This is a genomic window from Citrobacter sp. CK199 (assembly GCF_030333285.1).
GTDB lineage: Bacteria > Pseudomonadota > Gammaproteobacteria > Enterobacterales > Enterobacteriaceae > Citrobacter_B > Citrobacter_B koseri.
In genome coordinates this window covers 227,723-442,771 of sequence record NZ_JAOWGF010000025.1, presented here as the reverse complement: position 1 = coordinate 442,771, position 215,049 = coordinate 227,723, and the positions used below count along the sequence as shown (strand labels likewise).

The following is a 215,049-nucleotide window of genomic DNA, read 5'->3' as shown; positions in this document are numbered from 1 at the left end:
CTCGTTCAGGTTGAGAAGGTATAAGGAGTAACCGATGACAACCCAATATGGATTTTTTATTGACTCCAGTCGTTGCACCGGTTGCAAAACCTGCGAACTGGCCTGCAAAGACTACAAAGATTTAACCCCGGACGTCAGCTTCCGCCGCATCTATGAATATGCGGGCGGCGACTGGCAGGAGGATAACGGCGTCTGGCACCAGAATGTCTTTGCCTACTATCTTTCCATCTCCTGCAACCACTGCGAAGACCCGGCCTGCACGAAAGTGTGTCCGAGCGGCGCGATGCACAAACGCGAGGACGGTTTTGTGGTGGTGGATGAGGATGTCTGCATCGGCTGTCGCTACTGCCATATGGCCTGCCCGTACGGTGCGCCGCAGTACAACGCCGCCAAAGGCCACATGACCAAATGCGACGGCTGTCATGACCGCGTTGCCGACGGCAAAAAGCCGATCTGCGTCGAGTCCTGCCCGCTGCGCGCGCTGGACTTTGGCCCGATAGAAGAGCTGCGGAAGAAACATGGCACGCTGGCGGCCGTTGCGCCGCTGCCGGGCGCGCACTTCACCAGACCGAACATTGTGATTAAACCCAACGCCAACAGCCGCCCGACCGGGGATACCACGGGTTATCTGGCAAATCCGAAGGAGGTATAAAATGGGAAATGGATGGCATGAATGGCCGCTGGTGCTGTTTACGGTGTTCGGTCAATGCGTTGTCGGCGCATTGATTGTCAGCGGTCTGGGCTGGTTTGCGGCGAAAGACGATGCGGCCAGCAGACAGCGTATTGTGCGCGGTATGTTCTTTTTATGGGTCGTCATGGGGCTGGGTTTTCTGGCGTCGATCATGCACCTCGGCTCGCCGTTCCGCGCGTTTAACTCGCTTAACCGGGTGGGCGCTTCCGCGCTGAGTAATGAAATTGCCGCTGGCTCTGTCTTTTTTGCCGTAGGCGGTTTCTGGTGGCTGGTGGCTGTGCTCGGCAAGATGCCGGAAGCACTGGGCAAAATCTGGCTGCTGGTCAGCATGGTACTCGGGGTGGTATTTGTCTGGGCAATGACGCGGGTCTATCAGATCGATACCGTTCCGACCTGGTATAATGGCTACACGACGCTGGCATTCTTCCTGACGGTGTTCCTGAGCGGGCCGCTATTTGCGGCGCTGATATTGCGCGCCGCGCGCGCCAGATTCAACGGCACGACGTTCGCAAGCATCAGCGTGCTGGCGCTGTTAGTCTGCGCGGCCGTAATCATCATGCAAGGCATGTCGCTTGGGGCGATCCACAGCTCCGTGCAACAGGCGAGCGCGCTGGTTCCAGACTATGGCCGCTTACAGGTCTGGCGCGTAGTGCTACTTGCTGCCGGGCTGGGTTGCTGGATATGCCCGTTAGTGCGCCGCAAAGAACCGCACGTCGCCGGATTGTTGCTGGGGTTAATCCTGGTGCTTGGCGGCGAAATCATAGGTCGCGGATTGTTTTACGGCCTGCATATGACCGTTGGAATGGCCGTTGCAGGTTAACTTACGCGTGCGGGGAAACCCGCACCTTTCAGGATGGTTTCATGACTTCTTTTTCACAACGTGACGATTTTTCTATGGCTGCACGCGTGCTGGGCGCGTTGTTTTATTATGCGCCAGACAGTACCGAAGCCGCCCCGTTGGTTTCAGCGTTAAAAACCGACGGCTGGCAGGCGCAGTGGCCTCTTTCACCGGAGGTTCTGGCGCCGATTGCGGCGGTTTTTCAGGCCGACATCGAGGAGCCGCTCCCGCAAGCCTGGCAACGTCTGTTTGTCGGTCCCTGGGCGCTTCCGTCGCCTCCCTGGGGATCGGTCTGGCTGGACCGTGAAAGCGTGTTGTTTGGCGAGTCTACGCTGGCATTACGCCAGTGGATGCGGGACAACGGCATCCAGTTTGAGATCCAGCAAAATGAACCGGAAGATCATTTTGGTTCCCTGTTGCTGTTGGCTGCCTGGCTTGCGGAAAATGGCCGTCATAGCGAATGCGAACAACTGCTGGCCTGGCATCTGTTGCCGTGGTCTGCGCGCTTCCTGGCGGTTTTCATCGAAGGCGCAAACCATCCATTTTACCAGGCGGCAGGTGAGCTGGCACAGCAAACGCTGGCGCAGTGGCAGTCTCAGTTGCTGATCCCCGTCGCCGTAAAACCGCTGTTTCGCTAACGCTTTTTCAGGCAGGGTACGCCCTGCCTTTATCGTCAAAAACCGGTTGTTTCCCCTTCTCGATAAGTGACAACGTCACTTTACCTTTCCATTTTTAAGACAATTCTTCACATTCGCGCACATCCTTCGCCCTGTAAGGGCAAATGAGCAACGGGCATGCATAGCCTGCTAATTTAAATACCTGTCTCGCTGGAATCCTTCCCGACGTGTTGCTATAGCTCAAAACACCCTGCCGCTACATGGCATAACAACACGCAACGTCTCTTTCGTTGCCATAACGCATGCAAACAGGGAGACACACCGCAATGCACACTTTTACGTTAAAACGCGTGCTCGGGTTTACTGGCGCGATCGCTCTTGTGCTGGCGCTGCTGGTTTGGGGAGTGGGTCTGGAAACCATTAAAGCGCGTCAGGTTGATCTGCTTTATTTGGGCAAACAGCATTTACTCCTCGTCTTTACCTCCATGTTCTTCGCCTTAGTTATCGGTATTCCCAGCGGCATTTTACTGAGCCGTACAGCAGCCAAAGGATTCGCCGAATACGTAATGCAGCTCTTTAATGTAGGCAATACTCTGCCGCCTCTGGCCGTACTGGCACTGGCGATGGTGATTATCGGCATTGGCGACGTTCCGGCGATTTTCGCGCTGTTCCTCGCCTCGCTTCTTCCTGTCGTGCGCAATACCTACGCCGGGCTTTGTTCTGTTCCCGCCTCCCTGATTGAAGCCGCAAACGGCATCGGTATGACGAAATGGCAGCGTCTGCGTCAGGTTGAGCTGCCCAATGCCTGGCCGGTGATGCTTGCAGGGATTCGGATCGCGACGGCGATTAATGTGGGTACGGCCCCGCTGGCGTTCCTGATTGGGGCCAGCAGCTACGGCGAGCTGATTTTCCCCGGCATTTACCTCAATGACTTCCCGACGCTGATTCTGGGCGCAACGGCAACCGCTCTGGTGGCGCTGATTCTCGACAGCCTGCTTGCCCTGCTTGGCCGCATCCTCAGTCCGCATACGGCCTGATACAACGATAAGAATAAGGAGCGCTGAATGACATTAAAAAAACATCTGCTGGGATGGCTTGCCGCCGCGTTGCTCGTTACCGGACAGGCTCAGGCGGCCCCGTTGATCCTTGCAACCAAAGGTTTTACCGAACAACACATCCTTTCCGCCATGACCGTGCAGTACCTGCAAAAAAAGGGTTTTCAGGTTCAGCCGCGCACCAACATTGCGGCGGTGATTTCACGTAATGCCATGGTGAATAAGCAGATTGATATCACCTGGGAATACACCGGCACGTCCCTGATCATTTTTAACCACATTGATAAACGGATGAGCCCGCAGGAATCCTACGATACCGTCAAACGCCTGGATGCGAAGCTCGGACTGGTATGGCTAAACCCGGCGAATATGAATAACACCTACGCGTTCGCCATGCAGCGCAAACGCGCCGAAGCAGAGAACATCAACACCCTGTCGGAAATGGTGGCGAAAATCGAACACATCCGCCAGACCGACCCTGACAATAACTGGATGTTAGGTCTCGACCTTGAGTTTTCCGGGCGCAGCGACGGGATGAAGCCGTTGCAGGATGCCTACCAGATGCAGCTTGACCGTCCGCAGATTCGGCAAATGGACCCGGGTCTGGTCTATAACGCCGTGCGCGACGGCTTTGTGGACGCCGGTCTGGTGTACACCACGGATGGCCGGGTGAAGGGTTTTGACCTCAAGGTGCTGGAAGATGATAAAGGCTTCTTCCCAGGTTACGCTGTCACGCCTGTCGTCCGTAAAGAGATACTGGATGCCCATCCGGGGCTGGATGATGCGCTGAATACCCTTTCCGGGCTGCTCAATAACGACGTCATCTCGACGCTTAATGCGCAGGTCGACATCGATCACCAGTCACCCCAGCAGGTTGCGCGCACATTCCTGCAACAAAAAGGTCTGCTGTAAGGAGCGCTTATGGATACGATTCATTACATGATGGATAACGCGGGTTATCTGACGAGCCTCACTCTTCAGCATTTGTGGCTGGTTGCGCTGGCCGTCGGTCTGGCGATTATCATTGGCGTGCCGCTGGGCATTCTGATTGTTCGTCATAAATGGCTGGCTACGCCGGTGTTAGGGGCGGCGACGCTGCTGCTCACTATCCCGTCCATCGCATTATTTGGTTTGATGATCCCGCTGTTTTCGCTGATCGGTCAGGGGATTGGCGCCCTTCCCGCAATTACCGCCGTTTTTCTTTACTCGTTGCTGCCGATTGTGCGCAACACGCACACCGCGCTCGACAGTTTACCGCCGGGCTTGCGCGAAGCGGGACGCGGAATTGGCATGACGTTCTGGCAGCGTTTGCGCTGGGTAGAAATTCCGATGGCCCTGCCGGTGATTTTTGGCGGGATTCGCACTGCCGTCGTCATGAATATCGGCGTGATGGCCATCGCCGCCGTTATTGGCGCTGGCGGCCTGGGGTTACTGTTACTGAACGGCATCGGCGGGAGTGACATCCGCATGTTAATCGCCGGTGCGCTGATGATTTGTCTGTTGGCCATTGTGCTCGACTGGTTGCTGCATCGCCTGCAAGTCGTACTGACACCTAAGGGGATACGATAATGATAAAACTGGAAAACCTCACCAAACGCTTTTCACAGAAGAATGGCCAACCGCTTAACGCCGTTGATAACATCAATCTGAACGTGCCGGAAGGTGAAATGTGCGTGCTGCTTGGGCCGTCAGGCTGCGGCAAGACCACCACCCTGAAGATGATCAACCGGCTGATCGCGCCCAGCAGCGGCAATATTTTCATTAACGGACAAAACACCAGTGCGATGGATACCGTCACGCTACGGCGCAATATTGGCTACGTGATCCAGCAAATTGGCCTGTTTCCCAACATGACCATCGAAGAGAACATCACGGTTGTCCCGCGTATGCTGGGCTGGGATAAAACCCGCTGCAAACGTCGCGCGGAAGAGTTAATGGACATGGTGGCAATGGATGCGAAAAAGTTTCTGCATCGCTACCCGAAAGAGATGTCTGGCGGTCAACAACAGCGCATCGGCGTGATCCGTGCGCTGGCGGCCGATCCCCCGGTGCTGTTGATGGATGAACCTTTCGGTGCGGTAGACCCGATTAACCGCGAGGTGATTCAGAATCAGTTTCTTGATATGCAGCGGGCGCTGAAAAAGACGGTGATGCTGGTCAGCCATGATATCGATGAAGCGCTGAAACTGGGCGACAGGATTGCCGTATTCCGCCAGGGCCGCATTATACAGTGCGCCAGCCCGGATGAATTGCTGGCAAAACCGGCGAATGAATTCGTCGGCTCATTTGTCGGTCAGGATCGTACGCTAAAACGTCTTCTGCTGGTTTCGGCGGGCGACGTAACCGACCAACAACCCACCCTGACCGCCCGCACCGCCACCTCGCTGGCAGAGGCGTTTGGCATCATGGACGATAATGATATTCGCGCGATCACCGTTGTCGACAGCGACGGCAAGCCGCTTGGCTTTGTGAAGCGTCGTGAAGCCAGGAACGCCAACGGCACCTGCGCGGATATAATCCACCCGTTTCGCGTCACCGGAAAAGCGGAAGACAACCTGCGTATTGTGCTGTCGAAACTGTACGAGAGTAACACCAGCTGGATGCCCATTGTCGATGAGGAAGGACGCTATAACGGCGAAATCTCGCAGGATTACATTGCCGATTATCTCAGTTCAGGCCGCACCCGTCGGGCGCTGAATATTCACGAAAGTAGCTAAACGCCGGATGGCAGCTACGCTTTACCTGGCCTACGGAGCACATTCTTGTCGGGCCGGTAAGCGAAGCGCCATCGGGCAGTTCCCCCTGCGCACGCAGTGCTTTTGCGTCTCGCGCTGTTTACCCGCAAAATAGACACTCCTGAAAATGCCTGTGTGGTCTGCCCATGCATCGCCTACATACATACCCTGATCTGCGAGCGATGTTTCGCCGCCTGTTAATCGCGACAATAATTGGCATCCTTGCCGCACTGGCGGTAGCTGGGTTTCGTCACGCCATGCTGGTGCTGGAATGGCTTTTTTTACGTAACGATACGGGAAGCCTGGTGAATGCCGCGACAAACCTTTCTCCCTGGCGACGGCTGATCACCCCCGCCGTGGGCGGTCTCGCGGCAGGTGCGCTGCTCTGGGGCTGGCAGAAAATGAATCAACAACGCCCCCATGCCCCCACCGACTACATGGAAGCCCTGCAAACAGATGGGCAATTCGATTACGGGGCAAGTCTGGTGAAGTCCCTTGCTTCGCTACTTGTCGTCGCCAGCGGTAGCGCCATCGGGCGCGAAGGGGCCATGATCTTACTGGCAGCGCTGGCGGCGTCCTGTTTTGCTCAGCGTTGCACCCCGCGTGAAGAGTGGAAATTGTGGATCGCCTGCGGCGCTGCGGCAGGGATGGCCAGCGCGTATCACGCCCCGCTGGCGGGCAGCCTCTTTATCGCGGAAATCCTGTTTGGCACGCTGATGCTGGCGTCGCTGGGCCCCGTTGTGATTTCCGCCGTCGTGGCATTACTGACCACCCATTTGCTCAGCGGCGGTAATGCCCTGCTCTATACGGTTCACCTGTCGCTGGATTTACATGTGCGGGAATATGCGATGATTATCAGCACCGGGCTGGTGGCTGGCGTCTGCGGGCCGCTGTTTATGTGGTTAATGACCACCACTCATAACGGTTTTATTCGGCTGAAATTATCGCCTCCGTGGCAACTGGCGCTGGGCGGATTCATCGTTGGCTTGCTATCCCTGCTGACGCCGGCCGTCTGGGGAAATGGCTACAGCGTCGTGCAGTCATTTTTGCTCTCCCCGCCGCTGCTCTCCGTGATCGCCGGGATCTTCATCTGCAAATTACTCGCCGTACTCGCCAGCAGCGGTTCCGGTGCGCCCGGCGGCGTCTTTACCCCCACGCTGTTCATCGGCTTGTCGATTGGTATGTTATACGGTCGGATGTGGGGATTCTGGCTTCCGGGAGCGGATGAGATGGCAATATTGCTGGGATTAACAGGAATGGCGACGCTGCTGGCGGCAACAACACACGCGCCGATGATGTCGACGCTGATGATCTGTGAAATGACCGGGGAGTATCGGCTACTCCCCGGATTACTGATTGCCTGCGTGGTGGCGTCGGTCTTATCGCGAACGTTACGCGAGGACTCGGTCTACCGACAGCACACTGCCGAGCATTGACAGACGGATATATTGCCCCAGTTCGCGTTGTTCGGCACGCGGCAAATAAGGCAGTTCGCCAATCAGCGGCGCAGGCAGTTTTTTGCTTAACACATCAATGATTTCGGCATAATGCGCCAGTCCGGGATTGATGCGGTTCGCCACCCAGCCGATCAGCGGTAATCCGTCATTGGCGATAGCCTGTGCGGTCAGCAGCGCATGGTTAATGCAGCCTTCCTGAATCCCCACCACCATCAGCACCGGTAACTGCTCCTGCACGACCCATTCAGATAACGGACGCAGGTCGTTCATCAGGCTGCGCCAGCCGCCGGTGCCTTCCACCACGACGTGGTCAACCTTTTCGCTCAGGCTGGCAAGCCCGTTGGATAACAGGGTGTAATTGATCGGGCAGCTATGCGCCACGCTGCTTTCGTCTTCGCTCAGCGCAATCGGATTGATCGCCTCATAAGGCAGCTCAATAGAAGAGACGCTCTGCAACACCAACGCATCTTTATTGCGCATGCCTTCCGGCGTCTCTTTGCTGCCTTTCGCAACGGGTTTATAACCTGCGACGCTTTTGTTCCCTGACGCTAACGCTTGTAGTAATGCGCGGGAAACCACTGTCTTCCCAACAGAAGTGTCTGTACCTGTAATAAAGAAACGCTTCAGCATCACTAACTCCACCGTTATGCTTCGAAAATATAAGCCAGGAAAATAATACAGTGGAGAAAGTCTAAGGTATGACAATCGCGATCAGCTTGCGTTAGCGCAAATTTTCGTACGACAGTTAAAAAATGTTAACCCTGTAATAGACGAATCAACAAAGAACCGTTATACATCGCGTCTTTTACCAGTGCGGCGCCCGCCATTGTCCCTTGATTGGAAAACTGCGTGCTTTCGACGGCGATATGTTTGCTATACGCCGGCAGCGCCTGTTGACGGATGCTGTCCGCAATCGCCGGAAAAAGGATTTCCGCCGCTTTGCTCAGCGGCGAACCGATCAGAATTTTTTGCGGATTAAATAAATTCACCATGATCGCCAGAATGCGGCCAACATGCATCCCGACGCCGCTAATGATATCTTTCGCCAGCAAATCCCCCTGCACCGCCGCCTGGCACAGCGAATCCACCGTCAGCGGCTGCCCGTGCAGCGAAGAACTCATTGACTGATTGAGTCGCAGCTGCGCCAGTTCAAGCACGCTGTCCACGCTGGCGATCGTTTCCAGACAGCCGTGGTTCCCGCAGTAACAACGTTTACCGTAGGGGTCGACCTGCGTATGGCCGATCTCCACCAGACTGCTGCTGCCCGCATGCAGTAAGTGGCCGTCGGTAATCACGCCAGCCCCAACGTTGTGATCAATCACCACCTGAATAACATCACGCGCGCCGCGCGATGCGCCAAAAAGCGCCTCGGCCATCGTCCAGGCGCTGATATCATGCTGAATATAGACCGGTACACCGGTGTGGTGTTCGAGGGTTTCCCCCAGCGGCATCTCTTTGACATCGTCGTAAAACGGCATGCGGTGCACAATGCCATTCTCAGTATCAATAATACCGGGTAAGGTGATGGCGATAGAGGTCAGGCGTTCGAGTTTTTGCTGGTGACGGATAAAGAACTGATCGACCATAAAAATGATGCGTTCAAGCAGCGGAGTCTCAGAAACCAGCGGTAGCTCAAGGCACTCCTCCACCACCAGCTTGCTGCTCAGGTCACGCAGGGCGAGAAAAATCTCGCCACGGCTGATACGAATAGACAAATAGTGCCAGGCCTCGGTTTCCACCACCAGCCCGACCGCCGGGCGACCTCGGCTTCCCGCCTCTTTGATCTCCAGCTCCTGAACTAAATGCGCTTCTAGCATTTCGCGAACAATTTTAGTGATACTGGCAGGCGCCAGTTGCGCCAGACGAGAAAGATCAATTCGCGACACGGGGCCCAGCTGATCAATCAGGCGATATACCGCGCCAGCATTGGTCTGCTTGATTTGATCGATATGCCCTGGCTGACTATCAGCAACCACCTCTGACTCCCTTTATTTTCGCGCTCCGAAATAATCTGTGGGCTATGGTGAATGACTTCAATAGTTGTCGTCAACTTTTTACTTAGCCGTGTGATTTACTGCACATTTTCATCCCTTTTTAAACTAAATTAAGCGCGCTTTGCGGCCGTTAAAAGTTGATGACGAAATCGTTGCGCAGCGTGACTTTGTTCATGATGTTTCGGCCATACCAGCCACATTTCCGACACGGCGTCCGCTTCGGCAATGGGCACCCAACGCATTTCATCAAGCTGTACCCGCTTAAACGAGGCGGGCAGGATCGACACCCCCAGTCCTGCGGCTACCAGCCCGATAATCGTCATCGCCTCTCCAACCTCCTGAGTGATCGCCGGAGTGAGATGGTAACGGCGCATCAGGCCGAGAATATCGTCATACAACCCCGTTCCGACATGCGGATCAAAAAAGACAAACGGTTCTTTCGCCAGCTCCGCCAGCGTCACGACCGGCTTTTGCGCCAGCGGATGTTCACGGGGGATCATCGCCAGCAATGGTTCATGCAGAATCACTTCCCAGTCCAGCGTATCCGGCAATGAGGTATTGCGCAGTAACCCCATATCCAGCGCGCCTTCATTAAGCGGCGCAATCTGCTCGCGGGTGTTCATTTCGCGGGTCTGCATATGCACATCCGGGTAGTCCTGGCGAAACAGAGACAGCGTATCCGAGACGGCTTTAATAAACGGCGCGGATGAGGTGAAGCCAATGCGCAGCTCGCCGGTCTCCCCCTGATGCAAGCGTTCCGCGCGGGCGGCGGCCTCATTCACCAGCCCAAGGATCTGCCGACTGTCTGCCAGAAACTGCTTACCCGCCGCCGTCAGCGCAACGCTCCGGTTGGTTCGCGCCAGCAGCCGTGCGCCAATCTGCTGCTCAAGGGTCTGGATCTGCTGGCTTAGCGGGGGTTGAGAGATATTCAGCCGCGCAGCCGCCCGGCCAAAATGCAACTCTTCCGCAACCGCCACAAAGTAGCGTAGATGACGAAGTTCAATATTCATATTTTATAAATATTATTTGAGATTATTAATATATTAGACAGAATATTTTGATTTTCCTACTCTTAGCACTGAGGTCATACCCGTCACCATAATCACGGGGATGTTGAGCAAGGATTTCAAGTGAGTCGTATTACTGCTGTCGACACCGCAACGGCGAGCGATGTTGATGAACACATTATTTCCCAGCCGGTTCAATATATAAAACGTGGTACATCCCAGTTTATGCGCGTTACGCTGGCGCTATTCTCCGCCGGGCTGGCGACGTTCGCCCTTCTCTATTGCGTACAACCGATACTGCCTGTGCTGTCCCATGAATTTGGCGTCTCTCCCGCCAGCAGCAGTATCTCGCTTTCCATCTCCACCGGCATGTTAGCCATCGGGCTGCTGTTTACCGGCCCGTTGTCCGACGCGATCGGCCGCAAACCTGTAATGGTGACGGCGCTGCTGCTGGCCTCCTGCTGTACGCTGCTTTCCACCATGATGACCAGCTGGCATGGCATTTTAATCATGCGCGCGCTGATAGGCCTGTCGTTGAGCGGCGTCGCTGCGGTAGGCATGACCTATTTAAGTGAAGAGATCCATCCTAGTTTCGTCGCCTTCTCAATGGGGTTGTACATTAGCGGCAACTCGATTGGCGGCATGAGCGGGCGTCTGATCAGCGGCGTATTTACCGACTTTTTTAACTGGCGCATCGCACTGGCGGCGATCGGCTGTTTCGCGCTGGCGTCCGCATTGATGTTCTGGAAAATCTTGCCGGAATCCCGCCATTTCCGACCGACCTCATTACGCCCCAAAACGCTGTTCATCAACTTCCGCCTTCACTGGCGCGACAGGGGCCTGCCGCTGTTATTCGCAGAAGGCTTTTTGTTAATGGGGTCATTTGTCACGCTATTTAACTATATCGGCTATCGGTTGATGCTTTCGCCCTGGGAACTCAGCCAGGCCATCGTGGGGCTTTTATCGGTGGCTTACCTGACGGGCACCTGGAGCTCACCTAAAGCAGGCGCCATGACGACGCGTTATGGGCGCGGGCCGGTGATGTTGTTCTCAACCGGCGTGATGTTGTTCGGGCTGTTAATGACGCTGTTCACGTCGCTATGGCTGATTTTCGCCGGAATGCTGCTCTTCTCCGCCGGATTCTTTGCCGCGCATTCGGTGGCAAGCAGCTGGATTGGCCCACGCGCGAAACGCGCCAAAGGCCAGGCATCTTCCCTGTATCTCTTCAGCTATTACCTGGGTTCCAGCATTGCCGGGACGTTAGGCGGGGTATTCTGGCACAGCTATGGCTGGAACGGTGTGGGCGGTTTTATCGCGCTGATGCTGCTTCTGGCACTGCTGGTTGGCTCCCGCCTGCATCATCGTCTGCACGTTTGATAAAGAGAAGGCCCGGGTCGAGCCCGGGCATTCTTTACAGCTCAACCAGCGCTTTGGATTACCACAATCCCAGGATGGAAGAAGCCCCCATCAATTCCCTGACGGCATCCAGTGCCAGAAGAGCAAAGATAACCCAGATAATTGGATTCATCATGCTGTGTGTATTTATTTTTATTGTTGAGGTTTGACTTTACCCCGCGCGATAGCCAAAAGCGAGACCGGAAGATAAAACTACCTGTAATGGTGGGCAACACTGACGATATCGCTTCCGAATGCCGTAAATATCACCCGGAGGATAATAAGACCTGAACGCCATATTGTATCCCGATCACCGTCGCATTCATTAATATATGCAGGGTAACAGGCATTAATAACCCTTTAGATTTGACTCTGGCGACAATAAGCACCTGCGATATTAAAAATAACATCAATAATGTTCTGATATCGGCGTACTGCGTATGCATCAGCGCAAACAGCGTTGAAACGACAAGCGACGTCGCCCACACCTTATCATTGAACCAGTACTGAAAGGCGTTGAACAGACACCCTCTGAAGACGATTTCCTCGTAGACCGGGACGAGGAAAATCAGTGACAGGTTGGTCAGCCAGAAAGCGTAGTTATGCAATGAAACCTGCGTCATGACCCACGCTTCTGTTTTTCTCATCCCCAACATAGCAGGTAAAAGAAACTGGATGATCAGAATGGCGCCAAACAAAATAACAAACCACTTTGCGCTCAATGTGCCTTTTCCCAGACCGTCTCTTTTTCTAAAAAAGAGATAATACAGCGGGACCAGAATAAGAAATTCCAGCACAAACATCAGCGGTAAAAGTAACCCACTTTCCATTAATTGCGCACTGCGGGTAAAAAACAGTGGCGTAAATGTAATACCAAACATCAGCATAAACATAGAAAAGCAGCCTGACACTGCTTTTGTCCTGACAATATAGGCGTTATCGATTTCCTGTTGCATCCCTGTTCCCTGTTAATATTTCACCAGTGTGCTTCACGACACCGCCATTTATGATAAGAAGTATCATTATCACTTACAACCTACCAACATTTCTGCCATCGTTGCCATCAGCGCATAAACATGTATGAATCAGGGTAAACTCCTCACATTCGCAGAACACGACGGGAACACAACAATGTCCAACAAGAGCCACTACCAACAACTCACCCGCACTTTCCAGCGCCTCTCCCGCTTTTCGCATCTCTCCGCTATCGCCAGTTGGGATATGTTCACCATGATGCCTCCCGGTGGAAGCACCGCGCGAGGCGAAGCGCTGGCCGAGCTGAACGTGCTGGAACATCAGTTACTGACTGACCCGAAGGTTGCGCAGTGGATAGCCGCCGCCGGGCAGGAAGATTTGAACGATGTTGAGCAGGCGAACCTGCGTGAAATGGCGAGGCGGCACCATCAGGCGGCCCTGCTGCCTGAGTCACTGGTGGAGGCGAAATCGCTGGCGGGGAGCCGGTGTGAACACGCATGGCGGAGTCAGCGTCCGGCGAATGACTGGCAAGGATTTGCGCAGAATCTGAAAGAGGTTGTGAAATACAGCCGTGAAGAGGCAAAACTTCGCGCCGAAGCTAAAGGATGTTCGCCCTACGATGCCCTGCTGGATATTTTTGAGCCCGATATGACCAGCACCCAACTGGATGTTCTGTTTGCGGATGTCAAAACCTGGCTTCCCGATCTGTTAAACCGCGCGGTGTCAAAACAGTCGCATCAGCCACTGATTGCGCCGGTCAGCCCGTTCCCGACGGCGCTACAGCGTGAACTGGGACTGGAAACCATGTCGCAGTTAGGGTTTGATTTTAACGCCGGTCGGCTGGACATCAGCGCCCACCCGTTCTGCGGCGGCGTGCCGGAAGATGTGCGCATCACCACGCGCTATGATGAAAATGAATTACTCAGCGCGCTCTTTGGCGTGATCCACGAAACGGGGCACGCCCGCTATGAACAGAATCTGCCCCACGCCTGGCAGGGTCAGCCGATCGCGTTTGCCCGCTCCACGGCCATCCATGAATCCCAGAGTCTGTTTTTCGAGATGCAACTGGGTCGCAGCACGGCGTTCCTCAAACGGCTCATTCCCGCCGTTAAACGTCATTTTGGCGATCAGCCCGCTTTTGAAGAAGCGAATTTCATTGCCTGGAATCAGCGGGTGAAACCGGGCTTTATCCGCGTGGATGCCGACGAAGTGAGTTATCCTGCCCATATTATCTTGCGCTATGACATTGAACAGGCACTGATTAACGGCGACATCGAAGTGGATGATATTCCCGCGCTGTGGGATGAAAAAATGCAGGCCTGGCTGGGGCTGTCAACCGCGGGAGATTACCGTAACGGCTGTATGCAGGACATCCACTGGACCGACGGCGGCTTTGGCTACTTCCCGTCTTATACGCTGGGCGCCATATATGCCGCACAGCTGTTTAGCGCTGCCCGTCGCGCATTGCCGGATCTGCATAATCAGATTGCGCAAGGCGATCTCAGCGCCTTGTTTGACTGGCTGCGACAAAATATCTGGCAGCACGGCAGTCGCTTTACTACCGCGCAGCTGATCGCTCAGGCCACCGGAGAACCGTTGAGCAGCCGTTACTTCCGGGCGCATCTGGAATCACGCTATTTGTCATGATGTCTCTTGTTTGCCCGATAGCGTCAATCTGTCGGGCCGGTTGTACATACCGTTACACACCGATACCAATGACTCACGGAAGCCCTCGATTTACAGCGATATAGTGATTTCACCGGCCCCGCAGTGGGGTTGAATAAAAAACCAAATCGAGGGTATCAGAATGAAAAAAGTATTAGCTCTGGTTGTTGCCGCTGCTATGGGTCTGTCTTCTGCTGCATTTGCTGCTGAAACGGCAACGTCCACGACGGCTCCGGCTGCGGCACCCGCTAAAACCGCACCGGCAAAAACCACGCATCACAAAAAACACCACAAAGCAGCAGCGACTCAGAAAGCGCCTGAACAAAAAGCGCAGGCAGCGAAAAAACACACCAAAAAAGCGGTAAAACATACTGCGGCTAAACCGGCAGCTAAACCGGCGGCATAAGGCACTGGCGAGTTCTATGGCGCTCCCCCGCGCCATAACACACGGCGCTAAATCATCGGGTTTAGCGCCGTTTCTTCGGAGGGTTAACGTGTTTCGTTACCGCTTTGAGTTGATTCTCACCATGCTTATATTATGCGCCCTTATTGCCACGCATTTTTATATTTCCTGAATGTAGTTATCTGATTTTACTCCCACTTTCCTGCCGTCACGTCTATAGTATTCACTGAGGGTTTGCTTTTAATAATCATAATTACCCACACAGAGTGTGATATGCATAAAACCATTGCGGTATTACTGGGCGTAATTTGTCTTTCCCCTGTTGTTGCTCATGCGGATGAGGCAGATACCACCACGGATACCCGTGAAACCAAAACGTTATTTTTTGACCATGACGATCGGGTCAAGGTTGAAGATCCGACGCAGTCGCCGTGGGACGCTATTGGTCAACTGGAAACCGCCAGCGGCAACCTGTGTACCGCCACGCTCATTTCATCTCATCTGGCGCTCACCGCCGGACACTGCTTGTTAACGCCGCCGAAAGGGAAGCCAGATAAAGCCGTGGCTTTGCGTTTCGTATCGCAAAAAGGTCTCTGGCGTTATGAAATCCACGGTATTGAAGGTCGGGTCGATCCATCTCTGGGAAAGCGCTTAAAGCCTGATGGCGATGGCTGGATTGTCCCTCCGGCCGCCGCGCCGTGGGATTTTGGTTTGATTGTGCTGCGTTATCCGCCGTCCGGCATTACCCCACTGCCCTTATTTGAAGGCGATAAGGCCGCGCTAACCGCTGCCCTGAAAACCGCCGACCGCAAAGTGACGCAGTCCGGTTACCCGGAAGATCATCTTGATACGCTTTACTCGCATCAGGATTGCCTGATTACCGGCTGGGCGCAAAACGCGGTGCTCTCTCACCAGTGCGACACGCTGCCCGGCGACAGCGGTTCTCCGTTAATGCTGCATACCGACGCTGGCTGGCAGTTGATTGGCGTACAAAGTTCCGCTCCGGCGGCAAAAGATCGCTGGCGGGCTGACAACCGCGCGATTTCCGTCACCGGCTTTCACGACAAGCTGGAAGCGCTGGCTCAGGAATAGATGATGGTTCCCGTGCGCTGCCCGCCGTAACGGGCAGCATAGCTGTCAGGCCAGTTTTATCATGATCATGCCGATAAGCAGCAATACCACGCCTACCCAGCCTTTGTTGTTCAGACGCTGTCCAAAAAGCACCCACCCGGCTGCCAGCGTGGCGGCGATACCAAATCCGCCCCACAACGCATATGCCACCGAAAGATCAATGCCTTTTACCGCCTGAGAGAGCGCGCTGAAGGCCGCCAGCACCGCGGCCAGCGACAGAATGCCATAGAACTTGCGACGAAAGCCGTCAGAAAACTTCAGGAACACGTTAGCGACGATTTCCAGAACGATCGCCATCGCCAGCCACGCGGCATGAACCCACTCAAACTGCGGCATGCGTCGCCTCCTTCGCGGCGTTTACTGGTTTGCGCGTACCCGATTTGATCAGCGCGATCCCGAATACCAGCGTAACCAGACCCGCAATTTTCATGGTCGATAAGGCTTCGTCAAATAACAGCACGCTAAACAGCGTAATAAATAAAATACCGATGCCTTCCCACAAGGCATACGCTACGCCAAGCGCAATTTTTTTTACGGCAAAAGAGAGAAAAATATACGACAGCGTAATCATGACCAGCATTAAAATAAAACCCGTGTTGCCATTGCTTACGCTTGCCCATTTCATCGACAGCGTTCCGGTAATTTCAGCCGCAATGGCAAGGGCTAATAAAATCCAGTAAAACATGGTGCTTCTCCTGCTTGAGAATATAGTCCTTCGGGCCTGCTACATGCAGCAAACCAAAAAATAAAATGAATTAGCCAAGCGCGTAACGCCAGCTCAGGCAGAAGTAAGGGACTAAAGCGCGTTGCGCCAGTGCTGCTCACCAGCAAGCAGGAAAGAGGAAGAAGTGCGAAGAAGTACGGTCTGTGTAGAAAAAAACGTCCTGAACATATTGTCCATAATATTACAATTATCCGCAGTGTTGCTTCTCGTCATCGCGGATGAAAATTGTCCTCGGTAGTTAAACACGTCTGATTTGTACCACAGCCTTAGAATTAACTCAAAACCTTTTCACTTCTTTACCCGCGCTGTTTGATTTTTGTTAGCACAGCCCGACAAAAATCACATTATTATAAAGAGTAAGAACAAAAATTCAGGAATTATCATGGCAAAACCGATCATCACGCTTAACGGCCTGAAACTCGTAATCATGCTGGGAATGCTGGTCATCATTCTCACCGGTATTCGCTTCGCTGCCGATATTATTGTGCCGTTTATTCTGGCGTTATTTATTGCGGTGGTACTGAGCCCGCTGGTGCAGCGCATGGTCAGGCTTCGCATCCCGCGCGTTTTGGCCGTATCGATACTGATCGGGATTATCGTGATGGGCATGGTGTTGCTGCTGGCCTATCTCGGCACATCGCTAAATGAGTTAGCCCGCACGCTGCCGCAATACCGCTCATCATTGGTTGTGCCGCTGAAAAACATTGAACCGTGGCTACAGCGCCTGGGCATCGGCGTCTCGGTGGATGAACTGGTGAAATATATCGACCCTAACGCCGCCATGACGCTGGTGACGAATTTGCTGGCGCAGCTGTCTAACGCCATGTCATCCATTTTCCTGCTCTTGTTAACCGTGGTCTTTATGCTACTGGAAGTTCCGCAGTTGCCCGGTAAACTCCAGCAGATGATGGCCAGGCCGGTTGAAGGTATGGCCGCGATTCAGCGCGCAATCGACAGCGTGTCGCATTATCTGGTGCTGAAAACGGCGATCAGCATTATCACGGGCGTTGTGGTCTGGGGAATGCTGGCGCTGCTGGAAGTTCGTTTCGCATTCGTCTGGGGACTGTTGGCTTTCGCGCTTAACTACATCCCCAATATTGGCTCGGTTCTGGCCGCGATCCCGCCTATTGCGCAGGTTCTGGTGTTCAGCGGCCTTTATGACGCGCTGGTGGTGCTGACGGGGTATCTGATTATCAATCTGGTGTTCGGGAATATCCTTGAGCCCCGCATCATGGGGCGTGGATTAGGCCTTTCCACGCTGGTGGTTTTTCTCTCCCTGATCTTCTGGGGGTGGTTATTAGGCCCTGTCGGCATGCTGCTTTCCGTGCCGTTGACGATCATCGTTAAAATCGCGCTGGAGCAAACCTCCGGCGGGCAAAGCATTGCCGTCCTGCTCAGTGACTTGAATAAAACCTGATCTCTTCAGATGCAAAAACGGCCTCCTGAGAGGCCGTTTTATGACTTGCGCCGGTAAAGATTAAAGCGCTTTCAGAATCGCATCCACGCTGGCTTTCGCATCGCCAAACAGCATATGCGTGTTGTCTTTAAAGAACAGCGGGTTCTGCACCCCGGCATAGCCGGTATTCATCGAGCGTTTAAACACGATAACGTTTTGCGCTTTCCAGACTTCCAGAACCGGCATACCGGCAATCGGGCTACGCGGATCGTCCTGCGCCGCCGGGTTCACCGTGTCGTTCGCGCCGATAACCAGCACCGTATCGGTGTCAGCGAAGTCGTCGTTGATTTCGTCCATTTCCAGCACGATGTCATACGGCACTTTCGCTTCCGCCAGCAGTACGTTCATGTGACCAGGCAGGCGCCCTGCAACCGGGTGGATGCCAAAACGCACCTTGATACCGCGCGCGCGCAGTTTCTCGGTGATTTCCGCCACCGGGTACTGCGCCTGCGCAACCGCCATGCCATAGCCAGGGGTAATGATGACCGAGTGCGAATTTTTCAGCATGTCAGCCGTGTCTTCCGCCGTGATCTCACGGTGTTCGCCCGCGACCTGATCGTCGCCAGTAGAAGATCCATCGCTGCCGAAACCACCCGCGATAACGCTGATGAAAGAGCGGTTCATCGCCTTACACATGATGTAAGACAGAATCGCACCCGAAGAACCGACCAGCGCGCCGGTGACGATCAGCAGGTCGTTGCCCAGCATAAAGCCTGCCGCCGCCGCTGCCCAACCGGAATAGGAGTTCAGCATGGATACCACAACCGGCATATCCGCCCCGCCAATGGACGCCACCAGGTGCCAGCCGAAAGCCAGCGCAATAATGGTCATCACCAGCAGCGCCAGAACCTGCAAGCCAACGCTTTCGGTACGTACAAACACCACCAGCAGCAGGAAAGAAACCACCAGCGCCGCCAGGTTCATTTTGTGACGATTCGGCAGCATCAGCGGTTTGGACGAAATCTTACCGCACAGCTTGCCAAACGCCACCACGGAACCGGTGAAGGTAACCGCGCCAATGAAGATGCCGAGGAACACTTCCGTCAGGTGAATATTCACCAGAATCGGTTCCAGACCCGCCTCGTGGTACAGGTAGCTGTTAAAGCCCACCAGCACCGCCGCCAGGCCGACAAAGCTGTGCAGAATCGCTACCAGCTCCGGCATTTCGGTCATTTCAACGCGTTTCGCCAGACGGATACCGATCGCCCCACCGATAATCATCGCCACCAGAATCCAGGCAACGTTGCCGGTATCCGGGCCGAAGATCGTCGCCACCAGCGCAATCGCCATCCCGGCGATACCAAAGTTGTTACCCTGTCGGGACGTCTCATGCTTAGAGAGCCCGGCCAGACTGAAGATAAACAGGATCGCGGCAACAATGTATGCAGCTGTAACTACTCCTCCAGACATGTGTTACCCCTTAGTTTTTCCTGAACATTTTCAGCATACGCTGAGTCACGGTGAAGCCACCGAAAATATTAATGCTGGCGATAAGCACCGCGATAAAGCTCAGGAAACTCACCCAGCCTCCCTGGCCAATCTGTAACAATGCCCCGACAACGATAATCCCTGAGATGGCGTTAGTCACAGACATCAACGGCGTATGCAGCGCGTGCGAAACGTTCCACACCACGTAGTAACCCACCACGCAAGCAAGTGCGAAAACGGTGAAGTGGCCGAGGAACTCTTTCGGCGCCACGTCAGCCAGCCAGCCAAACAGAATGATCGCCAGCGCCATCAGCGCATATTTACGCCACGGTGAAGCCGGTTTTTCCGCTTCTTTCGGCGCAGGAGCCGCTTGCGGCGCAGCCTGCGGCTGAGCAGATACCTGAATCGGCGGCGCGGGCCAGGTAATTTCACCGTCACGCACGACCGTTACGCCGCGCACAACCACGTCGTCAAAGTCGACGTCGATATTGCCGTCTTTCTCTTTGCACAGCAGCTTAAGCAAGTTGACCAGGTTGGTGCCGTAAAGCTGGGAGGATTGCGTTGGCAGACGGCCCGGCAGATCGGTGTAACCGATAACCTTCACGCCATTGTCGGTCGTGGTCACCTGACCGGCGACGGTGTATTCACAGTTACCGCCGTTTTGCGCGGCCAGATCGACAATCACGCTGCCGGACTTCATGGAATCAACCATCTCGCGCGTGATCAGCGTCGGCGCAGGTTTACCCGGGATTAGCGCGGTCGTGACGATAATATCGACCTCTTTCGCCTGCGCGGCAAAGAGTTCCATTTCCGCTTTTATAAACGCTTCGGACATCACTTTGGCATAGCCATCGCCGCTGCCCGCTTCCTCTTTAAAATCCAGTTCGAGGAATTCAGCACCCATACTCTGAACCTGCTCTTTTACCTCTGGACGGGTATCAAACGCACGTACAATGGCGCCGAGGCTGTTTGCCGCGCCAATGGCCGCCAGACCTGCGACGCCCGCGCCAATCACCATCACTTTCGCTGGCGGCACTTTGCCCGCAGCGGTAATTTGCCCGGTAAAGAAACGACCAAATTCATGTGCGGCTTCCACAATCGCGCGATAACCGGCGATGTTGGCCATTGAACTCAGGGCATCCAGCGACTGCGCGCGCGAAATACGCGGCACGGAGTCCATCGCCATCACGGTTACATTGCGTTCCGCGAGTTTTTGCAATAGCTCAGGATTCTGCGCCGGCCAGAGGAAACTCACCAGCGTCGTGCCCGCATTCAGTAAAGGAATTTCATCGTCTTCCGGCGCATTGACCTTCAGGATGATCTCTGACTGCCAGACCGCATTTCCCTCTACAATTTCTGCGCCCGCTTCTGTAAATGCCTTATCGTCAAAACTTGCCAGTTGACCCGCGCCGCTTTCAACCGCGACGGTAAAACCCAGTTTCAGCAGTTGCTCAACCGTTTTTGGCGTTGCTGCGACTCGGGTTTCATTGGTTAACCGCTCTTTTGGTATGCCAATTCGCATAATGTTCCCTTCCATCGGTTTTTTTGATGATGGTTTGTCAGTGATCGCAGGATGCATACGCACGCCTGCGTAAGAGGTAAGTGCTACCCCGGAAAAATAAAACAGTAACAAACTCTCTATAACCTACTGAAAATAGCGCCTGTGATCTAGCGCCAAAAAACAGTATTTATTATGAAATTTGCAAAATATGAACGATTCAGCCCACAAACAGGAATAATGACCTTGAAATCACCTTCAGTGACCGATAATTCGCTCAAGCGAAGCGGCAAAACATGATTTAGCGCCATCGACATTCAATCGTTTAACATTAAATTAACTTATAAAATGCGTATGCTTTATCAGTTTTGCCGGTCAAGCGCCTGTTTTTTAGACATATCACCAAATGTTATCATTCTTGTCACTTCAGGCGGTACGATGAGTGAAAAATGACGCAGACATTTGCAGGGTTTAAATGCAATAATCAGCCACGTTTCTAGTCAATAACAATACCAGTACCTGGTTTGCGCAAGGCGAAGGATTATTTTTATGAAGCTTAAGAACACTCTCCTGGCGTCCGCACTGCTTTCTGCGACTGCTTTTTCCGTAAATGCAGCGACAGAACTGACGCCGGAGCAAGCGGCAGCACTAAAACCTTATGACCGCATTGTGGTCACCGGGCGTTTTAATGCCATTGGCGATGCGGTAAATGCCGTATCCCGCCGCGCAGATAAAGAAGGTGCAGCCTCTTTTTATGTTGTTGATACGTCCGATTTTGGCAACAGCGGTAACTGGCGTGTCGTGGCTGACGTTTATAAATCAGACGCGCCAAAATCCGACGCGCCTCAAAACCGTGTAATTAACGGTATCGTCGAATTACCGAAAGATCAGGCCGTGCTGCTGGAACCTTACGACACCGTAACGGTGCAGGGTTTCTACCGTAGCCAGCCGGAAGTGAATGACGCCATCACCAAAGCAGCAAAAGCGAAAGGCGCCTACTCGTTCTACATTGTGCGTCAGGTCGATGCCAACCAGGGCGGCAACCAGCGTATTACCGCGTTTATCTATAAAGAAGATGCGAAGAAACGCGTTGTCCAGAGCCCGGACGTTATTCCTGCTGATTCCGATGCGGGTCGTGCAGCGCTGGCCACCGGCGGTGAAGCAGCGAAGAAAGTGGAGATTCCGGGCGTCGCGACGACCGCTTCTCCAAGCGCTGAAGTCGGACGCTTCTTCGAAACGCAATCCTCAAAAGGTGGACGTTACACTGTCACTCTGCCTGATGGAACGAAAATCGAAGAGCTGAACAAAGCGACCGCGGCGATGATGGTGCCGTTTGACAGCATCAAATTCACCGGCAACTACGGCAACATGACGGAAGTCTCCTACCAGGTTGCCAAGCGTGCGGCGAAGAAAGGCGCGAAATATTATCACATTACCCGCCAGTGGCAGGAACGTGGTAACAACATGACGATCAGCGCCGACCTGTATAAGTAAAGTACGCTTCCGCCATCCGGTGTTGTCATAACGCCAGATGGCGAGACCAGGCATCTTATCCGGCCTACGTGTTAGTAGGCCTGATGAGCGTAGCGCCATCAGGCGCCAATACGATGCTGCCCTATGTGAAATCTACCCACCTTTAGCATTTTTAGTCACAAATGTTTCAGAGATCATTGCATGCGGTCTCTTCTCTCCGTAAAATCCCGCGCCTTAGTGGCTTTCACCATTTTTATGCGTTTTGCCAAAATAATTATTCTCCCACTCTCGTTTTTATAACTGGATACCGATGGAAAAGAAACTGGGACTGAGCGCGCTGACCGCGCTGGTTTTAAGCTCAATGCTTGGCGCAGGTGTGTTTAGTCTGCCACAGAACATGGCAGCGGTGGCCAGCCCGGCAGCGCTGCTGATTGGCTGGGCGATTACGGGCGTCGGGATACTGCTACTGGCTTTCGCTATGCTGATCCTGACGCGCGTTCGCCCGGAACTGGATGGCGGGATTTTCACCTACGCGCGCGAAGGTTTCGGCGAACTGATCGGTTTCTGCTCCGCCTGGGGATACTGGCTCTGTGCCGTTATCGCCAACGTCTCTTATCTGGTTATCGTTTTTTCTGCCCTGAGCTTCTTTACCGATACGCCGGAACTCCGCCTGTTTGGCGACGGCAACACCTGGCAGTCCATCATCGGCGCGTCGGTGCTGCTTTGGGTGGTGCACTTCCTGGTGCTGCGCGGTGTGCAAACCGCCGCCAGCATCAACCTGGTCGCGACGCTGGCGAAGCTGTTGCCGCTGGGGTTGTTCATCGTCCTGGCTATCATCATGTTTAAGCTCGATACGTTCAGCCTGGATTTCACCGGTCTGGCGCTGGGCGTTCCCGTCTGGGAGCAGGTTAAAAACACGATGCTCATCACGCTGTGGGTGTTTATCGGCGTGGAAGGCGCGGTTGTCGTCTCCGCCCGGGCGAGAAATAAGCGTGATGTCGGACGTGCGACGCTGCTGGCGGTTCTCGCCGCATTGGGCGTCTACCTGCTGGTGACGCTGCTCTCTTTAGGCGTCGTCGCCCGCCCGGAACTGGCGGAGATTCGCAATCCGTCAATGGCGGGTTTGATGGTGAAAATGATGGGGCCGTGGGGCGAAATCATTATCGCGGCGGGTCTTATCGTTTCAGTCTGCGGCGCTTATCTGAGCTGGACCATTATGGCGGCGGAAGTGCCGTTTCTGGCCTCAACGCATAAAGCCTTCCCGCGCATTTTCGCCCGCCAAAATGCGCAAGGCGCGCCATCGGCTTCGCTGTGGCTCACCAACGCGTGCGTTCAGATCTGCCTGGTGCTGATCTGGCTCACAGGTTCGGATTACAACACACTGTTGACGATTGCTTCAGAGATGATTCTGGTACCCTATTTCCTGGTCGGCGCGTTCCTGCTGAAAATCGCCGCGCGCCCTCTTCATCAGGCGGTAGGTGTCGGGGCCTGCATTTATGGCTTATGGTTATTGTATGCGTCCGGCCCGATGCACCTGTTGCTGTCGGTGGTGCTGTATGCGCCGGGATTGTTAGTTTTCCTCTACGCACGCAAGACGCATACGCACGATAATGTCCTGAATCGTCAGGAAGTGATGTTGATCGGTCTGCTACTCATCGCCGCTGTTCCGGCTACGTGGATGTTGGTGGGGTAATCGTCGCCCCATTGTTTGATGCCAAAGGAGACTACAATGGGTAAAAACCAGCCCTTGCCCATCCTTATCACGGGAGGAGGCCGCCGCATCGGCCTCGCGATCGCGTGGCACTTTCTCAATCAAAAACAGCCGGTGATTGTCAGCTACCGGACGCACTATCCGGCCATCGACGGCCTGACGCAAGCGGGCGCGCTGTGCATTCAGGCCGATTTTTCCACCGATGACGGCGTCCTGGCATTTGCTGAGAAGATAAAAACCCATACGCCAGGCCTGCGGGCTATTTTGCATAACGCCAGTGCCTGGATGGCCGAGGCGCCTGGCACCCCGCTCTCTGACGTGCTGGCATGCATGATGCAGATTCACGTCAATACGCCCTATCTGTTAAACCATGCGCTGGAAAGACTGTTGCGCGGCCACGGACATGCGGCCACCGATATCATCCATTTTACGGACTATGTTGTGGAACGCGGCAGCGACAAACACATCGCCTATGCCGCCAGTAAAGCAGCGCTGGATAATATGACCCGCTCCTTTGCCCGCAAACTGGCCCCGGAAGTGAAAGTCAACGCCATCGCCCCGTCGCTGATCCTGTTTAACGAAAACGACGACGCCGAGTACCGTCAGCAGGCGCTCAATAAATCCCTGATGAAGACAGCGCCCGGCGAGAAAGAGGTAATCGACCTGGTGGATTACCTTCTCACCAGCTGCTTCGTTACCGGCCGCAGTTTCGCCGTGGATGGCGGCCGGCACCTGCGTTAATGCAATTTGATCCAGCAAAATATCAGCAGCCATGCGCTCAGGCCCCAGCACACCACCGCCCCGCCGAGCGCAACGGGCAAACGCAGAAAACCGGTGAAATACCAAAGCGTGGCGAGGTAGACAAAATAAGGGATGATCGACCACATACTGAATACAATGGTCGTGCGTAACGCGTCAATTCCGCGCTCGCTGGCGACAATATAGTGGGCAATCAGTGCAAATGTCGGAAAAAGCGGAATTAATCCGGCGATATAGTAATTTTTTGTTTTTGCCAGCAAACCAATCAATACCACCACCAGCGCACCCAGCGCGGCTTTTATCACGAGTCCCATTTCGATGCCTTAACACATCAATAACATTGAGGCTGTAGCATAACGGAAGCGCTCTCGTTTAGAAAAGATTAATGGAAGGGAAAACGGAGGCGGTGTATGTTGGCGTTTTCTCCGCGTAATGAACGTTATGAACACCATCGTATTTGTTGAGGATGACCCTGAAGTTGGCTCGCTGATTGCCGCTTATCTGGCGAAACACGATATTGAGGTGCTGATTGAACCTCGCGGCGATCTGGCTGAAGAGACGATCCTTCGCACACAACCCGAGTTGGTGTTACTGGATATCATGCTGCCGGGCAAAGACGGTATGACCATTTGCCGCGATTTGCGAGGCCGCTGGCAAGGGCCGATTGTCCTGTTGACCTCGCTGGACAGCGACATGAACCACATCCTGGCGCTGGAAATGGGCGCCTGTGACTACATCCTGAAAACCACGCCCCCTGCCGTGCTCCTCGCCCGTCTGCGCCTGCATTTACGGCAGAATGAACTCACCGCGCAGGCAAAAGGCATTCAGGATACGGCAATGACCCCGCATAAAACGCTGCGTTTTGGCGCGTTGATTATTGACCCGGTCAATCGTTCAGTCGCCCTCTCCGGCGAACCGGTTTCGCTTTCCACCGCCGATTTCGAATTACTCTGGGAACTGGCAACCCATGCCGGGCAGATTATGGATCGCGACGCGCTGCTGAAAAACTTGCGCGGCGTCAGCTACGACGGCATGGACCGCAGCGTGGATGTCGCTATCTCAAGGCTGCGTAAGAAATTGCAGGATAACGCCACCGAGCCCTATCGAATCAAAACGGTTCGCAACAAAGGGTATCTGTTTGCCCCCCATGCGTGGGAAGAGAGTCAACGTGATTAACCGGGTGCATCAATGAAAAAACTGTTCGTTCAGTTTTATCTGCTGCTGTTTGTCTGCTTTCTGGTCATGACCCTGTTGGTCGGGCTGGTGTATAAGTTCACCGCAGAACGCGCAGGCAGACAGTCGCTGGATGATTTGATGAAAAGCTCGCTGTATTTAATGCGCAGCGAATTGCGGGAGATCCCTCCGCGCGACTGGGGGAAAACCCTCAAAGAGATGGATCTTAATCTCTCTTTCGATTTGCGCGTAGAGCCACTCAATAAATACAAACTCGACGCGCTTACCACACAGCGGCTGCGCGAAGGCGACATCGTCGCGCTGGACGATCAGTATACGTTTATCCAGCGCATCCCTCGCAGCCATTACGTGCTGGCCGTCGGGCCGGTTCCTTATCTCTATTTTCTTCACCAGATGCGGCTACTGGATATCGCGCTGATGGCCTTTATCGCCATCTCCCTCGCCTTTCCGGTGTTTATCTGGATGCGCCCGCACTGGCAGGAGATGCTGCGCCTGGAGGCCGCCGCTCAGCGTTTTGGCGAAGGGCACCTCGCAGAGCGCCTTCACTTCGACAACGGTTCCAGTTTTGAACGTCTCGGCATCGCCTTTAACCAGATGGCGGATAACATCAACGCGCTGATCGCCAGTAAAAAACAGCTTATTGACGGCATTGCCCACGAACTGCGTACACCGCTGGTGCGTCTGCGTTACCGGCTGGAGATGAGTGAAAATCTCAGCGCACAGGAGTCGCAGGCGCTGAATCGCGATATCGGCCAACTGGAAGCGTTAATCGAAGAGTTACTGACCTATGCGCGGCTGGACAGGCCGCAGACTGCGTTAACGCTCACCGTTCCCGACCTCCCCGTGTGGCTGGCGAGCCACCTGGAAGACGTACAGAGCGTCAACCCCGGGTGCACGGTGCGGCTCAGCCAGCTTACGCCTGGCGATTACGGCGCGCTGGATATGCGGCTAATGGAGCGTGTGCTGGATAATCTGCTCAATAACGCGCTGCGTTATTCCCATTCCACCGTTCAGGCCAGCCTGTTGTTAAGCGGCAATCAGGCGACCCTGATTGTTGAAGACGACGGCCCCGGCATCGCGCCAGACGCGCGCGAACATGTGTTCGAACCCTTTGTGCGCCTCGATCCCAGCCGCGACCGCGCTACCGGAGGCTGCGGGCTGGGGTTAGCCATCGTGCGCTCCATCGCCCTGGCGATGGGCGGAACGGTAAACTGTCGCGAAAGTGAACTGGGCGGCGCCAGATTCACCTTCAACTGGCCCGTCTGGCAAAACATCCCCGAATTTCCCCCTGCCTGACGCATAGCGCACGATGGTCAGGCCGGGTATGATGTGATATACAGTAAGTATGTTGTAACTAATATCCTTCTTTCTGCGACACTGAAATGGTGGTGATATGGCCCGTTACGATCTTGTCGAACGCCTGAATGGTACTTTTCGCCAGACAGAACACGCCCTGGCAACCCTGACAGAAAATCTCGAACAGCAACCGCTGCTGATTGCCCGCGTCTTCTCCCTCCCCGAAGTGACCAAAGAGGCGGAGCACAACCCTCTGGCGACCATTGCGGTGGAGCAGCATCTGGGAAAAGAGGCCGAATCGCTGGCGCTGCGCCACTATCGCCACCTGTTTATTCAGCAACAGTCTGAAAATCGCAGCAGCAAAGCGGCGGTTCGCCTGCCCGGCGTATTGTGCTATCAGGTTGATGATGCCACGCAGGCCGCGCTGGAAAACCAGATCCAGCACATCAATCAGTTAAAAACGACATTTGAGCGTATTGTGACGGTGGAATCAGGATTGCCGTCAGCGGCGCGTTTTGAGTGGGTGCATCGCCATCTGCCCGGTCTTATCACGTTGAATGCCTACCGCGCGTTAACGGTGATCAAGAATCCCGCCACCCTCCGTTTTGGCTGGGCCAACAAGCACATTATTAAGAATCTGCGCCGGGATGAGGTGCTGGCGCAACTGGAGAAAAGCCTGAACACGCCGCGCAGCGTGCATCCCTGGACGCGCGAAGAGTGGCAGGCCAGGCTGGAGCGCGAATATCAGGATATCGCCGCCCTGCCGCAACAGGCGCGGCTGAAGATTAAAAGACCGGTGAAGGTACAGCCGATTGCCCGCGTCTGGTACAAAGGGCAGCAGAAACAGGTTCAACACGCCTGCCCGACGCCGCTTATCGCGCTGATCAATACCGATAAAGGCATGACCGTGCCGGATATCGGCGAACTACTGAATTACGATGCGGACAATGTTCAGCACCGCTTTAAGCCTCAGGCGCAACCGTTGCGACTTATCATCCCCCGGTTGCACCTGTATGTGGCGGATTAACGGCCGGGCTTCATGCTGCCCACCATCAGTTCCGGGCGCACCCAGCTATCAAACTCGGCTTCAGTGAGATACCCCAGCGCCAGGGCGGAGGCTTTTAAGGTCAGCCCTTCCTTGTGCGCTTTTTTGGCGATCTCCGCCGCTTTGTCATAGCCGATGTGCGTGTTGAGCGCGGTGACCAGCATCAGCGATTCATTGAGCAGTTGATTAATACGCTCACGGTTTGGCTCAATACCGACCGCACAGTGCGCATTAAAGCTTTCCATCCCATCCGCCAACAGGCGTACCGATTGCAGGAAATTATGGATAACCATCGGGCGATAGACGTTAAGCTCAAAGTTTCCCGACGCCCCGCCCATATTGATAGCCACATCGTTGCCCATCACCTGACAGCAGAGCATGGTCAGCGCCTCGCACTGGGTCGGGTTCACTTTGCCTGGCATAATCGAACTGCCCGGCTCGTTCTCAGGAATGGCAATTTCACCAATGCCGCATCGAGGGCCAGAGGCCAGCCAACGAACGTCATTAGCGATTTTCATCAGCGACGCCGCCAGCCCTTTTAGCGTGCCGTGCGCATGAACCAGCGCATCACAGGTCGCCAGTGCTTCAAACTTGTTCGGCGCCGTCACAAATGGCGCGCAGGTGATCACCGCCAGCTCATCCGCCACGCGGCGGGCATATTCAGGATGAGTGTTCAACCCTGTGCCCACCGCCGTACCGCCCAGCGCCAGCTCCGCCACATGCGGCAGGCTATTTTCAATATGTTTGAGATTGTGCTCCAGCATCGCCACCCAGCCGGAAATTTCCTGACCGAGCGTCAGCGGCGTCGCATCCTGCAAGTGCGTGCGGCCAATTTTCACAATGTCGGCAAACGCATGGGACTTTTTGCGCAGCGTATCGGTCAGGACATTAAGCTGCGGGATGAGATGCTTGCGTAGCGCCAGCAGCGCCGCAACGTGCATCGCGGTCGGGAAGACGTCGTTCGAACTTTGGCTTTTATTGACGTCATCGTTCGGGTGAACTTTGCGCTCCATGCCGCGAACGCCGCCCAGCAGTTCGCTCGCGCGGTTCGCCAGCACTTCGTTCATGTTCATGTTGCTTTGCGTGCCCGACCCGGTTTGCCAGATCGCCAGCGGAAATTCGTCGGGATGTTTATCGGCCAGCACTTCATCAGCCGCCTGCATAATGGCGGAGGCTTTTTCCGCCGACAGCAGCCCTAAGTCCTCGTTAACTTTGGCTGCCGCACGCTTGGTCAGCGCCAGCGCATGGATCAGCGAGACGGGCATTTTCTCCGTGGAGATACGAAAATGCTCCAGCGATCGTTGGGTTTGCGCTCCCCAAAGTTTATCTGCCGGAACATCAATCCCGCCCATCGAATCTTTCTCGCAGCGTACCGTCGTCATTACTTTCTCCTTGTTAACAATGAAGTTGAGGACATGCTCACACACCTGTCAGGATTAAGTATTGATTGCTTCATAAATACTGCATGGCGCTTTGTGCGCTTCTGAAATGCCGGGCGGCACAGCGCCTTACCCGGCCTGCAAATGTACCTTCTTATTGTCTTACTTCACGCAGCGCGTGCACTGCGAAGTTTGAATTTGCTGGAAGAAATCATTGCCTTTGTCATCCACCAGGATAAAGGCCGGAAAATCTTCCACTTCAATTTTCCAGATCGCTTCCATCCCCAGTTCAGGGTATTCCACGCATTCCAGACTCCTGATGCTGCCCTGCGCCAGCACGGCGGCAGGCCCGCCAATGCTGCCCAGATAGAAGCCGCCGTGTTTATGGCAGGCATCGGTCACCTGTTGGCTACGGTTGCCTTTGGCCAGCATAATCATACTGCCGCCCTGCGACTGAAGCTGATCGACGTAAGAGTCCATACGTCCTGCGGTCGTTGGCCCCAGCGAACCGGACGCGTATCCTTCAGGCGTTTTTGCCGGCCCCGCGTAGTAGATCGGATGATCTTTAACATACTGCGGCAACCCTTCGCCACGGTCCATCCGTTCTTTCAGTTTGGCGTGCGCGATATCACGCCCCACAATAATCGTCCCGTTCAGCGACAGACGAGTCGAAACCGGATACTGCGACAACTGTTGCAGGATCGCTTTCATTGGCTGATTGAGGTCAACGCGAACCGCCTCGCCTTCGCCTGCCTGGCGCAATTCTTCAGGAATATATTTACCCGGATTATGTTCCAGTTTCTCGATCCAGATACCTTTGCGGTTGATTTTCGCTTTAATGTTGCGATCCGCAGAGCAGGAGACGCCCATCCCGACCGGACAGGACGCGCCGTGACGCGGTAAACGAATGACGCGGATATCATGGGCAAAATATTTACCGCCGAACTGGGCGCCTAACCCGAGATTCTGCGCTTCCGTCAGCAACTCTTTTTCCAGCTCCACGTCGCGGAATGCCTGACCGTGTTCGTTCCCTTCCGTCGGCAGTTCGTCATAGTATTTTGCGGAGGCCAGCTTAACCGTTTTCAGCGTTGCTTCCGCCGACGTCCCGCCGATCACGAAGGCGATGTGATACGGAGGACAGGCCGCCGTCCCCAGAGTGCGCATTTTATCGACCAGGTAATTTTTCAGTTTGCCCGGCGTCAGCAGCGCTTTGGTTTCCTGATACAGATAGGTTTTGTTGGCGGAACCGCCGCCTTTGGCGATACACAGGAATTTGTATTCATCGCCATCAACGCTGTAGAGATCAATCTGCGCGGGCAGGTTGGTGCCGGTATTGACCTCTTTATACATATCCAGCGGGGCATTTTGCGAATAGCGCAGGTTATCTTCGATGTAAGTGTTATAAACGCCGCGCGCCAGCGCAGCCTCATCACCGCCGCCAGTCCAGACGCGCTGGCCTTTTTTACCAACGATAATGGCCGTACCGGTGTCCTGGCAGGTTGGTAAAATCCCTTTTGCGGCAATGTCCGAGTTGCGCAGGAATTGCAGCGCGACATATTTATCGTTTTCGCTGGCGTCCGGGTCGCGCAGGATATCAGCGACCTGCTGTTGATGCGCAGGGCGCAGCATAAACGAAGCATCGTGGAATGCCTGACGCGCCATCAGCGTTAGCGCTTCAGGAGCGACCTTAAGCACTTCCTGCCCTTCAAATTCGGCAACGGAAACGTGCTCACTGGTCAACAGGTAATATTCGGTATCGTCCTTTTTGAGGGGAAAAGGAGCCTGATAATGGAAGGGTTTGTTCGACATTGTTCTCTCACTTACTGCTCGGTCTGGTTATTCTCTGGGCAGATGTTCCATTGCCCTGCTTACCCGTCACGCCTCCAGCGGCAGACATGTTATTGTCCTGCAACCCGAATGCGTCAGGGTGTAAAAAGCGAGTTACACTATCCTACACAATTTTTTAACAAAAACTGAGACAAGTACGACTTTTTGCGCGCAGAGGTTACTTCCCGCGGGTTTCTTGGTTTAATACGCGAATTAATTTCCATATTGAAACAGGGCTTGATAATGCAAAAACTCATCAACTCAGTGCAAAACTATGCATGGGGTAGTAAAACTGCGTTAACGGAACTCTACGGCATTGCGAATCCGTCTCAGCAGCCAATGGCAGAGCTCTGGATGGGCGCCCATCCCAAGAGCAGCTCCCGAATTGAAGGCGCTGACGGGAAAGCCGTCTCGTTACGCGACGTGATTGAGCACGATAAAGCCACACTGCTGGGTGAGTCTGTCGCAAAACGTTTTGGCGAGCTGCCCTTCCTGTTTAAAGTGCTGTGTGCCGCGCAGCCGCTTTCCATCCAGGTTCATCCGAATAAACACAACTCAGAAATGGGTTTCGCGAAAGAGAATGCGGCCGGTATTCCGATGGATGCCGCCGAGCGTAACTATAAAGATCCGAACCACAAGCCTGAACTGGTCTTTGCCCTGACGCCGTTCCTGGCGATGAACGCATTCCGCGAGTTCTCTGAGATTGTTTCCCTGCTGCAACCTGTTTCCGGCGCGCATACCGCCATTGCCCACTTCCTGCAAGAACCGAATGCCGAACGCCTGAGCCAGCTGTTCGCCAGCCTGCTCAATATGCAGGGCGATGAAAAATCCCGCGCGCTGGCGGTACTGAAAGCGGCGCTGAACAGCCAACAGGGTGAACCGTGGCAGACGATCCGCGTCATATCCGAATTTTACCCGGATGACAGCGGCCTCTTCTCTCCACTGCTGCTGAACGTGGTCAAGCTGAACCCTGGCGAAGCCATGTTCCTGTTTGCCGAAACGCCTCATGCCTATTTGCAGGGTGTGGCGCTGGAAGTGATGGCGAACTCCGATAACGTCCTGCGCGCCGGGCTGACGCCGAAATATATCGACATTCCTGAACTGGTCGCAAACGTCAAATTCGTTGCCAAACCAGCGGATCAGCTGCTGACAACGCCGGTAAAACACGGTGCGGAACTGGACTTCCCGATTCCGGTGGAAGATTTCGCGTTTTCGCTGCATGACCTCTCCGCTCAGGAAACGGCTATCAGCCAGCAGAGCGCCGCCATTCTGTTCTGCGTGGAAGGAGAAGCGGTGCTGAGCAAGGGCGAGCAGCGTCTGGTGTTGAAACCCGGCGAATCCGCGTTTATCGGCGCTGATGAGTCTCCGGTCAACGCCAGCGGCGTGGGCCGTTTGGCCAGGGTTTACAACAAGCTGTAGCAACATACTGAATTTTTTAATAACTCTTGCTAAGCTAGTTAAAGGCTCACAACTTCTCCAGGCGGTTTAATCCGCCTGGTTTCATTTTTATGGATAATCGATATGAAAAAATCGCTGGTAGCTACAGGTGTGATCGTCGCCCTGGGCGTAGTCTGGACAGGCGGGGCCTGGTACACCGGGAAAAAACTGGAAACGCATCTCGCACAGATGGTGAATCAGGCAAATGAGCAGCTTAAACGCACGGCGCCTGAAGCCGCCATTGAGCTGAGCTATCAAAACTACCAGCGCGGCATTTTCAGCAGCCAGTTACAGCTGGTGGCGAAGCCTGTCGAAGGCAAGGAAAACCCCTGGCTGAAACCAGGACAAAGCGTCGTACTGAACGAAGCGGTGGATCATGGCCCTTTCCCGTTCACACAGTTGAAATCGTTTAACCTTATCCCTGCGATGGCCTCGGTGAAGACGACCCTGGTCAACAACGACGTCACCAGACCGTTGTTTGATATCGCAAAGGGCGAGACGCCGGTCGAGATTAATTCCCGGATTGGTTATGGCGGCGATACCCGCTCAGATATCTCGCTCAAGCCGTTGAATTATGAAAATAACGGTGAAAAAGTCGCCTTTAGCGGCGGGGAATTTCAGCTGAATGCCGATAAAGACGGCAATGTTGTTTCACTGTCAGGCGAAGCGCAAAGCGGCCTGGTGGATGCCGTCAACGAATATAACCAGAAAGTCCAGATTACTTTTAATAATCTGAAAACCGACGGTTCCAGCACCCTGGCCAGCTTCGGCGAGCGTATTGGCAACCAGACGCTGTCGCTGGAAAAAATGACGGTATCGGTAGAAGGTAAAGAGATGGCCGTGCTGGAAGGCATGGTGATCGACGGTAAGTCCGATCTCGTCAACGACGGCAAAACCATCAATAGCCAGCTGGATTACTCGCTGAACAGCCTTAAAGTGCAGAATCAGGATCTGGGTAGCGGCAAGCTGACGCTGAAAGTGGGACAGATCGATGGTGAAGCCTGGCACCAGTTTAGCCGCCAGTATAACGCTCAGACTCAGGCGCTGATGACGCAACCCGAGGTGGTGCAAAATCCTGAACTTTATCAGGAGAAAGTGACCGAAGCGTTCTTTGGCGCCCTGCCGCTGCTGATGAAAGGCGAACCGGTGATTACCGTCGCGCCGTTAAGCTGGAAAAACGCTAAAGGCGAGACCGCGCTGAACCTCTCCTTGTTCCTGAAAGATCCGGCCGCGACCACTGAAGAACCGCAAACGCTGACTCAGGAAGTGGATCGTTCCGTTAAATCTCTTGACGCGAAGCTGACGATCCCGATGGATATGGCCGTTGAGTTTATGACTCAGGTCGCCAGACTGGAAGGTTATCAGCAGGAAGATGCCGATAAGCTGGCGAATCAACAAGTCAAAGGGTTAGCCGCGATGGGGCAAATGTTCCGCATCACCACGTTGCAGGATAATACCATCGCCACCAACCTACAGTATGCCAATGGTCAGGTAACGCTCAACGGGCAAAAAATGACGCTGGAAGAGTTTGTCGGCATGTTTGGTATGCCTGCGCTCTCCGTGCCGGACGCTCCGGCGATTCCTCAGCAGTAAGTTTTCTGTACGTCCCGCGCCCGGCGGGATTTTCCCGTCGGGCCGCCATTCAAACACCTGTCCCGCCACGCTATTTTTGCGTCACCAGACGAGCGGAAATGGTCTGGCTGCGCGAATGGCTCTCTTCATGACCAATCCGTTGCAGGATGCGCTCCGCAAGGGTATAGCCAATTTCGCGAGCTGGCGTACTGGCCCAGATAATCGGCAGATCGTCCAGCGCGTTTTCCGCCACATCAGCAAACGCCGCCAGCGAGATCTGTTGTTCAAAATAGCGATCAACGCCAATTTCACCACTCTGCCGCCCCGCTTTCATCAGGCCAAACCATGCCCCCATTGCAATGGTTTCGTTGTAGCACACCACTGCGCTGATGGTCGGGTTATGCCGCAGTAATGCGGTAATGGCTTCGGCGGCCTGCTTCTGGCTGGATGCGCACTCCAGCACCCAGTCGCTGTGAAAAGGCAACCCAAACTTCAGCAGCGTCGCGCAATAGCCGCCGACGCGCTCCGCGCGCGTTAATGAGGAGCTTTGCCCTCCCAGCCACGCGATCCGCTGATGCCCAAGGCGAATCAGATGTTCCGTCAGTAGCTGCGCCGCCTGCATGTTATCCGGCCGGACAGTATCCACCTCTTCCAGATAACTGGCGCGCGAGGCAAACACCACCGGAATCCCTTTTTCTTCTGCCCGTTCCCGGAGCGCATCGCTGCTACCCGCCGCTCCGGCGATCACCACGCCATCCACACCCTGATTAAGGAGCATAGCGAAGCGCTGACTCAGCTGTTCGCCATCCTGACCGCCGTGCAACAAAAAGACCATGCGCCCCTGCGCTTCCAGCGCCTCTGTCAACCCGGCCGTGAGTTCCGCATAAAAAGGCGCAGACAGATCGCGCACAATCAGCCCAATGACGCCGCTTTGCCCACCGCGAAGCGCCGATGCCTGGCGGTTACGCACAAAGCCCAGCTGTTCAATCGCCGCGTTAACCCGCTCGCCGGTGGCTGACGAAATCCGCCCTTTGCCACTGAGCACTAATGAGACGGTACTGACGGAAACGCCAGCCGCCAACGCGACATCATGAATGGTGGTTTTTTTGGCTATAGCCATGAAAAAAGAAAGCTCCCTGATAACGTGACAGATAAAACGTTTTATCAATCACTTATATTTATACGCTTTATTATCGTTCGATAATGTGATTTGCGCCGCACTAAAATTAGGTAAAACGTTTTATCTTCTCGCTCAAATAATTGACCACAGCCTTCTTTTTCACGAGGAGTCGTTAGATGACGACGAAGACAACACCAAAAATAACATTATGGGAATTTTTCCAGCAGTTGGGTAAAACGTTTATGCTGCCCGTGGCGCTGCTCTCTTTCTGCGGGATCATGCTGGGGATCGGCAGCTCGTTAAGCAGCCACGATGTCGTCACCCTGCTCCCGGCGCTGGGCAACCCGGTGCTACAGGCCATCTTTACCTGGATGAGTAAAGTCGGCTCGTTCGCTTTTAGCTTCCTCCCGGTGATGTTTTGTATCGCGATTCCGCTCGGTCTGGCGCGTGAAAACAAAGGTGTCGCCGCGTTTGCCGGTTTCGTCGGTTACGCCGTAATGAACCTTGCCGTGAACTTCTGGTTAACGGCGAAAGGCATTCTGCCGACGACTGACGCCGCCATTCTGAAAGCCAATAACGTACAGAATATCCTCGGGATTCAGTCTATCGACACGGGGATTCTGGGGGCGGTGATCGCCGGTATCGTTGTCTGGATGCTGCATGAGCGTTTCCACAATATTCGTCTGCCCGATGCGCTGGCTTTCTTTGGCGGTACGCGTTTCGTGCCGATCGTCTCTTCCGTGGTGATGGGACTGGTCGGGCTGGTCATTCCGCTGGTATGGCCTGTTTTTGCAATGGGCATCAGCGGTCTGGGCCACATTATCAATAGCGCGGGTGATTTCGGTCCGATGATCTTTGGTACGGGTGAGCGCCTGCTGCTGCCGTTCGGCCTGCACCACATTCTGGTCGCGTTGATTCGCTTTACCGAAGCGGGCGGTACGCAGGAAGTCTGCGGCCATAGCGTGAGCGGCGCGTTGACCATTTTCCAGGCGCAGCTGAGCTGCCCGACAACGCACGGCTTCTCTGAAAGTGCGACCCGCTTCCTGTCTCAGGGGAAAATGCCTGCCTTCCTCGGCGGCTTGCCGGGCGCTGCGTTGGCGATGTACCACTGTGCGCGTCCTGAAAACCGTCACAAAATTAAGGGCCTGCTGATTTCTGGTCTTATCGCCTGTGTCGTTGGCGGTACCACAGAGCCGCTGGAATTCCTGTTCCTGTTCGTCGCGCCTGTGCTGTATGTGATTCACGCCCTGCTGACAGGTCTGGGATTCACCATCATGGCGATCCTCGGCGTCACCATCGGCAACACCGACGGCAACATCATCGACTTTGTGGTATTCGGGGTCCTGCACGGTCTGTCGACCAAGTGGTATCTGGTTCCGGTGGTCGCCGCCGTCTGGTTCGCGGTGTACTACGTCATCTTCCGTTTCGCTATTACGCGCTTTAATCTGAAAACGCCGGGCCGCGATACCGAAATCGCCAGCAATATTGAAAAAGTCATGGCGGGCACGCCAGGGAAATCAGGCTATAACGTCCCGGCGATTCTGGCCGCGCTTGGCGGCAGTGAAAATATCGTCAGCCTGGATAACTGCATTACCCGTCTGCGCCTGTCAGTGAAGGATATGTCGCTTGTGAATGTACAGGCGCTGAAGGACAATCGCGCTATCGGCGTAGTACAGCTGAATCAACATAACTTACAGGTGGTTATTGGCCCTCAGGTACAGTCCGTTAAGGATGAAATGGCAGGTCTGATGAACACGGTTGAGGCATAAGGACAACGATATGTTCGATTTTTCAAAGGTGGTGGATCGTCACGGTACGTGGTGCACGCAGTGGGATTATGTCGCCGATCGCTTTGGCGCCCCTGACCTGCTTCCGTTTACGATCTCGGATATGGATTTCGCTACCGCGCCGTGCATCCTGGAGGCCATCAACCAACGTCTGGCGCACGGCGTGCTGGGTTACAGCCGCTGGAAAAACGATGAGTTTTTAGGGGCGATCGCCCACTGGTTCGCAACCCGTCACCACACCACGGTCGACCCGCAGTCGATCGTGTACGGCCCCTCCGTGATCTACATGGTGTCGGAGCTGATCCGCCAGTGGTCATCCGTCGGTGAAGGGGTGGTGATTCACACCCCCGCTTACGATGCGTTCTATAACGCCATCGAAGGCAACCAGCGTACCGTTATGGCGGTTACGCTACAGAAAAACGCGGACGGCTGGCACTGCGATATGGCCGCGCTGGAAGCGGTGCTCGCCCGGCCAGAGAGTAAAATTCTCCTGCTGTGCAGCCCGCAGAACCCTACCGGAAAGGTATGGACGCGCGATGAACTGGAAACGATGGCTGAGCTATGCCATCGTCACGGCGTGCGGGTCATTTCCGATGAAATCCACATGGATATGGTATGGGGCGCGCAGCCGCATATCCCCTGGAGCAATGTGGCGCGTGGTCGTTGGGCGCTGCTGACCTCCGGGTCAAAAAGCTTCAACATTCCGGCGCTGACCGGCGCCTACGGGCTCATCGGCGATGAGGAAAGCCGCAATCGTTACCTCAGCGTATTGAAGGGGCGTGACGGGCTGTCGTCGCCCGCCGTTCTGGCGCTTAGCGCGCACATTGCCGCTTATCAACAGGGCGCGCCGTGGCTGGATGCCCTGCGCGAGTATCTTGCTGATAACCTGAATTATATCGCGCATGCGTTAAACACCGCGTTCCCGACGCTAAACTGGCAGGTTCCGCAATCGACCTATCTGGCCTGGATTGATCTGCGAGCGCTAAATATTGACGACCACGCCTTACAGGATGCGCTGATTCATCAGCAGAAAGTGGCCATCATGCCTGGGTATACTTATGGCGAAGAAGGTCGCGGGTTTCTTCGTCTAAATGCCGGTTGTCCACGTTCGAAACTCGAAAAAGGCGTTAACGGGCTGATCAACGCGATCCACGCTATACGCTGACAATGATTGCGCAATAAAATTATTTATTGCGCAACATAGATTTTACGCCCGTTTTATTTTTATAATGGCGAGCACTTTTATATTAAAAAAGAGTGCGACCATGATTGATACTTCCCTTCCGTTAACTGACGTTCATCGCCACCTTGATGGCAACATTCGAGCCCAAACTATTCTTGATCTTGGCCGCCAGTTCAATTTAGCCCTTCCGGCACAAACGCTTGACGCGCTCATTCCGCATGTGCAGATCACCTTAACGGAGCCTGACCTGGTCAGTTTTCTGGCAAAGCTCGACTGGGGCGTTAAAGTTCTGGCGTCGCTGGATGCCTGTCGTCGCGTGGCCTTTGAAAATATTGAAGATGCCGCCCGCAACGGCCTGCATTATGTCGAACTGCGTTTTTCTCCGGGTTATATGGCGATGACGCACCAGTTGCCTGTGGCAGGTGTGGTCGAAGCGGTCATCGCTGGCGTACGTGAAGGGTGCCAGACTTTTGGCGTTGAAGCTCGTCTGATCGGCATCATGAGCCGTACTTTCGGCGAGGCTGCCTGTCAGCAGGAACTGGAAGCGCTGCTGGCGCACCGCGATCACATTACTGCGCTTGACTTAGCGGGCGATGAACTTGGCTTCCCGGGCAGTCTGTTTCTCTCTCACTTTAACCGCGCGCGTGATGCGGGCTGGCATATTACCGTACATGCTGGCGAGGCGGCGGGACCGGAGAGCATCTGGCAGGCCATTCGCGAACTGGGCGCCGAGCGTATCGGTCATGGCGTGAAGGCCGTGGAAGATCGCGCGCTGATGGATTTTCTGGTCGAACAGCGAATCGGTATCGAATCCTGTCTGACGTCTAATATCCAGACCAGCACCGTTGCCTCGCTGGCTGCACATCCGCTGAAAACGTTCCTTGAGCATGGCGTGCAGGCAAGTTTGAATACGGATGATCCCGCGGTACAGGGTGTGGATATTATTCACGAATACACGGTAGCGGCGCCGGCGGCAGGATTAACCCGCGAGCAGATTCGTCAGGCGCAGATCAATGGTCTGGAAATGGCGTTTTTAAGCGAAGCGGAAAAACGCACATTGCGTGAGAAAGTCGCTGCGGTTTAAGCACGCAACGCCTGATGGCGCTGCGCTTATCAGTCCTGTAACGACACAACCGTAGGCCGGATAAGGCGTTTACGCCGTCATCCGGCAGCACCTACGCCTGATGGCGCTGCGCTTATCAGGCCTACAACTGCACAACCGTAGGCCGGATAAGACGTTTACGCCGTCATCCGGCAGCACCTACGCCTGATGGCGCTGCGCTTATCAGGCCTACAACTGCACAACCGTAGGCCGGATAAGACGTTTACGCCGTCATCCGGCAGCACCTACGCCTGATGGCGCTGCGCTTATCAGTCCTGTAACGACACAACCGTAGGCCGGATAAGGCGTTTACGCCGCCATCCGGCAACACCCGGCGCCAGAAGAGTACACCGTCATCACGCGAGGCACAGCGTAGAGCGATGCTTCGCTGATTCAATCCCCAGCTCAATCAACTCCATAATCTGGATCGCCTGGCTCGCCGGAACCGGGTTTTCACCATTGCCATTCAACGCGTCACGGATGCCCGCATAATAAGCCGGATAATTACCCGGCACCGTCAGCCAGGTCTCTTCCACACGGTCTTCGCCTTCCACGCGCGTCAACACGCCGTCACGCATGTCGTAACCCCAGTCTTCCTGCGGCAGTCGCTCACCGTTTTTCAGCCGCTCCTCTTGTGGATCGAGGCCATATTTCACGTAACTACCGCGTGAGCCATGCACGATATAACGTGCTGATTCTGCCGCCGCCAGCATCGTACCGTGCAGAATCACCCGACGCTGCGGGTAGGATAATATCGCGTGGAAATAATCCGTCGACTGCGCGCCAGGACGAAGCTGCGCCAGATCCACCGTCATGCTGACCGGCAAACCGAACAGATTGATCGCCTGATCCAGCAGATGCGGCGCCAGATCGTACCAGATACCGCTGCCAGGGCCGCCCTGTTCGCGCCAGCGATCGCGTACCTGCGGGCGGAAACGGTCGAAATGGGATTCAAAGTAAGCCACTTCCCCCAGAACGCCATCGGCCAGCAATCCTTTCAGCGTCAGGAAATCACTGTCCCAACGGCGGTTATGGAACACAGAAAGCACGCGCCCCAGGCTGCGCGCCAGGGCGTCGAGTTCACGGGCTTGTGACAGTGTCACGGTAAAGGGTTTATCCACAACCACATGTTTTCCCGCTTCAAGCGCGGCTTTCGCCAGCGGAAAATGGGTGTCGTTGGGCGTAGGAATGACGATAAGGTCGATATTCGGATCGTTAAAAAGATGCTTAGGCTCTGAGACAACCGCCACAGAAGGCCAGTCCGCCTTCACTTTTGTTTCATCACTACTGGAAACCGCCGCCAGTTCCAGACCCGGCGTCCCCACGATTAAGGGCGCATGGAAAGTCTTGCTGGCATAACCATAACCAATTAGCCCTACCCGGATGTTGTCACTCATGTCTTTGCCTCTCATGTCAGAACGGGGTCATTTCACACTATCCCTTAACCACTCACAATAGTTTAATAACCGCCAGGTTATAAAGGTTGTTGCTTAACTTAAGTCAAACATCAGTGACTTCGGGCTCTCCTGCGGCGAAAAAGTCGCTGAAATCGTTCCCGACACCCTTGCCGTCTTATTTATTGATGAGTAACATTTGCATCCTGTGTTTATGGATAAATCAAAGCAAAAAAATGTCGTCAGTAATGAATCGCCTTATTGAATTAACCGGTTGGATTGTTCTCGTTGTCTCAGTGATCCTCTTAGGCGTCGCCAGCCATATCGATAATTACCAGCCCCCTGAACCGACGGCCTCCGTTCAGAAAAAATAAGCGTGTTCTGGCCAGTTGCGGCATAGCCGCATATCGTCAGAAATGGTTTCGGTTTACAGCCAGAAAAATCAGGAAAAGATGAAAAGCGGCAAAAAAAGCGAAATATGCCGTCTGCTGGCCGCACGCTTATTGCCAGTTGTCATGAAGCGCGTTACCCTTCCGGCAGGTGCTCTGCTCACCTGATTCATGACACGTAAGAATACGCTTATTTACCCTTGCGCGCCGATTATTCTTTTCGGTGTCGTTTTGTTTATTTTTATATTCACTACTCCGTTGGTGTTATTTGTTTAATATGGATCGCTATTTATGACAGTTCAGGATTATTTATTAAAATTCCGCAAAATCAGTTCGCTTGAGAGCCTGGAAAAACTGTTTGATCACCTTAACTACACCCTCTCTGACGATCGGGAGATCATCAATATGTATCGCGCCGCAGATCATCGTCGCGCGGAACTGGTCTCGGGCGGTCGTCTGTATGATGTCGGTCAGGTGCCAAAATCAGTCTGGCATTACGTACAATAAAGAAAGTAGCGATCGGCGTTAAAAGCTTTATAATACTGGCCCCAAAATGAAATAGTCTGCCTGTTCGCGCTGGCAAATCTGGAGAAGATATGACCACAACACCGGCACAACGCATCGGGGGCTGGTTGCTTGGCCCACTGGCCTGGCTGTTAGTCGCGTTGCTGAGCGCCTCGCTCGCGTTATTGCTCTATGCTACTGCGCTGGCTACGCCGCAGACATTCCATATGCTCAGTGAGCAAAGTACCGGCAACCTGTTGTTATGGGGCGTTTCGTTTATTACCGCCATCGCAATGTGGTATTACACCTTATGGTTGACCATCGCCTTCTTCAAGCGCCGCCACTGCGTGCCTAAACATTATATTATCTGGCTGCTGGTGTCGGTCTTGCTGGCAATTAAAGCCTTTGCCTTTTCGCCAGTCTCAGACGCGTTTGCGGTTCGCCAGCTGTTGTTCCCGTTACTGGCGGCCGCGCTGATCGTACCCTATTTCAAACGCTCGGCGCGCGTTAAAGCAACGTTTGTGAACCCGTAATACCCTTACAGTTAACCTGTTGTCGCCTGCTGTAGATTGACAGATAATAGGCGGCTTTTTTATTTCAGGCCGAAAAATGACTGATTACCTGCTGCTCTTTGTCGGAACTGTACTGGTCAATAACTTTGTACTGGTCAAGTTTCTGGGTCTCTGCCCGTTTATGGGGGTTTCCAAAAAGCTGGAAACCGCAATGGGTATGGGGCTCGCCACCACGTTTGTGATGACGCTGGCGTCTATCTGCGCCTGGCTGATTGACACCTGGATTTTGATTCCGCTCGATCTCATCTACCTGCGGACGCTGGCGTTTATTCTGGTCATCGCGGTGGTAGTGCAATTTACTGAGATGGTGGTGCGTAAAACCAGTCCGGCATTGTACCGCCTGCTGGGGATCTTCCTGCCGCTCATCACCACCAACTGCGCGGTGCTCGGCGTGGCGCTGTTGAACATTAACCTCGGTCATAATTTTTTGCAGTCGGCGTTGTACGGTTTTTCCGCCGCCGTCGGCTTCTCTCTGGTGATGGTGCTGTTCGCGGCGATTCGCGAGCGCCTCGCCGTGGCAGACGTTCCTGCCCCTTTTCGCGGTAACGCGATTGCGCTGATTACCGCAGGTTTAATGTCCCTGGCCTTTATGGGCTTTAGTGGTTTGGTGAAGTTGTAATGAATGCTATCTGGATTGCCGTAGTCGCTGTGAGCCTGCTGGGCCTGGCATTCGGCGCCATCCTGGGGTACGCCTCCCGCCGGTTTGCCGTGGAAGACGATCCCGTTGTCGAAAAAATCGACGAAATTTTACCGCAGAGCCAGTGTGGGCAGTGCGGCTATCCTGGCTGCCGCCCTTATGCTGAAGCCATCGGTAGTCAGGGTGAAAAAATTAACCGCTGTGCGCCGGGCGGCGAAGCGGTAATGTTGAAAATCGCAACGTTACTGAACGTCGATCCGCAACCTATCGATGGTGATGAACAAGAAGTTGCGCCAGTGCGTATGCTGGCGGTCATCGATGAAAACAATTGCATCGGCTGCACTAAATGTATTCAGGCATGCCCGGTGGATGCCATTGTGGGCGCCACGCGCGCGATGCATACGGTCATGAGCGATCTCTGCACCGGCTGTAACCTGTGCGTTGACCCGTGCCCGACGCAATGCATTGAATTACGCCCGGTAGCGGAAACACCTGACAGTTGGAAGTGGGATTTGAACACCATCCCCGTTCGTATCATTCCCGTGGAACAACATGCTTAAGTTATTCTCTGCATTCAGAAAAGATAAAATCTGGGATTTCGATGGCGGCATTCATCCGCCGGAAATGAAAACCCAGTCAAACGGTACGCCTCTGCGACAGGTTCCACTGGCGCCGCGCTTTATCATTCCTCTTAAGCAGCATATTGGCGCTGAGGGCGAGCTGTGCGTTAACGTGGGCGATCGCGTCCTGCGAGGCCAGCCGCTGACCCGAGGTCGCGGCCGCATGCTGCCCGTCCATGCGCCGACGTCCGGGAAAGTTATCGCGATTGCGCCCCACTCTACCGCGCACCCGTCAGCCCTGGCTGAGCTTAGCGTGATGATTGATGCCGATGGCGAAGATCGCTGGATCGAACGCGACGGCTGGGCGGATTATCAGCGCCGCAGCCGCGAAGAGCTAATTACCCGGATTCACCAGTTCGGCGTTGCCGGGCTCGGCGGCGCGGGGTTCCCGACCGGCGTCAAATTACAGGGCGGCGGCGATAAGATTGAAACGCTGATCATCAACGCGGCGGAGTGTGAACCCTATATCACCGCTGATGACCGCTTAATGCAGGATTGCGCCGCGCAGGTGGTGGAAGGCATCCGTATCCTTGCCCATATTCTGCAACCACGTGAGGTCCTGATAGGTATCGAAGATAACAAGCCGCAGGCCATTTCAATGCTGCGTGCCGTTCTGGCCGATGCGCATGATATCGCGTTACGCGTTATCCCAACGAAATACCCTTCCGGCGGCGCAAAACAACTTACCCAGATCCTGACCGGGAAACAGGTTCCGCACGGCGGCCGCTCTTCTGATATCGGCGTGCTGATGCAAAACGTTGGTACGGCTTATGCCGTCAAACGCGCAGTGATTGACGGGGAACCGATCACCGAGCGCGTTGTGACCTTGACCGGAGAGTCCGTCAGCCGTCCCGGTAACGTCTGGGCCAGGCTGGGGACGCCTGTCAGCCACCTGCTTAATGATGCAGGCTTCTGTTCTTCAGCCGATCAAATGGTGATTATGGGAGGCCCGCTGATGGGCTTTACCCTGCCCTGGCTTGATGTTCCCGTAGTGAAGATCACTAACTGCCTTCTCGCGCCTTCCGCCACGGAAATGGGCGAAACGCCGGAAGAGCAAGGTTGTATCCGCTGTAGCGCCTGTGCTGATGCCTGTCCCGCCGATTTGTTGCCCCAGCAGTTGTACTGGTTCAGCAAAGGCCAACAGCACGATAAAGCCACCGCGCATAACATTGCCGACTGCATTGAGTGCGGTGCTTGCGCCTGGGTATGCCCCAGCAGTATTCCGCTTGTGCAGTATTTCCGTCAGGAAAAAGCGGAGATTTACGCGATCGCGCAAGAAGAAAAACGCGCGGCTGAAGCGAAAGCGCGTTTTGAGGCCAGACAGGCGCGACTGGAGCGTGAGAAAGCCGCACGCCTTGAGCGCCATAAAAATGCGGCCGCACAACCTGCGGCAAAAGATCAGGATGCCATCGCCGCCGCGCTGGCGCGCGTAAAAGAGAAACAGGCACAGGCGACTCAGCCTGTTGTCATCAACGCGGGAGAGAAGCCGGATAACAGCGCGGTTATTGCTGCCCGTGAAGCGCGTAAAGCGCAGGCGCGCGCCAGACAGGCGGAGAACATACCGGCCGCTGCGGAACCCGCCGAGCCGGTCGACCCGCGCAAAGCCGCTGTCGAAGCAGCAATCGCCCGCGCCAAAGCGCGCAAGCAGGAACAGCAGGCCGCTGCGGAACCTACCGAACCGGTCGACCCGCGTAAAGCCGCCGTCGAAGCGGCAATCGCCCGCGCCAAAGCGCGTAAGCAGGAACAGCAGACCGCAGCGGAACCCACCGAACCGGTCGATCCGCGCAAAGCTGCCGTCGAAACGGCAATTGCCCGCGCCAAAGCGCGCAAGCAGGAACAGCAGGCCGCTGCGGAACCTGCTGAACCGGTAGACCCGCGCAAAGCCGCCGTCGCAGCGGCGATCGCCCGCGTTCAGGCAAAAAAAGCAGCACAGCAGCAGGTTGTTAACGAGGAATAAATGGTATTCAGAATCGCAAGCTCGCCTTATACCCATAACCAGCGCCAGACATCGCGTATCATGATGCTGGTGTTAATCGCCGCGCTGCCGGGGATTGCCACTCAGCTATGGTTTTTCGGTTGGGGCACATTGTTCCAGATTATACTGGCCGCAGTCAGCGCGCTGGCCGCAGAAGCCGCCGTGCTTCAACTGCGTAAACAGCCAATCGCCGCTATCTTAAAAGACAATTCAGCATTGCTGACCGGTTTGCTGCTCGCTGTGAGCATACCGCCTCTCGCTCCGTGGTGGATGGTGGTATTGGGCACCGTATTTGCCGTCATTATCGCCAAGCAGCTTTACGGCGGTCTGGGGCAAAACCCATTCAACCCAGCGATGATTGGTTATGTCGTTCTGTTGATTTCATTCCCGGTACAGATGACAAGCTGGCTCCCGCCGCATGACATCGCCGCAACGGCGCCAGGCCTTCTGGATGCGTTGCAGGTCATCTTCACCGGACACACCGCCAGCGGCGGCGACATGAATACGTTACGCATGGGCATTGACGGCATCAGCCAGGCTACGCCGCTCGATACGTTCAAAACTTCGTTACATGCCGGGCACGCTGTTGAACAGATTATGCAGTACCCCATCTACAGCGGCATGCTGGCCGGTGCGGGCTGGCAGTGGGTAAACATCGCCTGGCTCATTGGCGGCGTGTGGCTGCTCTGGCAAAAAGCGATCCGCTGGCACATTCCGGTCAGCTTTTTAGTGACGCTGGCTGTCTGCTCCACTCTGGGATGGGCATTCGCCGGGGATTCACTGGCGTCTCCGCAGTTGCATCTGCTCTCTGGCGCGACAATGCTGGGCGCGTTCTTTATTCTGACCGATCCCGTCACCGCCTCGACAACCAATCGTGGTCGTCTGATTTTTGGCGCGCTGGCGGGTTTGTTAGTGTGGTTGATTCGCAGTTTCGGGGGATACCCGGACGGTGTGGCGTTCGCTGTACTGTTGGCGAATATCACGGTGCCTTTGATTGATTACTACACCCGACCTCGCGTCTACGGGCATCGCTAAGGACACCCCATGCTGAAAACGATTCGTAAACACGGTATCACGCTGGCGCTGTTTGCCGCAGGCTCGACGGGACTGACGGCGGCCATTAACCTGGTCACTAAATCGACGATTGCCGAGCAGGCAGTTCTCCAGCAAAAAGCGTTATTTGATCAGGTTCTGCCTGCCGATCGCTACAATAATACCTTGCAGGACAGCTGCTTTCTGGTGAATGCTCCGGCGCTGGGCAAAGGTGCGCACCGCATCTATATCGCCCGTCAGGACGATAAGCCCGTCGCCGCCATTCTTGAAGCCACGGCGCCGGACGGCTATTCTGGCGCCATACAGCTTCTGGTTGGCGCTGATTTCAGCGGCACAGTGCTGGGTACACGCGTGACAGAACATCATGAAACGCCTGGCCTGGGCGATAAAATTGAGCTGCGCTTATCCGACTGGATCACCCACTTCAGCGGGAAGACGATCGGCGCTGAGAACGATGCTCACTGGGCCGTGAAAAAAGACGGCGGTGATTTTGACCAGTTTACCGGCGCAACCATTACCCCTCGGGCAGTGGTCAACGCGGTGAAACGTGCGGGCCTGTACGCGCAGACCTTACCGGCGCAACTTCCTCAACTTACCGCCTGTGGAGAATAAACCATGAGCGAAATTAAAGACGTTATCGTTCAGGGCTTGTGGAAAAACAACTCAGCGCTTGTACAGCTGCTTGGTATGTGCCCGCTACTGGCAGTGACCTCCACCGCCACGAACGCATTAGGCCTCGGCCTCGCCACCACGCTGGTGTTGACGCTGACCAACCTGACAATTTCCGCCCTGCGCCGCTGGACGCCAGCGGAAATCCGCATCCCAATCTACGTAATGATCATCGCGTCCGTGGTCAGTGCAGTACAGATGCTGATCAACGCTTATGCCTTCGGTTTGTATCAGTCGCTGGGGATCTTCATTCCGCTGATTGTGACCAACTGCATCGTTGTGGGGCGCGCAGAGGCTTTTGCCGCGAAAAAAGGCCCGGCGCTGTCCGCGCTGGACGGTTTTTCCATTGGCATGGGGGCGACCGGCGCCATGTTTGTCCTCGGCTCCATGCGTGAAATCATCGGCAATGGCACGTTGTTTGATGGCGCTGACGGTCTGCTGGGCGACTGGGCGAAAGTGCTGCGCGTGGAGATTTTTCATACCGACTCGCCTTTCCTGCTGGCGATGCTGCCGCCCGGCGCTTTTATTGGCCTGGGGCTGATGCTGGCCGTGAAGTACCTTATTGACGAGAAAATGAAAAAACGCCGCGCCGAAGCCGTTGCCGCTGAGCTTCCGTCAGGTGAAACAGGGAATGTGTAATGAACAAAACAAAACGACTGGAAATATTAACGCGCCTGCGTGACAACAATCCGCACCCCACAACGGAGTTAAATTTCACCTCGCCGTTTGAGTTACTCATCGCCGTATTGCTGTCAGCACAGGCCACGGACGTCAGCGTGAATAAAGCGACCGCAAAACTTTATCCCGTCGCCAATACCCCGGCGGCTATGCTGGAGCTTGGCGTCGAGGGCGTAAAGTCGTATATCAAGACTATCGGTCTGTTCAACAGCAAAGCGGAGAATGTGATTAAGACCTGCCGGATGTTGCTTGAACTGCACAATGGCGAGGTTCCAGAGGATCGGGCGGCTCTGGAAGCGCTGCCCGGCGTCGGGCGTAAAACAGCCAACGTGGTGCTCAATACCGCATTTGGCTGGCCAACTATCGCCGTCGATACGCATATTTTCCGCGTCTGTAACCGGACACAGTTCGCCCCCGGTAAAAACGTCGAGCAGGTGGAAGAAAAACTGCTCAAGGTCGTTCCAGCGGAATTTAAAGTCGATTGCCACCACTGGTTAATTCTGCATGGCCGCTACACCTGCATTGCCCGTAAACCACGCTGCGGCTCCTGCATTATTGAAGATCTTTGCGAATACAAAGAGAAAGTCGATATCTGATGCGCCAGGGGCGACGCCGTACGCCCCGACGCATAACAATTTGTTATCCACTTCGGCTCACCTGTTTACCCGACTATGATACCGTCCCGCTTCACTTTCTTAATGCAATGTTCTTTTGATTTAACACTTCACCAGGTTAATCGTTTTTTTAGAAACTGAAATTTCTATCTATACGTGATCCAGATCACGTTGATAACTTCGTGTAAAATTTTTTATCAAATACGGTTAAAATTACAACCAGATGACCTGATGATGCCTTTTCAATACAAAACATTACACTGGCTATTTTTCAGATAATGGCCTATATCACTACTTTAAACCTCAAATAGCAGAACATATCGCCACCATCCGCTTTTTCGCCCCTCCCTGTAGTGTAAAAAACTGCCATTTTACAAATGAAGAAATTTAACGCTACATAACATTTCTCAGTCCCGATGATTCCACCATGCAAGATATATGTAACAGAGTATTACAAACCCCTTGTATGGAAGGGAAAGATAGTGAACATTACTTGCCGTTTCCCCTCCCACTATAACAATCGGACGGATGAACTTGACTCATCACGCGCCAGAACACCCCCGTTAATATGGGATGTAAAAAAAGAGGTAAAAGTGTCTACTGCAAACAATAAACCAACTGAAAGCGTCAGTTTGAACGCTTTCAAACAACCGAAATCGTTCTATCTCATTTTCTCTATTGAGTTATGGGAGCGTTTTGGTTATTACGGCCTGCAAGGAATTATGGCCGTCTACCTGGTTAAACAACTGGGTATGTCAGAAGCGGATTCCATCACCCTTTTCTCTTCCTTTAGCGCCCTGGTGTATGGTCTGGTCGCCATTGGCGGCTGGTTAGGGGATAAAGTTCTGGGCACCAAACGCGTCATTCTGCTGGGTGCTATCGTACTGGCGATTGGTTATGGCCTGGTCGCCTGGTCCGGTCATGATGTTGCAATCGTCTATATGGGGATGGCGACCATCGCCGTAGGTAACGGTCTGTTCAAAGCGAACCCGTCTTCTCTGCTGTCGACCTGCTATGCCAAAGATGACCCGCGTCTGGACGGTGCATTCACCATGTACTACATGTCCATCAACATCGGTTCCTTCTTCTCTATGCTGGCGACGCCGTGGCTTGCCGCAAAATTCGGCTGGAGCGTGGCGTTTGCCCTGAGCTTCGTCGGTATGCTCATCACGGTGGTTAACTTCCTGTTCTGCCGCAGTTGGGTTAAAGATTACGGCTCAAAACCAGACTTCGAAGCGGTACATTTCGGTAAATTGCTGGCGACTATCGCAGGCGTTATCGTGCTGATCGCTATCGCGACCTGGCTGCTGCACAACCAGGGCATTGCACGTATGGTTCTGGGCGTGATCGCTCTGGGTATCGTGATTATCTTTGGTAAAGAAGCGTTCGCGATGCAGGGCGCGGCACGTCGTAAAATGATCGTCGCATTCATCCTGATGCTGGAAGCGATTATCTTCTTTGTGCTGTACAGCCAGATGCCGACGTCACTGAACTTCTTCGCAATCCGTAACGTTGAACACACAATTCTCGGTATCGCGGTTGAACCGGAGCAGTATCAGGCGCTGAACCCGTTCTGGATCATCATTGGTAGCCCGATTCTGGCGGCCATCTATAACAAGATGGGTGATACGCTGCCGATGCCGACTAAATTCGCTATCGGTATGGTTCTGTGCTCTGGCGCGTTCCTCGTTCTGCCGCTGGGCGCGAAATTCGCTACAGATGCAGGTATTGTGTCTGTTAACTGGCTCATCCTCAGCTACGGTCTGCAAAGTATCGGTGAACTGATGATCTCCGGTCTGGGTCTGGCAATGGTTGCCCAGCTGGTTCCGCAGCGTCTGATGGGCTTCATCATGGGTAGCTGGTTCCTGACTACGGCGGGCGCCAACCTGATTGGTGGCTACGTGGCTGGCATGATGGCGGTGCCGGAAAACGTTACTGACCCGCTGATGTCTCTGGAAGTTTACGGTCGCGTATTCCTGCAAATCGGTGTCGCCACTGCGGTTATCGCCGCGCTGATGCTTATCACCGCGCCGAAACTGAATCGTATGACTCAGGATGATGAAGAAAACGCGAAGGCCGCCAAAACCGCTACCGCGTAATTTTCAGGGAAACTGATATTCAGGCCGCTAACGTGCGTTAGCGGCTTTTTTTTTGCCTGATGCCGCACTACCATACGTTAAACCTCAGCAAAAAGGAGTTACCGATGAAACTGTTCTACAAACCGGGCGCCTGTTCTCTTGCTTCTCACATCACCCTGCGGGAAAGCGGTATTGATTTCACGCTGGATGGCGTTGATCTGGCGAAAAAGCGTCTGGAAAACGGCGATGATTATTTCGCGGTAAACCCAAAAGGACAGGTTCCGGCTCTGCTGCTGGACGATGGCACCTTACTGACCGAAGGCGTTGCGATTATGCAATATCTGGCAGATAGCGTGCCCGATCGTCAGCTGTTGGCACCGACAGGCACCATCTCCCGCTACAAAACGCTGGAATGGCTCAACTATATTGCCACGGAGTTGCACAAAGGTTTTACGCCACTCTTCCGCCCGGATACGCCAGAGGAATATAAACCGATTGTCCGTGCACAGCTGGAGAAAAAATTGCGCTACGTGAATGACGCGCTCCTGGAAGGCCAGTGTCTTTGCGGCCAGCGTTTCACGATCGCAGATGCCTACCTTTTTACCGTGTTGCGCTGGGCGAAAGCGGTGAAGCTGAATATGGAAGGATTAAGCCATATCGACGTTTATATGGCGCGGGTCGCTGAACGCCCCTGCGTGGCGGCAGCGCTGAAGGCGGAAGGTTTGAACTAATGGTTGTTGCGCCGGATGGCAGCTACGCCTTATCCGGCCTACAGAACACCCCGTAGGCCCGGTTAGCGTTAGCGCCACCTGGCACTTTGCCGGATGACGGCTGCGCCTTATCCGGCCTGTAAAACAGCCCGTAGACCCGGTAAGCGTTAGCGCCTCCGGGCGCTTTGCCGGATGACGGCTACGCCTTATCCGGCCTACAGAACAACCCGTAGGCCCGGTAAGCGTTAGCGCCACCGGGCGCTTCGGTAAAACTCACAGCTGCGTCGCGCTGAAATAGTGTTCAGGTTTAGCAATGCGATCCTGCGCGGCCACCACCTGCAACTCGTATTCCTGCATATTTTTCGTGGCGATCATAATTTCATATACCGCCGCAGTAACGTGTTCAAGCGCTTGCTGCAACGTTGCGCCTTGCAACAGTTTTACCAGCAACAAACCGCTGGTCACATCCCCGACACCCACCGGCTGACGCATCCCGAAATCAACAAGCGGACGGCTAATATGCCAGGCTTCATCCGCCGTCACCAGCAACATCTCAAAGCGGTCGGGGCTGTATCCTGCCCGGGCGAGATGTTTAACCAGCACGACTTGCGGCCCTTCAGCGATCAGTTTCCTGGCAGCCAGTACAGCTTCATTAACATTATTGACCGCATGTTCACAGAGAATTTCCAGCTCCACCAGATTGGGCGCGATAATGTCGCTGGCCGGGAGCGCATGGCGAACGTGGAACTCAGCGACGCCAGGCGCCACGATGCACCCTTTTTCAGGATGCCCCATGACCGGATCGCAGAAATATTTCGCCTGTGGATTCGCCGCTTTTACTTTACGGACAATCCCCAGAATATGCTCACCCTGCTCTGCGGAACCCAGATAGCCGCTAAGAACCGCATCGCACGTCTGAAGTTTATCGATATCCGCAATACCCTGAACAATTTCAGTCAAATGTTCGGGCGGCATAACACACCCTGCCCACTTGCCATACTGCGTGTGGTTAGAAAACTGAACGGTATTCAGCGGCCAGACATTTGCGCCAAGACGGCGCATCGGAAATTCAGCAGCACTGTTGCCCGCATGGCCGAACACAACATGCGACTGGATGGCGAGGATATTCTTCATGTTTACCATAACCCTAAAATAATAAAGGGGCGTGGTTTCCCACGCCCCTGCTGACTTTTTTATTATTTCCAGCAAATCAGACAGTAATTCTTTTTACCGCGGCGCAACAGCGTGTAGCGCCCGAATAAAATGTCGCTGTCCTGGAAGAAATATTCCGGGTCTGACTGTTTTTCACCGTTGATGGTCACCGCATTAGAGGCGATGGTTTTACGCGCCTGACCACGAGACGGTTGCAGTTCGGAATCCACCAGCGCCTGCATCAGATCGGCGCCTTTTTCCATCTCGATCATCGGCACGCCATCCTGAGCCAGTTGTTCGAAATCGGCTTCGCTGAGATCGCTCAGATTACCGTTGAACAGGCTTTCAGTGATACGTTTCGCCGCAACCAGACCTTCTTCGCCATGCACCAGGCGCGTGACCTGCTCTGCCAGCACATACTGGGCACGCGGCGCTTTACCGCTGTTCTTATCTTCTTCTTCCAGCGCATTGATCTCGGCAATGTCCATGAAGGTGAAGAATTTCAGGAAACGGTACACGTCAGCATCTGCGGTGTTGATCCAGAACTGGTAGAACTTGTACGGACTGGTCTTTTTCGGATCCAGCCATACCGCGCCGCCTTCGGTTTTACCGAACTTGGTGCCATCCGCTTTGGTGATCAGCGGTACGGTCAGGCCGAACACCTGGTTCTGATGCAGACGACGGGTCAGATCGATACCGGAGGTGATGTTGCCCCACTGGTCAGAGCCGCCGATTTGCAGCGTAACGCCGTGCAGTTTATTCAGGCAGGCAAAGTCATAACCCTGCAACAGGTTATAGGAGAACTCGGTAAAGGAGATGCCCTGATCGTCACGGTTCAGACGTTGCTTCACCGCTTCTTTGTTGATCATCTGATTGACGGAGAAGTGTTTGCCGATGTCGCGCAGGAAGGTCAGCACATTCATGCCGCCAAACCAGTCGTAGTTATTCGCGGCAATGGCGGAATTGTCACCACAGTCAAAATCGAGGAACGGTGCAACCTGCTTGCGGATTTTATCCACCCACTCCTGCACAGTATCTTCGGTGTTCAGTTTACGCTCAGCGGCTTTAAAGCTCGGGTCGCCAATCAGACCGGTCGCGCCGCCTACCAGTGCAACAGGCTTGTGACCCGCCTGCTGGAAGCGTTTCAGGCATAACAATGGAACAAGATGCCCCAAATGCAAGCTGTCAGCGGTAGGGTCGAAGCCGCAATAGAGCGCGATCGGGCCTTGCGCCAGTCGCTCTGCTAACGCTTCCTCGTCCGTTACCTGGGCCACCAGCCCCCGCTCTTGCAATTGTTTAATCAAGTTACTGCTTGCCATCAAAATCTCCATGTATAAAACGACTGCACCTTTGCCGGTACACGACTTTTCGCCAGACGCGAAAGGTATATAGAATAAAGCGCTGACGCACGCAGCGCTAGCGCTTAACACAACAAATTTCGGGGTTTAAGGAGCAAGCCGGTCAATTTTCCACGCGTTGTTTTCGCGCTGGTATAAAAAGCGGTCGTGTAAACGGTGTTCGCCGCCCTGCCAGAACTCCATCTGTTCAATATTGACGCGGAATCCGCCCCAGAAGCTGGGCAACGGGACTTCCCCTTGCTGGAACTTCTGCTTCAGCTCAAGGAACTTGCTTTCCAGAATGCCGCGCGCAGAGATTCGGCTGGATTGTTTAGACACCCAGGCGCCAATCTGGCTGTCGCGCGGGCGGCTGTGGAAGTATTTCACCACTTCAAGCGTGGAAAGGCGTTCCGCTTTGCCAGTCACCATCACCTGCCGTTCCAGCATATGCCACGGGAACAACAAACTGATGCGCGGATTATTTTCGAGGTGATGCGCCTTACGGCTGCCCAGGTTGGTGTAAAACACCATCCCTTTTTCATCGTAATGTTTAAGCAGCACAATGCGTTGATAAGGCTGGCCGTTTTCATCGACGGTGGCGACCACCATCGCGGTCGGGTCCGCCAGTCTGGCATCACATGCCTGACCCAGCCAGCGTTCGAAAAGGGTTAACGGTTCAGCGGGAAGATCGTTGCGACGCAGGCCGCCCCTGGTGTATTCACGGCGCAGATGCGCGATTTGCTGCAATTCGTCGTTATCAGACATGGTGTTCGCTACGGATTGTCAGTGGGTGGCGCTATTGTGCGCCGCCCAGGTGAAAATCTCAACGCTTCGGGTTTTGTAACTGGCAGTTATTCAGCACAATTCTGTCGCGTTTATAGACCGTTGCGCCATCGCCTTTTGACCAAAAGACGTAGATGCCGTCCGTGTAACGTGCTCCCGACGCAGACATGCCCTGTTTGAGGTTCAGCAGTTTATTGTCGTAAACAAAATTCACCTCTTGCCGGGTATTGTTCATTTTTACGGTAAGCGGTTTTTCATCACACTGATATTCCAGCGTGTCCGTTTGCATACGCTCAAGCAATTGGTTGTAGACGCTACAACCGCTCAGGAGCACAGGCAGACATACAATGAGCAGTTTTTTCATAGACATATCCCGAAGACTTTCCTGGTCCGAAGGGCAAATACGCCCTTCCTAACCCTTTCAGTTTAACGGCAGACAGGCCCGGAAAAATTCAGTTAACTCTGAGTTCGTGGGTTCGCCGGGAAAATGGCCCCCAGAATGCTGGATTCTGTGGCCCCCGTCACCGAAGGGAGGTTCCCCGGCAACCCGGCGAGCGTGCGCCACGCCAGCCAGGCAAACGCCAGCGCTTCCATATCATCGCCACTGATCCCGGCTTCATCCGTGCTGGTAACTTCCGTGCCCGGCAGCAACCCGGCCAGACGCGCCATCAGCAAAGGGTTACGACTCCCGCCGCCGCACACCATCAGCCGCTCGCAGCCGCCGCTTAACAGAACCTGTTCAGAAATTGTCACTGCGGTCAGCTCAGCCAGCGTTGCCTGAATATCGCGGGGAGCGAGGCCAGGAAAGGCCGAAAGGTGGCGTTCTATCCAGCCATAGTTGAAATACTCACGCCCGGTGCTTTTCGGCGCGGGCGCTGAAAAATAGGGATCGCTCAACATATTTTGCAGCAGCGGAATTATCACTTTCCCTTCACTGGCCCATTGCGCGTCTTTATCATAAGGCTTAGCGCACTGCCGCCAGATCCAGGCATCCATGAGCATATTGCCTGGCCCGGTATCGTACCCTCTTACCGGTTGACCCGGTATGAGCAAAGACAGGTTGGCGATACCGCCAATGTTCAGCACCATCCGACGCTCTGTCGGGTGCGCCAGCAACGCCTGGTGGAACGCGGGAACCAGCGGCGCGCCTTGCCCGCCCAGCGCAATATCGCGACGACGAAAATCACCGACAACCGTTATCCCGGTTCGCGCGACAATTTGGTTGTTATCACCGATTTGTAAGGTATGCGGCGCAGCGCCGGTAGGTTCATGCCAGACCGTCTGACCATGACAGCCGATGGCGACAATATCCCGCGGCCGCAGTTTTTCCTGCGCCAGTAGCGCGTTCACCGCGTCGGCAAAAAGCTGCCCGAGCTGCGTATCCAACTGGCCAAACTGGGAAAGCGTGAGTTGTTGCCCCTGGCAAATATCCAGAATGGCTTGTTTAAGATGAACGGGGATGGGCCAGGTCAGGCTCGCCTGCTGTGCGACCATCGTTTCATCAATTGCCGCCAGCACAACATCGACGCCATCAAGGCTGGTTCCAGACATAACGCCGATAAAACGGCCCGATTTCATACATCTTCCTTTTAGCGTGTTAAGCATGATTTTAGCGTTACCACTCAACCACAAAGTTTCTGCTAATACCATGCTTCATTAAGCATTTTTACCCTTCGATGCAGACGCTGACACTCTGTTCTGATAAATCTCATGGATGATTCGTTTATACTTGGTTAACCCAAATCTGATTATGATTTTCACATTGTTCCAGCAGAACATGTGCCTTTACGGTCGTATATGCCATATAATTTAACCATGAGGGATGCTTTGTGGCGTTTCATGGTGAACAGGAGATTTATAGATGATTAAACGTGTGCTGATCGTTTCACTGATGGGCTTATCTTTAGCGGGTTGTGTGAATAACGATAGCCTGTCCGGTGATGTCTATACCGCGTCCGAGGCGAAACAAGTGCAGAATGTCACATACGGCACTGTCGTTAACGTTCGTCCGGTGCAAATCCAGGGCGGTGATGACTCCAACGTGATCGGCGCTATCGGTGGTGCAGTGCTCGGTGGTTTCCTCGGTAATACCATCGGTGGCGGGACGGGTCGTTCACTGGCGACGGCCGCTGGCGCAGTCGCAGGTGGCGTAGCGGGACAAGGCGTCCAGGGCGCGATGAACAAAACTCAGGGTGTGGAGCTGGAAATCCGTAAGGATGACGGCAACACCATCATGGTGGTACAGAAACAGGGCGATACCCGTTTCTCCGCAGGTCAGCGTGTTGTTCTGGCCAGCAACGGCAGCCAGGTTACTGTTTCTCCGCGCTAATCCAACAGACGTGTGGTCAGCCTCTGGCCACACGCCTTTCTTCTGCTCTTAGTTCTGAGACTGCAACTCAATAATATTGTGCTCAAGTTTCGCAATCAGCTTAATTAACAGCTCAAGTTCCTGCGGCGAAATCCCTTCCAGAATCTCTCCACGCGTTTTATTGATCACGGCTTCCATCTCTGTGATGAGCGGTTCCGCCTTCTCCGTCAGCTTAATTCGCTTGGCGCGACGATCGCTGGCGCAGGTTTGTCGTGAGATAAGCCCTTTGTCTTCAAGCTGATCCAGCGTACGCACCAGAGACGGTTGTTCAATGCCAATCGCTTTGGCTAACTGTATTTGCGACTGATCCGGCGGAAGTTGGTGAATATTATGCAGCGTTACCCAGTGTGTCTGCGTCAACTCCAGAGGTTTCAGGCGATGGTCAATCAGAGCACGCCAAATGCGCACCAACCGTGCCAGATCAGAACCTAGTGGCGATTCCAATTTCATCTCCTTATAATTAGCTTGCTAAGATATTATACTGATTTTAGAATAGTGTGCAGCATTTATATGCTCAAAACAAATGTATTGCTAAATTTGCTTACAGGTAGACATTTTTTCAGACATTATGCGGAAAAGACGTGCTGTACCTCGGTTTTTACTAAACCTATAGCAACGCTGTTTAACGCAAAGGATTCTTGCTTGTGACGTTTATACCCACTGCAACAGGATTGCCCCTACAAGATCTGGTGATCGGCGCATCTGTCTATTTCCCTCCGCTTTTCAAAGCATTCGCGCTTGGATTTGTTATCTGGCTGCTGGCGCATCGCCTGCTACGCGACTGGATTTACTCGGGTGAAATCTGGCATCCCCTGCTGATGGATCTGTCGATATTTGCACTTTGCGTGTGCCTGAGCCTTATTTTGCTGATTGCGTGGTGATTATGTCGCTTAAAACAATGAAATACTTTTCAACGATTGTGGTTGCGGCCATCGCGGTTCTGGCCGGTTGGTGGCTATGGAATTACTACATGCAGTCTCCGTGGACGCGCGACGGTAAAGTACGGGCGGAACAGGTGAGCATTACGCCTCAGGTCTCCGGCAGCATCACCAAACTCAATATAAAAGATAACCAGTTCGTGAATGCAGGCGATCTGCTCTTTTCTATCGATAAGACCCCTTTTCACATCGCTGGGCTTAATGCGCAGGCAGAACTGGCTAAAGCCCGCTCCGATTTAGCGAAAGCCAATAATGAAGCCAACCGGCGTCGCCATTTATCACAAAATTACATCTCTGCCGAAGATATGGACACCGCAAACCTGAACGTTAAAGCGATGCAGGCCAGCGTCGAAGCGGCGGAAGCGTCATTAAAACAGGCGCAATGGCAATTAGCCCAGACCGACGTTCGCGCGCCGGTCGCGGGCTGGGTGACAAACCTCTCAACGCGCACGGGGGATTACGCCGCCACCGGCCAACCGCTGTTTGCGCTGGTCGATAGCCACTCGTTCTACGTCATGGGATATTTCGAAGAGACGAAACTGCGCCATATTCGCGAAGGCGCTCCGGCGCAGATCACCCTCTACAGCGGCAACGTAAAGTTACAGGGTCACGTCGCCAGTATTGGCCGGGCGATTTATGATCAAAGCGTGGAGAGCGATTCCGGCCTGGTCCCTGACATTAAACCTAACGTTCCCTGGGTTCGTCTGGCGCAGCGCGTGCCGGTGCGTATCGAATTTGATGCGTTACCCCATGATGTCACGCTGGTTTCGGGCACAACATGCAGCGTGGCTATCGGTCAGCGCTAATGAAGCTCCCTCACCTGACCTGGCGCGATACGCCCTGGTTCAAGGCAACCTCTGGGCAATGGCGCTATGCATTGCGCAATACCCTCGCCATGTGCCTGGCGCTGACGTTCGCCTACTACATCAACCTGGATGAGCCATACTGGGCGATGACCTCTGCCGCCGTGGTAAGTTTTCCGACGGTAGGCGGCGTGATCAGTAAAAGTCTGGGGCGTATTACCGGGAGTTTACTTGGCGCCACCGCCGCGCTCATCATCGCAGGTCACACGCTAAACGAACCCTGGCTCTTTTTATTAAGCATGGCGGCCTGGATTGGCTTTTGCACCTGGGCCTGCGCCCATTTCACCAATAACGTCGCCTACGCCTTCCAGCTGGCGGGTTACACGGCCGCCATCATCGCCTTTCCCATGGTCAACATCATCGAGGTCACACAGTTGTGGGATATCGCCCAGGCCAGGGTCTGCGAGGTGATCGTCGGTATTCTTTGCGGCGGCATGATGATGATGATCCTGCCCAGCACCTCTGACGGCACGGCGCTGTTGACCGCGCTGAAAAATATGCACGCACGGTTGCTGGAGCACGCCAGCCTGCTCTGGCAGCCGGAAACCACCGATGCGATACGTTCTGCCCATGAAGGGGTTATCGGCCAAATTCTGACGATGAACCTGCTGCGCATTCAGGCATTCTGGAGTCACTACCGTTTTCGTCGCCAGAACGCGCTGCTTAACGCTCTGCTGCATCAGCAGCTTCGCCTGACCAGCGTCATTTCCAGCCTCCGCAGGATGTTGCTGAACTGGCCCAACCCGCCGGAGCAGACCCGCGATGTGATTGAACAACTGTTGGCCGCGCTGGCTAATCTGCGTACCGACAGTTATACCGTCGCGCGCATTATTGCCCCGCTACATCCGAAAAACCGACAGGATTACCGCCACGTCGCCTTCTGGCAGCGATTGCGCTATTTCTGCCAGCTCTACTTACACAACAGCCATCAGCTACGGTTGCTGGAAAACGGCGCCGCAGTCGATGAGATCAAAGTAACGCGCAGCCCCGGTCTGGCCCGCCATACGGACAACGCCGAAGCGATATGGAGCGGATTGCGCACATTTACCACCCTCATGGTGATTGGCGCGTGGAGTATCGGTTCACAATGGGAATCCGGTTCAGGGGCATTAACGCTGGCGGCCATCAGTTGCGTGCTCTATTCCGCCGTCGCCACGCCGTTTAAATCACTCTCTTTACTGATGCGCACGCTGATTCTGCTCTCGTTGTTCAGCTTCGTCGTCAAATTCGGTTTGATGGTGCAGATAACCGATCTCTGGCAGTTTTTGCTGTTTCTGTTTCCTTTGCTGGCCACGATGCAACTGCTGAAGCTGCAAATGCCGAAACTCGCCGGGCTTTGGGGGCAGTTGATCGTTTTTATGGGATCGTTTATCGCCGTCACCAATCCCCCCGTGTATGACTTTGCTGATTTTCTTAATGACAATACGGCTAAAATTGCCGGGGTCGCGCTGTCGTGGCTGGCCTTTGCGATCCTGCGTCCGGGTTCGGATGCCCGCAAAAGCCGTCGCCATATCCGCGCATTGCGCAGAGATTTTGTCGATCAGCTCAGTCGTCATCCATCACACAGCGAGAATGAGTTTGAATCGCTGACCTATCATCACGTCAGTCAACTCAGCAATAGCCAGGATGCGCTGGCGCGACGCTGGCTGTTACGCTGGGGAGTGGTACTGCTGAATTGTTCACATGTGGTGTGGCAACTGCGTGCCTGGGAAACCCGCTCCGACCCGCTTTCGCGCGTCCGGGATATCTGTATTGCCTTGTTGCGCGACGTGATGAGCGAGCGCGGCGTACAGCAACGACCGCTGGCGGCCACGCTCCAGGAGCTACAGCGTATTTGCAACACGCTGTCGCATCATCATCAACCTGCGGCTCAGGAACTGGCGGCGCTCATCTGGCGATTACACTGCTCGCTGTCACAGCTTGAGCAAGCGCCACCGCAGGGTTCACTGACGTCCTGACTATTTGATGACGCCGCAGGCGTAACGCTCGCCACCACCGCCAAGCGGTTTCGGCTGATCGGACATGTTATCGCCGCCGACGTGGATCATCAGCGCTTTATCTTTGATTTCATCAAGAGATTTCAGGCGCGGCGCAGTAACAGGCGTGGTGGCTATCCCGTCATTATTGACCACCAGCACGGGAAGATCGCCCATATGCCCGGCGCCTTCCGGCCCCTCGTGCTTCCCGGTATTGTGCGGGTCGAAATGCCCGCCCGCCGCCTCTGCCGCCGAGGCTTTACCCTCTTTAATCGCAGGCTGGCAACTGCCGTTAGCATGGATATGAAAACCATGTTCACCCGGCGGCAGCGCTTTCAGGTCGGGAGTAAACTCCAGCCCTTTATCCGTTTCGGCAATGGTTACGCTGCCAATCGACTGCCCGACGCCTTGCGAAGTCACCAGATTCATCGTCACTTCTTCACTGGCGGCCTGTGCGCCCGCACAGGCCAGCAGGGTTAACATTGCCAGACTCAAACGCTTCATAAGACCTCCGTCAAATGTGTTTACCCGGTTAAGTGTAAACCAGTGACACAATTTTGAACGGAAAGCCGAAAATGCAGCATTATGGTACGTCGTAACCTAACGCCGCTTTGCGGATACGGAACCATTGCTGACGCGACATCGTCAGAGACTCCGCCTCAATCGCTGCGCGTACGCGCTCAATTTTACCGGAGCCGATAATCGGCAACGGCTGAGACGGCAGGCGTAAAATCCACGCATATACCACCTGCTCAATCGTGGTCGCGTTCAGCTCTTCCGCAATCGCGGCAAGTTCGTTGCGCAGCGGCGCGAATTCATCATCATTAAACAGACGACCGCCGCCAAGACAGGACCACGCCATCGGTCGAATACGCAGTTGCTGTAGCTGATCCAGCGTGCCGTCCAGTAGCAGCGGCTGATGAACCGGTGAAATCTCAACCTGGTTCGTGGCAAGGGTAAACGGCAGACGCGATTGCAGTAGCGTAAACTGGGCCGGGGTAAAGTTAGAGACGCCAAAGTGGCGCACTTTTCCGCTCTGGTGGAGATGCTGGAATGCTTCCGCGACGTCGTCCGCATCCATTAGCGGGTCGGGACGATGGATGAGCAGCAGATCAAGGCGGTCGGTCGCCAGATTTTTCAGGGACTGTTCAGCGCTGGCAACAATGTGGTCGCGGTCAGTGATGTAATGGCCGAGTACATTTTCAGCCCGGGCGGTCGTGGCGATACCACACTTCGTTACGATCTGCATCCGCTCACGCAGGTGCGGCGCCAGTTTCAACGCTTCGCCAAACGCGGCCTCACATTGATAACCGCCGTAGATATCCGCATGGTCAACGGTCGTGACGCCCAGATCAAGATGCTCTTCAATAAAGCTGACCAGCTGACGCGCAGACATATTCCAGTCCATCAGACGCCAGTAACCCATCACGAAGCGCGAAAATTCCGGGCCTTGCGGGGCAATAGTGATACGCTGAACCATAACCGCTTCCTCATATATAGATGTTTAGCGAGTATACGCAATTACGGTTTCAAAAGAGTGAGGGTTGTTGAGGTTCTTCCTGCGGGTTCGGTTTGTTTGCGCGTAATTTGCGCATAAGACGCTGACGACAAAGCCGCAACACGTTCTGCTTCTCGGCGTCGCTCATTTTTTGCCAGTTGAAACGTTCATCCCGACTGCGCAGACAGCCACGACAAAATCCGCGCTCATCCGACTGACAGATCCCCCGGCACGGGCTTGGGACGGGAAAAAACTCTAACTGCTCAGCCACACTCTCTCCTCAACGAAAGCACTTATGCTTATTGAAGACGCTAACTGGCTTTCTGGCAACCTGACTTGCATTAGACCGATTGGTCTATTACACTCAGCGGCATGAACAAACAGACTGAACATGATACCCGCGAACATCTTCTGGCTACCGGCGAGCAGCTTTGTATGCAGCGTGGCTTCACCGGAATGGGATTGAGCGAGCTGCTCAAAACCGCCGAAGTGCCGAAGGGGTCGTTTTATCACTATTTTCGTTCCAAAGAAGCGTTTGGCGTCGCCATGCTGGAACGGCATTACGCCGGATATCATCAGCGGCTGGCAACGCATTTTGACGCCGGTGCGGGCAACTACCGTGACCGCATTCTGGCTTACTATCAGGAAACCCTGAATCAGTTTTGCCAGCAAGGCACTATCAGCGGCTGTTTGACCGTAAAGCTGTCCGCCGAAGTGTGCGATCTCTCAGAAGATATGCGCACTGCAATGGACAAAGGCGCGCGGCATATTATTACGCTGTTAGCGCAATCGCTGGAAAAAGGACGCGAAGCCCGCTGTCTCTCTTTTGCTGGCGAGCCGCTGCAACAGGCGCAGATCCTGTATGCGCTGTGGTTAGGCGCGAATCTGCACGCCAAAATTTCTCGCAGTGCCGCCCCGCTTGAAAGCGCGCTGGCACATGTAAAAACGATTATCGCAACGCCTGCGGCTTAACGGGCGTTTTTATTTTCCTTATCACTAGACGACCGGTCTACTTATACCTGGAGCCATTATGTCATCTGAGAAACTGTTTACCCCGCTGAAAGTGGGCGCAATTACGGCAGCAAACCGTGTGTTCATGGCCCCTCTGACGCGTTTGCGCAGCATTGAACCGGGCGACATTCCCACCCCGTTAATGGCCGAGTATTATCGTCAACGCGCCAGCGCCGGGCTAATCATCAGCGAAGCGACGCAGATCTCCGCACAGGCGAAAGGCTATGCGGGCGCGCCGGGTCTGCACAGCGCGGAGCAGATCGAGGCATGGAAAAAAATTACCGCTGGCGTTCATGCCGAACAGGGGCACATTGCTGTTCAACTCTGGCATACCGGTCGAATCTCTCATTCCAGCCTGCAACCCGGTGGCCAGCCTCCTGTCTCCGCGTCTGCGATCGGCGCTGGTACCCGTACCTCGCTGCGCGATGAAAACGGCCAGGCCATTCGTGTCGATACCTCAATGCCGCGCGCGCTGGAAACCGACGAGATCCCAGGCATCGTCAACGATTTCCGTCAGGCTATCGCCAATGCGCGTGAAGCCGGTTTCGACCTGGTAGAACTGCATTCTGCCCACGGCTATCTGCTGCACCAGTTCCTTTCCCCGACGTCAAACCATCGTACTGACCAGTACGGCGGCAACGTTGAGAACCGCGCGCGTCTGGTGCTGGAAGTCGTCGATGCCGGTATTCAGGAATGGGGGGCAGATCGAATTGGTATCCGTGTTTCCCCTATCGGCACATTCCAGAATGTCGATAATGGCCCGAATGAAGAAGCCGATGCGCTCTATCTGATTGAGGAACTGGGTAAACGCGGCATTGCCTATCTGCACATGTCCGAACCTGACTGGGCTGGCGGCGAACCGTATACTGACGCCTTCCGTGAGAAAGTTCGCGCCCGCTTCCACGGCCCGATCATTGGCGCAGGCGCCTATACGCCGGAAAAAGCGGAAGACCTGCTCAATAAGGGCCTGATCGACGCCGTCGCGTTTGGCCGGGCGTATATCGCTAACCCGGACCTGGTGGCTCGTCTGCAACGCAAAGCAGAACTGAATCCACAACGCGCAGAAAGCTTCTACGGCGGCGGCGCTGAAGGTTACACGGACTACCCTACCCTGTAATCCTGCGTTGGTAGCGGCGTAAAAACGCCGCTATACTAGAACAACATTTTGAATGTATTGACCATTCAGCACTTTTGAGGGGAAAAAGATGCGTTTACTTCATACCATGCTGCGTGTTGGCGACTTGCAGCGTTCCATCGAATTCTACACCAACGTACTGGGCATGAAGCTGCTGCGCACCAGCGAAAACCCGGAATACAAATACTCTCTGGCATTCGTGGGTTACGGCCCGGAAAGCGAAGAAGCGGTGATCGAGTTAACTTACAACTGGGGCGTTGATAAGTACGAGCTGGGCACGGCCTATGGCCATATCGCCCTGAGCGTCGACAATGCTGCCGAAGCCTGTGAGCGCATTCGCCAGAACGGTGGTAACGTCACGCGTGAAGCGGGTCCGGTAAAAGGCGGCTCCACCGTCATCGCGTTTGTTGAAGATCCTGATGGCTACAAAATTGAGCTGATTGAAGCCAAAGACGCCGGTCGCGGTCTGGGCAACTAATCTCCCGCCGGGCACAGACTCTCTGTGCCCGTTGTTTTACTGCATCTCAGCGTAAAATTTGCCATAATGCGCGCTGCAATTTTTCCGTATTAAGAGATCCAGATGTCCGATAACGCTCAACTTTCCGGTCTGTGCGACCGTTTTCGTGGTTTTTATCCTGTCGTCATTGATGTCGAAACGGCGGGATTCAATGCCAAAACCGATGCGCTGCTTGAGGTTGCCGCCATCACGCTGAAAATGGATGAACAAGGCTGGCTGATGCCGGACACGACGCTGCATTTCCATGTTGAGCCGTTCGAAGGCGCAAACTTACAGCCTGAAGCGCTTGCCTTTAACGGAATCGATCCTTCTAACCCGCTGCGCGGCGCGGTCAGCGAGTACGATGCGCTGCATGCTATTTTCAAAATGGTGCGCAAGGGAATTAAAGACAGCGGTTGCAATCGTGCGATCATGGTGGCCCATAACGCCACGTTCGATCACAGTTTTATGATGGCCGCCGCTGAGCGCGCTTCGCTGAAACGTAACCCCTTCCACCCCTTCGTGACCTTTGACACTGCGGCCCTGAGCGGCCTGGCGCTGGGACAGACCGTACTGTCAAAAGCGTGTCTGGCGGCGGGAATGGCGTTTGATGGAACGCAGGCGCACTCTGCGCTATACGACACCGAACGAACGGCCGTTCTGTTTTGCGAAATCGTTAACCGCTGGAAGCGTCTTGGCGGCTGGCCGTTGCCGGTACCAGAAGAGGCATAATCGTGTCGGGTGGCGGTGCCCGCGCGTCCTGATAAGCGACGCGCCATCAGGCAACCGCGTTTTCAGCAAAAAAAAGCGACCAGATGGTCGCTTTTTTATTTCAGCTGAATTACTCAGCGTCAGGCTCTTCGGTTTTGTATTTTGCCGCAGTCTCTTTGATCAACTGCTGCAACTCACCGCGCTGGTACATTTCAATTAAGATATCGCAGCCGCCAACCAGCTCACCGTCCACCCACAGTTGCGGGAAGGTCGGCCAGTTTGCATATTTCGGCAGCTCGGCGCGGATGTCCGGGTTTTGCAGAATATCGACATAGGCAAAACGTTCACCACAGGCAGAAAGCGCCTGAACAGCCTGTGCGGAAAAACCGCAGCTTGGCAGTTTTGGAGAGCCTTTCATGTACAGGAGAATCGGGTTTTCAGCGATCTGGCGCTGGATTTTTTCGATAGTGGTGCTCATTGTCTTGCTTCCTTAAACTTCTTTACGGCAGTAGTCTGACATTGTAGCGGGTCAGGCTGGCAACGGAAAATAACATTTTCATCACGCTTTACTATTTTATCGTCTGAAGCCTGAAGTTGCATTCTAAATATCTCTTATCCACTTAAACAGTATGGAATTGTTTATCTGTTGACCCGTTTCCGCTTTTGTTGCTGCTTTTTTTTGCACTCAATAACGAAACGCGATTTTAGATGACAAAAGCTATTAACTTCCGGGGATTTTATAGATTAGAATCGATGCGTTTTGTAAATCATACGCAGGCATGAATTCGACCTGCCCTTAACCAGAGGATTGCTCAGTGGCGCGGATAAACCGGATCTCGATCACGCTCTGTGCTTTGCTTTTTACCACGCTCCCTTTTACGTCAATGGCGCATGCCTCCCGGCAAGCCAGGGCGACGCCTGCCGCGCATGTCACGAAAACGGCAGATAAGCAGAAGAACACCGCGACCAGCAAGAAAAAAACGAAGACTGCAAAAAAAGCCGTGAGTAAAACCCAAAGTAAAACGGCCTCCACATCGAAAAAACGCATTGCCTCCCCTGCGAAAACCACCAAAACCAGCAAAACCGCAAGCCGTCGTAGCAAACCCGCCACCACACAAACCGCCGCCGTAACCTGGACGGAAAAATGTACGCCGCGCAAGGGTCGTAAGCCGCATTGTGTCAAAGTAAAAGGCGCCCCGCTTGCCATTGCTGATGCGCATAAAGCGAAAATGCAGAAAGCCACCAACACGGCGATGAATAAATTAATGAATCAGATTGGCAAACCGTATCGTTGGGGCGGAACGTCTCCACGAACCGGTTTTGATTGCAGCGGTCTGGTTTATTACGCGTATAAGGATCTGGTGAAATTCCGCATCCCGCGTACTGCAAATGAAATGTATCATTTGCGCGATGCCGCGCCGATTGAACGTGGCGAACTGAAAAATGGCGATCTTGTGTTCTTCCGTACTCAGGGTCGCGGTACCGCCGATCACGTTGGCGTTTACGTTGGCAACGGCAAATTTATTCAGTCTCCGCGCAGCGGTCAGGAAATACAGATTACCTCTCTTAGCGAAGATTACTGGCAGCGCCATTACGTGGGCGCACGCCGGGTCATGACGCCGAAAACCATTCGATAAAACGTTACCCTGTAGTATGACTACAGGGTAAGTTCTTCTTTTGTATCACCTTTCAATTTGCTACCCTATCCTTACGTACAATAAGGTTATTGTGCGCACCTAATATAAATATAAGGAGAGAAGCAATGTCGTTTGAATTACCTGCATTACCGTATGCCAAAGATGCTCTTGCACCGCACATTTCTGCTGAGACGCTGGAATATCATTACGGCAAACATCATCAGACCTATGTGACCAACCTTAACAACCTGATCAAAGGCACGCCGTTTGAGGGGAAATCACTGGAAGAGATCGTTCGCAGCGCTGAAGGCGGCGTCTTCAATAACGCGGCACAGGTCTGGAACCACACCTTCTACTGGAACTGCCTGGCGCCTGATGCTGGCGGCAAACCAACGGGTAAACTGGCTGACGCCATTGTCGCGTCCTTCGGCAGCTTTGCCGATTTCAAAGCGCAGTTCACCGACGCCGCAATTAAGAACTTCGGTTCCGGCTGGACCTGGCTGGTGAAAGGGACGGATGGGAAACTGGCTATCGTCTCTACGTCGAATGCCGGTACGCCGCTGACCACCGACGCCACGCCGTTGATGACCGTTGATGTGTGGGAACATGCCTACTATATCGACTACCGCAATGCCCGTCCTGGCTACCTGGAACACTTCTGGGCGCTGGTAAACTGGGACTTTGTGGCGAAAAACTTCGCAGCATAAAGAGAATAACGCAGAAGGGAGCCCCTTCTGCGTTTTAATGCTGCGCTTAGTTCGCCACGCAAACGTCTTCAGGCTGTCTGCGCGCAGAGACAAAGACCAGCAACAGCGCAAGCCCTGCCACAATCGCCCCCATCACCGGTACGAAACTGTAGCCCAAACCACCGGAAATCACTGCGCCCCCCGCCGCTGCGCCAAGCGCATTACCGAAATTAAAGGCACCGATATTGACCGATGAAGAGAGACCTGGCGCTTCACTGGCAACCCGCATGACGCGCATTTGTAAAGGCGGAACCACCGCGAATGTCGCCGCCCCCCATACCACCATGCTGATAGCGGCGCCCACTTCGTTGCGCGCCAGGAACGGGATCGCCAGCATAATCACCATCAGCAGCAGCAAAAATCCTTTCAGGGTGCCGTTAACCGAACGATCCGCCAGTTTTCCCCCCAGGTAGTTACCGATAGAAAAGCCAACGCCAATCAGTACCAGCATACCGGTAACGAAAGCAGGCGTTGCATGCGTAATGCTGTGCAGCACCGGGGCGATATAGGTATAGAGCGTAAACATCGCGCCTGCGCCCAGAACGGTGGTCAGTAATGCCGATAACACCTGTGGTCGCAACAGCACCGCCAGCTCTTTGCGCACCTCAGGGCGCTCTCCCGCCCCGCCTTTCGGCAACGAGAAAAAGAGGCTAATCATTGAAATTACGCCCAGCCCCGCCGTCGCCATGAAGGACATACGCCAGCCAATGGTTTCCCCCAGCCAGGTCGCCGCAGGAACACCACCAATATTGGCGATCGTCAGCCCCATAAACATGGTGGCGACCGCACTGGCCTGTTTATGTTTGGGTACGACGCTGGCCGCCACCACCGACCCCAGACCGAAGAAAGCGCCGTGATTCAGGCTGGTCAGAATCCGCGACAGCATCAACGTAGTGTAATCCGGCGAGATGGCCGACAGCACATTTCCGAGGGTAAAAATCGCCATCAAAAAAATAAGCGCATTACGACGTGCGCGATGGGAAAGCAGCAGCGTCATCAACGGCGCGCCGACCATCACACCAACGGCATACGCGCTGATTAGCATTCCGGCCGCAGGAATCGAGACATCCACGCCGCGAGCGATAACGGGCAACAAGCCCATGGGAGAGAACTCGGTGGTTCCAATACCAAATGCGCCAATTGCCAGCGCCAGTAAGGGATAATTTATTTTCATACATCGACTCCGCAGCTTCGTGCCGTCACGGGGCACGCAAAAGAGTCAAAAGCATGACATCAATCACAAAACTAATAAAGTAAGCAAAATAGCAAAAGACTTTTACGATTTGGTTAAAAATGAGGAAGAAGAGAGAGGAAAGACAGAGGGAGAATGCTCTCCCTCAGAGGTAAATCAGTTCAGTGCGGCAGTCAGACCGCCTGCGACAATCAGGCCCAGCACAATAATGGTGGTCACTAACGAAAATTTCAGATCGGTGCTCATCAAGTTTTCTCCTTTTTATTCCCACACAAAAAGTGATATTGCGCATTTTTACACACTTGAATGCAAAAATCTCCCATGATTTATATTGATAAGCGCTTTTAACTCTTCCCCTTTTCGTCAAGATCAGACAAAATTCCACGCTTACTTGATTAGCGTACCGGCCATTGCCCCCTTCCTGATGTTCCGTGTCGTTTTCCCGGCGTGCCGCAACCCTGACGTTGCGATCAAGGTGTGTAAAGGCAAACGTTTACTTACAGTATTTTCAGGAGTTCAGGATATGGTCTGGAGTGAGATGTAATGGCAACAATTAAAGATGTGGCGAAGCGAGCAAACGTTTCCACTACAACCGTATCACACGTAATTAACAAAACGCGCTTCGTTGCGGAAGAGACGCGCAACGCGGTATGGGCAGCCATTAAAGAGTTGCACTACTCTCCCAGCGCGGTTGCCCGCAGCCTGAAGGTTAACCACACCAAATCGATTGGTTTGCTGGCGACCAGCAGCGAAGCCGCCTATTTTGCTGAAATTATCGAAGCCGTTGAAAAGAACTGCTTCCAGAAAGGATATACGCTGATTCTGGGCAACGCCTGGAACAACCTGGAAAAGCAGCGCGCGTACCTCTCCATGATGGCGCAAAAGCGCGTGGATGGCCTGCTGGTCATGTGTTCCGAATACCCTGAGTCCCTGCTCTCTATGCTTGAAGAGTATCGCCATATCCCGATGGTGGTGATGGACTGGGGCGAAGCCAAAGCGGACTTTACCGATACGGTCATTGATAACGCCTTTGCAGGCGGCTATATGGCCGGTCGTTATCTGGTTGAACGCGGGCACCGTGAAATTGGCGTGATCCCCGGCCCAATGGAACGCAACACCGGCGCAGGTCGTCTGGCTGGCTTTATGAAAGCGATGGAAGAAGCGCTGATAAACGTACCGGAAAACTGGATCGTTCAGGGTGATTTCGAGCCGGAATCAGGCTACCGCGCGATGCAGCAAATGATCTCCCAGTCTCACCGCCCGACGGCCGTATTCTGCGGTGGCGACATTATGGCGATGGGCGCGTTGTGCGCCGCTGACGAGATGGGGCTGCGCGTACCGCAGGATATCTCGGTCATCGGCTACGACAACGTGCGCAACGCGCGTTACTTTACGCCTGCGCTGACGACGATTCACCAGCCGAAAGATTCTCTGGGTGAAACGGCCTTCAATATGCTGCTTGACCGTATCGTCAATAAACGCGAAGAGTCGCAGTCCATTGAGGTGCATCCGCGTCTGATTGAGCGTCGCTCTGTCGCCGATGGCCCGTTCCGCGACTATCGCCGTTAATCCCCTTCTGCGGGAGCCTCTTCCGGCTCCCGTAACCACTCTTTATTCAGCGTTTCGCTGTCGCCCAGATAGTCCAGTAGCCAGGCCAGCGCGGGTGACGTGTCGTTCTGCTGCCACGTCAGACAGCACGCCGCATCAGGAAACGGATTCTCAAGCTGTAGCGCCACCCATTTCCCGCTGTCGATCCACGGCTTAGCAAAGTGGGTCGGCACCATTCCCACACACAGTCCCGCGGAAAGGCAGGTCGCTGAAGATTCCCAGTCCGGCACCACCACGCGTTTTTGATTATCCAGCAGCCAGGTGATGCGCTTCGGAAGCGTACGCGAGGTATCCTCCCGGACCAGCGACGGCCAGTTGCGCAACGTGTCGTCACTGAGCGGGCCAGCCATTGACGCCAGCGGATGATGGCGGGCGACCACGCAGCTCCAGCTCAGCATCCCCATATCGCGAAAGGTGTAGCGTCCTCCAACCGGAATGGCCTGCGTCGCGCCGATAGCCAGCTCCACGCGCCCGTCCGACAGCGCATCCCAGACGCCGTTAAATACTTCCTGAAATACCAGCAATTCCACATCATCAAAATGACGATAGAAATCAACAATCATCTGCCGGGTGCGCTCCGGCTTAACAATATTGTCGACCGCAATCGCCAGTTGCCCCCGCCAACCGTTGGCTATCTGCTGGCACTGCTGCCGGGTGATCTGCATTTTTTTGATAACAGAGCGCCCTTCCTTTAAAAACCATGCCCCGGCGGGGGTCAGTTCAACGTCCCGATGGCGTCGTTCGAAAAGCGGCACCGCCAGCCACTCTTCCAGTTGACGGACGGTGTAGCTCACCGCAGAAGGCACGCGGTGCAACTCCTGCGCCGCAGAACTAAAGCTGCCATTACGGGCAACGGCATCAACCACTTCGAGTGAATATTCTGACCACATATTCTGCCTGCAAAAATTTTGAATCCAGTAGCCAAATATTAACGTTTCACAAGCAGAATTTCACTCCCTACACTCAGCGGCAATGTCTTACTTCTGGAAAAGAGAAACAATTATGCAACCCGGAAAAGGTTTTTTAGTCTGGCTGGCGGGTCTCAGCGTGCTGGGCTTTCTGGCAACAGATATGTATCTGCCTGCGTTCGCGGCAATTCAGGCCGACCTGCAAACACCGGCGGCGGCTGTCAGCGCCAGCCTCAGTCTGTTCCTGGCCGGTTTCGCCGTCGCGCAACTGCTGTGGGGGCCGCTGTCAGACCGTTACGGGCGTAAACCCATTTTGCTGCTGGGTCTCTCCATCTTTGCGCTGGGCAGTCTGGGGATGATGTGGGTCGAAAGCGCTACCGGACTACTGGTACTGCGTTTTATTCAGGCGGTGGGAGTTTGTGCCGCTACGGTGATCTGGCAGGCGCTGGTGACGGATTATTATCCAACGCAAAAAATTAATCGCATCTTCGCCACCATTATGCCGCTGGTCGGTTTATCGCCCGCCCTTGCGCCTTTACTCGGCAGTTGGATACTGACGCATTTTTCCTGGCAGGCCATTTTTGCCACGCTGTTCATCATTACGCTGATATTGATGCTGCCCGCCTTACGCTTAAAGCCAACAACAAAAGCACATGACCACAGCCAGGAAAAACTGACCTTCGCCAGCCTGCTGCGTTCACAAACTTATCGCGGCAACGTCCTGATTTACGCCGCCTGCTCCGCCAGCTTTTTTGCCTGGCTGACGGGTTCCCCGTTTATCCTCAGCGAAATGGGCTATAGCCCGGCGGTGATTGGTCTGAGCTATGTACCGCAGACCATCGCATTCCTGGTGGGCGGTTACGGTTGCCGCGCGGCGCTGCAAAAATGGCAGGGTCAACAGCTGTTGCCCTGGTTACTGGTTCTCTATGCGCTGAGCGTGGTCGCCACCTGGGGCGCCAGCTTCATCAGCCATGTTTCGCTGACAGAGATCCTGATTCCATTCTGTGTGATGGCTATCGCGAACGGCGCGATCTACCCTATCGTGGTCGCCCAGGCGCTGCGCCCCTTCCCGCAAGCGACCGGACGCGCAGCAGCCTTACAGAACACGCTGCAACTGGGTCTGTGTTTCCTGGCAAGCCTGGTCGTTTCGTGGCTAATCAGCACGCCGCTGCTTACCACCACCAGCGTAATGCTGTCGACGGTGGCTCTGGCGGCGCTGGGATACTGGCTGCAACTTCAGGCGCAGGAACCGGCCGCGCGCGCAGCAAACACCGAAGTTGCGCACAGCGAATCTCACTAAGAATGTTCAACAACAGGTAATTAGCTCGCTAACAATTTTCGGTTGTATCATCGAATTTTGAGGCCTATACTAAATTTCGGTTGTTAATATTACGATAATTATTATGCGTTAACGGGAACCGGAGTGTTCCCGTTTCACCACGGATGGCCTTTTCGGTAAGGGTTCCTCCCTTCCTCTGTTCTACGTCGGATAATAGACTCGCGGAATTATTCCGTGAGATTTCTCACAAAGCCCAAAAAGCGTCTACGCTGTTTTAAGGTTCTGATCACCGACCAAGTGATGGAGAAGCTATGAGTTCATCGTGTATAGAAGAAGTCAGCGTACCAGATGATGACTGGTATCGTATCACCAACGAATTGCTGGGCCGTGCGGGTATCGCCATCAATGGCACTGCCCCGGCGGATATTCGTGTTAAAAACCCCGATTTTTTCAAACGTGTATTACAGGAAGGATCGCTGGGGTTAGGTGAAAGTTATATGGATGGCTGGTGGGAATGCGACCGACTGGACATGTTTTTTAGTAAAGTCTTACGAGCCGGGCTCGAAAACCAACTCCCCCACCATTTCAAAGATACGCTGCGTATCGCGGGCGCGCGCCTGTTCAACTTACAAAGTAAAAAACGCGCCTGGATAGTCGGGAAAGAACATTACGATCTCGGCAACGATCTTTTCTCCCGCATGCTCGACCCGTATATGCAATATTCCTGCGCTTACTGGAAAGATGCCGACACACTGGAATCCGCCCAGCAAGCGAAGCTGAAGCTCATTTGTGAAAAATTACAGTTGCAGCCGGGTATGCGCGTGCTGGATATCGGATGCGGCTGGGGGGGCTTGTCCCAGTTTATGGCGTCCAGTTATGACGTCAGCGTCGTTGGCGTCACGATTTCCGCCGAGCAGCAAAAGATGGCCCAGGAACGTTGCGCTGGTCTGGACGTTTCTATTCGGCTACAGGATTACCGCGACCTTAACGATCAGTTTGATCGCATTGTGTCCGTTGGTATGTTTGAACACGTCGGGCCGAAGAACTATAAAACCTATTTTGAAGTGGTCGACCGTAATTTGAAACCGGACGGTATTTTCCTGCTCCATACTATCGGTTCCAAAAAGACGGATAATAATGTCGACCCGTGGATCAATAAGTATATTTTCCCGAACGGGTGCCTGCCGTCTGTTCGCCAGATTGCGAATGCCAGCGAATCGCATTTCGTGATGGAAGACTGGCACAACTTTGGCGCAGATTACGACACCACCCTGATGGCCTGGTATTCTCGCTTTATCAACGGCTGGCCGGAAATTGCAGATAATTACACCGAACGGTTTAAACGCATGTTCAGTTATTATCTGAATGCATGCGCCGGGGCGTTTCGCGCCCGTGATATACAGCTATGGCAGGTGGTTTTTTCTCGCGGCGTCGAACACGGCCTGCGTATTCCCCGCTAATCCTGATAACCCCCGCGCTGCGGGGGTTTTTACGTCGGGTTACGCATCGCCTGCATGCAGATTCGCCGCGCTTTCCCGTGCCGCCAGCACGCGCTCGACGGTGTCAACAACCGCCTGGGTTTGCGGATCAATTTCGATATTAACGCGAGCGCCCAGTTTTTTCTTACCCAGCGTGGTGCGTTCCAGCGTCTCCGGGATCAGATGAACGCAAAAACGCGTTGGCGTCACTTCCCCTACCGTCAGACTGATGCCATCGATGCCGATGAATCCCTTATACAGGATATATTTCATCAGTTGCGGGTCCTGAACTTTAAACCAGACCTGACGATTATTCTCAGAGGTCAGAATTTTCGAAATTTCAGCCGTGGTCATAATGTGACCCGACATTAAATGCCCGCCAATCTCATCGCTGAATTTCGCCGCACGCTCCACGTTAACGAGATCGCCGACGCTCAGATCGCCAAGATTGGTAATGCGTAACGTCTCTTTCATCAGGTCAAAGCTGATCTGATTACCGTTTATTTCAGTGACGGTCAGGCAACAGCCGTTGTGCGCCACCGATGCGCCAGTCTCCAGCGCGTCCAGCATGTGTTCAGGTAATTCCACGACATGCGTGCGGAAATTCGGTTTTTCATCAATCGACACCAGTTTCGCGGTGCCCTGCACAATACCTGTAAACATACCTGCAACTCCTGAAATCAGTTAATACATCTCTGCCCAGCACAATAGCAGGTGGAAAATCAGGTTGCCAGCAAAGCGCTAAAAGCACCTGTTTTTTCACTGGAGAATTACGTATTCCTCGCTACAATAGACTGAAATTTCCCCTGCATTTTCTTCTTGCTGCCATTTAAGGCGGCTTTTTTAGTCTCTCAAATAACAACAAATAATAGGTGTATACGTGCAGAAGTATATCAGTGAAGCGCGTCAGTTATTAGCTCTGGCAATACCGGTGATTCTTGCGCAAATCGCCCAAACCGCGATGGGATTCGTCGATACCGTGATGGCTGGCGGGTACAGCGCCACGGATATGGCTGCCGTCGCTATCGGCACATCCATCTGGCTGCCCGCCATTCTGTTTGGTCATGGGCTGTTACTGGCTCTGACCCCGGTTATCGCGCAGCTCAACGGATCTGGCCGCCGCGAGCGCATCGCTCACCAGGTGCGACAAGGCTTCTGGCTGGCGGGCTGTGTGTCCGTTCTCATTATGTTTGTGCTATGGAATGCCGGATACATTATCCGTTCTATGCATAACATTGATCCTGCGCTGGCGGATAAAGCCGTGGGCTATCTTCGCGCGCTCTTGTGGGGCGCGCCGGGATACCTGTTCTTTCAGGTTGCGCGTAACCAGTGCGAAGGTCTGGCAAAAACCAAACCCGGCATGGTCATGGGCTTCCTTGGTCTGCTGGTCAACATTCCGGTGAACTATATATTCATCTACGGTCACTTCGGCATGCCGGAACTCGGCGGCGTGGGCTGTGGCGTTGCCACGGCGGCGGTCTATTGGGTGATGTTTATCGCGATGGCCTCGTATGTGAAACGTGCGCGTTCAATGCGCGATATTCGCAACGAGCGCGGATTCAGCAAGCCGGATACGGCGGTCATGAAACGTCTGGTACAGCTAGGTTTGCCGATCGCCCTGGCGCTGTTTTTTGAAGTCACCCTGTTTGCCGTGGTGGCGCTGTTGGTTTCACCGCTGGGTATTGTGGATGTCGCAGGCCACCAGATTGCCCTGAACTTCAGTTCGCTGATGTTCGTATTGCCGATGTCGCTGGCGGCTGCGGTTACCATCCGCGTGGGCTATCGACTTGGCCAGGGCTCAACGCTGGATGCCCAGACAGCCGCCAGAACCGGGCTGGGCGTCGGAGTTTGCATGGCCGTTATCACCGCAATTTTTACCGTGACGCTGCGTGAGCCTATCGCCCTGCTCTATAACGACAATCCTGAAGTGGTCACGCTCGCCGCGCAACTGATGCTGCTGGCGGCGGTGTATCAAATTTCCGATTCGATCCAGGTTATCGGCAGCGGTATTTTGCGTGGTTATAAAGATACGCGGTCGATTTTCTTTATTACCTTTACAGCTTACTGGGTGCTGGGATTACCGAGCGGTTATATCCTCGCGCTGACCGATCTGGTGGTGGATCGCATGGGGCCGGCCGGGTTCTGGATGGGCTTTATTATCGGCCTGACGTCTGCGGCCATCATGATGATGCTGCGTATGCGATACCTGCAACGCCAGTCATCAGCGATTATTTTGCAGCGCGCTGCGCGATAAATCAGCAATAGCCGCCGGACGGCGGCTATTCTCTCGACATTTTGCGCGTTTCCTCTGCAATCGAGTGAAATCAGGAAGAAAATTACGTTTTCCCTCTTGCCTCATTCCGGCTCTGCCGCTAATATTCGTCCCCGTTGTCATCTGCAACATTGCGTTCATAGCTCAGTTGGTTAGAGCACCACCTTGACATGGTGGGGGTCGTTGGTTCGAGTCCAATTGAACGCACCATCCTGCGTCTGTAGCTCAGTTGGTTAGAGCACCACCTTGACATGGTGGGGGTCGATGGTTCGAGTCCATTCAGACGCACCATTCTTTATCCACACAGCACACTGTTCCCACAGCGCATTGTTCCCACAAATCTTTCCTGAATTCATGGTTTGACCGTTGTACAGACCAACAACCGCAACTGTCCCTTCACGCCTGCTGCCCTGATATTAATTATCTTACTGATTTTATTCTATTTAATAACCTGAAATTGCCGCTAACGGCAGCGCGCTCGCACGACTAAAAATGTAAATGATAATCATTATTGTGTTGCAAATGAGAAATATTGCTAATAAGTTATTTCACGCAATTTCTCTTTTAACAATGGCAAGTGATTAATATCATGATAAAAAAGGCATATAAATTATCGCTTTTGAGTTCGCTTATTGCAGGGAGTCTGGCAATTCCTGCGGTACAGGCTGACGACATCAAAACAGCGGCAAACCAGAAAGCAGAACAAACAAACGCCAGTAACCCACCGGAGAAACAGGCTGCCCGCGACAAAGAAATAAACAGCGGCGAAACCATGGTCGTGACGGCCAAAGAACAGACGCTCCAGGCCCCCGGCGTCTCTATCATTGACAGCGAAGCCATTAAAAAACGGCCAATACAGCGCGACGTCGCTGAGATCATTCGCACCATGCCGGGCGTCAATCTCACCGGGAACTCTAACAGCGGACAACGCGGGAATAACCGCCAGATTGATATCCGCGGCATGGGGCCGGAGAACACTCTGATTCTGATTGACGGTATGCCTGTCTCCAGCCGCAACTCGGTGCGCTATGGCTGGAGCGATGAGCGCGATACCCGTGGCGACACCAACTGGGTGCCGCCAGAAATGATCGAGCGCATTGAGGTCATCCGTGGCCCGGCCGCCGCGATGTACGGCAGTGGCGCAATGGGCGGGGTCGTCAATATCATCACCAAACCGGCGACGGACGAATGGCACGGCAGTTTAAATACCTATTACAACTTTCCACAGCACAAATCCGAAGGCAGCACCAAACGCTATAACGGCAGTTTAAGCGGCGCGCTGGCGGATAATCTGACCCTGCGAGTCTACGGTAACTGGAATAAAACGCAGGCTGATGCCCAGGATATCAACGAAAACCACACGACCCCGCGTATCGGTTCTTATGCCGGTAGCTACCCCGCTGGCCGTGAAGGTTTTATCAATAAAGACATCAATTCAGCTCTGCGCTGGGAATTTATGCCGATGCAGGCGCTGGAACTGGGGGCCGGCTACAGTCGCCACGGCAACCTGTATGCCGGTGATACGCAAAACACCAACAGCAACGCGCTGGTAAAAAAATATTATGGCAAAGAAACAAACGTTCTCTACCGCCAGACGCTCAGCCTGAAATATACCGGCGCCTGGGACAGCGGCGTCACCACCAATAACTATGTGCAGTTTGAAAAAACGCGTAATACCCGCCTCAATGAAGGCCTCTCTGGCGGCATCTCGGGGATTTTCAGCCCGTCAAATGAAGGGTTCTCGACCATTTCGTTGTATGACACCAACCTGCACTCGGAAGTGAATATCCCGCTTGACCTGTGGGTTAGCCAGACGCTGACCTTTGGTGCGGAATTTAACCACCAGGCGATGAAAGATCCGTCGTCGAATACCGAATCCACCACCGGCGGGGGCTCGGTTCCGGGGATTGCCGATACCGGGCGCAGCAAATACAGCTCAGCGGATATTTACGGCATCTTTGCGGAAGATAACCTTGAACTGACGGACAGCACTCGTCTGACTCCTGCCGTTCGCTTCAACCACCAGAGTATTAGCGGCAGTAACTGGAGTCCGTCACTGAACCTCTCCCAGGAACTGGGCGGCGACTTCACGTTGAAACTGGGTATTGCCCGCGCATGGAAAGCACCAAATCTGTATCAGACCAACCCCAATTACCTGTTGTTCAGTAAAGGCCAGGGATGCTACGGCGGCGGCGCCTGCTATCTGCAAGGCAACCGCGACCTGAAAGCAGAAACCAGCGTCAATAAAGAGGTAGGGATTGAATATAATCATGATGAAGTGCAGGCCGGGCTGACCTGGTATCGCAACGACTACCATGACAAGATTGCAGCCGGTGACTCGGTTGCGGGCAAAGCCACCTCCGCAAATATTTATCAATGGGAAAACGTGCCAAAAGCCGTCGTTCAGGGGCTGGAAGGGACGTTCAATTTCCCACTCGCCGATACGCTGAAGATGAAAAATAACTTCACCTATATCATCGAGAACAAGAATAAGAAGAGTGGAGATTACCTGTCGGTTATTCCCAAATACACCATCAACTCAACGCTGGAGTGGCAGGCCGCCAACGATCTGTCGGTGCAGGGTACGCTGACGTGGTATGGCCGCCAGAAACCGAAAAAATACACTTATCAAGGGAACCCCACTTCGGGCAGCGAAACCCGACAGGTATCGCCTTATGCGCTGGTGGGCATGAGTGCGACTTACGCGGTGACGAAATATGTGGATGTGACCGCAGGGATCGATAACCTGTTCGACAAGCGCCACTTCCGTGAAGGGAATGCCCAGACCACCGGTAACGCCACCACAGGCGCGTATCTGTGGGGAGCCGGTGCGAACACCTATAACGAACCTGGCCGCACCTACTACATGCAGGTGGGGCTGCACTTCTGACGACCATCAGACTCGCATCATAGCGTAATGGCTAAGGGCGGCTTCCCGCCGCCCTCTTCACTCACTGCCCGGTTAATCGCAGCGCGCTGCCCCGGGAGTCTCCTCCGCGCTCATATTCAGTAACGCACTCTGAAAAGAGGCGGTGAACATCGGCCCGTGCGTCAACCCCGGGTAATTCCACCAGGCAACCGCAAGCCCATTTTTTTGCAGGGCGGAAACGGCGTCGCGGGTTTTATTCAGGATACCGGAAACCGGAGTCTGCGCGTTTTTCCCCGGTGAAGCGGAACCTTCCATGAAAAATAAACGCTTATGGCAATTTTTCGCGGCATCCATTGTGGTTAACCGGGTTAACAACGAGGAATTGTCTCTTCCCAGCGATGGGCTGGCGCTGTAGTAAAACCGAAAAAATGACGACGACAGCCACGAATCAAGGACGAATAAGCCGCCGTAGGAGTGTCCCCATACGCCGCGTCGTTCAGGATCGATGTTGATCCCTTGTTCCGTTTGCGGCGCGATACGCGTCTCCAGCAGTCGACGGAAGTCCCCACTGCCGCCACCCGGTCGACGGTAGCGCCCCTCCGCCCCGCTTTTCACTTCCAGCGCGGGCGTATAATCATAGGCTCTGCCGTTCAGATCAAAGGGTAAGTGGGTCTGGTAGCCGATGGCGACAATAACGGGGGACGTTTTTTCCGCCAGTTGTTTCAGCAAGTCCTCCGTCAGGCGGTCCATCACCGCGTTGCCATCCAGCATATACAGAACCGGATAACCCGACGCTGGCGGCGTTTTATCAGGAACACCGGTCCAGACCTTGTAGTGCCTTTTTCCATCGGCGGAGTCGAAATTTTCAACCCTGAAATGGTAAAACGCGGAACCCCGATCGGCGATATTCGGCCCCAGCGGCTCCATATCCGGCCTGGCGTACCCTTTCGCGCCATACAGCAAAGTAATGCAAGAGATCGCTAAAAACGGCGCCATGCGACGACGCCCGTTTCGATACTCACGGCCATACATCTCTTCGTTATTCCTTTTTTACAGGTGAGATTCAGATTTTTACAACATTACATACAGTTACCCGAAAGGCCCTGTGGGTCAAGTAAACCGTTACGGCCTTCATTCACATTTAAAATTCTGGTGAATGTACTTTAATCACTTATTTCGCAAAACAATATAAGTTTGTGCAAAGTCTCACAGTAACCCATTTTTATGCGCGTTATAGTGGCGACAACAGCAAATAAACAAGGTCTCTATTCGTTATGAAAAACATCTTTACACTGACATTCCTCGCGCTAAGCTGCCTTTCCACGCACGCTATAGCCAGTGAAAAACTTGCCGGTAATGAAATTCTCGCCGTTCAGAAAGGCGGTGTCCCGGATAAGATTTATGAAAACAACAAGCCTCATTTAAGAATTGCGACCTATAACATCGGCAAAAATGAAGCGTCCGAAAATGTAGCTGATTTCACGTCGCTTAACGCCGCTATCAAAAAAATTGCAGCCGATATCATTGCGGTTCCAGAGGTTGATAATAAAACCGCAAGAAGCCAAAAGATTGATCAATTGAAAACGATCGCTGATGCAAATAACTATCACTATGCCTTTGGTAAGGCGCTGGATTTTGACGGTGGTGAATACGGGCTCGGCATTTTATCGAAATACAAAATTCAGCATACTCAGGTTATCAATTTACCCTCAGGCGATGCAGAACAACGGGTAGCATTACTGGCGCAAATTGAGGTTCCGGGTTTCGATACGCCGGTACTGGTCATGGTTACCCACCTTGACTGGCAAAAAGATCCCACCATGCGAATTGAGCAAGTCCGCCATCTGCTGGATGTCAGTATTGGCGATGCGTCATCCGATTTTAAAGATATCGCCTCTTCAATAAAAATTCTGGCTGGCGATTTCAACTCTACCCGTGACGAACAGCCGTTAAAAGAAATTGGCTATTTCTTTAATCCGGTTGAGAAACAGGGGACGGATTATCGTACATGGCCTGCGGTTAACCCGGCGATTGATATTGACCACATCTTCACTTTCAAGGGGCAAAAATGGGATGTGAAGAAGATAGACATTCCGCATAACTCCCCTGCTTTCACCTGGTCGTCGGCAAGCGATCATCTCCCCTTTATCGCGGATATGGAACTCACCGAGCAGTAACCTATTGGCAGGGATGGCGGGATTTCCGCTTTCCCTGCTGGCAACCGCACCGATCGCCAATAGCGCAAGGTGCATCAATCACAGATTTTGCCCTATACTGGAAAGCTGACAAACACTGAACTAAACAGGTGATTGATGGATATTGATCTCGACAATCTGGTCTTTGACGGGCTGGAGGAAGCGCAAGAACGTAACGCTGAACGTCTGGAAGACGCAGATAAAAAAGCCCAGGCGGTTATTGCGGATGATGACTGCGGCGATGCCTGCAAAATATAACGACAGAACCGGCGTAATGCCGGTTTTTTTTATTCAGGATTAAGCCGCAGAAAGCGCGCAGATTTCGTTCCAGTATGCCTCGCGCGTTTGTCGATGTTCAGCGTTCTGTTTTATCACGGAACCACTCCGGATCAATGTTGGCGATATCCACGCCATACAGGCTGGCGACAGGAAGAACAGACTCAACAATACGCTGAAGATGAGGCTCCGCATCGTACTGTCGGGTCTGTGGACGTGCCTTCACCACAGTATGCCAAAGACGTTTAAACCCATTCATCTTCTCCGCCCCTCTGTCTGTATGCTGGATGCGTTTTATTGCAGCGCATTCGCGTGAAAAAATGAAATACGAAATCCTGCCATCCTTGTGCATTTATTGCATTAGACCAGCCCATCTTAATTCACCGACCATTAACATCTGTTTTACTAATATCTTTTTGTATATAGATAAGAATCTTTTCTTATTTGGTGACGACGGCGAGTTGTGGGAGCGTAAAAAGACAAACCCAATCATGTCGCGAATGCAGCGGCCTTTTTGACCGCGACATGAATTATTTAGCGTCTCTACAGGGATATCAAAGAAGATGATGGCAACGACAATTCACAGCACTAAAAAAACATTACTGGCATTAAGTGCGCTATTCGCATCCGGTATTGCCGCGTTACCCGCCCAGGCCGATCAACTGGCGGATATTAAAGCCGCCGGCGTAGTGAAAGTGGCCACGTTCGATGCGAACCCGCCGTTTGGCTCCGTCGATCCGCAAACGCATAAAATCGTTGGCTACGACGTTGATTTTGCCGAAGCGCTGGCCAAATCGTTGGGAGTCAAACTGGAACTGGTCGCCACCAACCCAGCCAACCGTATCCCGTTACTGCAATCGGGTAAGGCCGATCTGATCGTCGCAGATATTACTATCACCCCAGAGCGCGCCCAGGTTATCGACTTTTCCGTTCCCTATTTTGTCACCGGGCAACAATTCCTGGTTCCGGCGACCTCCCCCGACAAGCTGGATGAGTACAGCCGCGCGCGAATTGGCGCGGTGAAAGGAACAACGGGGGAACAGGCGCTGCACCAGCGTTTCCCGCAATCCCGCGTGCTGGCCTATGATGATATCCCGCTGGCGCTGACCGCGCTGCGTAATGGCAACGTTCAGGCGATCACCCAGGACAGCACCATTCTGGCGGGCCTGTTAAGCGGGGCGCCAGACAAAGCCAACTTTAAAATCCTACCCGACCTGCTGAGCAAAGAGGAAATCGGCGTCGGGGTGAAAAAAGGCGAACCCGCGCTGTTAAAGGTGGTGAACGATGAACTGCTGAAGCTCGAGTCCACCGGACAGGCGGCTAAAATCTATGACGTCTGGTTCGGCCCCGAAACCAAAAATCCACAGCCGCGCGCCTTTAAAATAGAAGCGAAGTAATATGCTCTCAGGTTTGTTTACCCGCTCCGCAGCTTCGGCTGCGGATTTTACGCATTTGCGTCAGGCGCGCGTTGAACTGCGCGATGTGATCAAACAGTACGACGGGCACCGGGTATTAAACGGTGTCAATCTGACGGTGGAACCCGGAGAAGTCGTTACCATCCTTGGGCCATCCGGTTCGGGAAAATCCACGCTTATTCGACTCATCAACCAGCTTGAGTCATTAAGCGGCGGCGATATTTTTATCGATGATAAGCCCATTGGTCAGCTCAAGGGCGCAGCGCTGCGCCAGTTACGCAGCCGCATTGGATTCGTATTCCAGCAATTCAACCTTTACGCCCATCTGACGGCGCAGCAGAACATTACGCTGGCGCTGGAATATGTGCATGGCTGGAATAAAGAGGCCGCCCGGCAGCGGGCCCGCGAGTTGCTGGACCAGGTGGGTCTGGCTGAAAAAGCCGACGCATTTGCCGCCCAGCTCTCTGGTGGACAGCAGCAGCGCGTCGCCATTGCCCGCGCGCTGGCCTCCTCTCCGCAAATTATCCTTTTTGATGAGCCAACATCCGCGCTGGACCCGGAAATGATCGGCGAAGTCTTACAGGTCATGAAGAACCTTGCCCACAGCGGGATCACCATGATCGTCGTTACGCACGAGATGCACTTCGCGCGCGAAATTGCCGACCGTGTCGTGTTTATCGACGGCGGCGATATTCTGGAAGTCGCCTCGCCTGAAGCATTTTTTACCCGTCCGCAGCACCCCAGAACCCAGCGCTTCCTGAAGAAAGTGCTCGATCCGTTACACCAGGAGTCATCGTTATAATGCTTACTCTGGACTGGCAGGGGGTGCTGAGCGAGCAACCTCTGCAATGGGTCATCTCGGGTTTTTTGACCACGCTCTGGGTAACGCTGGCAGGCGTTTTGCTATCGACACTGCTGGCGATTATCCTGCTCGCGCTACGTCTCTCCGGCAACGCATTCGGTCGCCGTCTGGTCGCCGCCTGGGTCTCGCTGTTTCGCAATACGCCTCTGCTTGTGCAGTTGATGTTCTGGTACTTCGCAGCGTGGAATTTTCTGCCCCGTGGCGTGATTGATTTCGTTAATACCGATCATTTTTGGTCGATCCTGCCTGGCGATGTCTGGTGGCTGACGCCAGAATTTCTCTGCTCCGCATGGGGGCTGGGGGTATTCACATCGGCCTTCCTGGTTGAGGAGATCGCCTCGGGGTTGCAGGCGGTATCCGCCGGGCAGCGAGAGGCCGCGGTATCGCAAGGTTTTTCCGCGTGGACGACCCTCCGCCATATTCTGCTCCCCCAGGGGCTGGCAAACGCCTGGCAACCCATCGTGGGGCAATACCTTAACCTGATGAAACTCTCATCGCTTGCCAGCGGTATCGGCTTTGCCGAACTGACCTATCAGGTGCGACAAATTGAAAGCTATAACGCCCATGCTCTGGAAGCCTTTGCCGTCGGCACCGCGCTCTATTTGCTGACTGGCATTGTATTGGGTCTGCTACTGGCGCGGCTAAACCCCGCCCCGGCCAAAAGAGTGAAACCCAAAACGCGTATTTTCAGCCTCAGGAGTCCACACCATGATCGCTAATATTTCGGTCATTACCGACAATCTGGATTACCTGCTGTGGGGACGCGCTGCTGATGGTCAACCCGGCGGCGTGCTTCTCACGTTGTTGATGGCGCTGGGTGCTGGCGTGCTGGCGCTTCCCGGCGGGGTGGTTCTCGCCTGTCTTGCCTGGCGATTTCCGGGCGTTATCCGTAATGGGCTGTTTCTCTGGGCGGAATTTATTCGCGGCATTCCGCTGATCTTCGTGATCTTCTGGATGTGGTATTTGCTGCCAATGCTTACCGGAAGCGATCTTCCCGGCGCCGTTACCGTCACGCTGGCGCTGGCCTGGTTTACTGCGGCATCGGTGATGCACTCCGTTTATGCCGGCATAAACGCGCTTCCTGCCGGGCAGTACGACGCCTCGGTAGTGCAGGGATTTCGCCCGTTTCAGGCATTATGGCTCATTCTGCTTCCCCAGGTGCTACGCAATGTAATGCCGTCATTGACCGGCATTTTTATCGGCCTGCTGAAAGACACGTCGCTGGCGTTTATCGTCAATGTTCCTGAACTGACTACCGTCGCCGGTCAGGTGAATAACCGGGTACAGATTTACCCGGCGGCCATTTTTATCTTTACCGGACTGGTCTATTACCTGCTCTGTTTTGGCCTGGAGAGATTCACCCGTCGACGATTCGCCATCCGATAAACGGCTCAACACTCAACAAACTGATGTTGTTCGTTGAGGCGATATTTTACCCCGGCGCGTATGTTGTTCTCGCCTTCAATGGCGACGGCGAAACGGGTACGTTCACCATCGTGATACGCCAGCGCAGCACAGCCGCCGGGCCCCAGTATCAGGGAGTCAACGTGCCCGGTGCTGGCGATGACCGCATTGTCACCGCTGGTAACGAGATGGACATTCTCTCCGCTGTTGGCAATTCTGGCATTGGCGCCAAAGCTGACAACCTGCGCCAGATCGCCATTACTGGCAATATTGCTCCTGTCACCCAGCGTGCTGATGCGCACCCGCATTCCCGCGCTGGCAATACGACTCCCGTCACCGGCGCAGCTTACGCGGGTTGAGTTCCCTGCCACCGCCACCCGCGCGCGATCGCCGGAACAGCCTATATGTGTGTTGTAGCCTGCGCTGCCAATGCGCGCGCAGTACCCCGCGCTGGCAATCTGCGAAGCGTACCCCACGCTGGCAATTTTGACATTATCGCCCGCACATCCCAGATGGACGTTATCGTCCGCGCAGGCAATGTGTTCGCTATTACCGTGGTGCGACTGCGCATTCACCAGGCTGTCCATCGCGCTGATATCCTGACGCGCAAAGCTCTCCTCATCCAGCCAGCGCGACCAGGCATATTCCACCAGGCTATTTGCCCAGTCGAGATAGCCTTCACTGCTCAGCGCCCGATGCACGTCGGCGTAGCTGCCGCCATTCGGAAAGCGACGGACAAACCAACGATACATGACGGGCCCGACTCGCCAGGTACGTAAATCCTCTCGCGTAATGATCATCCGTTAGTGCCGATGATAGCCATCAACCATGCAGCGGAAGGTCTCACCGGGCGTACGACCTGTCGTGCAAAGGTAAAGATGACCGAAGATAAAAAAGAGGCTAACGATCGCCAGCGCGAAATGCGCCTGCAACAGCCAGTAACGCACGCCGGGGAACAGATCGCCCGCCGCCTGCGGATAAAGCGACAGTAGTCCGGTTATCAGCAACAGCGGCACCAGGCCGTACATCACCCCGAGATAAGCGGCCTGCTGTAACGGGTTGAATTTAGACTGCGCGGTGGCGGGAAACGGATGTTCCTCCCCCTGCATAATGCCGAACAGATAGAAGCGGGTCTGCTTCATCGCCCGGCCAATCCAGCCCTCGCGGCGAATAATATAATGGTGTCCGTTGCCGCCCAGCATGTTGATCAAAACAAAACCCAGCCAACACGCCAGCAGCAGAAAACCACAGATCTCATGCACCGTCAGCAGACTCTTCATCACCGACGCGCCAACCAGCGAGAAATGATTGATCAGCCCACTGCCAAGCAGGAGCACAAACAGTAGCGCATTCGACCAGTGCCACAATCTCACCGCTTTTGAGTACAGGTAAACCTTTTCACCGTGACCGGCCGCGGCTTTGTTGGCGGCGCGAAACCGCAGCATGGCATGCAGCCCCAACACCAGCCACATCGCTACCAGCATCAGTCCGGCGATGACTAACCAGACAGGCCAGTATTCGGGAGAAAACACGGGGACATAGTTCGCCAGTTGGGCATGGAACTGTTCAGCATTCTGCGACGCGTTCATACATTTTCCTTTTTAATCAAATGTTGACCGAACCGGCGATACAGATGCGGTTTTCCGGCGCCTGCGAGTTGGTGTTGATAGAATTTGTTCTCCTTCAGCCAGCTCTGAATTTCCGGGCTGTCTTCACGACCAAAAATCAATGCGTGCTCCGGGCAAGCATTCACGCAAATCGGCGGGAACCCCTTTGCCAGGCGAGATTCGGCGCAAAAGTCGCATTTATCCGCCACTTTGGTTTGTGGATTGAGATAACGCACCTGATACGGACAAGCGCCTATACAGTAGCTACAGCCGATACAGCGCGATTCGTCTACCCGCACAATACCGCGCTCATCACGCCAGGAGGCGCCGGTCGGGCAAACATCGATACAGGGCGCATCTTCACAGTGCTGGCAGGACTGGCGGAAATAGTGATAAACGGTTTCGTTTTCATTATCCGAAACAGGAATATGCGCGATGGATAAACGATTGCCCTGAGCCGGAACATGGTTGGTCTTGCGACACGCCCGGGCGCAGAGATTGCAGCCGTTACACCGGGATTCGTCATGAATCATGGCATAACGCACCGCTTTGCTATTCTTCGTGTTCGCTAACAAATTTTGGCCGGGCCCGCTGAAAAAAATCACCGTCCCCATACCAAGCACAAATTTTCGTCGAGTGAAGGACATCTGGTTATCCTCTAATCCGGTGGCAGCGATCGCCCACGCTTTCCATGACATCACCCTGAACAATCAGGGATTCTGAAACTGCTCAACCTCAAGCCATTCGCATAAGCCATATGCCTTGCCGTAGCTCATAAAACGTTCGCTAAACAGATACGGTACGTCGTTGGACGACGCCACACGGCGAATATCCGCGTAATCCGGGTGCGTGTCGATCGCGGCAAGAGCTGTCTCTATTTGCTGCGGCGCAAAGCGGTATGGCGGTTGTTCCAGCATGGCGACCTTGTAGGGTCGCGGATAGGTCTGGCAATCAAAACGCACCGCCTGTGCGATAGCCCGGCAAATATCGTTCTCCACCACCTGCACACACATGTCGGCATAGTTAGCGGTCATGGTTTGCGTCGAGTAGTAATAATCATCCTGAGCACCCTGTACGCAGGCGATATCCGCCCCTGTCTCGCTCTGAAGCAGCGTCTCCAGCAGCGGCGTTAACGCCTCTTCCTCCACTGAATACGGCGGTTGCAGGAAAAGCGCGCGAGCCACCAGTTGGCCTGAAGCAGAATGCTGGCGGATGAACTCCGCCATGATCTCTGCCGGACTCGCGGGAGGCGCCGGTTCATCCACTCGCCTTTCATGCTGATGTAAGCCTTGCAGCCACTGCCGCTTTTCAATATCCACCTCAGGCGTGGAGTGTTCGCCCTCTGAATGACTCATCTCACCTTCCTTACGCTGGCAGCAGATTCTGCGCGGCCAGATCGGCGGCGACATCCTCAAGACCGAGGCGATGCAACGTTTCTCGCGTCGGGCATCCCAGTTCAGGGTCCCAGCCCATCTCGGTATAAAAGAGCGTCAGGGATTCACGCATATCGTCGCGATCCATTTTGTCAGTCCCTTCAGTGAACACCGGAATGTTGGGGTCCTTGTCAAAAACCCACGAACAGATGAGATCGTGTTCATTGCGCATGTCTTTGGTCTGCATCAGTTTGACGGTATAGGCGCGATGGAGCGTGAAGATACGTTCTGCGGCTAAATCAAGGCTCGCCTGGGTGGTTTCATCCCCGGTCACCGCCTGGAAAAATTTCGCTTCCAGGTCCAGATCCCCACGATAATTTCGGCTCTTTAACGGCGAAACGGTCATCGGCCAGACCCAGTTGCACAGCGTCACGGCGTTATGCAGGCAAACTTTGAGCAGCGTCCATTTGGCATACTTGATTTTCGCCGCGTTGATCGGCGTGTAATTTTTAGTCTCGTCGTAGGCGTCTTCAGAACCAAACAGTTCCGCCGCGACCTCTCGCTGTAGCTTCAGCGGTAAACCAGAACCAATAAAGTTGATGTGGGTGTGGGTCATGCAGTCACGGTTAAACATGCAGTTGGTAATTGCCCCCACCTGCGCCGACGCTTCGTTAGCATGGTGTACCGGATAGCCAAACGGCGACCACAGTTTGTTTTTATCGTACGCCCAGTATTCCTCACCCAGATTCCAGCGCTCGGCAATGGCGTATGAACCATCCGCAAGATGGCTCAACTCTCCTTTGCGATGCGCCAGACGATAGTAGAAATCCTTGATAAAGTTGGGATCGCCCGCTTCCAGTTGATCCCAGCGGATCTCCGCATATTCCTCAGCCGGAAGCACGCGCTTGAACACGCCTTTGCTGTAGCAATACGTGAAGTCACGGTGCAACTGCCCGTAGTTACACCAGATACCGTAGTCGTCAAACAGGTTCAGGCCGATCAGATTACCGATAACGCGGCCATCGTCCTTGTCGTCAAAATCTTTCGGGCCGTGCGGGAAGATCGTGGTATGGACAAAGTTTGCCACGCAGGTATTCCCCCCGGTGCTCGGTACGCCAAAATCCTTTACCCGTGGAATATTGAGCTGCGACATGCAGCGGATCGGACATGAGTGGCAACCGCTCATTTTCACGGTGTATTTTTCAGCCGCCGGACCTAAGTCAAACACGGATTTATAGGTGCGAAAGCCGACCGTATTTTGATTACCCGGCGGGATCTCGCCGGTTTCAACAGGCCCGCCCTCTGCGGCCCCCCAGAACAAGCCTTTACGCGCCGTCCAGCGCGAGGCCGGTGAGGAAAATTCCGCCCATGCCTGCGGGGTGCTCGGCACAACATGATTATTATTGGCGCCAATCAGCTCCGTCATCATGTAGTCATTCAGCCGCTTCATCTCTTTGCGATCGGCAATATTGACCCCTTTGGTGCCCTCAACGGCAATGGCCTTGAGATTTTTCGACCCCATCACCGCGCCGGTTCCCGCCCCGCCGCTGTGGTTACGGCTGTTGAGCATACAGGAGAGCGGCACCAGGTTTTCACCCGCCTGACCAATGGCCGCCACGCAGGTCTCCGGGCTGGTCATACGGCAGATCTCTTCGGTCGTGGCGCGCGTCCCTTTGCCCCACAGAAAATCTGCTTTTTCGAGGCTGACCTTGTCATCTTTAATATTGATCCACACAGGCGAAGCGGATTTACCCTCAATAATAATCGCGTCGTACCCGGCAAATTTCATTTGTGCCGCAAAGAAGCCGCCCATATGCGCGTCGACAACCAAATTACCTTTAGTAAACGTAGAGAGCGAAGTGATATTGACGCGGGAACTACAGGGCGCGCCAGATCCGGTCAGCGGGCCGGTGGCAAATACCAGTTTATTTCCTTCATCGAAAGGTTTCGTGCCAGGCGGGACTTCGTCATACATAATTTTGTAGCCGAACCCCATTCCGCCGACAAATTTTTTATATTTACTGGAATCTTCGAGGGTAATATCGCCTGTTGTAAGATTGACCCGTAATATATTACCTGTCCAACCGTTAGCCATAATGTTTTCCTTTGCAAGATTCAAACAGTAATATCTTTCCACTCGATAACTTTCAGCGCCCCTGTCGGACAGGCGCTGGCGCACTCGCCGCATAAAACACATTTTGACGATTTTTTCGTTTCGCTGTTTACGGTAGCCATCATCCAGGGGCAGGCAGTGGTACAGGCGCTACAGCCAATACACCGCTTATGATCAACCGCGATGCAGCCATCGTCCTGTTTCCAGGTAATTGCACCGATTGGGCAGACCTTCATGCACTGCGGGTCCTTACACTGGCGACAGGTATCTGCGGTGTAGTTTAAATCGCCGTACAGACCGCCGCCGGAGCCGACGCCATTGTCGCCAAAGAAGTAATTACGGTGAATCTTAATGCGGGAGAAGAACGAGCCCACGGCGCCATCGTTGTAATTGGTGCAGGAGATTTCGCAGCGATGGCAGCCTGTGCAGCGGGCGCGTTGGGTCACTAATACCCCTTTGGGCGTGTTTATCAGTCCTACCGTACCGCTATCAACGTCTTCCTGTTTGCAGCCAAAAAGTGACAGCAGCGCGGGAGCGATAGTTAATCCTGCCAGACCCTTTCCTGATATACGCAGAAATTCGAGCCGCGTTAAGCCAAAATCTAATATTGGACGTTCGACCTGGTTCATTTATTTCGCATCCTCTTCGCAAACACAGTGCTGACAACACCCGATGTTTTGCCCTAACCGGATCGCATACGTCATATCATTAAATACAAATAGACTAATCCTAAAGAGTTAGGCACATAAATAATGTGGTTATTCAGTGCTATTAACTTTGATCGTTATCAATTAAAAACCGGAAGTGAAATAATAAAAGCGGAGTGATATTTATTATCATTTAGAGGATATAAAACACGGCAATCTATTAATAATTAATAATGTGACCTCGTTCCCATTATTAATATCAATCGCCTTCGTTATATATTAATATACATATCGATATTAATATAAACGCGATATCTGATTATTTACAAGGTGAAGAGTTTAAATACCGGGAATAAGGGATGACAAAGCGAGCGCCATCCCTGAAAGAATTATCCTGCCAGGGCTTTGATAACCGTTTCCATCGCCTGTTTTTCAAGTTCGCTGCGCTGGAGTCGCTGGTTCGCCATGGCGGTTCGTAACACTCCCGCAATCACGATATGCTTTGGCTCTTGCCCCAGGTCGCGCATCTCCAGAACCACTTTGCCAACCACTCTGCACATCTCACGGTACAGTTCGTCGTCTTTTGTCAGGTTTCCCATTATTGTCTCTCATCGCCAGCACAAACAAACAGCATATATCACTCTAACGATGAAGACAAAACTCAAATAAATCAAACAAATAAACAGAGTGACTATTCAACTTAACCGATATCCGTCACCTCACACTCTGTAACTTGCTCACCCGTTCGGCCAGGCTCTTTTATAGGCCGGATAAGCGTCATGCTATCCGGCACTACGTGGTATTAGTTATTGACCGGAATCACCGCGCCTTTGTACTTCGTGCGGATCCAGTCCTGAATCTCTTTTGAGTGCAGAACGTCAACCAGCGCCACGATGTCTTTTTTCTTCTCGTCGCCACGGTGTACGGTAATGATGTTGGCGTACGGATTGTTTTCTCCGCTCTCAACGGCGATCGGATCGTTAACCGGGTCCAGACCTGCGTCGATAGCGTAGTTGGCGTTAATCACCACCGCATCGCCTTCATCGTTGTTGTACATCTGTGGTAACAGCGCCGCTTCCACGTTCGGCAGGAACTTCAGTTTTTTCGGGTTATCCACGATGTCGCTGATGCGCGCGCTGACCTTATCCACGTCCGGCTTCAGTTTGATCACGCCCTCTTTTTCAAAGATCGACAGAATACGTCCCTCTTCAGATACCGCGTCACGCATAATGATCCTGCCGCCTTCCGGCAGATCTTTCAGCGATTTGTATTTTTTAGAGTAGATGCCGATCGGCTCAATATGAATCGCCCCGGCGCTGACGAAATCATAGGTTTTATCACCTGCATGATCTTTCAGCACGCTATTCAGGTACGGGATATGCTGGAAGTAGTTGGCGTCGATTTCACGACCGGCCAGCGCGGTGTTCGGCAGAATGTAATCCTGGAAAGGTTTAATCTCCAGATCGATCCCCTGTTTCGCCAGAATCGGTTTCGCCTGCTCAAGGATTTCCGCATGCGGTACGTTAGAGGCGCCAACGGTCAGCGTATCCGCCCAGGAGGCAAAGCTCAGGGCGCTTAAGGTTGCTGCGGCGAGTAATGTCAGTGATTTTTTCATGATAATGGTTTCCGTATTTTATTAGCGTTTATCTAACAGAGAGGTGATCACATCGCCGCAGAACTGGATAATGAAGACGATGATCAGGATAGTCACCGTCGCCACCAGCGTGACGTCGTTGTGGTTGCGCTGGAATCCTTCCAGATAAGCCAGGTTCCCTAAACCGCCTGCCCCAATCACTCCGGCCATCGCGCTGTAACTGACCAGCGCAATCAGCGTCACGGTGATCCCGGACACCAGTGCGGGTGATGATTCAGGCAGTAAAACCCGAAAAATAAGTGTGCTGAGACGTGCGCCCATTGAACGCGTGGCTTCAATCACGCCTCTGTCAACCTCGCGCAGTGCGATTTCAACCAGACGCGCATAAAACGGCGCCGCCCCGACAATCAACGCAGGCAGCGCAGCGTTCGCCCCGAGAATGGTGCCGACCAGCGCTTTGGTAAACGGGATCAGTAAGACGATCAAAATGATGAACGGGATCGAGCGAAAAATATTCACCACCAGCGAAATGACGCTATACAGCGTGCGGTTCTGAAACAGCCCGCCGCGCGCGGTCAAAAACAGCGCCAGCCCCAGTACAATCCCCAGCACAAACGTCGCGATACCGGAAAGCGCCGTCATATAGAGCGTTTCCTGCGTTGCCGCAAAAAGTTGTTCCCATTTCAGATGGGGAAACAGATTCTCAACCATGTTGTACTACCTCACCTTCAATATCGCTCTGCCGCAAATCCGCCAGAATATTATTCAGTTGTTCTTCCGTCGCCACGACGTGCAGCCACAGTTGGCCAAACACGCCATGTGCGGTTTGCGTCATCTTGCCGTGTAAAATATTGAAAGGCAGGCCGTAACGCAGGGTAAGCTCCCCTACGATCGGCTGATGCGTACTGTGCCCGGTGAAGGTCAGCTTAATCACCGTCCCGCCCAGCTCGCTCGCCAGCTGCGGGTTAAACGCTTCCTCTTCGGCATACTGACTTACCTGGCGGACAAACTGCCGGGTAATCGGCTGTTGCGGATGAGTAAAGACGTTCAGCACATCGCCTTCCTCCACCACTCTGCCGTTTTCCATCACCGCAACGCGATCGCAGATTTTGCGCACCACATGCATCTCGTGGGTAATAAGCACAATCGTGAGCTGGAAGCGGCGATTAATATCGAGCAGCAGATCCAGAATCTGATCGGTGGTTTGCGGGTCCAGCGCGGAAGTCGCCTCGTCGCAGAGCAGCACATCCGGGTTATTTGCCAGCGCACGGGCAATCCCCACACGTTGCTTTTGCCCGCCACTCAGCTGGGATGGGTAAGCATTCTCACGCCCGGTTAATCCCACCAGGTCGATCAGCTCCGCCACCCGCGCCTTGATTTTTGCTTTTGGCGCGCCCGCGATTTGCATAGAAAAAGCGATGTTTTCGCTGACGGTACGCGACCACAGCAAATTGAAGTGCTGAAACACCATGCTGATTTTCAGCCGCGCCTGGCGCAGGGACTCTCCTGTCGCCGCTGAAATATCGTGACCATTGATGGTCACGCTGCCCACGGTCGGTTTTTCCAGACCGTTCAGCAAACGAATCAACGTACTCTTTCCGGCGCCGCTGTAGCCAATAATCCCGTAAATTTGTCCCTGTTCAACCGTCAGATTAACGTTATCCACTGCGGTAATGGACAGCTTGCCGGGCGTAAAAACTTTCGAAATATTTTTCAGGACGATCATATCGTTATCGTATCCGCTGCTGCTTATGGTTATCCTGCCAGTGCTTTTAGCTGTTTAGCAGTATGGATGTCCAAATGAGTGTAATCAGGGTGTTTCTGCTTTTAAATGACCAAAAAGGAATTTGATATATCCAAAAAGAATAAGAGAGGCGCAGCGCGGGAAAATGGCTTTAGTACAATTTCGGCAACCTTTATGCGGGGAGCAGCATTATCCTTAACGCGAGCAGCGTAAACTGTTGAATTAATCGACAAAAACAGGGTAATTCGGCCATCAACACCGCCAGACGACTGCACGGCTAAACGTCCTGCCATCCAAATAGCGTTTTATATTCCATTCTGTTCTTATTCACAGACAAACATTCTTTAGGCGTGCATTTTGGCAACCCTATTATTTCGTCATGTTATTCACTGACGGATATTCACCATGACAACGTTTCACTCCATAACAGAACTGATTGGCAATACGCCGCTGCTTCAGTTGCATAAGCTGAATAGCGGCGTAAGCGAACTCTTTTTGAAACTGGAGAACCAGAATCCGGGCGGTTCGATTAAAGATCGCGTCGCACTTTCTATGATCAATGAAGCGGAAAGACAGGGGCTGCTAAAGCCCGGCGGCACGATTATTGAAGCGACGGCGGGCAACACCGGGCTGGGGCTGGCGCTGATCGCCGCGCAAAAAGGTTATGCCCTGACGCTGGTCGTGCCGGACAAAATGAGCCGAGAGAAGATCTTCCATTTACGCGCGCTTGGCGCACAGGTGGTATTAACCCGCTCAGACGTCAACAAAGGTCATCCGGCCTATTATCAGGATTACGCACGCCGTCTGGCGCAGGAGACGCCCGGCGCCTTCTATATTGATCAGTTCAACAACGCCGCGAACCCGCTGGCGCATGCTTCCACCACCGCCCCCGAATTGTTTGCCCAGATGGATGGCCGCATTGACGCCATCGTGGTCGGCGTCGGTTCCGGCGGCACGCTGGGCGGTTTACAGGCATGGTTTCGCGAACACTCCCCGCACACGGAGTTCGTGCTGGCCGACCCCGCCGGTTCAATCCTTGCCGATCAGGTCGAGACAGGCACATTCGGCACCGCCGGTTCCTGGCTGGTTGAAGGGATTGGCGAGGACTTTATTCCGCCGCTCGCCCACATCGAATCCGTTTCACAGGCCTTTCGCATCAGCGATAAAGACGCCTTCGCCACGGCGCGCGAGTTGCTCAGAACCGAAGGCATCCTTGCCGGTTCATCGACCGGTACGCTGCTCGCTGCCGCCCTGCGCTACTGCCAGGCGCAGACGCAGCCAAAGCGCGTGGCGACCTTCGCCTGCGATAGCGGCAACAAGTATCTCTCGAAAATGTTTAACGATGACTGGATGCGCCAGCAAGGGCTCATCACCCGGCCACAGGCTGGCGATCTGAGCGACTTCATCGCCTTACGTCATGACGAAGGGGCAACCGTGACCGCCGCGCCGGACGATACGCTGGCGACCGTGCTGGCGCGTATGCGCCTGTACGATATTTCGCAGTTGCCGGTTCTTCAGGAGGATCAGCTTATCGGCATTATCGACGAATGGGATCTGATTACGCATATTCAGGGCGATAACCCGCGTTTTTCCCTCCCGGTAAAAGAAGCGATGACGCGCGAGGTGGTCCGGCTTGATAAACGCGAACCGGAAAGCGCGCTGAAACCTATTTTTGATCGCGGCCAGGTGGCTGTGATTGTCGACAACGACCAGTTCCTCGGTCTGGTCACCCGTAGCGATGTGCTCACCCACTGGCGCAACCGCCTGGATAAATAAGGAACTATCATGAAATCGTATTCCACACTTAGCGTCCATAGCGGAACCTTTTCTGACGCGCACGGCGCCGTTATGCCGCCGATTTATGCGACATCGACGTTTGCGCAACCCGCGCCGGGTCAGCATACCGGATATGAATATTCACGCAGCGGCAACCCAACGCGCCATGCGCTGGAAACCGCCATTGCCGAGCTGGAAGGCGGTACGCAAGGTTATGCCTTCGCGTCCGGTCTGGCGGGCATTGCTACCGTGCTTGAACTTCTCGATAAAGACAGCCATCTGGTGGCGATTGACGATGTCTATGGCGGCACCTATCGACTGATTGAAAATGTGCGCCGTCGCAGCGCCGGACTACAGGTTAGCTGGGTAAAACCTGACGATCTGGCCGGTATCGAAGCCGCGATTCGTCCTGATACCCGCATGATCTGGGTAGAAACGCCGACAAATCCGTTACTAAAACTGGCCGATCTGGCGGCCATTGCCGATATCGCGCGTCGCCACCAGCTTATCAGCGTGGCCGATAACACCTTCGCTTCGCCGTTGATCCATCGTCCTCTTGATCTGGGGTTCGATATTGTGGTGCATTCCGCGACGAAATACCTGAACGGCCATTCAGACGTCGTCGCCGGACTGGCGGTCGTCGGGGACAACCCGGCGCTCGCACAACAGCTGGGGTATCTGCAAAACGCCGTCGGCGGCGTACTGGACCCATTTAGCAGTTTTCTGACATTACGCGGTATTCGCACGCTGGCCTTGCGAATTGAGCGGCACAGCGGCAATGCGCTGACGCTGGCGCAATGGCTGGAAAAACATCCGGCGGTAGAACACGTCTGGTATCCGGGGCTGGCGTCGCATCCTCAGCATGCCCTTGCGCGCCAGCAAATGTCACAGTTCGGCGGGATGATCTCCATCGTCATAAAAGGCGATGACCAGCGCGCCACTGACGTTATCACGCGGCTGAAATTATTCACCCTGGCGGAAAGCCTGGGCGGTGTTGAAAGCCTCGTCAGCCAGCCGTTTACCATGACTCACGCCTCTATTCCGCTTGAGCAGCGTCTGGCGAATGGCATCACCCCGCAATTGATTCGCCTGTCAGTGGGCATTGAAGATGTTCAGGATTTGCAGGACGATTTAGCTCAGGCGCTCGCCGGGTAGTTGCGCAACGCCGCCCTTTCCCGGGCGGCACAACGCAAGGATCATAATTAACGCTTTAATAACAATTTGTTGTGAATCTGCACAGATGTTTTTTGAAACGCTGTTTTCATTTTCCTTTTGTGTAAATTTCAGCGTATAATGCGCGCCAATTGTCTCTTGAATGGTTTCAGCGCATTGGACTGCAAAACTCAACGACTAAAAAACACGCCATCCCGTTGGGCTGAAACACGAGCACACATTCCTCTGCACGCTCTTTCGATGTCACCTATCCTTAGAGCGAGGCAACACCACTTTCGCAACACAGGTTTAGCTTCAAGGCCGTGCGCCCCTGAAGCCAGATTTCCATATCCTTCTCAACTTAAAGACTAAGACTGTCATGAAAAAGACGAAAATTGTTTGCACCATCGGTCCGAAAACCGAATCTGAAGAGATGTTAACCAAAATGCTGGACGCAGGCATGAACGTTATGCGTCTGAACTTCTCTCACGGTGACTATGCAGAACACGGTCAGCGCATCAAGAATTTGCGCAACGTAATGAGCAAAACCGGTAAAAAAGCCGCAATCCTGCTCGATACCAAAGGCCCGGAAATCCGTACCATTAAACTGGAAGGTGGTAATGACGTCTCCCTGAAAGCGGGCCAGACCTTCACTTTCACAACGGACAAATCCGTTATCGGCAACAGCGAAATGGTTGCCGTCACTTACGAAGGTTTCACTTCTGACCTGTCCGTAGGCAACACCGTACTGGTTGACGATGGTCTGATCGGTATGGAAGTCACCGCGATCGAAGGTAACAAGGTTATCTGTAAAGTGCTGAACAACGGCGACCTGGGCGAAAACAAAGGCGTTAACCTGCCGGGCGTTTCCATCGCGCTGCCAGCACTGGCTGAAAAAGACAAACAGGATCTGATCTTCGGCTGCGAACAAGGCGTTGACTTTGTTGCCGCGTCCTTTATCCGTAAGCGTTCTGACGTTGTTGAAATCCGTGAGCACCTGAAAGCGCACGGCGGCGAGAACATCCAGATCATCTCCAAGATCGAAAACCAGGAAGGCCTGAACAACTTCGATGAGATCCTCGAAGCGTCTGACGGCATCATGGTTGCTCGTGGCGACATGGGCGTTGAGATCCCGGTTGAAGAAGTTATCTTCGCGCAGAAGATGATCATCGAAAAATGTATCCGCGCACGTAAAGTCGTTATCACCGCGACCCAGATGCTGGATTCCATGATCAAGAACCCGCGTCCGACCCGCGCAGAAGCTGGCGACGTGGCGAACGCCATCCTCGACGGCACCGACGCAGTGATGCTGTCCGGCGAATCCGCAAAAGGAAAATACCCGCTGGAAGCCGTCACCATCATGGCGACCATCTGCGAGCGTACTGACCGCGTGATGACCAGCCGTCTGGACTTCAATAACGACAGCCGTAAACTGCGCATCACCGAAGCAGTGTGCCGCGGCGCGGTTGAAACTGCCGAAAAACTGGAAGCGCCGGTCATTGTCGTTGCAACTCAGGGCGGTAAATCTGCTCGCGCAGTACGTAAATACTTCCCGGACGCTACCATCCTGGCGCTGACCACCAACGAAGTGACCGCGCGTCAGCTGGTGCTGAGCAAAGGCATTGTGCCGCAGCTGGTGAAAGAAATTAACTCTACTGACGACTTCTACCGTCTGGGTAAAGAAGTCGCTCTACAGAGCGGTCTGGGCCAGAAAGGCGACGTTGTGGTCATGGTTTCCGGCGCGCTGGTACCGAGCGGCACGACCAACACCGCATCTGTTCACGTCCTGTAATAATTCCTGTGTGAATTAATTTTCTGAATAAAAAGCGCCCTCGCGGCGCTTTTTTTATTTAATCGATAGCCACTCTTAATAAAAAATCAAATCGGATTTCACTATCTAATCGCAGATTATCTAAGACGAATCCGATGGAAGGATTCTGTTTTCACTCGGTTTTTTAGCCATTTTAGCTCAATTCGATGCTTCTTTGAGCGAACGATCAAAAATAAGTGCATTCCCGTCAAAAAAATATTCTCAACCTAAAAAAGTTTGTGTAATACTTGTAACGCTACATGGAGATTAACTCAATCTAGAGGGTATTAATAATGAATCGTACTAAACTGGTACTGGGCGCGGTAATCCTGGGTTCTACTCTGCTGGCTGGTTGCTCCAGCAACGCTAAAATCGATCAGCTGTCTTCTGACGTTCAGACTCTGAACGCTAAAGTTGACCAGCTGAGCAACGACGTGAACGCAATGCGTTCCGACGTTCAGGCTGCTAAAGACGACGCAGCTCGCGCTAACCAGCGTCTGGACAACCAGGCTACTAAATACCGTAAGTAATAGTACCTGTGTAATAAAAATGGCGCACATTGTGCGCCATTTTTTTTGCCTGTGTTTTCCCTTCTCTGCTACTGCGTTGCCCGGGTTTCAACGCCGCTTCCGGGTTGGCTGTTTTGCGCGGACTCCACCACAGAGCGACCAGAAGCTACCGGCGCCTGCCCTGATGTAACGGCAACTGGATATCCCGCCCGGCGATACAGCGCGTTTTCCACCAGACGCTCATCCACCTCCTGAGTCGCCTTAAACTGCGTAAAGCCTGCTGGCAGCACATACGGCATCGTCTGTACGTTTTGCTCCTCTTCAGGCGACAGCGGGCGATGTACTTCAACGTAACGCATTCCATTTGGTTCCACGGCGAATTTCACCGGTTCGTTAATCACCCGTACCGGCGTTCCCGTTCTGACCTGCGCAAACAGAGCTTTAATGTCTGGCGCGTTCATCCGAATACAGCCGGAACTGACGCGTAACCCGACGCTGTCCGGGGCATTGGTGCCGTGAATGAGATACTCACCGTTGCCGTATGCCAGGCGCAGGGCGAAGCGTCCTAACGGGTTATTTGGCCCGGCGGGCACCACCGGCGGCAGCGTAATGCCGCGTTCAAGCGAGCGTTTGCGGATACCTGCCGTCGGCGTCCAGGTCGGATTCGGGATTTTTTGCCCGACGCGCGTCGCCATTACTGGCGTTTCCAGCCCCTCTAAACCAATACCGATAGGGTAAACCTGAACACTATTTTCACCCGGCGGGAAATAATAGAGTCGTAACTCCGCCAGGTTCACAATAATGCCTTCACGCGGCGCATCGGGTAATAACAGTTGAGATGGAATGATAATCGGCGTCCCCGGTTTAGGGACCGGCGCGATGGTATTATTTGCCTCCAGGATCAGCATTGCGGCAGTATCAAAACGCCGGGCAATCGCCTGTAAGTTTTTATCCCCCGCTTGCACGGTATAGGTTTGATTCTGCCCGACAAGGCGACTGTTTGCTGGCGGCAAAGGGTAATCCACTGCCCAGGCCGCCTGAAATGCGCTGTAAGCGCCGAAAAGTGTAACTGCAATGAGAGACGCACGTTTCATATCCACCCCCCTGGCGTTTTGCCGGATGGCGGTTAAATGCCTTATCCGGCCTACGAGTCACGTAGAGCTGTACGCCATCTGGCGTTCTACGTCTTTTCAGTTTAGCTAAGAGTTGCGGCTCTGGCGCGGATCGCGCGAATCATTGCTTCCAGTCCTTGTGAACGGGAGGGCGTGAGATGTTGTGTCAGCGCCATTTTTTCAAACCACGGCCGCACATCAAAATTCACAATATCCTGTGGCGTCATCTGATGATACAAAATGAAGACGATGGCAATTAACCCTTTTACTATTGCTGCATCGCTGTCGCCCTGCAATTCAATAACGCCGTCAGCGTTCTGACGCATAACAATCCATACCTGACTCTGACATCCCTGAATACTATTTTCCGGGTGACGATCCTGCTCATTTAATTCCGCCAGACGCTGCCCCAGTTCAATAATGTACAGATACTTTTCTTCCCAATTGGCGCAACGCTGAAAATTACGCAGCAATCTTTCTTTATCTGGTAGCGCAGCCATAGCGTCTCCCTGTTATCCCAGTAAGCGATGAATACGTTTTAGCCCGGTTGCCAGACGATCCACTTCTTCATGGGTGTTATACATTGCTATCGACGCCCGGCACATGGCGGGAACGTTGTAATACGTCATCAGCGGCATTGCGCAGTGATGGCCGGTTCGCACGGCGATACCGTAATTGTCGAGGAAGCTGCCCACGTCATAGGCGTGGTGTTTGCCCAGATTAAAGGCGATGACCCCCAGCCGGTTAGCCGGGCCATATAGCGTCAACTCCGGCACGTCCGCCAGCTGTTCCAGCGCATAGTGCATCAGGTTTTGTTCATATTCGCTGATTTCCGCCAGCCCTAACGCGCAAACGTATTCAATGGCGGCGCCAAGGCCAATAATTCCGCCCGTGTTCGGCGTCCCCGCCTCAAAACGCCAGGGCGCTTTGGTCCAGGTCGTCCCTTCCGTCAGACTAACGGTCGCAATCATCGAACCGCCGCCTTCCCACGGCGGCATATCCTGAAGCAGTTCCTCCCGGACATACAGCACGCCGATACCGGTGGGGCCATACAGCTTATGCCCGGAGAAAACGTAAAAATCACAATCCAGCGCCTGAACATCCACCGCATGGTGCATTACCGCCTGCGCGCCATCGACCAGCACTTTCGCGCCATACTGATGCGCCAGCGCGATCATTTCAGGAAGCGGGTTTTCCGTTCCCAGCACGTTCGACACATGCGCGATAGCCAGCAGTCGGGTACGCTCATCAAACAGCGACGGGAGCGTATCCAGCTGCAACGTGCCGTCCGTATTGAGCGGAATGACGCGCAGTTCCGCCCCTGTACGCGCGCACAGCATCTGCCAGGGGACGATATTGGCGTGGTGCTCCATCTCGCTGATGATGATGTTATCGCCAGCCCGAACATTCTCCGGCCCCCAGCTGTTGGCAACAAGGTTGATGCCCTCTGTCGTCCCGCGCACGAACACCAGCTCTTCCGCTGAACGGGCATTAATGAACAGCGATGCCTGTTTACGCACATTTTCCATCTTCTCGGTGGCCTGCGCGCTCAGCGTATGGATGCCCCGGTGCACCGCCGCATAGCCATGACGGTAAAACTCCGCCTCAGCGTCAATCACCTGGTTGGGCTTTTGCGCACTGGCCGCGCTATCCAGATACGCCAACGGCAGCCCGTTGACTTCACGCGTCAGGACGGGAAAATCAGCCCGCACTTTTTCGATGGGAAATGTCATGCTATGCCTCCCGGCAGGCGAAGCCCTATTCGCGCCAGCACCTGTTGTTTAAGCGCGTCATCGCCGAGGGCTTCCGTCAACTCAGCAGCAAACGCGTAGAGAATCATCTGTCTGGCATCCTGCTCTCCAATCCCGCGTGAACGCAGGTAGAACATCTGTTCGTCATCAATCCGTCCTACCGTCGCCCCGTGGCTGCATTTCACGTCATCGGCGTAAATCTCCAGCTGCGGTTTGGTGTCCACCTCGGCAAGTTTACCGAGCAGCAGATTGTTATTGGTCATTTGTCCGTCGGTTTTAATGGCGTGCTGCGCCACGTTGATCAAGCCATTGAATACCGCCCGACCTTTATCGCTGACAATGGTTTTATGCAACTGGCGGCTGTTGCAGTAACCCTTGTTGTGCTCCAGCCACGTACGGGTATCACACACTTCGTTTTTCACCGGCATCGCCAGGCTGTTAATCCGCAGCGTGGTGTTTTCACCGTTTAACTGGGTGCTGGTGTTATGTCGCAGCACGGCATCGCCCAACAGGAAACTGTGGCTGTGCGCGCTTGCATCCGCCGCCAGCAGAATGTCGTTATGGGCAAAGTGGTGGCTCACCGGGTTTTCAAACGCCAGTTTGATGTGGTGCAGATGCGCATTCGCCGCCACGTTCATGGTCAGACGCGCCCCGGTAAAGTGTCGTGCCGCGTTAAGGCTGACATAGTGCTCTATCACCGTCGCCTCTGCCCCTTCCGCCAGTTCCAGGTGGTGACGGTAGTGCGCAGTGTTGACCTCATCGCCTTCCAGCCCCTGCGTGATGTGCATCAGCAGCAACGGCTTAGAGGGCCGCTGGTTGCGCTTAACGCTGATGTGCGTCACGCTCTGCGCCAGGCTTTCCGTCAGATGCAGGAAAACCTCCGGCTGAACCGGTGTGGCCAGCGTCTGACGTTCGTCGTTGATCGCAATGTCGAAACCGCTGGCTGTAGCGCTGTCGCTAAGCTGCGGGCTGAACTGGCCGTCAACAAACACCAGACGCACAGCGTCGATATCCAGCGCCAGCGCGTCGCGCTGTTCCTGAGTAACCTCGGCAAAACGGCTGACAAACTGGCTACTGACCAACCCTTCCAGCGGCGTGTATTTCCAGTTTTCATGCTTACGCGTCGGCAGCCCCAGGCGCAGCATCTGTTGTAAATGCTGCTGCGCGTGCGCCGAGCGGGATTCGCCCTGCGCCTCAAACAGATGGTGCCATTGTTGCAGCGCGTTACTGCTGTTCGGTAAGCCAGCCATATCCTTGCTCCTCCAGTTGTTTGACCAGAGTGAAATCGCCGGACTTCACAATCCGCCCCTGATACAGGACGTGGACGTAATCAGGTTTGATGTAGTCCAGAATACGCTGATAGTGCGTCACGATAATGAACGAACGTTTACCGTCACGCAGCGAGTTGACGCCTTCCGCGACAATTTTCAGCGCATCAATATCCAGCCCGGAGTCAGACTCATCAAGAATGCACAGTTCCGGCTCCAGCACCGCCATTTGCAGAATATCGTTACGTTTCTTCTCACCACCGGAGAAGCCCACGTTTACCGAACGGGTCAACAAATCTTCCGGCATCTTCAAAAGCGCGATTTTCTCTTCCATCAGATCCTGAAAATCAAAACGATCCAGCGACTCCTGACCACGATAGCTGCGCACGGCATTCAGCGCTGTTTGCAGGAAAAACTGGTTGCTGACGCCAGGAATTTCTACCGGATACTGGAACGCCATAAAGATGCCTTCGCCCGCCCGATCCTCTGGCGACAGTTCCAGTAAATCTTTGCCTTTAAATTCGACAGAGCCGCCAACCACTTCATAATCTTCACGGCCCGCCAGCGTCGCGGAAAGCGTACTCTTCCCGGAACCGTTCGGCCCCATAATGGCATGCACTTCTCCGGGTCTGACGTCGAGGTCCAGACCGCGCAGAATCGCTTTATCTTCCACACTGACCTGTAAATCTTTAATGCTTAACATGTGCTTTCCTTAATACTTAACCGACGCTGTGTTCAAGGCTGATTGCCAGCAATTTTTGCGCTTCAACGGCAAATTCCAGCGGCAGTTCAGAGAAGACGTCTTTACAGAAGCCATTAACAATCATCGAGATGGCATCCTCTTCGCTGATGCCGCGTTGCAGGCAGTAAAAGAGCTGATCTTCACCGATCCGCGACGTCGTCGCCTCGTGCTCAAGCTGGGCGCTGTTATTACGACACTCGACATACGGGAAGGTGTGCGCGCCGCAGTCCGCGCCAATCAGCATTGAGTCGCACTGGGTAAAGTTACGGGCGTTGGTTGCCGTCGGCATGATCTTCACCAGCCCGCGATAGCTGTTCTGGCTATTCCCGGCGGAGATCCCTTTTGAAATAATGGTCGATTTGGTGTTCTTACCGATGTGGATCATTTTGGTGCCGGTGTCGGCCTGCTGATGACCGCTGGTCAGCGCCACAGAGTAAAACTCACCGATGGAGTTATCGCCGCGCAGAATGCAGCTCGGGTATTTCCAGGTGATGGCCGACCCCGTTTCGGACTGCGTCCACGACATCTTGCTGTTTTCACCTTCGCACAGCGCGCGCTTGGTGACGAAGTTCAGTATCCCGCCGGTGTTGTTATCGCCGGGGAACCAGTTTTGCACGGTGGAATATTTTACTTCGGCATCTTTGTGGATGATCACCTCTACCACCGCCGCGTGCAGCTGGTAGCTGTCGCGCACTGGCGCAGAACACCCTTCGATGTAGCTGACGTAGCTGCCCTCATCCGCCACCAGAATGGTGCGTTCGAACTGCCCTGTTTTTTCCGCGTTGATTCGGAAATAGGTCGACAGCTCCATCGGGCAACGAACGCCTTTCGGCACATAAATGAAGGTGCCGTCAGACGCTACCGCAGCGTTCAGCGCAGCAAAAAAGTTGTCATTACCCGGCACCACGGTGCCCAGATATTTCTTCACCAACTCAGGGTGATCGTGAATCGCCTCGCCAAACGAACAGAAGATGATGCCCTGTTCCGCCAGCTTTTCCCGGTAGGTAGTGGCAACGGAAACGGAGTCGAAAATGGCATCCACCGCCACCTCTTTACCCTCACGTACCGGTACGCCAAGCTGTTCGAAGGCGTCTTCCACCTCTTTGCTGAGAAACGCATTCGCACCGGTTTGCTGTACTGCACCCGGTTCTGACGCACACGTCTCATCGCAGTTACCGCACGATGGCGCAGAGTAATAACTGTAATCCTGATAATTCAGCTTATCGTAGTGCGCTTTCAGCCAGTGCGGCTCTTCCATCTCAAGCCAGGCTTTGTACGCATTAAGGCGAAACTCCAGCATCCACTCCGGCTCATTTCTCTTGGCGGAAATCGCACGCACGACCTCTTCGCTGATGCCTTTTGCCAGCTCGTCAGTCTGTAACTGGGTGAAGAAGCCTTCTTTATAATTCAGTGGACCACCGGTCCAGGTTTTGACATCGTCAGTTGCTTCAGTATTACGAGACATAGTACCGCCTATACCCCGAAGCTTTCGCCACAGCCGCATTCGTTCTGGGCTTTCGGGTTATGAAATTTAAATAACTGGTTTAATCCTTCGCGCACATAATCGACCTCTGTCCCGTCAATAAACGGCATGGCCTGAAGCGGCACGTACAACCTCGCGCCCTCCGTTTCAAACAACAGATCGTCCTTTTCCGGCTCGCTGACGGTATCCAGCACGTAACCAAATCCCGCGCACCCCGTCTGCTTCACGCCTAAACGCACGCCAAGCATGCCGGGTTGCTTCGCGACCAGGTCACGAATATGCGCCGCCGCCTCAGGCGTTAGCGTCAGACCACGCCATGCAAAATCGTCTGGATTAAATGTTCCTGAATGCAATTCCATAGGTCCACCTCGTGTAATAAGCCACCAGGGCATAACACCATGTTAGTGATAATGATTATCACTTCAACCCTCTGACAGAAGGGTCATTCGGGTTAACCGCCCTTTTTGACCACTTTTACTAAGCATAGACCCTGTTTCGAGGGTTATCAGTGATGGATTATTTTATTCAATACATTGATAGATAAAGCATTTAAGAAGAGTAAACAGCGCGGCAGGTTAAAAAATTAAATATGTATCGAAAATGCCTATTTTTGAGATAGGGTTATCAATAAAAATGGGGGTCAAAAGCGGACGATGACGGTGCTAAACAATAGCTCAAACAGTCGTCGGATTAGCAAATCCACTAACGTGAAAAAGAAAGAACAGAAAGAACGGAGTAATTAACAACGAACGATCGGTGTTGTATGCATAACACCGATCGTTCGTTGCCCCACCCGGCGCTTATCTCCGGCACTCATTTCAGGCTTAGCTCTTGAAGGGGTGTAAGAATATTCTCATAAGTTTGCATCGCGTATTTAACAGATCTTGCTTTCTGCACAATTTTTATACGCCTTATGCTGCGTCAGGAACAGGCTTCACCGTCGCGCATCGCGCCCTGCACCGCCTCAAGGAACAGGCGTAGCGCAGCGGGCTGATGCTCACGGGAAAGGTATAAACCGTATACGGCCAATTGCCGCGGTTGTAGATGGGGCAACAAACGAACCAGTTTCTCCTGCGCCAGCCCCTCTCGCGCCTCTTTTTCCGGCACCAGCGCAATCCCCATCCCTGCCAGCGCCGCTTCACACAAAAGCGAAGAGATTCCGGCGCTCAGGTTGCCCTTGATCGCAACAGAGATCGGTTCTCCCTGCTCATCCAGAAAATGCCAGGATTTTCCAGCAAATCCGCTGTAATAGAGGCAATTGTGTTGCGCCAGCGCCTCCGGCGTCTGCGGTGTGCCATAGCGATGCAGATAGTCAGGAGACGCGCAGAGCACAGACTCACAGTCACCAAGCCGACGCGCAATTGTCCCTGGCTCAGGGTTATCGGTAATGCGTATCGCCACATCAATACGCTCCCCCACTAAACTGACAGGCTGATTATTAATCTCCACTTCAATGCGCAATTCAGGATAACGCGCTAAAAAAGCGGGCAGCATCGGTGCAAGAATATGCATCGCGGTGAAATGAGCGCAGGCGACGCGCAACGTGCCGGACGGCACCTCTCGCCCGGTCGCCCCCGCAATGTCCAGGGAAAGCCGCGCCAGCGTTCGCGTTTTCATCAACGCGTCTTCTCCGGCAGGCGTGATCGTCAGGCGGCGCGACGAACGATGAATAAGTCTGGCTCCGGCCCATTTCTCCATTTCATCCAGATAACGGCTCACCATCGGCCTGGAGATCCCTAATGCGCGCGCAGCCGCGCTCAGGCTACCCAAATCGCAGATATGGTTAAACACCGTTGCCGCCATCACTCTGTCCATAACCTTCCATCCGATCGTTTTATGAAACTCAGCATGTCCTGATAGGGGAATTTTAACAGATCGAGATTTGCTTAAAATAAGCCACGTAAATAAATCAACATTATCTGCCGATAAGGTCACTCAGAATGAAAATCAAAACGCTGGCACTTCTGCTGTCGCTGACTAGCGCGCCATTGTTCGCCGCCCCGCTGCAACTCGACGTTTATAATCCGCAGGAAAACGCGATTTTCCCGGTCTCTTCCACACTGGTCTCTGGCCCTAAAGAAGCCATTTTATTCGACGCGCAGTTCAGTACCAAAGACGGGGAAAAGCTGGTCGAGATGATTAAAAAGAGCGGCAAATCGCTGAAAGCCATCGTGATTACCTCCGGCGATCCAGATTTCTATTTTGGTCTGGAACCGATTGTAAAAGCCTTCCCGAACGTGAAAGTTCTGGCGACGCCGCATGTGGTGGAACACATTCGCGCAACGAAAGACGCCAAACTGCAATACTGGGGTCCGCAAATGAAAGATGGCGCGCCAGCGGCGCTCACCATCCCGCAGGCAACTACCGAGACACAATTTACGATTGATGGGGAAACGCTGGAACTGCGCCACCCGAACGATTACGCCGCTTACGTCTGGGTCCCGGCGAACCGTGCAATACTTGGCGGAACGGGAATCGCATCCGGTATCCATGTCTGGACGGCGGATACCCAGTCTCCTGAGCAGCGTGCGGCCTGGCGTCATGTGTTGACAGAGATGCACAGTTTGCAGCCGACCCAGGTGATTCCGGGTCACTATATCGGTGAACGTCCAGCAGGCGACGCCGCTATACGCTTCACGCAGGATTACCTGCAATCCTTTGAGCAAGCGCTTGAGGCGAAAAAAGGGTCAGAGTATGTCATCAAAACGATGACCGCCGCCTGGCCTGGCCTCGCTGACGAAAGTTCCCTGACGCTGAGCGCGAAAGTGAATACCGGTGAAATGAAGTGGTAAACCGCCGCTCATAGCCAAAAAATAACCCCGGCAGAGCGTGTCGGGGTTTTCTGTTGGTGTTAATTCACCGAGCGATAAAACAGTGCGGAATCAATGAACGCCCAGACGCCAGGCAAAGTAAATCTCTTCTTTTAGCTCAGAGGAAGAGAGCGTGAGTAAATCGGCAAATTCCAGCTCTAATTGTTTTAAACGCTTCAAATACTGGGCTGGAGAAAGCTCGGTTTTATCACGGCGTAAAAATTCAATTGCCAGTTGGGTTGGGTCTAAATCGGTAGACATATCATCCTCGCTTATGTTCAAAACGTGCACAGTATAACACTTTTTTCTGCACACATTTTGACCAAAAGCAGTTTGCGATAAAGATATTTTGTGACAACGTCACACAACGGCAGTTGTCAGACGTGAAGAACAGCACAGCCGTCCCTGCTCATCAAAAATATCGATCTGCCAGACCTGATGACGAGAGCCGGTATGCAGCGCTTTGCACACCCCTCTAACGCGCCCTTCACGCGCTGAGCGAACGTGGTTGGCATTCACCTCCAGCCCCACGACTTTCTGTTCGCCCTGCGTGCACAGATAGCCCGCAACCGAGCCGATACTTTCAGCCAGCACAACGGACGCGCCGCCGTGTAGCAGACCAAAAGGTTGCTTTGTACGGCTATCCACCGGCATTGTTGCTTCCAGCGTATCGTCGCTAATATGCTCAAAGCGAATATCCAGTAGCCCCACCATGTTCCCTTCGCCCAGAGCGTTCAGCGCTTCGAGCGTGACTTTACGTTTCCAGATCATCCAATAATCTCCAGTAGTGCCTGTAACGGATGGCGAACCCCGGTGCCTTCAACGCGTTTTACCTGGCTGCGGCAAGAATAGCCGGTCGCCAGGCAGCGATTGCGCGGCAGTCGCGCCATCGCCTGTTGCCACGACAGCGCATAGATCCCCAGCGAATTTTCATGATTTTTCACTTCATGGCCGTAAGTACCCGCCATGCCGCAGCAGCCTACGCTGACGCTCTCCAGCTTCGCCCCTAAGCGCGCAAAAATGGCCGCCCACTGCGCCGGTGCGCCAGGCAATGCCGTCACTTCGGTACAATGCCCAAAGAAATACCAGGGCTCACCGCTCACGGCAAGAGGCTGTCGGGACGCCAGCACCGTCGGCAGCCACTCATTCACCAGCTGTACGTGGAAATCACCACGCTGTTCGCCGAGGGTTTGTTTGTATTCATCACGATAGCAAAGCACCAGCGCCGGGTCGACACCGACCATCGGGATACGCAACTGCGCCACCCGATTGAGAAATTCGGCCGTTTTCTTCGCCGTCTTCGCAAATCGGTTAAGGAACCCTTTGATGTGCTGGGCCTTGCCATTTGGCGAGAACGGCAGCAATACAGGCTGAATGCCGAGCTTTTCCACCAGCCGGATAAAATCCGCCACCACCTGCGCATCGTAGTAACTGGTAAACGGGTCCTGCACCACCAGCACCGTACGCTCTTTTTGCTCCTGACTCAGGAGTTCAAGCTGCTCCAGCGTCATATTGGCGGAACGGTGCCCGACCATTTGCTGTTGCAGCGACGGCGTCGAAAGTAGCGGCAAATCCACCATGCCGATATGTTTCTTCGCGAGGTTTCGCACCAACGGCTGATTGAGAAAGAAGTTAAAGGTTTTCGGCGCCCGCGCCATTAATGGCGCATAGCTTTCGACCGTCGCCACCATATGATCGCGCAGCGGACGCAGGTAGCGCGTGTGGTAAAGCGCCAGGAAGCGTGAGCGGAACTCCGGCACGTCTATTTTAATCGGACATTGTGTCGAGCAGGCTTTGCACGCCAGGCAACCCGACATTGCCTCCTTCACCTCATGGGAGAAATCATATTCGCCTTTACGAGCGTGCCAGCTGTTGCGGGTACGGGCAATTAACGTCCGCAGACTGGCGCGTTTTTCCGGCAGCTCTTTTTCCAGCTGTAGCGGATCAACCCCACGGTCGGCCAGCAGGCGCAACCATTCACGCACCAGCGTCGCACGTCCTTTGGGAGAGTGAATGCGATTCAGGCTGATTTTCATTGATGGGCACATCGGACTTTTGGCGTCAAAGTTGAAGCACAGGCCATTGCCGTTACACTCCATCGCCCCGCGCCAGACCTGACGCACCGCCAGTGGAATCTGCCGATCGTAAGTACCGCGTTTCACCGCATCGACCTTCATCATCGGCGCATCAATGCCTTCCGGCGGACAAATTTTTCCGGGGTTCAGGCGGTTTTGCGGGTCGAACGCCGCCTTCACTTTGCGTAGTTCGCCATAAAGCTGCTCGCCAAAAAACGCCGGGCTATATTCAGCACGAAAACCTTTGCCGTGCTCGCCCCACAGCAGACCGCCATATTTCGCGGTGAGCGCCACCACATCATCGGAAAGACTCTTCATCAGAATTTCCTGTTGCGGATCGCACATATCCAGAGCGGGTCTGACGTGCAGCACCCCGGCATCAACATGCCCGAACATGCCATAACTTAAGCCATGACCGTCGAGCAACGCGCGGAATTCAGCAATATAGTCGGCCAGATGCTCCGGCGGCACGCAGGTATCTTCCGCAAATGGAATCGGTTTGGCCGCGCCTTTGGCATTACCCAACAGACCAACCGCTTTTTTCCGCATGGCATAGATACGCTCCACGCCCGCCAGCTCCGCGCACAGCTGCCAGCCGATCACTCCGGCTTCCTGGCGAGCAATCAGCTCATCCAGACGCTGGCACAACGCGCTCACCTGAGCATCAATAGCCGCTTCGTCATCCCCGGCGAACTCGACGATGTTCAGGCCCAGCATCTCTTTATCAGGCACATCGGTAATCAGCTCACTGACGGAATGCCAGACGATGTCCTCCCGCGCCAGATTAAGCACTTTAGAATCGACGGTTTCCACCGAGAGCGCCCGCGCCTCGACCATAAAGGGCGCGTTACGCAACGCGGAATCAAAAGAGTCATATTTGACGTTCACCAGACGGCGAACTTTAGGCAGCGGAGTAATATCCAGACGCGCTTCCGTGATAAACGCCAGCGTGCCTTCAGAACCGGTCAGCACGCGCGTTAAGTCGAACTCCGTCATCTCATCGTTAAAGACATGGCGTAAGTCGTAGCCCGTTAAGAAGCGGTTGAGTCTGGGAAACTTATCAATAATCAGCTGTCGGTTTTCCCGACAACGCTGGTATACGGTGTTATAGATGCGACCGATCGCGGTGTTGCTTTTACCGAGCGTTTCCGCAAGTTCGACCGGCATTGCCTGGGTATCCAGAATATCGCCACCCAGCAGTACCGCGCGAACGCCCAGCACATGATCGGATGTTTTACCGTAAACTAACGACCCCTGACCGGACGCATCGGTATTGATCATCCCCCCGAGGGTCGCACGGTTGCTGGTCGAAAGCTCCGGGGCAAAGAAATAGCCATACGGCTTCAGATACTGATTGAGTTGATCTTTGATCACCCCGGCTTCGACCCGCACCCAGCCCTCTTCCGGGTTAATTTCAATAATGCGGCTCATATAGCGGGACATATCAACGATAATGCCCTGGTTCAGCGCCTGACCATTGGTGCCGGTGCCGCCGCCGCGCGGGGTAAAAATCAATGAGGCGAAGCGCGACTCTGCCGCCAGACGGGCGATAAGCGCCACATCCGCCGTTGAACGCGGGAAAACCACAGCATCAGGAAGAAGCTGATAGATACTGTTATCTGTCGACATTGTCAGACGATCGGCGTAATTCGTTGCCGTATCGCCGGTAAACCCTTGCTGCTCCAGCGCCTGCAAAAAATTGAGCACCAGTTGAACGACGCCAGGTGCCTGAGAAATCTGTGGAATCATTATAGTGACCCTTTCCTGCGGTCTGTATTGTGAATTTAATCGTTTGCGTGTTGCTCTGTTTGTTGTATCACATTTTTTTCTTACACGCCCAGCAGAATTACAGGCAGAATCCGCCTGTTAAAAACCGCTGAAATTGCTCATCATTATGGGGTAAGGTTCGCGTGTTCGCGTCGCGTCAACGTTCTGACGCACAGAAAAGGTGAAAAGGTATTTATGGTAAATCTTCGTCAGCCCAGGGATATCGCGCAAGTGCTGCTGTCGGTGCTGTTTTTAGCCATCATGATCGTGGCCTGCTTGTGGATTGTGCGTCCCTTTGTCCTTGGTTTTGCATGGGCGGGTACGATCGTTATTGCGACCTGGCCCGTTTTGTTACGTTTACAGAAAATACTCTGGGGCCGCCGTTCTCTGGCCGTTCTGGTTATGACGCTGTTGTTGGTTCTGCTGTTCATTATTCCCATCGCCCTGCTGGTCAACAGCATCGTGGACGGTAGCGGCCCGCTCATCCACGCCGTCACCGCCGGCGACATGACGTTGCCCGACCTGGCCTGGTTAAACAGTATTCCGCTGATTGGCGCCAAATTGTATGCCGGGTGGCATAACCTGCTGGATATGGGCGGTACGGCAATCATGGCGAAAGTGCGTCCTTATATTGGCACCACCACGACCTGGTTTGTGGGTCAGGCCGCGCATATCGGTCGCTTTATGATGCACTGTGGTCTGATGCTGCTGTTCAGCGCCCTGCTGTACTGGCGCGGCGAACAGGTGGCATTGGGCATCCGCCACTTTGCCAGTCGTCTGGCCGCGAAACGCGGCGATGCCGCCGTGCTGCTGGCGGCCCAGGCCATCCGCGCCGTTGCATTGGGTGTGGTTGTCACCGCGCTGGTTCAGGCAATTCTCGGCGGGATTGGCCTCGCCATTTCCGGCGTGCCTTACGCAACGCTGCTGACGGTCGTCATGATCCTCTCCTGCCTGGTGCAACTGGGGCCGTTACCGGTGTTAATCCCGGCAATCATTTGGCTGTACTGGACGGGCGATACGACCTGGGGCACGGTGCTGCTGGTGTGGAGCTGCGTGGTCGGTACGCTGGATAACGTGATTCGCCCGGTATTGATTCGTATGGGCGCTGACCTGCCGCTGATCCTGATTCTCTCTGGCGTTATCGGCGGGCTGATTGCCTTTGGAATGATCGGTCTGTTTATCGGTCCGGTATTGCTGGCGGTTTCCTGGCGTCTGTTCTCCGCATGGGTGCATGAAGTGCCCGCGCCGGGAAACGACCCTGACGAACTCCTCGAAGAACTGGGGGAGATTGAGGACAGCCATAAATAAACCCCATCGGCCGATCGACGCATTCGGTCGGCCGATACTTTAGCATTGCTCATCAATTAGCATCCTGACCAACCTGCCTTATGGCGTAATCCTCCTTACGTAATTCATTTACGTCGCAAATTCTTCATAGTTTTTAAACTATTGGGACGAATCTGATCGACGCAAAAAATCTCCACGCCTACTATTAGGGCACGGTTATAAATCAACGCCTTGATTTATAAGCATGGAAATCCCCTGAGTGAAACAACGAATTGCTGTGTGTAGTCTTTGCCCATCTCCCACGATGGGCCTTTTTTTAAGTGCCTGCCCTCACACCCCTTTTCTCCACCGCCAACAATTCTGATATGCCCACGCATGACGTCGGGCGGGATAGCGCGCATCGCAAAAAAAACGGCTCCTTTTTACGGGAGCCGTTGCAGATTAGGATCAGCGCTGACGCTTATTTTTTCAGTTCAGCCAGACTCAACCAGGTCTGTACGACGGTGTCCGGGTTCAGCGACAGGCTGTCGATTCCCTCCTCCATCAGCCAGGCGGCGAAGTCTTCGTGATCGGACGGCCCCTGACCACAGATGCCGACATACTTGCCTTGTTTCTTCGCCGCGCGGATCGCCATCGACAGCAGCGCTTTCACCGCCTCGTTGCGCTCATCGAACAGTTCAGAAACCACGCCGGAGTCGCGATCCAGACCCAGCGCCAGCTGCGTCATGTCGTTAGAACCAATCGAGAAGCCGTCAAAGTGCTCCAGGAATTGTTCAGCCAGCAGGGCATTGGACGGAATTTCACACATCATGATGATCTTCAGCCCGTTCTCACCCCGCTTCAGCCCCTGACGCGCCAGCTCGTCAACTACCGCTTTCGCCTGCTCAACGGTACGTACGAACGGGATCATGATCTCCACGTTGGTCAGTCCCATATCGTTGCGCACGCGTTTCACCGCTTCACATTCCAGCGCGAAGCAATCACGGAAGCTGTCAGAGACATAGCGACCAGCGCCACGGAAGCCCAGCATCGGGTTCTCTTCATCGGGTTCGTAACGCTCGCCGCCCACCAGGTTGGCGTATTCGTTCGATTTGAAATCCGACAGGCGCACGATAACGCGTTTCGGATAAAATGCCGCGCCCAGCGTCGCAATGCCCTCTGTCAGACGACCGACATAGAACTCACGCGGTGAATCGAAGCCTTTCATCATCTCGCGGATTTCGTTTTGCAGTTTCGCATCCTGGTCATCAAATTCCAGCAGTGCGCGAGGATGCACGCCAATCATTCGGTTGATAATAAATTCGAGACGCGCCAGGCCAACACCTTCATTCGGCAGGCAGGCGAAGTCAAAGGCGCGATCCGGGTTACCGACGTTCATCATGACTTTCAACGGCAGATCGGGCATGGTGTCCACGCTTGAACTTTTGACGCTGAAGTCGAGCAGGTCTGCGTAGACATAGCCGGTATCGCCTTCGGCGCAAGAAACGGTGACGTTTTCATCATCCTTCATGCGTTCCGTCGCGTCGCCGCAGCCGACAACCGCCGGAATCCCCAGCTCACGGGCAATAATGGCCGCGTGGCAGGTACGACCGCCACGGTTGGTCACGATGGCCGCCGCTTTCTTCATGATCGGTTCCCAGTCCGGGTCGGTCATGTCAGTCACCAGCACGTCGCCAGGCTGGATACGGTTCATTTCGCTAATGTCGTGGATGACTTTAACCGCCCCTGCGCCAATGCGATGTCCGATGGCGCGGCCTTCCGCGACCACTTTCCCCTGCGCATGCAGCGTGTAGCGCTCCATTACCTGACCACGAGAACGGACGGTTTCCGGGCGAGCCTGTACAATAAACAGTTTGCCGGTATGGCCGTCTTTCGCCCATTCGATATCCATCGGACGACCGTAGTGTTTCTCAATCTGTACGGCCTGTTTCGCCAGTTCCTGCACTTCTTCGTTGGTCAGCGAGAAGATGTCGCGCTGTTCCTGCGGCACATCTTCAATTTTGACCTGCTTGCCGTGCTCCTGGGTTGGCGCGTAAACCATTCGGATTTTTTTCGACCCCATCGTGCGACGAACGATCGCCGGGCGATTCGCCGCCAGCGTCGGTTTATGCACGTAGAATTCATCCGGGTTGACTGCGCCCTGCACTACCATCTCGCCCAGACCCCAGGCTGAAGTGATAAACACCACCTGATCGAAACCGGACTCGGTATCAATAGAGAACATAACCCCGGACGAAGCCAGGTCGGAGCGCACCATCCGCTGTACGCCAGCGGAGAGCGCGACGCCACGATGGTCATACCCCTGGTGAACGCGATAAGAGATAGCGCGGTCATTAAACAGCGAGGCAAAAACATGTTTCACCGCCACCAGCACCGCATCGAAACCCTGCACGTTGAGGAAGGTTTCCTGCTGGCCGGCGAAAGAGGCATCCGGCATATCTTCAGCCGTTGCGGACGAGCGCACGGCGAAAGACGCCTGCGCATCATCCGCAGAGAGCTGTGCATAGGCATCGCGAATAGCGTTTTCCAGCTCTGGCTGGAAAGGAGTGTCGATAATCCACTGGCGGATCTGCGCGCCGGCCTTCGCCAGCGCGGTGACATCGTCAATATCCGTTTGATCCAGCAGTTCATAAATACGCTGGTTTACGCCGCTTTGATCCAGAAACTGGTTAAACGCATCGGCGGTCGTTGCAAAACCATTCGGTACGGAAACACCCATACCGGAAAGGTTAGTAATCATTTCACCCAGGGAGGCATTTTTGCCCCCAACTCTGTCTACATCATTCATGCCGAGTTGGTTATACCAAAGCACCAGCGGTGACGAGCCATTGTTGGACATCGAACAATCCTTTTGTGATAAATGAACGAGTTTAGAAACTACATTATTGCGTATTTATCTTTACATATTTAAACCCCTGAAAAAAACGGTGAATCGTTCAAGCAGATTTATTTTTTATTTTTTCAGATTGTTTACGCATTTGCGCAAACCCGCGGGCGACGGGCGATCTCCCCAAAAACTGTCGGTATAAACATAAGTTCCGAAAAATGAAATGCACTTTTCACTTAATATAAAAATAGCGTTTCATTTTATAAAATAAGCACTGTGATATACGCTTCTGGCAAATTTTAATTTATGCTTTCAGATAATTATGTTTGCTCCTCAGGATAAACAAAATGGATAATGTTGTTGATCGCCATGTTTTTTATATTTCCGATGGTACGGCCATCACCGCCGAGGTTTTGGGTCATGCGGTGATGTCGCAATTCCCTGTGACCATCAGCAGCATTACGCTGCCGTTCGTTGAAAACGAGAGTCGCGCCAGGGCCGTGAAAGATCAGATCGACGCGATTTATCAGCAAACTGGCGTGCGTCCGCTGGTGTTCTATTCGATTGTTCTGCCGGAAATTCGCGCCATCATCTTACAAAGCGAAGGGTTCTGTCAGGACATCGTGCAGGCGCTGGTGGCGCCGCTACAGCAGGAAATGAAGCTCGACCCAACGCCAATCGCGCATCGCACCCACGGGCTTAACCCCGGGAACCTCAACAAGTATGACGCGCGTATCGCGGCAATCGACTATACCCTTGCGCACGACGATGGGATCTCCTTGCGCAATCTGGATCAGGCGCAGGTGATCCTGCTGGGGGTTTCACGCTGCGGAAAAACGCCGACCAGCCTCTATCTGGCGATGCAATTTGGCATCCGGGCGGCGAACTACCCCTTTATTGCTGACGATATGGATAACCTGGTGTTGCCCACGTCGCTTAAACCGCTACAGCATAAGCTTTTTGGCCTGACCATTGACCCGGAACGTCTGGCGGCAATCCGCGAGGAACGCCGTGAAAACAGCCGCTACGCATCGCTACGCCAGTGCCGGATGGAGGTTGCGGAAGTTGAAGCGCTCTATCGTAAAAATCAGATCCCTTGCCTGAACAGTACTAACTATTCGGTAGAAGAAATTGCCACCAAGATTCTCGACATCATGGGGCTGAATCGTCGAATGTACTAACAAACTAGTGCAAGAGTTCAATTTTTTGCTATCATGCCGCTCTGCTTGCGAGGTGTGAAACGCCTCGCATTTGAAATCAGCAGGTGAAGGTTGAAGTGTGTTATTGTGATGCCCATCACTTCCCGGTAGTCCTGCCGTTGAAGCAACAAATTTCTGAGACTTGTAATGAACAGAACCGACGAACTGCGTACCGCGCGTATTGACAGCCTGGTCACCCCTGCTGAGCTAGCGCTACGTCATCCTGTATCATCCTCCGTCGCCAGCCACGTTACTGACTCCCGACGCCGGATTGAAAAAATATTAAATGGTGAAGATCGCCGCCTGCTGGTGATAATCGGCCCCTGCTCGATTCACGATCTGGACGCTGCGATGGAATACGCAACGCGCTTGCAAACGTTGCGCAACACGCATCAGGCGCGTCTGGAAATCGTTATGCGCACCTATTTTGAAAAACCGCGCACGGTTGTGGGCTGGAAAGGCCTCATCTCCGATCCCGATTTAAATGGCAGTTACCGCGTAAATCATGGCCTCGAACTGGCGCGCAAGCTGCTGTTGCAGGTCAATGAGCTGGGAGTCCCCACCGCCACCGAATTTCTCGACATGGTCACCGGCCAGTTTATTGCCGATTTGATCAGTTGGGGCGCCATTGGCGCGCGCACGACGGAAAGCCAGATTCACCGTGAAATGGCTTCCGCGCTCTCCTGCCCGGTTGGGTTTAAAAACGGGACCGATGGCAACACGCGCATCGCCGTTGATGCGATTCGCGCGTCGCGCGCCAGCCATATGTTCCTCTCGCCGGATAAAACTGGCCAGATGACGATTTATCAGACCAGCGGGAACCCGTACGGCCATATCATCATGCGCGGCGGTAAAAAACCGAATTACCACGCGGAAGACATCGCTGCCGCCTGCGATACGCTGCATGAGTTTGGTCTGCCGGAACACCTGGTGGTGGACTTCAGCCACGGTAACTGCCAGAAGCAGCATCGCCGCCAGTTAGAAGTTTGTGATGATATCTGCCAGCAAATCCGTAACGGTTCTACCGCAATTGCCGGGATCATGGCCGAAAGTTTCCTGCGTGAAGGTACGCAGAAAATCGTCAGTGGTCAGCCGCTGGTGTACGGTCAGTCCATTACCGACCCTTGCCTGAACTGGGAAGATACTGAATTACTGTTAGAAAAACTTGCCTCAGCGGTTGATAGCCGTTTTTGACATCATGCCCATCCTCGCGGGGATGGGCGCGCTTCTTTCCCCTCCACGCATTCCCCACTCGCCTGATTTGCTACCAGAATTAACACTTGCTGTCGCCATACACAATATTGATAATAATAATCATTGTTAAACTGATTATTATTAATTATCGATATGCCACTTATGGACGACATTGAGTTACTTCATTTTAAGGAAAGAGACAGCGTGCCCCCTTCCCCTGCTGCCGAGCGGCGTATCAGCAGCCAGACATTGTTAGGCCCTGAAGGCAAAGTCATCATCGATCATGACGGCCAGGAATACCTGCTGCGCAAGACGCAGGCAGGTAAGTTGCTGTTGACCAAGTAGCAATCAGCTTGAGCAACTGACTTCCAGCCGTTTACCCCAGTCCGGCGGACGGTTGACATAATCGTCATCTCTGTCGGTAAAGGGGTCGCGCAGAACCTGATGCAGTTGATGTAATTCGCCCATATCCCCCTGCTCAGCGCTGGCTATCGCGCGTTGCGCCAGCCAGTTGCGCAGCACCACCGCAGGATTCACGCGCTGCATGTGCTGTTGACGCGTTGCATCATCCACCTGCTCCTGCTGTAAACGCGCCCGGTAACGGCTGAACCACCCGTCAAAGGCCGCGCGATCGATAAATTCGTCACGCAGCGGCGATGCCGCGCTCTGTTGCTCAGTCTGACTCAACATACGGAACGTTCGGCTATAATCGCTGCCTTCGCGTGCCATCAGGGCGAAAAGCTCGTTGAGAAGCGCGTTGTCCTCTTTTTGTTCGGTAAAGAAGCCCAGTTTTTGCCGCATGCGCTGCCCGTAGTGCGTGAGCAACGCCAGCTGATAGCCATCCAGCGCATCATTCAGCGTATCGACCGGCATAAACGGCGACAGGGTTTGCGCCAGGCGTTGCAGATTCCACAATCCGACAGCCGGTTGATTATCGAAGCTATAGCGCCCCTGGTGATCGGAGTGGTTACAGATAAACCCTGGCTGATAATCATCCAGGAAACCGAAAGGACCATAATCTATCGTCAGCCCCAGTACAGACATGTTATCGGTGTTCATCACGCCATGCGCAAAACCTACCGTTTGCCAGTCAGCAATCAACCTCGCCGTGCGCGCCACTACGTCCCGGAACCAGAGCGCATACTTGTCCTCTTCCGCCTGAAATTGCGGCCAGTAATGGCGAATCGCAAAATCGGCCAGCTGACGGACTTTATCCGGCTCACGCCGATAGTAAAAATGTTCGAAATGACCGAAACGCATATGGCTTTGCGCCAGACGCATGAGCATCGCGCCGGATTCAACCGTTTCCCTGTAAACAGGCGTGTCGCTGGTGACGATAGACAGCGCCCGCGTTGTGGGGATGCCAAGATAGTGCATCGCCTCGCTGGCCAGACTTTCACGGATCGTTGAGCGCAGCACTGCTCGCCCGTCGCCCATGCGGGAGTATGGCGTTAGTCCGGCGCCTTTCAGGTGCCAGTCAAGCGTACTGCCGTCCGCCAGCAGTTGTTCGCCTAACAGAATACCGCGTCCATCACCGAGCTGGCCGGCCCAGACGCCAAACTGATGGCCGCTATAAACCTGAGCCAGAGGCGACATGCCGGGCAGTAATGACTCGCCGCCCCACACGCCTGCGCCGTTTTCCATATCAAACAACGAAGGTGGTATCGCCAGCTGCTGCGCCAGCGCATCGTTATGCCAAATCAGGCGGGCATGACTCAGAGGAGTTGGAGAAAGTGCTGTATATGTGGCTGGCAGTTCGTCACGCCAGCGGGATGTAAAAGACAGGGTCATAGGGCCTCCTGCCTGTAGTGTAGACGGTTAATACCCGCTTAAACACCAGCAAATAAAAAGGTTATCCCTGAACCAGCGTCGTAACCTGGCTCGCTGGCACGGCAGGCCATAAACATCCTTGCAGCGCGCTAAATCCCATTGATGATATCCGCGCCAGCATCTCTTCAGTATCAATACCCGCAATCATTATCGAATCACAGCACGGTGATATCTGCGAAATAATAGCCTGCATAAAGGGTTCAAAAGAAAGACTTGCGGATCTTTGCTGGACAAAGTTTTTATCCAGCGCGACGCGTTTGAAGAGACCATCAAAGATCGCTTTTATCGATGTATCGCCAGCGCCGAAATTGGCAAGGATGAGGGGAAATCGTCCGGCTAACTCAGCCAGAATTTGATTCTCTTTCCCAAGACTTAATTCAGGATAATTCTCATTAATCATCAGTTCCAAAAATGGAAAGCGCCTTACATGGGATACAAACTCGCCGTCTGATAATAATGATGCGACGACGGCTGGCGTTAAATTAATCCAGGCAATAAGTTTATGTTGAATAAAAAAATGTTGGCACGTTTCCAGCAATGCGAGTTTTTCTTCGAACAGACAACGCTGTTCTTCTGCTGACAGGCGCGGCATGACCAGCTCCGTCGGCATACGGACATTACCGTCTTCAGTGACAAAGTTTGCAACAATCTCCAGACCGACGAGTTTCTCTTTCTCGGTTCGGGCAGGAACAAAATAAAGGTGAGAATGATAAAAGTTATCCAGTGAAACAATCATTGTGCCAGCCCCGCTGCATGGGTGTAATCCGGCATCCTGTAAGAAAGAACGAAGAAAGATGTCATTTCTGATACGACTGGAGGTGCTTTCATTTTTTCCTTTTTAGCCGGTAAACCGGGTCCTTTTTTTAGCTTATCTCGATTATAAACCAATATCCAGTTTTGCATTTTCCGCAAGACACCGGATAAATCATTTTGACTAAAAATACTTTTGCAAAATGTAGGGTTAAAACTATTTCTGATAACTCACGATAGCCCTGGCATTCAGACAATGAGAAATCAATTTCTTAAATATAGATGATGAAGCGGCCGCTGGGTATCCGCTTTACCATCGATAGCATTAAATACGTCTCGCCTGCCAGAAATTTTTCCGCCAGTAGACATTGTCGAGCGATGAGCGCATCACGCCACGGCTGGTAGACGCATGAATAAATTGATTGTTGGTATCATAAATGCCGACGTGCAAACCACTTTCCCCCGATCCGGTTTTAAAAAAGACCAGGTCGCCGGGCAGCAGTTCATCTTTGTCGATTTCCGTACCAATTTTTGACTGTTGGCGCGTTTCACGCGGCAGTTGTAAATCAAATTTGTCGCGCATCGTCATCAACACAAATCCCGAGCAGTCCACCCCGCTACGGCTCATTCCGCCATAGCGATACGGTGTACCTCTCCAGGACTGTAGCTGATCGTTCAGGCCCGCGATAACCATAATGGAATCCGAAAGCCTGGCGTTAGGTGCTGGCGCACGATGGCTGCTACACCCTGCCAAAAACAGTGCTGCGATAAGAAGAAGCCAAAAGCGCATTCAGGACGAATCCTCTATCTTTTTATTCTTGCTTCTATTTAGCGTGGAAATTATGTGTTTTTCAAGAACCCATTTAACTTAAGTGGTTGATATGAGCATTCTGTGGCCTTCAACGTCCAGCCGACGGAAGTTCATGCCGTATGCCCGGGCCAGATTTGGCGGCGTCAGCACCTCGTCACGCCGCCCGCTGGCGATCAATTTCCCCTGTTTCAGCAACCAGGCGCGATGCGCGTGGCGCAGAGTATGGTTAAGGTCATGGCTGCTCATCACGATGGCGATACCCTGGCTGCATAGCTGGCTCAACAGCCTATCCAGCGCGTTTTGTTGCGCAACGTCCAGACTGTTCATCGGCTCATCCAGTAGCAGAAGCTGCCCTCGCGGGTTAGCGTGAGGGTGAATTTGCAATATCACCGCCGCCAGACGTACACGCTGCCACTCGCCGCCGGAGAGTTGATTCGCGCTCCGCCCCAGCTTGTCGCTCAGCCCAAGCGCCTGCGCAACGTCATTCAGCAGGTTCGTTTGCGTTTTATCAGGTTGATGCAGCGTCAGGAAATGCCAGACCGGCATTGAAAATGGGGGATTCTGCTGCTGCGCGAGATAGGCCCGATGTTGAGCCAGTTTCGCCGCAGGCCATGTCTCCAGCGACGCGCCGTCGAATATGACGGTGCCTTCCCCGAAGGTTAAGCCCGCCATACGCGCCAGCAGCGTACTTTTCCCTGCCCCATTCGGCCCCACGAGGTGAAGAATCTCGCCAGGCTTAACGTCGCCGGAAAGCGGCCCCAGACGCGTCGTTTCGGCAACATCCTGTAACTGCATCAACGAGATCATTATTTTGCCAACGCGATTTTGATACTTTCCACCATCCCCGGATCTTCAGGCGTCATGTCCGGTGAGAAACGCTGTACGACCTGTCCATCCCTGCCGATTAAAAACTTCTCAAAGTTCCACAAAATATCGTCCGGGTAAAGCGGCGCGCGGCCTTTACTCGCCATGCGCTCATAGAAACCGCTACCTTCCGGCGCAACGGCGGCAGGCGCTGCGGCAATCAACTTCTGATACAGTGGATGGCGGTTCTCACCATTGACGTCAACCTTGCTGAACATCGGGAATGTGACGCCCCAGGTGGTGCTGCAATAGGTTTTAATCTCCTCTTCAGTGCCAGGTTCCTGACCAAGAAACTGGTTGCAGGGAAAACCTAACACCGTAAAGCCCTGATCGGCCCAGGCTTTCTGAATATTCTCCAGCTGTTCGTATTGTGGCGTTAAGCCACATTTCGAGGCCACATTAACCACCAGCAGTACGTTTCCGGCGTACTTCTCAAGCGTGGTGACATCCCCGTCGATCGTCGTCACTTCAGTGTTGAGAATGGTATCTTGCATAGCGTCTCCCATATAACAGGCGGATGTGAGTGATCAAATATCAGCTTTTAATCATAGACTGCGAGTGTTGAAAACAGCGACTCCCCGATGCGGACAATCGCGGCGTCACGCTGCGCCATTGTCGCCGGAGTTTGTGTAATATAGATAACCACGAGCAGAGGTTTTTGTGATGTCGGCCAGACAACGCTGACAATAGAACGCGAACCGTTGTCGCCCGCCCCGGTTTTATCCGCGATTTTCCAGCCGTCCGGCAAGACCGAACGCAGCAGACCGTCAGCCACTTTGTCGTCCCGCATCCATTGCATAAGCTGCTCTCTTGAGGATGGCTGCAACACATTCCCCAGCAGTAGCGTATTGAGCGTCTTCGCTATCGCGACAGGCGTCGTGGAGTCGCGTTCATCACCGGGAATGGCGCTGTTCAGTTCGGGCTCATAGCGATCGAGGCGGGTTATCGTATCCCCCGAATCACGCAAAAACTGCGTGACGGCCTGCGGCCCGTTGAGCTTCCTGGCGATGAGATTGGCAGCCGTGTTATCGCTGTAGCTTACCGCCGCGCTGCACAATTGCGCCCAGCTCATGGCGTCTGGCGCCACATGTTTTTCAGTAATCGGCGAATACTCCACCAGCTGCGAGGGTTCAAACTGCGTTGAAGCAGAAAGCGCCAGCGCCTTCCTGTCGACTTCACGTAATAACGCTGCGCATAACAGCGGCTTGTGCGTACTGTTTAACGGGAACCGTTCTTCTCCCCGATAATGGGTGATACTGTTGGTCGCCGTATCAAGTACCGCAATGCCAATCCGGGCATGAAGACGCTGTTCTTCCTGCGTCGCGATAGCCGACACGTATTGCGCCGTCAGCGGTGCGGCCATCGCAGAACCGCTGAGTGCCGCCAGCACATACAGACCCCATTTCATCCGTTGCCACATACTAATGACTTCCTCATTTCTCATTTTGGCTAGCGCCTGGATTTTAATAATAGCCAGATGAAGACCGGCGCCCCCATCGTCGCCGTCACTACGCCGATAGGCAGTTCCGCCGACGCCAGCGCCAGACGGGCGATAACATCCGCCAGCAGCAGAGCTATCGCCCCCGCCAGCGCACAGCCCGGCAGCAAAGCGCGATGATCGCTCAGACCGCAAAGCCGTAAGATATGTGGGATCACCAGGCCGATAAACCCAATCGAACCCGCGAGCGCAACGCTAACGCCGACCATCCAGCCCGTGGCGACCACCAGCAAATTGCGCCAGAACCACAGCGGCAGCCCCAGCTGACGCGCGGACGTTTCGCCCAGCGCCAGAATATTCATCGGCTGCGACTGGCAGCAAATCCAGAGTGAAACCGGGATCAGGGCAATCATCAGCCAGGCCTGCTGCCAGTCCACCCCGCCGAATCCGCCCATCATCCAGTACATCAACTGGCGCAGGTCGAAGGAGGTTGAAAAATAGATGGCCCACGTCATCATCGCGCTGCAAATAATGCCAAGCGCAACGCCCGCCAGCAGCAGGCGGCTGGTTGATAAATGTCGACGGGCAAATCGCAGGAGAATAAGTGTGATGATAAGCGCGCCGGCAATAGCGCAAATCCCCAGCGCCCAGCCGGGTAACTGACCTTGCCCCAGTAGCACTGCGGCAATAAGGCCCACGCCAGCGCCGTTGGAGACGCCAAGCAATCCGGGCTCGGCAAGCGGGTTTTCAAATAACGCCTGCATTACCGCGCCTGACAGCGCCAGCGCGGCGCCTACCAGCAGAACAGCAAGCGTGCGAGGGAGTCGTATCTGCCAGACAAACAGTTCACCACGGGCGCTGAACCAGTCGCCAGGGGCTATCCACTGATCTCCGGCGCACAGGCTTAATACCACTGCCAGCAGCATAAGCACCGACAGACTGGATAACCAGCGCACATTGCGGCGCTGTTGTTGGCAGGCAAAAGTCAGCATGTTTTCCATTCAGCTGAAAAGGGATGATGTTGATTTTACGGTGCGTAACCATCACAGGAAAGAAAAAAGGCCGCAAAGCGGCCTTTTTAGTTAGATCAGATTACTCTTCTTTGGGCGAAGCGTTTTCAACCCGGCTTTTCAACTTCTGTCCGGGTCTGAAGGTCACCACGCGCCGTGCTGTAATGGGAATATCTTCGCCCGTTTTCGGGTTACGTCCCGGACGTTGATTCTTATCACGCAGATCGAAGTTACCAAAACCAGAGAGTTTCACCTGCTCACCGTTTTCCAGAGCACGACGAATCTCCTCGAAAAACAGCTCGACCAGTTCTTTGGCATCCCGCTTGCTAAGCCCAAGCTTATCAAACAGATATTCTGACATTTCAGCTTTTGTAAGCGCCATAGGTTCAATCCCTCAATGATGCCTGGAATCGCTCTTTTAATGCCTCTACACATTTGGCGACGGTAGCGGCAATCTCCTCTTCTTCGAGTGTACGGCTGGTATCCTGAAGGATCAGGCTGATAGCGAGGCTCTTATAACCCTCCGCAACACCCTTACCGCGGTACACGTCAAATAAGTTTACGCCAACTACCTGATTTACGCCAACTTTCTTACACTCGGATAAAATATCCGCTGCGGGAACGTTTTCTGCGACCACCACCGCGATGTCGCGACGGTTAGCCGGGAAGCGCGAAATCTCGCGCGCCTGAGGCACCACGCGGTCTGCGAGCTTATTCCACTCCAGTTCAAACACCAGAGTGCGACCGTTCAGATCCAGTTTACGTTCCAGCTCAGGATGAACAACCCCAATAAAACCAATGCGTTCACCTTTCAGATAAATCGCCGCGGACTGCCCAGGATGCAGCGCCGGATTCGCTTCCGCCCTGAACTGAATGTCGGCCAGTTTGCCGGTGAGATCCAGCACCGCTTCCAGATCGCCTTTCAGATCATAGAAATCAACGGTCTCTTTCGCCAGATTCCAGTGCTCGTCATAACGGTTGCCGCAAATCACCCCTGCCAACATCAGATCCTGACGAATGCCCAGATTTGCCTGGGTATCCGGCACGAAACGCAGACCGGTTTCAAAGATACGCACGCGATTCTGCTGACGGTTCTGGTTATAGACCACCGTTGACAGCAGGCCGGTCCACAGTGAAAGACGCATCGCCGACATCTCAATGGAGATCGGGCTTGGCAGCAACAGCGCTTCTTCGCCCGGATGCAGCAGTTGCTGAACCTTCGGATCGACAAAGCTATAGGTGATCACTTCCTGGTAGCCTTTGTCATTGAGCATGGTTTTCACACGCTTCAGCGACAAGTTGGCTTCACGGTGAGTCCCCATGATTAAACCCGCCTGAATCGGCTCATCAGGAATGTTGTTATAGCCATACACGCGGGCCACTTCTTCGACCAGATCTTCTTCAATCTCCATGTCGAAACGCCAGCTCGGCGCGACCGCTTTCCATTCGTCCTGACCTTCAGTCACTTCGCAGCCCAGACGACGCAGAATATCGCTCACCTGCTCATCGGCAATGTGATGCCCGATCAGACGATCCAGCTTGCTACGACGAAGCGTAATGGTCGCGCGTTTCGGCAGCGTGGCGTCATTCGTGACGTCGATAACCGGACCGGCTTCGCCGCCGCAAATGTCGATCAACAGGCGGGTGGCGCGCTCCATTGCTTTGTACTGCAACGCCGGGTCCACACCACGCTCATAGCGGTGGGAAGCATCCGTATGCAGACCGTGGCGACGCGCACGACCGGTAATAGACAGCGGGCTAAAGAACGCGCATTCCAGCAGCACGTTTTGCGTTTCCTCATTCACGCCGGAATGCTCGCCGCCAAAGATACCACCCATCGCCAGCGCTTTGTGGTGATCCGCGATCACCAGCGTATCGGTGCTCAGCTTCGCTTCTGTGCCGTCCAGCAGCACCAGGGTTTCGCCCTCTTTGGCCATACGCACGACAATACCGCCTTCAATACGGTCTTTGTCAAAGGCATGCATCGGCTGACCCAGTTCAAGCAGTACATAGTTGGTGACGTCAACGACAGCATCAATGGAACGAATGCCGCAGCGACGCAGCTTCTCTTTCATCCACAGCGGCGTAGGCGCTTTAACATTAATGCCTTTCACCACGCGACCCAAGTAGCGCGGGCAGGCATCCGGCGCTTCAACCGCGATCGGCAGCGTGTCATTGATGGTGGCTGCAACAGGTGCGATCTCCGGCTCAACCAGCGCGATTTTGTTCAGGACAGCGACATCACGCGCCACACCGATGATCCCTAAGCAGTCGGCGCGGTTCGGCGTCACGCTGATTTCAATGGTGTTATCGTCAAGCTTCAGGTATTCACGGATATCGGTTCCGATCGGCGCATCCGTCGGTAATTCGATGATGCCGCTATGGTCGTCGGAAATCCCCAGTTCGGAGAAGGAGCACAGCATCCCTTCCGACGGCTCGCCGCGCAGTTTAGCGGCTTTGATTTTGAAATCGCCCGGCAGAACCGCGCCGATAGTTGCAACGGCTACTTTCAGCCCCTGACGGCAGTTAGGCGCGCCACAGACGATATCCAGCAGACGTTCGCCGCCCACGTTCACTTTCGTAACGCGCAGTTTATCTGCGTTCGGGTGCTGGCCGCACTCCACCACTTCACCCACAACCACGCCGTTGAACTCACCGGCGACGGCGTCAACGCCATCCACTTCCAGACCCGCCATCGTAATCTGATCCGACAACGCATCGCTGTCGATTGCCGGGTTCACCCATTCGCGTAACCACAGTTCACTGAATTTCATTGTTTTACCCTGCCTTTATTTAAACTGTTTGAGGAAACGCAGATCGTTTTCGAAGAATGAGCGCAGATCGGTCACGCCATAACGCAGCATGGTCAGACGCTCCATCCCCATACCAAACGCGAAGCCAGAGTAGATTTCCGGGTCGATGCCCACGTTGCGCAGAACGTTCGGATGTACCATCCCGCAACCCAGCACTTCCAGCCATTTGCCGTTTTTGCCCATCACATCCACTTCTGCGGACGGTTCCGTGAACGGGAAGTAAGAAGGACGGAAACGGATTTGCAGGTCTTCTTCAAAGAAGTTACGCAGGAAGTCGTGCAGCGTGCCTTTCAGGTTGGTGAAGCTGATGTTGGTGTCAACAATCAGCCCTTCCATCTGATGGAACATCGGGGTGTGCGTTTGATCGTAGTCGTTACGGTACACTCGGCCCGGCGCAATAATACGGATCGGCGGCTGCTGTTCTTTCATGGTACGAATCTGCACGCCGGAGGTCTGCGTACGCAGCAGGCGGGTGGCATCAAACCAGAAAGTGTCGTGGTCAGCGCGGGCCGGGTGATGGCCTGGAATGTTCAGCGCATCGAAGTTATGGTAATCGTCTTCGATCTCCGGGCCAGTCGCCACGGTAAAACCAAGCTCACCGAAGAAACTTTCAATACGATCAATGGTACGTGTTACCGGATGCAGACCACCGTTCTCAATACGACGCCCAGGCAGAGAAACGTCGATGGTTTCCGCCGCCAGACGTGCATTCAGCGCCGCGTTTTCTAAATCCGCTTTGCGCGCGTTCAGCGCTTGTTGTACCTGCTCTTTTGCTTCATTGATAACCGCGCCGGCTGCCGGACGCTCTTCTGGCGGCAATTCACGCAGGGTCGTCATCTGAAGGGTTAAATGCCCTTTCTTGCCCAAATATTCGACGCGTACATTGTCTAACGCGGCAACATCTGACGCCTGGTTAATGGCTGCCTTCGCACTGGCAACCAGCTCTGCGAGATGTGACATGGTTTTCCTCATTGTGTCGGTGAAGACACCGGTTCGTTGGACTTAATCTCTCGATTTCAGGTACAAAAAAAGCCTCCATCAGGAGGCTTTTTCGCGCTGTTTTTCGTTTCTTCTTTCACGCGCTAGCCTCCTGGAATCAGGTGCTAAAGTAAAAAAAGAAGCGGAAAATAGCAGCATTCATGCTTGCGTTACCTTGTGTGGTAAAACCGGACAACCTTTATTGAAAAGGGTTACGGATAAATTGTCAACTGATTGATTGCACTACAAATAAAAGAGAGGGAGCCAGGCTCCCTCTTTTCACTGGCTTATGCCAGAGCTGCTTTCGCTTTCTCAACCAGAGCGGTGAACGCTACTTTGTCGAATACTGCGATGTCAGCCAGGATCTTACGGTCGATTTCAACAGAGGCTTTTTTCAGGCCGTTGATGAATTTGCTGTAAGAAATACCGTTCTGACGTGCTGCTGCGTTGATACGCGCAATCCACAGTTGACGGAACTGACGCTTACGTTGACGACGGTCACGGTAAGCATACTGACCAGCTTTGATAACTGCCTGGAAGGCAACGCGGTATACGCGAGAACGCGCACCGTAGTAGCCTTTGGCTTGTTTCAAAATTTTCTTGTGACGTGCGCGTGCAATTACACCACGTTTTACGCGAGCCATAGTGCTCTCCTGTATCTATTCTGATTCGCCCTTCATCTTTCACATTTTCGCGACGTTAACCGCCTTGCGACATGCGAAATCTATTGGGCATAAAAAAGTTAAAAAAAACGTTAACGGCTTATGCGTACGGCAGGCACGCGATTACCAGACCCAGATCGCCTTTGGAAACCATGGCTTTCGGGCGCAGGTGACGTTTACGCTTGGTCGCTTTTTTGGTCAGAATATGACGCAGGTTAGCGTGCTTGTGCTTAAAACCACCTTTACCGGTTTTTTTGAAGCGCTTAGCAGCACCGCGTACGGTCTTAATTTTTGGCATTTTAATAACTTCCACTTCGCATTGTTAATAAACGAAACCCAGGCGAACAAAATCTGTGAAGCCCGAAGGCTCCACAGGAATTGCTACTTGAAGGCCTTACTGTTTCTTCTTAGGAGCGAGCACCATAATCATCTGACGGCCTTCGATCTTCGTAGGGAAGGATTCGACAACTGCCAGTTCAGCCAGATCTTCTTTCACGCGATTAAGCACTTCCATACCGATCTGTTGGTGGGCCATCTCACGACCGCGGAAACGCAGCGTGATCTTGGCCTTATCGCCCTCTTCGAGAAAGCGAATCAGGCTGCGGAGTTTTACCTGATAGTCGCCTTCATCTGTACCAGGACGGAATTTAATTTCCTTAACCTGGATAACTTTTTGCTTTTTCTTCTGTTCCTTAGAAGACTTACTCTTTTCATAGAGGAATTTGCCGTAATCCATTATACGACAAACCGGCGGCTCGGCGTTAGGGCTGATTTCGACTAAGTCTACTCCAGCTTCTTCAGCTTTTTCCAGAGCTTCTCTCAGACTCACAATACCAAGCTGCTCGCCTTCCAGACCTGTTAAGCGAACTTCCTGGGCGCGAATTTCGCCATTGATACGGTTAGGACGCGCCGTTTGAACTCGTTTTCCGCCTTTAATACTTTATTCCTCCAGTTGTTGAAGACTGCGGCTGCGAATCTCTTGTTGCAGCTTCTCGATAACTTCATTTACGTCCAGGCTGCCCAAGTCTTTGCCACGACGGGTACGCACGGCTACTTTGCCTGCTTCTACCTCTTTGTCGCCACAGACCAACATGTAAGGGACACGACGTAAAGTGTGCTCGCGGATTTTAAAGCCTATCTTCTCATTTCTCAAGTCTGCTTTTACACGAATGCCCGCATTTTGTAGTTTCTGCGTCAATTCGTTAACGTATTCAGACTGAGTATCGGTAATGTTCATCACCACTACCTGAACCGGCGCAAGCCAGGTCGGGAAGAAGCCTGCGAACTCTTCAGTCAGGATACCGATGAAACGTTCCATTGACCCAAGAATCGCGCGGTGAATCATCACCGGCACCTGACGCTCGTTGTTTTCGCCAACATAAGAGGCGTTCAGACGAGACGGCAGAGAGAAGTCCAACTGTACCGTACCGCACTGCCATGCACGATCGAGGCAGTCATACAGGGTAAATTCAATTTTCGGACCGTAGAATGCGCCCTCACCCAGTTGATACTCAAACGGGATGTTGTTTTCTTCCAGCGCAACGGCCAGATCCGCCTCAGCACGATCCCACATTTCATCGCTACCGATACGTTTTTCGGGGCGAGTGGAAAGTTTGACGACGATCTTCTCGAAGCCAAAGGTGCTGTACATATCGTAGACCATACGAATACAGGCGTTCACTTCATCGCGAATCTGTTCTTCAGTACAGAAGATATGCGCATCATCCTGGGTGAAGCCACGTACGCGCATCAGGCCATGCAAGGCGCCTGACGGTTCGTTACGGTGGCAGCTACCGAATTCCGCCATACGCAGCGGCAGATCGCGGTAGGACTTCAGACCCTGGTTGAAGATCTGCACGTGGCCCGGGCAGTTCATCGGCTTGATGCAGTATTCACGGTTCTCTGAAGAGGTAGTGAACATCGCATCTTTGTAGTTTTCCCAGTGCCCGGTTTTTTCCCACAGCACACGGTCCATCATGAACGGGCCTTTAACTTCCTGATACTGATATTCTTTGAGCTTAGAACGCACAAAGACTTCCAGTTCACGGAAGATAGTCCAGCCGTCGTTATGCCAGAACACCATACCTGGCGCTTCTTCCTGCATATGATACAGGTCAAGCTGCTTACCGATTTTACGGTGGTCGCGCTTGGCGGCTTCTTCAAGGCGTTGCAGATAGGCGTTCAGGGATTTTTTATCCGCCCACGCCGTACCATAAATACGTTGCAGCATCTTGTTGTTGCTGTCGCCACGCCAGTATGCCCCTGCGGTTTTCATCAGTTTGAAGTGATGGCAGAAACGCATGTTCGGCACGTGCGGGCCACGGCACATATCGACATATTCTTCATGATGATACAAGCCCGGCTTGTCATCATGCGCAATATTCTCATCAAGAATAGAAACCTTATAGGTTTCGCCACGCTTCACGAAGGTTTCACGCGCTTCGTGCCAGCTCACTTTCTTCTTAATGACGTCGTAGTTTTTCTCAGCAAGCTCGTGCATCCGTTTTTCGAGCGCGTCGACATCTTCCTGGGTTAACGTACGGTCGAGATCAATATCATAGTAAAAACCGTTATCGACAACCGGACCGATAGCCATTTTGGTGTTCGGCCAAAGTTGTTTAATCGCGTGCCCTAACAGGTGCGCGCAGGAGTGACGAATGATCTCCAGACCTTCTTCATCTTTCGCGGTGATGATTGCCAGCTGAGCGTCGTGTTCAATGAGATCGGACGCGTCAACCAGTTCGCCATTAACGCGACCTGCGATACAGGCTTTCGCCAGTCCTGGACCAATGTCCAGCGCAACATCCATGGGGCTTACAGCGTGGTCGTAATGGCGTTGGCTGCCATCAGGAAGAGTAATAACAGGCATGTTATATCCTTATTTGCAGTGGTGACCCACACGAAAGATCACATACAAAGTTTCAATATTTAAAATTATCAAAAAGTTATGGGCTGATTCCCGCTTCACTCTGCGAAATATGTCACGGCCCGCCTGAATGGCAAGACTGGACCTACACCCGTTTTTTGATAACACCGCTTGACAGTGTACACGGCATTGACTGCCGATCAAAGCCGCAATCACGCCGAACTGTATGATGTAAATCAATTCCCTGACGCGCCATCGCTTTTGTTACACTGGGAGCATCAGTCCGATTTTGACAGGAAGAGAGAAAATGCCAACAAACCGCTTTGCCAAAAAACACTGGAAGATGGTTGTCGTATTGCTCCTCATTTGCGGCGCAATGTTGCTGCTCCGCTGGGCGGCGATGATTTGGGGCTAATATCCGAAGCGTTCGCCGAAAGTTAATTCCTGCGAATGAATAGAAAGCATCAATAATATGCACGTTCAACGCATTTTTATGAATGGCATTCGCTACGGAAAATATAAATATAATTTCACTTAGCGCGCAATCGCGATAAAAACGCTAATTTAAAAAGCCGGGTCGTGTTTAAAACAACCCGGCAGGCGATTACATCTTATACCCTAACGATACCGTCGTGCGGCGATCGGTATGTTCCGGCGCCGTTGCGGGCGGTTCGGAGTTCCAGGTCAGGTTATAAGCCACCTTTAAACCAAAATGCTCGTTGATCGCGACATTCAACGCCGTCTCTGAGTTGAGGGTGGTATCTTCAGCGCCGAAAACGGACACGCCCTGCGTAAATTTGGTGTTATCCGTCATCTGCCAGGCGTAGCTACCGGAAGCGTAGCCCAGCGGTTGGGTCTCGGTTTTGCCATCGGTATGTTCGTCATAGCGTACGCCAGGACCGAATTCAAAACGGAAGCTGTGCACCGGCCCGTTGAGGAACTGACGGCCATAACCGGCGGTCAGTGTGTCACGCTCACGATAACCGTTGTAACGGTCTGTCAGCCAGCTTGCCTGGCCAAACAGGTAATCGTAGTCGGTCATATTGAAACGGCTACGGCCGCCTACCGCGTATTTCTCCGAAGAGCGCTCATCGTTGGAGGATGTATTGCTGGCATTCCCCCACAGCGACCAGGCGGTGGTTGCACCGTACCAGGTCATCGTGGTGTCAGCCGTTAAAGAAGAACTTTTCGTGTTGCCTGACTGAGCAAGGTAGCCCGCATTCAGGTTACCTTCGAAGGGTTTCTTCGCAGTGGCGGGATCATCCATGACAGTAAAAACGGAATCATCAGCAGCGGCATGCATTGACGCAAATACGCCCCCTGCCAACATTAATGCAGCGGGTACTGTCTTCAAAAGCTTCATTTATAAAGAGTCCGTACAACAAAAAAAGAGACCGTTACGGTCCCGGAAACTTTCATAAGGATCAATGACAAACGATCCAGGAAAGGTAACAAATTATAAAAAGGCTCGAATAACATAGCAATGAATTCTTATTTCATTTTTTGAATAAGAGAGTTCCCAAAGCAGATATTTATTTATATATCTTTCTCCCGGTAATTTTAAATAAATATCCAGTAAATCATATTGTTAATTACTTCCCTTTCCGGGCATTCAGTGCCAGACTGAAGTCAGCCTAACAGGAGGTAAAGATGATACGTATCTATACGTTAACACTTGCGCCCTCTCTCGATAGCGCAACAATCACCCCACAACTCTATCCCGAAGGGAAACTTCGCTGTTCATCACCCGTTTTTGAACCCGGCGGCGGCGGAATCAACGTTGCCCGCGCGATTGCCCATCTTGGCGGAACCGCAACCGCGATTTTCCCCGCAGGCGGCGCGACCGGCGAACATCTGGTCGCACTTCTGGCCGATGAAAACGTCCCCGTCGTCACCATCGACGCCAAAGACTGGACGCGACAAAACCTGCATGTTCATGTGGAGTCCAGCGGGGAGCAATATCGCTTTGTCATGCCCGGCGCGGCACTCGACGATGACGAATTTCGCCAGATTGAAGAACAGGTTCTGGAGATCGAATCCGGCGCCATTTTGGTTATCAGCGGGAGTCTGCCGCCCGGCGTCAAGCTGGAAAAACTGACGCAGCTTATTGCCGCCGCGCAGAAACAGGGTATCCGCTGCATTATTGATAGTTCGGGCGATGCGCTCAACGCGGCGTTATCTCTCGGCAATATTGAACTGGTCAAACCGAACCAAAAAGAGCTGAGCGCGCTGGTCAATCGCGAACTCACGCAGCCTGACGATGTGCGCAAAGCGGCGCAGGAAATCGTGAAGAGCGGCAAAGCGCGCCGCGTCGTTGTGTCTCTGGGGCCGCAGGGGGCGCTGGCGGTGGATAGCGAAAGCTGCGTCCAGGTTGTTCCCCCTCCCGTCAGAAGTCAAAGTACCGTCGGCGCGGGCGACAGCATGGTTGGCGCAATGACGCTAAAACTGGCGGAAAACGCCTCGCTGGAAGAGATGGTGCGTTTCGGCGTCTCGGCAGGCAGCGCGGCGACGTTGAATCAAGGAACACGTCTGTGTTCCCGGGACGATACGCAGAAAATCTACGCCTGGCTTTCTCAGTGATCGGGCCATCCCCCTCCTTATTACGAGGGGGTTTCAGCGGCAAAGCTATCAGCATACGAATTAACCGACTATGCTAAAAAATCATGTGATTACAAAGAGGTGATTTATGGTCAGTGGTGATGTCATCCGCTATGTCATAACCGTGAAATTTCATGAAGACTCGCTGACAGAAATTAACGAGTTGAACAACCATCTGACGCGGTGCGGTTTTCTGCTCACCATGACCGACGAGCAAGGGCATGTACATGAACTGGGTACCAATACATTTGGTTTTATCAGCGCCCTGAGCGAAGATGAGATCGCCGCGCTTACCGCCGGGCTGGCGGAAAGCGCTTTAGATAAGAAACCAGAAATATCGGTCATGACATGGGAGGAGTGGACTAAAGACCGATAATATCAGTGCCATTGTGCAAAAACGCGTCTACGGTGTGCGTTAGCTCGTGTTTTTTCACCGCATTTATGCGCTAACCTTATGATCTGGCAGACAACATGGGGAGAGACATCATGTGGCAGGCTATCAGTCGTCTTTTAAGCGAGCAATTAGGTGAAGGCGAAATCGAACTGCGTAATGAACTGCCCGGCGGAGAGATCCATGCCGCATGGCATTTACGCTATGCGGGACGCGATTTTTTCGTCAAATGTGATGAAAGAGAGCTCCTTCCCGGCTTTACGGCGGAAGCTGACCAACTGGAGCTGCTTTCCCGCAGTAAAACCGTCACCGTCCCGAAAGTCTGGGCGCAGGGCTCAGACAGAGACTACAGTTTTCTGGTGATGGATTATCTTCCTCCCCGTCCTCTGGATGCCCACAACGCCTTTATCCTCGGTCAGCAACTTGCCCATTTACATGAATGGAGCGACCAGCCCCAGTTTGGCCTTGATTTTGATAACGCCCTGTCCACCACGCCTCAACCCAATGCCTGGCAACGACGCTGGTCAACATTTTTTGCCGAACAACGCATTGGCTGGCAGCTCGAACTGGCGGCAGAAAAAGGCATCGCATTTGGCAATATCGATGCGATCGTTGAGCATGTTCAGCAGCGTCTGGCCTCGCATCAGCCGCAGCCTTCGCTGCTGCACGGCGATTTATGGTCAGGAAACTGCGCGCTTGGGCCTGATGGCCCCTATATTTTCGATCCCGCCTGTTACTGGGGCGACAGGGAGTGCGATCTGGCCATGCTGCCGCTGCATACCGACCAACCTCCGCAGATCTATGATGGCTACCAGTCTGTTTCTCCGCTACCGCTGGATTTTCTGGATCGCCAGCCGATCTATCAGCTCTATACCCTGCTCAATCGGGCGAGACTGTTTGGCGGGCAACACCTGGTGGTGGCGCAAAAAGCGATGGAAAGGTTGCTGGCGGCATAGCTATTGTGCCGGATGACAGCTTACAAATGCACTGAACCACAGGCCCGATAAGCGAAGCGCTATCGGGCATTTTTCATTGCTACACAAATCCAAGAAGCGAAAAGAAAACGTAGCCCAACACGATGATAATCACCGGCAGGATATAAAGCGGGAAAAACTGTAAGAAGATCGTGTGATGCGGAACCACGATGCGCGACTCAATTTGCTCGCGTGACAACCCCTCGCTGCCTTTCGCTTTTTCCAGAATAAGCTGATCTTCAACCCCTTCGCGAAGAAAACGCGCCTGGCGGCTCATCCTGGCGCCTGAGTCCTGCAATGCCAGGCCAACGAAAATCAACACAAAAATCACCCAGAAAACAATGTTCAGACTGTGTTGAAAATCCGGCGTTGGCGAGTTATACCAGAACAGGTTCAGGAACGCGGTATTCGCCCGCATCATATCAATCATAACGTGAGTAAAATCAAGCATCACCGCGTTAATCCCTTCCTGCTTTTCGCTGTGCTCATACATAAACTTCAGCAATGAAACCAGTGTGGAAATAAGCGCGGGGATAAAAATCACCCATCCCAGAATCCTTTTTAAGACAGCAATGCGTCCAGCTTGTTGATACGTCATGAGTTCCCCTTGATAAAGACGCGTCGTTTTGGCCTAAGTCTACCTGCTGATAACCAATTTCGCCTGTTCTTTAAAGGCGCTATGATACGTCATTAGCCATAATAAGCGCTTAATCCATTGTGTTCTTACCTCAAAAGGAGAGGTTGTAATGTCAACCCCGCGTCAGATTCTTGCTGCAATTTTCGATATGGATGGACTACTGATCGATTCCGAACCGCTTTGGGATCAAGCTGAACTGGAGGTCATGGCAAGTTTAGGCGTAGATATTACCCGCCGCCATGAACTCCCGGATACGCTGGGTTTACGCATCGATATGGTTGTTGACCTCTGGTACGCCCAACAACCGTGGAATGGGCCAGACCGTCAGGCGGTTACCGACCGAATCATTACCCGCGCCATCTCACTGGTTGAAGAAACTCGCCCGCTGCTCCCCGGCGTGCGCGAAGCGGTTGCGCTGTGCAAATCTCAGGGGTTAATGGTCGGTCTGGCCTCCGCTTCCCCCCTGCATATGCTGGAAAAGGTGCTGACCATGTTTGATCTGCGTGAAAGTTTCGATGCCCTGGCCTCTGCGGAAAAACTGCCTTACAGCAAGCCGCATCCGCAGGTATACCTCGATTGCGCGGCCAAACTGGGCGTTGACCCGTTAACCTGTGTTGCGCTGGAAGACTCCGTCAACGGCATGGTCGCCTCGAAAGCGGCGCGAATGCGCTCAATTGTTGTTCCGGCGGAAGAAGGCCAGCACGACCCGCGCTTCGCCCTTGCCAACGTCAAACTGACTTCGCTGGCTGAACTGACCGCAGCGCATCTGCGCGGTTAAATAGCGACGGGCGGTGGCGACATTGCCCGTTTTGCTACGCACATCTGCTTTATAAAACACTGTTTCATTTTTTATTGTATTCCTTCACCGCCTCTTCTATCCTTTTCTCAGGGCAAAAAACTGATAAAAACCGATAGCCGAGGTGAACATGATTCTGGATGCGTTTAGTCTTGCAGGTAAAGTCGCGATAGTGACCGGATGCGATACCGGGCTTGGGCAGGGTATGACGCTGGCGCTGGCGGAAGCAGGCTGCGACATCGTCGGCGTTAATCGCAAAGTCCCCCACGATACGGCAGCAAAAGTGGAGGCGCTCGGACGCCGTTTTATGGCGATCCAGGCCGACCTGAGCCAGCAACGCGCTATCCCGGCTATTGTCGCGCAAACGGTCGAACAGTTTGGCCGAATCGACATTCTGGTGAACAACGCCGGGACGATCCGCCGCGAAGACGCGCTGTCGTTTAGCGAGAAAGACTGGGACGATGTGATGAATTTGAATCTCAAATCCGTGTTCTTTCTCTCTCAGGCCGTCGCACGGCAATTCCTGAAGCAAGGTGATGGCGGGAAGATTATTAATATCGCCTCAATGCTTTCATTCCAGGGCGGCATTCGCGTTCCTTCTTATACTGCGTCGAAAAGCGGCGTATTGGGCATCACGCGGTTGCTGGCGAACGAATGGGCGGAGCACCACATCAACGTGAACGCCATCGCTCCCGGTTATATGGCGACGAACAATACGCAGCAGCTGCGGGATGACGCCGCACGCAGCAAAGAGATTGTTGACCGCATTCCGGCCGGACGCTGGGGCACACCTGCCGATCTGCAAGGCCCGGTTGTCTTTCTCGCTTCTTCGGCGTCTGATTACGTTCACGGCTATACCCTCGCCGTCGATGGCGGCTGGCTGGCGCGCTAATTCATGTCATTTGTGACATAGAGTTACAACGTCACCTCTTCCGCCTACTGTATAAAAACCCTATACTGTATGAATTGACAGTTTATTGGGTTTTATCATGACGGCGGAAGGCCACCTTCTTTTTTCCATTGCCTGCGCAGTGTTTGCCAAAAATGCGGAATTGACGCCGGTTCTCGCTCAGGGCGACTGGTGGCATATTGTCCCTTCGGCCATCCTGACCTGCCTGCTGCCCGATATTGATCATCCAAAATCATTTCTTGGCCAGCGTCTGAAATGGATATCAAAACCTGTCGCGCGCGCGTTCGGCCATCGCGGGTTTACGCACAGCCTGTTCGCCGTGTTCGCTATGCTTGCCCTTTTCTACCTGAAAGTGCCGGAGAGCTGGATTATTCCGGCCGATGCCCTGCAAGGAATGGTGCTCGGTTATTTAAGCCATATTCTGGCCGATATGCTGACCCCGGCGGGCGTTCCCCTGCTCTGGCCCTGCCGCTGGCGCTTTCGTCTGCCGATCCTCGTTCCGCAAAAAGGCAATCAACTGGAGCGTTTTTTATGCATGGCGTTATTCGTGTGGGCTATCTGGATGCCGCAGACAATGCCCGAAAACAGTGCAGTGCGTTGGTCGTCGCAGATGATTAATATGCTGCAAATGCAGTTCGATCGCTTTATAAATCACCAGATTGCTGAGTAAACCAGCATAAATGTCATTTTTGGCATAAACAATTCCATTTGAATATAAGAGGTCGGTCACAGTTCTGCTAACCTTGCGCCAACAGGATCGCTGTCACACGGCGATACGTATAAAAAAATCAGGAGAACGGGGATGAATTTTCCATTAATCGCGAACATCGTGGTGTTCGTTGCACTGCTGTTCGTGCTGGCGCAAACTCGCCACAAACAGTGGAGTCTGGCAAAAAAAGTGCTGGTCGGTCTGGTGATGGGCGTGATCTTCGGTCTCGCCCTGCACACCGTTTACGGGTCTGACAGCCAGGTACTAAAAGACTCCGTTCAGTGGTTCAACATCGTCGGCAACGGCTATGTACAACTGCTGCAAATGATCGTCATGCCGCTGGTCTTCGCGTCTATTCTCAGCGCCGTTGCGCGTCTGCATAACGCGTCTCAGTTGGGTAAGATCAGCTTTCTGACCATTGGCACGCTGCTTTTCACTACCCTGATTGCCGCACTGGTGGGTGTACTGGTCACCAACCTGTTCGGTCTGACGGCGGAAGGTCTGGTGCAGGGCGGCGCGGAAACCGCGCGTCTGAACGCCATCGAAACCAACTATGTTGGAAAAGTCGCCGACCTCAGCGTGCCGCAACTGGTGCTGTCGTTTGTGCCGAAAAACCCGTTTGCTGACCTGACCGGCGCAAACCCGACCTCCATCATCAGCGTGGTGATCTTCGCGGCATTCCTCGGCGTCGCGGCGCTGAAACTGCTGAAAGACGACGCGCCGAAAGGCGAACGCGTGTTAATCGCTATCGATACCCTGCAAAGCTGGGTGATGAAGCTGGTGCGCCTGGTAATGCAACTGACGCCATATGGCGTACTGGCGCTGATGACCAAAGTCGTCGCAGGGTCTAACCTACAGGACATCATCAAACTGGGTAGCTTCGTGGTCGCGTCTTATCTTGGCCTGATCATCATGTTTGTGGTGCACGGTATCCTGCTGGGCGTCAACGGCGTCAGCCCGCTGAAATATTTCCGTAAAGTATGGCCGGTTCTGACGTTCGCCTTTACCAGCCGCTCCAGCGCCGCGTCCATTCCGCTGAACGTGGAAGCGCAAACGCGTCGTCTGGGCGTACCGGAATCCATCGCCAGCTTCTCCGCCTCTTTTGGCGCGACGATTGGTCAGAATGGTTGTGCAGGCCTGTACCCGGCTATGCTGGCGGTGATGGTTGCGCCAACTGTCGGTATTAACCCGCTTGATCCGGTCTGGATTGCCACCCTGGTCGGTATTGTGACCGTCAGCTCTGCCGGTGTCGCGGGCGTCGGCGGCGGCGCCACCTTCGCCGCGCTGATCGTTCTGCCTGCGATGGGCCTGCCGGTCACGCTGGTCGCGCTGCTGATTTCCGTTGAACCGCTGATCGATATGGGTCGTACCGCGCTGAACGTGAGCGGCTCAATGACTGCCGGTACGCTGACCAGCCAGTGGCTGAAGCAGACGGACAAAACCCTTCTGGACAGTGAAGACGATGCCGAACTGGCACATCATTGATCCCGCGTGATGAACAAACCGCCTTAATCAGGCGGTTTTTTTATGCGAATTATTCGGCTATCTCATTTTCCTGGCGAACCTGATTCGCCCATCGCTGCGCCGACTCAGGAACGGTAAATGCAGGCGATCGCTGAAATGCCTCCCCCATTAAGATAAAGGCGACATACTTTCCGCGCAGTATCCATACGTCACGAAACGCGTCCATTTTTATCGCATGTTCTGGCGGCGCGGGCTCCACGCGTGGAACATAGCTGATAACCGGGCGATTTTGTTGGCGAAGAGGTTTCATCATCAGTTGCTTCACTAAAGGCAAATGCTAAAAATCAGAAAAACACTATCTTAGCTGATTTTGCCCCCGTTCGTCCCGCCTTGCATGTGCGGTTTACGCTGATGGCATCGCACCGCGTCTGGTCACGGGCGGGTAAAACAAGCGCCGTCAGGCTGACGGCATAAAAAATGCGGCGCAGCAATGCGCCGCAAACTCAGGAGTCAGACATCAAGAAAACTGCCGAGACGATACCCGCGTTCCGCAATCGCATACTTCAGCGACGCAGACGTCAGCACGTCAAGCTCAGTCAAGCGGGGGTAACAATAGGCGCTCTGACGGATGATATTGTCGATGAACGCCGGATGACACATCACTTCCAGTGACTTTTCGCCTCTGTCAGCAGAGGCATCCAGCACCTGAAGAAACAGCGCTTCTGCAATAGCGTCGCCGTAAAACTCGCTGCTGAATCCCTGCGAGCTGCGTAACGCTACCGGCAGATCGTCAGCATTAAGCACCGACTGGCGATCGATACGCAGAGCAACGCCGCGTTCTGCCGCAAACTGTGCCACAATGGGAAAAATTTGCGGGAACATATGCACATGGTGATGACTGTCCAGATGCGTTGGCTCACGGCCAAAAAGGTCGATAAAACGCTGATACTGACACTCCAGCTCATGCGAAATTTCATCCAGCGGCAAGGTCTCTTCCTCGGCCATTTGCCAGATCCATTTTCCCAGCAGCCCTTCACGCGTCAAACCCGGCATCGCCGTCAGCGGCTTCCCTAAGGTGAGTACAAAATGCATCCCCACCGCCAGTTTCGGCACGTCACGGCACAATTGCGCCGCATGGTCGATGGCTTCACCATTGACCAGCGCCGTTGTGGACGTCACAACGCCATTCCGACAAGCCTCGACAATGCCGTAGTTTTGTCCCTTGCTCAGGCCAAAATCATCCGCATTCACAATCAATAAGCGTTCCATACCCAACCTCTGTTAGTGTTGTGCGCCTTTGAGTTTCTCGATGCATTCCGCAAAATTCGGCAGCCACTTCTCGTGGGCCAGAATCAACTCCCGCGCCAGGGTTTCCGCATCGCGATCGGAGTGCACCAGCGGGCTCAGGTTAAGCGCTAACAGCACATCATTGAACTCACCGCTCAGCGCCGCCTTACTGGCTGCGACTTCAAACCCTTTGATGGTATAGATGAGGCCCAGCACTTTTTCATCGAAATGCGTGATGCGCGGATGCGGCGTCGCCCCATTCCGCCCTAATGTGCAGGTCATCTCCACCGCCCAGTCAGCAGGGATATTATCCACATGACCATGATGCGGGATATTAACGTAGTGTTCCGTCTGCTTATCGTTATAGATAGCGTTAATCACTTCACATGCGGCGTCGGAATAGTAAGCCCCACCGCGCTGCTCCAGCTCTTTCGGTTTGATGTTCAGCTCTGGATTTTTATAAAGATCGAAGAGCTGTTTCTCAACCTTCTGCACCACCTGAGCGCGCGCGCCGCCTTTATAGTATTCGCCCATTTCAATCGCCAGCATCTCTTTTTGCTTGAAGTAGTAAAGCAGGTAGGAGCACGGCAGCATATTCAGCGAGCGAATAAGCCCTTCGCTAAACGGCAGGTCAAAAATATTTTTCACCGTTGACGCTTTTAACTGCCCGGACGCCACGCCATCCAGCAGTTCAGCAAAGCGCGATTCGCCATTCACCAGTACGTCTTTAATGAACACCATGTGGTTGAGGCCAAACAGGTCGATCGACAGATCGTCGCTGTCTTGCAATGCCAGCACGTCATGGATGAACATTTTCATCCCCACGGGGATATTGCATACGCCGATGAATTTCTTAAAGTGGGTGTGGCGATAAACCGCTTCTGTCACCATGCCTGCCGGGTTAGTGAAGTTAATGACCCACGCGTTCGGGCACAGTTCTTCGACATCTTTCACGATATCAAAGATAACCGGGATGGTGCGCAACCCTTTGAACAGGCCGCCTGCGCCGTTGGTCTCTTGCCCCAGATACCCGTGACTTAGCGGAATGCGTTCATCCTGTTCACGGGCTTTCAGCTGGCCCACGCGCAGTTGCGTAGTGACGAAATCTGCCCCTTGCAAAGCTTCGCGACGATCCAGCGTTTTGTATAATTTCAGCGGGACACCGGCTTTGTCGATCATGCGCTGGCAGAGGTCAAAAATAATATCCAGCTTCTCTTTTCCGTCTTCAACATCCACCAGCCATAATTCAGAAACCGGCAATTCATGATAACGCTTAATAAAACCTTCCAGTAATTCAGGGGTGTAGCTGCTCCCGCCACCAATTGTGACGACTTTTAATTTCTGGCTCATACTTTCTCCCTTCAGTGTAAAAACACTGGCGTGTATTACGCTCTGCCCGTTCGTCAGGTATGGCGCGGACGTCCCGCGCTATTCAGGGCAAGCGATAAAATCGTGTTGTCAGGTCAATATTGTTTACTGATTAAATTCAGTTAATTTTTTACGATAACTGTTCGGTGTAAATGAGGTCAGCTTTTTAAACGTTTTAATAAACAGACTTGGGCTACTGTAACCCGCCTCATACGCTATATCCGTTACGGAGTAGTTGGTCATTTCCAGCTGTTTTTTCGCAAAATTAATACGGATCTCATTAATAATCTGCATTGGTGTTTTGCTGTAATAACGCTGCGTTGCGCGGGTCAGATACTCCTGAGATTTTGCGGACAGGTGCACCATATTTTCCAGCGCGTTTTCACCAAACTGCGTTTTGTCGTGCATTGTCTCCACGGTCGCTTTCAGCCATTGCGGAATATCGTCAATCACCTGCTCTTCACGGTGATGGCGCAGCCGGTTAATGATGTAGAAGGTGACCACTTCTACAAACTCATCTAACCCGTTTCCCCGAAAGTTCAGCGACGCGATAACCGTTTCAATATAAGTCAGGAAAGCGCTGTTGACCCGGTATACCTGAGACGCAACAAAACAAAACGGTAATAAAGGATGATAGTGTTGTTCAAAAAAACGCTTACTGATACCAACGTTAAGAATACGCGTGGCGCCGAACTCATAGAAACTCTGGTGGTGCGATCCCAACGGGATAAACACGAAATCACCACGCTCCAGCAGCACACGTTTACCGTTGATTTCCTGATAGTAGCGCCCCGTTAACACCAGGGTAAATTCATAATAATCATGCTGATGCAGCCCACTGATGCTCTCAGTTTTGTTATAGATAAACACATGGAAATTCTTGCCGTTAAAAAGCTGTTGCTCACGAGCGGTAGCGATCTCCGGTGCGTTAACCTGTAGCTGCATCATTTATCCCTCACTGTTCCAGCTTCTCGTGAAGCTCGATTAACTCTGTAACCAGTTCCCGCGCTAACATCGACGTCATCAGGTGATCCTGAGCATGAACCAGCACCAGGCTGACTTTCATTTTACCTTCGCCCTGATCGCCTTCAATCAGTTTCGTCTGCACGAGATGCGCTTCATTGAGCGCCATCCGCGACTGCTCCATCATCGTTTTTGCCGCAGCAAAATCGCCCTGCTTGGCCTGTTTCAGCGCCGCATAAGCCAGGCTACGCGCCTGACCGGAGTTGATGATAAGCCCCATCACCACTTCTTCGAGTTCTTCAGCCTCTGACGGCGTACCCGCTACGTTTTCGAGATCCAACATACGTTTTCCTCTGGTTCAGCCCGGCATGGGGAGACCATGCCGGATTAAATTTAAAATTTCAGTGCGTTAGCGATTTCTTCTTCGCTTTCTTCTTGCTCAATTGCATTCTGCGCTTTGTTGGCGACAACCACGAAAGGCAGATAAATCAGCGTCGCGACGCCCAGGTTGAACAGTGCGACCAGCAGAGCGGCAACGCTGCCGTTGGTGTTAAAGAACGCGCCCAGACCGGTTGGCATCGTCCACGGCGCGATGTTGGTAATCGGCGGGATAATCCCCAGGTAATACGCAATCAGCGTAATGGCGGCCAGAATCGGCTGAACCAGAATGAACGGGATAAACATCACCGGGTTCATAATAATCGGCAGGCCGAACAGAATCGGTTCGTTAATCTGGAAGATACCGGACGGCAGCGCCAGTTTTGCTACCTGGCGGTAATCCGCACGACGCGAGGCCAGGAAGATGGCGATAATCAGACCCAGCGTCGCGCCACTCCCTCCGAGGAAAATATAGGAATCGAGCATCGGTTTCGCCCAGACGTGGAACGTCTTCCCGGCTTCCAGCGCCGCATCCACGGAACCAAACTGCTGATAGATGGCGATGTTTTCCAGCGCCCACGGGGTCATAATACCGCTGTCCAGCGCGGTCAATGCCAACGAGCCGTGAATACCAAAGAACCACAGTAGCGGAACAAACAGCACATAGGCCCAGCCAACCACGCTGCCCAGCGATGCCAGCGGCGTAGAAATGGTATCCATAATGATCTGGTGGAAGTTAGAACCGTAGTTCGCCAGCGCCCACGCAATGATCCCCATAATGGAGAGAATAATAAAGCCTGGAATTAACGCCGAGAATGAACGGGAAACCGACGCCGGGACGCTGTCCGGTAATCTAATGACCCAGTTGCGGCGCACAATAAAGGTAAACATTTCCGCCACGACCAGACCAATAATAATACCGGAGATAATATTCGCACCGCCCAGCCAGTTCGCGCCAACCGCATAAGCTTCGCCTACGCTATATGGCGTAACGGTCATAAATGCCGCCACGGATAACAGCCCCGCCGCCAGCGCATCAACTTTACGCTCTTCCGCCAGCGCCATTCCGATAAAGAACGGCGCCATTAACGACATAATACCGAGCGTACCGTTATAGACGTTTCCGCCAATACCTTTTAAGCCATTCAATGTTTCAATGGTGGAAGCATCAAGCCGAATGCCTAAAGAATAAAAAAACGACCCCTCCCCAAAGCTCAGGAAAACGTTGTTGATTAATACAAACATGGCCCCCGCAAGGGTTAACGGCATTAAGCGAATAAAGCCGTTTTTGATTGCATTAACGTGCGGCTGCTTTCCTATTTTAACAGCAAAAGGAAGGAGTACCTTTTCAAGTGAAGCAATGACGTTACTCATAGAAAAATACCCTTAAATACCGCAATAAAATATTGCGGTGAATGTTTATGAAATAACTCTTTGACGGGAAAAATTAAAACAAAAAAAATTAATTTGCGGCGGCTTTTTTAATTGCTGCGACAGCAGCCTTAAGCACGCCTAAACCATCGACTTTGCCGTACAGCAGCGAGTCAATCACTTCCACAGGTTTGTTGGGTAACAAACGTTGAATTTCGGGTAACATATAAGCAATTTGTGGGCCTAATAACACGACATCCGCTGAAAGACCTTTTTCTCCTGCCAGCGTCTCAGGAAATGCTTCAATAATAACCGGCACTTCATATTTCTCAGCCTGAGCGCGCATCTTCGATACCAGTAAAGAAGTCGACATGCCCGCAGAACAAAACAGATAAATGTGTTTCTTTTCCATAAAAACGATCCTCATATGCGATTATCTGTTAGCCAGCCATTCCGCAAGCCTTAACCTGCATCCATGCACTGGACAACTTGCGTAACCGAATTTACTTTTTTAGGTGGCTGAAATGAGTATACGGGATAGAACTGGCGGATGGTATTTCTTTGACTAACAAAATTGTCTCTCATTGACCTGGTGTTATGACCCCTCTCACATTTCAGGCAAATATTTCGCGACAATAAATAAGATTATCCCAGGAACAAAAAAACCGGCACACAGGCCGGTTCATACATATGCTCAGGCAATATACAGTTGTTACTGCTTCGGAGCCTGCGGATCGGTGTCATACTCTGCACAGCTCTGGTAGCCGGAGTTAATCACATGGCCAGTATCATCCAGCGCGACAAAATAGGTTTCAGCTTTACCATCACGTTGACCCAGGATGTAGGTCTGGCAAGTACCGCGCGCGTGAATCATGCTCACTTCAGATGAAGGCTTACCGGCAATCTGCTCAACCTGCGACCGGCTCATCCCTTTTTTCACATCTTTTACTACAGGCTGGACAAATTGGTCTTTTGTACGATCGTACGCCGTACACCCTGCCAGCATAGTCATTACCGCCGCTGCACTCAGAATTCCTGCTATATTCTTGTTCATTTTCCGTCCTCTTGTTTATCAGCGTGTTATATAAGCCTGGAATACATCAGGGCTTTTTTCAAGCCCACAATCGATGCAACAAATCTTTCAGAAAATTCCAATTAAACAAAACGATGTCGTTTTAATGCCGTAAATTGCGCCACTCAGGCCGTGGAGTCTTGTCGTTTAGAGAGCAAAGCGTTAGCTTTAACGCAGTATATTTATTCTGAAAATCTTCGGAGGGGTTAAATGACGCTACAGCAAGAGATAATCCGGGCGCTTGGCGCAAAACCACACATTAATGCAGAAGAGGAAATTCGCCGCAGCGTAGATTTCCTGAAAGCGTACCTGAAAACATATCCCTTCCTGAAATCCCTGGTACTGGGTATCAGCGGAGGGCAGGATTCGACGCTGACGGGCAAATTGTGCCAGACCGCAATTACTGAACTGCGTGAAGAGACAGGGAACGACGCCCTGCAATTTATTGCCGTGCGTCTGCCATTCGGCGTGCAGGCCGACGAGCAGGATTGTCAGGATGCGATCGCGTTTATTCAGCCGGACAGAGTCCTGACCGTCAATATTAAAGGCGCCGTTCTGGCCAGCGAGCAGGCGTTGCGTGAAGCAGGCATTGAATTAAGCGATTTTGTTCGCGGCAACGAAAAAGCCCGCGAACGCATGAAGGCGCAGTACAGTATCGCCGGAATGACCAACGGTGTGGTGGTCGGCACCGATCATGCCGCCGAAGCGGTGACGGGCTTCTTCACTAAATATGGCGATGGCGGTACCGATATTAACCCGCTTTTCCGTCTGAACAAGCGCCAGGGAAAACAGCTGCTCGCCGCGTTGGGTTGCCCGGAACATTTATATAAGAAAGCGCCAACGGCGGATCTCGAAGACGATCGCCCTTCTCTGCCGGACGAAGCGGCGCTGGGCGTCACCTATGACAACATTGATGATTATCTGGAAGGGAAAACGCTGGATGCCAGCGTCGCGAAAATCATCGAAGGTTGGTATATCCGAACGGAACACAAGCGTCGCACACCCATTACGGTGTTTGACGATTTCTGGAAGAGATCATAATCGCCGGATGGCGACGTACCGTCTTATCCGGCCTACATCACTGTATAACGCCCGTAGGCCCGATAAGCGAAGCGCCATCGGGCGCTGTCCTGTTGCACTTACTGGACGGTGTCCGGCGTATAACCCGGCAACCACGTAATCTCGCTAAACAACAGCTGTCCTTCTGGCTTCAACAACCGTAACGTGTGTTTCCCGTCATGCCAGCAGGCGCCCTGATCGGCGGTCAGGAGCTTGTCTCCCAGTTGCCAGGCGCCGCTAATAACAAACACAACGCCACCGCGCGAACCAAAGGTCGTAAACGTGCGATCGGCAACCCTGACCTTCGCCTTACAGCGATCGCGTCGGGTCATGATATTGAGATCCATCGACATTTGCCCTTCCGACAGCGTGGCTTTCACGACGCTATCGCCTGCAAACGTGAACGGCTGATGTCGCTTGAGGGTATGGGTAAACGTATTCACGCCTTCCAGCATCACCTCTCCGCCTTCCAGTAACGTAATAACGCGCTCAACCCCAGGGAAAAGGGAAAACTCCCCGTTCCCGGCGATAGACGCAATACTGGCGCGCCAGTGAAAATCCCGCGTCGCCGGAGGAAAACAACAAATCTCGCGCGTTTCGCCCGCACCATTGCGCCAGAGGTTTACCGGCATTTTACGGATATCAAAGTATTCCATTATCACTCCCGAGAAGGACGCAGCGCCATAATATGGCACATTGTTGTTATCGGCAGCAGTGAAGATTTACCTTAACGAGAAGAAAAGAAAAACCGCCGATCCTGTCCACATCGAGAAGAGATGTTGTGAACAGGACCGGCGGTCTTGAATGCGTTAGCGTAACGCTGAGGGATTACTCAGCAGGTGGTGTTGGCATTTTACCTTCCGGCGCCGGACGTTCTGTCAGACGCTTCTCAAAATTGGCATTAAACTGTTTTTTCTGTTCCGGCGTCAGAATGTTGTAGATCTTATTCTGCGTTTCCATGTGCGCCAGCATATTGGCTTTGCGCTGTTCTTCCATCTTCGCAATCTGCGCTTCAGCTTTCGCCTTATCGAAGCTGTCGCTGGCGATGATATCGTGCATTGCGCGGCGCTCTTCCAGCGGCGGACGTTTCATCTGGTCACGCTGACCTTTCATAATGTCGCGGATTTGCTGTTTCTGCGCGTCGGTCAGGTTCAAATCTTTGAACATCATGTCATGATGCGGACCGAATTTGCCTTTGTGGTGCATCATCGGCTTCGCATCTGCCGGAGCAGCGGTAGTGGTATCAGCCGCGTGAGCCAGGTTCGCAGCGCCCAGCGCCAGGGTAGAGGCAACAAACAGTGCAGTTAATTTACGCATAATCTATGTCCTTCCTTTCAGTTATTCTTTCGGCGTAGCGCCGTGTTGACGAGATAAACTTTACCGCCTTAATCGTCAATTAGTCAGAGCAACGGTAAAACAATGAAAGTGTAAAAAACAATTTTTCGTCAATTATGAAGAAAAAAAGAATAAATCGAGGAGAGTTGCAATATTTTATTGCAAGCGGATGATTTTGCAGGAAATATGAAGAACTATACCTGACCGATGACTATTAATAAAGCAGTTTACCAGGATTAATCCGTAATAAATCGCGATAGCACACAAAAATAAGACCCTCAGACGTTCGCCTGAGGGGAGAAATAATTACGCGAGTTTTTCCAGCATCAGGCCAGCGCGTAAACCACAGGCCACATTAGGGTTAGGAAAGAGAACATATTCAACATCATGGGTAACGATCACCTGCTCATCGCCATCCTGCGCCAGTAGCGTTCCTTCTTTGAACGGCGTGAAATTCAGCGTCTGGTTATCCATACAGAGAACAAACGCATCGCTGCGGCGTGTAATTTGCGCCACCACGCGATAGCGAACCGGCCTCGTTCCCCCTTCCATCGGCTTTTCTCCCGCCAGCAACGTTGCCAGCGCCTGCGCGGTGGGGGTAAATTGCGTCAGATCGTTGTGCCCAAACGGCAGCGCTTTGCCCAGCTCCAGCGTGCAGGACAACGCGCCAAAATGCTCACAGCTAAAATGCGTAAAGGTGCCGCCCGGCGTTTGATGAAAAACCAGCGCCTCCAGCCCTGCCGCCCCCAGCCATGACAAAAAGTGTTCATCCCAGGGGATCGGCCGTTGCGGCAAAACGCCAAACCGAACGTGGCGGGAGCCGCGAATCGCAGTATGCAGATCGAGATGCCAGCGTATCCGCGTTTTGCGGCGGGAATAAAAATCCTCCAGCAGTTGTTCCAGCTCGCGGGCGCGCAGCGTTTCCCCGCTCTCCTCGAACATCTGCCAGCGCCCGCCGAACATACGGTTCATATCGCTATGGCAATAGCGTACCCCCTCGGCCAGCGCCGGAGGATTCCCCAGAATCACCAGCAATCGCCAGCGCAGGGGGATTTTCCCTTCAAACAGCGCCGAAAGGAGTGCGTCCAGCATTTCCACAGGCGCCGTTTCATTGCCGTGGATGCCCGCAGAGAGTACCAGAGCGCGGTCAACCTCAACGGCAGGCGTAAGTTCAAGCACACCAGGCATCTGCCAGCGCCAGTGAAAGCTCTCCGTTTCCCCTTGCGTAATATCGGGGGATATTCCTGCCAGCGTCTGCGCCAGAAAGTTATCCATTCCCTGCGCCCTCCTGCTGGAAGGGATACACCGATCCCAGGTTAAGCAGTTGCGTCAGCGTATCAAGCGCCTCCCGCCCTTCACGCAGCAATTGCGGATCGGCCAGATCGGCGGCGGTGAGGCGGTCGCGATAATAACGATCCACCCAGTCATTGAGCGTGCTGAACAGGGTATCGTTCATCATCACCGCCGGATTCACCGCCCGCAGCTCATCCTCGGTCAATACCACGCGCAAGCGTAAACAGGCCGGGCCGCCGCCGTTCGCCATACTTTCGCGCAGGTCGAACACGCGCAGATCGCTGATGGGGTTATCAGCCGCCAGCAACGCGTTCAGATACCGCCACACACCGGCATGTTCCCGGCACTCCTGCGGCAGAACCAGCACCATCGAGCCGTCATCGCGGCTTAAAAGCTGACTATTAAACAGGTACGTGGCGACGGCATCCTGCACAGAAACCTCCCGGGCAGGCACCTCAAGCGGCATAAATCCCGCCACGCGCGACCGGAGCTGGCGCATCAGCTCGCCCTGCTTTGCGAACGCCTGTTCATGGCAGAACAGCACCTGGCGGTTCGACACCGCAATCACATCATTGTGGAACACGCCGAGATCGATAACGTCTGGATTCTGCCGGGCAAAGATAACCTGATGCGGATTCACCTGGTTAAGACGCGCCACCGCTTCACTGGCCTCGCGGGTTTGCCGCGCCGGATAGCGCACCGGACGCGTATCGACGCCCTCTTCACGCCCATAGACAAACAGCTGAATCCCCGGCACGCCATAATCACCGCCGAGCCGGTTATGGTTGGCAGCGCCTTCATCCCCCAGCAGCGCCACCTGCGGCAGCGCGTCGTGCACTGCGAAAAACTGCGCGTCGCGGAAGATGGCCCGCAACAAAGACGCCGTGGTCGGCGCCTCCAGCGCGCGGTGAAATTTGTTGTTCAGGTTCGCCACCGTCAGATGCACTTTGCCGTCAAGCGCGTCCGCTGAAGGACATACCGTCGCCGCATTCGCCACCCACATCGGCGAAGCGGAGCTGACGCTGGAGAGCCAGTGAGGTGCCTGGCGCGCCACCTTCTCCAGCACCTGCTCGTCCTGCCCGCTAAAACCTAGCTGACGAAGCACGGGAATAAACGGCCGCTCGTGCGGGGGGATGACCGCCTGAGGGAATCCCGCATCCGCCAGCGCTTTCATCTTGAGTAAGCCCTGCTTCGCCGCCAGGCGGGGATTCGACACCTGAAAGCGGTGCTGTATCGACGCCTCATTACCAAAGGACAGCCCGGCATAGTGGTGGGTTAACCCCACCAGACCGTCAAAATTCACTTCATGCGCTTTCATACCGGTTCCTCGCGAGAGAAGTCCAGCCCCGGACTGAGCGAATCGGGCAGTACAAGCGTCGGCGATTCTAGGCTCGCCATCGGCCAGGCGCAATAATCTGCTGCATACCAGGCGCTGGGGCGATGGTTCCCCGACGCGCCAACGCCACCAAACGGCGCCGTGCTGGCCGCTCCGGTCAGCGGTTTGTTCCAGTTAACAATACCCGCACGCGCCTCCAGCAGTAGCTGGTCGAACTGCTTACGATCGGGAGACACCAGCCCGCACGACAAACCGAAGCGGGTGTTATTCGCCATACGAATGGCTTCATCAAAGCGCTCATAGCGCCAGACGCTCAGTAACGGGCCAAACACTTCGTCATCCGGGACCTGCTTCACGCCGGTCATTTCGATAATGCCCGGCGTTAACAAGGACGTTCCCACTTTCAGCATACGTGGGGCCAGCAGCGTTCGTCCACCCATCGCCTCAAGACGCTGCCAGGCCTCATACACATGACGCGCAGCCGGTTCGGAAATCAGCCCGCCGATGAACGGCTGCGGTTCATCATCCCACTCACCCGGCGTTAAACGCTGACTCACCTCCAGCAGGCGCGCCAGAAACGCGTCGCCCTGTTCCCCGCGTGTCACCAGCAAACGGCGGGCGCAGGTGCAGCGCTGTCCGGCGGTGACAAACGCCGACTGAATCGTGAGGTGTACCGCCGCATCAATGTCCTCTGGATTCTCAATGATGAGCGGGTTATTCCCTCCCATTTCCAGCGCCAGGATTTTTTCCGGTTGCCCGGATAACTGACGGTGCAACTGATATCCCGTATTCGCGCTGCCGGTAAAGAGCAGGCCGTCAAGCGCGTCCAGCGCGCTGAGCGCCTGTCCCGTTTCGCGCCCTCCTTGCACCAGGTTGAGTACGCCAGGCGGCAACCCCGCCTGTTGCCACAGTTTCATCACCGCTTCGCCAGTCCACGGCGTCAGCTCGCTCGGTTTAAAAATCAGGGTATTTCCGGCCAACAGCGCCGGAACGATATGGCCGTTGGGTAAATGGCCGGGAAAATTGTATGGGCCAAACACCGCCAGCACGCCATGCGGACGATGGCGCAATGTCGCCGCCCCGTCCGGCAATTCGCTTTGTTGTTCTCCCGTCCGGGCATGGTATGCCTTCACCGAGATAGCGATTTTATTGATCATCGCCGTCACTTCCGTCGCCGCTTCCCAGCGAGGCTTCCCGGTTTCTCGCGCAATAATTGCCGTCAACTCCGCTTTATGAACCTCCAGCAAGGCGGAAAATTTTTCCACAATGGCCTGTCGCGCGGCGAAAGGCAGCCTGGCCCAGGCCGGAAACGCTGCACGCGCCGCACGCCCTGCCTCAGCGACCTGTGTCGCATCCGCGTCGCTGCCCTGCCAGAGCACTTCGCCATTCACCGGATTCGTTTTGACCCGGCGCTCCCCCTGACCAGTTACCCAGTCGCCATTTATCCATAAAGTCATGCGGTTTTCTCCTCAGCGCAAAGACGTACCAGACGAACGCGATCTCCCGCGTGGCATTTGAGCGCATCAAGTTGCGCCGCAGTCAGCACCAGACGTTGCGTATCCGGGTCGGTGCGAATCAGCATGGCGCGAAAGTGATGATAATTTTCATTGGCGACCAGACACGCCGGAAACTCGCCCGGCGCGGGCTGGCCTTCCACCACGTCCAGCAGGCGGCTTTTACGGATTGCCCGAACCCGATCAATGTCGCACTCCAGCGTCGGGCCGCCGTCGAAAATGTCGATATAGTTGCGGTAGCGGAAACCTTCTTTCTCCAGTACCGTTCTGGCCGGCGCCGTTTGCGGATGTACTTCGCCAATCACCGCCTGCGCTTCTTCCGATAAGAAATGGGTGTAAATAGGGTGCTTCGGCATCAGTTCAGCAATAAACGCCTTCTGCCCGGTGCCGCATAAATAGTCTGCCCGGCTGAATTCCATGGAAAAAAAGCGTTCTCCCAGGCTTTCCCAGAACGGCGAGTAGCCGTGTTCGTCGATCACCCCGCGCATTTCCGCCACAACCTTTTCATTAAATTTGTCGCGAAACGCCGCCATAAACATAAAGCGTGATTTAGAGAGCAAATAGCCGTTGCCCTCTTTGCGCCAGTCGGGGTCAAGGAACAGCGTGCACAGTTCGCTGCTCCCGGTGTGATCGTTACTGAGAAACAGCGTCGGCAGCGCGTTATAGACATTCAGCTCTTTAGAAGCATGCACCAGCGTGCCAACGCGATAGTTGTACCAGGGATCGTTCAACCCCACGGCCACCTCAATCGCACAAATTCCCGCAACGCTTCCCGTATCGCTGTCCTCCAGCACGAACACGTAACCCTGTTCGCTTTTCGGCAGTTCGCCACGCCACGTTTTTAGCGCACGCTCAATACGCGACGTCAGCGTCGCTTCATCTGCTGGCAGAGAGGTCAGGCCGCCGCCGGTTTTACTGGCAAGCTGCATTAACGCACTGACATCACGTCGTTCGACGGGGCGGATCACCATCATGACGAACCTCCTGCTTTGATGCGTTCACAGGCCAGCGCAAAGCGATCCAGCCCGGTTGCCACTTCCTCTTTGCTGACGTTTAACGCAGGTGCGAAACGCACCACGTTAGCGCCCGCAATCAGCACCATCACCCCGGCTTTTGCGGCTTCCTGTGAAATAAGTTTAGCTTTTCCGGCAAACTCAGCCTCCAGAACACAGCCAATAAGCAGCCCCAGTCCACGAATTTCACTGAACAATCCGAAGCGTTCATTTATGGCGTTCAGGCGTTCGACAAACCAGTCATGGCGTTGCTTAACGCCGTTCAGCATTTCCGGCGTATTGACGATTTCCAGCAGCTTTCCCGCCACCGCAGAAGCCAGCGGGTTGCCGCCGTAGGTGGTTCCGTGAGTGCCTACCGTCATCACGCTGGCGCATTTTTCAGTGGCCAACAGCGCCCCGATGGGGAAACCGCCGCCCAGCGCTTTAGCAGTAGTGAGCAGATCGGGGGTGACGCCATAATGCATGTAGGCATACAGCTCGCCGGTACGCCCAACCCCCGTCTGTACTTCATCAAAAATCAGCAAGGCATTGTGTCGGTCGCACAATTCGCGCAGCCCCTGTAAGAATGCTTTCGTGGCCGGGAGCACGCCCCCTTCGCCCTGCATGGGCTCCACGATCACCGCGCATGTTGTGTCATCAATCAGTTCGCTGGCCGCGTTGAGATCGTTATACACGGCATGGCGGATATCCGGCGGCAGCGGAGCGAAATCCTGTGAATACGCGGGCTGCCCGCCTGCGCTGACGGTAAACAGCGTGCGGCCATGAAAGGCATTTTTGAATGCCACAATCCCGCTTTTATGCGTGCCAAAACGATCGTGCGCATACTTACGCGCCAGTTTTAGCGCCGCTTCGTTGGCCTCCGCGCCGGAGTTACAGAAGAAGACGCGTTCAGCAAAGGTGGCGTCAATCAGCATCTTCGCCAGTCGCAGCACCGGCTCGTTGGTGTAGCCATTTCCGGTATGCCAGAATTTGCTCGCCTGCTCATTCAGCGCCTCGCGTAAAGCCGGGTGCGCATGGCCGAGCGCATTCACCGCAATTCCCCCGGCGAAGTCGATATACTCTTTCCCCTGCTGATCCCACAGGCGTGAGCCTTCTCCACGAACCGGAATAAAAGGTGCCGGGGCATAGACCGGCATCATCCATTCATCAAAATTTTCACGCGTAATTGACAGAGACATAGCGACCTCTTTCGGTAAATAAAAAGTTATTTATATGTTAATAAAATGAGTGTTTGCGCTGTAAATGTAGATTGCACTGTTCGTGCCAGCCAGAGGAAAAAATGCATAAACCGGTTTTGGAAACGAAAAATCAACGGGTTACAACCCGCCGGTATTCACTATTGCTGCATAAAAAGTGAATATATTTGCGAAGAAAAGAACAAATAAGAGGAAAAATCGAAATATTATTCAGTCGCCAAATATAATTCTGGAATTGTGATCGTAGACGAAATTTATCGGAAATTATTGCATCGTTATGACGCACTCCGCCCTGAAACAGTGCAGTTTTTGCTCCATCGTTAAGGCCATTGGCAGTTATCGTTTGATTCGCGCGACAAGTGGCAGTCAGCCCGTCTAATTTCTGCTACCATCCTTGCACTATTCACCTTGCAAAGTGGCAGCGACTATGAAATTTGTCTCTTTTAATATCAACGGCCTGCGCGCCCGTCCTCATCAACTGTCAGCCATTGTCGACAAGCACCAGCCTGACGTGATCGGCTTGCAGGAGACAAAAGTTCACGACGATATGTTCCCTCTCGAAGAGGTAGCAAAGCTCGGCTATAACGTCTTCTATCACGGACAGAAAGGCCATTACGGCGTCGCGCTACTGACCAAAGAGACGCCTGTTTCTGTGCGCCGTGGTTTTCCCGACGACGGCGAAGAGGCGCAGCGCCGTATCATCATGGCGGAAATCCCGTCGCCGCTGGGCAGTATCACCGTCATTAACGGTTATTTCCCGCAGGGCGAAAGCCGTGACCACCCGCTGAAATTTCCGGCAAAAGCGCAGTTTTATCAGAACCTGCAAAACTACCTGGACAACGAACTGAAACGCGACAATCCGGTGCTGATCATGGGGGATATGAATATCAGCCCAACCGATCTGGACATCGGCATTGGCGAAGAGAACCGCAAACGCTGGCTGCGTACCGGTAAGTGCTCCTTCCTGCCGGAAGAGCGCGAGTGGATGGATCGCCTGATTAACTGGGGGCTGGTGGATACCTTCCGTCACGCGCACCCGGAAACGGTCGATAAATTTTCATGGTTTGATTACCGCTCAAAAGGTTTTGACGACAACCGGGGGCTGCGCATCGACCTGCTGCTGGCGAGCAATCCGCTGGCCGAACACTGCGTTGAAACCGGCATTGACTATGAAATCCGCAGCATGGAAAAACCGTCCGACCATGCGCCCGTCTGGGCAAAATTCCGGGTCTGATAAACACAGGTGAACGCGAAAAAACGACTGCTCTCAGGTTTTTTAATCATCTGTATCGCCGGGGTGGTGTGGGCTTTGCCTCCCGGTTTTATCTCCCTTGATACCCTGAAACGCTATCACACGATGCTGGCGGCCTGGCAGCAACAGTCGCCATTCCTGAGCGCCGGTCTCTATTTTCTGGTCTATACGCTGGTGGCGGCCTTATCGATTCCCGGCGCTGCGCTGCTGACGCTGCTCGGCGGCGCGCTATTCGGACTCTGGCAAGGAACGCTGCTGGTCTCCTTCGCGTCAACCCTCGGCGCTACGCTCGCCATGCTGGCCAGCCGCTACCTGCTGCGGGAGTGGATCTCCCGCCGGTTCGCACGCCAGATGCAAACCGTAGATCATGGCATGGCGCGCGACGGTGCCTTTTATCTGTTTGCGCTGCGCGTAATGCCGCTGTTTCCCTTTGTTCTCGTTAATTTACTCGCCGGGTTGACGTCAATCCGCGTACGTCAATACTGGTGGATCAGTCAGGCGGGCATGTTTCCGGCAACGGTGATTTATCTCAACGCCGGACGCCAGCTCAGCCAGTTGACATCAATACGCGACATCATTTCCCCCGGTATGCTGGCGGCCTTTGCCCTGCTGGGGCTGTTACCGCTGGCCTCCCGTTGGCTGGTTAAGCGTTTTTTACGATCCTAATTTCAGGAGCGATCATGCGTCGTACTCTATTACTGGCGGGTCTACTGTTGACGGGCCATGTGCAAGCCGTCGAAAACTGGCAGGCGGTGAAAGATGAAGCCAAAGGTCAGACCGTCTGGTTTAACGCCTGGGGCGGCGACAATGCCGTTAATCAGTATCTCGACTGGGTCAGCGGCGAGATGAAAACGCATTACGCCATTAACCTCAGGATTGTCCGGCTTGCGGATGCCGCCGATGCCGTGAAACGCATTCAGACTGAGTCCGCCGCCGGGCGTAAAACCGATGGTTCCGTCGATCTGCTGTGGGTAAATGGCGAGAACTTCCGCACGCTGAAAGAAGCCGGACTGCTGCAAACCCACTGGGCGGAGACGCTGCCAAACTGGCGCTATGTCGATACGCGCAAACCGGTACGCGAGGATTTTTCCATGCCAACGCAAGGGGCGGAGTCACCCTGGGGCGGCGCGCAGTTAACCTTCATTGCTAACCGGGATATTACGCCGCAGCCGCCGCAAAGCCCGCAGGCGCTACTCGCTTTTGCGAAAGCCCATCCCGGTACTGTCACCTATCCACGGCCGCCGGATTTTACCGGGACGGCGTTTCTGGAACAGCTGTTACTGGCGTTAACCCCTCAACCGGATGCGCTCAAGGTCGCGCCGGATGACGCGACGTTCGATTCCGTCACCGCGCCGCTATGGGCATACCTCGATGCGCTGCATCCCAGCCTGTGGCGGAAGGGAAAAGACTTCCCTCCCTCTCCCGCCCGGATGGACGCGCTGCTGCAAGCCGGTTCGCTGCGCCTGTCTCTGACGTTTAATCCTGCTCATGCGCAGCAAAAGATTGCCAGCGGCGAACTGCCCAAAACCAGCTACAGTTTCGGTTTTTCACAAGGCATGATTGGCAACGTGCATTTTGTCACGATCCCGGCGAACGCCCGCGCCAGCGCTGCCGCAAAGGTGGTTGCCAATTTCCTGCTCTCTCCCGACGCGCAGTTGCGCAAAGCCGATCCGGCGTTCTGGGGCGATCCTTCCGTGCTTGACCCGCATAAGCTGCCCGCCGGGCAGCGGGAAGCGTTACGGTCGCGCATTCCTGACGGGTTGCCGCCTACGCTGGCGGAACCGCATTCCGCATGGGTGAACGCGCTGGAACAGGCATGGCTACGCCGCTACGGTACGCAGTAACCCTGCTGGTCTGGGGCGTGATGGCGGTCATCTGGCTGCCGCTGGTTCCTGCCGCATTCACGCTTATCACGCCCGCGCTCTCCGCTACGCACTGGCTGGCGCTGTTTAGCGATCCGCAACTCCCGCAGGCGCTGTGGGCAACGCTGGTCTCCGTCACCCTGGCGGCAACCGGCGCGCTGGCTATTGCGCTGACGATCGTCGTCGCGTTGTGGCCTGGCGCAAAATGGGCGCGTCTTTGCGCCCGCCTCCCCTGGCTACTGGCCATTCCTCATGTGGCCTTTGCCGCCAGCGCCCTGCTGCTTTTTGCCGAAGGCGGGATGCTTTATCGCCTTTTCCCCTCGCTCACGCCGCAGATGGATCGCTATGGCATCGGGCTTGGGCTCACGCTGGCCGTCAAAGAGAGCGCCTTTCTGCTCTGGGTCCTGTCGGCATTATTAAGTGAAAAACAGCTTTCGCAGCAGGTCATCGTGCTGGATACCCTGGGCTACAGCCGTCTGCAATGCCTGAGCTGGCTGCTGTTACCCGCCGTTGCGCCTGGATTAGGCGCGGTAATGCTGGCGATTGTCGCCTGGTCATTATCGACAGTGGATGTCGCGATGATTCTGGGGCCGGGCAATCCACCTACGCTGGCAGTGTTAAGCTGGCAATGGCTGAGCCAGGGCGACGCCGACCAACAGGCCAAAGGCGCTCTCGCCAGTTTACTGCTCGTGGCGTTGCTTATGCTGTTTGCCCTGTTCGGCTATCTCATCTGGCGGGGGTGGCAACGCACCCTTCCTGCCATCAACGGTTTTCGCCGCCAGCGCTTATCAGGCAGAAGCGGAAAAACGCTGGCGCTGACGCTGCCGTTAAGCGGCATGCTGTGCGTGGCGCTGCTGGCTTATATGGCTGAACCCGCGTCGGTGAACCACGAAGCGCTGGCGAACAGCCTGCAAATGGGGCTGGCGTCCGCCGTGCTGGGGTTGATGACGCTGTTCTTATGGCTGGAATGGGGGCCGCAAACCGGGCACCGCTGGGTCTGGCTGCCAATATTGCTGCCTGCGCTGCCGTTGGTCGCCGGGCAATACACTCTGGCGCTGCTCGCCGGGCAAGACGGCCAGTACGCTACCGTTATCTGGGGACACCTGCTGTGGGTTATCCCGTGGATGTTATTCGTCCTCAAACCCGCCTGGCAGCGCATTGACCCACGGCTGGTGCTGATCGCGCAAACGCTGGGCTGGACGCGGGCTCGTATCTTCTGGCGCATCAAGTGCCCACTTTTACTGCGCCCCGCATTGTTTGCCTTCGCGGTCGGCTTTTCCGTCAGCATCGTCCAATATATGCCGACACTCTGGCTGGGCGCCGGACGCTATCCTACGCTCACCACAGAAGCCGTGGCGCTCAGCAGCGGCGGCAGTACCACAATTCTTGCGTCGCAGGCGCTATGGCAACTGCTGTTACCCCTGCTGGTTTTCGCGCTGACGGCGCTATGTTCACGCGTCATTGGCCACTATCGTCAAGGACTCCGCTAATGCTCATCGTTCAACATCTCACGCTGCGCCAGGGCAATCACCGCTTATTGAATCAGGTCGCCTTTCAGGTCAAAAAAGGTGACATTGTCACGTTGATGGGGCCTTCCGGTAGCGGAAAGTCTTCGCTGTTTTCGTGGATGGTCGGCGCACTGCCGTCTCAGTTTCAGGCCTCCGGCGAGCTTTGGCTCAACGAACGACGCATCGATACGCTCCCCACCGCGCAACGTCAAATCGGTATTTTGTTTCAGGATGCCCTGCTGTTTGACCATTTCAGCGTCGGACAGAACTTACTGCTGGCGCTGCCTGCCGCGATAAAAGGGGCGGCCAGACAAACGGAAGTGCGACATGCTCTTGAGCGCGCCGGGCTGGACGGGTTCAGCCACCGCGATCCGGCGTCATTGTCCGGCGGCCAGCGCGCCAGGGTGGCCCTGCTTCGCGCGTTACTGGCGCAACCGCAGGCATTACTGCTGGATGAGCCGTTCAGCCGACTGGACGCCGGGCGCCGCGACGCCTTCCGCCGGTGGGTCTTTGCCGAAGTACGGCAACAAAATATTCCGGTGGTACAGGTGACGCACGATATCCAGGATGTTCCTCCCGGCGGCACGGTGCTCCAGATGGAGGCGTGGGCGTGAATATGCCGACAAACTGCGTTAACGCAAAGTTTTTCCCTGCCAGCCAGCAGAGAATGGCGCCCTCTTATTTTAACGTCGGGCTATTCGATGAAACGTGTTTCTCAAATGACCGCGCTGGCACTGGCTTCAGGACTCGCCTGCGCTTCCTCCTGGGCTGCTGATATGGCGCAGTCGCTTACCTTCAGCCAGCTACAGCAAAAACAGGGCGCCGCAATTGATACGCGCCAGAGCGCTTTTTACAACGGCTGGCCGCAAACCCTTAATGGCCCTTCCGGTCACGAACCTTCCGCACTGAATCTGTCAGCCTCCTGGCTCGATAAAATGAGCGACGAGCAGCTCGCCGCCTGGCTGCAACGGCATCAGCTCAGGAAAGACGCCCCGCTGGCGCTGTATGGCAATGACAGTGGCGTACAGGCGGTGAAATCACGTTTACAGAAGGCAGGCTTCAGCCAGATTGCTACGCTGAGCGATGCACTGACCGATCCTTCCCGACTGCAAAAGCTCCCTCACTTCGAGCAATTAGCATACCCACAGTGGTTGCATGCCCTTCAACAAAACCAGCCGGTTACGGCTAAACCGGCGGGAGACTGGAAGGTGATTGAAGCAGGCTGGGGCGCGCCGAAATATTATCTGCTCAGCCACATTCCCGGCGCCGGATACATCGACACCAATGAGGTGGAAAGCGAACCGCTGTGGAATAAAGTCTCTGACGCGCAGTTGAAAGCGATGCTGGCGAAACACGGTATTCGCCATGACACGACGGTTATTCTGTATGGCCGCGACGTGTACGCTGCGGCGCGCGTTGCGCAGATTATGCTCTATGCGGGCGTGAAGGACGTTCGTCTGCTCGACGGCGGCTGGCAAACCTGGTCCGATGCGGGTCTGCCGGTTGAACGCGGCATGCCGGCTGACGTGAAGCCGGAACCCGACTTTGGCGTGGCGATCCCGGCACAGCCGCAGTTAATGCTGGATATGGAACAGGCCCGCGCCCTGCTGCACCGTCAGGACGCATCGCTGGTCAGCATCCGTTCCTGGCCGGAATTTATCGGCACCACCAGCGGATACAGCTATATCAAGCCAAAAGGCGAAATTGCCGGCGCGCGCTGGGGACATGCGGGCAGCGATTCCACGCATATGGAGGATTTCCATAACCCGGACGGCACCATGCGCAGCGCAGAGGATATCGCCGCCATGTGGAAGCAGTGGGATATTCTGCCGGATCAGCACGTTGCCTTCTATTGCGGCACCGGCTGGCGCGCCTCCGAAACGTTTATGTACGCGCGGGCGATGGGCTGGAAAAACGTCGCCGTGTATGACGGCGGTTGGTACGAATGGAGCAGCGATCCGAAAAATCCAGTGTCCACCGGCGAGCGCGGCCCGGACAGCAGTAAGTAGTCGTAATGCGCCTGATGGCGCTGCGCTTATCAGGCCTACGGGAAAGCGTCGTGCCATACTGATGCCTGATAGCGCTACGCTTATCAGGCCTACAGGGAGGTTCTTTTTCCAGGCCGGATAACCTTCAGCGTCAGGTATCCACTCCAGACCCTTGTCAGGGTGGTCATCCAGCATAACGCGCCAAATACCCACGCCAGAACGGGAAAATAGCGCGGAAACAGGCAGCTCAGAACAAAAAGCAATATCGTCTCGGTGCCTTCGGTCAACCCGCCCAGATAGTAAAACGATTTGTGCGCATAGCCCGGATTATCAATCTGATGCTTCGCCGCCAGCGCCGCAAACGCCAGAAAACTGCTGCCCGTACCGATAAACGCAAACAGCAGCCAGCCCCCTGCCAGCGCGTTTTGTTCCGGTACGGCCAGGATAAAGCCAAACGGAACCAGCGCGTAAAACAGAAAGTCGAGGGTGATATCAAGAAATCCCCCCGCATCGGTTAACCCTCTGCGCCGCGCCAGCGCGCCATCCAGCCCGTCGAACAGGCGATTCAGCACAATGGCCGCCAGCGCGGCCAGATACCAGCCCAACGCCAGAAACGGCAGCGCCAGCACGCCAATGGCAAATCCGAACAGCGTCAGGCCGTCCGGGGTGATCGCCGGTTTATCGAGATACGCGGCACAGCGGTGCAGGAGCGGTTTAACCCGTGGGTGCAGATGCCTATCAAACATGTGGCGCCCCTTTCAATGCGTCACACAGCCCTTGCGAAGGAATATCCAGCGCGGCATTAAAACGCGCCGACAGGTTCTGAAAGGCGATCAGCGCCGTCATTTCGGTAATCGCGTCGTCAGTAAAATAGCGTTTCATCATCGCCTTGAGCGCCTCATCAACCTGCGGCGGCGTGGCGGTCACGGCCTCGGCATAAGCCAGTGCGACACGCTCCTCCTCGCTGAATAGCGTGGACGATTGCCACCCGGCAACGGCCTGTACTTTATCCAGCGCCCCACACCGTTCGGCCAGACGTAAACTGTTGGCATCCACACAGAAGGCGCAATGGCACACCTGCGAAACGCGCGTCATCAACAACGCGCGCATCACCGGCGTTAACCGCGCGCGCTTACGTTCCAGAAACCCGACAAACAGCGCCACCAGCCAGAACAGAAACGGCATTCGCCCCCACCAGCGCGTGGGGTGCAGAACGTCGCCGTAATGTTTTTTCTGCGTAGCGACGAGAGGTTTCAGACTGGAAGGGATATGGGTCAATGGGCTAACCCAGGGTTGTGGATCGTTCAACGCTTGCTCCTGAAGACTTTAGGTCACGCAAAGATAAGGATAGTATGTCACTTTCCGTTGTTGAACCTTGATGAATATGATGAAAACCATTGATGTCGTCGCCGCAATCATTGAGCGTGACGACAAAATATTGCTGGCTCAACGCCCGGAACACGCCGATCAGCCGGGTATGTGGGAGTTTGCCGGAGGCAAAGTGGAGTCCAGTGAGACACAGCCTCAGGCGTTGATTCGCGAACTGCGTGAAGAGTTGGGTATTGAGGCGGTTGTCGGGCGCTATATCGCCAGCCATCAGCGCGAAGTCTCTGGCCGGCTGATCCATCTGCACGCCTGGCACGTCCCGGCGTTTACCGGCGCCGTCACCGCGCATTATCACCAGAACATGATCTGGTGTTCGCCAAAAGAGGCGCTGCGTTACCCGCTTGCGCCTGCGGACATTCCGCTGTTAGAGGCGTTTATGGCTTTACGCGACGCCAGACCAACGGATTCGTACTGAGCGTTTTTTCGTCGCGCTGGCATTGCAGCAGCACGCCTTCGGCTTTAATCACCGCCCCTTCCGAATAGTTTTGATCCTGGTAGACGCAGCACTGATTGCAGGGCTGCGCACGCTGCCCGCTGGAGCTGAACACTTCGGGCGGGACGTTAACCTCCACATCCGGGCGATAATGCTGATTCGCCAGCGCGGCAAAAGAGACCATCGCCGCTGCTGCCGCGATAAATAAACGATGCATAGCGTTTCCTTGTTATGAAGCCTACCTTCAGTATAACGGTCGTAAGCGACTGAAACTTTAGCCACTCCATCCATCGCTTTTTATTATGACGCGCGCGCCGTTATTAATTTCCCTGGCACGCCATTTTTTTTTCTTGCTTACCGTCACACTGCTGGTGGTATAGTCAAAAACTGCATAAACACGAAACTCAACATTATAAATATAACCATATCAATACATAAGAGGTTCTTATATCTATGGATCAGACATGTTCTCTGGAGTCGTTTCTAAACCATGTTCAACAGCGTGACCCCAATCAGACCGAGTTCGCGCAGGCCGTTCGTGAAGTAATGACCACGTTGTGGCCTTTCCTTGAGCAAAATCCTCGTTATCGTCAGATGTCATTGCTGGAACGTTTGGTTGAGCCAGAACGCGTGATCCAGTTCCGCGTGGTGTGGGTGGACGATCGTAACCAGGTGCAGGTTAACCGTGCCTGGCGCGTACAGTTTAATTCCGCCATCGGCCCGTATAAGGGCGGGATGCGTTTTCATCCTTCCGTTAACCTCTCAATACTGAAATTCCTCGGCTTTGAGCAGACGTTTAAAAATGCGCTGACCACGCTGCCGATGGGCGGCGGTAAAGGCGGCAGCGATTTCGATCCTAAAGGCAAGAGCGAAGGCGAAGTGATGCGTTTCTGTCAGGCGCTGATGACGGAGCTCTATCGCCATTTAGGGCCAGACACTGACGTACCTGCTGGCGATATCGGCGTGGGCGGACGTGAAGTGGGCTTTATGGCCGGTATGATGCGTAAGCTCTCCAACAACAGCGCCTGCGTGTTCACCGGGAAAGGCCTCTCGTTTGGCGGTAGCCTGATTCGCCCGGAAGCCACCGGTTATGGCCTGGTGTACTTTACCGAAGCGATGCTCAAACGCCACGGTCTGGGTTTTGAGGGTATGCGTGTGGCGGTGTCCGGTTCCGGCAACGTGGCGCAGTACGCTATCGAGAAAGCAATGGCGTTCGGCGCTCGTGTGGTGACGGCTTCGGACTCCAGCGGCACCGTCGTGGATGAGAGCGGCTTCACCGAAGAAAAACTGGCGCGCCTGTGCGAAATCAAAGCCAGCCGTGACGGGCGCGTGGCGGACTACGCCCGCGAGTTTGGCCTGCCCTATATGGAAGGCAAACAGCCGTGGTCAGTGCCGGTTGATATCGCCCTGCCGTGCGCAACGCAGAACGAACTCGACGTGGACGCCGCGCGCGTGCTGATCGCCAACGGCGTGAAAGCGGTGGCGGAAGGCGCCAATATGCCAACCACCATTGAAGCCACCGATCTGTTCCTCGAAGCTGGCGTGCTGTTCGCGCCGGGTAAAGCGGCCAACGCAGGCGGCGTGGCGACCTCCGGTCTGGAGATGGCGCAGAACGCCGCGCGAATGAGCTGGAAAGCCGAGAAAGTGGATGCGCGTCTGCACCACATCATGCTGGATATTCATCATGCCTGCGTGGAATACGGCGGCGAAAACAAACATACCAACTATGTTCGCGGGGCGAATATCGCAGGCTTCGTCAAAGTGGCCGACGCGATGCTGGGCCAGGGCGTGATTTAATTTTCCGTGGCATGTAGGCCTGATAAGCGCAGCGCCATCAGGCATTACCGGATGACAGCGCAAATGCCTTATCCGGCCTGTGCGTTATACGCTCGCCTCTTCTGACGGCGGGCTTTTTTTCGCCGCTCGCTTACGAGGCGCGCTCTTTTTCTTCTCGCCGCCACCGCCTGGCGCAACAATGCCCCGGAATTGACGTACCGGCGTGCGTTTAGCCTGATCGATCAACTGAAACAGCGTGCCGACCAGCGGCTGCATAAAATCCTGATAGCGGCACTGCTTTTCACTGATTTGCGTCAGGACAGACTCCCAGTGCGCCGTCATATCCGGTCGGGCAGCCATCTCCGGTAACGAGTGAATCAGGGCTTTCCCGGCATCCGTTGAATGAATGTAACGCCCTTTCTTGGTCAGGAATCCGCGCCTGAACAGCAGTTCGATAATGCCCGCGCGCGTCGCTTCGGTTCCCAGCCCGTCGGTCGCTCGCAGGATCTTTTTCAGATCTTTATCCTGCACGAAACGGGCAATCCCGGTCATGGCGGACAGCAGCGTAGCATCGGTAAAATGGCGTGGCGGCTGGGTCTGACGCTCAACGACCTCGCCCTTTTCGCACAGCAGTTCGTCGTCTTTCGCCACCACCGGTAACGGCGTACCGTCGTTCTCTTCGTCACGCTCTTTATTGCCCAACAGCGTTCGCCATCCGGCCTCCGCCAGAAAACGCGCTTTGGCGACGAATTTCCCCTTCGCAATCTCCAGTTCAATGACGCATTTGCGAAATACCGCGTCCGGGCAGAATTGCATCAGGTACTGGCGTGCGATCAGGTTGTACACCTTCGCTTCATTGTCGCTGAGGGAAATTGATGAACTGCGCGCAGTCGGGATGATCGCGTGGTGAGCGTCAACTTTTTTATCATCCCAGCAGCGGTTTCGCGTGTCCGGGTCAACCACCGGCTGCGGCAACAAATCCGCAGCATGCGCGCCAATGGCGTTCATCACCGCATGGCGTCCGGCAAAATGTTCTTCCGGCAGATAGCGGCAGTCGGAACGCGGATAGGTAATTAATTTGTGGGTTTCGTACAACTTCTGGCAGATATCAAGCACGTTCTGCGCGCTCAGGCCAAAGCGTTTCGCCGCTTCAATCTGCAACGCCGACAGCGAAAACGGCAGCGGGGCAGATTCTGATTCCCGTTTATCGTTATAGCTGGTGACGATCGCGGGCTGACCGTTAATACGATTCACCACATGCTCCGCCAGCGGACGATGCAGCAAACGCCCCTCTTCATCCTGATACGGTTCGCACGCTTCACTGGGTTGCCAGATGGCGGTAAACCGCTCCTCAGCTGGCGTGACGATATGTGCTTTCACTTCAAAGAAATCTTTGGCGACGAAGTTCTCGATCTCTTCATCGCGGCGAACCACCAGCCCGAGAACCGGTGTCTGAACACGCCCTACCGAGAGCACGCCCTGGTAGCCCGCGTTGCGCCCGAGAAGGGTATACGCGCGGGTCATGTTAATGCCATACAGCCAGTCGGCGCGCGCACGCGCCAGCGCGGAGACGCACAGCGGCACAAATTCGCTGTTGGCGCGCAGCCGGAAAATCGCACGCTCCACCGCCTGCGGGTTAAGATCGTTGATCAGGCAACGCTGCACCTGCTGGCGTTTTTCCGGGGACAGTTGCAGATAATCCAGCACCTCGTCCACCAGCAGTTGCCCTTCGCGATCCGGGTCTCCCGCGTGAATCACTTCGCTTGCGTCATGTAAAAAGCGCTTAATGACATTGAGCTGCTTCGTCACGGAAGGACGCGGCTGGAGCTGCCACTTTTCCGGCACAATCGGCAGATCGGCCAGATTCCAGCGCGCATAACGACCGTCATACGCGTCCGGCTGCGCCTGTTCAAGCAGATGGCCGATGCACCAGGTCACCACCTGTCCATTCCCGCATTCGATAAAGCCGTCGCCTTTGCGGTGCGGCTTTGGCAGCACATCCGCAATGGCGCGGCCCAGACTCGGCTTTTCGGCAATAAACAACCGCATCGAATTAACGGATCTCTACCATGGCGCGACCGCCACGGGCGTCAACCAGTTCACCAATCGCCGTCAGTTCAATACCAAACTCCGCCGCGGTGACTTTCACTTCCTCTACCGCTTCCGGCGTCACCGCCAGCAGCAGGCCGCCAGACGTTTGCGGATCGCACAGCAGATCACGCACCTCGCGCGGCATGTCGCCCATCAGATGACCGTAGCTGGCGAAATTACGCTCCGTCCCCCCCGGCACTGCGCCAAGTTTAATGTACTCTTCGACGCCCGGCAGTTTTGGAATGTCCTGATAGCAGATCCGCGCCTGCACGCCTGCGCCCTGGCACATTTCGCTGAGGTGCCCCAGCAGACCAAAACCGGTCACGTCGGTCATTGCTTTCACGCCGTCGATATGGGCAAACGACGCCCCCGCAATGTTCATCCGGCACATCACTTCTGTCGCCAGCCCCTGATGTTCCGGCTTGAGCAGTGATTTTTTCTCGGCGGTGGTCAACACGCCAATGCCCAGCGGCTTGGTGAGGAACAGTTTGCATCCGGCCTGCGCGGTGCTGTTTTTCTTCACGCGCTCGGTCGGCACCACGCCGGTGACAGCCAGACCGAAGATGGGCTCAGGCGCGTCGATAGAGTGCCCGCCCGCCAGCGCAATACCCGCCTGACGACAGGCAAAACGCCCGCCTTCGGTGACTTCCCGGGCAATTTCCGGCGACAGTTTGTTGATGGGCCAGCCCAGAATGGCGATCGCCATAATCGGTTTGCCGCCCATCGCGAAGATATCGCTGATGGCGTTGGTCGCCGCAATACGGCCAAAATCAAACGGATTATCGACAATCGGCATAAAGAAGTCGGTGGTGCTGATGATACTGGTGCCATTACCCAGGTCGTATACCGCCGCGTCATCGCGGGTTTCATTGCCCACAAGCAGGTTCGGGTCGACAAACTTCGCCTGCTCGCTGTGCAGGATGGTTTCCAACACTTTAGGGGAAATTTTACAACCGCAACCGGCTCCGTGGCTGTATTGCGTTAAACGAATAGCGTGCTCGCTCATGGACATCTCCTGTCATTGCAATCGGGCTATGGTAGCGCTCATTCCATGACGTGGTAAGAGAGAGTGTCTGAATTCCGGCGTCTTTGCTCATAATCCAGACAGTTTTGCCGAATAATCGGCAGGCGCTCATCGAAAAAGCCGCCTGCCGGGGCCATGACGCTTAGAAATACGTCACGAAAGGCGTCGGGTCCGGCACGCTGATGGTCGTTGACGCTTTCAGCTGCGGCGTGCCCAGATAGAGGAAGCCCACAATTTTATCCTGTGCGCGACAGCCGAACGCCTCGCGAACCACCGGGCTTTCGGTTAACGCGCCGCTGCGCCAGATGCCGTTGAAGCCTTGCGCAATCGCCGCCATCTGCATCGCCATAACCGCACATCCTGCTGACATCTCCTGCTCCCACAGCGGCACTTTGTGGTTCTCCTCGCATTTCGCCACCACCGTGATGATCAGCGGCGCGCGAAATGGCGCGGTGCGCGCTTTCTCTATCGCTTTCTCATCGCCTTCCGCCGCAATGGCGCCCTGCTCCAGAACAGCGCTGAAGCGCTCACGCCCCTCACCTTCAATCACAAAAAAACGCCAGGGTTGCAGGGATTTGTGATCGGGTACGCGCATGCCCGCGCGCAGAATATTTTGTAACTGTTCACCCGCAGGCGCGGGTTCGGCCAGACGAGAGGCGCTACGACGGTTTACAAGTAATTCGAGTGCGTCCATTTGGTTAACTCCAGCAATGATATTTATTCACAAAATTAACACGAGAGGGGATTTAGTTACAGCACAGGCAGTGATTCCTGCTGACAAGTGCCTGCCTGGTCATTACGATACCCACATCTTATACGCTTTCTCTCTGAGTATGACGGAGATAGCGGAATGTTAATCTGGTAGGGAGAATACATGCGAACCCTGTGGCGATTTATTGCCGGATTTTTTAAGTGGACATGGCGACTGCTGAATTTCGTCCGGGAACTGGTGCTCAACCTGTTCTTCATCTTTCTGGTTCTGGTGGGCGTCGGTATCTGGATGCAGCTTAGCGATGGCAACACCAGCCAACAAACTGCACGCGGCGCGCTGCTGTTGGATATTTCCGGCGTGATCGTCGATAAACCATCCAGCACCAACCGCCTGGGCGTCATTGGCCGACAGCTGTTTGGCGCCAGCTCTGACCGCCTGCAAGAAAACTCACTGTTTGATATCGTCAACACCATTCGTCAGGCGAAAGACGATCGCAATATCACCGGCATCGTGATGGATCTGAAAAACTTCGCGGGCGCCGATCAGCCTTCCATGCAGTACATCGGGAAAGCGCTGCGCGAATTTCGCGATAGCGGCAAGCCGGTCTTTGCCGTAGGCGACAGCTACAGTCAGGGGCAATATTACCTGGCGAGCTTCGCCAATAAAATCTGGCTTTCTCCGCAGGGTACGGTCGATCTGCACGGCTTCGCAACCAACGGCCTGTATTACAAATCCTTGCTGGATAAGCTGAAAGTCTCCACGCACGTCTTCCGCGTCGGCACTTATAAATCCGCAGTGGAACCGTTTATCCGCGATGATATGTCGCCTGCCGCGCGCGAAGCGGACAGCCGCTGGATTGGCGAGCTGTGGCAAAACTACCTGAACACCGTTGCGGCGAACCGTCAGATCCCCGCGCAGCAGGTCTTCCCTGGCGCGCAGGCTATGCTCGACGGGCTGAGCAAAGTGGATGGCGATACCGCGAAATACGCGCTCGACAACAAACTGGTGGATGCGCTGGCGTCTAACGCCGAAGTGGAAAAAGCGCTGACCAAACAGTTTGGCTGGAGCAAAGCAGAAAACAACTATCGGGCCATCAGCTATTACGATTATTCGCTGAAAACGCCTGCCGATACCGGCGACGGTATTGGCGTTGTGTTCGCCAATGGCGCGATTATGGACGGTGAAGAAACACCGGGCAACGTCGGCGGCGACACGACGGCGTCGCAAATCCGCGATGCGCGCCTGGACCCGAAAGTGAAAGCGATTGTGCTGCGCGTAAACAGCCCCGGCGGCAGCGTCAGCGCCTCTGAAGTCATTCGCGCCGAACTGGCCGCTGCGAAAGCCGCAGGCAAGCCGGTTGTGGTGTCGATGGGCGGAATGGCGGCATCCGGCGGTTACTGGATCTCCACCCCGGCAAGCTACATTGTGGCGAACCCGAGCACCCTGACAGGTTCAATCGGCATCTTTGGCGTTATCAACACCGTTGAGAACAGCCTGGATTCGATCGGCGTGCATACCGATGGCGTCGCCACCTCGCCGCTGGCGGACGTTTCTGTCACCAAATCGCTGCCGCCTGAAGTGCAGCAGATGATGCAGCTCAGCATTGAGAATGGCTACAAACGCTTTATCACGCTGGTTGCCGATGCGCGTAAGAGCACCCCGGCGCAGATTGATAAAATCGCGCAGGGGCATGTCTGGACCGGTCAGGATGCAAAAGCGAATGGTCTGGTAGACAGCCTGGGTGACTTCGACGACGCCATCGCCAAAGCCGCAGAGCTGGCTAAACTGAAGCAATGGCATCTTGAGTATTATCAGGATGAACCGACATTCTTCGACAGAATCATGGACAGCATGTCCGGCTCCGTGCGCGCAATGCTGCCGGAAGCCATTCAGGCGATGCTCCCGGCGCCGCTGGCGACAGCCGCCAGCGCGGTAAAAGCAGAGAGTGATAAACTGGCTGCCTTTAACGATCCGCAAAACCGTTATGCGTTCTGCCTGACCTGCGCGAACGTGCGCTAAATTGCCATTGCCGGATGGCGATGCTATCGCGTCTTATCCGGCCTACGAGTTTCGCGTAATTTGTAGGCCGGATAAGGCGCAACCGCCTTCGGCAATATAAGAGACTTCACTTCGTAAGAACATTGCCATGCAGAAGAAATCGATTTACGTTGCCTATACCGGCGGTACGATTGGTATGCAGCGCTCGGAACAGGGTTACATTCCAGTATCAGGCCATCTCCAGCGCCAGCTGGCGCTGATGCCCGAATTTCACCGCCCGGAAATGCCGGACTTCACCATTCATGAATATGCCCCGCTGATGGACTCATCCGATATGACGCCGGAAGACTGGCAGCATATCGCAGAAGACATCAAAGCGCGTTACAACGACTATGACGGCTTTGTCATCCTCCACGGCACTGACACGATGGCGTTTACCGCCTCGGCGCTCTCCTTCATGCTGGAGAATCTGGGTAAGCCGGTAATTGTGACAGGGTCACAAATTCCGTTGGCGGAACTGCGCTCCGATGGGCAGATTAATCTGCTGAATGCCCTGTATGTCGCCGCGAATTACCCCATCAATGAGGTCACCCTCTTTTTCAATAATCGGCTGTTTCGCGGCAACCGCACGACAAAAGCGCATGCCGATGGCTTTGACGCGTTCGCCTCCCCCAACCTTCAGCCGCTGCTGGAAGCCGGAATTCATATCCGTCGCTTAAGTACGCCACCCGCACCGCACGGCGAAGGCGAGCTGATTGTTCACCCAATCACGCCGCAGCCTATTGGCGTCGTCACCATTTATCCGGGAATTTCTGCCGAAGTGGTGCGTAACTTCCTGCGCCAGCCGGTAAAAGCGCTGATCCTGCGTTCTTACGGCGTCGGTAACGCGCCGCAGAACAAAGAGTTCCTCAAAGAACTGGAAGATGCGAGTTCACGCGGTATCGTGGTGGTTAACCTGACGCAATGCATGTCCGGCAAGGTGAATATGGGTGGGTATGCCACCGGCAACGCGCTGGCGCATGCGGGCGTGATCGGCGGCGCGGATATGACCGTTGAAGCAACGCTGACTAAGCTGCACTACTTGTTAAGCCAGAATCTGGATACACAGACCATTCGTACCGCGATGACGCAAAATCTACGCGGTGAACTGACGCCAGACGAATAAGGAACTTTTCATGACGACCCGGGCCTTACTACTGGTTGATTTGCAGAATGATTTTTGTGCCGGCGGCGCACTGGCCGTCCCTGAAGGTGACAGCACAGTGGACGTAGCAAACCGTCTTATCGCCTGGTGTAAAGCGCGCGGCGACGCGGTGATCGCCAGCCAGGACTGGCATCCTGCCGGACACGGCAGTTTCGCCAGCCAGCATCAGGCGCAGCCCTACAGCCAGGGACAACTGGACGGTTTAGCGCAAACTTTCTGGCCCGATCACTGCGTACAAAATAGCGACGGCGCGGCCTTGCATCCCCTGCTCAGGCAGAACGCCATCGATGCGGTTTTCCATAAAGGCGAGAATCCGCAGGTGGACAGCTACAGCGCCTTTTTTGATAACGGACGCCGCCAGAAAACCGCCCTGGACGCCTGGCTTCGTGAGAACGGCGTACAGACGCTGATCGTGATGGGGCTGGCGACCGATTACTGCGTGAAGTTTACCGTGCTGGATGCGCTGCAACTGGGTTATACGGTGAATGTGATTACCGACGGCTGCCGTGGTGTGAATATTCAACCGCAGGACAGCGCGCACGCCTTTATGGAGATGGCGGCCGCTGGCGCCACGCTGTATACGCTGGCTGACTGGGAAGAAACGCAGGGTTAGGTGTTCTTACTGCCTGATGGCGCTTCGCTTATCAGGCCTACAAAGCGATGACCAGTAGGCCGAAGCGCCATCAGGCTACCAATAAAAAAGCGCTACATTACAGTTTCAGCGTCGCAATCGATTTTGGCGCAATGCCAAAATCCTCTTTCAACTGCTGCTTACTTTTCATCACCATCTGACCGTTGGTATCAATGGTCATATGCTGCGCGTCGGTATTGTGCCGCGCCTGCCAGAGCATCACCAGTTGCATGCTGTTCTCTTTTTGCTCCGGCGTCAGCGCAACGCCGTCCGGCCATTTTCCCAGCTCAACGGCGGTAGATAAGCGCTGATAAACTTCCGGTGTCATGCTGTCGATCATCTCATCAAGATTCATGATAAGTCCGCTCCTGTGGAATAATTTGCTGAATCGTTTTTTCAGCCCTTAGTTTGTTCGCCGTTTTCATCATCGGTGAAGCTTAATGAGGCCGAATTGACGCAATAACGCTCACCCGTCGGCTGTGGGCCATCCGAAAAGACATGTCCCAGGTGCGCATCACAGTTGCCGCAGCGAATTTCTATACGCTGCATCCCGTGGGAAAAGTCCTTAATGTAACGGATAGATTCTTCACTGACCGGCTCGTAAAAGCTCGGCCAGCCGCAGCCGGAATCATACTTGGTTTGGGAATGAAACAGCGGCGCGTCGCAGACCAGACAGTGGTAGACGCCATCACGCTTATTATGCAGCAAACGCCCGGTAAATGGCGGTTCTGTACCGTGATTCTGCGTCACGTAGAATTGCATTTCGGACAACTTTTTTTTCAGATCTTCCGCAGAGGGTTGATTAGCCATTTGCTCACATCTCGCTTTAGCCATACTCACATTGCGTGACCGATTCTAACAAAACATTAACACCCCAGTGTGAACTTTTGTTCTAAACTTGATCCTTGCGAAATGGCAGCTTATGAATCGTGATCGGAATCACGTTTTTATCTCAGTTGCCCTTTAAAATTCGGGGCGCCGCCCCCATGTGGTTTCAAGCCGAAAGGAAGAGTGAGGCGAGTCAGCCGTGCAAAGCTTGTACAGAGGATTGATTTGTCGCAATGATTGACACGATTCCGCTTGACGCTGCGTAAGGTTTTTGTAATTTTACAGGCAACCTTTTATTCACTAACAAATAGCTGGTGGAATATATGACTATCAAAGTAGGTATCAACGGTTTTGGCCGTATCGGTCGCATTGTTTTCCGTGCTGCTCAGAAACGTTCTGACATTGAGATTGTTGCAATCAACGATCTGTTAGACGCTGAATACATGGCTTACATGCTGAAATATGACTCCACTCACGGTCGTTTCGATGGCACCGTTGAAGTGAAAGACGGTCATCTGATCGTTAACGGTAAAAAAATCCGTGTTACCGCTGAACGTGATCCGGCTAACCTGAAATGGGACGAAGTTGGTGTTGACGTAGTTGCTGAAGCTACCGGTATCTTCCTGACTGACGAAACCGCACGTAAGCACATCACTGCTGGCGCGAAAAAAGTGGTTCTGACAGGTCCGTCCAAAGACAACACTCCGATGTTTGTTAAAGGCGCTAACTTTGACAAATACGAAGGCCAGGACATCGTTTCCAACGCATCCTGCACCACTAACTGCCTGGCGCCGCTGGCTAAAGTTATCAACGACAACTTCGGCATCATCGAAGGTCTGATGACCACCGTTCACGCGACCACCGCTACTCAGAAAACCGTTGACGGTCCGTCTCACAAAGACTGGCGCGGCGGCCGTGGCGCGGCTCAGAACATCATCCCGTCCTCTACCGGTGCTGCTAAAGCGGTAGGTAAAGTGCTGCCGGAACTGAACGGCAAACTGACTGGTATGGCGTTCCGCGTTCCGACTCCGAACGTATCCGTTGTTGACCTGACCGTTCGTCTGGAAAAAGCGGCTTCTTACGAAGACATTAAGAAAGCGATCAAAGCTGCTTCCGAAGGCCCGATGAAAGGCGTTCTGGGTTACACCGAAGACGACGTAGTATCTACCGATTTCAACGGCGAAGTGTGCACTTCCGTGTTCGATGCTAAAGCAGGTATCGCGCTGAACGACAACTTCGTGAAACTGGTCTCCTGGTACGACAACGAAACCGGCTACTCCAACAAAGTTCTGGATCTGATTGCTCACATCTCCAAATAAGTTGAGATGAGAAATTGATCCCAAAAGGCGACCTTCGGTCGCCTTTTTTTATGGCTAAGAGTTTTCAACTCCAAGGATTGCATCATGATTAACACAATTTTCGCTCTCCCGGTCATCGAACAAATTACCCCTGTCCTCTCCCGCCGCCAGCTCGACGAGCTTGACGTGATCGTCGTCGATCACCCGCAAGTTAAGGCGTCTTTTGCACTCCAGGGCGCACATTTGCTCTCCTGGAAACCAGCAGGCGCCGAAGAAGTGCTGTGGCTGAGCAACAACACGCCGTTTAAAACAGGCGTTGCACTGCGTGGCGGCGTACCGATCTGCTGGCCGTGGTTTGGCCCCTCTGCGCAGCAGGGTCTGCCGTCTCACGGCTTTGCCCGTAACCTGCCGTGGGCGCTGAAAGCCCACAACGAAGACGACAACGGCGCGGTACTGACATTTGAGCTACAGAGCAGTGAGGCGACTCGCCAGTACTGGCCGCACGATTTCACCCTGCTTGCGCGCTTCAAAGTGGGTAAAACCTGTGAGATCGAACTGGAAGCCCACGGCGAATTCGAAACCACGTCTGCCCTGCACACCTACTTTAACGTCGGCGATATCGCCGCAGTTAAGGTCAGCGGCCTTGGCGACCGTTTCATTGATAAAGTGAACGACGCCAAAGAAGATGTGCTGGCAGACGGCGTCCAGACGTTCCCGGATCGTACTGACCGCGTTTACCTGAACCCGGAAGCCTGTAGCGTTATCCATGATGATGCGCTGAACCGCAACATTGACGTCATCCACCATCACAACATTAACGTTGTGGGATGGAACCCTGGCCCGGCACTCGCCGCCAGCATGGGCGACATGCCGGATGATGGCTACAAAACCTTTGTCTGTGTGGAAACGGCTTACGCCACCGCGCCGCAAAAAGCCAGCGAAGAAAAACCGTCTCGCCTGGTGCAAACAATTCGCGTCGCAAAACGTTAAGGGTTGACTGATGCCGGATAACGATGCTGACGCATCTTATCCGGCCTGCAACCTGTCGGCGCCGCTGTCTGCGTACATCTCTGCGCTGGCATTCTCACCCATGTACCACGTCCTGTCATCGCATCCTCCCCATCAATGCACCACCGTAAAGCAAAACAGAGCGCAAGCGCCCTGTTTTGATGCACGAATTGCACTGTAAAAGTGCACAATCAGAACTTATAGGTGATCCCGGTTGAGATCAGGCCGGTCCAGGATTTATCAACCATCGGGCTGTCGGTCACTTCATCCGACAAACGGGTATAACGCGCTGTACCGTAAACGCTCCAGTCCCCGAGGAAGTTGTAGTTAGCGCTGATTTCCAGGTACGGGTTCCAGCCGCTTTCTGGATCGTAGCTACGCAGGCCGCTGCGCGAGGACTCTTTGCGCGAAACGCCATAGTAGTATTCGTTCTGGTTTTCGCTGTTCCACTGCACGCCAATACCCGGCGTCAGCGTCAGCGCGCCATTGGTATAGCGGTACAACCAGGCCAGATCCCACACGATGCCGTTGCTGTTATCCAGCGTATCGCCCGCCAGCGTGGTGCGCAGGAAACCGTATTCGGTATTGTGGATGTAAGACAGGCCCGCCATCATGGTGCTCTTACGCTTGTCGAGTTCGCGCAGTCGGCGATCGTCGCTGTCACCCGGCTTAAAGTACAGCGGAGACCAGTACGCGGTAATCGACAATTTATCCGCTTTGTCGTTCCACAGGTAGTATCCGCCGCCCAGGCCCCGGAACCAGAAGTTATCACTTTCATAGTTGATAACCGGCACCGGATACACATCAGCATCGTAATCTTTGTAAGGATGTTCAACCACACCAACGCCAGCGCCCAGCGTCAAGTCGTTTTCAGCTTGCGCTACGCCAGCTGATGTGGCGATAAGCACGCCAAATGCCAGAAGTTTGAGTTTGGTCACAATCCATATTCCTTATTCAAATGTTTAGCGCCAAAAGTGTAACTGCCAATACGTTTCAACCCAACTATTTTACTTATTCGTTTCACTCTCTGTAACCGGTTAATTTCTCAATAGTGGATGACAGTTTGCTTGCAGTCGGATGAACGCGGGATGACTTTCATCTCTTTTCTTTACATAACCATGCACTTTTAGCGGATGAGTTATTGATATGCCATTGAAATTCATTTATGCGCACAGGCAAGTTTTGCAAATGCCATCTACGCTTAATTTTAAGAAGGTGTATCACCGGGCACGTTGATCTCTTGCTCAGCGTTGTGGCATGAGAGTTGCTGTTTAATCAGTAGAGACGTCGTTCAGTTACCTCTTCCGGGAGCCTCTACTATTCATATGAACGGCTCTTACCATGTGCTAAAAAACGAAAGGACGGCATACCATGAATATATTCGATCACTATCGCCAGCGCTATGAAGCTGCCAAGGACGAAGAGTTCACACTGCAGGAGTTTCTTACCACTTGTCGGCAAGATCGCAGTGCTTATGCCAACGCGGCAGAGCGGCTACTGATGGCTATTGGTGAGCCTGTCATGGTCGATACTGCCCAGGAACCTCGACTTTCTCGACTCTTTTCGAACCGGGTCATCGCTCGCTATCCCGCATTCGAAGAGTTTTACGGCATGGAAGACGCGATTGAACAGATTGTCTCTTATCTGAAACACGCGGCTCAGGGGCTGGAAGAGAAGAAACAGATCCTGTATCTGTTGGGGCCTGTAGGGGGCGGTAAATCGTCGCTGGCCGAGCGACTGAAATCTTTGATGCAGCATGTGCCTATTTATGTTCTGAGCGCCAACGGTGAGCGTAGTCCGGTAAACGATCACCCGTTATGCCTGTTTAATCCGCAGGAGGACGCGCAGATTCTGGAAAAAGAGTACGGCATTCCGCGCCGCTATCTCGGCACCATTATGTCGCCGTGGGCCGCAAAACGTCTGCATGAGTTCGGCGGGGATATTACCAAATTCCGCGTCATCAAAGTCTGGCCGTCCATTCTGGAACAGATTGCTATCGCCAAAACAGAACCCGGCGATGAAAACAACCAGGATATTTCCGCGCTGGTCGGCAAGGTGGATATTCGTAAACTCGAACACCACGCGCAAAACGACCCGGATGCCTATGGCTATTCCGGCGCGTTGTGCCGCGCTAACCAGGGGATCATGGAGTTCGTCGAGATGTTTAAAGCACCGATTAAAGTGCTGCATCCTCTGCTGACCGCCACTCAGGAAGGTAACTACAACGGGACGGAAGGTATCTCCGCCCTGCCGTTTAACGGTATTATTCTTGCCCACTCGAACGAATCCGAATGGGTGACTTTCCGCAACAACAAAAATAACGAAGCCTTCCTCGACCGTGTTTACATCGTGAAGGTACCGTATTGCTTACGCATTTCCGAAGAGATCAAAATCTACGAGAAGCTGCTGAATCACAGTGAGCTGACTCATGCGCCATGCGCGCCGGGTACGCTGGAAACCCTGTCGCGCTTCTCGATTCTTTCTCGTCTGAAAGAGCCGGAAAACTCGAGCATCTACTCGAAAATGCGCGTCTATGATGGCGAAAGCCTGAAAGATACCGACCCGAAAGCGAAGTCCTATCAGGAATACCGGGACTACGCCGGCGTCGATGAAGGGATGAACGGTCTGTCCACGCGTTTCGCGTTTAAGATCCTCTCCCGCGTGTTTAACTTTGACCATGCCGAAGTGGCCGCCAACCCGGTGCATCTGTTCTACGTACTGGAGCAGCAGATCGAGCGCGAACAGTTCCCGCAGGAGCTGGCTGAACGCTATCTGGAGTTCCTGAAAGGTTATCTGATCCCGAAATACGCCGAGTTTATTGGCAAAGAGATCCAGACAGCCTATCTGGAATCCTATTCCGAGTACGGACAGAACATTTTTGATCGTTATGTCACCTATGCGGATTTCTGGATTCAGGATCAGGAATACCGCGACCCGGATACCGGCCAGCTCTTTGACCGCGAGTCACTGAACGCTGAACTGGAGAAAATCGAAAAACCGGCGGGCATCAGCAACCCGAAAGATTTCCGTAACGAGATCGTCAACTTCGTTCTGCGTGCCAGAGCGAATAACAGCGGTCGCAATCCAAACTGGACCAGTTACGAAAAACTGCGCACGGTTATTGAGAAGAAAATGTTCTCGAATACCGAGGAGCTGCTGCCGGTGATTTCGTTTAACGCGAAAACCTCAACCGACGAGCAGAAAAAACACGACGATTTTGTCGACCGCATGATGGAGAAAGGTTATACCCGTAAGCAGGTTCGCCTGCTGTGCGAATGGTATCTGCGCGTACGTAAATCGTCTTAACAGCATAAATGGCCCGGAAAATTTTATCCGTTTACCGGGCCAACAATTCTTTTGTACGCGAAATCATTCAAGAGGTATCAAGGCGGCAAATGAGTGAATCCCCAGGAGCGTACATAAGTACGTGACTGGGGTGAGCGAATACAGCCAACGCAGAGACAACTTGAAGGATGAAGCGTAAGTTGGCAAATGCAGTACGGGGGGCTTATGACCTGGTTTATTGACCGGCGTCTTAACGGTAAAAACAAGAGCATGGTGAACCGCCAGCGCTTCTTACGCCGTTATAAAGCGCAAATTAAACAGTCGATCTCCGAGGCCATTAATAAACGTTCGGTGACCGATGTAGAGAGCGGCGAGTCCGTCTCAATCCCGACAGATGACATCAGCGAACCGATGTTTCATCAGGGACGGGGCGGCTTGCGCCATCGCGTACACCCCGGCAACGATCATTTCGTACAGAACGATCGCATTGAGCGTCCACAAGGTGGCGGCGGTGGTTCCGGGAGTGGGCAAGGCCAGGCCAGTCAGGATGGTGAGGGTCAGGATGAATTCGTCTTTCAGATTTCCAAAGATGAGTATCTGGATCTGCTCTTTGAAGATTTAGCGCTGCCTAACCTGAAAAAAAATCAGCAACGGCAGCTTACTGAGTATAAAACCCACCGCGCGGGTTTTACCTCCAACGGCGTTCCGGCCAACATCAGCGTGGTGCGTTCCCTGCAAAACTCTCTGGCGCGCCGCACGGCGATGACTGCGGGTAAACGTCGGGAGCTGCGCGCGCTTGAGGACGACCTGGACATCATCACCAAAAGCGAACCCGCGCAGTTGCTGGAAGAGGAGCGGCTACGTAAAGAGATTGCCGAACTGCGGGCAAAAATCGACCGTGTCCCCTTTATCGACACCTTTGATTTACGCTACAAAAATTATGAAAAGCGCCCTGACCCTTCCAGCCAGGCCGTGATGTTCTGCCTGATGGACGTATCCGGCTCGATGGATCAGGCCACCAAAGATATGGCCAAACGTTTTTATATCCTGCTCTACCTGTTCCTCAGCCGAACCTATAAGAACGTTGAAGTGGTCTATATCCGCCACCATACGCAGGCAAAAGAGGTGGATGAGCATGAGTTCTTCTACTCCCAGGAAACCGGGGGCACTATCGTCTCCAGCGCCCTGAAATTGATGGATGAGGTAGTGAAAGATCGCTACGACCCGGCGCAGTGGAATATCTACGCGGCGCAGGCTTCGGATGGCGATAACTGGGCAGATGACTCTCCGCTGTGTCATGAGATTCTGGCGAAAAAACTGCTGCCGGTGGTGCGCTATTACAGCTATATCGAAATCACCCGCCGCGCCCACCAGACCTTATGGCGCGAATATGAGCATCTGCAATCGACTTTTGATAACTTTGCGATGCAGCATATCCGCGACCAGGATGATATCTATCCGGTCTTCCGTGAACTGTTCCAGAAACAAAGTACGACAAGTAAAGACTAGAAATCAGTCCGTCATGTCAGTAAAAAGCCAGAACCCTGTTCTGGCTTTTCTTTATTTCCCCTTAACCGAACAGCAGGCAATGTAATTCAACTGATGGCGCTGTGATTTAAAGAAGCGAAACATCTTGATAAAACGGCTGCGATTGTCACGGATGCACAGCCCGTTATAAACAATTTTAAGCGCCCCTTTCAGCCCTTCATCGCGAATCAACCCTCGCGGAGACATCAGCGACATTTCACCGTTCTGCTGTAAAACCTGCTCAAACCCGGAATCCAGCAACAGATCGCGCCAGCCTTGTTTGGTCATCGGGCTTACATTCGATTTCACCACATGCTGAAGCTGGTTCTGCTCACCTTCCGCCAGCTTCTGGCTGGTCAGCATAATATCGTGCGTTAAGAGACGGCCACCCGGCTTCAGAACCCGATAATATTCACCGATCAGCTTTGCTTTCGCTTTGTCGGCATACATGGTGAGCATGGCCTCGTTAATCACGACATCAAAACTGTTATCGGCAAAGGGTAAGCTGTTGGCATTGGCAGCCATGACATGGATGTGATTTTCCAGCCCGTGCGCCGCGACATTGTTCCGCGCGTTTGCCAGCGCGTTTTTATCCATATCGATAGCGTAGACCGAACAACCAAAACGTTGCACCAACTCAATGGCGGTCGTCGCCATATTGCATGCCACTTCCAGCACCTGGCTGCCCGGCGTCAGCTGGGACTGGCTGAACAGCCACTCCGTCGCCTCAATGCCGCCCGGACGCAGACGGGTTTTGCCCAGGCTTGCTAAAAATGTATGGCCCGCTTTTTCATTCGCACTCATCGCGCACCTCCTTCCTGATAAGTTGCATTATAAATACAACATTAAGAGAAAAAGGGGAAGTATGAGAATGATTTTTATTTCATAACACAAAAGAGGACGAAGCCGCTGTTAGAGAGAACATCGCCACTGTGATAAACTGAAGCGTCGCCCTTTGAAAACTGTTATTCATCATGAAATTGCATCATAAAGCGCTCAGGCTCTTTATCTCCGCAAGCGTCATTGTACTGACGTCCTCTTTTCTGGCTTATGAACTGATCGCCAGTGACAGGGCGATGAATGCCTATATGGGCTATATCATCGAAAAGGCAGACTCTTCATTTTTGTATGACAAGTACCAGAATCAGAGCATTGCAGCTCATTTAATGCGCACGTTCACGGAGCCCAAAACACCACCATCCGATGAACAACAATATGCGTTATGCCGCGGATTTGAAACAGACAGCAATACCCACGGCATCAATCTCACCACTCATAATAACCCATCGCTACATGGAACACTGCAAACCGCCGAGGCAAACTGCGCGATCGTAGCTGACGACGCTCCTCTGTTGTTCGCTTTTGATCAGGCGGTGGCGGCGAATCGTAACCAGAAGGATTATGGTAAAGGGCTGGGCACTGTAGAAGATAAATTCCACTACTATCTGGATATTAAAAAACGCTACGTCTATTTTTATAACCTGATTGACTCCAGACAATTTTTTATGCACCACTGGTCTTTTCTGCGAAAAGGAACGCTGGGAATCAACCGTAACGATATTGATGGTCAATTCACAGGGCGAACAGTGCTCTCAAGCATTTATCAGGACGATCTTACGGAAAAAAATGTGATGAGTTTTTTAACTCCCGTTTATCTACATGGAAAGTTAAAAGGCATAGTAATGGTGGATATTAACCAGGATAACCTGAAGAATATTTTTTACACTCAGGATCGTCCACTGGTCTGGCGCTATCTGGACGCGACTCTGTTCGACCTGAATTCAGAGAAAAAAATCATTGTCCATCAGAGCGAAAATAACCTCTTTAATTATGTTAATTATGTTCACGACCTGCCAGGCGGAATCCGTGTCACATTATCTCTCGACATCCTGTATTTTATTGTCTCATCATGGAAACTGTTCGCCTTTTACCTGCTCGTTACCGCTACGTTACTGAACATGGTCAGAATGCATTTTCGCCTTTACCATAATGTCAATCGTGAAAATATCAGCGATGCGATGACCGGCCTCTATAACCGTAAAATCCTGACACCGCAGCTTGAACAGCGTTTGCAGCGACTGGTCAACACAGGCACCTCCGTGACGTTTATCGCCATCGATCTGGATAGGTTGAAAGTCATTAACGACACGCAGGGGCATCAGGAAGGCGATCGCACAATTACATTGCTGGCAAAAGCCATTGAAGCATCGGTGCGTAAAACAGATTACGCAATAAGACTGGGAGGTGATGAATTTTGTGTAATTCTTATCGATTCAGTTGTACCGGCAACAACTTTACCTGAGCGTATTGCCAATAAGTTGCGAATCATCGCGCCAGATAAGGTGATTAGTTTTTCCGCTGGACTTTATCATATGCAACCTGAGGATACGATCCAGGACGCATACAAGGCCTCTGATGAGCAACTCTATCTCAACAAACAACAAAATCATGCACGTTTGTGATACCCTTTTGCCGTTGAAACTTCATCGCAATATTGGGAGTGAATGATGAATGAAGTCGCTAAGGGGATCACGGCTCACCAGCGTTTGATTACCCTTTTATCGCAGGAAGGCGCCACTTATCGTGTACTCAGCCACGAGGCGGTCGGTAAGTGCGAAGCGGTTTCGGAAATTCGCGGCACCGCACTAGGCCAGGGGGCAAAAGCGCTGGTGTGTAAAGTGAAAGGCAATGGCGTCAATCAACATGTCCTGGCGATCCTTTCCGCTGACCAGCAGGCCGATCTCGCCCAACTCGCAAACCATCTCGGCGGACTAAGAGCTTCGCTTGCCAGCCCTGCCGAGGTGGATGCGCTGACCGGCTGCGTCTTTGGCGCAATTCCCCCTTTTAGCTTCCACCCTAACCTGAAGCTGGTGGCCGATCCGCTGTTGTTCGAGCGCTTCAACGAAATCGCGTTTAACGCCGGCGTGCTGGAAAAATCGGTCATTATGAATACCGACGATTACCTGCGCATTGCGCAGCCGGAACTGGTCAACTTTCGCCGAGCGCAATAACGGCTCAGAAACGTCTTTCCAGCACCAGTACGGAAATCACAATCACCGCGGCAATAGCGAAAAATGATGAGGTAATGATCAGCGTTTCAATCAGCATATGATCGTTCATGGTTTCACCCCGTTGCGACAGAGAAAACGGCTCACCTGTTATTGATAAATCGAATTAATGGCAATTTAATGACAGCAAGCCTGGCCTGCCCGGAAAATTCTCCTCAGGCATTCGCCTGAAAATGTGCCGTTATTGATAAAAAAGCCTGTTCACTCACGTATTTGCGCGTACAGTAAGCAGGCTTATCTTTCTCTGGCAAGGAAACCACGATGTTTGATGTCACTCTGCTGATCCTGCTTGGACTGGCAGCGCTGGGCTTTATCAGCCATAACACCACTGTCGCCGTTTCAATTCTGGTGTTGATCATTGTCCGCGTTACCCCACTCAATACGTTTTTCCCGTGGATTGAGAAACAGGGGCTTACCGTCGGGATCATTATCCTGACTATCGGCGTCATGGCGCCGATCGCCAGCGGTTCGCTGCCTCCCTCTACGCTCATTCACTCCTTCGTCAACTGGAAATCACTGGTTGCCATCGCCATTGGCGTCTTCGTCTCCTGGCTGGGCGGGCGCGGCGTTACGCTGATGGGAAGCCAGCCGCAGCTGGTCGCGGGTTTACTGGTGGGGACGGTACTGGGCGTTGCGCTGTTCCGGGGCGTGCCGGTCGGCCCGCTCATTGCCGCAGGCCTGGTGTCGCTGATTATTGGGAAGCAGTAAGCCCGGCCAGATAACGGCCTGGCGTTTGCCCCAGCCCCTTTTTAAACATGGTGATAAACGCGGTCGTTGAATCATAACCCAGCGTTTGAGCGACGTGCTGCACGCTGTGTCCGTCAATCAGCGCCTGCAACGCCAGAATAAGCTGCAACTGGTGACGCCAGCGACGAAAGCTCAGGCCGGTTTCCTTTACCACCAGTCGGGCAAGATTGCGTTCGCTCATGGCGAACAGGCTCGCCCACTGCCCCAGCGTTTGCCAGCGGGCTGGTTCACGCGCCATCGTCTCCACCATTTGACGTATTTTGGGATGCCCGGAAACCGGAAGCTGCATCTGCTCCTGTGGTTGCTGCGGAAGCTCATCAAACAAGACCTGTGTCAGGCGCTGCGTCATTGGCTCGGTACGCTGAATATCCGTTCTCGCGGCAAGCGCCAGAATCAGCTCCCGGCACAATGGCGTTATTTTTAGCGTACAGCAGCGATCCGGCATCACGACCGCATCCGGCTCAATAAACAGAAAACATAATTCCGCCCCCGCCGTGACGTGGTTACTGTGGGGAATTTCGCCGGGAACCCATACCGCATACTGTGGCGGCACCATCCACATGGCGCTTTCTACTTCGCAGGTAATAGCGCCATGCAGCGCCAGGATCAGTTGCCCTTTTCGATGGTGATGCAGCGGACTGAAAAGTTCATCTTCGCGAGCGCGAATGCAAAAGGCCACAGCCGCATCATGGTGAAGGTCAGGCTCGTAGCCATCCAGTCTCAGGCCAATCATCATATTGTCCGATTTTAGCGATAAACTGTCATTTTAGCTTGATTGATCCAGAGAGTAAAAACGGTAAGGTATCGCCTCGCCTGTTGATATGAGAAAACAATGACTATTTCCCCTTCATTACGCGGCAAAAACGGTGCATTACTGATTGCCGGTATTCTGATGATTGCGACGACGCTGCGCGTTACCTTCACTGGCGCTGCGCCGTTACTGGAGACGATTCGTGCGGATTACGGGCTAACTACCGCACAAACGGGCCTCCTGACCACGCTTCCCTTGCTGGCTTTCGCGCTGGTCTCTCCGCTGGCGGCAAACATTGCGCGCCGGTTCGGCATGGAACGTAGCCTGTTTGCCGCCATGCTGTTGATTTGCTTTGGTATTGCCGTGCGCTCGCTGCCTTCTGCCAGCTTCCTGTTTACCGGCACAGCCATTATTGGTTGCGGTATCGCGCTGGGAAACGTGCTGCTCCCCGGGCTGATTAAACGCGATTACTCGCAGCATGTGGCAAAACTGACCGGCGCCTATTCATTGACGATGGGCGCCGCAGCAGCGGTGGGGTCGGCAATGGTCGTACCGCTGGCGTTGCATGGCTTTGGCTGGCGCGGTGCGCTGTTAATGCTGATGCTGTTTCCCCTGCTGGCCTTTCTTATCTGGCTGCCGCAGTGGCGCAACACGGCTACCGCCAACCTGAGCAACTCCCGCGCGCTACACTCGCGCGGCATCTGGCGATCCTCCCTCGCCTGGCAAGTCACCTTATTCCTCGGCATTAACTCGCTTATCTATTACGTTATCATCGGCTGGCTGCCCGCGATTTTAATCAGCCACGGCTACAGTGAAGCGCAGGCCGGATCGCTACACGGTCTGCTGCAACTGGCGACGGCTGCGCCGGGACTGTTGATTCCGCTCATCCTGCACCGGTTCAAGGATCAGCGCAGTATTGCCGCGCTGGTATCGCTCATGTGCGCTCTCGGCGCGGCCGGATTCTGGTTTGTGCCGGAACAGGCGGTGCTGTGGACGATTCTGTTTGGGTTTGGCTCTGGCGCGACGATGATTTTGGGTCTGACGTTTATCGGGCTGCGCGCCAGTTCCGCACACCAGGCGGCGGCGCTTTCGGGCATGGCGCAATCTGTCGGCTATCTGCTGGCGGCATGTGGGCCGCCGTTGATGGGTAAGATTCATGATGCCAACGGCGACTGGCACATCCCGCTAATTGGCGTGGCGGTTCTGGCGGTCGCGATGGCGATATTCGGCCTTTATGCCGGACGCGATCGGGAGATCGCAGCAAAATAACCGAACGGGCAGGCATTGACCTGCCCTTGTTTTTATCCCCGTGCGGCTCGCAGCATCGCCTGCACCAGGGGAACCGGTTTTCCCGCCAGCGCGCCACGTTCATGCTGAAAAAGCGTACCAACGAAAAAGGGATGCGTTACCAGTTCCACGGCACGGATGTCTCCCGCCTCATCCCACCCGGTAACCCGCAAATCGCCATTCTCAAGTTCAGCGGCAAAATCTTCTGATACCCCGTAGTTGCAGTGATACCCTTCGGAGATAACGTCCTGCCCGTAGGCTTTGGCGACCAGCGTATTCGCCCTCAGTTCGATATCATCCGTTTTTTCCACCAGCGAGCAGCTCAACGGGGCGATAACCATCCGACCGGAAGCATCAGTTTCGGCGTGCGCCGCATCGCGCCAGCCCAGCACATTACGGGCATACTCGAGGATCGCGTGCTGGAATCCGCCGCAGGTTCCCAGAAAAGGAATGCTGTTTTCACGGGCATAGCGAATAGCAATCAATGCCCCTTCGGTATTTTTATAGGGGCTGCCGGGAACAACCCAGATGGCATCATAGCCCACCAAATCTTCGTCACTATTGATGTCGGGCGTCGTCAGCCAGTCATAGTCCGCCATTAACTCCAGCACGGCGGCCGCATCATCAATAGCAAGGGGGATGGCCTGGTGCGCCACGATATCGGGGTTGTAATCACCCACCAGCGCAATACGTAGCGTGTCTTTAACAGGGGAAAGTTCCATGAGGCGTTCCTTATGTCAATGCAATGAGGGACAACATAAGGAACCTCAGACTACCGATCTTTTACTGTTATCACAATCCCTTAAATTGAGGAGGAGCGAAGTGCTATAGTGATGACGTTCTACGTTTCAGAAACAGCCTGCTACGTCAGCATGACGCGGCACGATTTTCCGGCAATCAGATTAATGAAGTCATGGCCTGGATTGAGGAGAGAAAAGGATGAACATTCAGTGTAAACGCGTCTACGACCCGGCAGAAAAAAGCGACGGCTACCGTGTACTGGTTGACAGGCTGTGGCCGCGAGGGGTCAAAAAAACCGATCTGGCCTTTGACGAGTGGGATAAAACGCTGACGCCTTCATCTGAATTACGCAAGGCCTTTCACTCTGAAGTGATTGATTTCAAGAACTTTACTGAGCAATACCGGAGTGAACTCGACCAACAGAAGCAAGAAGGTAAACGGCTGGCGGACATTGCCCGCCAGCAGACGCTGACCCTGCTATATGCGGCAAAGAACACAGAGCAGAACCACGCACTTGTCCTGGCCGACTGGCTACGCGGATTGTGATTCGCACAAAAAATCCGCCAAAACACGGCGCATGCGCAAAGCGATGCGCCGGGTGTCACTTACCGCTGGCAGGATGATCTCTGCGCCAGAGATCCCACTCTTCAATCACTTCACCGCCGGGCAGTTTGCATTCCGTGCGTACCCCTTGCGGGCTTTGAACGGGCACTCGCGTACCGCCCTTCTGTTCGCAATAGACGGCAGCCGGGTTTGCCATACCTATTTGCGGGGGTTTCGGCGCCTCGGGCTGGGATGACGACGAACAGGCGGAAAGCGCCAACGCGCACGGCAGCGCGACAAACATGAATCTCATATGAACTCCCGTTAACATTACACCCCGACAGGTTAACCCGCCTGCCGTTGTATCTCCATGTTTTCTTGCGATGCGTATCAGAATGAAAAGCGTGACGTTAAAACATCTTTTGTCACGCACGACGCCCTGCTATCCTTGCTCGTCTTCCTATAACGAGAACGGGTGATAGCATGAAATTAGGCATTATTTTTCCTGTCGTAATTTTCATCACGGCGGTGACTTTTTTGGCATGGTTTTTCATCGGCGGCTACGCCACGCCGGGGGCGTAACGATGAAGAAAACGACGCTCATCATGATTGGCATTGCGATTATCGCGGTGGCAGGAACCAACCTGGGCTGGTGGTAACAGGCTTATCAAAATAATAAAGGCCACCAACGGTAGCCTTTTAGTCTTACGAACTACTTCGCTTAACTTTTGATTTTTCTGTAGATAAACAGAACGACAATCGCGCCGATAACCGCTACGGCAAAGCTGCCAAAGTTGAAGCCGTCAACTTTACCAAACCCGAAGAACGTGCTGATCCATCCCCCTACCACGGCACCGACGATCCCCAGGATGATCGTCATGAAGAATCCGCCGCCATCCTTACCAGGCATAATCCACTTCGCCAGAATACCTGCAATAAGCCCAAAGATAATCCATGAAATAATGCCCATTTTTTCCTCACTTATGTTTGTACGTTAGCGGTTTACTCGCCGTTAAAAAGAATAGCACATCATCAGAGAATTGAAATTTGTGATAAATGTCACTTTTATTATTTTTTCTTTACTCCCATAAAAGTTGGGGTTGCAAGTTTAGATGATAAAGATTATCTTTCTCATTACTGAATAGTTGAGCAAATCACTCAGGTATTCAGTACGACATTGCTCACATTGCTTCCAGTATTTTTGCCCGCCTCACTGAGTGCGGGCTTTTTTTTGACGTTTACTCGTCATTTATGACGAATCCCCTGTCATTTTCTTCATCTTTTCGCAGACAAGCCCCGCCGCGCCTGAGTTTCTGTTTCTGGCACGGTTTGTGCTTTAACAGCCCGTCGCTACGACAAACCGAAGCCAGCGCCATGTCGCGCGTCGGCTTCGTCTACAATTCGCGCTATTTCAGCTTTTAACAGGTCTGTTATTGATGAAAAAAATCACCAGTGTGTGCCCGTACTGTGGGGCCGGGTGCAAGCTCAAGCTTGTTGTTGAAAATAACAAAATTATCCGTGCCGAAGGCGCAGAGGGTGTAACCAACCAGAACCAGTTATGCCTGAAAGGCTACTATGGTTGGGACTTCCTTAACGACACGCGGCTTTTGACGCCACGTCTGACCCGCCCGATGATCCGCTATCAAAAAGGCGGAAAATTTACCCCCGTCAGTTGGGATGAAGCAATCCGCTATACCGCACAACGCTTATCCGCCATTAAAGAAACCTTTGGGCCCCGCGCCATTATGACGACGGGCTCTTCCCGTGGGACAGGGAATGAAACCAACTACGTCATGCAGAAATTCGCCCGCGCCGTACTCAATACCAACAATGTCGATTGCTGCGCCCGCGTATGCCACGGCCCTTCCGTCGCCGGGTTGCAGGAGACGCTGGGTAATGGGGCGATGAGTAACTCCATCAGTGATATAGAGAACTCCAAATGCCTGCTGATTTTCGGTTATAACTGCGCAGACTCTCACCCTATTGTCGCGCGCAGAGTCATTAAGGCCAGGCAGAACGGCGCCAAAATTATTGTGTGCGATCCCCGGCGCATTGAGACCGCCCGTATTGCCGATCAGCACCTGCAACTGAACAACGGTTGCAATATGGCGCTGGTTAACGCCTTTGGCTACGTTCTGCTTGATGAACACCTTTACGACACGGAGTACGTACAAAAGCACACGGAAGGACTGGAGGCCTACCGGGAGACCGTAAAAGATTACGCCCCGGAATCCGTTGAACATTTGACCGGCGTCCCTGCCCAGCAGGTGCGTCAGGCGATGCGAACGTTCGCCGCCGCCCCTTCCGCCACGGTCATGTGGGGAATGGGTGTGACCCAGTTTGGTCAGGCTGTCGACGTCGTGCGCGGTTTGTCGAGCCTGGCGTTGCTGACGGGCAATCTGGGGCGTCCTGACGTCGGCGTCGGCCCGGTACGCGGTCAGAACAACGTCCAGGGAGCGTGCGATATGGGCGTTCTGCCTAACCAGTTCCCCGGCTACCAGGACGTGACGGATGCAGCCGCCAGAGAGAAATTCGCGCAAGCCTGGGGAATCGATGCCAGCCTGATGGATGACAAAGTCGGCACGCGTATTACCGAGGTGCCGCACCTGGCGATGGAAGGCAAAATTAAAGCCTACTACATCATGGGGGAAGATCCGCTGCAAACCGAGGCCGACCTGGGGCTGGTGCGGGCCGGTTTCGAGGCGCTGGACTTTATCGTGGTGCAGGATATTTTCATGACCAAAACGGCAGAAATGGCGGATGTTCTCCTGCCCGCGACCTCATGGGGCGAACACGGCGGCGTCTTCACCTGTGCCGACCGTGGCTTCCAGCGGTTTGAAAAAGCCATCGACCCCACCGGAGATGTGAAGCGCGACTGGGAGATTATCAGTCTGCTGGCGACCGAAATGGGCTACCCGATGCATTATGAAAGTAACCAGCACATCTGGGATGAGATGCGCGAACTGTGTCCGCTTTTCTACGGCGTCACCTGGGAGAAAATGGGCGATATGGGGCATGTGCAGTGGCCGTGCCCGGATCTTGATCACCCCGGTACGCCGTATCTTTACGCACATAGTCAGTTTGATACGCCCAGCGGCAAAGGCAAGTTATTCGCCGCGCCGTGGCGGGCTCCGGCGGAAGTTCCTGATGATGCGTTCCCGATGGTGCTCTGTACCGTTCGCGAAGTGGGACACTATTCCTGCCGCTCAATGACCGGCAACTGCGCTGCGCTACAGGCGCTGGCAGATGAACCTGGCAACGTGCAAATCAACACGAACGATGCGGAAAAACTGGGGATTCGTCATCGCGAACTGGTGTGGGTGAGCTCACGTCGCGGTAAAGTCATCAGCCGGGCCGATGTTTCAGATCGCATTAACCAGGGAACGGTCTATATGACCTATCAATGGTGGATAGGCGCCTGTAACGAACTGACTCAGGATAATCTTGATCCGATTTCGAAAACGCCTGAAACCAAATACTGCGCCGTGAAGGTCGAAGCCATTACCGATCAGCGCTGGGCGGAAAACCATGCTGCCCAATCGTACAGCGATATGAAGTCGCGTTTATGCGAGGCAATTGCATAAGCCGCGCTGTTCCTGTTAGCCCGGGTTCGGGAAAAAGAACCCGGGCATTTTCATCAGCGAACCTCAATATTCCGCATGCTGCGGTTCCGCCGTCTGCAACGCAATATATTCATCTTGTTTATCGCGTTTCATAAACGTCAGCGTAACCAAAAAAAGCCCGATCATGAACGGCAATTCGTACAGTTCTTCAATCAAATCGGTGTATTGCTTACTGTGCAGGAACAGCGGCGCCAGTAACCGATGATGCTCCACCGTATCGGAAATTAAAAACGCGCAGGCAGTAACAGTTAGCAACCACAGCGGCAGGGATTCTTCACGCAGCCGACGCGCAATTTCCTGGCGCAAAGTCTTTGAGATCAATACCGGAAGCACAAGCGCGGCGATCAGGACGACGGAGATCCCCCGGAAGATCATTTTGGGATGATCAGGAAAGTAGTCGCGCCCCCAGCTGGTGCTTCGCCCTAATAACACCAGCCACCACACCACCGCCCAAAGCCAAAACTGCTTTGCGCCGTCAGGGCGAGACAACGGCCTGATATACCAGGCGGTAAATAGCGCACCAAACAGTAGCCATAGCGCCTGCCCATTTTCAATCCATAACACCACGACGCCATTTAGCAGAGGGACGTGCCAGTTCGCAGTGAAAGGAATAACCAACGCAACAAGCGCAAGGACGAGAGCCGACGAGGTTAATCGAGTATCAAATTTCATGGTGGTCATTTTCTGTTCAGTGTTTGATGCTCAATCATATATTTTATGAATGCCAGAGCATTAACAAACAATGCGATGTTCTTAAGGTTTCCTTAATATTTCTTTTCAATTAATTTCAGTTGTCAGGTACATGCTGATATCAGGCGAAAAAAAAACCGCCCAGCGTCGTGATAGCGCTGTGCGGTTTAGCGTAACGGTTAAAAAATCGCGGTCGCAGGCTTCCCGAACGGGATCACCAGCCGCAAACGTCGTGCTCGTTTTCGGTGTCGTATGAGCGCACGGTGTTCACCAGATCTTTCACCACTTCTGCCGCAACGTCCGGGACCAGCAGTGTCATCGGCGCTTCAGTTTCATAATCAACTGAAACACCGTTGCTGTTATTGGTTACGGTAACGGTATAGGTCGCTTTGCCCATGATTTACTCCTTCCCGGTATGAATGACTTTTCGTTGGCTGGCGCTTTCCATCAGCACTTCCGGTGCAACAAAAAAGTCGATGTTAAAGTAGGTATCGTCGCTCATCACTTCGATGTTGTGCCATTTTTCCGGGGGAAAAACGCCGAACTGACCGGCTTCAATGATCATCACTTTTTCCGGTTCCGGGCTGTGTTCATCTGCGTATCCGAGATATTTGACCGCCCCCTGCATAACCGACAGGCGAGGATAAACCCCTGGTCGGGTTCCTTTATCAAGGTGGCGTTCGAAAATTCCGGCTGGCGCGGTGTCTTTATTCCAGAACGGAGTGGAGCGTGTATGGATATGATTTTGTGGAATTTGAAGCATTTTATTCCCTCTTCCAGTAACAACCAGCGATCTTACTGAATCGCTGCTGTAAAAAGGGTACGCCTCATAAGATGTGTTTTAAATACCATTTATTGGTTATTTTTTTCCGTCGCGCGTAGCGGTGAGCATCATCTTTAAGCAAAAAGTAAAAACGGAAGGCCCACAGAGTGCGCGGGCCTGATGGCGTTATGACTGAAGCGTCGCCAGACGTGCGGCAAAACCAACGAAAATCAAACCGATAAGGGAATTCCCCACCTTCGCCAGTTTCTTTTTCGTGCGAATGTACTGCGTTACAAAAGCGCCCGAAATAATCAGGAAGCTCAGATAGAAAAAGCTCACCACTTCAAGCGTTGTCGCCAGGATAAAAAATGACAACCCCGCGTGCGGCGCATTGACGTCAATAAACTGGACGAAAAACGAAACGTAAAAAAGGATGGCTTTGGGATTGGTCAGGCTCAGAATTAAAGCACGTTTAAAGATTGCGCCAAACGGAACCTCATCATGCGCCACTTCGCTCCCTTTCGATTTGAGCGTGGCGTAAAGGATCTTCGCACCAAGATACAGCAGATAAAAAGCGCCGAGATAACGAACGATATTAAACAGCACCGGCGTTGTTTTTATTAATGTTGCGACGCCCGCGTACGCCAGAAACATCAGCACCGCATCGCCAATGAACACGCCGCTGGCGGCGAGATACCCGCCTTTCATCCCTCGCCCGACGCTGTTTTTCAGCACAAATATCGTATTAGGCCCCGGCACCAGCACGATAAAAATGGCCCCAACCAGATACGTCCAGTAGTTCAGAACTCCATACTCTGCGAACACGTTAACCTCTTCCTGAAAAAAACAGATACGCTTTACTGCGAAACAATATGCTAACGAATGAACTGAATGATGGGAAGGGAAATCATAGCGTTGCGTTATATCATGATATTTACCGGCAAAGGCGCCTTACTTATGACAGATATCGCTCTTTTGGGACACCGTCACAACACGATGGCGGGTCCTGCCGGACCCGCCATAATGACAACATCTTAGTGGTGCAACATCTCGTCGACGACCTCTTCGGCCTTCAGCTGGTACGGATAATAGGTTGGCCAGTTATCCATTTCTTCAAGCAATGCCTGCTGGGAAGTGTTCCCCATAAAGATGTGGAAATGGCTCGACTTACGCGGCGCGATAATATGATCGCTGAACTGCACATATTTAGGCGCGTTGCTCTTCGCATCTTTACACTCAAACAGATAGCGGACGCCTTTTTTACCGGATGCATAGGTCAGGATTTTGTGTCCGGCATAATCGTATTGGCAGGACTCAACCTGATTACCGGTGTGAAATTCCATGACGCCATTCTCAATGCCGATAGTATCCACATTGGTGGCGTAGCCTTTACGGTAATAGGCCTTAATCTCCTCGGCCGTTTTGCTGTTATCTTTCTCCGCTTTCTTTTTAAATACCGGATCAAGCTCCCCGCTTACCAGATACGGATAAACAGACTGCCACATACCGTCCCAGTCCGTTAGCGCCCTGTCCTTCACGTTTTTATCGTCAAAAACGCCTTCTGCCGCCTTTTGCTCCATCTCCGTTAGCGGTGCGCCATGTGAATGGTGCCCATGCGCAAGCGCGTGTCCGCTAACCAGAAGCATTCCCAGAGCTACTGCTAATTTTTCAAAATGAATCGCCAAAATATCACCCTCAATCAGTGCGTAAAGATGGAATGTTATAATATAACATCACCATTAATTCAACTCTGAATGAGAAGCATAAAAAACGGGAGCACACAGGCTCCCGCTTATTCCGACAAACTAACAGTCCCCGGCGTTACAGAGTGACAATCTCTGGCTCATCAAATACCGTGAGCGTTGGGGCTTCGCCGGTAAATTTCTCTGCGTATACCAGGGTCGTATTCCCCGCGCAGCCGTTCGCCAGCCTTGACGTCGGGATGTCCGCCGTCAGCACGTTGGCGCCGCCGTTTTTACAGATGCCATTCTCGATATCAGGCCAGGCGCCTTCATGGATACAGATGATCCCCGGCTTGATCCCATCGCTGACGTGCGCCCCGACCAGAACCTGACCACGACCATTCCATACGCGTACCAGGTCGCCCTCGACAATGCCCCTTGCCTTCGCATCATCTGGATGAATCGTCACCGGCTCGCGATCGGCAATGGCATACTCTTTTCGCAACGACGCATAGTTCAACTGACTGTGCAGACGGTGCGCCGGATGGGCGGTCAGCAACTGTAACTGATCCTTATCCGCAGACCCTTTCCACTCATCCGGTTCAATCCATGAAGCATGAGGCGGACAGTCTTTGTAGTGATAACCTTCAATGGTTTTTGAGTAGATCTCGATCTTACCGCTTGGCGTACCGAGCGCATTCATGACCGGATCATGGCGGAAATCGGCATAACGCACATACTTGTTGTTCTTTTCGTTCTCGCGCATTTCAATCAGCTTATTCTGCTGCCAGAACGCATTGAACTGAGGCATTGCCACACGTTGAGCGCGAGCCGCCTTTTGCGCGGCGTCGTAGAATTGCTTCAGCCACGCCATCTCATCTTTACCTTCGGTATAGACCGCTTTGCCGCCGGGTTTGAGCATCTCAGCTAAATCAGCAAAGACGTCAAAGTCATTACGGGCCTCAAACTGCGGCGCAATCACCTGCTTCATAGGCACCAGATGCTGGTTGCTGTAGTCTCCGGTCATCGTGAGATCGTTACGTTCAAACGACGTGGTGATCGGGAGAACAATATCGGCATGTTTCGCCGCCGCCGTCCAGTAGCACTCGGAAATCACCACCAACTCAGGCTTCTGCCACGCTTTGATTAAGCGGTTGGTATCCTGATGATGGGTAAAGTTCGCGCCGCCTGCCCACCAGATCATTTTGATATCCGGGAAGGTCTGCTCTTTACCATTATGCTGATATTTTCCTCCTGGGTTTTCCAGCGCCTCCACAATTCGCGCCACAGGCAGGTTCACCACCGCATCCGATACCGCCCAGTCGTTCCCTGCCGACGATCCCCCCTCAATTTGCGCCGATATCGCAGGCAGTACACCACCGGTACGCGTCGGGTTCCCGCCGTTGGAATAGTGATAGGAGAAACCAAAACCGCCGCCTTCCGTCCCAATTTGCCCCAGCATCGCGGCCAGCGTCACCAGCATCCAGTGTTTTTGCTCGCCGTATTGCTGACGTTGAATCCCCCAGCCCGCCATCAGCATGGTTTGGTTGCTGGCAAAAATTTCCGCCAGTTTCTCAATCTGTTCTGCGGGTACGCCACAGACACCGGATGCCCATTCAGCGGTTTTCTCAACGTTGTCGCTCTTGCCGAGCAGGTACTCTTCAAACTGCGGATAACCGGTGGTGTATTTTTCCAGGAACGCTTTATCGTGACGCTCTTTTTTCACCAGCGTATGCGCAATCCCCAGCATCATCGCCACGTCAGTTCCCATATGCGGGGCGATCCACGTTGCATTGTCGCCAAAAAACTCAATGGTTTCTGAGCGCATTGGGTCGATCGCGATAACGGTTTTTCCCGATTTCTTCAGCAGATTAAAATACTCAAGCCCTTGTTCATCCGTACTGCTCCAGGCAATTTTTAACGTGTTGAGCGGGTTCATCCCCCACAGCACCACCACCTGGCTGTGCTCAAGCACCATCGGCCATGTCGTCTGTTGTTCGTATACCTCAACCGATCCCACAACATATGGCATGATAACCTGCGCCGCCCCGGTGGAATAATCCCCGGTATGGCCTGCATATCCCCCGGCCATACTCATATAGCGTTGCAGCAACGTTTGCGCTTTATGCAAGACGCCGCTGGAGCGCCAGCCATAGGAACCCGCAAAAATGGAGGACGGGCCATAGCTGCTACGAATACGGCTATGCTGCTCATGAATGAGTTTCAGCGCCTGTTCCCAGCTCACCCGCACAAAGGGATCACTTCCCCGTTTACCGTCCGCTTTACCTGGATTTTCCAGATAGCTTTTACGCACCATTGGGTATTTTACACGGACGTTGGTATGTACCTGATCCGGCGCGGTTTGCTGCAATGAGTTCGGTATGGTTTTAGGTAATGCGCCTTTTGAAGAGACAACTTTGCCGTCTTTGACCTCCACATATACGGCCCCCCAACGTGCGGCCGTCAGGATGGCGCCGCCATTTTGGTTTTCGGCCCAGGCAGGCATTGGGATCACCGAAGAAATCGCCATAGTCCCGGTTGCCGCTCCAGCCGTCTTGATAAAGTCACGTCTTGTGAGTTTCATGATTTCTCCTGGTATTATCACTATTCATGCATGTCTTTCGCGTTGTACTGGAAGTAACGGCTCAGGATATCCAGTTCGTTTTCACTGATGTTGGTACGAGCCCCCATCCCTTTCGCCACAGAGGGCCAGGCATTGAGGGTAAAATGCTTCGCAGGAATCGGCGCATGGCAGCCTGCGCAGTACACATTGTCGAGTTTGCGCGCGTAGTCCCACATCGGTTCGCGGCTGGCGAGCGCAGAGCCGCTCCACTCGCCCTGTAGCGCCACATCCCGCCACGCGTTACCGTAATCATCTTTTTTCCAGTCAGAGAGAATGTGGAGTGATTGCTGCCCTTTCTCACTCAGACTGGCAAGGATCAACCGCTGGCCTGCCGCGTAGTAAATAACCTGCTCGCTCCCCTGCATCTGGCTCCCGCGGATCTCCACCAGCCGTGACGTTTCCGTCGATTTCAGGACATGCATTTGCGTGGCCGGATAGACCGTTGCCAGATCGCCAAGTGCGGTATTGCTTACGGCATAGAGCGTTTTTGCAGATGCGGGGGTAGATGCAGACTGGGCCTCAAGCGCTTTGAGGGCGCTGTCGTCCATTGTTATTTCGGGTGGGAAGTGGGCGACGCCTTTGTGGCAATCAATACAGGTTTGTTTTTCCTGAATGCCCATTTGGTGCATTTTGCGGGCATCAGCGCTTTGCGCGTCAAGATCCATCGCATCCATGCTATGACAGCTACGACAGGTTGCGGAGTCGCTGGCTTTCAACTGCGCCCAAACGGTTTGCGCCATCTCCAGACGATGCTCTTCAAACTTCTCTGGCGTGTCGATTTTTTTGGTGATGAACTGATGATAGACATCTTTCGAGGCAAGGAGCTTGGCTACCAGGTAATCCACCCCGCCTTCCGGGATATGGCAATCCGCGCATTCCGCACGAATCCCCTTCTGATTCTGGAAGTGAACCGAGCCCGTATACTCCTCATAAGGCGCCTGCATCGTATGGCAAGACAGACAAAATTCAGTGCTCGATGTTTTATGTAACGTCCATTGCCCCGCTAAAACAATTACTGCGCCAAGAACGATGCAAAGCAGCATCGTCCATAAAATGGTTTTATTTATTTTTCTCATTCTTCATTCTCGTCAGACAACTACCCTTTTAGAGGTAGACAATAATTAGACTGAGCAGGTTAATTATTGATATCCATCAAGCGTGGATGTGAATAAGAATTAGCATGCAAGTAAATTTGAAGGGGATCGCAGATTACACAGCAACGTAATATATGAATACAAAACCGTTAAAACACAGCAAGTTACACTGTATTATATAGATATTTAAACCAGCATTAAATTAAATATCAGGAGAAAGTTTCAAATAATTAAGATGGCGATTCAAGAGAGAGAAAATATCCCGTCGTTATATAAATAAATATACAATGAAATAAAGTAAAACGGAACCCATTACTGCTTCATAACGATATTCACGGTAAAAATCATTCTCCTGACAGCCATCATGTCGGTAACACCTTCTGGTGGACGTTTTGTGTCTACATTCTTACGACTTGCGGACTCGTTCACATAACTTTGATCTGATTACTTCTTATACAACCGATAAGTCCAGTACACTTAAGGTGGAGATAAAACAAACAGGAGGTGGTGAATATGTATCGTTCTATTCTGGTGCCAATTGATATCTCAGAAGCCAGCTTGACCCGTCAGATCATCCCGCAGGTTGAGGCGCATGCTAAAACCGCAAAGGTGCATTTTTTGGCCGTAATACCTTCTGTCCCGTTCTATGCCTCACTGGGTCTGGCCTACTCCAGCGAGTTCCCGGATAGAAGCGGTCTTCAGTCAAAGGCCGCCGTCAAACTGGAGGAAATTGTTAAACAATTCAATATCCCCGAGGGCAGGAGCCAGTCCCATGTTGTCTACGGCCCGCCCAAAGATCAGATCCTCAAACTGGCGGATGCGGTAGAAGCCGACCTGATTATCATTGCGTCGCATCAACCGGGTTTCAGCACCTATCTGCTGGGTTCAACTGCTGCGGCCGTTGTTCGCCATGCAAACTGCCCTGTTCTGGTTGTACGCTAATACCGCTCGCTAACCCTGGCGAAAACGGGAGCCAACAGGCTCCCGTTCTTGTATCACACCTGTTTTCTGATGAATGACTCCCGATAAAAACAGCCTTATAAAACGAATGGTTGAATCATTAAATGATAATGGTTATCATTCTCTTGCTGTAAATACCTTAGCGCCTAATACAGGTATTGAAAGCACGACATTGCTCACATTGCTTCCAGTATGATTTTGCCCGCACTCTGTTGCGGGCTTTTTTTGCCAGAGTATTCATGCTCTCAGGGAAAAGGGCATGTGAGTCGTTAAACATTAAAAGGATATTTATGAACATAAAGAGAGTTGCCGGCACGATTTCAATCGTATTGTTGACGGCTTGTGTCGACTCAGAAGTACAACCCGCGCCCTCTTCCGCCAGCCCAATTTGTCAGGGATTCGGCTGCGTAAAAACTCCCGGGAAACTTCCCAGCCGCGCCGCCACCCATAAACCGACAAAAGAAGAAAGAAACCGTGTGATCCGGGGCGAGAAACCCGATTTTGGCTCCGAAGAGTGGAGTGTCGGGGGTACGCTACCTGGCTGGTGATTGCAGGTGCAGAGTCGTCACTCTCACAACACGCCATTCTACTGACATAAAAAAACGGGAACTGACAGGTTCCCGTTCTTGTTTATCCTCAGGTGCATATTTACAGATACCCGGCGATATAACCGGAGATCATACGCACAAGATAAGGCCACCCGGCCATGACAAGCAGCATCAGCAGCGCTATAAGCAGCCCCGTTAATACTGACCGAATGCGTTCATGTTCCGTGCCCATTTTCACCTCCCCTGACCGCAGAAAATGAATGACTAAATTCCCAATAGCACGAACACATGACAGGTTTATGACGGCATTGTTGACCAGTAACCGCCCGGAGGCGGTTTGAAACCAGGAAGCGAGCTATTCGCCGTTACTCTCAATCGCATTTTCCTTCTTCCCATACAGAGCCGGCTTGCCTGCTGGTCGGGTCTTAAAGCGACGGTGTAGCCACATATATTGTTCAGGAGCCAGGTTGATTGCGCGTTCAATCGCCCGGTTCATTCTGGTCGCAACGGTTTCCTTGCCCTCGTCATACAGTTCATGGCCGATATCCGGGAGGATGATCAGCTCGTACCCTCTTCCATCCGCTCGGCGTCGGGGAACAAAAGGAACAACCGCCGGGCGGGCGCTTCTGACAAGCATGTAACTGCCTGCGGTAGTCGCCGCATCGGGAACATCAAAAAAAGGAACAAACACGCTGTTACGAGCACCATAGTCATGATCTGGTGCATACCAGACAATCTCACCTTGTTTGAGCACTCGTATCATGCCTTTTAAATCATAGCGATCGAGCATGGTTTTATTTGAGCGAAGACGTCCCCGCGTCTGCAACCAGTCATACAGCGCGTTATTGTTCGGCCTGTATACGCCAATGCCCGGATTGAGCATCCCAAATATGCGCGCCCCAAGTTCAAGAGTAAGAAAGTGCATACCGATGAGAAGCACGCCTTTATTTTCAGCTCGCGCACTTTCCATATGTTCATAACCCGTAACCGTAAACCATTTGCGTAAACGCCTGTCTGACCAGAACCAGGCGATACCGGTTTCAAGTACCCCCATGCCTACCGACTCAAAATTTTTAATCAGTAATTTCTCACGCTCCTTCACAGGTAACGCCTTAAAGCAAAGTTCCAGGTTGCGACGGGCTATTGTTACCCTGCGAGGCAATGCGCGCATGGCCACTCTCCCCAGACAAGCGCCAAGCCTGAGCAGAATGGGATAAGGCAGCAAAACAGCACATCGTAAGAAGAAAATACCCAGCCATAGCAGCCAGTAGCGAGGATGAAAAAAAGCGAATGAAAATGTTGGGAGTCTCGTCATTGAGTAAAATACGTTCCGGTTTACTGATAACTGCGGTGTTAGCTATCTGACTATTACAAAGAGGGGAAAACTAAAGCCCCGGTTAGCACAAAAAGTCTATAAAAAGACGAAAAAGTCGTTTTGTCATTTTTTGCGACTTATCCCCTGCTCACCGCGAGGTCGTAAAAACGTCATTTACCTTTTCGCCGCCACATGACCGATCGGACAATTTCAGGTCTATTCATTAAGCACAATTGAGGTTATGTTATTACATAACTTTTAGTGAGAAGGGTAATCATCAGATGAAAGTCAGAAACATATTCGCCATATCACTGGCTGCCTCGTCGTTCAGTTGCCTGGCATTCAAATCGCCGCCCAACGTAGTACCCGGTACGGCTCCTGATAACGTTCGCACACTCGAAAGTAAGATTCTGGGAAGTTTTTACAGTCAGCATGGTACTGAGCCGCAGACAACATTTTTGGGAACCTGTGACGCTTCACCCGTTCCAGGTTGTTCATGCCCGTTTTGCACAATGCTCCGTAGCCACATCCGCTGATGGGCTAATCGTCTGAGTCGCTGGCAGATGCGCATCTTCCCCGTCTGGAGACTTGCGAAGTATCGTCTTAATCCTCTGCGAATTCGACATTCAAAAAACGAGTTCGAATGCTAATAATAAAAAACGGGAACCCTCAGGCTCCCGTTCTTGTTTAACCCAGAAACTGGATTACATATTTGCGATGATCGCGTCGCCAAACTCTGAACATTTCAGCAGCTTAGCGCCTTCCATCAGACGTTCGAAATCGTAAGTGACGGTCTTCGCGGCAATCGCGCCTTCCATCCCTTTGACGATCAGATCTGCGGCTTCGAACCACTGCATGTGGCGCAGCATCATCTCAGCAGACAGAATGATGGAGCCCGGGTTAACTTTATCCTGGCCCGCGTACTTCGGCGCAGTACCGTGAGTCGCTTCGAACAGCGCGCACTCGTCACCGATGTTTGCGCCCGGCGCGATACCGATACCGCCAACCTGCGCCGCCAGGGCGTCAGAGATGTAGTCGCCGTTCAGGTTCATACAGGCAATCACGTCGTACTCAGCCGGACGCAGCAGGATCTGTTGCAGGAACGCATCGGCGATTACGTCTTTAATCACGATCTCTTTGCCGGTGTTCGGGTTCTTGATTTTGACCCACGGGCCGCCGTCGATCAGCTCACCGCCGAATTCATCACGCGCTAACTGGTAGCCCCAGTCTTTAAACGCGCCTTCGGTGAACTTCATGATGTTGCCTTTGTGAACCAGGGTCACAGAATCACGGTCGTTAGCGATGGCATATTCAATCGCCGCACGCACCAGACGTTTGGTTCCTTCTTCGGAACACGGCTTAATACCGATACCACAGTGTTCAGGGAAGCGAATTTTCTTCACGCCCATCTCTTCGCGCAGGAATTTGATCACTTTCTCGGCATCCGCAGAGTCGGCTTTCCATTCGATACCTGCATAAATATCTTCAGCGTTTTCGCGGAAGATGACCATGTCGGTCAGTTCAGGGTGTTTAACCGGGCTTGGGGTGCCCTGATAGTAACGAACCGGACGCAGACACACGTACAGGTCGAGTTCCTGACGCAGCGCCACGTTCAGGGAACGAATACCGCCGCCGACCGGGGTAGTCAGAGGGCCTTTGATGGCCACGCGGTAATCACGAATCAGATCCAGGGTTTCAGCAGGCAGCCAGACATCCTGGCCATAAACCTGAGTGGATTTTTCACCGGTGTAAATTTCCATCCAGGAGATTTTACGCTCGCCTTTATAGGCTTTCTCGACAGCGGCATCGACCACTTTGAGCATGGCTGGGGTTACATCAACACCGATACCGTCGCCTTCAATGAACGGGATAATCGGATTTTCAGGAACGTTGAGTTTGCCGTTTTGCAGGGTGATCTTCTTACCTTCCGCCGGAACAACTACTTTGCTTTCCATTCACCTCTCCTTCGAGCGCTTCTGGTTTGCTCGTCTGTCATCACGCTGCATGTGCGTTTGCGTCCTGCGACACGGATGCATTAGAGCAACTTTTTTGTTAATGATTTGTAATGAGCGTGTCAATACTACCCTATTGTTTGCTGCCATGAAAGACACTCGTTATTAGGCTATAATGCGGCAATTGATAAGCTCTGAAAATACCATGCAAAAAACTTCTTTTAGAAATCACCGGGTTGAGCGATTCAGCTCACGACAAGTCACTAAGCGGCGGAAAGAAAACCAGCCAAAACGCGTGGTTTTGTTCAATAAACCTTACGATGTTTTGCCGCAATTTACGGATGAGGCCGGGCGCAGCACATTAAAAGACTATATTCCTGTCCAGGGCGTCTATGCAGCAGGTCGTCTGGACAGGGACAGCGAAGGTCTTCTGGTGCTCACCAACGATGGCGCATTGCAGGCTCGTCTGACGCAGCCCGGCAAACGTACCGGTAAGATTTATTACGTTCAGGTTGAAGGCGAACCCACCGCAGAAGCGCTGGAAGCCCTGCGCAATGGCGTGACGCTCAATGATGGCCCCACTCTGCCTGCGGGCATTGAGGTGGTGGACGAACCCGAATGGCTGTGGCCGAGAACGCCGCCGATTCGCGAACGAAAAAGTATTCCCACCCGCTGGCTCAAAGTGACCTTATATGAAGGCCGTAACCGTCAGGTACGGCGTATGACGGCGCACGTCGGCCACCCTACGCTGCGACTGATCCGCTACGCAATGGGCAACTACACGCTGGATAATCTTGCCAACGGTGAATGGCGAGACGCTACCGATTAAGGAAAAACCATGTTCAAACCGCACGTCACCGTCGCCTGCATCGTCCATGCAGAAGGTCAATTCCTCGTGGTGGAAGAGACCATTAACGGCAAAGCGCTCTGGAATCAGCCAGCCGGACACCTGGAAGCCGACGAAACGCTGGTGGAAGCCGCCGCGCGCGAACTCTGGGAAGAGACAGGGATTACCGCGCAACCCCAGCACTTTATTCGTCTGCATCAATGGATCGCACCGGATAATACGCCGTTCCTGCGTTTCCTGTTTTCCATTGAGCTTGCCAGGATGTGCGCCACTGAACCTCACGACAACGACATTGACTGCTGTCGCTGGGTCAGCGCCGACGCGATCCTCAACGCCCCCAACCTGCGTTCGCCGCTGGTTGCCGAGAGCATTCGTTGCTGGCAGAACGGGCAACGTTATCCGCTGACGATCATCGGCGAATTTAACTGGCCGTTTACAGAGGGTGTCAAGTAAAAGGGCTGCGTGATAGAATACGCCGCCTTGAAGTTCAATGTCGTGAGTATTCCAATGTCAGAAAGCCCAAAAAAAGTGATCGTCGGCATGTCCGGCGGTGTCGACTCCTCCGTTTCCGCCTGGCTGTTGCAACAACAGGGCTACCAGGTAGAAGGCCTGTTCATGAAGAACTGGGAAGAGGACGACGGTGAGGAATATTGCACAGCGGCAGCCGACCTGGCTGATGCGCAGGCCGTTTGCGACAAACTTGGCATTGAACTGCATACCGTAAACTTTGCCGCAGAATACTGGGACAACGTTTTTGAACTCTTCCTGGAAGAGTACAAAGCGGGCCGCACGCCGAACCCGGATATTCTGTGTAATAAAGAGATCAAATTTAAAGCCTTCCTCGAATTTGCCGCTGAGGACCTGGGCGCTGATTATATCGCCACCGGTCACTACGTCCGTCGCGCGGATGTGGACGGCAAAAGCCGCCTGCTGCGCGGGCTCGACGGTAACAAAGATCAGAGCTACTTCCTTTACACACTCGGCCATGAGCAGATCGCCCAAAGCCTGTTCCCGGTCGGTGAGCTGGAAAAACCGCAGGTACGCAAAATTGCCGAAGACCTCGGTCTGATCACCGCGAAGAAAAAAGACTCTACCGGCATCTGCTTTATCGGCGAACGTAAATTCCGCGAGTTCCTCGGTCGCTATCTCCCGGCGCAGCCAGGAAAAATTATCACCGTAGACGGCGACGAAATCGGTCAGCACCAGGGGCTGATGTACCACACGCTGGGCCAACGTAAAGGTCTGGGTATCGGCGGCACCAAAGAAGGCACCGAAGATCCGTGGTACGTGGTCGATAAAGATGTCGAGAACAACATTCTGGTTGTCGCTCAGGGTCATGAGCATCCACGTCTGATGTCCGTCGGCCTGATTGCCCAACAGCTTCACTGGGTCGATCGCGAACCGTTTAGCGGCACCCTACGCTGCACGGTGAAAACCCGCTACCGCCAGACCGACATTCCGTGCACCGTGAAAGCACTGGATGACGAACGCATTGAAGTGATTTTTGATGAGCCGGTAGCCGCAGTAACGCCGGGTCAGTCGGCTGTCTTTTATAACGGAGAAGTGTGCCTCGGCGGCGGTATTATCGAGCAGCGCCTGCCCCTGCCGGTATAATTATTCTCTATAACTGATACAAGGAAGCAGTGATCGTGGCAAAGAATTATTATGACATCACCCTCGCACTGGCAGGCATTTGCCAGTCAGCACGCCTGGTGCAACAGCTGGCGCACCAGGGGCACTGTGATGCCGATGCGCTACACGTTTCACTGAACAGCGTTATCGATATGAACCCCAGCTCTACGCTGGGCGTATTCGGCGGCAGCGAAGCGAACCTTCGCCTCGGTCTGGAAACCCTGCTCGGCGTCCTGAATGCCAGTAGCCGCCAGGGGCTGAACGCAGAGCTGACGCGCTATACGCTAAGCCTGATGGTGCTGGAGCGCAAACTGTCAGCCGCCAAAGGCGCGCTGGACATGCTGGGCGAGCGCATTAACGGCTTACAGCGTCAGCTTGACCATTTTGACCTGCAATCAGAAACGCTGATGAGCGCGATGGCCGGTATTTATGTCGATGTCATCAGCCCGCTGGGGCCGCGCATTCAGGTGACGGGCTCACCCGCCGTGCTGCAAAGCCCGCAGGTGCAGGCAAAAGTTCGCGCCTCGCTTCTGGCCGGTATCCGTGCCGCAGTGCTCTGGCACCAGGTCGGCGGTGGCCGCCTGCAATTAATGTTTTCTCGTAATCGCCTGACCACTCAGGCAAAACAAATTCTTGCTCATTTAACCCCGGAGTTGTGATCTATGGAATTATCCTCACTGACCGCCGTTTCCCCTGTCGATGGACGCTACGGCGATAAAGTCAGCGCGCTGCGCGGGATTTTCAGCGAATACGGTTTGCTGAAATTCCGTGTACAGGTTGAAGTACGCTGGCTGCAAAAACTGGCCGCGCACGCAGCGATCAAGGAAGTTCCTGCTTTTTCTGCCGACGCAAACGGTTTCCTGGATACGATCGTCGCGAACTTCAATGAAGAAGATGCCGCGCGTATCAAAACCATTGAGCGCACGACAAACCACGACGTGAAGGCAGTTGAGTATTTCCTGAAAGAAAAAGTGGCGGATATCCCGGAACTGCATGCGGTTTCGGAGTTCATCCACTTCGCCTGTACTTCTGAAGACATCAACAACCTGTCTCATGCGCTGATGCTGAAAACCGCGCGCGACGAAGTGATCCTGCCGTACTGGCGTCAGTTGATCGACGCGGTAAAAGATCTGTCCGTTCAGTATCGCGACATTCCCCTGCTCTCCCGTACCCACGGTCAACCGGCTACGCCGTCCACGATGGGGAAAGAGATGGCTAACGTGGCTTACCGTATGGAACGCCAGTTCCGCCAGTTAAACCAGGTGGAAATCCTTGGTAAAATCAACGGCGCGGTCGGTAACTATAACGCCCACATTGCCGCTTACCCGGAAGTGGACTGGCACCATTTCAGCGAAGAGTTTGTGACGTCGCTGGGTATTCAGTGGAACCCGTACACCACACAGATTGAACCGCATGACTACATCGCAGAGCTGTTTGACTGCGTCGCGCGCTTTAACACCATCCTGATTGACTTCGATCGCGACGTCTGGGGTTATATCGCGCTCAACCACTTCAAACAGAGAACCATCGCGGGTGAAATTGGTTCTTCCACCATGCCGCACAAGGTTAACCCGATTGACTTCGAAAACTCCGAAGGCAACCTGGGCCTGGCTAACGCCGTACTGCAACACCTGGCAAGCAAACTGCCGGTTTCCCGCTGGCAGCGCGACCTGACGGACTCCACCGTGCTGCGTAACCTGGGCGTCGGTATTGGCTATGCGTTGATCGCGTATCAGTCCACCCTGAAAGGCGTAAGCAAACTGGAAGTGAACCGCGATCGTCTGCTGGATGAACTGGATCACAACTGGGAAGTGCTGGCAGAGCCGATCCAGACCGTAATGCGCCGCTACGGCATTGAGAAACCGTACGAGAAGCTGAAAGAGTTAACGCGCGGCAAACGTGTTGACGCCGAAGGCATGAAGCAGTTTATCGACAGTCTGGCCCTGCCGGAAGAAGAGAAAACGCGCCTGAAGGCGATGACCCCGGCCAACTATATTGGTCGCGCCATCACTATGGTTGACGAGCTGAAGTAATCCCCCCTGCCGGATAGCGATGCTAACGCATCTTATCCGGCCGATATTCAGCGCCCCCAAAATCCATACCGAAAACCAATAAAAAGCCCACTTCAGTGGGCTACTCTGCTATGGATTCACGCCATATTTCACTCTGAAATCATCTTCCATCTTTTCACAGGCCCCGGCAATAAATTGCCCTTGGGATGCAGAATTTGATTTTTTATTTTGAGTCGACCAGCAATAACTTATCGCATCTCTTGCTGCTTGCTTTTCTTTTCCCTCAGGCGTTGAGTCAACATAAAAGCCAAAACCTAAAAATGCGACAATGCATATGATGACGATTAAAAAATAGTTTTCATACGCCCACCACTCAAGAATTGTCGTTAGCGCACTTCACAGCTTTAAACGACTCTAGTTGCTGAAGTCTAGCCTGGGCTTTTTTACATGCTTCGCTCTTCGCCATCCCGTTACCGATACCAAAGTCCCCTAACACGCCGAGAACAGTACGCCCGTCAAATTGACCGGTTGATTCGATCTCACTCTGGACACTATGAGTTTTTGCGATTTCTTGTTTTATTGCTGTGCAGTCTAATGCTGCTGATTCTTCACCTGTTACTGCCGGGGCCTATGGGTACTGCTTAGTTGCACACCCCACCAAAAGGCCCATAGCCACTGCTACCACCATTATTTTTTTCATTCCATATTTCCTTTGATTACAATCGGAAACATCTTATCAGGGATCAGCATTATGGGAAATGTACAGACAGGAGAGGAGCCATCGCATGCCGCCAGTGACGATTCCATGGCGGCGTAAAGCCTCTTGGATTGGGTGAAACAGTAAGTGACTGGCGTGAGGTGAAATTTAGTTTTGTGGGACATCATCGGCGACTGGCGCTCTCTGTCGACGATCGCCAGTTGGCCGCGCCCGGGGCCCCACACAGGCTCTGTGTGCGACAACTTAAATTACACGACGACTACTATGTCCTTTTTTGTAGACTTCAAGAACCACTTACTAAGATCTATACTATGTACAGCGACAAGTTTATCCCAAAACTCATTGAACAAGCATCAATAATGATGAATTATTGAACAATCATATTAATCAAGTGTGACTTATCACTGATGATCACACCTGACTACTTCATAAATTCACAAACAATGTTAATATAGCATCACAAAAAAAATGAATGTAATGTTTCTATAGGCTATAGAATGACTCAAGCTAGTTCACATGCGTTGTCTGCCGAAGATGTGATTACCGTTTCTACGGACAAAATCACTTCAAACAAAATATTATCAATACAGTATTTGCGTGGTATTGCCGCCATGCTTGTGGTTTTATTTCACTCAACAACCCTTATTGGTCCAGAGTGGAAAACTTTTATGGTAAATGGCTCTGTTGGTGTCGATGTATTCTTTATCATGAGTGGCTTTATTATTTATTACATCACATCAAACAAATCAGAACTAGCACCAAAAACATTTGCCATAAAGAGATTTTTAAGAATTTACCCAACTTTCTTTATAATTTGGTTACTTGTTTCCTGTATATATTATGCAGATGCAAAATTCATAAATGTAATAAAATCACTATTTCTTATCCATGTTGATTATAATGCTAACGCACCCGCATTCAAATTCAATCTGATAGGACCGGCATGGACTTTGACATATGAGATATATTTTTATGTAATTTTCTGCTTCGCTGGATATGTGAGTTTCAAATATAGGGGGTTACTCTCCTCTTTAATTCTCTTGCTGTTACCGATTTTATTACAACTATACTTTAATGGCTCATTTATGTTCTCATCCAATGCAAAGGCTGAGTTTAATGCGGATTTTTTGTTAGCCCCAGTTGTAAAAGTGATGTCTACTACAATGCTATGGGAATTTGTTGGTGGTATTTTCTTGGCATTTTTGTTCATAAATTACAGGAAAAATATTGTAAAAATAAATAAAATAGTTCGCGCATGTTGCTGCACCATTCTCATTGTCATCTTTCTGTATTTCACCTTTTACTCAGGATGGATGCCGCAGGGCATGGTGGGGTTGTTCTGGCCCAGCATGGCGCTTGTGACCGCTGCCCTGATGGCTGAGGACATGACGCCATTCGAAATAAAATCACTTTCATTTATTGGTGATATATCTTACTCTCTATACTTGGTCCACTGGGCCATAATAAAACTTACCCAAACTTATTTCCCTCAGGTTTGGAACAATCAATACGGTGTCTTTTCTCTATTTGTATTTTTATCTGTTAGCATATTGATATCGTTTATAATGTATAAAAATATCGAGAAGCCATCAATAAAAATAGCAAGAAAATTACTAAATTAATTAGATATGAGATAAAAGGGGCAAGCGCGCCCCTTTTATCTCATCTATTTATTAAAACATCACATAGCAACAGTTAAACCAAAATGCAACACTAAAGTTATTCAATGGATACGGCTTTCCCACTAATTCTTTAACATTCGATTCAGGATATTGTCCGCTACCTTCCATATACTCGTATTTATATGGTGATACAGTATCATCACTGTCTGAAACGTTTCCATTCCCGTTATGGTATGTTTTGTCGGCATAAAACAATTTTGCAGGACCAGTAATCTTACGAACTGGAGTAATTGTTATTTCATCTTGTGCAGTAATTTCTACGGATGAAATATCAACACGACCGTTGCTATCGTACAATGTAAAACCCTTATCATCATACATCACTGGATCATACTTCACGTATGCTTCCGTGAATTTTAATGGTGGATAAGGAACACTATACCTTACAACCACCTTATCATTAGATAATGAAACGGATAGTGGTTGTAATGGCTTCCAGTTTACCCCCTTGTCGATAACCTGATGCATAACTGTAAGTATCCCGCATAACCGTGCCATTCACATTTAGAGATCATCCGGCATAATCAATCTGCCAACGAAGGAGATCGCTATGCGTAAAGCCCGTTTTACTGAGCATCAGATCATCGCTGTGATTAAGTCGGTTGAAGCCGGACGAACTGTTAAAGATGTCTGCCGGGAGGCTGGTATTTCTGAAGCAACCTACTACAACTGGAAGTCCAGATACGGTGGCATGGAGGCTTCTGATATTAAAAAGATCAAGGATCTTGAGGACGAGAACCTACGTCTCAAACAGATGTTTGCCGACCTGAGCCTTGAGAACCGGGCGCTCAAAGACGTTATCGAAAAAAAGCTTTAAAACCATCCTGTAAGCGTGAGCTGGTCACTCATCTGATAACGACGTTTGGACTCAGTATCCGTCAGGCCTGCCGGAGTCTGAACCTGAGCAGAACGGTTTACCATTATCGCCCGGATACCACACGTGACGAACCCGTTATTGTCGCGTTGCAGGCAGTGGCCGAGCGATACCCACAATACGGTTTTCCGAAACTTTTTCAGGTTCTGAGGCGGCAGGGACACCCGTGGAATCACAAAAGGATCCACCGTATTTACTGTCTGCTGAAACTGAATTTTCGCCGTAAGGGCAAACAGCGGTTGCCGGTGCGTAATCCCTCGCCACTGGCCACACCGGAAGCGCTGAACCAGAGCTGGTCTGTCGACTTTATGCATGATGCCCTGGTCTGTGGCCGTCGTTTTCGCACGTTCAATGTCGCTGATGACTTTAACCGTGAGGCGTTGTCGATTGAAATCGATCTGAATCTGCCAGCTCTGCGCGTGGTTCGTGTGCTCGACCGGATCGCGGCAAATCGCGGCTATCCGGTCATGCTACGCATGGATAATGGTCCGGAATTTATCTCACTGGCACAGGCTGAATGGGCAGAGAAACATGCAGTAAAACTGGAGTTTATCCAGCCGGGTAAGCCGACACAGAACGCTTTTATTGAGCGCTTTAACCGAACATACCGTACAGAAATACTCGATTTTTATCTGTTCAGAACGCTGAATGAAGCGTGGGAAATCACGGAGAAATGGTTATCAGAATATAACTGTGAACGCCCGCATGAATCACTGAACAATATGACACCGGAGGAATACCGACAGCACTATTATTTGGCCGGGATCTCAAAAAATGCATGGAACTAAAACGGGTCTATTTACAACTCGCCCGTCTCGGTCGCCAGCGGCACAAAGCCGTTTACCAGCTCAGGCTGACGTCGTGACATCTTGCCCATGAAGGTTTCGCCTATTTGGGTGGTTAGCGTGATTTGGTAGATGTCGGACATTGAGAGCCTCTTCATCCTCTTGTGGGGATATCAGAAGGAATATCCGCTGCATGAGATAGGTCAATAAAAAGCCACTTAAAGTGGCTTTTTTGTAAACTTCTACCTACTTATATACTTCCAATTTTTCCAAGAAAAGCTTAAGAGGTGTCATAAAGTGTTTTTTTTCAGTGCGACAATTAAAATACTTCAAAAATGGAGCATCCAAATTTTTTAGAGCTTCTAACTGCTCAGCGCCAAGGTCATCTACTACAGCGTATCCCAAATATTTTAATTGAAAATATAAATCTTGCAGCTTGTTATGCTTCATCCATTCATCAATTTCTTTTTGATACCCTATCAAAACTTCATAGTTAGAGCTGAATGATGTAGCTTGGCC

The 215,049-nt window shown here is 53.5% G+C and carries 218 protein-coding genes, 2 tRNA genes, 1 other RNA gene, 3 pseudogenes and 1 other annotated feature (1 of these 225 running past the window's edge); of the genes and pseudogenes, 110 read left to right on the top strand and 114 right to left on the bottom strand.

The features are described 5' to 3' along the window. The first annotated feature begins 34 nt into the window (after window positions 1-34). The 8 genes from dmsB to clcB all read left to right on the top strand — a co-directional run bounded on the left by dmsB (window position 35) and on the right by clcB (window position 7,372). Entirely contained in the window at window positions 35-652 is a 618-nt protein-coding gene (gene dmsB, locus OGX75_RS11090) for a dimethylsulfoxide reductase iron-sulfur subunit DmsB (RefSeq protein ID WP_012132456.1), read from the top strand. Window position 653: 1 nt separating this feature from the next. After that, window positions 654-1,511, top strand: coding sequence for a dimethyl sulfoxide reductase anchor subunit family protein (locus OGX75_RS11085; RefSeq protein ID WP_058669090.1), 858 nt, complete (start codon window positions 654-656; stop codon window positions 1,509-1,511). A gap of 41 nt (window positions 1,512-1,552) precedes the next feature. Further along, window positions 1,553-2,167: a Tat proofreading chaperone DmsD gene (gene dmsD, locus OGX75_RS11080; protein WP_024130349.1), complete on the top strand. Its 615-nt coding sequence runs from the start codon at window positions 1,553-1,555 to the stop codon at window positions 2,165-2,167. A gap of 305 nt (window positions 2,168-2,472) precedes the next feature. Next, entirely contained in the window at window positions 2,473-3,183 is a 711-nt protein-coding gene (gene osmY / locus OGX75_RS11075) for an osmoprotectant ABC transporter permease OsmY (RefSeq protein ID WP_047457184.1), read from the top strand. Between the two features lie 27 nt (window positions 3,184-3,210). Next, the gene (gene osmX / locus OGX75_RS11070; protein ID WP_012132460.1) at window positions 3,211-4,113 is read left to right on the top strand and encodes an osmoprotectant ABC transporter substrate-binding protein OsmX; all 903 of its coding nucleotides are present in this window, start codon (window positions 3,211-3,213) and stop codon (window positions 4,111-4,113) included. Between the two features lie 9 nt (window positions 4,114-4,122). Beyond that, on the top strand, window positions 4,123-4,770 hold the full coding sequence (osmW, locus tag OGX75_RS11065) for an osmoprotectant ABC transporter permease OsmW (RefSeq protein WP_012132461.1): 648 nt from the start codon (window positions 4,123-4,125) through the stop codon (window positions 4,768-4,770). Then, a complete protein-coding gene (osmV, locus tag OGX75_RS11060; RefSeq protein ID WP_047457187.1) occupies window positions 4,770-5,918 on the top strand; it encodes an osmoprotectant ABC transporter ATP-binding protein OsmV in 1,149 nt (382 codons plus the stop codon). Before osmW ends, osmV begins: the two co-directional genes overlap by 1 nt. A 164-nt stretch (window positions 5,919-6,082) precedes the next feature. Continuing rightward, window positions 6,083-7,372 carry a voltage-gated ClC-type chloride channel ClcB gene (gene clcB / locus OGX75_RS11055; RefSeq protein WP_048902388.1) on the top strand — a complete coding sequence of 430 codons (1,290 nt, stop codon included), beginning with the start codon at window positions 6,083-6,085 and terminating at the stop codon, window positions 7,370-7,372. Here the strand turns inward: clcB and bioD are convergent. The 3 genes from bioD to ynfL form a co-directional block, all read right to left on the bottom strand. Continuing rightward, window positions 7,328-8,023 carry a dethiobiotin synthase gene (gene bioD, locus OGX75_RS11050; RefSeq protein WP_024130350.1) on the bottom strand — a complete coding sequence of 232 codons (696 nt, stop codon included), beginning with the start codon at window positions 8,021-8,023 and terminating at the stop codon, window positions 7,328-7,330. The two genes, clcB and bioD, sit on opposite strands and share 45 nt — an antisense overlap. Window positions 8,024-8,148: 125 nt before the next feature. Beyond that, entirely contained in the window at window positions 8,149-9,369 is a 1,221-nt protein-coding gene (gene mlc, locus OGX75_RS11045; RefSeq protein WP_012132466.1) for a sugar metabolism global transcriptional regulator Mlc, read from the bottom strand. A 128-nt stretch (window positions 9,370-9,497) separates the two neighbouring features. Beyond that, the gene (gene ynfL, locus OGX75_RS11040; RefSeq protein ID WP_012132468.1) at window positions 9,498-10,397 is read right to left on the bottom strand and encodes a multidrug efflux transcriptional activator YnfL/SxtR(Kp); all 900 of its coding nucleotides are present in this window, start codon (window positions 10,395-10,397) and stop codon (window positions 9,498-9,500) included. 120 nt (window positions 10,398-10,517) lie between these two features. Here ynfL and ynfM point away from each other — a divergent pair, with 120 nt between their 5' ends. Continuing rightward, window positions 10,518-11,771 carry a multidrug efflux MFS transporter YnfM/SxtP(Kp) gene (gene ynfM, locus OGX75_RS11035; protein ID WP_012132469.1) on the top strand — a complete coding sequence of 418 codons (1,254 nt, stop codon included), beginning with the start codon at window positions 10,518-10,520 and terminating at the stop codon, window positions 11,769-11,771. A 58-nt stretch (window positions 11,772-11,829) separates the two neighbouring features. Here ynfM and OGX75_RS11030 read toward each other — a convergent pair whose 3' ends face one another. Then, window positions 11,830-11,922 (bottom strand): KPN_01571 family protein, encoded by a 93-nt coding sequence (locus OGX75_RS11030; RefSeq protein ID WP_208855431.1) that lies wholly within the window; start codon window positions 11,920-11,922, stop codon window positions 11,830-11,832. Window positions 11,923-12,055: 133 nt separating this feature from the next. Further along, a complete protein-coding gene (locus tag OGX75_RS11025) occupies window positions 12,056-12,745 on the bottom strand; it encodes a CPBP family intramembrane glutamic endopeptidase (RefSeq protein WP_012132472.1) in 690 nt (229 codons plus the stop codon). Window positions 12,746-12,920: 175 nt separating this feature from the next. On the opposite strand from OGX75_RS11025, the gene OGX75_RS11020 reads away from it, so the two are divergent. The 4 genes from OGX75_RS11020 to OGX75_RS11010 all read left to right on the top strand — a co-directional run bounded on the left by OGX75_RS11020 (window position 12,921) and on the right by OGX75_RS11010 (window position 15,924). After that, a complete protein-coding gene (locus OGX75_RS11020; RefSeq protein ID WP_286451569.1) occupies window positions 12,921-14,411 on the top strand; it encodes a carboxypeptidase M32 in 1,491 nt (496 codons plus the stop codon). A gap of 160 nt (window positions 14,412-14,571) precedes the next feature. After that, window positions 14,572-14,835, top strand: coding sequence for an acid resistance repetitive basic protein Asr (asr, locus tag OGX75_RS11015; protein ID WP_047457204.1), 264 nt, complete (start codon window positions 14,572-14,574; stop codon window positions 14,833-14,835). 88 nt (window positions 14,836-14,923) lie between these two features. After that, window positions 14,924-15,004, top strand: coding sequence for a small membrane protein YdgU (gene ydgU / locus OGX75_RS21300; RefSeq protein ID WP_455549893.1), 81 nt, complete (start codon window positions 14,924-14,926; stop codon window positions 15,002-15,004). A gap of 101 nt (window positions 15,005-15,105) precedes the next feature. Next, entirely contained in the window at window positions 15,106-15,924 is an 819-nt protein-coding gene (locus tag OGX75_RS11010; protein WP_286451570.1) for a trypsin-like serine peptidase, read from the top strand. 45 nt (window positions 15,925-15,969) lie between these two features. Here OGX75_RS11010 and mdtI read toward each other — a convergent pair whose 3' ends face one another. The 3 genes from mdtI to OGX75_RS21295 form a co-directional block, all read right to left on the bottom strand. Continuing rightward, a complete protein-coding gene (mdtI, locus tag OGX75_RS11005; protein ID WP_012132478.1) occupies window positions 15,970-16,299 on the bottom strand; it encodes a multidrug/spermidine efflux SMR transporter subunit MdtI in 330 nt (109 codons plus the stop codon). After that, window positions 16,286-16,648, bottom strand: coding sequence for a multidrug/spermidine efflux SMR transporter subunit MdtJ (gene mdtJ, locus OGX75_RS11000; RefSeq protein WP_286451571.1), 363 nt, complete (start codon window positions 16,646-16,648; stop codon window positions 16,286-16,288). Before mdtJ ends, mdtI begins: the two co-directional genes overlap by 14 nt. 111 nt (window positions 16,649-16,759) lie before the next feature. Beyond that, window positions 16,760-16,933, bottom strand: coding sequence for a protein YdgV (locus tag OGX75_RS21295; protein ID WP_012132481.1), 174 nt, complete (start codon window positions 16,931-16,933; stop codon window positions 16,760-16,762). A gap of 136 nt (window positions 16,934-17,069) precedes the next feature. Between OGX75_RS21295 and OGX75_RS10995 the strand changes: the two genes are divergently transcribed. After that, complete coding sequence (locus OGX75_RS10995) at window positions 17,070-18,104, top strand: AI-2E family transporter (RefSeq protein WP_047457210.1); 1,035 nt, start codon at window positions 17,070-17,072, stop codon at window positions 18,102-18,104. Window positions 18,105-18,164: 60 nt separating this feature from the next. On the opposite strand, the gene pntB is transcribed toward OGX75_RS10995, so the two are convergent. Next, window positions 18,165-19,553 carry a Re/Si-specific NAD(P)(+) transhydrogenase subunit beta gene (pntB, locus tag OGX75_RS10990; protein WP_286451572.1) on the bottom strand — a complete coding sequence of 463 codons (1,389 nt, stop codon included), beginning with the start codon at window positions 19,551-19,553 and terminating at the stop codon, window positions 18,165-18,167. A gap of 10 nt (window positions 19,554-19,563) precedes the next feature. Beyond that, window positions 19,564-21,093: a Re/Si-specific NAD(P)(+) transhydrogenase subunit alpha gene (gene pntA / locus OGX75_RS10985; protein ID WP_071258296.1), complete on the bottom strand. Its 1,530-nt coding sequence runs from the start codon at window positions 21,091-21,093 to the stop codon at window positions 19,564-19,566. Window positions 21,094-21,618: 525 nt separating this feature from the next. Between pntA and ydgH the strand changes: the two genes are divergently transcribed. The 3 genes from ydgH to folM all read left to right on the top strand — a co-directional run bounded on the left by ydgH (window position 21,619) and on the right by folM (window position 24,994). Beyond that, complete coding sequence (gene ydgH, locus OGX75_RS10980; RefSeq protein WP_286451573.1) at window positions 21,619-22,563, top strand: DUF1471 family protein YdgH; 945 nt, start codon at window positions 21,619-21,621, stop codon at window positions 22,561-22,563. A 289-nt stretch (window positions 22,564-22,852) separates the two neighbouring features. After that, window positions 22,853-24,235 carry an amino acid permease gene (locus tag OGX75_RS10975; protein ID WP_012132487.1) on the top strand — a complete coding sequence of 461 codons (1,383 nt, stop codon included), beginning with the start codon at window positions 22,853-22,855 and terminating at the stop codon, window positions 24,233-24,235. 36 nt (window positions 24,236-24,271) lie between these two features. Next, window positions 24,272-24,994, top strand: coding sequence for a dihydromonapterin reductase (gene folM / locus OGX75_RS10970; protein ID WP_024130355.1), 723 nt, complete (start codon window positions 24,272-24,274; stop codon window positions 24,992-24,994). Here the strand turns inward: folM and OGX75_RS10965 are convergent. Then, window positions 24,991-25,326, bottom strand: coding sequence for a GlpM family protein (locus tag OGX75_RS10965; RefSeq protein WP_012132490.1), 336 nt, complete (start codon window positions 25,324-25,326; stop codon window positions 24,991-24,993). The two genes, folM and OGX75_RS10965, sit on opposite strands and share 4 nt — an antisense overlap. A 127-nt stretch (window positions 25,327-25,453) precedes the next feature. Here OGX75_RS10965 and rstA point away from each other — a divergent pair, with 127 nt between their 5' ends. From rstA to tus, 3 genes are all read left to right on the top strand, one after another. Further along, on the top strand, window positions 25,454-26,188 hold the full coding sequence (gene rstA / locus OGX75_RS10960) for a two-component system response regulator RstA (RefSeq protein WP_024130356.1): 735 nt from the start codon (window positions 25,454-25,456) through the stop codon (window positions 26,186-26,188). A 12-nt stretch (window positions 26,189-26,200) separates the two neighbouring features. Next, window positions 26,201-27,502 carry a two-component system sensor histidine kinase RstB gene (rstB, locus tag OGX75_RS10955; protein WP_248623288.1) on the top strand — a complete coding sequence of 434 codons (1,302 nt, stop codon included), beginning with the start codon at window positions 26,201-26,203 and terminating at the stop codon, window positions 27,500-27,502. Window positions 27,503-27,599: 97 nt separating this feature from the next. After that, window positions 27,600-28,529, top strand: a complete 930-nt coding sequence (tus, locus tag OGX75_RS10950; RefSeq protein ID WP_012132493.1) for a DNA replication terminus site-binding protein — start codon at window positions 27,600-27,602, stop codon at window positions 28,527-28,529. Here tus and fumC read toward each other — a convergent pair. Together fumC and fumB are read right to left on the bottom strand one after the other, a co-directional pair. Then, entirely contained in the window at window positions 28,526-29,929 is a 1,404-nt protein-coding gene (gene fumC / locus OGX75_RS10945) for a class II fumarate hydratase (protein ID WP_112002420.1), read from the bottom strand. The genes tus and fumC overlap by 4 nt on opposite strands. 159 nt (window positions 29,930-30,088) lie before the next feature. Continuing rightward, on the bottom strand, window positions 30,089-31,735 hold the full coding sequence (fumB, locus tag OGX75_RS10940; protein ID WP_012132495.1) for a class I fumarate hydratase: 1,647 nt from the start codon (window positions 31,733-31,735) through the stop codon (window positions 30,089-30,091). 261 nt (window positions 31,736-31,996) lie between these two features. Here fumB and manA point away from each other — a divergent pair, with 261 nt between their 5' ends. Both manA and OGX75_RS10930 read left to right on the top strand, forming a co-directional pair. After that, entirely contained in the window at window positions 31,997-33,172 is a 1,176-nt protein-coding gene (manA, locus tag OGX75_RS10935; protein WP_049011602.1) for a mannose-6-phosphate isomerase, read from the top strand. Between the two features lie 102 nt (window positions 33,173-33,274). Beyond that, window positions 33,275-34,783: a YdgA family protein gene (locus tag OGX75_RS10930; protein WP_112002419.1), complete on the top strand. Its 1,509-nt coding sequence runs from the start codon at window positions 33,275-33,277 to the stop codon at window positions 34,781-34,783. 70 nt (window positions 34,784-34,853) lie between these two features. On the opposite strand, the gene OGX75_RS10925 is transcribed toward OGX75_RS10930, so the two are convergent. After that, on the bottom strand, window positions 34,854-35,882 hold the full coding sequence (locus OGX75_RS10925) for a Mal regulon transcriptional regulator MalI (RefSeq protein ID WP_112002418.1): 1,029 nt from the start codon (window positions 35,880-35,882) through the stop codon (window positions 34,854-34,856). A 176-nt stretch (window positions 35,883-36,058) separates the two neighbouring features. On the opposite strand from OGX75_RS10925, the gene malX reads away from it, so the two are divergent. From malX to add, 3 genes are all read left to right on the top strand, one after another. Continuing rightward, window positions 36,059-37,651: a maltose/glucose-specific PTS transporter subunit IIBC gene (gene malX / locus OGX75_RS10920; RefSeq protein ID WP_112002417.1), complete on the top strand. Its 1,593-nt coding sequence runs from the start codon at window positions 36,059-36,061 to the stop codon at window positions 37,649-37,651. A 10-nt stretch (window positions 37,652-37,661) separates the two neighbouring features. Next, complete coding sequence (locus OGX75_RS10915; protein ID WP_112002416.1) at window positions 37,662-38,834, top strand: MalY/PatB family protein; 1,173 nt, start codon at window positions 37,662-37,664, stop codon at window positions 38,832-38,834. A gap of 100 nt (window positions 38,835-38,934) precedes the next feature. Next, complete coding sequence (add, locus tag OGX75_RS10910) at window positions 38,935-39,936, top strand: adenosine deaminase (RefSeq protein ID WP_275166268.1); 1,002 nt, start codon at window positions 38,935-38,937, stop codon at window positions 39,934-39,936. A gap of 374 nt (window positions 39,937-40,310) precedes the next feature. Here the strand turns inward: add and OGX75_RS10905 are convergent, their stop codons facing one another. Then, window positions 40,311-41,351: an oxidoreductase gene (locus OGX75_RS10905; protein WP_024130359.1), complete on the bottom strand. Its 1,041-nt coding sequence runs from the start codon at window positions 41,349-41,351 to the stop codon at window positions 40,311-40,313. A gap of 245 nt (window positions 41,352-41,596) precedes the next feature. Between OGX75_RS10905 and blr the strand changes: the two genes are divergently transcribed. The 12 genes from blr to gstA all read left to right on the top strand — a co-directional run bounded on the left by blr (window position 41,597) and on the right by gstA (window position 51,868). Further along, window positions 41,597-41,722 carry a division septum protein Blr gene (gene blr / locus OGX75_RS10900; RefSeq protein ID WP_048902389.1) on the top strand — a complete coding sequence of 42 codons (126 nt, stop codon included), beginning with the start codon at window positions 41,597-41,599 and terminating at the stop codon, window positions 41,720-41,722. 306 nt (window positions 41,723-42,028) lie between these two features. Further along, window positions 42,029-42,244 carry a transcription modulator YdgT gene (ydgT, locus tag OGX75_RS10895; RefSeq protein WP_024130361.1) on the top strand — a complete coding sequence of 72 codons (216 nt, stop codon included), beginning with the start codon at window positions 42,029-42,031 and terminating at the stop codon, window positions 42,242-42,244. An 89-nt stretch (window positions 42,245-42,333) separates the two neighbouring features. Then, complete coding sequence (locus OGX75_RS10890; RefSeq protein ID WP_012132511.1) at window positions 42,334-42,774, top strand: DUF2569 domain-containing protein; 441 nt, start codon at window positions 42,334-42,336, stop codon at window positions 42,772-42,774. A 76-nt stretch (window positions 42,775-42,850) separates the two neighbouring features. Next, entirely contained in the window at window positions 42,851-43,432 is a 582-nt protein-coding gene (gene rsxA / locus OGX75_RS10885) for an electron transport complex subunit RsxA (protein ID WP_005121199.1), read from the top strand. Further along, window positions 43,432-44,010, top strand: a complete 579-nt coding sequence (gene rsxB / locus OGX75_RS10880; protein WP_012132512.1) for an electron transport complex subunit RsxB — start codon at window positions 43,432-43,434, stop codon at window positions 44,008-44,010. The genes rsxA and rsxB overlap by 1 nt, the downstream gene beginning before the upstream one ends. Then, the gene (gene rsxC / locus OGX75_RS10875; RefSeq protein ID WP_286451574.1) at window positions 44,003-46,027 is read left to right on the top strand and encodes an electron transport complex subunit RsxC; all 2,025 of its coding nucleotides are present in this window, start codon (window positions 44,003-44,005) and stop codon (window positions 46,025-46,027) included. The genes rsxB and rsxC overlap by 8 nt, the downstream gene beginning before the upstream one ends. Further along, on the top strand, window positions 46,028-47,080 hold the full coding sequence (gene rsxD, locus OGX75_RS10870; RefSeq protein ID WP_012132514.1) for an electron transport complex subunit RsxD: 1,053 nt from the start codon (window positions 46,028-46,030) through the stop codon (window positions 47,078-47,080). It begins immediately after the preceding gene. Window positions 47,081-47,089: 9 nt separating this feature from the next. After that, window positions 47,090-47,710, top strand: a complete 621-nt coding sequence (rsxG, locus tag OGX75_RS10865) for an electron transport complex subunit RsxG (protein ID WP_047457242.1) — start codon at window positions 47,090-47,092, stop codon at window positions 47,708-47,710. Between the two features lie 3 nt (window positions 47,711-47,713). Further along, complete coding sequence (locus OGX75_RS10860; RefSeq protein WP_012132516.1) at window positions 47,714-48,406, top strand: electron transport complex subunit E; 693 nt, start codon at window positions 47,714-47,716, stop codon at window positions 48,404-48,406. Continuing rightward, window positions 48,406-49,041, top strand: coding sequence for an endonuclease III (gene nth / locus OGX75_RS10855; protein ID WP_049008478.1), 636 nt, complete (start codon window positions 48,406-48,408; stop codon window positions 49,039-49,041). Before OGX75_RS10860 ends, nth begins: the two co-directional genes overlap by 1 nt. Before the next feature lie 611 nt (window positions 49,042-49,652). After that, window positions 49,653-51,158: a dipeptide/tripeptide permease DtpA gene (dtpA, locus tag OGX75_RS10850; protein WP_047457245.1), complete on the top strand. Its 1,506-nt coding sequence runs from the start codon at window positions 49,653-49,655 to the stop codon at window positions 51,156-51,158. A 104-nt stretch (window positions 51,159-51,262) separates the two neighbouring features. After that, window positions 51,263-51,868 (top strand): glutathione transferase GstA, encoded by a 606-nt coding sequence (gstA, locus tag OGX75_RS10845; RefSeq protein ID WP_219935592.1) that lies wholly within the window; start codon window positions 51,263-51,265, stop codon window positions 51,866-51,868. A 252-nt stretch (window positions 51,869-52,120) separates the two neighbouring features. Here the strand turns inward: gstA and pdxY are convergent, their stop codons facing one another. The 5 genes from pdxY to anmK all read right to left on the bottom strand — a co-directional run bounded on the left by pdxY (window position 52,121) and on the right by anmK (window position 56,697). After that, the gene (pdxY, locus tag OGX75_RS10840; RefSeq protein WP_286451575.1) at window positions 52,121-52,981 is read right to left on the bottom strand and encodes a pyridoxal kinase PdxY; all 861 of its coding nucleotides are present in this window, start codon (window positions 52,979-52,981) and stop codon (window positions 52,121-52,123) included. A gap of 62 nt (window positions 52,982-53,043) precedes the next feature. Next, entirely contained in the window at window positions 53,044-54,318 is a 1,275-nt protein-coding gene (gene tyrS / locus OGX75_RS10835; RefSeq protein ID WP_024130365.1) for a tyrosine--tRNA ligase, read from the bottom strand. A 126-nt stretch (window positions 54,319-54,444) separates the two neighbouring features. Then, complete coding sequence (gene pdxH / locus OGX75_RS10830) at window positions 54,445-55,101, bottom strand: pyridoxamine 5'-phosphate oxidase (RefSeq protein WP_012132522.1); 657 nt, start codon at window positions 55,099-55,101, stop codon at window positions 54,445-54,447. A gap of 58 nt (window positions 55,102-55,159) precedes the next feature. Further along, window positions 55,160-55,489 (bottom strand): C-type lysozyme inhibitor, encoded by a 330-nt coding sequence (mliC, locus tag OGX75_RS10825; protein WP_012132523.1) that lies wholly within the window; start codon window positions 55,487-55,489, stop codon window positions 55,160-55,162. Window positions 55,490-55,575: 86 nt separating this feature from the next. Next, a complete protein-coding gene (gene anmK, locus OGX75_RS10820; protein WP_058669075.1) occupies window positions 55,576-56,697 on the bottom strand; it encodes an anhydro-N-acetylmuramic acid kinase in 1,122 nt (373 codons plus the stop codon). Window positions 56,698-56,980: 283 nt separating this feature from the next. Between anmK and slyB the strand changes: the two genes are divergently transcribed. After that, entirely contained in the window at window positions 56,981-57,448 is a 468-nt protein-coding gene (slyB, locus tag OGX75_RS10815; protein WP_012132525.1) for an outer membrane lipoprotein SlyB, read from the top strand. Window positions 57,449-57,496: 48 nt separating this feature from the next. Here the strand turns inward: slyB and slyA are convergent, their stop codons facing one another. Further along, complete coding sequence (gene slyA, locus OGX75_RS10810) at window positions 57,497-57,937, bottom strand: transcriptional regulator SlyA (protein WP_012132526.1); 441 nt, start codon at window positions 57,935-57,937, stop codon at window positions 57,497-57,499. Between the two features lie 194 nt (window positions 57,938-58,131). On the opposite strand from slyA, the gene OGX75_RS10805 reads away from it, so the two are divergent. The 3 genes and pseudogenes from OGX75_RS10805 to OGX75_RS10795 all read left to right on the top strand — a co-directional run bounded on the left by OGX75_RS10805 (window position 58,132) and on the right by OGX75_RS10795 (window position 61,271). Next, window positions 58,132-58,368 carry a DUF1656 domain-containing protein gene (locus tag OGX75_RS10805; protein ID WP_012132527.1) on the top strand — a complete coding sequence of 79 codons (237 nt, stop codon included), beginning with the start codon at window positions 58,132-58,134 and terminating at the stop codon, window positions 58,366-58,368. Between the two features lie 2 nt (window positions 58,369-58,370). After that, entirely contained in the window at window positions 58,371-59,231 is an 861-nt protein-coding gene (locus OGX75_RS10800; RefSeq protein WP_200031081.1) for an efflux RND transporter periplasmic adaptor subunit, read from the top strand. Further along, window positions 59,231-61,271 (top strand): annotated as a pseudogene (locus OGX75_RS10795) (FUSC family protein). The gene OGX75_RS10800 and the pseudogene OGX75_RS10795 overlap by 1 nt, the downstream one beginning before the upstream one ends. Here the strand turns inward: OGX75_RS10795 and sodC are convergent. The 3 genes from sodC to OGX75_RS10780 form a co-directional block, all read right to left on the bottom strand. Then, the gene (gene sodC / locus OGX75_RS10790; protein WP_012132530.1) at window positions 61,247-61,768 is read right to left on the bottom strand and encodes a superoxide dismutase [Cu-Zn] SodC; all 522 of its coding nucleotides are present in this window, start codon (window positions 61,766-61,768) and stop codon (window positions 61,247-61,249) included. The pseudogene OGX75_RS10795 and the gene sodC overlap by 25 nt on opposite strands. Window positions 61,769-61,847: 79 nt before the next feature. Further along, window positions 61,848-62,744 carry an aldo/keto reductase gene (locus OGX75_RS10785; protein ID WP_012132531.1) on the bottom strand — a complete coding sequence of 299 codons (897 nt, stop codon included), beginning with the start codon at window positions 62,742-62,744 and terminating at the stop codon, window positions 61,848-61,850. Between the two features lie 49 nt (window positions 62,745-62,793). Then, the gene (locus tag OGX75_RS10780) at window positions 62,794-63,033 is read right to left on the bottom strand and encodes a DUF1289 domain-containing protein (RefSeq protein WP_047457260.1); all 240 of its coding nucleotides are present in this window, start codon (window positions 63,031-63,033) and stop codon (window positions 62,794-62,796) included. 101 nt (window positions 63,034-63,134) lie between these two features. Between OGX75_RS10780 and OGX75_RS10775 the strand changes: the two genes are divergently transcribed. From OGX75_RS10775 to rnt, 4 genes are all read left to right on the top strand, one after another. Further along, window positions 63,135-63,734, top strand: coding sequence for a TetR/AcrR family transcriptional regulator (locus OGX75_RS10775; RefSeq protein WP_286451576.1), 600 nt, complete (start codon window positions 63,135-63,137; stop codon window positions 63,732-63,734). A 58-nt stretch (window positions 63,735-63,792) separates the two neighbouring features. Continuing rightward, the gene (locus tag OGX75_RS10770) at window positions 63,793-64,890 is read left to right on the top strand and encodes an alkene reductase (RefSeq protein ID WP_286451577.1); all 1,098 of its coding nucleotides are present in this window, start codon (window positions 63,793-63,795) and stop codon (window positions 64,888-64,890) included. Window positions 64,891-64,978: 88 nt separating this feature from the next. Next, window positions 64,979-65,386: a lactoylglutathione lyase gene (gene gloA, locus OGX75_RS10765; RefSeq protein WP_024130371.1), complete on the top strand. Its 408-nt coding sequence runs from the start codon at window positions 64,979-64,981 to the stop codon at window positions 65,384-65,386. Between the two features lie 102 nt (window positions 65,387-65,488). Then, entirely contained in the window at window positions 65,489-66,136 is a 648-nt protein-coding gene (gene rnt, locus OGX75_RS10760) for a ribonuclease T (protein ID WP_047457270.1), read from the top strand. A 109-nt stretch (window positions 66,137-66,245) separates the two neighbouring features. On the opposite strand, the gene grxD is transcribed toward rnt, so the two are convergent. Further along, window positions 66,246-66,593, bottom strand: coding sequence for a monothiol glutaredoxin 4 (gene grxD / locus OGX75_RS10755; protein ID WP_003832760.1), 348 nt, complete (start codon window positions 66,591-66,593; stop codon window positions 66,246-66,248). Window positions 66,594-66,930: 337 nt separating this feature from the next. Between grxD and OGX75_RS10750 the strand changes: the two genes are divergently transcribed. Both OGX75_RS10750 and sodB read left to right on the top strand, forming a co-directional pair. Continuing rightward, window positions 66,931-67,752 (top strand): C40 family peptidase, encoded by an 822-nt coding sequence (locus tag OGX75_RS10750; RefSeq protein WP_047457273.1) that lies wholly within the window; start codon window positions 66,931-66,933, stop codon window positions 67,750-67,752. A gap of 125 nt (window positions 67,753-67,877) precedes the next feature. Then, a complete protein-coding gene (sodB, locus tag OGX75_RS10745; protein ID WP_286451578.1) occupies window positions 67,878-68,459 on the top strand; it encodes a superoxide dismutase [Fe] in 582 nt (193 codons plus the stop codon). Between the two features lie 46 nt (window positions 68,460-68,505). Here the strand turns inward: sodB and OGX75_RS10740 are convergent, their stop codons facing one another. Together OGX75_RS10740 and cydH are read right to left on the bottom strand one after the other, a co-directional pair. Continuing rightward, on the bottom strand, window positions 68,506-69,672 hold the full coding sequence (locus OGX75_RS10740) for an MFS transporter (RefSeq protein WP_286451579.1): 1,167 nt from the start codon (window positions 69,670-69,672) through the stop codon (window positions 68,506-68,508). Between the two features lie 174 nt (window positions 69,673-69,846). Next, the gene (cydH, locus tag OGX75_RS10735; protein WP_096753851.1) at window positions 69,847-69,936 is read right to left on the bottom strand and encodes a cytochrome bd-I accessory subunit CydH; all 90 of its coding nucleotides are present in this window, start codon (window positions 69,934-69,936) and stop codon (window positions 69,847-69,849) included. 297 nt (window positions 69,937-70,233) lie between these two features. On the opposite strand from cydH, the gene purR reads away from it, so the two are divergent. Continuing rightward, window positions 70,234-71,259 carry an HTH-type transcriptional repressor PurR gene (gene purR / locus OGX75_RS10730; RefSeq protein ID WP_012132544.1) on the top strand — a complete coding sequence of 342 codons (1,026 nt, stop codon included), beginning with the start codon at window positions 70,234-70,236 and terminating at the stop codon, window positions 71,257-71,259. Here the strand turns inward: purR and punR are convergent. Further along, window positions 71,256-72,188, bottom strand: a complete 933-nt coding sequence (punR, locus tag OGX75_RS10725; protein WP_012132545.1) for a DNA-binding transcriptional activator PunR — start codon at window positions 72,186-72,188, stop codon at window positions 71,256-71,258. The genes purR and punR overlap by 4 nt on opposite strands. A 112-nt stretch (window positions 72,189-72,300) precedes the next feature. Between punR and punC the strand changes: the two genes are divergently transcribed. Continuing rightward, window positions 72,301-73,506 (top strand): purine nucleoside transporter PunC, encoded by a 1,206-nt coding sequence (gene punC, locus OGX75_RS10720; RefSeq protein ID WP_024130373.1) that lies wholly within the window; start codon window positions 72,301-72,303, stop codon window positions 73,504-73,506. Window positions 73,507-73,796: 290 nt separating this feature from the next. Continuing rightward, window positions 73,797-74,945 carry a cyclopropane fatty acyl phospholipid synthase gene (cfa, locus tag OGX75_RS10715; protein WP_115181684.1) on the top strand — a complete coding sequence of 383 codons (1,149 nt, stop codon included), beginning with the start codon at window positions 73,797-73,799 and terminating at the stop codon, window positions 74,943-74,945. Window positions 74,946-74,984: 39 nt separating this feature from the next. Here cfa and OGX75_RS10710 read toward each other — a convergent pair whose 3' ends face one another. After that, the gene (locus OGX75_RS10710) at window positions 74,985-75,626 is read right to left on the bottom strand and encodes a riboflavin synthase (protein WP_012132549.1); all 642 of its coding nucleotides are present in this window, start codon (window positions 75,624-75,626) and stop codon (window positions 74,985-74,987) included. Between the two features lie 217 nt (window positions 75,627-75,843). Between OGX75_RS10710 and mdtK the strand changes: the two genes are divergently transcribed. The 4 genes from mdtK (at window position 75,844) to OGX75_RS10690 (ending at window position 80,125) form a co-directional block, all read left to right on the top strand. Next, window positions 75,844-77,217, top strand: a complete 1,374-nt coding sequence (gene mdtK / locus OGX75_RS10705; protein WP_058669058.1) for a multidrug efflux MATE transporter MdtK — start codon at window positions 75,844-75,846, stop codon at window positions 77,215-77,217. Window positions 77,218-77,368: 151 nt separating this feature from the next. Then, window positions 77,369-77,445, top strand: a tRNA-Val gene (locus tag OGX75_RS10700). Between the two features lie 4 nt (window positions 77,446-77,449). Beyond that, a tRNA-Val gene (locus OGX75_RS10695) sits at window positions 77,450-77,526 on the top strand. Between the two features lie 298 nt (window positions 77,527-77,824). Beyond that, window positions 77,825-80,125, top strand: a complete 2,301-nt coding sequence (locus OGX75_RS10690; protein WP_012132552.1) for a TonB-dependent siderophore receptor — start codon at window positions 77,825-77,827, stop codon at window positions 80,123-80,125. A 72-nt stretch (window positions 80,126-80,197) separates the two neighbouring features. On the opposite strand, the gene OGX75_RS10685 is transcribed toward OGX75_RS10690, so the two are convergent. Next, on the bottom strand, window positions 80,198-81,136 hold the full coding sequence (locus tag OGX75_RS10685; protein ID WP_286451580.1) for an alpha/beta hydrolase: 939 nt from the start codon (window positions 81,134-81,136) through the stop codon (window positions 80,198-80,200). A 242-nt stretch (window positions 81,137-81,378) separates the two neighbouring features. On the opposite strand from OGX75_RS10685, the gene OGX75_RS10680 reads away from it, so the two are divergent. Together OGX75_RS10680 and OGX75_RS10675 are read left to right on the top strand one after the other, a co-directional pair. Further along, a complete protein-coding gene (locus tag OGX75_RS10680) occupies window positions 81,379-82,281 on the top strand; it encodes an endonuclease/exonuclease/phosphatase family protein (RefSeq protein ID WP_110494299.1) in 903 nt (300 codons plus the stop codon). 135 nt (window positions 82,282-82,416) lie between these two features. Further along, a complete protein-coding gene (locus OGX75_RS10675; protein ID WP_012132556.1) occupies window positions 82,417-82,557 on the top strand; it encodes a hypothetical protein in 141 nt (46 codons plus the stop codon). A 97-nt stretch (window positions 82,558-82,654) separates the two neighbouring features. On the opposite strand, the gene OGX75_RS10670 is transcribed toward OGX75_RS10675, so the two are convergent. Next, window positions 82,655-82,834 (bottom strand): hypothetical protein, encoded by a 180-nt coding sequence (locus OGX75_RS10670; RefSeq protein WP_024130375.1) that lies wholly within the window; start codon window positions 82,832-82,834, stop codon window positions 82,655-82,657. Window positions 82,835-83,138: 304 nt separating this feature from the next. Here OGX75_RS10670 and OGX75_RS10665 point away from each other — a divergent pair, with 304 nt between their 5' ends. The 4 genes from OGX75_RS10665 to OGX75_RS10650 are packed head-to-tail and all read left to right on the top strand — an operon-like array spanning window position 83,139 to window position 86,238. Beyond that, the gene (locus tag OGX75_RS10665; protein WP_286451581.1) at window positions 83,139-83,972 is read left to right on the top strand and encodes an ABC transporter substrate-binding protein; all 834 of its coding nucleotides are present in this window, start codon (window positions 83,139-83,141) and stop codon (window positions 83,970-83,972) included. A 1-nt stretch (window position 83,973) separates the two neighbouring features. Then, the gene (locus tag OGX75_RS10660) at window positions 83,974-84,792 is read left to right on the top strand and encodes an amino acid ABC transporter ATP-binding protein (RefSeq protein WP_012132561.1); all 819 of its coding nucleotides are present in this window, start codon (window positions 83,974-83,976) and stop codon (window positions 84,790-84,792) included. Then, entirely contained in the window at window positions 84,792-85,571 is a 780-nt protein-coding gene (locus OGX75_RS10655) for an amino acid ABC transporter permease (RefSeq protein WP_200053618.1), read from the top strand. The genes OGX75_RS10660 and OGX75_RS10655 overlap by 1 nt, the downstream gene beginning before the upstream one ends. Then, window positions 85,561-86,238 (top strand): amino acid ABC transporter permease, encoded by a 678-nt coding sequence (locus OGX75_RS10650; RefSeq protein ID WP_012132563.1) that lies wholly within the window; start codon window positions 85,561-85,563, stop codon window positions 86,236-86,238. Before OGX75_RS10655 ends, OGX75_RS10650 begins: the two co-directional genes overlap by 11 nt. A 5-nt stretch (window positions 86,239-86,243) precedes the next feature. Here OGX75_RS10650 and ydhT read toward each other — a convergent pair whose 3' ends face one another. From ydhT to OGX75_RS10600, 10 genes are all read right to left on the bottom strand, one after another. Continuing rightward, window positions 86,244-87,008, bottom strand: coding sequence for a protein YdhT (gene ydhT / locus OGX75_RS10645; protein ID WP_407056893.1), 765 nt, complete (start codon window positions 87,006-87,008; stop codon window positions 86,244-86,246). A 51-nt stretch (window positions 87,009-87,059) separates the two neighbouring features. Further along, a complete protein-coding gene (phsC, locus tag OGX75_RS10640; protein ID WP_153258460.1) occupies window positions 87,060-87,845 on the bottom strand; it encodes a thiosulfate reductase cytochrome B subunit in 786 nt (261 codons plus the stop codon). Continuing rightward, window positions 87,842-88,510 carry a 4Fe-4S dicluster domain-containing protein gene (locus OGX75_RS10635; protein ID WP_200092597.1) on the bottom strand — a complete coding sequence of 223 codons (669 nt, stop codon included), beginning with the start codon at window positions 88,508-88,510 and terminating at the stop codon, window positions 87,842-87,844. Before OGX75_RS10635 ends, phsC begins: the two co-directional genes overlap by 4 nt. Window positions 88,511-88,573: 63 nt before the next feature. Next, the gene (locus OGX75_RS10630) at window positions 88,574-89,218 is read right to left on the bottom strand and encodes a YdhW family putative oxidoreductase system protein (RefSeq protein ID WP_058669052.1); all 645 of its coding nucleotides are present in this window, start codon (window positions 89,216-89,218) and stop codon (window positions 88,574-88,576) included. 10 nt (window positions 89,219-89,228) lie between these two features. Beyond that, window positions 89,229-91,331, bottom strand: coding sequence for an aldehyde ferredoxin oxidoreductase (locus OGX75_RS10625; protein ID WP_047457312.1), 2,103 nt, complete (start codon window positions 91,329-91,331; stop codon window positions 89,229-89,231). A 20-nt stretch (window positions 91,332-91,351) separates the two neighbouring features. Next, window positions 91,352-91,978: a ferredoxin-like protein gene (locus OGX75_RS10620; protein ID WP_012132569.1), complete on the bottom strand. Its 627-nt coding sequence runs from the start codon at window positions 91,976-91,978 to the stop codon at window positions 91,352-91,354. A gap of 407 nt (window positions 91,979-92,385) precedes the next feature. Beyond that, a complete protein-coding gene (gene fumD / locus OGX75_RS10615; protein WP_012132570.1) occupies window positions 92,386-92,595 on the bottom strand; it encodes a fumarate hydratase FumD in 210 nt (69 codons plus the stop codon). Window positions 92,596-92,798: 203 nt separating this feature from the next. After that, entirely contained in the window at window positions 92,799-93,611 is an 813-nt protein-coding gene (locus tag OGX75_RS10610) for a MetQ/NlpA family ABC transporter substrate-binding protein (RefSeq protein WP_012132572.1), read from the bottom strand. Window positions 93,612-93,632: 21 nt separating this feature from the next. After that, a complete protein-coding gene (locus OGX75_RS10605; RefSeq protein ID WP_012132573.1) occupies window positions 93,633-94,301 on the bottom strand; it encodes a methionine ABC transporter permease in 669 nt (222 codons plus the stop codon). Continuing rightward, window positions 94,294-95,316 carry a methionine ABC transporter ATP-binding protein gene (locus OGX75_RS10600; protein WP_047457318.1) on the bottom strand — a complete coding sequence of 341 codons (1,023 nt, stop codon included), beginning with the start codon at window positions 95,314-95,316 and terminating at the stop codon, window positions 94,294-94,296. Before OGX75_RS10600 ends, OGX75_RS10605 begins: the two co-directional genes overlap by 8 nt. 423 nt (window positions 95,317-95,739) lie before the next feature. On the opposite strand from OGX75_RS10600, the gene OGX75_RS10595 reads away from it, so the two are divergent. From OGX75_RS10595 to lpp, 5 genes are all read left to right on the top strand, one after another. After that, complete coding sequence (locus OGX75_RS10595) at window positions 95,740-97,110, top strand: pyridoxal-phosphate dependent enzyme (RefSeq protein WP_047457321.1); 1,371 nt, start codon at window positions 95,740-95,742, stop codon at window positions 97,108-97,110. A gap of 9 nt (window positions 97,111-97,119) precedes the next feature. Further along, window positions 97,120-98,265 carry a trans-sulfuration enzyme family protein gene (locus tag OGX75_RS10590; RefSeq protein WP_012132577.1) on the top strand — a complete coding sequence of 382 codons (1,146 nt, stop codon included), beginning with the start codon at window positions 97,120-97,122 and terminating at the stop codon, window positions 98,263-98,265. A 174-nt stretch (window positions 98,266-98,439) separates the two neighbouring features. Further along, window positions 98,440-98,634 carry a protein YnhH gene (ynhH, locus tag OGX75_RS10585; RefSeq protein WP_244264181.1) on the top strand — a complete coding sequence of 65 codons (195 nt, stop codon included), beginning with the start codon at window positions 98,440-98,442 and terminating at the stop codon, window positions 98,632-98,634. A gap of 7 nt (window positions 98,635-98,641) precedes the next feature. Next, entirely contained in the window at window positions 98,642-100,054 is a 1,413-nt protein-coding gene (gene pykF / locus OGX75_RS10580; RefSeq protein WP_012132579.1) for a pyruvate kinase PykF, read from the top strand. Window positions 100,055-100,365: 311 nt separating this feature from the next. Then, window positions 100,366-100,602: a murein lipoprotein Lpp gene (gene lpp / locus OGX75_RS10575; RefSeq protein WP_001082307.1), complete on the top strand. Its 237-nt coding sequence runs from the start codon at window positions 100,366-100,368 to the stop codon at window positions 100,600-100,602. A gap of 68 nt (window positions 100,603-100,670) precedes the next feature. Here lpp and ldtE read toward each other — a convergent pair whose 3' ends face one another. The 8 genes from ldtE to OGX75_RS10535 form a co-directional block, all read right to left on the bottom strand. Further along, window positions 100,671-101,675 carry a L,D-transpeptidase LdtE gene (gene ldtE, locus OGX75_RS10570; protein WP_104868719.1) on the bottom strand — a complete coding sequence of 335 codons (1,005 nt, stop codon included), beginning with the start codon at window positions 101,673-101,675 and terminating at the stop codon, window positions 100,671-100,673. A gap of 101 nt (window positions 101,676-101,776) precedes the next feature. Further along, window positions 101,777-102,193, bottom strand: a complete 417-nt coding sequence (sufE, locus tag OGX75_RS10565; RefSeq protein WP_058669049.1) for a cysteine desulfuration protein SufE — start codon at window positions 102,191-102,193, stop codon at window positions 101,777-101,779. Between the two features lie 12 nt (window positions 102,194-102,205). Then, window positions 102,206-103,426: a cysteine desulfurase SufS gene (sufS, locus tag OGX75_RS10560; RefSeq protein WP_012132582.1), complete on the bottom strand. Its 1,221-nt coding sequence runs from the start codon at window positions 103,424-103,426 to the stop codon at window positions 102,206-102,208. Then, complete coding sequence (sufD, locus tag OGX75_RS10555; protein ID WP_115609351.1) at window positions 103,423-104,694, bottom strand: Fe-S cluster assembly protein SufD; 1,272 nt, start codon at window positions 104,692-104,694, stop codon at window positions 103,423-103,425. Before sufD ends, sufS begins: the two co-directional genes overlap by 4 nt. Continuing rightward, window positions 104,669-105,415 carry a Fe-S cluster assembly ATPase SufC gene (gene sufC / locus OGX75_RS10550; protein WP_012132584.1) on the bottom strand — a complete coding sequence of 249 codons (747 nt, stop codon included), beginning with the start codon at window positions 105,413-105,415 and terminating at the stop codon, window positions 104,669-104,671. Before sufC ends, sufD begins: the two co-directional genes overlap by 26 nt. A 16-nt stretch (window positions 105,416-105,431) precedes the next feature. Continuing rightward, complete coding sequence (sufB, locus tag OGX75_RS10545) at window positions 105,432-106,919, bottom strand: Fe-S cluster assembly protein SufB (protein ID WP_012132585.1); 1,488 nt, start codon at window positions 106,917-106,919, stop codon at window positions 105,432-105,434. 8 nt (window positions 106,920-106,927) lie between these two features. Further along, the gene (gene sufA, locus OGX75_RS10540) at window positions 106,928-107,296 is read right to left on the bottom strand and encodes a Fe-S cluster assembly scaffold SufA (RefSeq protein WP_012132586.1); all 369 of its coding nucleotides are present in this window, start codon (window positions 107,294-107,296) and stop codon (window positions 106,928-106,930) included. 562 nt (window positions 107,297-107,858) lie between these two features. Beyond that, the gene (locus OGX75_RS10535) at window positions 107,859-108,752 is read right to left on the bottom strand and encodes a LysR family transcriptional regulator (RefSeq protein ID WP_012132587.1); all 894 of its coding nucleotides are present in this window, start codon (window positions 108,750-108,752) and stop codon (window positions 107,859-107,861) included. 125 nt (window positions 108,753-108,877) lie between these two features. Between OGX75_RS10535 and OGX75_RS10530 the strand changes: the two genes are divergently transcribed. Next, window positions 108,878-109,729: a Vmh family MBL fold metallo-hydrolase gene (locus OGX75_RS10530; protein ID WP_012132588.1), complete on the top strand. Its 852-nt coding sequence runs from the start codon at window positions 108,878-108,880 to the stop codon at window positions 109,727-109,729. 90 nt (window positions 109,730-109,819) lie between these two features. Here the strand turns inward: OGX75_RS10530 and OGX75_RS10525 are convergent, their stop codons facing one another. The 3 genes from OGX75_RS10525 to ydiJ form a co-directional block, all read right to left on the bottom strand. Continuing rightward, window positions 109,820-110,008 carry a YdiH family protein gene (locus OGX75_RS10525; RefSeq protein WP_024130379.1) on the bottom strand — a complete coding sequence of 63 codons (189 nt, stop codon included), beginning with the start codon at window positions 110,006-110,008 and terminating at the stop codon, window positions 109,820-109,822. Window positions 110,009-110,107: 99 nt separating this feature from the next. Further along, window positions 110,108-110,518 carry a 1,4-dihydroxy-2-naphthoyl-CoA hydrolase gene (menI, locus tag OGX75_RS10520; protein WP_012132590.1) on the bottom strand — a complete coding sequence of 137 codons (411 nt, stop codon included), beginning with the start codon at window positions 110,516-110,518 and terminating at the stop codon, window positions 110,108-110,110. Further along, entirely contained in the window at window positions 110,515-113,571 is a 3,057-nt protein-coding gene (ydiJ, locus tag OGX75_RS10515; protein ID WP_114848539.1) for a D-2-hydroxyglutarate dehydrogenase YdiJ, read from the bottom strand. The genes menI and ydiJ overlap by 4 nt, the downstream gene beginning before the upstream one ends. Window positions 113,572-113,784: 213 nt before the next feature. On the opposite strand from ydiJ, the gene ydiK reads away from it, so the two are divergent. Both ydiK and rprA read left to right on the top strand, forming a co-directional pair. Continuing rightward, window positions 113,785-114,897 (top strand): AI-2E family transporter YdiK, encoded by a 1,113-nt coding sequence (ydiK, locus tag OGX75_RS10510; RefSeq protein ID WP_047457341.1) that lies wholly within the window; start codon window positions 113,785-113,787, stop codon window positions 114,895-114,897. Window positions 114,898-115,088: 191 nt separating this feature from the next. Further along, an RNA gene (rprA, locus tag OGX75_RS10505) (antisense sRNA RprA) lies at window positions 115,089-115,196 on the top strand. A 140-nt stretch (window positions 115,197-115,336) separates the two neighbouring features. Here the strand turns inward: rprA and ppsA are convergent. Then, the gene (gene ppsA, locus OGX75_RS10500) at window positions 115,337-117,715 is read right to left on the bottom strand and encodes a phosphoenolpyruvate synthase (RefSeq protein WP_012132593.1); all 2,379 of its coding nucleotides are present in this window, start codon (window positions 117,713-117,715) and stop codon (window positions 115,337-115,339) included. Window positions 117,716-118,050: 335 nt separating this feature from the next. Between ppsA and ppsR the strand changes: the two genes are divergently transcribed. From ppsR to hemP, 3 genes are all read left to right on the top strand, one after another. Continuing rightward, on the top strand, window positions 118,051-118,884 hold the full coding sequence (gene ppsR / locus OGX75_RS10495; RefSeq protein ID WP_012132595.1) for a posphoenolpyruvate synthetase regulatory kinase/phosphorylase PpsR: 834 nt from the start codon (window positions 118,051-118,053) through the stop codon (window positions 118,882-118,884). A gap of 165 nt (window positions 118,885-119,049) precedes the next feature. Beyond that, window positions 119,050-120,096, top strand: coding sequence for a 3-deoxy-7-phosphoheptulonate synthase AroH (gene aroH / locus OGX75_RS10490; protein WP_012132596.1), 1,047 nt, complete (start codon window positions 119,050-119,052; stop codon window positions 120,094-120,096). 153 nt (window positions 120,097-120,249) lie between these two features. After that, entirely contained in the window at window positions 120,250-120,441 is a 192-nt protein-coding gene (gene hemP, locus OGX75_RS10485) for a hemin uptake protein HemP (RefSeq protein ID WP_012132598.1), read from the top strand. 3 nt (window positions 120,442-120,444) lie between these two features. Here the strand turns inward: hemP and selO are convergent, their stop codons facing one another. From selO to thrS, 15 genes are all read right to left on the bottom strand, one after another. Beyond that, window positions 120,445-121,887, bottom strand: a complete 1,443-nt coding sequence (gene selO / locus OGX75_RS10480; RefSeq protein WP_286451582.1) for a protein adenylyltransferase SelO — start codon at window positions 121,885-121,887, stop codon at window positions 120,445-120,447. Window positions 121,888-121,948: 61 nt separating this feature from the next. Beyond that, a complete protein-coding gene (locus OGX75_RS10475) occupies window positions 121,949-122,662 on the bottom strand; it encodes an EAL domain-containing protein (protein WP_012132600.1) in 714 nt (237 codons plus the stop codon). Between the two features lie 339 nt (window positions 122,663-123,001). Continuing rightward, window positions 123,002-123,466 carry a C40 family peptidase gene (locus tag OGX75_RS10470; protein WP_012132602.1) on the bottom strand — a complete coding sequence of 155 codons (465 nt, stop codon included), beginning with the start codon at window positions 123,464-123,466 and terminating at the stop codon, window positions 123,002-123,004. A 78-nt stretch (window positions 123,467-123,544) separates the two neighbouring features. Continuing rightward, window positions 123,545-124,294 (bottom strand): vitamin B12 ABC transporter ATP-binding protein BtuD, encoded by a 750-nt coding sequence (gene btuD / locus OGX75_RS10465; RefSeq protein ID WP_049008559.1) that lies wholly within the window; start codon window positions 124,292-124,294, stop codon window positions 123,545-123,547. Then, entirely contained in the window at window positions 124,294-124,845 is a 552-nt protein-coding gene (locus OGX75_RS10460; RefSeq protein WP_024130381.1) for a glutathione peroxidase, read from the bottom strand. Before OGX75_RS10460 ends, btuD begins: the two co-directional genes overlap by 1 nt. 47 nt (window positions 124,846-124,892) lie before the next feature. Continuing rightward, window positions 124,893-125,771 (bottom strand): class A beta-lactamase, encoded by an 879-nt coding sequence (bla, locus tag OGX75_RS10455; protein WP_286451583.1) that lies wholly within the window; start codon window positions 125,769-125,771, stop codon window positions 124,893-124,895. 29 nt (window positions 125,772-125,800) lie between these two features. After that, on the bottom strand, window positions 125,801-126,781 hold the full coding sequence (gene btuC / locus OGX75_RS10450) for a vitamin B12 ABC transporter permease BtuC (RefSeq protein WP_071258189.1): 981 nt from the start codon (window positions 126,779-126,781) through the stop codon (window positions 125,801-125,803). A gap of 100 nt (window positions 126,782-126,881) precedes the next feature. Then, window positions 126,882-127,181: an integration host factor subunit alpha gene (gene ihfA, locus OGX75_RS10445; RefSeq protein ID WP_001229266.1), complete on the bottom strand. Its 300-nt coding sequence runs from the start codon at window positions 127,179-127,181 to the stop codon at window positions 126,882-126,884. Window positions 127,182-127,185: 4 nt separating this feature from the next. Next, window positions 127,186-129,573 carry a phenylalanine--tRNA ligase subunit beta gene (gene pheT / locus OGX75_RS10440; RefSeq protein ID WP_012132607.1) on the bottom strand — a complete coding sequence of 796 codons (2,388 nt, stop codon included), beginning with the start codon at window positions 129,571-129,573 and terminating at the stop codon, window positions 127,186-127,188. A 15-nt stretch (window positions 129,574-129,588) separates the two neighbouring features. Next, on the bottom strand, window positions 129,589-130,572 hold the full coding sequence (pheS, locus tag OGX75_RS10435; protein WP_024130384.1) for a phenylalanine--tRNA ligase subunit alpha: 984 nt from the start codon (window positions 130,570-130,572) through the stop codon (window positions 129,589-129,591). 62 nt (window positions 130,573-130,634) lie between these two features. After that, window positions 130,635-130,758, bottom strand: a sequence feature (Phe leader region). Then, window positions 130,709-130,753, bottom strand: a complete 45-nt coding sequence (gene pheM / locus OGX75_RS10430; RefSeq protein ID WP_001386830.1) for a pheST operon leader peptide PheM — start codon at window positions 130,751-130,753, stop codon at window positions 130,709-130,711. (Overlaps the previous feature by 45 nt.) Window positions 130,759-130,877: 119 nt before the next feature. After that, on the bottom strand, window positions 130,878-131,234 hold the full coding sequence (rplT, locus tag OGX75_RS10425; RefSeq protein ID WP_000124850.1) for a 50S ribosomal protein L20: 357 nt from the start codon (window positions 131,232-131,234) through the stop codon (window positions 130,878-130,880). A 118-nt stretch (window positions 131,235-131,352) separates the two neighbouring features. Further along, a complete protein-coding gene (rpmI, locus tag OGX75_RS10420) occupies window positions 131,353-131,550 on the bottom strand; it encodes a 50S ribosomal protein L35 (protein WP_001124225.1) in 198 nt (65 codons plus the stop codon). Between the two features lie 96 nt (window positions 131,551-131,646). After that, on the bottom strand, window positions 131,647-132,189 hold the full coding sequence (gene infC / locus OGX75_RS10415) for a translation initiation factor IF-3 (protein ID WP_047457361.1): 543 nt from the start codon (window positions 132,187-132,189) through the stop codon (window positions 131,647-131,649). Between the two features lie 3 nt (window positions 132,190-132,192). Next, entirely contained in the window at window positions 132,193-134,121 is a 1,929-nt protein-coding gene (gene thrS, locus OGX75_RS10410; protein ID WP_060816194.1) for a threonine--tRNA ligase, read from the bottom strand. Between the two features lie 304 nt (window positions 134,122-134,425). Here thrS and yniD point away from each other — a divergent pair, with 304 nt between their 5' ends. Further along, window positions 134,426-134,533, top strand: coding sequence for a small membrane protein YniD (yniD, locus tag OGX75_RS10405; RefSeq protein ID WP_096753848.1), 108 nt, complete (start codon window positions 134,426-134,428; stop codon window positions 134,531-134,533). Between the two features lie 189 nt (window positions 134,534-134,722). On the opposite strand, the gene OGX75_RS10400 is transcribed toward yniD, so the two are convergent. Further along, entirely contained in the window at window positions 134,723-135,481 is a 759-nt protein-coding gene (locus tag OGX75_RS10400) for a DUF481 domain-containing protein (protein WP_012132613.1), read from the bottom strand. A gap of 287 nt (window positions 135,482-135,768) precedes the next feature. Here OGX75_RS10400 and pfkB point away from each other — a divergent pair, with 287 nt between their 5' ends. From pfkB to OGX75_RS10385, 3 genes are all read left to right on the top strand, one after another. Beyond that, window positions 135,769-136,698, top strand: a complete 930-nt coding sequence (pfkB, locus tag OGX75_RS10395; RefSeq protein WP_049008572.1) for a 6-phosphofructokinase II — start codon at window positions 135,769-135,771, stop codon at window positions 136,696-136,698. A 106-nt stretch (window positions 136,699-136,804) separates the two neighbouring features. Further along, window positions 136,805-137,092, top strand: coding sequence for a type V toxin-antitoxin system endoribonuclease antitoxin GhoS (locus OGX75_RS10390; RefSeq protein ID WP_058669039.1), 288 nt, complete (start codon window positions 136,805-136,807; stop codon window positions 137,090-137,092). A 110-nt stretch (window positions 137,093-137,202) separates the two neighbouring features. Then, on the top strand, window positions 137,203-138,063 hold the full coding sequence (locus OGX75_RS10385) for a fructosamine kinase family protein (RefSeq protein ID WP_024130386.1): 861 nt from the start codon (window positions 137,203-137,205) through the stop codon (window positions 138,061-138,063). A 79-nt stretch (window positions 138,064-138,142) separates the two neighbouring features. Here the strand turns inward: OGX75_RS10385 and OGX75_RS10380 are convergent, their stop codons facing one another. Beyond that, window positions 138,143-138,679 (bottom strand): YniB family protein, encoded by a 537-nt coding sequence (locus OGX75_RS10380; RefSeq protein ID WP_012132617.1) that lies wholly within the window; start codon window positions 138,677-138,679, stop codon window positions 138,143-138,145. Window positions 138,680-138,827: 148 nt separating this feature from the next. Here OGX75_RS10380 and hxpB point away from each other — a divergent pair, with 148 nt between their 5' ends. The 4 genes from hxpB (at window position 138,828) to tcyP (ending at window position 142,618) form a co-directional block, all read left to right on the top strand. Next, window positions 138,828-139,496: a hexitol phosphatase HxpB gene (gene hxpB / locus OGX75_RS10375; RefSeq protein ID WP_012132618.1), complete on the top strand. Its 669-nt coding sequence runs from the start codon at window positions 138,828-138,830 to the stop codon at window positions 139,494-139,496. 148 nt (window positions 139,497-139,644) lie between these two features. Then, the gene (kduD, locus tag OGX75_RS10370) at window positions 139,645-140,406 is read left to right on the top strand and encodes a 2-dehydro-3-deoxy-D-gluconate 5-dehydrogenase KduD (protein WP_012132619.1); all 762 of its coding nucleotides are present in this window, start codon (window positions 139,645-139,647) and stop codon (window positions 140,404-140,406) included. A gap of 85 nt (window positions 140,407-140,491) precedes the next feature. After that, on the top strand, window positions 140,492-141,094 hold the full coding sequence (locus OGX75_RS10365; protein WP_077956894.1) for a metal-dependent hydrolase: 603 nt from the start codon (window positions 140,492-140,494) through the stop codon (window positions 141,092-141,094). 132 nt (window positions 141,095-141,226) lie between these two features. Then, window positions 141,227-142,618: a cystine/sulfocysteine:cation symporter gene (tcyP, locus tag OGX75_RS10360; protein WP_012132621.1), complete on the top strand. Its 1,392-nt coding sequence runs from the start codon at window positions 141,227-141,229 to the stop codon at window positions 142,616-142,618. A 49-nt stretch (window positions 142,619-142,667) separates the two neighbouring features. Here the strand turns inward: tcyP and cedA are convergent, their stop codons facing one another. The 8 genes from cedA to osmE form a co-directional block, all read right to left on the bottom strand. Continuing rightward, a complete protein-coding gene (gene cedA / locus OGX75_RS10355; RefSeq protein WP_196050445.1) occupies window positions 142,668-142,931 on the bottom strand; it encodes a cell division activator CedA in 264 nt (87 codons plus the stop codon). A gap of 176 nt (window positions 142,932-143,107) precedes the next feature. Next, on the bottom strand, window positions 143,108-143,866 hold the full coding sequence (gene chbG / locus OGX75_RS10350; protein WP_112002381.1) for a chitin disaccharide deacetylase: 759 nt from the start codon (window positions 143,864-143,866) through the stop codon (window positions 143,108-143,110). A gap of 12 nt (window positions 143,867-143,878) precedes the next feature. Next, the gene (locus OGX75_RS10345) at window positions 143,879-145,234 is read right to left on the bottom strand and encodes a 6-phospho-beta-glucosidase (RefSeq protein WP_012132625.1); all 1,356 of its coding nucleotides are present in this window, start codon (window positions 145,232-145,234) and stop codon (window positions 143,879-143,881) included. Between the two features lie 123 nt (window positions 145,235-145,357). Continuing rightward, window positions 145,358-146,200 (bottom strand): transcriptional regulator ChbR, encoded by an 843-nt coding sequence (gene chbR / locus OGX75_RS10340; RefSeq protein WP_012132626.1) that lies wholly within the window; start codon window positions 146,198-146,200, stop codon window positions 145,358-145,360. Between the two features lie 7 nt (window positions 146,201-146,207). Further along, on the bottom strand, window positions 146,208-146,558 hold the full coding sequence (chbA, locus tag OGX75_RS10335) for a PTS N,N'-diacetylchitobiose transporter subunit IIA (RefSeq protein ID WP_012132627.1): 351 nt from the start codon (window positions 146,556-146,558) through the stop codon (window positions 146,208-146,210). A gap of 50 nt (window positions 146,559-146,608) precedes the next feature. After that, window positions 146,609-147,967: a PTS N,N'-diacetylchitobiose transporter subunit IIC gene (gene chbC, locus OGX75_RS10330; RefSeq protein WP_012132628.1), complete on the bottom strand. Its 1,359-nt coding sequence runs from the start codon at window positions 147,965-147,967 to the stop codon at window positions 146,609-146,611. Window positions 147,968-148,055: 88 nt separating this feature from the next. Then, entirely contained in the window at window positions 148,056-148,376 is a 321-nt protein-coding gene (gene chbB / locus OGX75_RS10325) for a PTS N,N'-diacetylchitobiose transporter subunit IIB (RefSeq protein WP_024130389.1), read from the bottom strand. 300 nt (window positions 148,377-148,676) lie between these two features. Then, window positions 148,677-149,018 (bottom strand): osmotically-inducible lipoprotein OsmE, encoded by a 342-nt coding sequence (gene osmE, locus OGX75_RS10320; protein ID WP_012132630.1) that lies wholly within the window; start codon window positions 149,016-149,018, stop codon window positions 148,677-148,679. A gap of 228 nt (window positions 149,019-149,246) precedes the next feature. Here osmE and nadE point away from each other — a divergent pair, with 228 nt between their 5' ends. Beyond that, on the top strand, window positions 149,247-150,077 hold the full coding sequence (gene nadE / locus OGX75_RS10315; RefSeq protein WP_049008582.1) for an NAD(+) synthase: 831 nt from the start codon (window positions 149,247-149,249) through the stop codon (window positions 150,075-150,077). A 98-nt stretch (window positions 150,078-150,175) separates the two neighbouring features. Here nadE and ves read toward each other — a convergent pair whose 3' ends face one another. The 7 genes from ves to astC all read right to left on the bottom strand — a co-directional run bounded on the left by ves (window position 150,176) and on the right by astC (window position 157,764). Next, on the bottom strand, window positions 150,176-150,751 hold the full coding sequence (ves, locus tag OGX75_RS10310) for an environmental stress-induced protein Ves (RefSeq protein ID WP_047457383.1): 576 nt from the start codon (window positions 150,749-150,751) through the stop codon (window positions 150,176-150,178). Window positions 150,752-150,923: 172 nt separating this feature from the next. Next, entirely contained in the window at window positions 150,924-151,412 is a 489-nt protein-coding gene (spy, locus tag OGX75_RS10305; RefSeq protein ID WP_047457387.1) for an ATP-independent periplasmic protein-refolding chaperone Spy, read from the bottom strand. 324 nt (window positions 151,413-151,736) lie between these two features. Continuing rightward, window positions 151,737-152,705, bottom strand: coding sequence for a succinylglutamate desuccinylase (astE, locus tag OGX75_RS10300; RefSeq protein WP_104868733.1), 969 nt, complete (start codon window positions 152,703-152,705; stop codon window positions 151,737-151,739). After that, window positions 152,698-154,041 carry an N-succinylarginine dihydrolase gene (gene astB, locus OGX75_RS10295; protein WP_198448238.1) on the bottom strand — a complete coding sequence of 448 codons (1,344 nt, stop codon included), beginning with the start codon at window positions 154,039-154,041 and terminating at the stop codon, window positions 152,698-152,700. The genes astE and astB overlap by 8 nt, the downstream gene beginning before the upstream one ends. Then, window positions 154,038-155,516: a succinylglutamate-semialdehyde dehydrogenase gene (gene astD, locus OGX75_RS10290; RefSeq protein WP_286451584.1), complete on the bottom strand. Its 1,479-nt coding sequence runs from the start codon at window positions 155,514-155,516 to the stop codon at window positions 154,038-154,040. The genes astB and astD overlap by 4 nt, the downstream gene beginning before the upstream one ends. Then, window positions 155,513-156,547, bottom strand: coding sequence for an arginine N-succinyltransferase (gene astA / locus OGX75_RS10285; protein WP_012132639.1), 1,035 nt, complete (start codon window positions 156,545-156,547; stop codon window positions 155,513-155,515). Before astA ends, astD begins: the two co-directional genes overlap by 4 nt. Next, window positions 156,544-157,764 carry a succinylornithine/acetylornithine transaminase gene (gene astC / locus OGX75_RS10280; RefSeq protein WP_071258197.1) on the bottom strand — a complete coding sequence of 407 codons (1,221 nt, stop codon included), beginning with the start codon at window positions 157,762-157,764 and terminating at the stop codon, window positions 156,544-156,546. Before astC ends, astA begins: the two co-directional genes overlap by 4 nt. 445 nt (window positions 157,765-158,209) lie before the next feature. Here astC and xthA point away from each other — a divergent pair, with 445 nt between their 5' ends. From xthA to OGX75_RS10250, 6 genes are all read left to right on the top strand, one after another. Then, window positions 158,210-159,016, top strand: coding sequence for an exodeoxyribonuclease III (xthA, locus tag OGX75_RS10275; protein ID WP_012132643.1), 807 nt, complete (start codon window positions 158,210-158,212; stop codon window positions 159,014-159,016). Between the two features lie 9 nt (window positions 159,017-159,025). Continuing rightward, the gene (locus OGX75_RS10270; RefSeq protein ID WP_502873185.1) at window positions 159,026-159,700 is read left to right on the top strand and encodes a TVP38/TMEM64 family protein; all 675 of its coding nucleotides are present in this window, start codon (window positions 159,026-159,028) and stop codon (window positions 159,698-159,700) included. A gap of 14 nt (window positions 159,701-159,714) precedes the next feature. Next, a complete protein-coding gene (locus OGX75_RS10265; RefSeq protein WP_286451585.1) occupies window positions 159,715-160,878 on the top strand; it encodes an ABC transporter substrate-binding protein in 1,164 nt (387 codons plus the stop codon). Beyond that, complete coding sequence (locus OGX75_RS10260) at window positions 160,851-162,386, top strand: ABC transporter permease family protein (protein ID WP_286451586.1); 1,536 nt, start codon at window positions 160,851-160,853, stop codon at window positions 162,384-162,386. Before OGX75_RS10265 ends, OGX75_RS10260 begins: the two co-directional genes overlap by 28 nt. Then, window positions 162,386-163,018 (top strand): ATP-binding cassette domain-containing protein, encoded by a 633-nt coding sequence (locus tag OGX75_RS10255; protein WP_110494321.1) that lies wholly within the window; start codon window positions 162,386-162,388, stop codon window positions 163,016-163,018. Before OGX75_RS10260 ends, OGX75_RS10255 begins: the two co-directional genes overlap by 1 nt. A gap of 87 nt (window positions 163,019-163,105) precedes the next feature. Then, window positions 163,106-164,413, top strand: a complete 1,308-nt coding sequence (locus OGX75_RS10250) for a sulfurtransferase (protein WP_286451587.1) — start codon at window positions 163,106-163,108, stop codon at window positions 164,411-164,413. Between the two features lie 89 nt (window positions 164,414-164,502). On the opposite strand, the gene OGX75_RS10245 is transcribed toward OGX75_RS10250, so the two are convergent. Together OGX75_RS10245 and OGX75_RS10240 are read right to left on the bottom strand one after the other, a co-directional pair. Next, entirely contained in the window at window positions 164,503-165,138 is a 636-nt protein-coding gene (locus OGX75_RS10245; protein ID WP_286451588.1) for a CDP-alcohol phosphatidyltransferase family protein, read from the bottom strand. Beyond that, window positions 165,131-165,700, bottom strand: a complete 570-nt coding sequence (locus tag OGX75_RS10240) for a carboxymuconolactone decarboxylase family protein (RefSeq protein ID WP_024130391.1) — start codon at window positions 165,698-165,700, stop codon at window positions 165,131-165,133. Before OGX75_RS10240 ends, OGX75_RS10245 begins: the two co-directional genes overlap by 8 nt. 79 nt (window positions 165,701-165,779) lie before the next feature. On the opposite strand from OGX75_RS10240, the gene OGX75_RS10235 reads away from it, so the two are divergent. Continuing rightward, complete coding sequence (locus OGX75_RS10235; protein WP_111925695.1) at window positions 165,780-166,193, top strand: pyrimidine (deoxy)nucleoside triphosphate diphosphatase; 414 nt, start codon at window positions 165,780-165,782, stop codon at window positions 166,191-166,193. Here the strand turns inward: OGX75_RS10235 and OGX75_RS10230 are convergent. Continuing rightward, window positions 166,153-166,395, bottom strand: coding sequence for a YnjH family protein (locus OGX75_RS10230; protein WP_172773950.1), 243 nt, complete (start codon window positions 166,393-166,395; stop codon window positions 166,153-166,155). The genes OGX75_RS10235 and OGX75_RS10230 overlap by 41 nt on opposite strands. Before the next feature lie 269 nt (window positions 166,396-166,664). Here OGX75_RS10230 and gdhA point away from each other — a divergent pair, with 269 nt between their 5' ends. Then, entirely contained in the window at window positions 166,665-168,008 is a 1,344-nt protein-coding gene (gene gdhA / locus OGX75_RS10225) for an NADP-specific glutamate dehydrogenase (RefSeq protein WP_130028428.1), read from the top strand. Between the two features lie 84 nt (window positions 168,009-168,092). On the opposite strand, the gene topB is transcribed toward gdhA, so the two are convergent. From topB to OGX75_RS10210, 3 genes are all read right to left on the bottom strand, one after another. Next, on the bottom strand, window positions 168,093-170,036 hold the full coding sequence (gene topB, locus OGX75_RS10220) for a DNA topoisomerase III (protein WP_286451589.1): 1,944 nt from the start codon (window positions 170,034-170,036) through the stop codon (window positions 168,093-168,095). Between the two features lie 4 nt (window positions 170,037-170,040). Continuing rightward, window positions 170,041-171,084 carry a selenide, water dikinase SelD gene (selD, locus tag OGX75_RS10215; protein ID WP_024130393.1) on the bottom strand — a complete coding sequence of 348 codons (1,044 nt, stop codon included), beginning with the start codon at window positions 171,082-171,084 and terminating at the stop codon, window positions 170,041-170,043. 160 nt (window positions 171,085-171,244) lie between these two features. Continuing rightward, complete coding sequence (locus OGX75_RS10210) at window positions 171,245-171,796, bottom strand: NAD(P)H nitroreductase (protein WP_012132658.1); 552 nt, start codon at window positions 171,794-171,796, stop codon at window positions 171,245-171,247. Window positions 171,797-171,976: 180 nt separating this feature from the next. On the opposite strand from OGX75_RS10210, the gene sppA reads away from it, so the two are divergent. From sppA to pncA, 3 genes are all read left to right on the top strand, one after another. After that, entirely contained in the window at window positions 171,977-173,833 is a 1,857-nt protein-coding gene (sppA, locus tag OGX75_RS10205; protein WP_012132659.1) for a signal peptide peptidase SppA, read from the top strand. Window positions 173,834-173,960: 127 nt separating this feature from the next. Continuing rightward, a complete protein-coding gene (ansA, locus tag OGX75_RS10200; RefSeq protein ID WP_058669022.1) occupies window positions 173,961-174,977 on the top strand; it encodes an asparaginase in 1,017 nt (338 codons plus the stop codon). A 10-nt stretch (window positions 174,978-174,987) separates the two neighbouring features. Then, the gene (gene pncA / locus OGX75_RS10195; protein ID WP_115626625.1) at window positions 174,988-175,629 is read left to right on the top strand and encodes a bifunctional nicotinamidase/pyrazinamidase; all 642 of its coding nucleotides are present in this window, start codon (window positions 174,988-174,990) and stop codon (window positions 175,627-175,629) included. Window positions 175,630-175,726: 97 nt separating this feature from the next. Here pncA and OGX75_RS10190 read toward each other — a convergent pair whose 3' ends face one another. Both OGX75_RS10190 and msrB read right to left on the bottom strand, forming a co-directional pair. Next, window positions 175,727-176,002 carry a YeaC family protein gene (locus OGX75_RS10190; RefSeq protein WP_012132664.1) on the bottom strand — a complete coding sequence of 92 codons (276 nt, stop codon included), beginning with the start codon at window positions 176,000-176,002 and terminating at the stop codon, window positions 175,727-175,729. Between the two features lie 41 nt (window positions 176,003-176,043). Further along, window positions 176,044-176,457 carry a peptide-methionine (R)-S-oxide reductase MsrB gene (gene msrB / locus OGX75_RS10185; RefSeq protein ID WP_047457431.1) on the bottom strand — a complete coding sequence of 138 codons (414 nt, stop codon included), beginning with the start codon at window positions 176,455-176,457 and terminating at the stop codon, window positions 176,044-176,046. Between the two features lie 341 nt (window positions 176,458-176,798). Between msrB and gapA the strand changes: the two genes are divergently transcribed. Both gapA and OGX75_RS10175 read left to right on the top strand, forming a co-directional pair. Continuing rightward, window positions 176,799-177,794, top strand: coding sequence for a glyceraldehyde-3-phosphate dehydrogenase (gene gapA / locus OGX75_RS10180; protein ID WP_012132666.1), 996 nt, complete (start codon window positions 176,799-176,801; stop codon window positions 177,792-177,794). A gap of 84 nt (window positions 177,795-177,878) precedes the next feature. Beyond that, the gene (locus tag OGX75_RS10175) at window positions 177,879-178,763 is read left to right on the top strand and encodes a D-hexose-6-phosphate mutarotase (protein ID WP_047457434.1); all 885 of its coding nucleotides are present in this window, start codon (window positions 177,879-177,881) and stop codon (window positions 178,761-178,763) included. A gap of 209 nt (window positions 178,764-178,972) precedes the next feature. On the opposite strand, the gene OGX75_RS10170 is transcribed toward OGX75_RS10175, so the two are convergent. Then, window positions 178,973-179,719, bottom strand: a complete 747-nt coding sequence (locus OGX75_RS10170; protein ID WP_012132670.1) for a MipA/OmpV family protein — start codon at window positions 179,717-179,719, stop codon at window positions 178,973-178,975. A gap of 433 nt (window positions 179,720-180,152) precedes the next feature. On the opposite strand from OGX75_RS10170, the gene yeaG reads away from it, so the two are divergent. Next, a complete protein-coding gene (yeaG, locus tag OGX75_RS10165) occupies window positions 180,153-182,087 on the top strand; it encodes a protein kinase YeaG (protein ID WP_012132672.1) in 1,935 nt (644 codons plus the stop codon). A 204-nt stretch (window positions 182,088-182,291) separates the two neighbouring features. Continuing rightward, the gene (locus OGX75_RS10160) at window positions 182,292-183,575 is read left to right on the top strand and encodes a YeaH/YhbH family protein (protein WP_058669020.1); all 1,284 of its coding nucleotides are present in this window, start codon (window positions 182,292-182,294) and stop codon (window positions 183,573-183,575) included. Between the two features lie 51 nt (window positions 183,576-183,626). Here OGX75_RS10160 and OGX75_RS10155 read toward each other — a convergent pair whose 3' ends face one another. Then, complete coding sequence (locus tag OGX75_RS10155; protein ID WP_049008788.1) at window positions 183,627-184,397, bottom strand: class I SAM-dependent methyltransferase; 771 nt, start codon at window positions 184,395-184,397, stop codon at window positions 183,627-183,629. A gap of 170 nt (window positions 184,398-184,567) precedes the next feature. Between OGX75_RS10155 and dgcJ the strand changes: the two genes are divergently transcribed. Together dgcJ and OGX75_RS10145 are read left to right on the top strand one after the other, a co-directional pair. Beyond that, window positions 184,568-186,055: a diguanylate cyclase DgcJ gene (dgcJ, locus tag OGX75_RS10150; RefSeq protein ID WP_058669019.1), complete on the top strand. Its 1,488-nt coding sequence runs from the start codon at window positions 184,568-184,570 to the stop codon at window positions 186,053-186,055. 45 nt (window positions 186,056-186,100) lie between these two features. Then, window positions 186,101-186,604 carry a YbaK/prolyl-tRNA synthetase associated domain-containing protein gene (locus tag OGX75_RS10145; RefSeq protein WP_012132676.1) on the top strand — a complete coding sequence of 168 codons (504 nt, stop codon included), beginning with the start codon at window positions 186,101-186,103 and terminating at the stop codon, window positions 186,602-186,604. A gap of 4 nt (window positions 186,605-186,608) precedes the next feature. Here OGX75_RS10145 and yoaI read toward each other — a convergent pair whose 3' ends face one another. Then, window positions 186,609-186,713 (bottom strand): small membrane protein YoaI, encoded by a 105-nt coding sequence (gene yoaI, locus OGX75_RS10140; protein WP_096753847.1) that lies wholly within the window; start codon window positions 186,711-186,713, stop codon window positions 186,609-186,611. Between the two features lie 209 nt (window positions 186,714-186,922). On the opposite strand from yoaI, the gene OGX75_RS10135 reads away from it, so the two are divergent. Then, window positions 186,923-187,369, top strand: a complete 447-nt coding sequence (locus tag OGX75_RS10135) for a DUF441 domain-containing protein (protein ID WP_012132677.1) — start codon at window positions 186,923-186,925, stop codon at window positions 187,367-187,369. On the opposite strand, the pseudogene OGX75_RS10130 reads toward OGX75_RS10135, so the two are convergent. Then, window positions 187,352-188,141, bottom strand: a pseudogene (locus OGX75_RS10130) (AraC family transcriptional regulator); the annotation flags it as partial. The gene OGX75_RS10135 and the pseudogene OGX75_RS10130 overlap by 18 nt on opposite strands. A gap of 99 nt (window positions 188,142-188,240) precedes the next feature. On the opposite strand from OGX75_RS10130, the gene OGX75_RS10125 reads away from it, so the two are divergent. Continuing rightward, the gene (locus tag OGX75_RS10125; protein ID WP_012132679.1) at window positions 188,241-189,428 is read left to right on the top strand and encodes a CynX/NimT family MFS transporter; all 1,188 of its coding nucleotides are present in this window, start codon (window positions 188,241-188,243) and stop codon (window positions 189,426-189,428) included. A gap of 32 nt (window positions 189,429-189,460) precedes the next feature. Here OGX75_RS10125 and OGX75_RS10120 read toward each other — a convergent pair whose 3' ends face one another. After that, window positions 189,461-190,168: a CTP synthase C-terminal region-related (seleno)protein gene (locus tag OGX75_RS10120; RefSeq protein WP_012132680.1), complete on the bottom strand. Its 708-nt coding sequence runs from the start codon at window positions 190,166-190,168 to the stop codon at window positions 189,461-189,463. 217 nt (window positions 190,169-190,385) lie between these two features. On the opposite strand from OGX75_RS10120, the gene OGX75_RS10115 reads away from it, so the two are divergent. Next, a complete protein-coding gene (locus tag OGX75_RS10115; protein ID WP_286451590.1) occupies window positions 190,386-190,733 on the top strand; it encodes a DUF488 domain-containing protein in 348 nt (115 codons plus the stop codon). Between the two features lie 55 nt (window positions 190,734-190,788). Here OGX75_RS10115 and OGX75_RS10110 read toward each other — a convergent pair whose 3' ends face one another. Further along, a complete protein-coding gene (locus OGX75_RS10110; protein WP_024130397.1) occupies window positions 190,789-191,043 on the bottom strand; it encodes a putative hemolysin in 255 nt (84 codons plus the stop codon). A 170-nt stretch (window positions 191,044-191,213) separates the two neighbouring features. Here OGX75_RS10110 and OGX75_RS10105 point away from each other — a divergent pair, with 170 nt between their 5' ends. Continuing rightward, window positions 191,214-191,312 (top strand): YoaK family small membrane protein, encoded by a 99-nt coding sequence (locus tag OGX75_RS10105; RefSeq protein ID WP_024130398.1) that lies wholly within the window; start codon window positions 191,214-191,216, stop codon window positions 191,310-191,312. A gap of 139 nt (window positions 191,313-191,451) precedes the next feature. Here the strand turns inward: OGX75_RS10105 and OGX75_RS10100 are convergent, their stop codons facing one another. Next, window positions 191,452-191,700 carry a GlsB/YeaQ/YmgE family stress response membrane protein gene (locus OGX75_RS10100; protein ID WP_012132684.1) on the bottom strand — a complete coding sequence of 83 codons (249 nt, stop codon included), beginning with the start codon at window positions 191,698-191,700 and terminating at the stop codon, window positions 191,452-191,454. Between the two features lie 466 nt (window positions 191,701-192,166). Here OGX75_RS10100 and fdhF point away from each other — a divergent pair, with 466 nt between their 5' ends. Then, window positions 192,167-194,314 (top strand): formate dehydrogenase subunit alpha, encoded by a 2,148-nt coding sequence (gene fdhF, locus OGX75_RS10095; RefSeq protein ID WP_012132686.1) that lies wholly within the window; start codon window positions 192,167-192,169, stop codon window positions 194,312-194,314. A gap of 63 nt (window positions 194,315-194,377) precedes the next feature. Here the strand turns inward: fdhF and OGX75_RS10090 are convergent, their stop codons facing one another. The 7 genes from OGX75_RS10090 to OGX75_RS10060 all read right to left on the bottom strand — a co-directional run bounded on the left by OGX75_RS10090 (window position 194,378) and on the right by OGX75_RS10060 (window position 201,187). Continuing rightward, entirely contained in the window at window positions 194,378-195,025 is a 648-nt protein-coding gene (locus OGX75_RS10090) for a hypothetical protein (RefSeq protein ID WP_058669016.1), read from the bottom strand. Between the two features lie 232 nt (window positions 195,026-195,257). Continuing rightward, complete coding sequence (locus OGX75_RS10085) at window positions 195,258-195,440, bottom strand: DUF1869 domain-containing protein (RefSeq protein ID WP_012132688.1); 183 nt, start codon at window positions 195,438-195,440, stop codon at window positions 195,258-195,260. A 3-nt stretch (window positions 195,441-195,443) separates the two neighbouring features. Further along, entirely contained in the window at window positions 195,444-195,806 is a 363-nt protein-coding gene (yeaR, locus tag OGX75_RS10080) for a DUF1971 domain-containing protein YeaR (protein WP_024130400.1), read from the bottom strand. A gap of 186 nt (window positions 195,807-195,992) precedes the next feature. Continuing rightward, on the bottom strand, window positions 195,993-196,631 hold the full coding sequence (gene leuE, locus OGX75_RS10075) for a leucine efflux protein LeuE (RefSeq protein ID WP_012132690.1): 639 nt from the start codon (window positions 196,629-196,631) through the stop codon (window positions 195,993-195,995). Between the two features lie 209 nt (window positions 196,632-196,840). Next, on the bottom strand, window positions 196,841-197,491 hold the full coding sequence (zinT, locus tag OGX75_RS10070; protein WP_024130401.1) for a metal-binding protein ZinT: 651 nt from the start codon (window positions 197,489-197,491) through the stop codon (window positions 196,841-196,843). 136 nt (window positions 197,492-197,627) lie between these two features. Next, window positions 197,628-200,072 carry a trimethylamine-N-oxide reductase 2 gene (locus OGX75_RS10065; RefSeq protein WP_114848559.1) on the bottom strand — a complete coding sequence of 815 codons (2,445 nt, stop codon included), beginning with the start codon at window positions 200,070-200,072 and terminating at the stop codon, window positions 197,628-197,630. Between the two features lie 20 nt (window positions 200,073-200,092). Further along, window positions 200,093-201,187: a NapC/NirT family cytochrome c gene (locus OGX75_RS10060; RefSeq protein ID WP_047457454.1), complete on the bottom strand. Its 1,095-nt coding sequence runs from the start codon at window positions 201,185-201,187 to the stop codon at window positions 200,093-200,095. Between the two features lie 531 nt (window positions 201,188-201,718). On the opposite strand from OGX75_RS10060, the gene uspF reads away from it, so the two are divergent. Then, window positions 201,719-202,147, top strand: a complete 429-nt coding sequence (gene uspF / locus OGX75_RS10055) for a universal stress protein UspF (RefSeq protein ID WP_012132695.1) — start codon at window positions 201,719-201,721, stop codon at window positions 202,145-202,147. Between the two features lie 666 nt (window positions 202,148-202,813). Here uspF and OGX75_RS10050 read toward each other — a convergent pair. The 3 genes from OGX75_RS10050 to icd form a co-directional block, all read right to left on the bottom strand. Next, on the bottom strand, window positions 202,814-202,945 hold the full coding sequence (locus OGX75_RS10050) for a hypothetical protein (RefSeq protein ID WP_012132696.1): 132 nt from the start codon (window positions 202,943-202,945) through the stop codon (window positions 202,814-202,816). A 123-nt stretch (window positions 202,946-203,068) separates the two neighbouring features. Then, entirely contained in the window at window positions 203,069-204,028 is a 960-nt protein-coding gene (locus tag OGX75_RS10045) for a Kdo(2)-lipid IV(A) acyltransferase (protein WP_286451591.1), read from the bottom strand. 704 nt (window positions 204,029-204,732) lie between these two features. Continuing rightward, window positions 204,733-205,983, bottom strand: coding sequence for an NADP-dependent isocitrate dehydrogenase (icd, locus tag OGX75_RS10040; RefSeq protein WP_047457457.1), 1,251 nt, complete (start codon window positions 205,981-205,983; stop codon window positions 204,733-204,735). Window positions 205,984-206,155: 172 nt separating this feature from the next. Here icd and rluE point away from each other — a divergent pair, with 172 nt between their 5' ends. From rluE to purB, 5 genes are read left to right on the top strand one after another with little or no spacing between them, the layout of a single operon-like run. After that, complete coding sequence (gene rluE, locus OGX75_RS10035; protein WP_286451592.1) at window positions 206,156-206,809, top strand: 23S rRNA pseudouridine(2457) synthase RluE; 654 nt, start codon at window positions 206,156-206,158, stop codon at window positions 206,807-206,809. A gap of 9 nt (window positions 206,810-206,818) precedes the next feature. Next, on the top strand, window positions 206,819-207,280 hold the full coding sequence (locus tag OGX75_RS10030; RefSeq protein ID WP_110494334.1) for an NUDIX hydrolase: 462 nt from the start codon (window positions 206,819-206,821) through the stop codon (window positions 207,278-207,280). A gap of 54 nt (window positions 207,281-207,334) precedes the next feature. After that, a complete protein-coding gene (gene mnmA / locus OGX75_RS10025; protein ID WP_024130406.1) occupies window positions 207,335-208,441 on the top strand; it encodes a tRNA 2-thiouridine(34) synthase MnmA in 1,107 nt (368 codons plus the stop codon). 35 nt (window positions 208,442-208,476) lie between these two features. After that, on the top strand, window positions 208,477-209,118 hold the full coding sequence (gene hflD, locus OGX75_RS10020; RefSeq protein WP_024130407.1) for a high frequency lysogenization protein HflD: 642 nt from the start codon (window positions 208,477-208,479) through the stop codon (window positions 209,116-209,118). A gap of 3 nt (window positions 209,119-209,121) precedes the next feature. After that, a complete protein-coding gene (gene purB, locus OGX75_RS10015; RefSeq protein ID WP_286451593.1) occupies window positions 209,122-210,492 on the top strand; it encodes an adenylosuccinate lyase in 1,371 nt (456 codons plus the stop codon). A 352-nt stretch (window positions 210,493-210,844) separates the two neighbouring features. On the opposite strand, the pseudogene OGX75_RS10010 reads toward purB, so the two are convergent. After that, window positions 210,845-211,171: pseudogene (locus OGX75_RS10010) on the bottom strand (hypothetical protein). A 515-nt stretch (window positions 211,172-211,686) separates the two neighbouring features. Here OGX75_RS10010 and OGX75_RS10005 point away from each other — a divergent pair. Further along, window positions 211,687-212,811 (top strand): acyltransferase family protein, encoded by a 1,125-nt coding sequence (locus OGX75_RS10005; protein WP_286451594.1) that lies wholly within the window; start codon window positions 211,687-211,689, stop codon window positions 212,809-212,811. A 51-nt stretch (window positions 212,812-212,862) separates the two neighbouring features. Here the strand turns inward: OGX75_RS10005 and OGX75_RS10000 are convergent, their stop codons facing one another. Continuing rightward, the gene (locus OGX75_RS10000; RefSeq protein WP_286451595.1) at window positions 212,863-213,339 is read right to left on the bottom strand and encodes a hypothetical protein; all 477 of its coding nucleotides are present in this window, start codon (window positions 213,337-213,339) and stop codon (window positions 212,863-212,865) included. 82 nt (window positions 213,340-213,421) lie between these two features. On the opposite strand from OGX75_RS10000, the gene OGX75_RS09995 reads away from it, so the two are divergent. Beyond that, a protein-coding gene (locus tag OGX75_RS09995; protein ID WP_286451596.1) for an IS3 family transposase occupies window positions 213,422-214,533 on the top strand; the annotation gives its coding sequence in 2 pieces (ribosomal slippage) (window positions 213,422-213,683 and window positions 213,683-214,533; 1,113 coding nt in all). An 11-nt stretch (window positions 214,534-214,544) separates the two neighbouring features. Here OGX75_RS09995 and OGX75_RS09990 read toward each other — a convergent pair. Together OGX75_RS09990 and OGX75_RS09985 are read right to left on the bottom strand one after the other, a co-directional pair. After that, window positions 214,545-214,673 carry a hypothetical protein gene (locus tag OGX75_RS09990; protein WP_286451650.1) on the bottom strand — a complete coding sequence of 43 codons (129 nt, stop codon included), beginning with the start codon at window positions 214,671-214,673 and terminating at the stop codon, window positions 214,545-214,547. A 103-nt stretch (window positions 214,674-214,776) separates the two neighbouring features. Beyond that, window positions 214,777-215,049 carry the 3' portion of a hypothetical protein gene (locus OGX75_RS09985; protein ID WP_286451597.1) on the bottom strand. The gene runs 228 nt beyond the window's last position, so only the last 273 of its 501 coding nucleotides appear in the window; its start codon lies off the right edge, out of view — the gene reads right to left on this strand; its stop codon occupies window positions 214,777-214,779.

Excerpts from the sequence above, each read along its gene's own strand:
- OGX75_RS10460 (WP_024130381.1), bottom strand. The coding sequence starts at position 124,845 with ATGCAAGATACCATTCTCAACACTGAAGTGACGACGATCGACGGGGAT.
- OGX75_RS10655 (WP_200053618.1), top strand. The coding sequence starts at position 84,792 with ATGCTTACTCTGGACTGGCAGGGGGTGCTGAGCGAGCAACCTCTGCAA.
- clcB (WP_048902388.1), top strand. The coding sequence starts at position 6,083 with ATGCATCGCCTACATACATACCCTGATCTGCGAGCGATGTTTCGCCGC.
- msrB (WP_047457431.1), bottom strand. The coding sequence starts at position 176,457 with ATGGCTAATCAACCCTCTGCGGAAGATCTGAAAAAAAAGTTGTCCGAA.
- OGX75_RS10965 (WP_012132490.1), bottom strand. The coding sequence starts at position 25,326 with ATGGGACTCGTGATAAAAGCCGCGCTGGGTGCGCTGGTGGTGGTATTG.
- OGX75_RS10770 (WP_286451577.1), top strand. The coding sequence starts at position 63,793 with ATGTCATCTGAGAAACTGTTTACCCCGCTGAAAGTGGGCGCAATTACG.
- OGX75_RS10915 (WP_112002416.1), top strand. The coding sequence starts at position 37,662 with ATGTTCGATTTTTCAAAGGTGGTGGATCGTCACGGTACGTGGTGCACG.
- ydhT (WP_407056893.1), bottom strand. The coding sequence starts at position 87,008 with ATGTATCGTTGGTTTGTCCGTCGCTTTCCGAATGGCGGCAGCTACGCC.
- sodB (WP_286451578.1), top strand. The coding sequence starts at position 67,878 with ATGTCGTTTGAATTACCTGCATTACCGTATGCCAAAGATGCTCTTGCA.
- OGX75_RS10535 (WP_012132587.1), bottom strand. The coding sequence starts at position 108,752 with ATGGACAGAGTGATGGCGGCAACGGTGTTTAACCATATCTGCGATTTG.
- rluE (WP_286451592.1), top strand. The coding sequence starts at position 206,156 with ATGCGGCAATTGATAAGCTCTGAAAATACCATGCAAAAAACTTCTTTT.
- fumB (WP_012132495.1), bottom strand. The coding sequence starts at position 31,735 with ATGTCGAACAAACCCTTCCATTATCAGGCTCCTTTTCCCCTCAAAAAG.
- chbA (WP_012132627.1), bottom strand. The coding sequence starts at position 146,558 with ATGTTGGATCTCGAAAACGTAGCGGGTACGCCGTCAGAGGCTGAAGAA.
- chbR (WP_012132626.1), bottom strand. The coding sequence starts at position 146,200 with ATGATGCAGCTACAGGTTAACGCACCGGAGATCGCTACCGCTCGTGAG.
- folM (WP_024130355.1), top strand. The coding sequence starts at position 24,272 with ATGGGTAAAAACCAGCCCTTGCCCATCCTTATCACGGGAGGAGGCCGC.
- OGX75_RS10060 (WP_047457454.1), bottom strand. The coding sequence starts at position 201,187 with ATGAGAAAAATAAATAAAACCATTTTATGGACGATGCTGCTTTGCATC.
- OGX75_RS10210 (WP_012132658.1), bottom strand. The coding sequence starts at position 171,796 with ATGGACGCACTCGAATTACTTGTAAACCGTCGTAGCGCCTCTCGTCTG.
- sodC (WP_012132530.1), bottom strand. The coding sequence starts at position 61,768 with ATGAAGCGTTTGAGTCTGGCAATGTTAACCCTGCTGGCCTGTGCGGGC.
- nadE (WP_049008582.1), top strand. The coding sequence starts at position 149,247 with ATGACGCTACAGCAAGAGATAATCCGGGCGCTTGGCGCAAAACCACAC.
- OGX75_RS10680 (WP_110494299.1), top strand. The coding sequence starts at position 81,379 with ATGAAAAACATCTTTACACTGACATTCCTCGCGCTAAGCTGCCTTTCC.
- rpmI (WP_001124225.1), bottom strand. The coding sequence starts at position 131,550 with ATGCCAAAAATTAAGACCGTACGCGGTGCTGCTAAGCGCTTCAAAAAA.
- fdhF (WP_012132686.1), top strand. The coding sequence starts at position 192,167 with ATGAAAAAAATCACCAGTGTGTGCCCGTACTGTGGGGCCGGGTGCAAG.
- ydiK (WP_047457341.1), top strand. The coding sequence starts at position 113,785 with ATGGTAAATCTTCGTCAGCCCAGGGATATCGCGCAAGTGCTGCTGTCG.
- osmX (WP_012132460.1), top strand. The coding sequence starts at position 3,211 with ATGACATTAAAAAAACATCTGCTGGGATGGCTTGCCGCCGCGTTGCTC.
- tus (WP_012132493.1), top strand. The coding sequence starts at position 27,600 with ATGGCCCGTTACGATCTTGTCGAACGCCTGAATGGTACTTTTCGCCAG.
- icd (WP_047457457.1), bottom strand. The coding sequence starts at position 205,983 with ATGGAAAGCAAAGTAGTTGTTCCGGCGGAAGGTAAGAAGATCACCCTG.
- tyrS (WP_024130365.1), bottom strand. The coding sequence starts at position 54,318 with ATGGCAAGCAGTAACTTGATTAAACAATTGCAAGAGCGGGGGCTGGTG.
- cfa (WP_115181684.1), top strand. The coding sequence starts at position 73,797 with ATGAGTTCATCGTGTATAGAAGAAGTCAGCGTACCAGATGATGACTGG.
- OGX75_RS10530 (WP_012132588.1), top strand. The coding sequence starts at position 108,878 with ATGAAAATCAAAACGCTGGCACTTCTGCTGTCGCTGACTAGCGCGCCA.
- purR (WP_012132544.1), top strand. The coding sequence starts at position 70,234 with ATGGCAACAATTAAAGATGTGGCGAAGCGAGCAAACGTTTCCACTACA.
- OGX75_RS10190 (WP_012132664.1), bottom strand. The coding sequence starts at position 176,002 with ATGAATCTTGATGAGATGATCGACAGCATGACACCGGAAGTTTATCAG.
- OGX75_RS10005 (WP_286451594.1), top strand. The coding sequence starts at position 211,687 with ATGACTCAAGCTAGTTCACATGCGTTGTCTGCCGAAGATGTGATTACC.
- OGX75_RS10385 (WP_024130386.1), top strand. The coding sequence starts at position 137,203 with ATGTGGCAGGCTATCAGTCGTCTTTTAAGCGAGCAATTAGGTGAAGGC.
- pntB (WP_286451572.1), bottom strand. The coding sequence starts at position 19,553 with ATGTCTGGAGGAGTAGTTACAGCTGCATACATTGTTGCCGCGATCCTG.
- gdhA (WP_130028428.1), top strand. The coding sequence starts at position 166,665 with ATGGATCAGACATGTTCTCTGGAGTCGTTTCTAAACCATGTTCAACAG.
- lpp (WP_001082307.1), top strand. The coding sequence starts at position 100,366 with ATGAATCGTACTAAACTGGTACTGGGCGCGGTAATCCTGGGTTCTACT.
- fumD (WP_012132570.1), bottom strand. The coding sequence starts at position 92,595 with ATGGGAAACCTGACAAAAGACGACGAACTGTACCGTGAGATGTGCAGA.
- OGX75_RS10660 (WP_012132561.1), top strand. The coding sequence starts at position 83,974 with ATGCTCTCAGGTTTGTTTACCCGCTCCGCAGCTTCGGCTGCGGATTTT.
- pdxY (WP_286451575.1), bottom strand. The coding sequence starts at position 52,981 with ATGAAGAATATCCTCGCCATCCAGTCGCATGTTGTGTTCGGCCATGCG.
- OGX75_RS10155 (WP_049008788.1), bottom strand. The coding sequence starts at position 184,397 with ATGAGTGCGAATGAAAAAGCGGGCCATACATTTTTAGCAAGCCTGGGC.
- OGX75_RS10690 (WP_012132552.1), top strand. The coding sequence starts at position 77,825 with ATGATAAAAAAGGCATATAAATTATCGCTTTTGAGTTCGCTTATTGCA.
- bioD (WP_024130350.1), bottom strand. The coding sequence starts at position 8,023 with ATGCTGAAGCGTTTCTTTATTACAGGTACAGACACTTCTGTTGGGAAG.
- yeaG (WP_012132672.1), top strand. The coding sequence starts at position 180,153 with ATGAATATATTCGATCACTATCGCCAGCGCTATGAAGCTGCCAAGGAC.
- OGX75_RS10685 (WP_286451580.1), bottom strand. The coding sequence starts at position 81,136 with ATGTATGGCCGTGAGTATCGAAACGGGCGTCGTCGCATGGCGCCGTTT.
- OGX75_RS10380 (WP_012132617.1), bottom strand. The coding sequence starts at position 138,679 with ATGACGTATCAACAAGCTGGACGCATTGCTGTCTTAAAAAGGATTCTG.
- nth (WP_049008478.1), top strand. The coding sequence starts at position 48,406 with ATGAACAAAACAAAACGACTGGAAATATTAACGCGCCTGCGTGACAAC.
- ynfL (WP_012132468.1), bottom strand. The coding sequence starts at position 10,397 with ATGAATATTGAACTTCGTCATCTACGCTACTTTGTGGCGGTTGCGGAA.
- OGX75_RS10135 (WP_012132677.1), top strand. The coding sequence starts at position 186,923 with ATGTTTGATGTCACTCTGCTGATCCTGCTTGGACTGGCAGCGCTGGGC.
- OGX75_RS10905 (WP_024130359.1), bottom strand. The coding sequence starts at position 41,351 with ATGAGTGACAACATCCGGGTAGGGCTAATTGGTTATGGTTATGCCAGC.
- btuC (WP_071258189.1), bottom strand. The coding sequence starts at position 126,781 with ATGCTGACTTTTGCCTGCCAACAACAGCGCCGCAATGTGCGCTGGTTA.
- OGX75_RS10400 (WP_012132613.1), bottom strand. The coding sequence starts at position 135,481 with ATGAAGCTTTTGAAGACAGTACCCGCTGCATTAATGTTGGCAGGGGGC.
- OGX75_RS10085 (WP_012132688.1), bottom strand. The coding sequence starts at position 195,440 with ATGGGCAAAGCGACCTATACCGTTACCGTAACCAATAACAGCAACGGT.
- astB (WP_198448238.1), bottom strand. The coding sequence starts at position 154,041 with ATGAAAGCGCATGAAGTGAATTTTGACGGTCTGGTGGGGTTAACCCAC.
- OGX75_RS10925 (WP_112002418.1), bottom strand. The coding sequence starts at position 35,882 with ATGGCTATAGCCAAAAAAACCACCATTCATGATGTCGCGTTGGCGGCT.
- OGX75_RS10030 (WP_110494334.1), top strand. The coding sequence starts at position 206,819 with ATGTTCAAACCGCACGTCACCGTCGCCTGCATCGTCCATGCAGAAGGT.
- OGX75_RS10470 (WP_012132602.1), bottom strand. The coding sequence starts at position 123,466 with ATGCGCTTTTGGCTTCTTCTTATCGCAGCACTGTTTTTGGCAGGGTGT.
- chbG (WP_112002381.1), bottom strand. The coding sequence starts at position 143,866 with ATGGAACGCTTATTGATTGTGAATGCGGATGATTTTGGCCTGAGCAAG.
- OGX75_RS10090 (WP_058669016.1), bottom strand. The coding sequence starts at position 195,025 with ATGAAATTTGATACTCGATTAACCTCGTCGGCTCTCGTCCTTGCGCTT.
- sufS (WP_012132582.1), bottom strand. The coding sequence starts at position 103,426 with ATGACATTTCCCATCGAAAAAGTGCGGGCTGATTTTCCCGTCCTGACG.
- yoaI (WP_096753847.1), bottom strand. The coding sequence starts at position 186,713 with ATGAACGATCATATGCTGATTGAAACGCTGATCATTACCTCATCATTT.
- rsxB (WP_012132512.1), top strand. The coding sequence starts at position 43,432 with ATGAATGCTATCTGGATTGCCGTAGTCGCTGTGAGCCTGCTGGGCCTG.
- gapA (WP_012132666.1), top strand. The coding sequence starts at position 176,799 with ATGACTATCAAAGTAGGTATCAACGGTTTTGGCCGTATCGGTCGCATT.
- OGX75_RS10160 (WP_058669020.1), top strand. The coding sequence starts at position 182,292 with ATGACCTGGTTTATTGACCGGCGTCTTAACGGTAAAAACAAGAGCATG.
- fumC (WP_112002420.1), bottom strand. The coding sequence starts at position 29,929 with ATGACGACGGTACGCTGCGAGAAAGATTCGATGGGCGGGATTGATGTT.
- OGX75_RS10775 (WP_286451576.1), top strand. The coding sequence starts at position 63,135 with ATGAACAAACAGACTGAACATGATACCCGCGAACATCTTCTGGCTACC.
- OGX75_RS11030 (WP_208855431.1), bottom strand. The coding sequence starts at position 11,922 with ATGAATCCAATTATCTGGGTTATCTTTGCTCTTCTGGCACTGGATGCC.
- ydgT (WP_024130361.1), top strand. The coding sequence starts at position 42,029 with ATGACAGTTCAGGATTATTTATTAAAATTCCGCAAAATCAGTTCGCTT.
- thrS (WP_060816194.1), bottom strand. The coding sequence starts at position 134,121 with ATGCCTGTTATTACTCTTCCTGATGGCAGCCAACGCCATTACGACCAC.
- topB (WP_286451589.1), bottom strand. The coding sequence starts at position 170,036 with ATGCGGTTGTTTATTGCCGAAAAGCCGAGTCTGGGCCGCGCCATTGCG.
- btuD (WP_049008559.1), bottom strand. The coding sequence starts at position 124,294 with ATGATCTCGTTGATGCAGTTACAGGATGTTGCCGAAACGACGCGTCTG.
- osmY (WP_047457184.1), top strand. The coding sequence starts at position 2,473 with ATGCACACTTTTACGTTAAAACGCGTGCTCGGGTTTACTGGCGCGATC.
- OGX75_RS10390 (WP_058669039.1), top strand. The coding sequence starts at position 136,805 with ATGGTCAGTGGTGATGTCATCCGCTATGTCATAACCGTGAAATTTCAT.
- dgcJ (WP_058669019.1), top strand. The coding sequence starts at position 184,568 with ATGAAATTGCATCATAAAGCGCTCAGGCTCTTTATCTCCGCAAGCGTC.
- hemP (WP_012132598.1), top strand. The coding sequence starts at position 120,250 with ATGCCACTTATGGACGACATTGAGTTACTTCATTTTAAGGAAAGAGAC.
- pncA (WP_115626625.1), top strand. The coding sequence starts at position 174,988 with ATGACGACCCGGGCCTTACTACTGGTTGATTTGCAGAATGATTTTTGT.
- menI (WP_012132590.1), bottom strand. The coding sequence starts at position 110,518 with ATGATCTGGAAACGTAAAGTCACGCTCGAAGCGCTGAACGCTCTGGGC.
- sufD (WP_115609351.1), bottom strand. The coding sequence starts at position 104,694 with ATGGCTGGCTTACCGAACAGCAGTAACGCGCTGCAACAATGGCACCAT.
- selD (WP_024130393.1), bottom strand. The coding sequence starts at position 171,084 with ATGAGCGAGCACGCTATTCGTTTAACGCAATACAGCCACGGAGCCGGT.
- sufE (WP_058669049.1), bottom strand. The coding sequence starts at position 102,193 with ATGGCTGCGCTACCAGATAAAGAAAGATTGCTGCGTAATTTTCAGCGT.
- gstA (WP_219935592.1), top strand. The coding sequence starts at position 51,263 with ATGAAACTGTTCTACAAACCGGGCGCCTGTTCTCTTGCTTCTCACATC.
- yeaR (WP_024130400.1), bottom strand. The coding sequence starts at position 195,806 with ATGCTTCAAATTCCACAAAATCATATCCATACACGCTCCACTCCGTTC.
- hxpB (WP_012132618.1), top strand. The coding sequence starts at position 138,828 with ATGTCAACCCCGCGTCAGATTCTTGCTGCAATTTTCGATATGGATGGA.
- ihfA (WP_001229266.1), bottom strand. The coding sequence starts at position 127,181 with ATGGCGCTTACAAAAGCTGAAATGTCAGAATATCTGTTTGATAAGCTT.
- rsxD (WP_012132514.1), top strand. The coding sequence starts at position 46,028 with ATGGTATTCAGAATCGCAAGCTCGCCTTATACCCATAACCAGCGCCAG.
- ansA (WP_058669022.1), top strand. The coding sequence starts at position 173,961 with ATGCAGAAGAAATCGATTTACGTTGCCTATACCGGCGGTACGATTGGT.
- pheS (WP_024130384.1), bottom strand. The coding sequence starts at position 130,572 with ATGTCACATCTCGCAGAGCTGGTTGCCAGTGCGAAGGCAGCCATTAAC.
- ldtE (WP_104868719.1), bottom strand. The coding sequence starts at position 101,675 with ATGAAACGTGCGTCTCTCATTGCAGTTACACTTTTCGGCGCTTACAGC.
- gloA (WP_024130371.1), top strand. The coding sequence starts at position 64,979 with ATGCGTTTACTTCATACCATGCTGCGTGTTGGCGACTTGCAGCGTTCC.
- OGX75_RS11025 (WP_012132472.1), bottom strand. The coding sequence starts at position 12,745 with ATGCAACAGGAAATCGATAACGCCTATATTGTCAGGACAAAAGCAGTG.
- OGX75_RS10710 (WP_012132549.1), bottom strand. The coding sequence starts at position 75,626 with ATGTTTACAGGTATTGTGCAGGGCACCGCGAAACTGGTGTCGATTGAT.
- selO (WP_286451582.1), bottom strand. The coding sequence starts at position 121,887 with ATGACCCTGTCTTTTACATCCCGCTGGCGTGACGAACTGCCAGCCACA.
- OGX75_RS10740 (WP_286451579.1), bottom strand. The coding sequence starts at position 69,672 with ATGAAAATAAATTATCCCTTACTGGCGCTGGCAATTGGCGCATTTGGT.
- ydgH (WP_286451573.1), top strand. The coding sequence starts at position 21,619 with ATGAAGCTTAAGAACACTCTCCTGGCGTCCGCACTGCTTTCTGCGACT.
- rstB (WP_248623288.1), top strand. The coding sequence starts at position 26,201 with ATGAAAAAACTGTTCGTTCAGTTTTATCTGCTGCTGTTTGTCTGCTTT.
- ppsR (WP_012132595.1), top strand. The coding sequence starts at position 118,051 with ATGGATAATGTTGTTGATCGCCATGTTTTTTATATTTCCGATGGTACG.
- chbC (WP_012132628.1), bottom strand. The coding sequence starts at position 147,967 with ATGAGTAACGTCATTGCTTCACTTGAAAAGGTACTCCTTCCTTTTGCT.
- slyA (WP_012132526.1), bottom strand. The coding sequence starts at position 57,937 with ATGAAATTGGAATCGCCACTAGGTTCTGATCTGGCACGGTTGGTGCGC.
- grxD (WP_003832760.1), bottom strand. The coding sequence starts at position 66,593 with ATGAGCACCACTATCGAAAAAATCCAGCGCCAGATCGCTGAAAACCCG.
- OGX75_RS10260 (WP_286451586.1), top strand. The coding sequence starts at position 160,851 with ATGGCTACGCCGCTACGGTACGCAGTAACCCTGCTGGTCTGGGGCGTG.
- OGX75_RS10595 (WP_047457321.1), top strand. The coding sequence starts at position 95,740 with ATGACAACGTTTCACTCCATAACAGAACTGATTGGCAATACGCCGCTG.
- pheT (WP_012132607.1), bottom strand. The coding sequence starts at position 129,573 with ATGAAATTCAGTGAACTGTGGTTACGCGAATGGGTGAACCCGGCAATC.
- OGX75_RS09990 (WP_286451650.1), bottom strand. The coding sequence starts at position 214,673 with ATGTCCGACATCTACCAAATCACGCTAACCACCCAAATAGGCGAAACC.
- OGX75_RS10610 (WP_012132572.1), bottom strand. The coding sequence starts at position 93,611 with ATGAAAAAATCACTGACATTACTCGCCGCAGCAACCTTAAGCGCCCTG.
- astC (WP_071258197.1), bottom strand. The coding sequence starts at position 157,764 with ATGTCTCTGTCAATTACGCGTGAAAATTTTGATGAATGGATGATGCCG.
- OGX75_RS11085 (WP_058669090.1), top strand. The coding sequence starts at position 654 with ATGGGAAATGGATGGCATGAATGGCCGCTGGTGCTGTTTACGGTGTTC.
- OGX75_RS10800 (WP_200031081.1), top strand. The coding sequence starts at position 58,371 with ATGTCGCTTAAAACAATGAAATACTTTTCAACGATTGTGGTTGCGGCC.
- osmV (WP_047457187.1), top strand. The coding sequence starts at position 4,770 with ATGATAAAACTGGAAAACCTCACCAAACGCTTTTCACAGAAGAATGGC.
- OGX75_RS10930 (WP_112002419.1), top strand. The coding sequence starts at position 33,275 with ATGAAAAAATCGCTGGTAGCTACAGGTGTGATCGTCGCCCTGGGCGTA.
- mliC (WP_012132523.1), bottom strand. The coding sequence starts at position 55,489 with ATGTCTATGAAAAAACTGCTCATTGTATGTCTGCCTGTGCTCCTGAGC.
- astD (WP_286451584.1), bottom strand. The coding sequence starts at position 155,516 with ATGACTTTATGGATAAATGGCGACTGGGTAACTGGTCAGGGGGAGCGC.
- spy (WP_047457387.1), bottom strand. The coding sequence starts at position 151,412 with ATGCGTAAATTAACTGCACTGTTTGTTGCCTCTACCCTGGCGCTGGGC.
- OGX75_RS10600 (WP_047457318.1), bottom strand. The coding sequence starts at position 95,316 with ATGATCGTCCTGAAAAATATTTCGAAAGTTTTTACGCCCGGCAAGCTG.
- OGX75_RS10265 (WP_286451585.1), top strand. The coding sequence starts at position 159,715 with ATGCGTCGTACTCTATTACTGGCGGGTCTACTGTTGACGGGCCATGTG.
- pykF (WP_012132579.1), top strand. The coding sequence starts at position 98,642 with ATGAAAAAGACGAAAATTGTTTGCACCATCGGTCCGAAAACCGAATCT.
- OGX75_RS11020 (WP_286451569.1), top strand. The coding sequence starts at position 12,921 with ATGTCCAACAAGAGCCACTACCAACAACTCACCCGCACTTTCCAGCGC.
- OGX75_RS10050 (WP_012132696.1), bottom strand. The coding sequence starts at position 202,945 with ATGGGCACGGAACATGAACGCATTCGGTCAGTATTAACGGGGCTGCTT.
- rplT (WP_000124850.1), bottom strand. The coding sequence starts at position 131,234 with ATGGCTCGCGTAAAACGTGGTGTAATTGCACGCGCACGTCACAAGAAA.
- add (WP_275166268.1), top strand. The coding sequence starts at position 38,935 with ATGATTGATACTTCCCTTCCGTTAACTGACGTTCATCGCCACCTTGAT.
- aroH (WP_012132596.1), top strand. The coding sequence starts at position 119,050 with ATGAACAGAACCGACGAACTGCGTACCGCGCGTATTGACAGCCTGGTC.
- OGX75_RS10630 (WP_058669052.1), bottom strand. The coding sequence starts at position 89,218 with ATGAGTCATTCAGAGGGCGAACACTCCACGCCTGAGGTGGATATTGAA.
- pfkB (WP_049008572.1), top strand. The coding sequence starts at position 135,769 with ATGATACGTATCTATACGTTAACACTTGCGCCCTCTCTCGATAGCGCA.
- OGX75_RS10670 (WP_024130375.1), bottom strand. The coding sequence starts at position 82,834 with ATGAATGGGTTTAAACGTCTTTGGCATACTGTGGTGAAGGCACGTCCA.
- OGX75_RS10255 (WP_110494321.1), top strand. The coding sequence starts at position 162,386 with ATGCTCATCGTTCAACATCTCACGCTGCGCCAGGGCAATCACCGCTTA.
- OGX75_RS10650 (WP_012132563.1), top strand. The coding sequence starts at position 85,561 with ATGATCGCTAATATTTCGGTCATTACCGACAATCTGGATTACCTGCTG.
- rsxA (WP_005121199.1), top strand. The coding sequence starts at position 42,851 with ATGACTGATTACCTGCTGCTCTTTGTCGGAACTGTACTGGTCAATAAC.
- OGX75_RS10230 (WP_172773950.1), bottom strand. The coding sequence starts at position 166,395 with ATGGTCTCTTTTGCCGCGCTGGCGAATCAGCATTATCGCCCGGATGTG.
- OGX75_RS11010 (WP_286451570.1), top strand. The coding sequence starts at position 15,106 with ATGCATAAAACCATTGCGGTATTACTGGGCGTAATTTGTCTTTCCCCT.
- dmsD (WP_024130349.1), top strand. The coding sequence starts at position 1,553 with ATGACTTCTTTTTCACAACGTGACGATTTTTCTATGGCTGCACGCGTG.
- OGX75_RS10860 (WP_012132516.1), top strand. The coding sequence starts at position 47,714 with ATGAGCGAAATTAAAGACGTTATCGTTCAGGGCTTGTGGAAAAACAAC.
- ves (WP_047457383.1), bottom strand. The coding sequence starts at position 150,751 with ATGGAATACTTTGATATCCGTAAAATGCCGGTAAACCTCTGGCGCAAT.
- blr (WP_048902389.1), top strand. The coding sequence starts at position 41,597 with ATGAATCGCCTTATTGAATTAACCGGTTGGATTGTTCTCGTTGTCTCA.
- rnt (WP_047457270.1), top strand. The coding sequence starts at position 65,489 with ATGTCCGATAACGCTCAACTTTCCGGTCTGTGCGACCGTTTTCGTGGT.
- OGX75_RS10635 (WP_200092597.1), bottom strand. The coding sequence starts at position 88,510 with ATGTCCTTCACTCGACGAAAATTTGTGCTTGGTATGGGGACGGTGATT.
- punC (WP_024130373.1), top strand. The coding sequence starts at position 72,301 with ATGCAACCCGGAAAAGGTTTTTTAGTCTGGCTGGCGGGTCTCAGCGTG.
- OGX75_RS10605 (WP_012132573.1), bottom strand. The coding sequence starts at position 94,301 with ATGGTTGAGAATCTGTTTCCCCATCTGAAATGGGAACAACTTTTTGCG.
- malX (WP_112002417.1), top strand. The coding sequence starts at position 36,059 with ATGACGACGAAGACAACACCAAAAATAACATTATGGGAATTTTTCCAG.
- OGX75_RS10590 (WP_012132577.1), top strand. The coding sequence starts at position 97,120 with ATGAAATCGTATTCCACACTTAGCGTCCATAGCGGAACCTTTTCTGAC.
- pdxH (WP_012132522.1), bottom strand. The coding sequence starts at position 55,101 with ATGTCTGATAACGACGAATTGCAGCAAATCGCGCATCTGCGCCGTGAA.
- cydH (WP_096753851.1), bottom strand. The coding sequence starts at position 69,936 with ATGAGCACCGATCTGAAATTTTCGTTAGTGACCACCATTATTGTGCTG.
- mdtJ (WP_286451571.1), bottom strand. The coding sequence starts at position 16,648 with ATGTTTTACTGGATTTTATTAGCCCTTGCCATTGCGGCTGAAATTACC.
- OGX75_RS10175 (WP_047457434.1), top strand. The coding sequence starts at position 177,879 with ATGATTAACACAATTTTCGCTCTCCCGGTCATCGAACAAATTACCCCT.
- OGX75_RS10975 (WP_012132487.1), top strand. The coding sequence starts at position 22,853 with ATGGAAAAGAAACTGGGACTGAGCGCGCTGACCGCGCTGGTTTTAAGC.
- mdtI (WP_012132478.1), bottom strand. The coding sequence starts at position 16,299 with ATGCCGCAGTTTGAGTGGGTTCATGCCGCGTGGCTGGCGATGGCGATC.
- sppA (WP_012132659.1), top strand. The coding sequence starts at position 171,977 with ATGCGAACCCTGTGGCGATTTATTGCCGGATTTTTTAAGTGGACATGG.
- OGX75_RS10120 (WP_012132680.1), bottom strand. The coding sequence starts at position 190,168 with ATGGAACTTTCCCCTGTTAAAGACACGCTACGTATTGCGCTGGTGGGT.
- osmW (WP_012132461.1), top strand. The coding sequence starts at position 4,123 with ATGGATACGATTCATTACATGATGGATAACGCGGGTTATCTGACGAGC.
- rstA (WP_024130356.1), top strand. The coding sequence starts at position 25,454 with ATGAACACCATCGTATTTGTTGAGGATGACCCTGAAGTTGGCTCGCTG.
- OGX75_RS10525 (WP_024130379.1), bottom strand. The coding sequence starts at position 110,008 with ATGTCTACCGATTTAGACCCAACCCAACTGGCAATTGAATTTTTACGC.
- chbB (WP_024130389.1), bottom strand. The coding sequence starts at position 148,376 with ATGGAAAAGAAACACATTTATCTGTTTTGTTCTGCGGGCATGTCGACT.
- OGX75_RS10065 (WP_114848559.1), bottom strand. The coding sequence starts at position 200,072 with ATGAAACTCACAAGACGTGACTTTATCAAGACGGCTGGAGCGGCAACC.
- slyB (WP_012132525.1), top strand. The coding sequence starts at position 56,981 with ATGATTAAACGTGTGCTGATCGTTTCACTGATGGGCTTATCTTTAGCG.
- OGX75_RS10625 (WP_047457312.1), bottom strand. The coding sequence starts at position 91,331 with ATGGCTAACGGTTGGACAGGTAATATATTACGGGTCAATCTTACAACA.
- uspF (WP_012132695.1), top strand. The coding sequence starts at position 201,719 with ATGTATCGTTCTATTCTGGTGCCAATTGATATCTCAGAAGCCAGCTTG.
- OGX75_RS10100 (WP_012132684.1), bottom strand. The coding sequence starts at position 191,700 with ATGGGCATTATTTCATGGATTATCTTTGGGCTTATTGCAGGTATTCTG.
- OGX75_RS10250 (WP_286451587.1), top strand. The coding sequence starts at position 163,106 with ATGAAACGTGTTTCTCAAATGACCGCGCTGGCACTGGCTTCAGGACTC.
- OGX75_RS10115 (WP_286451590.1), top strand. The coding sequence starts at position 190,386 with ATGAACATTCAGTGTAAACGCGTCTACGACCCGGCAGAAAAAAGCGAC.
- OGX75_RS10245 (WP_286451588.1), bottom strand. The coding sequence starts at position 165,138 with ATGTTTGATAGGCATCTGCACCCACGGGTTAAACCGCTCCTGCACCGC.
- kduD (WP_012132619.1), top strand. The coding sequence starts at position 139,645 with ATGATTCTGGATGCGTTTAGTCTTGCAGGTAAAGTCGCGATAGTGACC.
- sufA (WP_012132586.1), bottom strand. The coding sequence starts at position 107,296 with ATGGAATTGCATTCAGGAACATTTAATCCAGACGATTTTGCATGGCGT.
- OGX75_RS10785 (WP_012132531.1), bottom strand. The coding sequence starts at position 62,744 with ATGGTTCAGCGTATCACTATTGCCCCGCAAGGCCCGGAATTTTCGCGC.
- mnmA (WP_024130406.1), top strand. The coding sequence starts at position 207,335 with ATGTCAGAAAGCCCAAAAAAAGTGATCGTCGGCATGTCCGGCGGTGTC.
- tcyP (WP_012132621.1), top strand. The coding sequence starts at position 141,227 with ATGAATTTTCCATTAATCGCGAACATCGTGGTGTTCGTTGCACTGCTG.
- OGX75_RS10145 (WP_012132676.1), top strand. The coding sequence starts at position 186,101 with ATGAATGAAGTCGCTAAGGGGATCACGGCTCACCAGCGTTTGATTACC.
- OGX75_RS10665 (WP_286451581.1), top strand. The coding sequence starts at position 83,139 with ATGATGGCAACGACAATTCACAGCACTAAAAAAACATTACTGGCATTA.
- ppsA (WP_012132593.1), bottom strand. The coding sequence starts at position 117,715 with ATGTCCAACAATGGCTCGTCACCGCTGGTGCTTTGGTATAACCAACTC.
- OGX75_RS10110 (WP_024130397.1), bottom strand. The coding sequence starts at position 191,043 with ATGAGATTCATGTTTGTCGCGCTGCCGTGCGCGTTGGCGCTTTCCGCC.
- bla (WP_286451583.1), bottom strand. The coding sequence starts at position 125,771 with ATGTGGCAACGGATGAAATGGGGTCTGTATGTGCTGGCGGCACTCAGC.
- OGX75_RS10125 (WP_012132679.1), top strand. The coding sequence starts at position 188,241 with ATGACTATTTCCCCTTCATTACGCGGCAAAAACGGTGCATTACTGATT.
- OGX75_RS10345 (WP_012132625.1), bottom strand. The coding sequence starts at position 145,234 with ATGAGCCAGAAATTAAAAGTCGTCACAATTGGTGGCGGGAGCAGCTAC.
- OGX75_RS10620 (WP_012132569.1), bottom strand. The coding sequence starts at position 91,978 with ATGAACCAGGTCGAACGTCCAATATTAGATTTTGGCTTAACGCGGCTC.
- punR (WP_012132545.1), bottom strand. The coding sequence starts at position 72,188 with ATGTGGTCAGAATATTCACTCGAAGTGGTTGATGCCGTTGCCCGTAAT.
- dmsB (WP_012132456.1), top strand. The coding sequence starts at position 35 with ATGACAACCCAATATGGATTTTTTATTGACTCCAGTCGTTGCACCGGT.
- OGX75_RS10890 (WP_012132511.1), top strand. The coding sequence starts at position 42,334 with ATGACCACAACACCGGCACAACGCATCGGGGGCTGGTTGCTTGGCCCA.
- anmK (WP_058669075.1), bottom strand. The coding sequence starts at position 56,697 with ATGAAATCGGGCCGTTTTATCGGCGTTATGTCTGGAACCAGCCTTGAT.
- OGX75_RS10235 (WP_111925695.1), top strand. The coding sequence starts at position 165,780 with ATGAAAACCATTGATGTCGTCGCCGCAATCATTGAGCGTGACGACAAA.
- yniD (WP_096753848.1), top strand. The coding sequence starts at position 134,426 with ATGCCAACAAACCGCTTTGCCAAAAAACACTGGAAGATGGTTGTCGTA.
- osmE (WP_012132630.1), bottom strand. The coding sequence starts at position 149,018 with ATGAACAAGAATATAGCAGGAATTCTGAGTGCAGCGGCGGTAATGACT.
- OGX75_RS10475 (WP_012132600.1), bottom strand. The coding sequence starts at position 122,662 with ATGATTGTTTCACTGGATAACTTTTATCATTCTCACCTTTATTTTGTT.
- astE (WP_104868733.1), bottom strand. The coding sequence starts at position 152,705 with ATGGATAACTTTCTGGCGCAGACGCTGGCAGGAATATCCCCCGATATT.
- OGX75_RS10105 (WP_024130398.1), top strand. The coding sequence starts at position 191,214 with ATGAAATTAGGCATTATTTTTCCTGTCGTAATTTTCATCACGGCGGTG.
- rsxC (WP_286451574.1), top strand. The coding sequence starts at position 44,003 with ATGCTTAAGTTATTCTCTGCATTCAGAAAAGATAAAATCTGGGATTTC.
- sufB (WP_012132585.1), bottom strand. The coding sequence starts at position 106,919 with ATGTCTCGTAATACTGAAGCAACTGACGATGTCAAAACCTGGACCGGT.
- pntA (WP_071258296.1), bottom strand. The coding sequence starts at position 21,093 with ATGCGAATTGGCATACCAAAAGAGCGGTTAACCAATGAAACCCGAGTC.
- purB (WP_286451593.1), top strand. The coding sequence starts at position 209,122 with ATGGAATTATCCTCACTGACCGCCGTTTCCCCTGTCGATGGACGCTAC.
- ydiJ (WP_114848539.1), bottom strand. The coding sequence starts at position 113,571 with ATGATTCCACAGATTTCTCAGGCACCTGGCGTCGTTCAACTGGTGCTC.
- manA (WP_049011602.1), top strand. The coding sequence starts at position 31,997 with ATGCAAAAACTCATCAACTCAGTGCAAAACTATGCATGGGGTAGTAAA.
- xthA (WP_012132643.1), top strand. The coding sequence starts at position 158,210 with ATGAAATTTGTCTCTTTTAATATCAACGGCCTGCGCGCCCGTCCTCAT.
- asr (WP_047457204.1), top strand. The coding sequence starts at position 14,572 with ATGAAAAAAGTATTAGCTCTGGTTGTTGCCGCTGCTATGGGTCTGTCT.
- sufC (WP_012132584.1), bottom strand. The coding sequence starts at position 105,415 with ATGTTAAGCATTAAAGATTTACAGGTCAGTGTGGAAGATAAAGCGATT.
- OGX75_RS10675 (WP_012132556.1), top strand. The coding sequence starts at position 82,417 with ATGGATATTGATCTCGACAATCTGGTCTTTGACGGGCTGGAGGAAGCG.
- rsxG (WP_047457242.1), top strand. The coding sequence starts at position 47,090 with ATGCTGAAAACGATTCGTAAACACGGTATCACGCTGGCGCTGTTTGCC.
- OGX75_RS10000 (WP_286451595.1), bottom strand. The coding sequence starts at position 213,339 with ATGCATCAGGTTATCGACAAGGGGGTAAACTGGAAGCCATTACAACCA.
- phsC (WP_153258460.1), bottom strand. The coding sequence starts at position 87,845 with ATGAACGCGTCGCAGAATGCTGAACAGTTCCATGCCCAACTGGCGAAC.
- OGX75_RS10995 (WP_047457210.1), top strand. The coding sequence starts at position 17,070 with ATGGCAAAACCGATCATCACGCTTAACGGCCTGAAACTCGTAATCATG.
- OGX75_RS10045 (WP_286451591.1), bottom strand. The coding sequence starts at position 204,028 with ATGACGAGACTCCCAACATTTTCATTCGCTTTTTTTCATCCTCGCTAC.
- astA (WP_012132639.1), bottom strand. The coding sequence starts at position 156,547 with ATGATGGTGATCCGCCCCGTCGAACGACGTGATGTCAGTGCGTTAATG.